At 70.5% G+C, this 225155-nt stretch carries 215 protein-coding genes, 1 pseudogene and 1 riboswitch (2 of these 217 running past the window's edge); of the genes and pseudogenes, 101 read left to right on the top strand and 115 right to left on the bottom strand.

Annotated elements, in window-relative coordinates:
• From Q0Z83_RS10900 to Q0Z83_RS10890, 3 genes are all read left to right on the top strand, one after another.
• A protein-coding gene (locus Q0Z83_RS10900; protein WP_317793736.1) for an RCC1 domain-containing protein crosses the window boundary here: on the top strand, nucleotides 1-1430 show its 3' portion. Its footprint begins 265 nt before the window's first position; the window shows 1430 of its 1695 coding nt (coding positions 266-1695); its start codon lies off the left edge, out of view; it ends in the stop codon at nucleotides 1428-1430.
• Nucleotides 1431-1565: 135 nt separating this feature from the next.
• Nucleotides 1566-1922: a YciI family protein gene (locus Q0Z83_RS10895; RefSeq protein WP_317793735.1), complete on the top strand. Its 357-nt coding sequence runs from the start codon at nucleotides 1566-1568 to the stop codon at nucleotides 1920-1922.
• Nucleotides 1919-3154, top strand: a complete 1236-nt coding sequence (locus Q0Z83_RS10890; RefSeq protein WP_317793734.1) for an RNA polymerase sigma factor — start codon at nucleotides 1919-1921, stop codon at nucleotides 3152-3154. Before Q0Z83_RS10895 ends, Q0Z83_RS10890 begins: the two co-directional genes overlap by 4 nt.
• Before the next feature lie 15 nt (nucleotides 3155-3169).
• On the opposite strand, the gene Q0Z83_RS10885 is transcribed toward Q0Z83_RS10890, so the two are convergent.
• The 7 genes from Q0Z83_RS10885 to Q0Z83_RS10855 are packed head-to-tail and all read right to left on the bottom strand — an operon-like array spanning nucleotide 3170 to nucleotide 8409.
• Entirely contained in the window at nucleotides 3170-3631 is a 462-nt protein-coding gene (locus Q0Z83_RS10885; protein WP_317793733.1) for an SLATT domain-containing protein, read from the bottom strand.
• A gap of 31 nt (nucleotides 3632-3662) precedes the next feature.
• Entirely contained in the window at nucleotides 3663-5003 is a 1341-nt protein-coding gene (locus Q0Z83_RS10880) for an MATE family efflux transporter (RefSeq protein ID WP_317793732.1), read from the bottom strand.
• Nucleotides 5000-5980, bottom strand: coding sequence for a phosphotransferase family protein (locus Q0Z83_RS10875; RefSeq protein WP_317793731.1), 981 nt, complete (start codon nucleotides 5978-5980; stop codon nucleotides 5000-5002). The genes Q0Z83_RS10880 and Q0Z83_RS10875 overlap by 4 nt, the downstream gene beginning before the upstream one ends.
• Nucleotides 5981-6018: 38 nt before the next feature.
• Entirely contained in the window at nucleotides 6019-6564 is a 546-nt protein-coding gene (locus Q0Z83_RS10870) for a substrate-binding domain-containing protein (protein ID WP_317793730.1), read from the bottom strand.
• 18 nt (nucleotides 6565-6582) lie between these two features.
• The gene (locus tag Q0Z83_RS10865) at nucleotides 6583-6996 is read right to left on the bottom strand and encodes a LacI family DNA-binding transcriptional regulator (protein WP_317793729.1); all 414 of its coding nucleotides are present in this window, start codon (nucleotides 6994-6996) and stop codon (nucleotides 6583-6585) included.
• A 4-nt stretch (nucleotides 6997-7000) separates the two neighbouring features.
• Nucleotides 7001-7462 (bottom strand): phage tail protein, encoded by a 462-nt coding sequence (locus tag Q0Z83_RS10860; RefSeq protein WP_317793728.1) that lies wholly within the window; start codon nucleotides 7460-7462, stop codon nucleotides 7001-7003.
• A gap of 17 nt (nucleotides 7463-7479) precedes the next feature.
• Nucleotides 7480-8409 carry an AraC-like ligand-binding domain-containing protein gene (locus Q0Z83_RS10855; RefSeq protein ID WP_317793727.1) on the bottom strand — a complete coding sequence of 310 codons (930 nt, stop codon included), beginning with the start codon at nucleotides 8407-8409 and terminating at the stop codon, nucleotides 7480-7482.
• 99 nt (nucleotides 8410-8508) lie between these two features.
• On the opposite strand from Q0Z83_RS10855, the gene Q0Z83_RS10850 reads away from it, so the two are divergent.
• Nucleotides 8509-9495: an NAD(P)H-dependent flavin oxidoreductase gene (locus Q0Z83_RS10850; RefSeq protein ID WP_317793726.1), complete on the top strand. Its 987-nt coding sequence runs from the start codon at nucleotides 8509-8511 to the stop codon at nucleotides 9493-9495.
• Here Q0Z83_RS10850 and Q0Z83_RS10845 read toward each other — a convergent pair whose 3' ends face one another.
• Nucleotides 9496-11217 carry a hypothetical protein gene (locus Q0Z83_RS10845; RefSeq protein ID WP_317793725.1) on the bottom strand — a complete coding sequence of 574 codons (1722 nt, stop codon included), beginning with the start codon at nucleotides 11215-11217 and terminating at the stop codon, nucleotides 9496-9498.
• A gap of 416 nt (nucleotides 11218-11633) precedes the next feature.
• On the opposite strand from Q0Z83_RS10845, the gene Q0Z83_RS10840 reads away from it, so the two are divergent.
• The 3 genes from Q0Z83_RS10840 to Q0Z83_RS10830 all read left to right on the top strand — a co-directional run bounded on the left by Q0Z83_RS10840 (nucleotide 11634) and on the right by Q0Z83_RS10830 (nucleotide 15034).
• Nucleotides 11634-13421 (top strand): sensor histidine kinase, encoded by a 1788-nt coding sequence (locus Q0Z83_RS10840; protein ID WP_317793724.1) that lies wholly within the window; start codon nucleotides 11634-11636, stop codon nucleotides 13419-13421.
• Between the two features lie 68 nt (nucleotides 13422-13489).
• Entirely contained in the window at nucleotides 13490-14371 is an 882-nt protein-coding gene (locus Q0Z83_RS10835) for a sensor histidine kinase (RefSeq protein WP_317793723.1), read from the top strand.
• 210 nt (nucleotides 14372-14581) lie between these two features.
• Nucleotides 14582-15034, top strand: a complete 453-nt coding sequence (locus tag Q0Z83_RS10830; RefSeq protein ID WP_317793722.1) for a response regulator — start codon at nucleotides 14582-14584, stop codon at nucleotides 15032-15034.
• A 16-nt stretch (nucleotides 15035-15050) separates the two neighbouring features.
• Here Q0Z83_RS10830 and Q0Z83_RS10825 read toward each other — a convergent pair whose 3' ends face one another.
• Nucleotides 15051-15515 (bottom strand): MarR family winged helix-turn-helix transcriptional regulator, encoded by a 465-nt coding sequence (locus Q0Z83_RS10825; protein WP_317793721.1) that lies wholly within the window; start codon nucleotides 15513-15515, stop codon nucleotides 15051-15053.
• A 314-nt stretch (nucleotides 15516-15829) separates the two neighbouring features.
• Here Q0Z83_RS10825 and Q0Z83_RS10820 point away from each other — a divergent pair, with 314 nt between their 5' ends.
• Both Q0Z83_RS10820 and Q0Z83_RS10815 read left to right on the top strand, forming a co-directional pair.
• Nucleotides 15830-16225: a beta-sandwich lipoprotein gene (locus Q0Z83_RS10820; protein ID WP_317793720.1), complete on the top strand. Its 396-nt coding sequence runs from the start codon at nucleotides 15830-15832 to the stop codon at nucleotides 16223-16225.
• Nucleotides 16226-16234: 9 nt separating this feature from the next.
• Nucleotides 16235-17119, top strand: a complete 885-nt coding sequence (locus Q0Z83_RS10815; RefSeq protein WP_317793719.1) for an alpha/beta fold hydrolase — start codon at nucleotides 16235-16237, stop codon at nucleotides 17117-17119.
• Here Q0Z83_RS10815 and Q0Z83_RS10810 read toward each other — a convergent pair.
• Together Q0Z83_RS10810 and Q0Z83_RS10805 are read right to left on the bottom strand one after the other, a co-directional pair.
• Complete coding sequence (locus Q0Z83_RS10810; RefSeq protein WP_317793718.1) at nucleotides 17094-18017, bottom strand: MerR family transcriptional regulator; 924 nt, start codon at nucleotides 18015-18017, stop codon at nucleotides 17094-17096. The two genes, Q0Z83_RS10815 and Q0Z83_RS10810, sit on opposite strands and share 26 nt — an antisense overlap.
• Before the next feature lie 81 nt (nucleotides 18018-18098).
• A complete protein-coding gene (locus Q0Z83_RS10805) occupies nucleotides 18099-18308 on the bottom strand; it encodes a hypothetical protein (protein WP_317793717.1) in 210 nt (69 codons plus the stop codon).
• Between the two features lie 180 nt (nucleotides 18309-18488).
• Between Q0Z83_RS10805 and Q0Z83_RS10800 the strand changes: the two genes are divergently transcribed.
• A complete protein-coding gene (locus tag Q0Z83_RS10800; protein WP_317793716.1) occupies nucleotides 18489-19448 on the top strand; it encodes a DUF2071 domain-containing protein in 960 nt (319 codons plus the stop codon).
• Nucleotides 19449-19525: 77 nt separating this feature from the next.
• Here the strand turns inward: Q0Z83_RS10800 and Q0Z83_RS10795 are convergent, their stop codons facing one another.
• Genes Q0Z83_RS10795 through Q0Z83_RS10775 form a run of 5 tightly spaced genes read right to left on the bottom strand, consistent with a single transcriptional unit; the run spans nucleotide 19526 to nucleotide 24667 of the window.
• Nucleotides 19526-20665: a GDSL-type esterase/lipase family protein gene (locus tag Q0Z83_RS10795; protein WP_317793715.1), complete on the bottom strand. Its 1140-nt coding sequence runs from the start codon at nucleotides 20663-20665 to the stop codon at nucleotides 19526-19528.
• A complete protein-coding gene (locus Q0Z83_RS10790) occupies nucleotides 20665-21240 on the bottom strand; it encodes a TetR/AcrR family transcriptional regulator (RefSeq protein ID WP_317793714.1) in 576 nt (191 codons plus the stop codon). The genes Q0Z83_RS10795 and Q0Z83_RS10790 overlap by 1 nt, the downstream gene beginning before the upstream one ends.
• Nucleotides 21241-21279: 39 nt before the next feature.
• On the bottom strand, nucleotides 21280-21936 hold the full coding sequence (locus Q0Z83_RS10785; RefSeq protein ID WP_317793713.1) for a response regulator transcription factor: 657 nt from the start codon (nucleotides 21934-21936) through the stop codon (nucleotides 21280-21282).
• Nucleotides 21933-23462: a sensor histidine kinase gene (locus Q0Z83_RS10780; protein ID WP_317793712.1), complete on the bottom strand. Its 1530-nt coding sequence runs from the start codon at nucleotides 23460-23462 to the stop codon at nucleotides 21933-21935. Before Q0Z83_RS10780 ends, Q0Z83_RS10785 begins: the two co-directional genes overlap by 4 nt.
• 38 nt (nucleotides 23463-23500) lie before the next feature.
• Nucleotides 23501-24667: an alpha/beta hydrolase gene (locus Q0Z83_RS10775; protein ID WP_317793711.1), complete on the bottom strand. Its 1167-nt coding sequence runs from the start codon at nucleotides 24665-24667 to the stop codon at nucleotides 23501-23503.
• A 177-nt stretch (nucleotides 24668-24844) separates the two neighbouring features.
• On the opposite strand from Q0Z83_RS10775, the gene Q0Z83_RS10770 reads away from it, so the two are divergent.
• Nucleotides 24845-25408, top strand: coding sequence for a GNAT family N-acetyltransferase (locus tag Q0Z83_RS10770; protein WP_317793710.1), 564 nt, complete (start codon nucleotides 24845-24847; stop codon nucleotides 25406-25408).
• Here Q0Z83_RS10770 and Q0Z83_RS10765 read toward each other — a convergent pair.
• The gene (locus tag Q0Z83_RS10765) at nucleotides 25405-27906 is read right to left on the bottom strand and encodes an MGH1-like glycoside hydrolase domain-containing protein (protein WP_317793709.1); all 2502 of its coding nucleotides are present in this window, start codon (nucleotides 27904-27906) and stop codon (nucleotides 25405-25407) included. The genes Q0Z83_RS10770 and Q0Z83_RS10765 overlap by 4 nt on opposite strands.
• 60 nt (nucleotides 27907-27966) lie before the next feature.
• Nucleotides 27967-30267 carry a putative bifunctional diguanylate cyclase/phosphodiesterase gene (locus Q0Z83_RS10760; protein WP_317793708.1) on the bottom strand — a complete coding sequence of 767 codons (2301 nt, stop codon included), beginning with the start codon at nucleotides 30265-30267 and terminating at the stop codon, nucleotides 27967-27969.
• A gap of 166 nt (nucleotides 30268-30433) precedes the next feature.
• On the opposite strand from Q0Z83_RS10760, the gene Q0Z83_RS10755 reads away from it, so the two are divergent.
• The 5 genes from Q0Z83_RS10755 (at nucleotide 30434) to Q0Z83_RS10735 (ending at nucleotide 38085) form a co-directional block, all read left to right on the top strand.
• Entirely contained in the window at nucleotides 30434-31006 is a 573-nt protein-coding gene (locus Q0Z83_RS10755) for a hypothetical protein (protein ID WP_317793707.1), read from the top strand.
• Nucleotides 31007-31113: 107 nt separating this feature from the next.
• Nucleotides 31114-33750 (top strand): pyruvate, phosphate dikinase, encoded by a 2637-nt coding sequence (gene ppdK / locus Q0Z83_RS10750; protein WP_317793706.1) that lies wholly within the window; start codon nucleotides 31114-31116, stop codon nucleotides 33748-33750.
• Nucleotides 33751-33791: 41 nt separating this feature from the next.
• Nucleotides 33792-36065, top strand: a complete 2274-nt coding sequence (locus Q0Z83_RS10745) for an McrB family protein (protein WP_317793705.1) — start codon at nucleotides 33792-33794, stop codon at nucleotides 36063-36065.
• A gap of 29 nt (nucleotides 36066-36094) precedes the next feature.
• The gene (locus Q0Z83_RS10740; RefSeq protein ID WP_317793704.1) at nucleotides 36095-37282 is read left to right on the top strand and encodes an McrC family protein; all 1188 of its coding nucleotides are present in this window, start codon (nucleotides 36095-36097) and stop codon (nucleotides 37280-37282) included.
• The gene (locus Q0Z83_RS10735; protein WP_317793703.1) at nucleotides 37279-38085 is read left to right on the top strand and encodes a DUF2785 domain-containing protein; all 807 of its coding nucleotides are present in this window, start codon (nucleotides 37279-37281) and stop codon (nucleotides 38083-38085) included. Before Q0Z83_RS10740 ends, Q0Z83_RS10735 begins: the two co-directional genes overlap by 4 nt.
• 15 nt (nucleotides 38086-38100) lie before the next feature.
• Here the strand turns inward: Q0Z83_RS10735 and Q0Z83_RS10730 are convergent, their stop codons facing one another.
• Together Q0Z83_RS10730 and Q0Z83_RS10725 are read right to left on the bottom strand one after the other, a co-directional pair.
• Nucleotides 38101-38643 carry a hypothetical protein gene (locus Q0Z83_RS10730; RefSeq protein ID WP_317793702.1) on the bottom strand — a complete coding sequence of 181 codons (543 nt, stop codon included), beginning with the start codon at nucleotides 38641-38643 and terminating at the stop codon, nucleotides 38101-38103.
• A 59-nt stretch (nucleotides 38644-38702) separates the two neighbouring features.
• Nucleotides 38703-39641 (bottom strand): AraC family transcriptional regulator, encoded by a 939-nt coding sequence (locus Q0Z83_RS10725; RefSeq protein ID WP_317793701.1) that lies wholly within the window; start codon nucleotides 39639-39641, stop codon nucleotides 38703-38705.
• 80 nt (nucleotides 39642-39721) lie between these two features.
• Between Q0Z83_RS10725 and Q0Z83_RS10720 the strand changes: the two genes are divergently transcribed.
• The 3 genes from Q0Z83_RS10720 (at nucleotide 39722) to Q0Z83_RS10710 (ending at nucleotide 41717) form a co-directional block, all read left to right on the top strand.
• Nucleotides 39722-40186 carry an anthrone oxygenase family protein gene (locus Q0Z83_RS10720; protein ID WP_317793700.1) on the top strand — a complete coding sequence of 155 codons (465 nt, stop codon included), beginning with the start codon at nucleotides 39722-39724 and terminating at the stop codon, nucleotides 40184-40186.
• A 13-nt stretch (nucleotides 40187-40199) separates the two neighbouring features.
• Nucleotides 40200-41054: a helix-turn-helix domain-containing protein gene (locus Q0Z83_RS10715; protein WP_317793699.1), complete on the top strand. Its 855-nt coding sequence runs from the start codon at nucleotides 40200-40202 to the stop codon at nucleotides 41052-41054.
• Nucleotides 41055-41120: 66 nt separating this feature from the next.
• On the top strand, nucleotides 41121-41717 hold the full coding sequence (locus tag Q0Z83_RS10710) for a dihydrofolate reductase family protein (protein WP_317793698.1): 597 nt from the start codon (nucleotides 41121-41123) through the stop codon (nucleotides 41715-41717).
• On the opposite strand, the gene Q0Z83_RS10705 is transcribed toward Q0Z83_RS10710, so the two are convergent.
• A complete protein-coding gene (locus Q0Z83_RS10705) occupies nucleotides 41705-45163 on the bottom strand; it encodes a PQQ-dependent sugar dehydrogenase (RefSeq protein ID WP_317793697.1) in 3459 nt (1152 codons plus the stop codon). The two genes, Q0Z83_RS10710 and Q0Z83_RS10705, sit on opposite strands and share 13 nt — an antisense overlap.
• Before the next feature lie 153 nt (nucleotides 45164-45316).
• On the opposite strand from Q0Z83_RS10705, the gene Q0Z83_RS10700 reads away from it, so the two are divergent.
• Nucleotides 45317-47260, top strand: coding sequence for an MMPL family transporter (locus Q0Z83_RS10700; protein ID WP_317793696.1), 1944 nt, complete (start codon nucleotides 45317-45319; stop codon nucleotides 47258-47260).
• Here Q0Z83_RS10700 and Q0Z83_RS10695 read toward each other — a convergent pair.
• Both Q0Z83_RS10695 and Q0Z83_RS10690 read right to left on the bottom strand, forming a co-directional pair.
• Nucleotides 47154-48785 carry a tetratricopeptide repeat-containing diguanylate cyclase gene (locus Q0Z83_RS10695; protein WP_317793695.1) on the bottom strand — a complete coding sequence of 544 codons (1632 nt, stop codon included), beginning with the start codon at nucleotides 48783-48785 and terminating at the stop codon, nucleotides 47154-47156. The genes Q0Z83_RS10700 and Q0Z83_RS10695 overlap by 107 nt on opposite strands.
• 44 nt (nucleotides 48786-48829) lie before the next feature.
• Complete coding sequence (locus tag Q0Z83_RS10690; protein ID WP_317793694.1) at nucleotides 48830-49609, bottom strand: glycosyltransferase family 2 protein; 780 nt, start codon at nucleotides 49607-49609, stop codon at nucleotides 48830-48832.
• Nucleotides 49610-49701: 92 nt separating this feature from the next.
• Between Q0Z83_RS10690 and Q0Z83_RS10685 the strand changes: the two genes are divergently transcribed.
• Nucleotides 49702-50139: a hypothetical protein gene (locus tag Q0Z83_RS10685; RefSeq protein ID WP_317793693.1), complete on the top strand. Its 438-nt coding sequence runs from the start codon at nucleotides 49702-49704 to the stop codon at nucleotides 50137-50139.
• Nucleotides 50140-50298: 159 nt separating this feature from the next.
• Nucleotides 50299-50847, top strand: a complete 549-nt coding sequence (locus Q0Z83_RS10680; RefSeq protein WP_317793692.1) for a hypothetical protein — start codon at nucleotides 50299-50301, stop codon at nucleotides 50845-50847.
• A gap of 78 nt (nucleotides 50848-50925) precedes the next feature.
• Here the strand turns inward: Q0Z83_RS10680 and Q0Z83_RS10675 are convergent, their stop codons facing one another.
• Genes Q0Z83_RS10675 through Q0Z83_RS10660 form a run of 4 tightly spaced genes read right to left on the bottom strand, consistent with a single transcriptional unit; the run spans nucleotide 50926 to nucleotide 53794 of the window.
• Complete coding sequence (locus Q0Z83_RS10675) at nucleotides 50926-51495, bottom strand: hypothetical protein (RefSeq protein ID WP_317793691.1); 570 nt, start codon at nucleotides 51493-51495, stop codon at nucleotides 50926-50928.
• Nucleotides 51492-51938, bottom strand: a complete 447-nt coding sequence (locus tag Q0Z83_RS10670; RefSeq protein ID WP_317793690.1) for a nuclear transport factor 2 family protein — start codon at nucleotides 51936-51938, stop codon at nucleotides 51492-51494. Before Q0Z83_RS10670 ends, Q0Z83_RS10675 begins: the two co-directional genes overlap by 4 nt.
• The gene (locus Q0Z83_RS10665) at nucleotides 51922-52824 is read right to left on the bottom strand and encodes an NAD(P)-dependent oxidoreductase (RefSeq protein ID WP_317793689.1); all 903 of its coding nucleotides are present in this window, start codon (nucleotides 52822-52824) and stop codon (nucleotides 51922-51924) included. The genes Q0Z83_RS10670 and Q0Z83_RS10665 overlap by 17 nt, the downstream gene beginning before the upstream one ends.
• Nucleotides 52817-53794 carry an NAD(P)-dependent oxidoreductase gene (locus Q0Z83_RS10660; RefSeq protein ID WP_317793688.1) on the bottom strand — a complete coding sequence of 326 codons (978 nt, stop codon included), beginning with the start codon at nucleotides 53792-53794 and terminating at the stop codon, nucleotides 52817-52819. Before Q0Z83_RS10660 ends, Q0Z83_RS10665 begins: the two co-directional genes overlap by 8 nt.
• 92 nt (nucleotides 53795-53886) lie before the next feature.
• Here Q0Z83_RS10660 and Q0Z83_RS10655 point away from each other — a divergent pair, with 92 nt between their 5' ends.
• Nucleotides 53887-54222, top strand: a complete 336-nt coding sequence (locus tag Q0Z83_RS10655; RefSeq protein ID WP_317793687.1) for a winged helix-turn-helix transcriptional regulator — start codon at nucleotides 53887-53889, stop codon at nucleotides 54220-54222.
• On the opposite strand, the gene Q0Z83_RS10650 is transcribed toward Q0Z83_RS10655, so the two are convergent.
• Nucleotides 54121-54738, bottom strand: coding sequence for a hypothetical protein (locus Q0Z83_RS10650; RefSeq protein ID WP_317793686.1), 618 nt, complete (start codon nucleotides 54736-54738; stop codon nucleotides 54121-54123). The genes Q0Z83_RS10655 and Q0Z83_RS10650 overlap by 102 nt on opposite strands.
• Before the next feature lie 21 nt (nucleotides 54739-54759).
• Nucleotides 54760-55557, bottom strand: coding sequence for a nucleotidyltransferase family protein (locus Q0Z83_RS10645; protein WP_317793685.1), 798 nt, complete (start codon nucleotides 55555-55557; stop codon nucleotides 54760-54762).
• Nucleotides 55558-55590: 33 nt separating this feature from the next.
• Between Q0Z83_RS10645 and Q0Z83_RS10640 the strand changes: the two genes are divergently transcribed.
• Complete coding sequence (locus tag Q0Z83_RS10640; protein WP_317793684.1) at nucleotides 55591-56334, top strand: alpha/beta fold hydrolase; 744 nt, start codon at nucleotides 55591-55593, stop codon at nucleotides 56332-56334.
• A 9-nt stretch (nucleotides 56335-56343) separates the two neighbouring features.
• Here Q0Z83_RS10640 and Q0Z83_RS10635 read toward each other — a convergent pair whose 3' ends face one another.
• Together Q0Z83_RS10635 and Q0Z83_RS10630 are read right to left on the bottom strand one after the other, a co-directional pair.
• Nucleotides 56344-56826, bottom strand: a complete 483-nt coding sequence (locus Q0Z83_RS10635; RefSeq protein WP_317793683.1) for a hypothetical protein — start codon at nucleotides 56824-56826, stop codon at nucleotides 56344-56346.
• Nucleotides 56826-57119, bottom strand: a complete 294-nt coding sequence (locus tag Q0Z83_RS10630) for a hypothetical protein (RefSeq protein WP_317793682.1) — start codon at nucleotides 57117-57119, stop codon at nucleotides 56826-56828. The genes Q0Z83_RS10635 and Q0Z83_RS10630 overlap by 1 nt, the downstream gene beginning before the upstream one ends.
• Nucleotides 57120-57191: 72 nt before the next feature.
• On the opposite strand from Q0Z83_RS10630, the gene Q0Z83_RS10625 reads away from it, so the two are divergent.
• Complete coding sequence (locus Q0Z83_RS10625; RefSeq protein ID WP_317793681.1) at nucleotides 57192-57836, top strand: TetR/AcrR family transcriptional regulator C-terminal domain-containing protein; 645 nt, start codon at nucleotides 57192-57194, stop codon at nucleotides 57834-57836.
• A gap of 61 nt (nucleotides 57837-57897) precedes the next feature.
• On the opposite strand, the gene Q0Z83_RS10620 is transcribed toward Q0Z83_RS10625, so the two are convergent.
• Nucleotides 57898-58500: a MarR family winged helix-turn-helix transcriptional regulator gene (locus Q0Z83_RS10620; RefSeq protein ID WP_317793680.1), complete on the bottom strand. Its 603-nt coding sequence runs from the start codon at nucleotides 58498-58500 to the stop codon at nucleotides 57898-57900.
• A 99-nt stretch (nucleotides 58501-58599) separates the two neighbouring features.
• The gene (locus Q0Z83_RS10615; RefSeq protein WP_317793679.1) at nucleotides 58600-59145 is read right to left on the bottom strand and encodes a carboxymuconolactone decarboxylase family protein; all 546 of its coding nucleotides are present in this window, start codon (nucleotides 59143-59145) and stop codon (nucleotides 58600-58602) included.
• 213 nt (nucleotides 59146-59358) lie between these two features.
• On the opposite strand from Q0Z83_RS10615, the gene Q0Z83_RS10610 reads away from it, so the two are divergent.
• Nucleotides 59359-62313, top strand: coding sequence for a family 16 glycoside hydrolase (locus Q0Z83_RS10610; protein ID WP_317793678.1), 2955 nt, complete (start codon nucleotides 59359-59361; stop codon nucleotides 62311-62313).
• Nucleotides 62314-62387: 74 nt separating this feature from the next.
• Nucleotides 62388-63185, top strand: coding sequence for a GNAT family N-acetyltransferase (locus Q0Z83_RS10605; protein WP_317793677.1), 798 nt, complete (start codon nucleotides 62388-62390; stop codon nucleotides 63183-63185).
• Here the strand turns inward: Q0Z83_RS10605 and Q0Z83_RS10600 are convergent.
• On the bottom strand, nucleotides 63174-63527 hold the full coding sequence (locus Q0Z83_RS10600; RefSeq protein WP_317793676.1) for a hypothetical protein: 354 nt from the start codon (nucleotides 63525-63527) through the stop codon (nucleotides 63174-63176). The genes Q0Z83_RS10605 and Q0Z83_RS10600 overlap by 12 nt on opposite strands.
• 67 nt (nucleotides 63528-63594) lie before the next feature.
• On the opposite strand from Q0Z83_RS10600, the gene Q0Z83_RS10595 reads away from it, so the two are divergent.
• From Q0Z83_RS10595 to Q0Z83_RS10585, 3 genes are read left to right on the top strand one after another with little or no spacing between them, the layout of a single operon-like run.
• The gene (locus Q0Z83_RS10595) at nucleotides 63595-63918 is read left to right on the top strand and encodes an STAS domain-containing protein (protein WP_317793675.1); all 324 of its coding nucleotides are present in this window, start codon (nucleotides 63595-63597) and stop codon (nucleotides 63916-63918) included.
• A 39-nt stretch (nucleotides 63919-63957) separates the two neighbouring features.
• Nucleotides 63958-64488: a DUF504 domain-containing protein gene (locus tag Q0Z83_RS10590; protein WP_317793674.1), complete on the top strand. Its 531-nt coding sequence runs from the start codon at nucleotides 63958-63960 to the stop codon at nucleotides 64486-64488.
• The gene (locus Q0Z83_RS10585) at nucleotides 64463-66685 is read left to right on the top strand and encodes a poly(A) polymerase (protein WP_317797063.1); all 2223 of its coding nucleotides are present in this window, start codon (nucleotides 64463-64465) and stop codon (nucleotides 66683-66685) included. Before Q0Z83_RS10590 ends, Q0Z83_RS10585 begins: the two co-directional genes overlap by 26 nt.
• 12 nt (nucleotides 66686-66697) lie before the next feature.
• Here Q0Z83_RS10585 and Q0Z83_RS10580 read toward each other — a convergent pair whose 3' ends face one another.
• The 4 genes from Q0Z83_RS10580 to Q0Z83_RS10565 all read right to left on the bottom strand — a co-directional run bounded on the left by Q0Z83_RS10580 (nucleotide 66698) and on the right by Q0Z83_RS10565 (nucleotide 69752).
• A complete protein-coding gene (locus Q0Z83_RS10580; protein WP_317793673.1) occupies nucleotides 66698-67435 on the bottom strand; it encodes a hypothetical protein in 738 nt (245 codons plus the stop codon).
• Entirely contained in the window at nucleotides 67428-67940 is a 513-nt protein-coding gene (locus Q0Z83_RS10575; RefSeq protein WP_317793672.1) for a SigE family RNA polymerase sigma factor, read from the bottom strand. The genes Q0Z83_RS10580 and Q0Z83_RS10575 overlap by 8 nt, the downstream gene beginning before the upstream one ends.
• A 13-nt stretch (nucleotides 67941-67953) precedes the next feature.
• Nucleotides 67954-68607, bottom strand: a complete 654-nt coding sequence (locus Q0Z83_RS10570) for a hypothetical protein (RefSeq protein ID WP_317793671.1) — start codon at nucleotides 68605-68607, stop codon at nucleotides 67954-67956.
• 92 nt (nucleotides 68608-68699) lie between these two features.
• Nucleotides 68700-69752 (bottom strand): glycoside hydrolase family 43 protein, encoded by a 1053-nt coding sequence (locus Q0Z83_RS10565; protein ID WP_317793670.1) that lies wholly within the window; start codon nucleotides 69750-69752, stop codon nucleotides 68700-68702.
• A 206-nt stretch (nucleotides 69753-69958) separates the two neighbouring features.
• Here Q0Z83_RS10565 and Q0Z83_RS10560 point away from each other — a divergent pair, with 206 nt between their 5' ends.
• Entirely contained in the window at nucleotides 69959-70678 is a 720-nt protein-coding gene (locus tag Q0Z83_RS10560; protein WP_317793669.1) for a hypothetical protein, read from the top strand.
• A 32-nt stretch (nucleotides 70679-70710) separates the two neighbouring features.
• Here Q0Z83_RS10560 and Q0Z83_RS10555 read toward each other — a convergent pair whose 3' ends face one another.
• On the bottom strand, nucleotides 70711-71079 hold the full coding sequence (locus Q0Z83_RS10555) for a hypothetical protein (protein WP_317793668.1): 369 nt from the start codon (nucleotides 71077-71079) through the stop codon (nucleotides 70711-70713).
• A 224-nt stretch (nucleotides 71080-71303) separates the two neighbouring features.
• Between Q0Z83_RS10555 and Q0Z83_RS10550 the strand changes: the two genes are divergently transcribed.
• Nucleotides 71304-72986: a caspase family protein gene (locus tag Q0Z83_RS10550; RefSeq protein ID WP_317793667.1), complete on the top strand. Its 1683-nt coding sequence runs from the start codon at nucleotides 71304-71306 to the stop codon at nucleotides 72984-72986.
• A 180-nt stretch (nucleotides 72987-73166) separates the two neighbouring features.
• Here the strand turns inward: Q0Z83_RS10550 and Q0Z83_RS10545 are convergent, their stop codons facing one another.
• Both Q0Z83_RS10545 and Q0Z83_RS10540 read right to left on the bottom strand, forming a co-directional pair.
• Complete coding sequence (locus tag Q0Z83_RS10545) at nucleotides 73167-73520, bottom strand: pectinesterase family protein (RefSeq protein ID WP_317793666.1); 354 nt, start codon at nucleotides 73518-73520, stop codon at nucleotides 73167-73169.
• 217 nt (nucleotides 73521-73737) lie between these two features.
• Nucleotides 73738-75429, bottom strand: coding sequence for a cellulose binding domain-containing protein (locus tag Q0Z83_RS10540; RefSeq protein ID WP_317793665.1), 1692 nt, complete (start codon nucleotides 75427-75429; stop codon nucleotides 73738-73740).
• A gap of 296 nt (nucleotides 75430-75725) precedes the next feature.
• Between Q0Z83_RS10540 and Q0Z83_RS10535 the strand changes: the two genes are divergently transcribed.
• Nucleotides 75726-76433 carry an Ltp family lipoprotein gene (locus Q0Z83_RS10535; protein WP_317793664.1) on the top strand — a complete coding sequence of 236 codons (708 nt, stop codon included), beginning with the start codon at nucleotides 75726-75728 and terminating at the stop codon, nucleotides 76431-76433.
• A gap of 41 nt (nucleotides 76434-76474) precedes the next feature.
• Here Q0Z83_RS10535 and Q0Z83_RS10530 read toward each other — a convergent pair whose 3' ends face one another.
• From Q0Z83_RS10530 to Q0Z83_RS10520, 3 genes are all read right to left on the bottom strand, one after another.
• Nucleotides 76475-77869, bottom strand: coding sequence for a M1 family metallopeptidase (locus tag Q0Z83_RS10530; protein ID WP_317793663.1), 1395 nt, complete (start codon nucleotides 77867-77869; stop codon nucleotides 76475-76477).
• The gene (locus tag Q0Z83_RS10525; protein WP_378079053.1) at nucleotides 77815-81714 is read right to left on the bottom strand and encodes a Pls/PosA family non-ribosomal peptide synthetase; all 3900 of its coding nucleotides are present in this window, start codon (nucleotides 81712-81714) and stop codon (nucleotides 77815-77817) included. Before Q0Z83_RS10525 ends, Q0Z83_RS10530 begins: the two co-directional genes overlap by 55 nt.
• A 201-nt stretch (nucleotides 81715-81915) precedes the next feature.
• Entirely contained in the window at nucleotides 81916-83514 is a 1599-nt protein-coding gene (locus Q0Z83_RS10520) for a tetratricopeptide repeat-containing diguanylate cyclase (RefSeq protein WP_317797061.1), read from the bottom strand.
• Nucleotides 83515-83629: 115 nt separating this feature from the next.
• On the opposite strand from Q0Z83_RS10520, the gene Q0Z83_RS10515 reads away from it, so the two are divergent.
• Nucleotides 83630-84436 carry a hypothetical protein gene (locus Q0Z83_RS10515; RefSeq protein WP_317793662.1) on the top strand — a complete coding sequence of 269 codons (807 nt, stop codon included), beginning with the start codon at nucleotides 83630-83632 and terminating at the stop codon, nucleotides 84434-84436.
• Here the strand turns inward: Q0Z83_RS10515 and Q0Z83_RS10510 are convergent.
• Genes Q0Z83_RS10510 through Q0Z83_RS10500 form a run of 3 tightly spaced genes read right to left on the bottom strand, consistent with a single transcriptional unit; the run spans nucleotide 84420 to nucleotide 86204 of the window.
• Complete coding sequence (locus Q0Z83_RS10510) at nucleotides 84420-85145, bottom strand: AAA family ATPase (protein ID WP_317793661.1); 726 nt, start codon at nucleotides 85143-85145, stop codon at nucleotides 84420-84422. The genes Q0Z83_RS10515 and Q0Z83_RS10510 overlap by 17 nt on opposite strands.
• A gap of 29 nt (nucleotides 85146-85174) precedes the next feature.
• The gene (locus Q0Z83_RS10505; protein ID WP_317793660.1) at nucleotides 85175-85627 is read right to left on the bottom strand and encodes a nuclear transport factor 2 family protein; all 453 of its coding nucleotides are present in this window, start codon (nucleotides 85625-85627) and stop codon (nucleotides 85175-85177) included.
• Between the two features lie 19 nt (nucleotides 85628-85646).
• A complete protein-coding gene (locus Q0Z83_RS10500) occupies nucleotides 85647-86204 on the bottom strand; it encodes a hypothetical protein (protein WP_317793659.1) in 558 nt (185 codons plus the stop codon).
• A 148-nt stretch (nucleotides 86205-86352) separates the two neighbouring features.
• Here Q0Z83_RS10500 and Q0Z83_RS10495 point away from each other — a divergent pair, with 148 nt between their 5' ends.
• Nucleotides 86353-86805 carry a hypothetical protein gene (locus tag Q0Z83_RS10495; protein WP_317793658.1) on the top strand — a complete coding sequence of 151 codons (453 nt, stop codon included), beginning with the start codon at nucleotides 86353-86355 and terminating at the stop codon, nucleotides 86803-86805.
• 83 nt (nucleotides 86806-86888) lie between these two features.
• On the opposite strand, the gene Q0Z83_RS10490 is transcribed toward Q0Z83_RS10495, so the two are convergent.
• Together Q0Z83_RS10490 and Q0Z83_RS10485 are read right to left on the bottom strand one after the other, a co-directional pair.
• Nucleotides 86889-87494 carry a TetR/AcrR family transcriptional regulator gene (locus tag Q0Z83_RS10490; RefSeq protein WP_317793657.1) on the bottom strand — a complete coding sequence of 202 codons (606 nt, stop codon included), beginning with the start codon at nucleotides 87492-87494 and terminating at the stop codon, nucleotides 86889-86891.
• 23 nt (nucleotides 87495-87517) lie between these two features.
• Complete coding sequence (locus Q0Z83_RS10485; RefSeq protein ID WP_317793656.1) at nucleotides 87518-89092, bottom strand: MFS transporter; 1575 nt, start codon at nucleotides 89090-89092, stop codon at nucleotides 87518-87520.
• Nucleotides 89093-89245: 153 nt separating this feature from the next.
• Here Q0Z83_RS10485 and Q0Z83_RS10480 point away from each other — a divergent pair, with 153 nt between their 5' ends.
• Both Q0Z83_RS10480 and Q0Z83_RS10475 read left to right on the top strand, forming a co-directional pair.
• Complete coding sequence (locus Q0Z83_RS10480; RefSeq protein ID WP_317793655.1) at nucleotides 89246-90319, top strand: flavin-containing monooxygenase; 1074 nt, start codon at nucleotides 89246-89248, stop codon at nucleotides 90317-90319.
• A 52-nt stretch (nucleotides 90320-90371) separates the two neighbouring features.
• Complete coding sequence (locus tag Q0Z83_RS10475) at nucleotides 90372-92513, top strand: substrate-binding and GGDEF domain-containing protein (RefSeq protein WP_317793654.1); 2142 nt, start codon at nucleotides 90372-90374, stop codon at nucleotides 92511-92513.
• On the opposite strand, the gene Q0Z83_RS10470 is transcribed toward Q0Z83_RS10475, so the two are convergent.
• Nucleotides 92494-93072 carry a hypothetical protein gene (locus Q0Z83_RS10470; RefSeq protein ID WP_317793653.1) on the bottom strand — a complete coding sequence of 193 codons (579 nt, stop codon included), beginning with the start codon at nucleotides 93070-93072 and terminating at the stop codon, nucleotides 92494-92496. The genes Q0Z83_RS10475 and Q0Z83_RS10470 overlap by 20 nt on opposite strands.
• A 179-nt stretch (nucleotides 93073-93251) precedes the next feature.
• On the opposite strand from Q0Z83_RS10470, the gene Q0Z83_RS10465 reads away from it, so the two are divergent.
• Nucleotides 93252-94223 carry a pectinesterase family protein gene (locus Q0Z83_RS10465; RefSeq protein WP_317793652.1) on the top strand — a complete coding sequence of 324 codons (972 nt, stop codon included), beginning with the start codon at nucleotides 93252-93254 and terminating at the stop codon, nucleotides 94221-94223.
• A 9-nt stretch (nucleotides 94224-94232) separates the two neighbouring features.
• On the opposite strand, the gene Q0Z83_RS10460 is transcribed toward Q0Z83_RS10465, so the two are convergent.
• Both Q0Z83_RS10460 and Q0Z83_RS10455 read right to left on the bottom strand, forming a co-directional pair.
• Entirely contained in the window at nucleotides 94233-96461 is a 2229-nt protein-coding gene (locus Q0Z83_RS10460) for an arginine/lysine/ornithine decarboxylase (protein WP_317793651.1), read from the bottom strand.
• A 186-nt stretch (nucleotides 96462-96647) separates the two neighbouring features.
• A complete protein-coding gene (locus Q0Z83_RS10455; RefSeq protein ID WP_317793650.1) occupies nucleotides 96648-96824 on the bottom strand; it encodes a hypothetical protein in 177 nt (58 codons plus the stop codon).
• A gap of 8 nt (nucleotides 96825-96832) precedes the next feature.
• On the opposite strand from Q0Z83_RS10455, the gene Q0Z83_RS10450 reads away from it, so the two are divergent.
• Nucleotides 96833-99892, top strand: coding sequence for a tetratricopeptide repeat protein (locus tag Q0Z83_RS10450; RefSeq protein ID WP_317793649.1), 3060 nt, complete (start codon nucleotides 96833-96835; stop codon nucleotides 99890-99892).
• On the opposite strand, the gene Q0Z83_RS10445 is transcribed toward Q0Z83_RS10450, so the two are convergent.
• From Q0Z83_RS10445 to Q0Z83_RS10400, 10 genes are all read right to left on the bottom strand, one after another.
• Nucleotides 99885-100508, bottom strand: coding sequence for a DUF4352 domain-containing protein (locus Q0Z83_RS10445; protein ID WP_317793648.1), 624 nt, complete (start codon nucleotides 100506-100508; stop codon nucleotides 99885-99887). The two genes, Q0Z83_RS10450 and Q0Z83_RS10445, sit on opposite strands and share 8 nt — an antisense overlap.
• Before the next feature lie 118 nt (nucleotides 100509-100626).
• Nucleotides 100627-103890 (bottom strand): HEAT repeat domain-containing protein, encoded by a 3264-nt coding sequence (locus tag Q0Z83_RS10440; protein ID WP_317793647.1) that lies wholly within the window; start codon nucleotides 103888-103890, stop codon nucleotides 100627-100629.
• Between the two features lie 27 nt (nucleotides 103891-103917).
• The gene (locus Q0Z83_RS10435) at nucleotides 103918-104826 is read right to left on the bottom strand and encodes a hypothetical protein (protein WP_317793646.1); all 909 of its coding nucleotides are present in this window, start codon (nucleotides 104824-104826) and stop codon (nucleotides 103918-103920) included.
• Entirely contained in the window at nucleotides 104823-106649 is a 1827-nt protein-coding gene (locus Q0Z83_RS10430; protein ID WP_317793645.1) for a class I SAM-dependent methyltransferase, read from the bottom strand. The genes Q0Z83_RS10435 and Q0Z83_RS10430 overlap by 4 nt, the downstream gene beginning before the upstream one ends.
• Entirely contained in the window at nucleotides 106646-107797 is a 1152-nt protein-coding gene (locus tag Q0Z83_RS10425) for a glycosyltransferase (protein ID WP_317793644.1), read from the bottom strand. Before Q0Z83_RS10425 ends, Q0Z83_RS10430 begins: the two co-directional genes overlap by 4 nt.
• The gene (locus Q0Z83_RS10420; RefSeq protein WP_317793643.1) at nucleotides 107794-108600 is read right to left on the bottom strand and encodes an alpha/beta fold hydrolase; all 807 of its coding nucleotides are present in this window, start codon (nucleotides 108598-108600) and stop codon (nucleotides 107794-107796) included. Before Q0Z83_RS10420 ends, Q0Z83_RS10425 begins: the two co-directional genes overlap by 4 nt.
• A 9-nt stretch (nucleotides 108601-108609) precedes the next feature.
• On the bottom strand, nucleotides 108610-108909 hold the full coding sequence (locus Q0Z83_RS10415) for an acyl carrier protein (protein WP_317793642.1): 300 nt from the start codon (nucleotides 108907-108909) through the stop codon (nucleotides 108610-108612).
• Nucleotides 108906-113270, bottom strand: a complete 4365-nt coding sequence (locus Q0Z83_RS10410; RefSeq protein WP_317793641.1) for a beta-ketoacyl synthase N-terminal-like domain-containing protein — start codon at nucleotides 113268-113270, stop codon at nucleotides 108906-108908. The genes Q0Z83_RS10415 and Q0Z83_RS10410 overlap by 4 nt, the downstream gene beginning before the upstream one ends.
• Nucleotides 113267-119980, bottom strand: coding sequence for an SDR family NAD(P)-dependent oxidoreductase (locus Q0Z83_RS10405; RefSeq protein WP_317793640.1), 6714 nt, complete (start codon nucleotides 119978-119980; stop codon nucleotides 113267-113269). Before Q0Z83_RS10405 ends, Q0Z83_RS10410 begins: the two co-directional genes overlap by 4 nt.
• A gap of 287 nt (nucleotides 119981-120267) precedes the next feature.
• Nucleotides 120268-121167: an SCO6745 family protein gene (locus Q0Z83_RS10400; RefSeq protein WP_317793639.1), complete on the bottom strand. Its 900-nt coding sequence runs from the start codon at nucleotides 121165-121167 to the stop codon at nucleotides 120268-120270.
• Nucleotides 121168-121403: 236 nt separating this feature from the next.
• On the opposite strand from Q0Z83_RS10400, the gene Q0Z83_RS10395 reads away from it, so the two are divergent.
• A complete protein-coding gene (locus Q0Z83_RS10395; protein ID WP_317793638.1) occupies nucleotides 121404-121610 on the top strand; it encodes a hypothetical protein in 207 nt (68 codons plus the stop codon).
• A gap of 87 nt (nucleotides 121611-121697) precedes the next feature.
• Here Q0Z83_RS10395 and Q0Z83_RS55755 read toward each other — a convergent pair whose 3' ends face one another.
• Nucleotides 121698-122771, bottom strand: coding sequence for a cellulose-binding domain-containing protein (locus tag Q0Z83_RS55755; RefSeq protein WP_378079054.1), 1074 nt, complete (start codon nucleotides 122769-122771; stop codon nucleotides 121698-121700).
• A 150-nt stretch (nucleotides 122772-122921) separates the two neighbouring features.
• Here Q0Z83_RS55755 and Q0Z83_RS10385 point away from each other — a divergent pair, with 150 nt between their 5' ends.
• Nucleotides 122922-124895 carry a cellulase family glycosylhydrolase gene (locus tag Q0Z83_RS10385; RefSeq protein ID WP_317793637.1) on the top strand — a complete coding sequence of 658 codons (1974 nt, stop codon included), beginning with the start codon at nucleotides 122922-122924 and terminating at the stop codon, nucleotides 124893-124895.
• Between the two features lies 1 nt (nucleotide 124896).
• On the opposite strand, the gene Q0Z83_RS10380 is transcribed toward Q0Z83_RS10385, so the two are convergent.
• The gene (locus Q0Z83_RS10380; protein WP_317793636.1) at nucleotides 124897-125403 is read right to left on the bottom strand and encodes a hypothetical protein; all 507 of its coding nucleotides are present in this window, start codon (nucleotides 125401-125403) and stop codon (nucleotides 124897-124899) included.
• A gap of 97 nt (nucleotides 125404-125500) precedes the next feature.
• Between Q0Z83_RS10380 and Q0Z83_RS10375 the strand changes: the two genes are divergently transcribed.
• On the top strand, nucleotides 125501-126286 hold the full coding sequence (locus tag Q0Z83_RS10375; RefSeq protein ID WP_317793635.1) for a hypothetical protein: 786 nt from the start codon (nucleotides 125501-125503) through the stop codon (nucleotides 126284-126286).
• An 18-nt stretch (nucleotides 126287-126304) separates the two neighbouring features.
• Here Q0Z83_RS10375 and Q0Z83_RS10370 read toward each other — a convergent pair whose 3' ends face one another.
• Nucleotides 126305-127930, bottom strand: coding sequence for a tetratricopeptide repeat-containing diguanylate cyclase (locus tag Q0Z83_RS10370; RefSeq protein ID WP_317793634.1), 1626 nt, complete (start codon nucleotides 127928-127930; stop codon nucleotides 126305-126307).
• Nucleotides 127931-128102: 172 nt separating this feature from the next.
• Here Q0Z83_RS10370 and Q0Z83_RS10365 point away from each other — a divergent pair, with 172 nt between their 5' ends.
• Nucleotides 128103-130871 (top strand): glycosyl hydrolase, encoded by a 2769-nt coding sequence (locus Q0Z83_RS10365; RefSeq protein WP_317793633.1) that lies wholly within the window; start codon nucleotides 128103-128105, stop codon nucleotides 130869-130871.
• A gap of 303 nt (nucleotides 130872-131174) precedes the next feature.
• Here Q0Z83_RS10365 and Q0Z83_RS10360 read toward each other — a convergent pair whose 3' ends face one another.
• Nucleotides 131175-132026 carry a Vgb family protein gene (locus Q0Z83_RS10360; protein WP_317793632.1) on the bottom strand — a complete coding sequence of 284 codons (852 nt, stop codon included), beginning with the start codon at nucleotides 132024-132026 and terminating at the stop codon, nucleotides 131175-131177.
• A gap of 50 nt (nucleotides 132027-132076) precedes the next feature.
• On the opposite strand from Q0Z83_RS10360, the gene Q0Z83_RS10355 reads away from it, so the two are divergent.
• Nucleotides 132077-132652, top strand: a complete 576-nt coding sequence (locus tag Q0Z83_RS10355) for a TetR/AcrR family transcriptional regulator (RefSeq protein WP_317793631.1) — start codon at nucleotides 132077-132079, stop codon at nucleotides 132650-132652.
• A gap of 64 nt (nucleotides 132653-132716) precedes the next feature.
• Here the strand turns inward: Q0Z83_RS10355 and Q0Z83_RS10350 are convergent, their stop codons facing one another.
• Nucleotides 132717-133163, bottom strand: a complete 447-nt coding sequence (locus Q0Z83_RS10350) for a hypothetical protein (protein ID WP_317793630.1) — start codon at nucleotides 133161-133163, stop codon at nucleotides 132717-132719.
• A gap of 117 nt (nucleotides 133164-133280) precedes the next feature.
• Here Q0Z83_RS10350 and Q0Z83_RS10345 point away from each other — a divergent pair, with 117 nt between their 5' ends.
• From Q0Z83_RS10345 to Q0Z83_RS10330, 4 genes are all read left to right on the top strand, one after another.
• Complete coding sequence (locus Q0Z83_RS10345; RefSeq protein WP_317793629.1) at nucleotides 133281-133676, top strand: GntR family transcriptional regulator; 396 nt, start codon at nucleotides 133281-133283, stop codon at nucleotides 133674-133676.
• Complete coding sequence (locus Q0Z83_RS10340; protein ID WP_317793628.1) at nucleotides 133673-134506, top strand: ABC transporter ATP-binding protein; 834 nt, start codon at nucleotides 133673-133675, stop codon at nucleotides 134504-134506. The genes Q0Z83_RS10345 and Q0Z83_RS10340 overlap by 4 nt, the downstream gene beginning before the upstream one ends.
• Nucleotides 134507-134513: 7 nt before the next feature.
• A complete protein-coding gene (locus tag Q0Z83_RS10335; RefSeq protein WP_317793627.1) occupies nucleotides 134514-135491 on the top strand; it encodes an ABC transporter permease subunit in 978 nt (325 codons plus the stop codon).
• A gap of 89 nt (nucleotides 135492-135580) precedes the next feature.
• Nucleotides 135581-136579 carry a hypothetical protein gene (locus Q0Z83_RS10330; RefSeq protein ID WP_317793626.1) on the top strand — a complete coding sequence of 333 codons (999 nt, stop codon included), beginning with the start codon at nucleotides 135581-135583 and terminating at the stop codon, nucleotides 136577-136579.
• On the opposite strand, the gene Q0Z83_RS10325 is transcribed toward Q0Z83_RS10330, so the two are convergent.
• Complete coding sequence (locus tag Q0Z83_RS10325) at nucleotides 136566-137096, bottom strand: TetR/AcrR family transcriptional regulator (RefSeq protein ID WP_317793625.1); 531 nt, start codon at nucleotides 137094-137096, stop codon at nucleotides 136566-136568. The genes Q0Z83_RS10330 and Q0Z83_RS10325 overlap by 14 nt on opposite strands.
• Before the next feature lie 106 nt (nucleotides 137097-137202).
• Here Q0Z83_RS10325 and Q0Z83_RS10320 point away from each other — a divergent pair, with 106 nt between their 5' ends.
• The gene (locus Q0Z83_RS10320; protein WP_317793624.1) at nucleotides 137203-138087 is read left to right on the top strand and encodes a TIGR03564 family F420-dependent LLM class oxidoreductase; all 885 of its coding nucleotides are present in this window, start codon (nucleotides 137203-137205) and stop codon (nucleotides 138085-138087) included.
• Between the two features lie 10 nt (nucleotides 138088-138097).
• The gene (locus Q0Z83_RS10315) at nucleotides 138098-138721 is read left to right on the top strand and encodes an MBL fold metallo-hydrolase (protein WP_317793623.1); all 624 of its coding nucleotides are present in this window, start codon (nucleotides 138098-138100) and stop codon (nucleotides 138719-138721) included.
• A gap of 13 nt (nucleotides 138722-138734) precedes the next feature.
• On the opposite strand, the gene Q0Z83_RS10310 is transcribed toward Q0Z83_RS10315, so the two are convergent.
• The 4 genes from Q0Z83_RS10310 to Q0Z83_RS10295 form a co-directional block, all read right to left on the bottom strand.
• Nucleotides 138735-139307, bottom strand: coding sequence for a class I SAM-dependent methyltransferase (locus Q0Z83_RS10310; protein WP_317793622.1), 573 nt, complete (start codon nucleotides 139305-139307; stop codon nucleotides 138735-138737).
• 164 nt (nucleotides 139308-139471) lie between these two features.
• Complete coding sequence (locus Q0Z83_RS10305; protein ID WP_317793621.1) at nucleotides 139472-139960, bottom strand: peptide deformylase; 489 nt, start codon at nucleotides 139958-139960, stop codon at nucleotides 139472-139474.
• A 21-nt stretch (nucleotides 139961-139981) separates the two neighbouring features.
• Nucleotides 139982-140524, bottom strand: a complete 543-nt coding sequence (locus Q0Z83_RS10300) for a sigma-70 family RNA polymerase sigma factor (RefSeq protein ID WP_317793620.1) — start codon at nucleotides 140522-140524, stop codon at nucleotides 139982-139984.
• Nucleotides 140525-140700: 176 nt separating this feature from the next.
• Nucleotides 140701-141945: a chorismate-binding protein gene (locus tag Q0Z83_RS10295; protein ID WP_317793619.1), complete on the bottom strand. Its 1245-nt coding sequence runs from the start codon at nucleotides 141943-141945 to the stop codon at nucleotides 140701-140703.
• A 119-nt stretch (nucleotides 141946-142064) separates the two neighbouring features.
• Here Q0Z83_RS10295 and Q0Z83_RS10290 point away from each other — a divergent pair, with 119 nt between their 5' ends.
• The gene (locus tag Q0Z83_RS10290; protein ID WP_093621362.1) at nucleotides 142065-142265 is read left to right on the top strand and encodes a DUF5999 family protein; all 201 of its coding nucleotides are present in this window, start codon (nucleotides 142065-142067) and stop codon (nucleotides 142263-142265) included.
• A 114-nt stretch (nucleotides 142266-142379) separates the two neighbouring features.
• Here the strand turns inward: Q0Z83_RS10290 and gcvP are convergent, their stop codons facing one another.
• Entirely contained in the window at nucleotides 142380-145187 is a 2808-nt protein-coding gene (gene gcvP / locus Q0Z83_RS10285; protein WP_317793618.1) for an aminomethyl-transferring glycine dehydrogenase, read from the bottom strand.
• Nucleotides 145188-145264: 77 nt separating this feature from the next.
• Nucleotides 145265-145352, bottom strand: a riboswitch (glycine riboswitch).
• A gap of 49 nt (nucleotides 145353-145401) precedes the next feature.
• On the opposite strand from gcvP, the gene mgrA reads away from it, so the two are divergent.
• The 3 genes from mgrA to Q0Z83_RS10270 are packed head-to-tail and all read left to right on the top strand — an operon-like array spanning nucleotide 145402 to nucleotide 147874.
• Complete coding sequence (gene mgrA / locus Q0Z83_RS10280; protein WP_317793617.1) at nucleotides 145402-146397, top strand: L-glyceraldehyde 3-phosphate reductase; 996 nt, start codon at nucleotides 145402-145404, stop codon at nucleotides 146395-146397.
• Between the two features lie 17 nt (nucleotides 146398-146414).
• Nucleotides 146415-147089, top strand: a complete 675-nt coding sequence (locus tag Q0Z83_RS10275; protein ID WP_317793616.1) for a nucleotidyltransferase domain-containing protein — start codon at nucleotides 146415-146417, stop codon at nucleotides 147087-147089.
• Nucleotides 147086-147874: a nucleotidyltransferase domain-containing protein gene (locus Q0Z83_RS10270; RefSeq protein ID WP_317793615.1), complete on the top strand. Its 789-nt coding sequence runs from the start codon at nucleotides 147086-147088 to the stop codon at nucleotides 147872-147874. Before Q0Z83_RS10275 ends, Q0Z83_RS10270 begins: the two co-directional genes overlap by 4 nt.
• Here Q0Z83_RS10270 and Q0Z83_RS10265 read toward each other — a convergent pair.
• Nucleotides 147829-148497 (bottom strand): hypothetical protein, encoded by a 669-nt coding sequence (locus Q0Z83_RS10265; RefSeq protein WP_317793614.1) that lies wholly within the window; start codon nucleotides 148495-148497, stop codon nucleotides 147829-147831. The genes Q0Z83_RS10270 and Q0Z83_RS10265 overlap by 46 nt on opposite strands.
• Before the next feature lie 38 nt (nucleotides 148498-148535).
• On the opposite strand from Q0Z83_RS10265, the gene Q0Z83_RS10260 reads away from it, so the two are divergent.
• From Q0Z83_RS10260 to Q0Z83_RS10250, 3 genes are read left to right on the top strand one after another with little or no spacing between them, the layout of a single operon-like run.
• Nucleotides 148536-149543: an aldo/keto reductase gene (locus tag Q0Z83_RS10260; RefSeq protein WP_317793613.1), complete on the top strand. Its 1008-nt coding sequence runs from the start codon at nucleotides 148536-148538 to the stop codon at nucleotides 149541-149543.
• Nucleotides 149540-150121, top strand: a complete 582-nt coding sequence (locus Q0Z83_RS10255) for a pentapeptide repeat-containing protein (protein ID WP_317793612.1) — start codon at nucleotides 149540-149542, stop codon at nucleotides 150119-150121. The genes Q0Z83_RS10260 and Q0Z83_RS10255 overlap by 4 nt, the downstream gene beginning before the upstream one ends.
• On the top strand, nucleotides 150121-151077 hold the full coding sequence (locus Q0Z83_RS10250) for a hypothetical protein (RefSeq protein ID WP_317793611.1): 957 nt from the start codon (nucleotides 150121-150123) through the stop codon (nucleotides 151075-151077). Before Q0Z83_RS10255 ends, Q0Z83_RS10250 begins: the two co-directional genes overlap by 1 nt.
• Before the next feature lie 16 nt (nucleotides 151078-151093).
• Here Q0Z83_RS10250 and Q0Z83_RS10245 read toward each other — a convergent pair whose 3' ends face one another.
• Nucleotides 151094-151819, bottom strand: coding sequence for a DUF899 family protein (locus tag Q0Z83_RS10245; RefSeq protein WP_396349884.1), 726 nt, complete (start codon nucleotides 151817-151819; stop codon nucleotides 151094-151096).
• A gap of 102 nt (nucleotides 151820-151921) precedes the next feature.
• Here Q0Z83_RS10245 and Q0Z83_RS10240 point away from each other — a divergent pair, with 102 nt between their 5' ends.
• Genes Q0Z83_RS10240 through Q0Z83_RS10225 form a run of 4 tightly spaced genes read left to right on the top strand, consistent with a single transcriptional unit; the run spans nucleotide 151922 to nucleotide 154303 of the window.
• A complete protein-coding gene (locus tag Q0Z83_RS10240; RefSeq protein ID WP_317793609.1) occupies nucleotides 151922-152263 on the top strand; it encodes a hypothetical protein in 342 nt (113 codons plus the stop codon).
• Nucleotides 152260-152901 carry a nucleotidyl transferase AbiEii/AbiGii toxin family protein gene (locus Q0Z83_RS10235; RefSeq protein ID WP_317793608.1) on the top strand — a complete coding sequence of 214 codons (642 nt, stop codon included), beginning with the start codon at nucleotides 152260-152262 and terminating at the stop codon, nucleotides 152899-152901. The genes Q0Z83_RS10240 and Q0Z83_RS10235 overlap by 4 nt, the downstream gene beginning before the upstream one ends.
• On the top strand, nucleotides 152898-153503 hold the full coding sequence (locus Q0Z83_RS10230) for an alpha/beta hydrolase (RefSeq protein ID WP_378079057.1): 606 nt from the start codon (nucleotides 152898-152900) through the stop codon (nucleotides 153501-153503). Before Q0Z83_RS10235 ends, Q0Z83_RS10230 begins: the two co-directional genes overlap by 4 nt.
• Before the next feature lie 38 nt (nucleotides 153504-153541).
• Nucleotides 153542-154303 (top strand): class I SAM-dependent methyltransferase, encoded by a 762-nt coding sequence (locus tag Q0Z83_RS10225; RefSeq protein WP_317793607.1) that lies wholly within the window; start codon nucleotides 153542-153544, stop codon nucleotides 154301-154303.
• 14 nt (nucleotides 154304-154317) lie between these two features.
• Here Q0Z83_RS10225 and Q0Z83_RS10220 read toward each other — a convergent pair whose 3' ends face one another.
• Complete coding sequence (locus Q0Z83_RS10220) at nucleotides 154318-154692, bottom strand: cupin domain-containing protein (RefSeq protein ID WP_317793606.1); 375 nt, start codon at nucleotides 154690-154692, stop codon at nucleotides 154318-154320.
• A gap of 53 nt (nucleotides 154693-154745) precedes the next feature.
• Here Q0Z83_RS10220 and Q0Z83_RS10215 point away from each other — a divergent pair, with 53 nt between their 5' ends.
• Nucleotides 154746-155762 carry a GlxA family transcriptional regulator gene (locus tag Q0Z83_RS10215; protein ID WP_317793605.1) on the top strand — a complete coding sequence of 339 codons (1017 nt, stop codon included), beginning with the start codon at nucleotides 154746-154748 and terminating at the stop codon, nucleotides 155760-155762.
• Between the two features lie 2 nt (nucleotides 155763-155764).
• Here Q0Z83_RS10215 and Q0Z83_RS10210 read toward each other — a convergent pair whose 3' ends face one another.
• Nucleotides 155765-157510 (bottom strand): M28 family peptidase, encoded by a 1746-nt coding sequence (locus Q0Z83_RS10210; RefSeq protein ID WP_317793604.1) that lies wholly within the window; start codon nucleotides 157508-157510, stop codon nucleotides 155765-155767.
• A gap of 135 nt (nucleotides 157511-157645) precedes the next feature.
• Here Q0Z83_RS10210 and Q0Z83_RS10205 point away from each other — a divergent pair, with 135 nt between their 5' ends.
• Genes Q0Z83_RS10205 through Q0Z83_RS10195 form a run of 3 tightly spaced genes read left to right on the top strand, consistent with a single transcriptional unit; the run spans nucleotide 157646 to nucleotide 160234 of the window.
• Nucleotides 157646-158290: a dihydrofolate reductase family protein gene (locus Q0Z83_RS10205; RefSeq protein WP_317793603.1), complete on the top strand. Its 645-nt coding sequence runs from the start codon at nucleotides 157646-157648 to the stop codon at nucleotides 158288-158290.
• A 14-nt stretch (nucleotides 158291-158304) separates the two neighbouring features.
• Nucleotides 158305-159129: an LLM class F420-dependent oxidoreductase gene (locus Q0Z83_RS10200; protein WP_317793602.1), complete on the top strand. Its 825-nt coding sequence runs from the start codon at nucleotides 158305-158307 to the stop codon at nucleotides 159127-159129.
• Nucleotide 159130: 1 nt separating this feature from the next.
• Nucleotides 159131-160234: a winged helix DNA-binding domain-containing protein gene (locus Q0Z83_RS10195; RefSeq protein ID WP_317793601.1), complete on the top strand. Its 1104-nt coding sequence runs from the start codon at nucleotides 159131-159133 to the stop codon at nucleotides 160232-160234.
• Between the two features lie 378 nt (nucleotides 160235-160612).
• Here Q0Z83_RS10195 and Q0Z83_RS10190 read toward each other — a convergent pair whose 3' ends face one another.
• Together Q0Z83_RS10190 and Q0Z83_RS10185 are read right to left on the bottom strand one after the other, a co-directional pair.
• Nucleotides 160613-161569, bottom strand: a complete 957-nt coding sequence (locus Q0Z83_RS10190) for a hypothetical protein (RefSeq protein ID WP_317793600.1) — start codon at nucleotides 161567-161569, stop codon at nucleotides 160613-160615.
• A gap of 61 nt (nucleotides 161570-161630) precedes the next feature.
• Entirely contained in the window at nucleotides 161631-162203 is a 573-nt protein-coding gene (locus Q0Z83_RS10185; RefSeq protein WP_317793599.1) for a TetR/AcrR family transcriptional regulator, read from the bottom strand.
• Between the two features lie 58 nt (nucleotides 162204-162261).
• On the opposite strand from Q0Z83_RS10185, the gene Q0Z83_RS10180 reads away from it, so the two are divergent.
• Together Q0Z83_RS10180 and Q0Z83_RS10175 are read left to right on the top strand one after the other, a co-directional pair.
• Nucleotides 162262-162669 carry a nuclear transport factor 2 family protein gene (locus Q0Z83_RS10180; protein ID WP_317793598.1) on the top strand — a complete coding sequence of 136 codons (408 nt, stop codon included), beginning with the start codon at nucleotides 162262-162264 and terminating at the stop codon, nucleotides 162667-162669.
• A complete protein-coding gene (locus Q0Z83_RS10175; protein ID WP_317793597.1) occupies nucleotides 162669-163442 on the top strand; it encodes a class I SAM-dependent methyltransferase in 774 nt (257 codons plus the stop codon). Before Q0Z83_RS10180 ends, Q0Z83_RS10175 begins: the two co-directional genes overlap by 1 nt.
• Before the next feature lie 426 nt (nucleotides 163443-163868).
• Here the strand turns inward: Q0Z83_RS10175 and Q0Z83_RS10170 are convergent, their stop codons facing one another.
• On the bottom strand, nucleotides 163869-164450 hold the full coding sequence (locus tag Q0Z83_RS10170) for a DUF6069 family protein (RefSeq protein ID WP_317793596.1): 582 nt from the start codon (nucleotides 164448-164450) through the stop codon (nucleotides 163869-163871).
• 107 nt (nucleotides 164451-164557) lie between these two features.
• On the opposite strand from Q0Z83_RS10170, the gene Q0Z83_RS10165 reads away from it, so the two are divergent.
• The 3 genes from Q0Z83_RS10165 (at nucleotide 164558) to Q0Z83_RS10155 (ending at nucleotide 167557) form a co-directional block, all read left to right on the top strand.
• Nucleotides 164558-165910: a sensor histidine kinase gene (locus Q0Z83_RS10165; RefSeq protein ID WP_317793595.1), complete on the top strand. Its 1353-nt coding sequence runs from the start codon at nucleotides 164558-164560 to the stop codon at nucleotides 165908-165910.
• On the top strand, nucleotides 165898-166563 hold the full coding sequence (locus Q0Z83_RS10160) for a response regulator (protein ID WP_317793594.1): 666 nt from the start codon (nucleotides 165898-165900) through the stop codon (nucleotides 166561-166563). Before Q0Z83_RS10165 ends, Q0Z83_RS10160 begins: the two co-directional genes overlap by 13 nt.
• 94 nt (nucleotides 166564-166657) lie before the next feature.
• The gene (locus Q0Z83_RS10155) at nucleotides 166658-167557 is read left to right on the top strand and encodes a hypothetical protein (RefSeq protein WP_317793593.1); all 900 of its coding nucleotides are present in this window, start codon (nucleotides 166658-166660) and stop codon (nucleotides 167555-167557) included.
• Nucleotides 167558-167560: 3 nt separating this feature from the next.
• On the opposite strand, the gene Q0Z83_RS10150 is transcribed toward Q0Z83_RS10155, so the two are convergent.
• Nucleotides 167561-168370, bottom strand: a complete 810-nt coding sequence (locus Q0Z83_RS10150) for a hypothetical protein (protein ID WP_317793592.1) — start codon at nucleotides 168368-168370, stop codon at nucleotides 167561-167563.
• 195 nt (nucleotides 168371-168565) lie between these two features.
• On the opposite strand from Q0Z83_RS10150, the gene Q0Z83_RS10145 reads away from it, so the two are divergent.
• The 3 genes from Q0Z83_RS10145 to rraA are packed head-to-tail and all read left to right on the top strand — an operon-like array spanning nucleotide 168566 to nucleotide 172289.
• Complete coding sequence (locus tag Q0Z83_RS10145; protein ID WP_317797059.1) at nucleotides 168566-170917, top strand: ATP-dependent Clp protease ATP-binding subunit; 2352 nt, start codon at nucleotides 168566-168568, stop codon at nucleotides 170915-170917.
• 29 nt (nucleotides 170918-170946) lie between these two features.
• Nucleotides 170947-171828, top strand: a complete 882-nt coding sequence (locus tag Q0Z83_RS10140) for a hypothetical protein (RefSeq protein WP_317793591.1) — start codon at nucleotides 170947-170949, stop codon at nucleotides 171826-171828.
• Nucleotides 171825-172289 carry a ribonuclease E activity regulator RraA gene (rraA, locus tag Q0Z83_RS10135; RefSeq protein ID WP_317793590.1) on the top strand — a complete coding sequence of 155 codons (465 nt, stop codon included), beginning with the start codon at nucleotides 171825-171827 and terminating at the stop codon, nucleotides 172287-172289. The genes Q0Z83_RS10140 and rraA overlap by 4 nt, the downstream gene beginning before the upstream one ends.
• On the opposite strand, the gene Q0Z83_RS10130 is transcribed toward rraA, so the two are convergent.
• Nucleotides 172253-174259, bottom strand: coding sequence for a caspase, EACC1-associated type (locus Q0Z83_RS10130; RefSeq protein WP_317793589.1), 2007 nt, complete (start codon nucleotides 174257-174259; stop codon nucleotides 172253-172255). The two genes, rraA and Q0Z83_RS10130, sit on opposite strands and share 37 nt — an antisense overlap.
• Entirely contained in the window at nucleotides 174256-174651 is a 396-nt protein-coding gene (locus Q0Z83_RS10125; RefSeq protein WP_317793588.1) for a hypothetical protein, read from the bottom strand. Before Q0Z83_RS10125 ends, Q0Z83_RS10130 begins: the two co-directional genes overlap by 4 nt.
• A 187-nt stretch (nucleotides 174652-174838) precedes the next feature.
• On the opposite strand from Q0Z83_RS10125, the gene Q0Z83_RS10120 reads away from it, so the two are divergent.
• Together Q0Z83_RS10120 and Q0Z83_RS10115 are read left to right on the top strand one after the other, a co-directional pair.
• Complete coding sequence (locus Q0Z83_RS10120) at nucleotides 174839-175819, top strand: alpha/beta hydrolase (RefSeq protein ID WP_317793587.1); 981 nt, start codon at nucleotides 174839-174841, stop codon at nucleotides 175817-175819.
• 10 nt (nucleotides 175820-175829) lie between these two features.
• Nucleotides 175830-176801 (top strand): helix-turn-helix domain-containing protein, encoded by a 972-nt coding sequence (locus Q0Z83_RS10115; protein WP_317793586.1) that lies wholly within the window; start codon nucleotides 175830-175832, stop codon nucleotides 176799-176801.
• On the opposite strand, the gene Q0Z83_RS10110 is transcribed toward Q0Z83_RS10115, so the two are convergent.
• The 3 genes from Q0Z83_RS10110 to Q0Z83_RS10100 form a co-directional block, all read right to left on the bottom strand.
• Nucleotides 176791-177621: a hypothetical protein gene (locus Q0Z83_RS10110; RefSeq protein WP_317793585.1), complete on the bottom strand. Its 831-nt coding sequence runs from the start codon at nucleotides 177619-177621 to the stop codon at nucleotides 176791-176793. The two genes, Q0Z83_RS10115 and Q0Z83_RS10110, sit on opposite strands and share 11 nt — an antisense overlap.
• Nucleotides 177618-178115, bottom strand: coding sequence for a SigE family RNA polymerase sigma factor (locus Q0Z83_RS10105; RefSeq protein ID WP_317793584.1), 498 nt, complete (start codon nucleotides 178113-178115; stop codon nucleotides 177618-177620). The genes Q0Z83_RS10110 and Q0Z83_RS10105 overlap by 4 nt, the downstream gene beginning before the upstream one ends.
• 121 nt (nucleotides 178116-178236) lie before the next feature.
• Entirely contained in the window at nucleotides 178237-178665 is a 429-nt protein-coding gene (locus Q0Z83_RS10100; protein ID WP_317793583.1) for a YybH family protein, read from the bottom strand.
• Between the two features lie 63 nt (nucleotides 178666-178728).
• Here Q0Z83_RS10100 and Q0Z83_RS10095 point away from each other — a divergent pair, with 63 nt between their 5' ends.
• From Q0Z83_RS10095 to Q0Z83_RS10065, 7 genes are all read left to right on the top strand, one after another.
• Nucleotides 178729-179100 (top strand): YciI family protein, encoded by a 372-nt coding sequence (locus Q0Z83_RS10095; protein ID WP_317793582.1) that lies wholly within the window; start codon nucleotides 178729-178731, stop codon nucleotides 179098-179100.
• The gene (locus Q0Z83_RS10090) at nucleotides 179088-180266 is read left to right on the top strand and encodes an RNA polymerase sigma factor (RefSeq protein WP_317793581.1); all 1179 of its coding nucleotides are present in this window, start codon (nucleotides 179088-179090) and stop codon (nucleotides 180264-180266) included. The genes Q0Z83_RS10095 and Q0Z83_RS10090 overlap by 13 nt, the downstream gene beginning before the upstream one ends.
• A gap of 151 nt (nucleotides 180267-180417) precedes the next feature.
• A complete protein-coding gene (locus tag Q0Z83_RS10085; RefSeq protein WP_317793580.1) occupies nucleotides 180418-181611 on the top strand; it encodes an acyl-CoA dehydrogenase family protein in 1194 nt (397 codons plus the stop codon).
• Nucleotides 181608-182381: an SDR family NAD(P)-dependent oxidoreductase gene (locus Q0Z83_RS10080; RefSeq protein WP_317793579.1), complete on the top strand. Its 774-nt coding sequence runs from the start codon at nucleotides 181608-181610 to the stop codon at nucleotides 182379-182381. Before Q0Z83_RS10085 ends, Q0Z83_RS10080 begins: the two co-directional genes overlap by 4 nt.
• Nucleotides 182374-183108, top strand: coding sequence for an SDR family oxidoreductase (locus Q0Z83_RS10075; RefSeq protein WP_317793578.1), 735 nt, complete (start codon nucleotides 182374-182376; stop codon nucleotides 183106-183108). Before Q0Z83_RS10080 ends, Q0Z83_RS10075 begins: the two co-directional genes overlap by 8 nt.
• Complete coding sequence (locus tag Q0Z83_RS10070; RefSeq protein ID WP_317793577.1) at nucleotides 183039-184127, top strand: phosphotransferase family protein; 1089 nt, start codon at nucleotides 183039-183041, stop codon at nucleotides 184125-184127. Before Q0Z83_RS10075 ends, Q0Z83_RS10070 begins: the two co-directional genes overlap by 70 nt.
• Nucleotide 184128: 1 nt before the next feature.
• A complete protein-coding gene (locus tag Q0Z83_RS10065; protein ID WP_317793576.1) occupies nucleotides 184129-184773 on the top strand; it encodes a histidine phosphatase family protein in 645 nt (214 codons plus the stop codon).
• On the opposite strand, the gene Q0Z83_RS10060 is transcribed toward Q0Z83_RS10065, so the two are convergent.
• Nucleotides 184764-185774: an AraC family transcriptional regulator gene (locus Q0Z83_RS10060; RefSeq protein WP_317793575.1), complete on the bottom strand. Its 1011-nt coding sequence runs from the start codon at nucleotides 185772-185774 to the stop codon at nucleotides 184764-184766. The two genes, Q0Z83_RS10065 and Q0Z83_RS10060, sit on opposite strands and share 10 nt — an antisense overlap.
• A 42-nt stretch (nucleotides 185775-185816) precedes the next feature.
• Between Q0Z83_RS10060 and Q0Z83_RS55750 the strand changes: the two genes are divergently transcribed.
• The 5 genes from Q0Z83_RS55750 (at nucleotide 185817) to Q0Z83_RS10030 (ending at nucleotide 189618) form a co-directional block, all read left to right on the top strand.
• Nucleotides 185817-186608: a metalloregulator ArsR/SmtB family transcription factor gene (locus Q0Z83_RS55750; protein WP_378079059.1), complete on the top strand. Its 792-nt coding sequence runs from the start codon at nucleotides 185817-185819 to the stop codon at nucleotides 186606-186608.
• Nucleotides 186605-186988: a VOC family protein gene (locus Q0Z83_RS10045; RefSeq protein ID WP_317793574.1), complete on the top strand. Its 384-nt coding sequence runs from the start codon at nucleotides 186605-186607 to the stop codon at nucleotides 186986-186988. The genes Q0Z83_RS55750 and Q0Z83_RS10045 overlap by 4 nt, the downstream gene beginning before the upstream one ends.
• Nucleotides 186988-188148 carry a chromate efflux transporter gene (chrA, locus tag Q0Z83_RS10040; protein WP_317793573.1) on the top strand — a complete coding sequence of 387 codons (1161 nt, stop codon included), beginning with the start codon at nucleotides 186988-186990 and terminating at the stop codon, nucleotides 188146-188148. The genes Q0Z83_RS10045 and chrA overlap by 1 nt, the downstream gene beginning before the upstream one ends.
• Nucleotides 188149-188286: 138 nt before the next feature.
• A complete protein-coding gene (locus tag Q0Z83_RS10035; RefSeq protein WP_317793572.1) occupies nucleotides 188287-188856 on the top strand; it encodes a hypothetical protein in 570 nt (189 codons plus the stop codon).
• Nucleotides 188857-189042: 186 nt separating this feature from the next.
• Complete coding sequence (locus Q0Z83_RS10030) at nucleotides 189043-189618, top strand: META domain-containing protein (RefSeq protein ID WP_317793571.1); 576 nt, start codon at nucleotides 189043-189045, stop codon at nucleotides 189616-189618.
• 112 nt (nucleotides 189619-189730) lie between these two features.
• On the opposite strand, the gene Q0Z83_RS10025 is transcribed toward Q0Z83_RS10030, so the two are convergent.
• Both Q0Z83_RS10025 and Q0Z83_RS10020 read right to left on the bottom strand, forming a co-directional pair.
• A complete protein-coding gene (locus Q0Z83_RS10025) occupies nucleotides 189731-190345 on the bottom strand; it encodes a TetR/AcrR family transcriptional regulator (protein ID WP_317793570.1) in 615 nt (204 codons plus the stop codon).
• Nucleotides 190338-191168, bottom strand: coding sequence for an alpha/beta fold hydrolase (locus tag Q0Z83_RS10020; protein ID WP_317793569.1), 831 nt, complete (start codon nucleotides 191166-191168; stop codon nucleotides 190338-190340). Before Q0Z83_RS10020 ends, Q0Z83_RS10025 begins: the two co-directional genes overlap by 8 nt.
• 219 nt (nucleotides 191169-191387) lie before the next feature.
• Between Q0Z83_RS10020 and Q0Z83_RS10015 the strand changes: the two genes are divergently transcribed.
• Entirely contained in the window at nucleotides 191388-191765 is a 378-nt protein-coding gene (locus Q0Z83_RS10015) for a PRC-barrel domain-containing protein (RefSeq protein ID WP_317793568.1), read from the top strand.
• Here the strand turns inward: Q0Z83_RS10015 and Q0Z83_RS10010 are convergent.
• From Q0Z83_RS10010 to Q0Z83_RS09990, 5 genes are read right to left on the bottom strand one after another with little or no spacing between them, the layout of a single operon-like run.
• Complete coding sequence (locus Q0Z83_RS10010) at nucleotides 191762-192922, bottom strand: Tad domain-containing protein (RefSeq protein ID WP_317793567.1); 1161 nt, start codon at nucleotides 192920-192922, stop codon at nucleotides 191762-191764. The genes Q0Z83_RS10015 and Q0Z83_RS10010 overlap by 4 nt on opposite strands.
• Before the next feature lie 9 nt (nucleotides 192923-192931).
• Complete coding sequence (locus tag Q0Z83_RS10005) at nucleotides 192932-193408, bottom strand: (2Fe-2S)-binding protein (protein ID WP_317793566.1); 477 nt, start codon at nucleotides 193406-193408, stop codon at nucleotides 192932-192934.
• A complete protein-coding gene (locus tag Q0Z83_RS10000) occupies nucleotides 193401-195626 on the bottom strand; it encodes a molybdopterin cofactor-binding domain-containing protein (RefSeq protein WP_317793565.1) in 2226 nt (741 codons plus the stop codon). The genes Q0Z83_RS10005 and Q0Z83_RS10000 overlap by 8 nt, the downstream gene beginning before the upstream one ends.
• The gene (locus Q0Z83_RS09995) at nucleotides 195623-196792 is read right to left on the bottom strand and encodes an oxygenase MpaB family protein (RefSeq protein WP_317793564.1); all 1170 of its coding nucleotides are present in this window, start codon (nucleotides 196790-196792) and stop codon (nucleotides 195623-195625) included. The genes Q0Z83_RS10000 and Q0Z83_RS09995 overlap by 4 nt, the downstream gene beginning before the upstream one ends.
• A 16-nt stretch (nucleotides 196793-196808) precedes the next feature.
• The gene (locus Q0Z83_RS09990; protein WP_317793563.1) at nucleotides 196809-197999 is read right to left on the bottom strand and encodes an oxygenase MpaB family protein; all 1191 of its coding nucleotides are present in this window, start codon (nucleotides 197997-197999) and stop codon (nucleotides 196809-196811) included.
• Nucleotides 198000-198178: 179 nt separating this feature from the next.
• Here Q0Z83_RS09990 and Q0Z83_RS09985 point away from each other — a divergent pair, with 179 nt between their 5' ends.
• The 5 genes from Q0Z83_RS09985 (at nucleotide 198179) to Q0Z83_RS09965 (ending at nucleotide 200413) form a co-directional block, all read left to right on the top strand.
• The gene (locus tag Q0Z83_RS09985) at nucleotides 198179-198832 is read left to right on the top strand and encodes a TetR/AcrR family transcriptional regulator (protein ID WP_317793562.1); all 654 of its coding nucleotides are present in this window, start codon (nucleotides 198179-198181) and stop codon (nucleotides 198830-198832) included.
• A gap of 97 nt (nucleotides 198833-198929) precedes the next feature.
• A complete protein-coding gene (locus Q0Z83_RS09980) occupies nucleotides 198930-199280 on the top strand; it encodes a VOC family protein (RefSeq protein WP_317793561.1) in 351 nt (116 codons plus the stop codon).
• Nucleotides 199281-199284: 4 nt separating this feature from the next.
• Nucleotides 199285-199635 carry an ArsR/SmtB family transcription factor gene (locus Q0Z83_RS09975; protein WP_317793560.1) on the top strand — a complete coding sequence of 117 codons (351 nt, stop codon included), beginning with the start codon at nucleotides 199285-199287 and terminating at the stop codon, nucleotides 199633-199635.
• Nucleotides 199636-199637: 2 nt separating this feature from the next.
• The gene (locus Q0Z83_RS09970) at nucleotides 199638-200123 is read left to right on the top strand and encodes an SRPBCC domain-containing protein (protein WP_317793559.1); all 486 of its coding nucleotides are present in this window, start codon (nucleotides 199638-199640) and stop codon (nucleotides 200121-200123) included.
• Between the two features lie 2 nt (nucleotides 200124-200125).
• On the top strand, nucleotides 200126-200413 hold the full coding sequence (locus Q0Z83_RS09965; protein ID WP_317793558.1) for a hypothetical protein: 288 nt from the start codon (nucleotides 200126-200128) through the stop codon (nucleotides 200411-200413).
• A 42-nt stretch (nucleotides 200414-200455) separates the two neighbouring features.
• Here Q0Z83_RS09965 and Q0Z83_RS09960 read toward each other — a convergent pair whose 3' ends face one another.
• Nucleotides 200456-201130, bottom strand: coding sequence for a hypothetical protein (locus tag Q0Z83_RS09960; protein ID WP_317793557.1), 675 nt, complete (start codon nucleotides 201128-201130; stop codon nucleotides 200456-200458).
• A 239-nt stretch (nucleotides 201131-201369) separates the two neighbouring features.
• Between Q0Z83_RS09960 and Q0Z83_RS09955 the strand changes: the two genes are divergently transcribed.
• Complete coding sequence (locus Q0Z83_RS09955; RefSeq protein WP_317793556.1) at nucleotides 201370-202062, top strand: SprT family zinc-dependent metalloprotease; 693 nt, start codon at nucleotides 201370-201372, stop codon at nucleotides 202060-202062.
• An 11-nt stretch (nucleotides 202063-202073) separates the two neighbouring features.
• On the opposite strand, the gene Q0Z83_RS09950 is transcribed toward Q0Z83_RS09955, so the two are convergent.
• Together Q0Z83_RS09950 and Q0Z83_RS09945 are read right to left on the bottom strand one after the other, a co-directional pair.
• Nucleotides 202074-202577, bottom strand: a complete 504-nt coding sequence (locus tag Q0Z83_RS09950) for a tetratricopeptide repeat protein (RefSeq protein ID WP_317793555.1) — start codon at nucleotides 202575-202577, stop codon at nucleotides 202074-202076.
• A 101-nt stretch (nucleotides 202578-202678) separates the two neighbouring features.
• Entirely contained in the window at nucleotides 202679-203515 is an 837-nt protein-coding gene (locus tag Q0Z83_RS09945; RefSeq protein WP_317793554.1) for a hypothetical protein, read from the bottom strand.
• Between the two features lie 188 nt (nucleotides 203516-203703).
• Between Q0Z83_RS09945 and Q0Z83_RS09940 the strand changes: the two genes are divergently transcribed.
• Nucleotides 203704-204147 carry a DUF2231 domain-containing protein gene (locus Q0Z83_RS09940; RefSeq protein ID WP_317793553.1) on the top strand — a complete coding sequence of 148 codons (444 nt, stop codon included), beginning with the start codon at nucleotides 203704-203706 and terminating at the stop codon, nucleotides 204145-204147.
• A gap of 87 nt (nucleotides 204148-204234) precedes the next feature.
• On the opposite strand, the gene Q0Z83_RS09935 is transcribed toward Q0Z83_RS09940, so the two are convergent.
• From Q0Z83_RS09935 to Q0Z83_RS09915, 5 genes are read right to left on the bottom strand one after another with little or no spacing between them, the layout of a single operon-like run.
• Nucleotides 204235-204765 carry an HdeD family acid-resistance protein gene (locus tag Q0Z83_RS09935; protein ID WP_317793552.1) on the bottom strand — a complete coding sequence of 177 codons (531 nt, stop codon included), beginning with the start codon at nucleotides 204763-204765 and terminating at the stop codon, nucleotides 204235-204237.
• Nucleotides 204766-204770: 5 nt separating this feature from the next.
• Nucleotides 204771-205169, bottom strand: a complete 399-nt coding sequence (locus tag Q0Z83_RS09930) for a DUF7144 family membrane protein (protein ID WP_317793551.1) — start codon at nucleotides 205167-205169, stop codon at nucleotides 204771-204773.
• Nucleotides 205166-205822, bottom strand: coding sequence for a potassium channel family protein (locus Q0Z83_RS09925; protein ID WP_317793550.1), 657 nt, complete (start codon nucleotides 205820-205822; stop codon nucleotides 205166-205168). The genes Q0Z83_RS09930 and Q0Z83_RS09925 overlap by 4 nt, the downstream gene beginning before the upstream one ends.
• The gene (locus tag Q0Z83_RS09920) at nucleotides 205812-206039 is read right to left on the bottom strand and encodes a hypothetical protein (protein WP_317793549.1); all 228 of its coding nucleotides are present in this window, start codon (nucleotides 206037-206039) and stop codon (nucleotides 205812-205814) included. The genes Q0Z83_RS09925 and Q0Z83_RS09920 overlap by 11 nt, the downstream gene beginning before the upstream one ends.
• A gap of 57 nt (nucleotides 206040-206096) precedes the next feature.
• The gene (locus Q0Z83_RS09915; protein ID WP_317793548.1) at nucleotides 206097-206951 is read right to left on the bottom strand and encodes a M48 family metallopeptidase; all 855 of its coding nucleotides are present in this window, start codon (nucleotides 206949-206951) and stop codon (nucleotides 206097-206099) included.
• Nucleotides 206952-207095: 144 nt separating this feature from the next.
• Between Q0Z83_RS09915 and Q0Z83_RS09910 the strand changes: the two genes are divergently transcribed.
• Nucleotides 207096-208409 (top strand): diacylglycerol/lipid kinase family protein, encoded by a 1314-nt coding sequence (locus Q0Z83_RS09910; protein WP_317793547.1) that lies wholly within the window; start codon nucleotides 207096-207098, stop codon nucleotides 208407-208409.
• Nucleotides 208410-208519: 110 nt separating this feature from the next.
• Here the strand turns inward: Q0Z83_RS09910 and Q0Z83_RS09905 are convergent, their stop codons facing one another.
• Nucleotides 208520-209062: a hypothetical protein gene (locus tag Q0Z83_RS09905; protein ID WP_317793546.1), complete on the bottom strand. Its 543-nt coding sequence runs from the start codon at nucleotides 209060-209062 to the stop codon at nucleotides 208520-208522.
• Nucleotides 209063-209181: 119 nt separating this feature from the next.
• Between Q0Z83_RS09905 and Q0Z83_RS09900 the strand changes: the two genes are divergently transcribed.
• Genes Q0Z83_RS09900 through Q0Z83_RS09890 form a run of 3 tightly spaced genes read left to right on the top strand, consistent with a single transcriptional unit; the run spans nucleotide 209182 to nucleotide 210924 of the window.
• Nucleotides 209182-209580, top strand: coding sequence for a hypothetical protein (locus Q0Z83_RS09900; RefSeq protein ID WP_317793545.1), 399 nt, complete (start codon nucleotides 209182-209184; stop codon nucleotides 209578-209580).
• A 10-nt stretch (nucleotides 209581-209590) separates the two neighbouring features.
• Nucleotides 209591-210004 carry a DUF7144 family membrane protein gene (locus Q0Z83_RS09895; protein WP_317793544.1) on the top strand — a complete coding sequence of 138 codons (414 nt, stop codon included), beginning with the start codon at nucleotides 209591-209593 and terminating at the stop codon, nucleotides 210002-210004.
• Entirely contained in the window at nucleotides 210001-210924 is a 924-nt protein-coding gene (locus Q0Z83_RS09890) for a YihY/virulence factor BrkB family protein (RefSeq protein WP_317793543.1), read from the top strand. Before Q0Z83_RS09895 ends, Q0Z83_RS09890 begins: the two co-directional genes overlap by 4 nt.
• On the opposite strand, the gene Q0Z83_RS09885 is transcribed toward Q0Z83_RS09890, so the two are convergent.
• From Q0Z83_RS09885 to Q0Z83_RS09875, 3 genes are read right to left on the bottom strand one after another with little or no spacing between them, the layout of a single operon-like run.
• On the bottom strand, nucleotides 210915-211340 hold the full coding sequence (locus Q0Z83_RS09885) for a hypothetical protein (protein ID WP_317793542.1): 426 nt from the start codon (nucleotides 211338-211340) through the stop codon (nucleotides 210915-210917). The genes Q0Z83_RS09890 and Q0Z83_RS09885 overlap by 10 nt on opposite strands.
• 22 nt (nucleotides 211341-211362) lie before the next feature.
• Nucleotides 211363-212778: an MFS transporter gene (locus tag Q0Z83_RS09880; RefSeq protein WP_317793541.1), complete on the bottom strand. Its 1416-nt coding sequence runs from the start codon at nucleotides 212776-212778 to the stop codon at nucleotides 211363-211365.
• Nucleotides 212779-212790: 12 nt separating this feature from the next.
• Entirely contained in the window at nucleotides 212791-213342 is a 552-nt protein-coding gene (locus Q0Z83_RS09875; RefSeq protein ID WP_317793540.1) for an Rv1733c family protein, read from the bottom strand.
• 103 nt (nucleotides 213343-213445) lie between these two features.
• On the opposite strand from Q0Z83_RS09875, the gene Q0Z83_RS09870 reads away from it, so the two are divergent.
• Nucleotides 213446-213934, top strand: a complete 489-nt coding sequence (locus tag Q0Z83_RS09870) for a hypothetical protein (protein ID WP_317793539.1) — start codon at nucleotides 213446-213448, stop codon at nucleotides 213932-213934.
• A gap of 37 nt (nucleotides 213935-213971) precedes the next feature.
• Here the strand turns inward: Q0Z83_RS09870 and Q0Z83_RS09865 are convergent, their stop codons facing one another.
• From Q0Z83_RS09865 to Q0Z83_RS09835, 7 genes are all read right to left on the bottom strand, one after another.
• The gene (locus tag Q0Z83_RS09865; RefSeq protein ID WP_317793538.1) at nucleotides 213972-214724 is read right to left on the bottom strand and encodes a metallophosphoesterase family protein; all 753 of its coding nucleotides are present in this window, start codon (nucleotides 214722-214724) and stop codon (nucleotides 213972-213974) included.
• A gap of 85 nt (nucleotides 214725-214809) precedes the next feature.
• Nucleotides 214810-215757 carry a carbamate kinase gene (locus tag Q0Z83_RS09860; protein ID WP_317793537.1) on the bottom strand — a complete coding sequence of 316 codons (948 nt, stop codon included), beginning with the start codon at nucleotides 215755-215757 and terminating at the stop codon, nucleotides 214810-214812.
• Nucleotides 215757-216758 (bottom strand): ornithine carbamoyltransferase, encoded by a 1002-nt coding sequence (gene argF / locus Q0Z83_RS09855; RefSeq protein ID WP_317793536.1) that lies wholly within the window; start codon nucleotides 216756-216758, stop codon nucleotides 215757-215759. The genes Q0Z83_RS09860 and argF overlap by 1 nt, the downstream gene beginning before the upstream one ends.
• A gap of 11 nt (nucleotides 216759-216769) precedes the next feature.
• Nucleotides 216770-217990 (bottom strand): arginine deiminase, encoded by a 1221-nt coding sequence (locus tag Q0Z83_RS09850; protein ID WP_317793535.1) that lies wholly within the window; start codon nucleotides 217988-217990, stop codon nucleotides 216770-216772.
• Nucleotides 217990-219321 carry an amino acid permease gene (locus Q0Z83_RS09845; protein WP_317793534.1) on the bottom strand — a complete coding sequence of 444 codons (1332 nt, stop codon included), beginning with the start codon at nucleotides 219319-219321 and terminating at the stop codon, nucleotides 217990-217992. Before Q0Z83_RS09845 ends, Q0Z83_RS09850 begins: the two co-directional genes overlap by 1 nt.
• Before the next feature lie 61 nt (nucleotides 219322-219382).
• Entirely contained in the window at nucleotides 219383-220216 is an 834-nt protein-coding gene (locus tag Q0Z83_RS09840; RefSeq protein WP_317793533.1) for a class II glutamine amidotransferase, read from the bottom strand.
• A gap of 13 nt (nucleotides 220217-220229) precedes the next feature.
• On the bottom strand, nucleotides 220230-222068 hold the full coding sequence (locus Q0Z83_RS09835) for a phage holin family protein (RefSeq protein WP_317793532.1): 1839 nt from the start codon (nucleotides 222066-222068) through the stop codon (nucleotides 220230-220232).
• A gap of 87 nt (nucleotides 222069-222155) precedes the next feature.
• On the opposite strand from Q0Z83_RS09835, the gene Q0Z83_RS09830 reads away from it, so the two are divergent.
• Nucleotides 222156-223091: a YihY/virulence factor BrkB family protein gene (locus Q0Z83_RS09830; protein ID WP_317793531.1), complete on the top strand. Its 936-nt coding sequence runs from the start codon at nucleotides 222156-222158 to the stop codon at nucleotides 223089-223091.
• Here Q0Z83_RS09830 and Q0Z83_RS09825 read toward each other — a convergent pair.
• Both Q0Z83_RS09825 and Q0Z83_RS09820 read right to left on the bottom strand, forming a co-directional pair.
• Nucleotides 222984-223487: pseudogene (locus tag Q0Z83_RS09825) on the bottom strand (DUF308 domain-containing protein); the annotation flags it as partial. The gene Q0Z83_RS09830 and the pseudogene Q0Z83_RS09825 overlap by 108 nt on opposite strands.
• A gap of 56 nt (nucleotides 223488-223543) precedes the next feature.
• On the bottom strand, nucleotides 223544-225155 hold the 3' portion of the coding sequence (locus tag Q0Z83_RS09820) for a helix-turn-helix transcriptional regulator (RefSeq protein ID WP_317793530.1). It continues 959 nt past the right edge of the window; the window shows 1612 of its 2571 coding nt (coding positions 960-2571); its start codon lies beyond the right edge, outside the window; it ends in the stop codon at nucleotides 223544-223546.

The following is a 225155-nucleotide window of genomic DNA, read 5'->3' as shown; positions in this document are numbered from 1 at the left end:
TGGGCAACGGCGGCACCGCCAACCAGACAGCCCCGATACCGGTGAACGCCCCGGCCGGGGCGACCTTCACCCGGCTCGCTGCCGGTCGCGGCCACACGTGCGCGCTCGGCAGCGACACGAACACCTACTGCTGGGGCTCGGGCTCCGACGGTCAGCTGGGCAACGGCGCAACCGCCAAGCAGACGGCCCCGGCACCGGTGCACGCCCCGGCCGGAGTGACCTTCACCCAACTCGCCGCCGGTGAATACCACACTTGCGCGCTGGGCAGCGACGAACAGACCTACTGCTGGGGCAGCAACACCAACTTTCAACTGGGCAATGGCGGTACCGCCAGGCAGACGTCCCCGGGATCGGTGCATGTCCCGGACGGAGTGACCTTCACCCAACTCGCCGCCGGCGCATATCACACGTGCGCGCTGGCCGACGACACCGAAACCTACTGCTGGGGCAGCAACACCAACAGCCAGCTGGGCAACGGCGATGCCACGGACCAGGCCACTCCGGTGCCGGTGCACGCCCCGGCCGGGGTGACCCTCACCCAGCTCGCCGCCGGCGATCGCCACACGTGTGCGCTGGGCAGCAACACCGAAACGTACTGCTGGGGCTGGGGGATCTCCGGCCAGCTGGGCAACGGCACCACGGGCCAATCGACGAATCACCCGATTCCTGAGCCGGTCATCGTCCCGGCCGGAGTGATCTTCACCCAACTCGCCGCGGGAAGATCCCACACGTGCGCGCTGGGCAGCGACTCGCAGACCTACTGCTGGGGCTGGGGCTCCTATGGTCAGCTCGGCGGTGGCGCCACGGGCCAATTGTCGAGTCAATCGGTTCCGGCACTGGTGAACGCACCGGCCGGGGTGACCTTCACCCAACTCGCCGCCGGCGAGTACCACACCTGCGCGCTGGGCAGCAACGCCAGGACCTACTGCTGGGGCTTGGGCGCCGACGGTCAGCTGGGCTACGGCAGTACCGCGGGCCAGTTGAGTCCGATTGCGGTGTTTCACCCCAGCGGCAGGCCCTCGCCTGACCCCACACCCGCGCCTGACCCGAGCCCCGACCCGGTGCCGGACGATCCAACCCCGCCCATTGATGACGACCCCGGCCCGGCGCCACAGCCGGACCCAGCGCCACGGCCGAATCCGACGCCGCCGCCCACCAAGACCGTGTCGGTCGAGAAGCCCCTGACCTCCACCGTCGGCAGTGGCAGCTTCCGCCGGACGTCACGGGTGGACTGCCCGAGCGGTTGGACGGCGATCAGTGGCAGCGGAAGCGTCATCTACGCGGAAGGGTCGCTTCAAGTCAGCCTCGTCGGTTCGCATCAGGGTAGACCGCCTTCGACGTGGATCACCGAATGGGACCTGCAGAATTACGGCAGCGGACTGGTCGGAAATGCCCGGGTCCGGTTGACCGCCGTCTGCCTCCGTCCGTAGCGTGAGCCTGCTCGGCCGTACAGCTGCGAGCCCCGTAAGAACTGTTCGGTGATCGGCTGTCGATCGGGGACGTGCGCGGATCGTCGTAGAGGTGAGGGCCCGGAACCGGGACCGCATCGAGAGAGGACGACCACGATGGCCAAGTACATGCTGCTGATCCACGGTGACGCCGCGCAGTGGGACGCGATGACCCCCGAACAGTGGGCGGTCCACCACGCCGCGCACGCCGCGTTCCGGGAGGCCGCCGGGGACCGAATCGTCGGCGGTGAGCAGCTGGAACCGGCGCCGACGGCCACCACGGTGCGCAGCGGCGGCACCGACGAGCCGATGATCACCGACGGGCCGTTCCTGGACGCCAAGGAAGGGCTCGGCGGCTTCTACCTGCTCGAAGCCGCCGACCTCGACGAGGTGCTCAAGCTGGTTCCGCTGCTTCCCGAGGTACACGCCGCGCACAGCGCGGTCGAGATCCGGCCCGTGGTGTTCCACGGGTGAACGACGAGGTGGTCGCGGCGGTCGCCGAGGCGCACCGCCGCGAGTGGGCCCGGATCGTGGCCACCACCGCGCGGCTGACCCGGGATCTGGATCTCGCCGAGGAGTGCGCCCAGGACGCCTACGCCCAGGCGCTGCGGGTCTGGGCGGAATCCGGGGTGCCGCAGCGGCCGGGTGGCTGGCTGACCGAGGTGGCCCGCAACCGGGCCCGGGACGTGATGCGTCGCGAGGCCCGGTTCCGCCGGGCGTTGCCGCTGCTGGTCACCGACGAGACCGTACCCGGCCCGGAGGACGGCCTGGCCGCCGACGACCGGCTCCGGCTGATCTTCACCTGCTGCCATCCGGCGCTCGACCGGGCGACCCAGGTGGCGCTCACCCTGCGGCTGGTCAGTGGGCTGTCGACGGCCGAGGTGGCACGGGCGTTCCTGGTCCGGGAGGCGACCATGGCGGCCCGGATCACCCGGGCCAAACGCAAGATCGCCACGGCCCGGATCCCCTACCGGGTGCCGTCGTCCGACCAGCTCGGCACGCGGGTGGGCGCGGTGCTCCAGGTGGTGCATCTGATCTTCACGATCGGGCACACCGCCCCGGACGGTGCCCAGCTGGTCCGCCGCGACCTGTGCACCTCGGCGATCGACCTGGCCCGCCTGCTGCACCTGCTGATGCCGACCGACACCGCGGTCAGCGCGCTGCTCGCGCTGTTGCTGCTGAACGAGGCCCGGGCCGCGAGCCGGCTCGGGCCGGACGGTTCGCTGCGGCTGCTGGCTGATCAGGACCGGTCGTCGTGGGACGCCGGACTGATCACCGAGGGGGTGGCGCTGCTGACCGACGCCCTGCGACGTGCCACGCCGACCCGCTACGCGGTCGAGGCGGCCATCGCCGCGGTCCATGCCGAGGCGCCGACCTGGGCCGACACCGACTGGAACGAGATCATCGCGCTGTACGGGGTGCTGCGGACGATGTGGCCGGATTCCCCTGTCGTACAGCTCAATCAGGCAGTGGCGATCGGAATGCGTGACGGACCGCAGGCCGGCCTGGACGCCCTGGAACCCCTGCTCGGTGACCCGGCCCTGGCCACCTACCAGTATCTGAGCGCCGCCCGGGCCGACTTCCTGCGCCGCCTCGGCCGCCAGCCGGAGGCCGCCACCGCATATGCGGAAGCGCTCACCCTGACCGCCAACGACGTCGAACGCCGATATCTGGCCGCCCGGCTCGACGAGGTTGTCCACGGCTGACCGGGAACGCAACGATCAGTTGAGGGGAACTCCGGGACCGCGGTCCCCCACGGGTTCGGCGGATGTGCGGGTAGCCGCCCAGCCCTGCAACTCCTGCTCCGAGATCCTCTGGATCGAGTCGAGCAGCCGTTGCCGGGCGGGCGGATCGCGTTCTTCCGGCTCCAGGAGCCGATACTGGTTCGTCGCATGCCACAGAGAGACCCGGCTCTGCGCGGACAGCGTCCATCTCTCGCCTGTCCGGAACACCTGTCGAAAGCCGGTGAAGAAGACCGTGGTCCCGGCGATCAAAGCGGTCACCAGGGGTGGCGCGTTCATGGCGGCGGCGATGACCGTCGCTGAGGCGGTGACCAGCAACGCCAGCTCCGTGGCCTGGTAGTAGACACGTGCCGCATCCCGCCGGCGGGCGTAATGGTCCAGCTCCCGGTCGGCCAGCGTGAGAACCGGGTCGACGGCGTCCTGATCCGGGCGAAGTGCCATAGGTGCATGATGGGCCGCCGGGACCGGCTGCTCAGCGCGAACGGGCATGACCCCTCGGACGGGGACTGGACCGGCCGAACAGGAGCGCGGCCACTGCGGTGACGATCTCGCCCAGCGCGATGGCCAGCCAGACACCTGTCACGCCGGTCTCGGCGAGAACGACGACGAGAGGTGCTTTGACGGCGAGCAACGCGCCGACCGAGATGACGTACGACAGTGCCGGGCGGCCCAGGGCCTGGCTGTAGGCGGAGATCAGCGGCGTGACCCCGGCCGCGGCGAAGCCCACGGCGATGATGCGCAGCGCGTGTCCGGCGGTGGCCGCGGCCTCGCCGCCGGGCAGGAAGAACGCCACGAGCGGATCCGCGAACACCGCGACGACGATCGCCGACACGATGCCGTAGACGACACTGGCCCGCAGCGACAGCGTCCTGGCCCGTCGCACCCGGTCGCCGTACCCCCGACCGGCGTTGTATCCGACGACCGGTTGCAGGCCCTGGCTGATGCCGAGCTGGGGCATCATGACGAAGGTCTGGATCCGGGCGCACACGGCGTAGGCCGCCAGCGCCGTACTACCGCCGACGCCCGCCAGCGTGTTGTTGACGAGCACCGCGAGCAGGGTGGCGCCGAACCCGGCGAGAAACGACGGCGCACCGACCCCGACCAGGGCCCACACCGTCGGGCCGTGCGGCACCAGGTCGGACCGGGTGATCCGGTAGGGCCGGTCGCGTTGCCGGAAGAAGAACCAGATGCTCATCACCGCCGACACGGCCTGCCCGCCGACGGTGCCGAGGGCCGCTCCGCGTACGCCCCACCCGAACCCGAAGATCAGCAGCGGGTCGAGGGTGATCTGGACCAGTACCGGGATCACCCACAGCATGGTGGAGAACCGCAGCCGCCCCTCGGCCCGGACCAGACTGGAGAACCCGGTCGACACGAGCGCACCGCACAGCAGCACGATCGCGTAGTCCCGGGTCAGATCACGGGTGCCGGCGTCCGCTCCGAGAGCGGTCAGCAGCGGCTCGATGCCCAGCAGGCCGACGACCGTGGTCAGCGCGGCGGCCGCCCAGAAGACGGCGAACGTGTTGCCCGCGGCCCGGGCGGCACCGGCCTGGTCACCGGCGCCGAGACAGCGCGACACCAGCGACGCGCCCCCCACGCCGACCGTGGTCGACACCGCACCGAGCACGAGCAGGACAGGGGCGGCCAGGTTGACCGCGGCCATCGCGTCGGCGCCGACTCCGCGGGCGACGAACCAGGCGTTGGTCAGGGCATAGACGCCGTAGACCCCGACCGACAGGGTGGTCTGCGACGAGGTGTGCCACAGCAGCCGCCCGAGCGGACGGCTGCCGAGCATCGCGGTGCTGTCGGTCACGCCGCACCGAACAGCGCCAGGACCTCCCGCAGGCGATCGCGCGCCCAGTCGTACTGAGCGGTGTCGGTGTGCCCGCGATAGTCCGTCTCGATGATCATGATGAGGATCAGATAGAGGGTGTAGAGACGCCGGCGTCCGCGTTCGGCTGGAGTGAGCGGCGGGTGGCCGTACCCTCGGATGAAGGCTGTCGGATCGCCGAAGGCGGGCAGGTCCAGGCCGGTGAAGCCGGCTTCGATGAGCGGATCGCCGTAGAACGCGCGTTCGTGATCGATGATCGTGACGATGTTCCCGTCCCGGACCATCACGTTGCTGTCCCACAGGTCCCACTCGACGAACCGGGGTTCGGTCACCTCGTCCAGGCAGTCCAGGTTCATGTCGATGATCTCGCGGAGCAGGGCGTATGGATAGCCGAGGTCGACGGAACGGCGCTCGCCGTCGGCCAGCACGTCGCCGATCATGCGGGTGAAGCAGGCCCGCCAGGTCGGGTCGCCGGGCCCGGCCAGCGGTCCGAAAGCGTCACCGCGGATGTTGTTGAGCTCGCGGTTGGCCGCGCCGAGCGCCTCGTTGTAGGCGGCGAGTTCGTCCGCAGACAGGCTCTCCTTGACGATGCCGAGGTTGTCGGCGTCGATGTACGGCATGGCGAACCAGTCGGCGTCGCAGAGTTCACGGGTGTGATCGGCGTGGTCGACTCGGGGCACCGGCACGCTCGTCCGCTCGGTGATCAGCCGCAACGACGCCAGCTCGATGCCCATCGCGCCGCGCTCGTAGGTCATCACCTCGATGTGCGGCGGCGGCGCGATCTTGAACACCACCTCGTCGCCGCCGCGCAGCCGGACCCGGTAGGCCACGTTGAACCAGCCGTGCCCCAACTCCTGCATCCAGTCGTCGCCGTCCGGCACCTGCTCCGGGCCGTACGCCCGGCTGATCATCGCCCGCAGCACGTCCAACGGCTGGCGGTTCTTGGTGATGCTCTCCATCGGCCGGACGGTACGGGCGAGAGCGCTCTCGTCACCAGTCAGGCGCTGGCCCGTTTCACGAGTTCGAGGGGGAACCGCTGCCGGTACCCGAGTGTCACACCGCCGTCGAGAAGCAGCCGGGTCGCCGCCGCGGCCATGTCCTCGACCGGCATCCGCATCGTTGTCAGCGGCGGGTTCGTGCAGGCCGCCGCGATGCTGTCGTCGATGCCGATCACGCTGACGTCCTGCGGAACCCGGCGCCCGGTCGCGGTGATCGCCTGCACCGCTCCGGCCGCCATCAGGTCGCACGCCACGAACATCGCGTCCAGGTCCGGATACCGGTCGAGCAGGCGGAGGGCCGCGTCGAAACCACCCTCGCGGGTGAAGCCGCCGCCCTCACTCAGATCCGCCAGCCCGTCCTCGCCGATCGCCCGCAGATAGCCGGCCCGCCGGTTGACCGTGCAGGTGATGCCGTCCGGGCCGTCGATCGCGGCGATCCGCCGTCGTCCGAGCCGGTGCAGGTAGGTCACCGCGGCATACGCGCCACCGGCGTTGTCCGGTTCCACCGCCGGCACCGCACCGGCCGTCTCCACCAGCGACACCACCCGACGGCAGCGTTGCTGTCACCGCACGGCCAGGTCCGCGGGAAGATCGGCCAGCACCGCCCCGAGCGACACCCGGTCCGCGACCGCGTCCAGGCCGGCCACATCGGCCGGGTCGACCAACTGGATGCGCAACTGGACGTCCCGGCCGTCGAGAACCGTCATGACCCCGGAGAGCACCCGGCTGTAGTACGGGTGCGAGCCCAGCCACCCCACCGACACCAGCGGGGTCGCCACCACGTCGATCGCCGGCTGCTGACGCGACGCCAGCGCCCGGGCGGCCTGATCGGGTGCGTATCCCAGCTCGGCGATGACGGTCCGGACCCGGCTCCGGAACGCCTCGGACGCCCCCGGCGCGTTGTTGATCACTCGCGACACCGTGGCCCGCGAGACCCCCGCCGCCCGGGCCACGTCCTCGATGGTCGGCTTGCCCACCGCGTCAGTATGGGTTCTTGATCACGAAGTACGTGCCGCGGATGGTCCCGGCGAGCTTCGACTTCTGCCGGGCGAACTTGAACGCCCCGAGCTCCTCCGGAACCTCCATCCCGTCGGACAGCTTGAAACCGACGGCCCGCTTGCCGCCCTCGTCGACGGTGTACATCACGTTGATCGACAAGCCGCTCTCGTAGAACACGTACGCCATCCGGATGTTCTCCACCTGGAACGCGGTCGCCTCGAGAGGCTTCGACGCGATCACCAGGCCGCGCTCCTCGGCCAGGATGCGATGCACCCAGTCGACCGTCTCCGCCGCGTCGGCCGCCGGCTCGACCGTGAAGACGTGGCTGTACTTGTTCCGGAAGTACCTGGCCTCGTTGGCCCGCAGACCGGCGAGCGCCTCCGCCACCGGCGACGACTCCAGTCCGACCGTCGACACGGTGTCGAAGTCCACGACGTACGACATGGCACGCTCCTTCGCCCTCATCCGGTTACCGCATCACCGTAGACTCGCCGGCGCAGCTCGGTGGGTGTCTGACCGAAGGCCCGCCGGAACGCGCGATGAAAACCGGCCACGTCGGCGAACCCGGCGTCGGCGGCGACATCGGCCACCCGCAGGTGGGCCCGCGCCGGATCGCGCAGGTCACGGGCCGCCCGCTCCAGGCGTAGGCGGCGCACCGTGGCGGCGTACGACAGCTCCCGGCCGGCGAAGAGCGCGTGCACCGACCGTACCGAGATCTCCAGACGCCGGGCCGTCGCGGACGGTGACAGATCCTCGTCGGTGAGATGTTCTTCGATGTCCGCGACCGCGCGGGCGTGGCTGTGCGGCGCCCGCCGCGGTGTCGCGGCCACCGGTTCGGACAGCGCCGCCGCCAGCAGCGCGGCCGCGTGCGGGGCCAGCCGGACCGGCGCGGCGGGCAACGCGGTCAGCAGATGCCGCAGCGCGGCGCCGACACCGGACGTGGTGGGGATCCTGGTCGCGGTACCGATCGGGCCGTCGACCTGCGCCCGTAGCAGTCCCCGCGGGACGAAGAACGACAGCTGCCGGAAGTCGCCGCCGAACTCGAACGTGAACGGCACGCCGGTGTCGACCACCGCGAGATCCCCCGGCCGCAACACGGTGAACCGGCCGCCCTGCCGCATCGTGCTCACCCCGCTGACCTGCAGATTCGCGTAGAATCCGGGTGGCGAACCAGCTTCCAGGTCACGGTCGGTGCGTTGGACCCGCTGCCGCTGCGAGGTGATTCGCGCGATCGACAACGCCCCGAGCGGCCACTGCGTGACCCGCCCGGCGAACCCGTCCCGTAGGTCCGACTCCGGCGTCAGCGTCAGGAACGTCTGGCAGATCATCTCCCGCCAGTGCCCGAACTGCCGGGACGGCGCGACGTCCAGCGTGGACCAGGTCTGCGGCATGCCGGCCCCCTCTGTCCGATGCCGGACTTCCGCACGCCATGCAACTCCGCCCGCACGCGCGGCGACACCCCGGCGACCGCAATCCGACACCGTCGGAAGATGCAGATCAAAACCAGATTCACCGAGGCGTACGGCCTGAGCACCCCGATCGTGCAGGCGGGCATGGCGTTCGTGGGGATGACACCGGAACTCGCCGTGGCGGTGAGCAATGCCGGCGCGATGGGTTCGCTCGGGGTGGGCCTGATGCCCGCCCCGGCGGTGGCCGCGACGATCGCCGGGATCCGTGCCGGGACGGACGGCCCGTTCCACGTCAACCTGATCACCCCGTTCGCCGTCGACGAGCAGATCGACGTGCTCTGCGAGGCGGCGGTACCGGCGGCGTCGTTCCACTGGGGGCACCCGCCCCGGCGGTGGATCGACCGGCTGCACGATGCCGGGGTGCGGGTGTTCGAGCAGGTCGGGTCGGTCGAGGACGCCGGGCGGGCCGCCGGTGACGGTGTCGACGTGGTGGTCGCGCAGGGTCTGGAGGCGGGTGGCCACAACTTCGCCACGCTGCCCACGTTCGCGCTGGTGCCGCTGGTGGTGGACGCGGTCGCGCCGACCATGGTGCTGGCCTCGGGCGGGATCGCCGACGGGCGTGGGCTGGCCGCCGCCCTGCTGCTGGGCGCCGACGGCGCGTGGATCGGCACCCGGCTGGTCGCCACCGACGAGTCGGCCGCCCACGACGGCTACAAGCAGCGGCTGGTGTCCGCCCCGGCGACCGCGACGGTACGCACCTCGTTGTTCGGCCCGGAGACCCCCGACTTCAACCCGATGCGGGTCCTCCGCAACCGGGTCGTCGACGAACACCCGGACGGCGGCGGCGAACGCCCGGTCATCGGCCACACCGTCCTCGGCGGTCGGGAGATCGAACTACTGCGCTACACCAACCTGGTCCCGATGCGTACCGTGACCACCGGCGACCTGGACGAGATGCCCCTGCTGTCCGGCCAGGGCGTCGGCCTGGTCACCGCGGTGAAGGCGGCCGGCACGGTGATCGCCGACCTGACCGCCGAGGCCTCCGCGCTGTTGACCCGATACCGCTGATCAGGGGCACGGGCCGCCGCAGACGTCGATCACCTTGCCGGTCAGCAGGAACGTCGCCTTCTGCAGCTGGGCCGCCGCCTGCGCGCGCGGGAACTCGTGCGGGTCCGGGCCGTACTTCGGGTCGCTCGGGGCGAGGTTGGTCGGCGGTGGCGCGTACGCCTCGCCGCTGTTCCAGACGACGAGCGCCGAACCCCGGTACGGGTAGGACCGGACCGTGCCGATCCCCCAGAACGGCACCACCTCGTCGGACCAGCCCGGGGCCAGCGCGGGCCGGTGCAGGCGCGCCCCGATGGTCCGGGCCTGCACCTGCGCGGCCGCCGGCGACACCTGGTGGTCACCGAACGCGACGTGCATCAGCACCTGATGCACCGGGGTTCCGGGCAGGGGACGCGAGGTCAGATGTCGGGCGTACCCGTTGGCCTCGCCACGGTCCCAGAGCATCTGCAGCAGCCCGAAGATCACTTGCTGGTCGGCCTCGTCCGGATACGACTGGTCGAGCAGCCGCTGGAACGGCGCGAACGCGGTGCTGCGCTGCAGCAGGGTGCTGTAGTTCATCGCCGGCACGCCGAGCACCGCACGTGTCCAGTCCTGGGCGATCGCGGTCAACGCTCCCCCGTTGATACCGCCCTGGCTGTTGCCGTCGTAGTACAGCCCACCCCGCCGATCGAGCAGGCTGCGCCCCTGCCCGTCCTGAAACGCGGGGTTCGCGGCGAACCCACCGGCGGACACCATGGCCCGTCCGAGGAACAGGAAGTTCAAAAAACTCTGCTGCAACCGATCCGGTACGGACGGGAAGGCGCTCAGGTCACTCCAGACTCCGGCGACGAACGGCACGTCCGCAGCGGAGAGCCCGATCCAGCTCGTCGCACAGAACAGGAAGCCGTACCGCTGGGCCATGTCCTTGACGTTGCCGGCGTTGATCTCGGTCGGTGAACCGAGCAGCCCGTGCCCGTAGAGGGACAGGTGAGCCGGCCGTTCGGCGCTGACCCCGCGCGGAATGTTGCACACGAACTCGGCCGGATAGGTGCCGCCGGACGCGGTCGGCAGTTGCTCGCCCGCGGCGAAGTTGAGCCGCGATCCGGGACCGCCGGCCCCGGTCAGATAGCTGGGCACCGCGATCGTGCCGCGCACCTGCCGGGCGATCCGCGCGTCCTGCTCGACGGTGAAGTCGGTGACCGCCCCGACCGTGAAGGCCGGCGCCGCCCGCCGGAGCCCGTCGAACGCGTCGTCGCGCATCCGCAGTACCCGCCCGGTGAGCCCGGCCGCGCTGGCGACCGTGAAGTCCCATGCCGTGTACAGCCGATGCCGTGGGATCCAGGCGAGCCGCGACGGGACGGATCGGTCGGCGGCCGGGATCACCGCACCGGTCCGGTCACGTAGGTTGCGCAACACGACGACGTACCGGGTGGCCTCGTGCAACGCGACGGCGGGCCGGATGATGAGCAGCTGCCGGTCGGGTCGGTCGGCCGCGTGTGCGTCGAGCTCGGCCCAGTAGGGAGTCCGCTGCCCGGTCCGCGTGTCGACCAGCAGGATCGGCGAGTCCGGAGCCAGTGACCGCCCGATGTCGGTGACCGGCGCGATCCCACTGGCCACCGGATCGAGACCCGGCACATGAACCAGGATCGGCGTCCCCGGGCTGAACCCGTCCTGCCGATTCCACTCGGCCGGATCGATGTGCACCCCACTGGCGTTGGCGGGCAGCGCGCCGGCCGCGAAGTTCACCCGACGCCCGGTGGGACTGCTCCGATCCGCCACCGTGAACCGATCACTGGGAAACGGCAGCAGTCCCTCCCCCACCGACCGACCAGCGGCTCGGGCGACCACGGACGGCGCCGCACCGGTCAACGCCACAAGAACCACAAGCAGGATCCGGCGCCACATCAGGACTCCCCTGACACCCCATTGAGGACATTCCCTGTCTACGCCTCCTCCCGGTGTATCTCAAGACGGCCCGGCCATGCGCCGCAGCCGTGAACGTCGGTCGCTCAGACATTTCCGGCGGCGGCGGGACATGGATGAGGCCACCAGCCCGGGACCTTCGGCCCTTTCTGAAAGGGCCTGATCCCAGCCAGTCTCGGAACACCCCCCGAGCAACCGGTGGCCCCCAGCGGCCGCCTCGATCTCGGAGGTGTGTGATGGTGGAACGGAAGGGATCGATCCTCGCGCTGTCGGGTGTCGTGTTGTTTCTGACAGTGGCCGCGGCGCTGGCCCTGGCCGCGGGCCAGGTGCTCTACAGCCGCGCCGAGGCTGATTTCGCCCGCAAGTCCGAGGTGATCGAAAGGTCGGTGACCGCCGAGATCGAGCGGTATCGGGTGGCGTTGGCTGATGTCGCCGCAGCGGCCTCCGTGCCCGAAAAGGTGGACGCAGCCGCCTTCGCGGATCTGACGGAACCACTTACCCGGCGCCGTCTACCAGGGGCCGCCGCGGTGAACCTGGTCGTGGCGGCGGCGACCGCCGACGTCCCCACCGTTCAGCGCCGATGGCGGGCACTCGGCGATCCTGCTCTCCGGCTGCGTCCGGTCGGGGCCGGGCAGCACTTCTTCTCGGTGCTCAGCCGTCCGCTGGACGACAGGCCACCTCGACTCGGCGTCGACGCCGCCAAGGTTCCGGAGGCCCGTGACGTGCTGTTACGGGCGCAGAACACCGGACAGATGGCGATCAGCCGGGCCTATCGGCTCCTGCGGGACTCGGAGTTGCCGGTGGCCGAGCAGCAACTCTCGTTCGTTCTGGCCGCTCCGGTCGCACGGAACGAGCCGACCTGGGTGGTCATGGCGTTCCGCGGGACCGACTTTCTCCGGGAAGCCATCGGGCTCGCGGCCGGGGACGAAGCCGATGTGACGCTGTCCGAGTTCGGCACGTCGGTCGTCACGGTCGCCGAATGGCGACCGGAGCGGGTCGACGACGCGCTACCCGGCTACGAGACGACCATCGACGTGCCACAGCGGGCCTGGCAGCTCGACATCCGTCCGACGGTGTCCCTGCTGCCCCCGACGGGTGTCGGGTTGCAAGTCACGGCGACGATCATCGGCACCGTGCTTGCCTTGGTGCTGGCGGTTCCCATCAGCGTCCTGTGGATCGCCCGGGAGCGGGCGGCGCGGCAGGTGATCCGGGCCACCGACGAACTGCGGGCCGACATCCACCGCCGGGAACAGATCGAGCACGAGTTGCGGATGCGGGAGGTCGAGCTGGTCGGTTTCGCCGGTGTCGTCGCGCACGACCTGCGCGCGCCGCTCGCCATGGTCACCGGCTACGTCGAAGTGCTGCGTGATGAGACGGCCGGGTTACTCACCGAAGACCACCGCGTCTTTCTCGACCGTTTGCAGGCCGGAACCCACCGGATGCACTCCATGCTCGAGGACCTTCTGGCCTACGCCACCGCAGACAGCATGCCGCTGCGGGCCACCGAAGTGGATCTCTCGGGGCTGGTCGCCGAGATCGTCGGCGAATTGTGCGCCGCCCCGTCTGCCCTTCCGCCTCACATCCAGGTCGGGGAGATGCCCCGAGTCGTCGGGGACCCGACGCTGCTGCGCCAGATCTTCTACAACCTCGTCGGTAATGCGGTCAAGTACACCGAGCCGGGAGCGCCGGCGACCGTCGAGATCAGCGCCGTTCAGCAGGGCCCGTCGGCGTATCGGGTCGAAATCGCCGACCGCGGCATCGGCATCCCGCCGGACCAGCGGGCACACGTCTTCGATCCGTTCATCAGGGTGGCCGGCAGCGAACGCTTCCCAGGCACCGGACTGGGTCTGGCCATCGTGCGCCGAGTCGTCGAACGGCACGGCGGCCGCATCGACGTCGACGGCAACATCGGCGGTGGCAGCCGGTTCCGGTTCACGCTTCCCGCCGCACCGGCGGCGCCGACCCGAACCGAGGGTCCCGAAATGGCGGGACCTTCGGCCCTGTCCTCCCGGGGCCACGGCGACTGAGACTGCCCGTACCCCCCCGGCTGTCTCTCCCGCGTCTTTCGTGGGCCGCTTGACCGAGGAGTGTCGCGGTGGGTCATCTGCCAGGAGCCGTTGTCGGCATCAGTGTCGGCGTCATTGTGACGATCCAATTGTCGGTGCTCATCCTGGCGATCGTCGTCGACCGCAACCGGATCCGTCGACAGGCTGCCGTGGCGGTTGCGGCGAAGCGGGCACAACTGCACCGCCGGCACCCGGTCGACGACCTGTTTCGCGAGATCGGAACAGGGTTGCCGGCCTTGGCCGGATCGTTGGCGTGCCAGTTGCGTTCGCCCCTGGCCGACATGTCCGCTGAAGCCGAGTCACTGCATCGTGAGGCTCCGCACCTGTTCGACGAACATCGCGTTCTTCTCGAGAACGTCAGAGCCGGAATACGCCGCCTGCAGGAGGCGACCGAGGCTCTGCTGGAGTACGCCACGGCGGACAGCATTCCGCTGTCGCTCACTGACGTCGACCTCACAGCGCTGGCCGCGTTCGTGGTCGCCGACCGTTGTGCTCTGAGCATCGGGCCGGTCCCGCGTGTCCTGGTGAGCCCTCTGCCCACGGTACGCGGGGATGCGGCTCTCCTCCGACAGGCACTCGACAACCTCGTCAGGAACGCCATCGAGCACGCGATTCCGGGACGGCCGGCTCAGGTGACGATCGCCGCCGCCCAGGTAGGCCCCTCGGCGTGGCGTATCGAGGTCATGGATCGTGGTGTCGGGATCACCACCACGAACCGGGCACATCCATTCGCGGCCTTTCGGCGTGGCCGCGACGACCGCAGGTCTTCCAGCGGCACCGGCCTGGGGTTGGCCGTGGTCGAGCGGGTCGTCCAGCGCCACGGTGGTAGCACCGGAGCCGACGCGGTTCCGGGCGGCGGCGCTCGGTTCTGGTTCACCCTCTCTGCCGGAGGGCCGGTTGATCAGTGGTGAGCCGTCGGCTCGCCGCTCTGGGGTCGAAACTTCGGGCCGGAACACGGGAAAGGCGGGGCGTGCTCCGTGCGCCGCCGGCCAGACGCGAAAGTCTTCCGGTGAAGGATTCAGGACTGAATCTTTCGCACCGAATGTGGTGCACAGCGACAGGCCATCGCCGCTGGTCAGGCCCCGGTTCCTCCCCGAACACCGACGAACGGAGACTCGACGATGCGAGACACCGCCACCGCCTCCCGCCGGAAACACACGATCCTGACCGTCACCCGCGACACCGGGACGCGAGAACTGATCAAGTTCATGCTCCGCACGGTGGGATTCAACACCGCAGAGGCCGTGGACAGCCCGAGCGCGATCGAAACGATCCACCGATCACGCCCGGACCTGGTGATCCTCGACCAGGACCTGGATCGTTCGAACTGCCTGGCCACCTGCTTTCGCATGCGGGGACTCGACGCAACGCACGCCGCTCCGATCCTCATCCTGGCCGACCGGATCGCGGAACTGGACCCGTCCGTCGCGCGCTCCGCCGGTGTCGCCGGATTCGTGCCGAAGCCGGTGCGCATGCCGGACCTGGTGGAGTCGGTTGGCCTGCTGCTGCCATGGCGTCGTGAGCGGAAGTCCAGGATCTCGCTGCCGTTCGGGCCGCAACGCCACACGCGGTGACTCGCTCCGGTCGGCTTCACGCCGGCGGGTCGGACTGTTCCAAACCACCGTTGGTGACGATCCGGGACAACAGGAGGTGCAGCGTCCGGCGATCGTCGCGATCGAACAGCTCGTACAGACCGGCCACGGACCGTTCGAGATCCAACCGCGCGCAATCGACGAGATCGACACCGGCATCGGTGATCGCGACAAAGGTCGTGCGCCGATTGTCTTTCGGCCGCCAGCGCCTGACCAGCCGACGGTTGTTCAGCTGCTCGGTGGCGATCGTGGCCGACGACGCCGCAAGGCCGCTCCGACGGGCGTGCTCGCCCAGTGGCGCCAGGTCGCCGTCTCTCGTCCGGTACAGCTCGGTCAGCAACCACCAGGCGTTACGGGTGAGACTGTAGCGTTCGAGCACCTCGCCGAACGGCCCGTCGAGTGTGCGCCCGGCCTGCACGATGATCCTGCCCAGAACCGTGGCAGTGACCTCGACGTCCGGCATCCCGCCATTGTCTCCCCGGACCCGTCGGCCTTTGCTTCGAACCGAAAACTTCAGTCCGGAAGCGGCATCCGGTGGCTCGGCCGGGGCCACCTCCGGCGAACCGCCGGGTCACCGAATGAAGCTCGTGGCCCGCGCCGCCCGGATCAGACGATCAACCCGCCTTTCCGGCGCCACCCCACCTGGAACTAAAGATTCACTCAAGTAATCTGCCGAACATTGTGGAAGGCCACCTCACCTCAAGAGAATTTCCGATATCAGGCGGAGCCGGACGGTCATCGACTCCGATCCGGCGGGACCGGCATGGAGGTATTCCGATGAGGCTGACGCGTCGTTCCACGGCATTGATCCTGGCCGCGCTGACCATTCTCGGTCCGGCGCTCTCCGGCTGCAGCTCGGACGCCGACGTGGCCTCGGAGAACCTGTCCAAGGCGGCCGAGGACTTCAAGATCAACCGCCGTGTCGTGTTCTACAACGGGATCACCGACAGCTACATTCTCTCGATCGAGGGTTTCTGCTCGGTCGAAACCGAGGAGGGCAACAAACTCACCGTCACCTGCAAGGTCGGCGACGACTACAAGAAACACTTCCTGGGACGCTCGGACAACGTCACCTGGTTCGCCGAACAAATCAGCGCGGCAAATGTCAGCACCGACCATTACAAAGTCTACTTCAAGCCGTCCAGCATCATTTCGGACGTCGACGTCAAGTAGGGTGACGGCATGGATCGGGTGGATGCCGGGGTGCTGTCCGTCGCCTACCGGCAGGAGGGCCCGCCGGACGGCTGGCCGGTCGTGCTGTCACACGGTTTCCCCTATGACATCCACGCCTACGACCAGGTCGTTCCGACGCTGACGGCACACGGCGCCCGGGTCGTCCGGCCATACCTGCGGGGCTTCGGCCCGACCCGGTTCCGATCCGACGGCACGATCCGCAGCGGACAACAGGCCGCCCTCGGCTCCGACCTGATCACCCTGATCGAGGCGCTGGGCCTGACCCGACCGATCGTGGCCGGATACGACTGGGGCGGTCTGGCCTCGTGCGTCGCCACCGCGCTGTGGCCGGAGCGGGTGGCCGGTCTGGTGTCGCTGGCCGGCTACGACATCATCGACATCGAGCGGCAGCGGCACGCCTTCGACCCGGCCGTCGAGCATGCGGTGTGGTATCAGCATCTGTTCCAGACCGACCGTGGCCGGGCCGGGCTGGCCACCCACCGCCGGGACCTGTGCCGGATGCTGTGGCGGCAGTGGTCACCGCGGTGGGAGTTCGACGAGGCGACGTTCGCGCAGACCGCCGCCTCGTTCGACAACCCCGATTTCGTCGACGTGGTCGTCCATGCCTACCGGCACGCGCTCGGGCAGGCCGCGGGCGATCCGGCCTACGACGACCTGGAGGCGCGTCTCGCCGCCCGGCCGACGATCACCGTGCCCGCGGTGACCCTGGACGGTGCCACCGACACGCTGAAGCCGGGCGGGACCGCCGACCACGCTGCGATGTTCGAGGCCCGTCACGAACACCGGCTGATCGACGCCGGACACAACATCGCGCAGGAGGCGCCGGCCGCGTTCGCGGACGCCGTGCTCACGGTACGGCGATGGCTGATCTGAGTCCGCTGATCAGCCATCGGAAGGCGGGGATCGCGGTGGGGCCGGGGTCACGGCCCTGCAGCACGGCGGTCAGGGTCCAGAAACGTTCCAGGGACGGGTCGGCCAGCAGTTCCAACTGGTCGGCCAGGGCCTCGCGCATGCTGGGCCGGGTCGTTTCGACGATGCGGTCGACGATCTCGCGGCCCCGTGGTGAGTCGGGCGTGATGTCCTCGGCCAGCGCGTGACCGGCCAGCTCCAGCACGGCCGGGCGTAGGTCGTACCCCAGCAGGTCTTCGGATTCGGCGGTCAGCATCCGTCGCAGACGGTGCGTGAAGGCCGGATCGGTGACCAGGTCGGCCAGTTCGATCCAGGCGTCGACCTGGTCGGCGGTCGGGTCGTCCGGGAGCAGATCGGGGATCTCACGCATCCACTCGCGGACCGTCTCGGCATCGGCGTCGAGAGCGAGCCCGTCGAAGGTGCGGTCGACGAAGTCGCGGAGAGTCCGCTGTCGTTCGGTCACCGACAGGTGGGCGAGTTTACGCATGTGCACGGCCTCCTCAAGAGTGCTGCCTCGTCTGGCCACTGTGCTCAGCACCGCCCGACGCAGGCGCAACGTGCGTATCTCGGCGTCCAGGGCGGCGACGTGGACCGCGGCCACCCGTGCGAGGGTCGTCTGCTCGGCCATGATCTGCTGGATGGCCTCCAGTCCGAGCCCGAGTTCGCGCAGGGTCAGGACGAGTTCGCAGCGGAGGACGGCCGCGTCGTCGTACAGCCGGTAGTTGCCGTTGGTACGCCCGGTCGGCGGCAGGATGCCGATGTCCGACCAGAAACGGACGGTACGCACCGGAAGCCCGACGCGCTGAGCAAGCTGCCCGATGGTGCGCAGGGTGGGTGTCTCGTCCGGCTCACCATCGTTCATGCCCGAAAGGATTCACCTTCCAGCCGGTGGAGAGTCAAGCGGTGCGTCAGCCGGCTCGGAAGCCGAGGCTGCGGGCCCCGGTCAGCCGGCTTGGAAACCCAGCGCACCGGCCCCGGTGGTCAGCGCGAAGGCGATCAGCATGGCGAAACCGATCAGAAGACCGAGCCCCAGCCCGGTGACCAGGACGGTCCGTCCCACGGTGAGGGAGCTTTCGAGGATCGCGCGCCCGATGCTCGGGTAGACGATCGGGGCGAACTGGAAGGGCGGGAGTTCGATGCGGGGTGCGCTCATGCCGATAACGATGGGCCCGCCACCTCAAGCCCACCTCCAGCCGCCGTCAAACTCCGCGCAGCAACGAGACCGCCGGGACGATCACCCGCCACTCGCCGCCTCAGCATCGCCCGCCGGACCGCCGCCGCCTGCCGCCTCGACGACGCCCGCGGTTTGCGGTGTGGGAGCAGAATGCTCCCGGTGAGACTTCGGAAGACGGTGGTGGCGGCCGGTGTGGCAGGGCTGGCCGCGGGGGCTGAGCTGGTGCTGCGGCGGCGTCGGCCGCGGACCGCGCACGGGCGTTATGCCGACTGGGTTCATCCCGGTGGGCTGCCCGGCCGGCCGCTGGCGGTGCTCGCCAACAGCCGGGTCGCGCGGGCCGTGTGTGAGGTGTTTCCGGTCCCGGCGATGGTCAGTGACATCACCGGTGTGGTGTATGTCAACTACGTCGTACCGGCGGCCCGGCTGCTGCCCCTCGTCCCGCCCGGTTTGGAACTGCAGCGCGTCGGACCCGGCGGTGAGCAGGCCGTCTTCACCTTCCTCAGCTACCGGCACGGGCATCTCGGGCCGGCGAAGGCCGGACCGCTGCGGCGGCTGCTGCCGTCGCCCGTCCAGTCGAACTGGCGGATCTACGTACAGGATCCGCACACCGGGTACACCGGGGTGCATTTCGTGACCACCGCCGTGGACAGTGCGGCGCATGCGCTCGGCGGGCGGCTGCTGTGCGAGGCGCTGCCCATGCACCTGCTGGACCACGCGGAGATCAAGACCGAGGACGACGGCACGGTACGGCTACGTCTGGAACCGGGCTCGGGCAGCGCCCCCGACGCCGACGCAGTGCTGGCCCCGGCGCCGGAACCGACCGGCGGGCCGTGGGAGTCGGCCTTCGGCACGTACGACGACATGCTGAAATACGTCGTGCACCAGGATCGTGCGCTGTCCGTCCAGCCGTGGCGCCGCTGGGTGACCCGCCAGGAGATTCAGCTCGACCTGACCCCCGACGACTGCCGGCCACTCAGCGGCCCGATGCGGTCGGCTGCGGCCAGGGCTCTGGTCGGCGACGCCGAGCCGATCAGTTTCCTGGTCCCCCAGGTGACGTTACGGTTCTGGACCGAGGAGCACGACCGGCGAATCACCGACCGAACGAGCCAGACCCGGTAAACGCGAAGCAGCACCATCGGCGAATCACCGACCGAACGAGCCAGCCCCGGTAAACGCGAAGCAGCACCACCGGCGGATCACCGGCTGAACGGGCCGGTCCCGGTGAACGCGTATGTCGCGAACCGGGCGCCGATCAACTGGTGTGCCTCGGCGCTGGGGTGCAACGCGTCAGGGAGTGGGAGCTCGGTGGCGTCCTCCGGGCCGTACAGGCTGGTGCCGTCGAGGTAGTGCAGGTGCTTGTCGGCCGCGCGGCGCTCGGCCAGGGATCGCAGCTCCCGCCGGATCACCTGCAGCGTGAGACGTCCGAGCGCGACGTCGCCGGGAGTGCCGGTGGCGATGAACCGCACCTGACCGGTACCGATCGAGGTGGGGTCGATGGCACCCGGGCCGGGCGTCTCCTCGTGGATGCCACAGAACAACGGTGAGATCAGGATGAGCGGCACATCCGGATGCCCGTCCCGGATCGTGTCGAGGAAGCCGTGCACCGCCGAGACGAACGTGCGAACCCGCATCCCGTCGAGATTCACCACGTTGATGCCGAGCTTGACGCTGATGTAGTCGGCCGGGGTGTCGCGGATGACGCGGGCCACGAACTGGTCGACCATCGCGCTGCCGCCGAACCCGAGGTTACGCAGCTCGGCACCGGCCCGCCGGGCGGCGACCGCGGGCCAGATCTCACTGGGCGCCACCGCGTTCGACCCGTGGCTGATCGAGCTGCCGTGGTGCACCCACAGCGGCCGCACCGGCTCGTCGGGCTCGATCGTCGCGTCGGCCCGCAGGTCGACCAATTCGACGCTCTCGTTGTGCGGCAGCCAGATCTCGACGTGATGATCGCCGTTGGACAGGCCGGACACCGTGGTCGTATGCGGCGACCCGGCGTGGAAGGTGGTGCCGCCGGTGCCGAGGTCGACCTCGACCCGGTCGCCGCCGGTCAGCTCGTCACGCAGGGTCAGCACGCCGTCGACGTAGACGTCGACGCGGCCACGTGGGCGTTCGGCGCCGACGTAGGCGATCCGACTCGGGTGGGTGACGAGGTCGAAGCGGGTCGCGGGGGTACGGAAGACCAAGCGCACGCCCGAAGGCTGACTCTCCATCGACAGCAGCTGGCCGTCGGGGAACTGCTCGCGCACCCAGGTGGGCAGCCGGTGTGGTCGCAGGCCACGCGCGGTGGTCTCGGTCTCGGCGTGGCCGCGGAGCAACTCGGGTCGGACGGACATCAGGAATCCCCTTCAGGCCAACTACGGAAAGCGCTGTCGAGCACATCCAGCGCGCGCTGCCAGGACGTGTCGACGGCGGGTGCCCGGTGGGCGATGCTGCCGTTGGCCTCCAGCGCGAGGAAGCCGTTGATCGTCGCGGCGAGCAACCGGGTGGCATGCACGAGCTCGGCCTCCGGCAGGGCGTAGCCACGCAGCATCGCCAAGGTCAGGTCGGCCACCCGGGCGGCCGGCTCGGACCGGACCGTCCCCTCGGTGGCGGGGCGCTGCAGAGCGGTCCAGCGGCCCGGGTAACGCCGGGCGTAGTCGCGATGCGCGTCGGCCAGCGCGGCCAGCGCGTCGCGCCCGGACCGGCCGCCGATGGCGAGCGCGATCCGGTCGGCGAGCTCGGCCAGCGCGAGCTGATGGATGAGCTCGAGCAAGGCTGGTCGGTCGCGGATGTGCGAGTAGAGGCTCGCGGTCTGCACCCCGAAACCACGGGCCAGCGCGGACAGGGAGAGCGTGTCGAATCCGTCCCGGTCGGCCAGCTCCGCCGCGGCCGCGATGACGGCGGCGGTGCTCAGGTGCGCTCGTGCCATACCCCTACGCTACACTATGTAGGTGAAAACCTAAAAGCTTTAGGGAGCGAGGGGCAGGAGACCACAGCGGTACGCCCAGATGCCCGTCTGCAGGCGGTCCCGAGCGCCGATCTTGGTCATTGCTCGGCTCAAGTGGCTCTTCACAGTGCTCACCTCGACGGTCAGTTCGCCGGCGATCTCCGCGTTGGACAGGCCGCGGGCCAGCAGCCGGACGATCTCGGCCTCGCGGGTGGTGAGCAGGTCCGCACCGGTTCCGGTCGGGATCGCGGTTCGGCGCCGGGCGAACTCGACGATCACCCGCCTGGTGACCGCGGAGTCGACCATCCCCTGCCCGGCGGCCAGCCTGCGGATCGCGTCGAGAAGGGTGTCCACGTCCGCGTCCTTGAGCAGGAAGCCGCTCGCGCCCGCTTCGAGCGCGCCGAACACGTATTCGTCCAGCTCGTAGGTGGTCAGCACGAGCACCGCGGGCGCCGGATCGAGGGTGCCGACGATCTCCCTGGTCGCGGTCAGGCCGTCGCCGCCGGGCATCCGCACGTCCATGCAGACCACATCGGGTTTCAGAACCCGGGCCATCCGGACCGCCTCGGGGCCGTCGGCGGCCTCACCGACCACGGTGATGTCGCCGGCCAGCTCGATCAGCGACCGGAAACCGGCGCGCAGCATCGGCTGATCGTCAGCGAGCAGGACGGTGATCACGCGTCGGCCCCGGTGTGCTTACCGGCTTCGGTCTGCGTCCCGGCTCCGGAATGCATGTCGGCGCCAGGCCGCGGGGCGGCTTCGCCGCGCGAGAGGGTTCCCGGTTGCGGGACCGCTTCGACGCGCGGGACGGCTTCGGAGCCCGAAGCGGCTTCGCCGCGCGAGAGTGTTCCCCGTTGCGGGACCGCTTCGACGCGCGGGACGGCTTCGGAGCACGAAGGGGCATCGCGACGCGGAACAACTTCAGACCGCAGGACGGCTCCGCTACGCGGGACAGCTTCGGCACGCGGGACGGCTCCGCTACGCGGGACAGTTTCGGAGCGCGGAAGGGCTTCGCTACGCGGGACGGCTTCGGGGTGGGGGACGGCGAGCCGGACCCGCCAGCCGCCATCCGGCGTCGGACCCGCCTCGAGTTCGGCGCCGATCAGCGAGGCCCGTTCCCGCATGCCGATCAGCCCGAATCCGCGGCGGGGCCGGTCCTGGCGGGCGGGCATCCCGGCGGCCGGGCCGGCGGCCGGGCCGGCGGACAGGCCGTTGTGGATCTCCATCGTGGTCTCCTGCTCCCGGTAAGTGAGCGCGATCGTCACCGCCGCACCAGGCGCGTGGTCACGCGCGTTGGTCAGCGCCTCCTGCGCCACCCGATAGAGCGCCAACTCCACAGCCGGATCCTGGACACCCGGTGTGCCGTCGACGGTGAGCACCGCCCCACCGCCGGACGCCAGCCGGTCGATCATGGCGAGGCCGCTGCCGTCCGGCAGATCCGGGTCGGCGCCGTCACCGTCGCGCAGCGCGCCGACGATCAGCCGCAGATTGTGCAGCGTGTTGCGGCCCTCGTCACGGATCGCGGCCGCGTGCCGCCGGGCCGCCTCCGGGTCGCGGTCCAGCAGGCGCTCGACCAGGGTGGCCTGCACGATCAGCGAGGTGAGGTGGTGCGCGGCGACATCGTGCAGGTCACGGGCGGTCCGGGCGCGTTCGGCGGTCAGCACCGCCTCGGTCCGCGCCCGGTGCGCCTCGGCGTCGGCGGCCGCACCGGCCGCGACCACCTCGGTGTACCGGCGGCGCATGGCCAGATGCGAGCCGAGCAGGGCGGCACCGATGTACAGCACCAGCGACAGGCCCAGATGCACGACGATCCGGGTGAGATCCAGCGCCGGATCCCCGAGTGGCGGCAGGGCCAGCACGGCGTACCCGCCGATCTCGACGACCGCGGTGACCACCGCCAACCCGATGGCGGTACGGGTGGCCAGCACCGTGCCGCAGGTGTAGACCGCGATGGCGGGCCCGAAGCCGCGCACCCCGGCACCCGCCGGTGAGGCGGCGGCGATCGCGATCTGCAGCACCAGCATCGCCGCCAGGCACCACACCGGCCTGACCCGGCGCACGCTGATCAGCAGCGTCTGTGCGGTGATCAGCGCCAGCACGAGCGGACCGGTGGGGCCGACCGGCCCGGGGAGCCAGAGCAGCACCGCGGTGAACGGCACCGCGACCACGGCCAGTGCGGTGTCGTGGATCAGCGTCCTGCGCATCGTGGTGACTCCTCGTCCCGGTCCGGTCGTGCCGACGGTCAGCGGTGGCGGCCCAGCCAGGTGGTGATATCACGCAGCACCGCCGGGTCCGGATTCCCGGGTACCGGCTCGTACTCGGGCGTGACGTTCATCAGGTGGCTGACGCCGGGGTAGGTGATCAGAGTGTGGTCCCGGTTTCCGGCGGCGGCGAGGGCGGTGTCGGTGACGATCGCGCCGCGGACCACGGTCTGGATGTCGGTCTGGCCGTTGAGTAGCAGCACCGGGCCGTCGTAGCGGGGCAGGTCCCGGGCCGGGTTCGGGAAGCGGCCGATGTCGGTGAGGTATCTCGCGAGCTGTTCCGGCATGCCGGGCAGGTTCGGGTACCGGTCGAAGCCGACGGCCGCGCGGATGACCGGCTCGATCTCGGTGTCGATGGTCAGCTCACCGTCACCGTCGGCGTCGGTGGCCGGGTTCTCCAGGATGGCCCGGTATTGGGCGGTGACCGCGTCGGGTCGGCCGAGCAGGCCGTTCGCCGTCTCCTCCGGGGTGAGCCGGCCGTCGCCGTCGAAGTCGAACTCCTCGTGCAACTGGCCGAGCGTACGGCCGACCGCCTGGTAGTAGATCACCTGACGCGGGGTGCCGCCGACGACACCCATCGCGACGACTCCGGCGGGCCGGGTGATGCCGTGGGCGCGCGGGTCGGCGGCCAGGTTGGCGGCGACCTGGGTGCCCTCGCTGTGTCCGAGCAGGAACACCCGGCCCGGGTCGACCCGGTTCGAGGTGGCGGCGAAGCGTACGGCGGCGGCCGCGTCCCGTACCGTCTGCTCATAGGGTTCGGCGAAGTCGAGGTCGGCCGGATCATCGCTCAGCTGCGGTCCCACACCGACTACGCCGCGTTTGTTGAAGCGCAGCACGGCGAAGCCGTCACGGTTGATCGCCCGGGCCACCGACTTGAGCGTGGCCACGCCCGAAGCGAGGGTCTGGTCCATGTCGTTGCGGCCGCTGCCGTGCAGCAGCACCACCACCGGCAGGCGGCCCTTGGCGCCTCTGGGGTAGGTGAGCTCGCCCGCGGCGGACCACCCGCCGTCCATCGGGATGGTGACCGTCTCGCGGACGATCCCGGCCCATTCACCGCTCGGCTTGCCGGTCGCCTCGGCGCCCGCCGGCGGTGTCAGGCTGAGGGCGAGGACGGCGGCGGCCAGTACGGCGACCTTCTGGTGTCTCATGTGGTCTCCCCTGGTCGGTGTCGTTTCGACACCGTTGAGCCTGCCGCCGGGGCGTGTCCGGCCACATCCGGCGCAGGCGGGAAACCGGGCTTGCGACTTGCGATGGAGGCGGGTGGCCGCGCGGAGGAGTACGGAAAACCGTTGGTCTTTTCCGCGCGCGTGGATCAGCATGCGCCGGTGGACGTTTACCTGGACACCGAGCGCCTGACCCTGCGCCGGTTCACCGCCGACGACGTGGACCTGCTGATCGAGCTGGACAGCGATCCGGCGGTCATGCGCTATCTGACCGGAGGTGAGCCGACCCCGCCCGAGCACTATCGCGAGCGGGGTCTGAACAACATTCTGCGCAGCTACGAGCTGTGGCCGGGTTTCGGGCTGTTCGCGGCGCACGCCAAGGACGGCGGCGCCTTCATCGGGTGGTTCATCCTGTGTCCCGAGGACCGGGACAGCCCGCTGGACGAGGTCGAGATCGGCTACCGGCTGCGCCGGGCGGAGTGGGGCAAGGGGTACGCCACCGAGGGCTCCCGGGCGTTGCTGGCCAAGGCGTTCACCGAGCTCGGCGTGAACGTGGTATGGGCCGCGACGATGTCGGTGAACGCCGGTTCCCGGAGGGTGTTGGAGAAGGCCGGGCTCACGGTGACCGGTCCCCTCGACACGCCTGCCGACATGCAGGCGGTCGAGGGTGCCGAGCTCGGCGGTTTCCGGTACGAGATCACCAGGAAGCAGTGGGAGCGGCGTTAACCGCCGATGCTGGGGCGCAGCTGCCACTGCTGGTCGTCGGTGTTGTTGTCGCGGTACTGCTGGACGTCGGCGCTGTCGGCGGTGGACATGCCGTCGACGGCGAGCAGTTTGCCGCTGTGCCGGTTGACCAGCTTGTAGTTGCCGTCCCCGGCGTCCACCGGCAGCCACAGATGGTCGGCGGTGCCGTTGTCGTCGTACTGGACGACCTGGGCGCTGTCGGCCGTCGACATGCCGTCGACGCCGAGGACCTTACCGCTGTTGAGGTTCTTGATCCGGAAGTATCCGTCGCCGTTGTCGATCAGCTCCCAGCGGTGGTCCCGGGTGCCGGTGTCGCTGTACTGCTGGACCGGGGCGCTGTTCGCGGTGGACGCGTCGTGGACGGCGAGGAGCTTTCCGCTGTGCCGGTTGAAGATCTTGAAGGTGGGGCGGGACCAGACCTGCAGTTCGCTGAGCCCCCAGCCGACGCCGCCGCCCCGGTTGGGGGCCAGCACCCGCAGCCGTGACGTGGTGACCGGCGCGAACGTGTGCCGGGTGAGCCCGTTGGCGATCGGTGACGTGCCGGTGGTGATGGTCTGCCACTGGCTGCCGGTCCACTGCTGCAACTCGTAGCTCGTCGGGACTCGTACCCCGCCGCCGTCGTCGTAGAAGTAGAGGCGAACGTCGTCGACGACCACCGGACGGCCGAAGTCGACACCCACATGATCACTCGCGTTCGGTGAGCTGTAGCTGGTCCATCTGGTGTTCTGCGGGACGTTGTTCTCGAAGATGTTGCCGTCGATGGTCCGCCAGGCGTTGTCGACGGTGAACGTGTAGGACGCGAACGGCTGGGTGGATCCGTTGCCGTGCCGCTGCGGGTTGGCGGCGATGTTCACCCGCTCCCCCGTCGGCGGCGCCACCGGGGTTCCGACCGCAGCGGTCAACGGCGTCAAACCCGGCTGCGCCGCCTGCTGTACGCCGTCCACGAACACTTTCAAGCCGGCGCCACGCCCGTACCGGCTGCCGGTCCGGTCCCAGAGAACCGTCAGGTTGTGACCGTGGTAGGGCGCGTTCTCCAGCAGGAAGTAGTCCCAGGAGGCGGGCGCCAGCGGCTTGACCGTGACCGCGTCGTCGGCCCGGGCGTCCACGCCGATCAGCCCGGCGATCACGTTGTCGACGAAGGTGGAGTGGTTGTAGTCCTCGCTGTGCCCGCCGCCGTCGTAGATCCACCGGTTCTCGTCCGGGTGGTGCGCCTCGGCGACGTACGGCACGCCGTTGCGGTACTGGGTGAGCGCATACTTCCGCAGCAGGTCGACGTAGTCGGCGCGGTCCGCGTACGGCTGCGCCGGATAGTCCTGCAACAGATTCGCCAGACCGGTCAGAACCTGCGAGGTGGCGTACGGCCACGACGGCCCGTTCCAGCGGCAACAGCCGTTGAGCGCGTCCCGCATGAACTGCGGGCTGCGCCGTTCGGCGGTGGTCGGCCCGTACGCCGAGTAGAAGCCCTGCGGGTCGGTCACCTGGGCCCACGCCACCGACCGGCTCGCGTCCGGCATGTCGAACATCCACGGCACGAACCCGATGTGCTCGCGGGTGTCGAGCTTGGCCAGGTTCGGGTTCTGGTCACGCATGACGTGGTAGTAGAAGTTGCGCCCGCCGTCCCACAGCCGGGCGTCCATGTTCGTCTTCAGCGCCGCCGCCCGCGAGTGGTACAGGTCGGCGGTGGCGGTGTCCCCGCGCAGCGCGGCGATGCTCGCGATGGCCCGCGCGTCGCCGTACTGGTAGGCGTTGATGCTGGGCCGGTATCCGGCGCCGCCGTGGTAGGGGTCGCTGGACTGGTAGGACGCGGCCGACAACTCGCTGGCGTCCCAGACCGGCACCTGCCAGTACAGGCCGAGGGCGGCGTTGTACTGCACGTTCCATCTGTCGTAGAAGCGCTGCAGAGCCGACTGCTGGGCGGTCACGAAGGCCCGGTCGCCGTTGGCGAGGTACCGGTTCCACACCGCACTGGCCGCCCAGAAGCTGTACTCGTGACCCCAGTCGGTGGTGTTCGGGTTGACCTCCTCGACCGCCGGTTTGGGACCGGCTCCGGGGCCGGTCAGCCAGTAGTTGATGTAGTCGTCGAGGTACTGACCGTTGCGTACCCACCGGCCCTCGGCGATGTGGTGACCGGCGGCGGCCGAGATGCCGCCGTAGGGTGCCCCGTAGGAGACCGGGTTCAGGAACTCGCTGGAGATCCAGCCGAACTGCGGCCCGGTGTAGACCAGGTGCTCCTTCCAGGTCTTCCACCGGTAGTAGTAGACGTCCTGGATCTGCCGGTCGGGCACCTCGAGGAACGGGATGTTGGCCCGGTACCAGGCGGGGTCGTTGAACCCGCCGACGAAGCTGTCCTTGTTCAGAAATGTGGTGCCGGTACCGACCGGTGGAAGCGGGCCGGGCGGATCCACGGCGACTGCCGGACCGGCCCCGGCGAGGGCCATGGTGAGGGCGCTGACGCAGGCCAGCACGGATCGAAGACGCATCGGCGGACTCCTCGGTGACAGGCGCGCGGCATCTGTAAGGAATCCAACCTGTTGAATGTGTCAGGTGTCAATCTCTGATGGAACCTGAGCGAAAATGTGGCGCTCGGCGAGCCACGCGGTGAACCGGTCGGCCGGCAGCGGACGACTCAGGTGGTAGCCCTGCACCAGATCGCAGTCCCAGTCCCGCAGCCGGTCCAGCGCGGCCTCACTCTCCACCCCCTCGGCGATCATCCGCATCCCGAGGTTGTGGGCCAGCTCGACGGTGCTCTTCACGATCGCCGCGCTGCGCGGGTCGGTGTCACAGTGCGTCACGAACGCCCGGTCCAATTTCAGGTCGTCCACCGGCAGCGCGTGCAGGTAGGCCAGACTGGAGTAGCCAGTGCCGTAGTCGTCCACGGCCAGCCGTACGCCCATCTCCCGCAACTCCTCCAGCACCGCGGTGGCCCGGGCCGCGTCCCGCATCAGGATCTCCTCGGTGACCTCCAGATGCAGCGCGGCCGGCGGCACCTCATACCGCGACAGGGCGTCCGCGACATGCCCGGGCAGCGTGGTGTCCTGCAGGTTCGACGCGGACAGGTTCACCGCCACCACCAGGTCCAGACCGTCGGCCCGCCAGTCCCGGCTCTGGGCCAGCGCGATGTCCAGCACCTGCAGGGTCAGCCGGCCCATCAGACCGGCGTGCTCGGCCAGCGGCAGGAACACGTCCGGGAACACCAGGCCCCGGCGCGGGTGATCCCATCGCACCAGCGCCTCGACGCCGGTCACCGTGCCCGAGGCGAGATGCATCTGCGGCTGGTAGTGCAGGGCCAGCTCACCCCGGTCCAGACCGACCCGCAGCTCCTCCAGCGTGGTCAGGCGCTGCCGGCCGGCCACGTCGTCGGCCGCCCCGGTCGCCAGCGCGACCCCACGATGATCGTTCTTCGCCACGTACATGGCGTTGTCGGCCTGCCGCAGCAGCATGCTGTGGTCGCTACCGTGATCCGGGTGAACCGCCACCCCGATGCTGGCGTCCACGTGCAGCGCGATCTGGTCCAGGTCGAACGGCCGGCGCAATGCGGTGAGCAGGCAGACCGCGACCTTCTGGGCACGGACCGGGTCGGCGTTCTGCATGATCACACCGAACTCGTCGCCGCCCAGCCGGGCCAGCGTACCCTCGGTGCCGATCGCCTCGGACAGCCGCTTCGCGACCATCCGCAGCAGCCGGTCGCCGAGGTGGTGGCCGAAACTGTCGTTGATCTCCTTGAACCGGTCCAGGTCGATGATCGCGACGGCCAGCGGCACCGGCGGGTCGCTCTCCGAGAGACTGCGCCTCAGGATCTCCAGGAACCGGCGGCGGTTGGGCAGCCCGGTCAGGTCGTCGGTCCGGGCCTGCCGGCGCGCGTCGGAGAGCTTCTCCACGGTCCGCACGGTCAGCAGCATCCGCACGATCGCCCCGGTGATCGCGGTGGCCGCCAGCACACTGCTGACGAACGGCAGCGGATGCGCCCGCCAGTTGTCGCTGAGCAGCAGGAGCATCGACGCGTAGGCCAGCGCCGCCGGCAGCACCATGCCGACCAGGGCCCGCGCCGGACGCCGCTCCGAGCTGCTCTGCGGCGTCTGCCAGGCGGCCAGCACGATGACCGCGAGCGCGACGGTCCACAGCACGTCGGTCCAGCCGCTCGGCAGGTAGACGCCGCTGTTGGTCTCCAGCATCCGCAGCGCGTTGGCCACGGTATTGATGCCCATGCCGGTCAGCAGCAGTGTCCAGACCCGCTCCAGGCGCCAGTTGCTCAGCGCCCACGAGCCGAGCAGCACCCCGGCCAGCACGATGTCGGACACCGGGTAGGCCACGCTGACCAGCATCGACAGCCCGACACCGAACGACTCGGCGGTCACCCCGGTCAGGAACGCCACGGACGCGAACGCGGCCGCACAGGACGCGGCGATCAGGCCGTCCAGCCACGTGGACAGGCTGATCCTGGACTGCCGGGCGCGCAGCAGCAGGTAGACGGCGCCGTAGGCGAACGGGTAGTAGGCCAGCCACATCCCGTCGGCCGCCGACGGGTACGGCATCGGATCCAGATGGACGACGACGGCGATCCAGTAGACCGTGCCCGCGGCGTAGAAGGTCAGCCCACCGGCCATCAGCAGCCAGGCACCCCGGTCCTCGCGCACCAGCGCGGCCCGCGCCCAGACCAGCGCGGCGGCCAGCAGATAGACCGCGTCCTGGAGGGCGTTCCTGGTCCCCGAGTGCCCCTCCAGCCACGACCGCACCACCGGAACGGCCGCCAGGATCTGGGCGACGAGCAGCACGACACCGAGCCCGAAGGCGGCCCGGAGCCACCATCGGCCACGCGCCGACGCCATCGTCAAGGAAGCCACAGACACCTGATCGGTAGAACGGTTTGTACGGATGAGGCTAACCGGCCACCAACCACCGGCACCGCGGTTCCCCCTGAGCAGGCATCGGCACCCGAAACAGCACCTGGCCTGCTACGATCCCGCGCTGACAAGATCAACGAACATCAGCACTTCCATAGAGGTACGCATGAGTATCGCAATCCCGTCCAGCCTGGTTCAGAACGGGACCGGCATACCGGGTGTCTGCACCCGGCACGGTGAGCCAGTGGTCCTGCACCGGGCGGTCAAGTTCATCTCCAAGCCGCCCGGCTGGTCGTACCTCCTGATCATCATCGGTTTTCTGCCCTTCATCATCGTGACCTCGCTGCTGCGCAAGGAGGTGCAGGCCACGGCCTGGCCGTTCTGCGCGAAGTGCGTGGAAACGCACAAGAACCGGATGATCGTCGGCTGGGTTCTGATGGCGGCCCTGCCGTTGAGCGTCGCGATCGGCTGGAACATGGGCGAGGCCGGCGTGACGGTCATCTTCATCGCACTCCTCCCCTTCATCATCGGCTTCGCCCTGGCCAACCGCGGCTCGTACCGCCTGTTGCCCTGGGGCTTCACGTCACAGGACGGCTCCACCGTCGGTTTCCCGAAGGCCCATCCCGGCTTCGTCGACGCCGCCCAGGCCGCCTACGCCCACGCCGCGCAGCAGTACGCCGCCTGGCAGGCCGCCCAGCAGCAGCAGCAGTCGCCGTACCAGGCGCCGTACTCCCAGTAGGCCCTCCGCCCCGGGACCTCCGGCACTGCACCGACACCGAGTGCCGGAGGTATCACGGAAAGTGCGGGCGGGACAGCCCCGCCGGCCGACGAGGGCGAGGTACGACGATGTCCCGCTACGTGTTCGACTTCTCCGACGGCAACAAGGACCTCAAGGACCTCCTCGGCGGCAAGGGCGCCAACCTGGCCGAGATGACCAGGATGGGCCTACCGGTGCCGCCGGGATTCACCATCACCACCGACGCCTGCCGGGAATACCTGCACACCGGCACGCTGCCGAGCGGTCTGCTGCGCGAGGTCGAGGACCACCTGCGCCTGGTCGAGGCGCGGCTGGGCAAACGGCTCGGCGACATCCACGAACCGCTGCTGCTGTCGGTGCGCTCCGGTGGGCCGTTCTCCATGCCGGGCATGATGGAGACGATCCTGGACATCGGCCTCAACGACACCACGGTTCTCGCCCTGGCCGCCCGCAGCGGCGACGAGCGGTTCGCCTGGGACTCCTACCGGCGGCTCATCCAGATGTTCGGGCGGACGGTGTACGGCGTACCGGCGGAACTGTTCGAAGCCGGGCCGGGCGACACGGCCGCCCTCCGTGACCTGGTCGCCACCTATCAGAAGGTCTTCGCCGAGTACACCGGCCGGGACTTCCCGCAGTCGCCCCGCGAGCAGCTCTACGGCGCGATCACCGCGGTCTTCCAGTCGTGGAACGCCGACCGGGCGGTGCTCTACCGCCGGCAGGAACGCATCCCGCACGACCTGGGCACCGCCGTCAACGTGCAGGCCATGGTGTTCGGCAACCGCGGCCCGCGCTCCGGAAGCGGCGTCGCCTTCACCCGCGACCCGGCCACCGGACGGCGCGGCGCCTACGGCGACTACCTGCCCGACGCGCAGGGCGAGGACGTGGTCGCCGGGATCCGCAACACCCTGACCCTGGCCGACCTGTCCCGCATCGACCCGGCCTCACACGTCAAGCTGCTGTCCATCATGGAGAAGCTGGAGCAGCGGTTCCGCGACCTGTGCGACATCGAGTTCACCATCGAGGACGGTGACCTCTGGATGCTGCAGACCCGGGTCGGCAAACGCACCCCGGCCGCCGCGTTCGTGATCGCCGCCCAGCTCGTCGACGAGGGCACCATCACCCTCGACGAGGCGATCAGCCGGGTCACCGGCGACCAGCTCGCCCACCTGATGTTCCCCGCCTTCGACCTCGACGCCGCACCCGAACCCCTCACCACCGCGGTCGCCGCCTCACCCGGCGCCGCGTCCGGGGCGATCGTGTTCGACTCCACGGCGGCCACGGCAGCCGACGGTCCGGTGATCCTGGTCCGGCACGAGACCAACCCCGACGACCTGCCCGGCATGATCGCCGCCCAGGGCATCCTGACCAGCCGGGGCGGCAAGACCTCACACGCCGCGGTGGTCGCCCGCGGAATGGGCAAGACCTGCGTCTGCGGCGCCGAACAGGCCGTCGTCGACCCGGTCGCCGAGACCCTCACCGTCGGCACGACAGTGCTGCACGCCGGGGACGTGATCTCGATCGACGGCACCACCGGGCACGTGTACGCCGGCGCCGTGCCGGTGCGGTCGTCATCGGTGGTCCGCTTCTTCGAGGGCGAACTGTCGCCGCTCGGCGACCCGCTGCTGGCCGCCGTGCAGCGGCTGATGACCCACGCCGGGCACGTGGCCCGCCTCGCCGTGCACGCCAACGCGGACACCGCGGCCGACGCACGCCGGGCCCGGCGGTTCGGCGCCACCGGGATCGGCCTGTGCCGTACCGAGCACATGTTCCTCGGCCCTCGCCGGGAACTGGTGGAACACCTGATCCTGGGAGACCACGAATCCGCGCTGGCCGAACTGCTGCCGCTGCAACGCGACGACTTCACCGCCCTGCTGCGGGAGATGGACGGGCTGCCGGTCACCATCCGGCTGATCGACCCGCCGCTGCACGAGTTCCTGCCGTCGCTGGAGGACCTGACCGCTCGGGTCGCCGCAGCACAGGCGGTCGGCCGCGATCCCGGCCTCGACGGGCTGCTGCTCGCGGCGGTGCGGCGCATGCACGAACAGAACCCGATGCTCGGCCTGCGCGGCGTGCGTCTCGGCCTGGTCGTTCCCGGGCTGTTCGCGATGCAGGTGCGCGCGGTCGCGGAGGCCGCCGCGGCCCGGGTCGCCGCGGGCGGCGACCCGCGGCCCGAGATCATGGTTCCGCTGGTCGGGACGGTTCAAGAGCTCGATGTGGTACGGGCGGAGGCGCTCGAAGTCCTGTCCCGGGTCGAGGGTGCACCGCCGATCCCGATCGGCACCATGATCGAGGTGCCGCGGGCCGCGCTGACCGCCGGCGACATCGCGCACGCCGCCGACTTCTTCTCCTTCGGCACCAACGACCTCACCCAGATGACGTGGGGCTTCTCCCGCGACGACGTGGAGGGCGCGTTCTTCGGCCGCTACCTGGACCTGGGCGTCTTCACCGTCTCACCGTTCGAGTCCCTCGACACGACCGGAGTCGGCGAGTTGGTCCGGACCGCCGTCGAACGCGGCCGAGCCACCCGCCCCGACCTGCCCACCGGCGTGTGCGGCGAACACGGCGGAGACCCGGCCTCGATCCACTTCTTCCACGACGTCGGCCTCGACTACGTGTCCTGCTCCCCGTACCGCATCCCGATCGCCCGCCTGGAAGCCGGCCGAGCCGCAGTCACCCCTGCAACGCAGCCTAATGGGGCGGCATTCGGCCCGACGTCAACGTCATGATCATCGACTGAGCCGACCGGCCGACCACGTAGGGTCTTCTCATGCGCGACAGCCCCGCTCAGGTGTATGCCCTGGCTGAGGAGATCCGGCAGCGTTGCCTCGGCCGGCTGGACAGCCTGCTCAGCCCGGGCACTCAGGTATGGACCGCCGCCGCCGCGGAGGAACTCATCGAGCGTTTCGTGCACGCCCCCGACCTCAGCTCCAAGACGTTCCTCGAAAAGCTGCAGACCCAGCTGGCCGGTGCGAGCTCGCAGGCGATCCGGTTGATGGCTGAGCTCGCGGTGATCTATGAGCTGACGCCCGTGAACGTGGGGGTGCCCGCCAAGCGGCGGATGGTGGAAGGCGTTCTCGCTCTCTCCGGTGCGGCCGACCCGCTGCCGGACCGCGTCCTGGAGGCATTCACCGGCGGCGTCGCCAATCCTGGTACCTGGTATATGACCAGGCCCGATGTGCAGCTGACGTTCCTCATTCGCAGTGTTGTCGCGCTCACCGCTCTGACCGATGAGGACCGCGCCGGCGTGACCTCGGACCCGTGGCTGTTCCGGGACCTACTGGGCTCGGTGCCGTTGGGCAGCGGTTACAACCAACGCGCGGCGCTGCTGCATCTGATGTTCCCGGACACGTTCGAGTCCATCGTGGCGAGCCAGGATAGAGGTCGCATCCTGGACTTCTACGCCGAGCGTCTGACCACGCGGTCGGGTGACGACGACCGGGACATGCTTCTGCTGCGCGAAGCGCTCGCCGACGAAAACGGCGAACCCATACATTTCTACCGGCCGCCGTGGGACGGCTGGCGGACGACGAAGACGACGACCCCGGGGTGGCTCATCCGGGGCGCCAAGGTCCACGGTGTCGACCTGACCTCCCGGTGGCTCGACGACGGGTACTGTTCCGTCGCGTTCCCGGAGGTCCCCTCGATCCCGGCCGGCACCTCGCACGCGAAGATCGTGGAGATCGTGGCGGGGGCCTTGCCCGATCTGAGCATCCAGGAGCGACGATCCACGGCTGTCGCCCTGGACCGCTTCCTGAACCGGATCAAGACCGGCCATGTGGTGGTGACCGTCCACGGCGGTGACGTCTATGCCGGACGTATCACCGGAGCGGCCGAATGGGTCGAGTCCCCGGATGCGCTGTCGAACCGGCGACGCAAGGTCGACTGGCTCAACGCCGACCGACCGATCGCTCGTGCCGACCTGTCCGCAGGCGCCCAAGGCAAGCTGAGCGGCCAGAATGCCATCAGCGACCTCGGACTGTACGCGGAGGAGATCCTCGAGCTCGCCACGGTGGAGGAGACCACCCATGCCGGTGAGGCCGAGGTCCCGGCGTCGGCGTTGACCAGTCCCGTCGCGCTGGAACTCCCGGATCCGACGAAAGCGCTCGCCGACCGTCTCTTCCTGCCACTGGACTGGCTTCGTGAGGTCATCGATCTTCTTCGCGAGAAGCGGCAGGTCGTCCTCTACGGGCCGCCAGGGACCGGCAAGACGTTCATCGCACAGGCCATCGCCGCGTTCCTCACCGAGACGGCCGGCGGCGAGCAGCGTCTCATCCAGTTTCATCCGTCGTACGCGTACGAGGACTTCTTCGAGGGATTCCGGCCGCGGCCCGGTGAGACCCCCGGTTCCCTTGTGTTCGACCTCGTACCCGGTCCGCTGCGGCGCATGGCGAAGCTCGCGGATGAGGACCCGACTCGCCCGTACGTGCTGGTGATCGACGAGCTGAATCGTGCGAACCTCGCGAAGGTGTTCGGGGAGTTGTACTTCCTGCTGGAATACCGCACCCGGGCGGTCGGTCTGCAGTACTCGCCCGAGGAGGACTTCTCCCTGCCGGCGAATCTGCTGGTGATCGGCACGATGAACACCGCCGACCGGTCGATCGCGCTCGTCGATCAGGCGATGCGCCGCCGGTTCGACTTCGTCCCCCTGTTCCCGGGTCAAACCCCGCTCACGACGATGCTGCGTGACTGGCTCGCCGCCAATGCGATCCCGGCGACCGCCGCTGACCTGCTCGACACGCTGAACAGCAGACTTGGCGATCCGGAGAGCGCTGTCGGGCCGTCGTACTTCATGAGCGAACGAGCCCGCACCGACGCCGGCCTCGAACGGATCTGGCGAACCGCGATCATCCCGTTACTGGAGGAGCGATTCGCCGGTAGCGGCGTCGACGTCCACGCCGAATATGCCCTCGCATCCCTGCTCGACCAGCTCAAGAAGGCCAGGGGCGGTAGCACTTCGGCATCGTCTACCGGCCCCGCTCCAGAGGAGGGCCAGGTCCTGTCCGGCAGCGACATCGGATCGCCGACTGCGGATCGGATATGAGGCGATTAGCTGTCGGCGAGTATCAACGGATGGCGTTTCCGGCTCTGCCGGCGACGGCTGCCCGCGCGCTGCACAGCACCGGCGCCGTTCAGGTCAGCAGTACCATCGGCGGCGGTGACACGGTTCTGCAAGCCCGCAGCATCGTCGGCGCGGTCCGTGTCGGAAGTGGTGATGACGCCGTCGAGCTGCACGTCCGGCCCAAGATCGGGGTGTCTCGCCTGCTCTGGCTACTGGGCCACGCCAGGGATCAGTCGGGGTGGCGTGAAGACGACGTCGAAGCCGGGACGGCCACCGGCGTCGTCGCCGCGATGGCGACGATGTTCCTGGCCCGCTGCCGGCGCGCGTTGGCCGCCGGAATCCTGCACGGCTACCAGGAACGTGACGAGACCCTGCCCGGGCTGCGCGGCCGATTGCGCGAAGCGGATCAAATGCGGGCCCGGCCCGGCATCCCGTTGCCGCTGGAAGTCCGCTACGACGACTACACCATCGACATACCCGAGAACCGGCTGCTGCGGACCGCCGCGTCGCGGCTGCTCACGGTCGACGGCCTTGCTCCGGCCGTACGGCTGGCTCTGACCCGGACGGTCCGGGATCTCGCCGACGCGTCGCTACTCATTCCCGGGGCACCGCTGCCGGCGATCATTATTAGCCGACTCAACCGCAGGTATGAGCCGGCGCTGCATCTCGCCCGGATGATCCTGCAACGCACCAGCGTCGAGGACAGCTCCGGGGCGAGCAGCGCCAACGGTTTCCTGTTCGACATGAACCGTGTCTACGAAGACTGGCTGTCCCAAGGGTTGATCTCCGCGTTGGAGGCGATCGGCGGTCGAGGACGGCGGCAACAGCCGCTCGCGCTGGACCATGGCGGCCGTGTCACCATGCAGACCGACATCACCTGGTGGTCCGGGCCCACCTGCCTGGCCGTCGTGGACGCGAAGTACAAACGGCTCCCGGCAGCCGGGCCTCGCCCCGAGGATCTGTACCAGGTCCTCGCCTACTGCACGGCGCTCGGCCTGCGTTCGGGGCATCTCGTGTATGCCGCGGGAACACCGGCACCCGCCATCGTCGTCCGGAATGCGGGCGTCCGACTTCACTCCCACGTCGTCTCGCTCGCCGATTCACCGGATCGCATTCTCGGCACCATCGACACGATCGCCGCGAAGATCGCGGCCGGCACGGACGCCGACGGTCAGCCCTTCCCTATGATCGGGTCGTGATCGACTGGGGCCGGCTTGCGGCTGACGACTTCCCCGTCCCCGACAGCGTCGGGCCGGCACTCACGCAACTGTGCACGATGCTGACCTCGGCCGACCCGACGGTGCGGGATCAGCAGGCGTACACGATCCTGTCCACATGGGTCCGCCGGGGAGACCTCGACGACCATCTCGCTGATCTCGGTGGCGACCTGACCGCCATGTTCGGTCACACCCAAGTCCAAGCCCGCGCGTTCGCGCCATTGGTCCTGGCCGCCGTCGTGGACCGGGACTCCGTCATCGGAGTCGTCGACCCGGACCGGTTGCGCGGTTGGCGAGACGAGTTCGTGGCGTGGTGGATCGCGGAAGCCGATATCCGCGGGTGGGACGAGCGACTCGGCTGGCTGCACGCCATCGCCCACGGCGCCGACCTCGCCGGAGCGCTCGGGTCCTCGCCGCGGTTGACCGGCGGTGAGCTCGCCGACCTGCTCACGGTTGTCGCCCGCCGGATGACCGCGCTCACCGACTACCGGTACGCGCAGATGGAGGAGGACCGGCTCGCCAGGGCGATCGTCGCGATCCTGATGCGGGAACGCCTCGACGCCGCATCGGCCACCGGCTGGCTGCACGTCGTGGACGAACTCTTCGCCGGCGGTGGCCCGGGCCCGCTGCCGGTTCCCGTGGCGAACACCCTGGCGGTACTCCGTGCCGGATACGTGATGGTGGACCGTCACGACCTGCCACACCGGACAGTCGTCACCGATGGGATGGCGCAACGCCTGCACTACGCCTTCGCGGCCTATCCGTTGGTGCGCAAGCAGGTGTGAACAGGCGGGACGGCTTCACACCAGCCGCGGTTTGACGGCGAGCCACGCGCGAAGCCGGTCGGCCAGATCCTGATCGTCGAGGTCGGGCAGGTGCGGTTCGGCGGCGTTGAGGAGACCCCTGGCGTGCCGCGAATCGCGCATCTCCTGGATCTGCAGGGTCGCTAGATCCTGCGGGCTGTCCAGGACGGCGACCTTGTCGAGGGCGACGGGGATGGCATCCAGGCACGCCCGGACCACGGCGTCCGCAGTCGGCAAGCTCGACGCCGGCATTCCGGCGTCGCGCATCTGCGCCACGTAGTACGCCGTCCGCTCCGCGGCCTCACGTTCGCCGAGTCCGGAACGGCCTGCTTCGGCCAGCAGCCAAATCGTCAACCGGGTCCATTCCGGTCGCTCCGCCGGTCGATCGTCCCACCGCGCCTCGACCAGCAGCAGTAGGTGCAGCCACCAGTTCGCCTCCGGGAGTGCGGGCTGATGTTGGTCGAGCCAGCGCCGACGGGCGTCCTCCGGCGACACCAGCAGCCGGTCGAGCTCCGCGTAGGTGACCACTTCGTCTCGCACCCGGCCAACAGTGACGCCACCCGCGGCGAGAATCAAGAACGGCCGCACGGGAAGGTGATCTACCGGTCGGCGGTAGCGCTGCGCAGGGTCCGTGGGGAGACGCCGCGGACGCGTTTGAAGGCGGCGCTCAGGGCGAACGGGCCGGCGTACCCCACGTCGCGGGCGATCGTCTCCAGCGTGGCGTCGGTGCGGACCAGCATGTCGGCGGCGCAGGACAGGCGCCACTCGGTCAGGTACGTCATCGGCGGTACGCCCACCAGCTCGGTGAATCGGCGGGCCAGCGCCGCGCGGGAGCAGCTCGCCTCGGCGGCCAGCGACGCCACCGTCCAGGGCTGGTCCGGCCGGGCGTGAATACGGGTCAGCGCGGTGCCGACGATCGGATCGTCCTGGGCCGAGTACCAGCGTGGCGGGTGCGCGTCGGGCCGGGACAGCCAGGTGCGCACCGCGGTGATCAGGATCAGGTCGAGCAGCCGGTCGAGCACGACGTCCTGGCCCGGGGCGTCCCGATCGACCTCCCGGATGACATGCTCGATCAGCCCGGAATCCCACTCGCCGGGCCGCAGCACGACCAGCTCGGGCAACGCCGACAGCAGCGACCGGCTGATCTCCGCCGGCGAATGGTACGTCCCGGTGAGCAGCATGGTCGCGCCGTCCGGGTCGTTGCCCCAGGACCGTAGCCCGAGCGGCCCCATCGGCCGGGCGCCGACCACGCCCGCGATCGGCCGGCAGACCTGGTCCGGCCCGATCGTGACCTGCGGCGCGGTGCTCTTCGAATCAGCCACGGTGTACGGCTCGGAGCGCCGCACCACCGCCACATCCCCCGGGACGATGGTGGCCGTGGTCGTACCCATGTCGATGTGGACCGACCCCCGGACCACCGCCACCAGGGTCAGCGGAGCCTCGTCCGCGATCCGGATCGACCACGGCGCGGACAGCAGCGACCGCAGGATGAACGCGCCCCGCGCCCGCGGATCGAGCAGACCACCGACCGGATCCATCGGCCAAGCGTAGACGCTCGCGTATGCGTCAGGGCGTCTGCCGCATGGATCGACTCACCGGTCTGCGATGACATGGAGACATGACTCGTCTCTGGGATGTCCTCACCGCAACCACCGTCGTCGGGAGCGGCCTGCTCGCCGGCGTGTTCTTCGCGTTCTCCGCGTTCGTGATGAGCGGCCTGCGCCGATTGCCGGACCAGGCCGGCGCGGCCGCGATGCGCTCCCTCAACGTCACCGCGCAGCGCCCGCCGCTGATGATCGCACTGTTCGGGGTCACCGCGCTGTGCGTCGTGGTGATCGTCCGGGCGGTCGCCACCTGGCCCGGGCCGGGCGCCGGATGGTCGCTGACCGGCGCGGCCCTGACCATCATCGGAGCGTTCGGCGTCACCGCGGTGGTCAACGTGCCGCTGAACAACCGTCTGGACGCCGACACGATCCCCTGGTCGCAGTACCTGGCCGCCTGGGACCCGGCCAACCACGCCCGCACGATCCTCTGCCTGGCCGGCTGCGCGCTCCTGCTGGTCGGCATGCTCAACCGGCAGTGACCCCATCCGGGGCATGCGGGATGCTGGGGATGTGGAGTACGTGTCCCGAGTGCCGCGACCGCCGCTGGACGGGCTGATCGACGACCTCTACTACCTGGCGGGCGCGCCGCCGTACGCCCGGCTGATCTTGCCGCCGCCCGCGGCGCTGCTCATCGTCAACCTCGGGGCGCCGTTCCGGATCCGCGGTGGTGCCGACCCCGCGGCGGCCGACTTCGCGGACGGCTGTGTGGTCACCATGCCCACCCGCGCGTGGGAGTTCGGCTATCCGCCGTGGACCCGGTCGGTCGGTGTGCACTTCAAGCCGTGGGGGGTGGCTCCGTTCCTGCCGATGCCCGCGGCCGAGCTGTGTGACCGGCCGGTGACGGTGGAGCAGGTGTGGGGCCGGGCGGCCGTCGCCGAGCTGCGGGACCGGCTGGCCACCGCCGACGAACCGCGGGCCATGCTGGCGCTACTGGAGGAGGAGCTGATCCGGCGGCTGGGCGAGACCGCCGGTCTGGGGTTGGTCCGCCACACGAGCGGGGTGATCGCGGCGGCCGGCGGGGCGGTGGCGATCGGCGACCTGAGCGTGGCCGCCGGGGTCAGCGGCACCCATCTGGCCCGGCGGTTCAAGGACCTCGTCGGTGTCACCCCGAAACGTCTGGCCCGGACCCACCGGTTCGCCGCCACCATGTTCGCTCTCGACCCGGCCGCGCCGATCGACTGGAGTGAGCTGGCCGGACGCGCGGGCTACTTCGACCAGGCCCATTTCGGTCACGAGTTCCGGGCGTTCACCGGGCTCACGCCGACCCGGTACGTCGAGGTCCGGCGGCGTTTCCAGCGCGAACATCCCGGCCACGTGCTGGACAACTGGCCGCTGCCGGCCGATTGATTTCTTACAAGACCGGCGGTTCGCGGCGGGCTAGTTTGAGGGTGTCGCAGAGCAGAGGAGAGCCCCGTGGGCAAGGTGGTCATGTACGCCTCGGTGTCGGTGGACGGTTTCGTCGCGGACGAGAACGACCAGCCCGGGCCGCTGTTCGACTGGTTGACCGGCGGTGACGTTCCGTTGGACGACAGCGGCGTGGTGAAGGTGTCGCAGACGTCCTACGACTACATCCGGCCGTACTGGGACCGGATCGGGGTGACGATCTGCGGCCGACACGTCTTCGACCTGACCGACGGCTGGGACGGGACGCCGCCGAGTGGGGTCGCCCACGTGGTCGTCGTGACGCACCGGCCGGCACCGGAGGACTGGAACCCGCAGGCGCCGTTCCACTTCGTCGACGGTGTCAAGGCGGCCGTCGACAAGGCGCGGGAGCTGGCCGGTGACCGCCTGGTCGAGGTCGCCGCCGGTGACGTGGGTGGCCAGGTGCTCGCCGCCGGTCTGGTCGACGAGGTGCGCATGGATGTCGTGCCGGTGGTGTTCGGGTCCGGCAAGCGCTTCTTCGGGTCGGTCGACGCGCAGCACCTGCTGGCCGATCCGGACGTGGTGATCCCCGGCGACCGGGTGCTTCACCTGCGCTATCCGGTACACCCCGCCGGTCACGAGGCGTAGATCGAATACTTGGCGGTCCAGCGGTTCGACGTGCCGAACGTCGCCGGCCACGTGCCGAACGTCGTCGCCGCACTCCAGGCGCCCTGGCCGGCCGTACCCGTATCGAAGCTCATGTTGTTGTCGCCGTTGGTGTTGTACATGAGCCAGTAGGCGGTGTTCGGGGCGAGGGTGGCCGTGATCGGGCGGCTGTTCCAGGCGTTCGCGGTCAACGTGCCGGACGTGGTCGAGGCGACCAGGGCGCCCGGCGAGCCGTTCGTGTCGGCGTAGACGGCCAACTGGTACTGGTTGGCCGGGGCGGCCTGCACGGACGTCATGTGGACGGAGATCTGGCTGATCGTCAGCGCGGTCGCACCGTTGACGAACCGGGAACCGTTCATGTAATTCATGTCGCCGACGTCCTGCAACGTGCCCACCTGGTCGAACCCGAACCGTGGCGCGCTCGCTCCGGCCGTGGTGAACCCGAACTGGTGGTCGGCGGCCGGCGCGTTCCCGGCCACATCGGTCACGCCGGTACGGACGGTCACCGTGTAGGCGGTCGACGCGGCCAGCGCCGCCGACGGCGTGATCGTGGCCGCCTGGTTGACCGCGTCGTAGGCGACCGTGCGGTTGACCAGCGTGCCGCCCGGGCCACGCAGCTCCAGGTTGGCCGGGGTCACCGTGCCCGCGGCCAGGGCCTCACTGAACCGGACGGTGATCGGTGCGGTGGTGGACACCCCGGTGGCGCCGCCTGCCGGGACCGTCGAGGTGACCGCCGGTGGGGTGGTGTCCGCGCCGGTGGTCGCGTAGAGGGAGAACTTCGCGTTCCAGCGGCTCGACGTGCCGAACGTCGCCGGCCACGTGCCGAACGTCGTCGCCGCACTCCAGGCACCCTGGCCGGACGCACCGGAATCGAAGCTCATGTTGTTGTCGCCGTTGGTGTTGAACATCAGCCAGTAGGCCGTGTTCGCCGTCAGGGTCGCGGTGATCGGCCTGGTGTTCCAGGTGCCGCCGGTGAGCGTGCCGGTGGTGCTGGTGGCGATCCGGGCGCCCGGCGAACCGTTCGTGTCGGCGTAGACGGCCAGCTGGTACTGGTTGTTCGGGGCGGCCTGGGCGGTCCGCATGTACACCGACATCGACGTGATGGTGGCCGGGTCGGCGCCGGTGACGAAGCGGGAGCCGTTCATGTGGTTCATGTCGCCGGTGTCCACCGAAGCGCCGACCCCGGTGTGGCCGATCTGCTGCGACACCGGCGCGGACGTGTAGGTCGCGGTGTAGGTGGTCGCCGCGGTCGGCGCCGTGACGATGTGGGTGGCCGCGCCACCGTCGGACCACGAGCTGAACGTCGACGAACCCTGGGGCGACGGCGCGGACACCGAGTTCGTCGAGCCCTGGATGACCGTACGGGAGAAGGGTGTTGATCCGGATGTGGAACCGACGGTGAGTTGCAGACCGGCCGGAACCGTGTTGAACGTCAGGTCGACGGTCTTCGGGTCGAGGCGGCGGGTGACGGTGTGGGTCAGACCCTCCTGATCGGCCGCGACCAGTTTGAGCTCCAGATAGGACGGATACTCGTGGTCGGGTGCCTCGAAGGATCCGGACGCCGCACCGGTCCAGCTGCGGATCGCGTGCTCGTGACAGTTCTCCGGCGCCGAACAGTGGTGCATGACCAGGTCCCAGTTCAGCCGGGACGCGGGCAGCGCACCCTGCTGCGGATCGGTGGCGTGGCCGGTGAAGGCGATCGTGTCGCCGACCTTCCAGGTGGTGCCGACCGTCGGGGTGTCGATGATCGCGGTCGGCGCCTCGTTACCGGGCGTGATCGCGATCGTGCTGGTGTGGGTGGCGTTCAGGGTGTCGGTGACGGTCAGGCGGGCACTGTACGAACCGGCCGTGGTGTACGTGTACGTGGCGGTCGCCGCGGTCGAGTCGGTGACACCCTCACCGGTGAAGTCCCACGCGTACCGCAGCCGGCCCTCGTCGGCCGGGTCCGGGTCGGTCGAGCCGGCCCCGTTGAACGTCACGGTCAGCGGCGCCGGGCCCTGGGTCGGTGACGCGTCGATGACCGCGGTCGGCGGCTGATTGCCCGGGAAGTACCGCACCCGGCGGATGGTGCCGCCCAGGTCGACGTAGTACAGCTCCCCGCCGGGACCGACCTCGAGGTCGACCGGGCCGGCCGCGTCGGAGACGAAGGTCTGCAGGTTGGCCGGGTTCGGCAGGCCGCCCGGCGTGGACGGCAGCGAAGCCCAGATGCAGCGACGCGAGTAGTCGGCGAAGAACACCGCGCCGTGATAGGCGGCCGGGTAGGGACCACCCGCGGTCGGGTAGAACGCCACACCCGTCGACGACGAGCTGCCGGTCGGGCAGGCCTCGCCGGTGACCAGCTTGCTGGAGTGGTTCCAGGCGACGAACGGCGCCGTGTGCGTGCCGGCCGGGGCGGTGTAGAGGGTCTCGCAGATCGGCAGGTTGGCGCTGTCGTACCCGGATTGGCGCGCGTTGCCCTCCCAGCACGGCCAGCCGAAGTTGGTCACGCCCGCGGTGGCGTCGACCACCCGGTTGACCTCCTCCCAGGTGTTCCAGCCGGTGTCCGAGATCCACGCCTCGCTGGTGCCCGGCCGCATGGTGATCCGGTACGGGTTGCGCAGCCCGTTGGCGACGATCCGCCGGGTGTCGAGATCACTGGAACCGAGGTTCGGGTTGCCCGCGGCGGCCGCTCCGGTCGCCGGGTCGAGCCGCAGCAACGTACCGTCGAGCTGGGTCTCGTCGCCTGTCGTCCGGATGTCCTGAGCGCGCAGCGCACCACCCTCGCCGGCCGGATCGGTACACGGGTTGGTCGGCGCGCCGGACGGGAACTGGCCGTAGTCGACCGCGCTGAAACTCGCGCCGTCCCCGGCCGCGACATACAGCATGCCGTCGGCGCCGAACGCGATGTCGCCGATCGAGTGGCTGGGGAACTGCTGGCACCAGTCGTGCAGCAGCACCTGCTCGGTGCCGGTCATGGTGTCGCCGTCGGCGCGCAGCCGGGACAGCCGGCCGGTGACGATGCAGCGGCCGTCGTTGGCGTTGGCGCACACGTCGTTCCACACCGGGGCGGTCTGCCCGGGCGGCGCGTCGTAGGTGTAGAGCACGTAGATGTACGGGTCGGCCGGGAAGTTCGGGGCCAGTGTCATGCCGAGCAGGCCACGGTCCCACTGGTTGTGCACGTTGGCGGTCAGGTCGGCGAAGACGGTGGGGGTGGTGTCGGCGAGATCGTCGAAGATCTTGATCCGGCCACCCTTCTCGGCGACCACGACCCGGCCGTCGGCGGCGAACTCCAGATCGACGGGTGAGCTCAGTCCACTGAAGACGATCTGCTCCTGGAAACCGCTCGGCAGCGCGACAGCCGTCGCGGGCTGCGAGGCGACGAACGACGACATGGTGACCACGATCGCCAACGCGACGAATCCACCGAGCGCACGCCGAAGCACGGGCATTCCCCTCCCCCATACGCGGAACACCGGGCTCTTATATTCGTGAATCCTAAATAGAGTGCCACCGACCGGACCGACGTCCGACCGGGCAGACCTGGTCGTACGTCCGGTGGATGGATGTCGATCTAGAGACCCGGTTTGTGCTTGCATTTCCGGATGAGATTGGCCGTGTGGCTGGTACTGGTCGTCGCCGGACTGATTCTCGGCGGTCCGGTGTTCGACCGACTCACCACCGACGACGGTTCACGTCCCGACGAGTCGCCGACGGTGGTCGCCGTCGTCGGTGGCCGTGACGTGTACGACCCGGCACTGGTCGCCGACGTCACCGCGATCACCACCGGGATCCGCGCCATGGACGGGGTCACCGACGTCGAGGACCTGTACGGCTCCCCCGGCGGCCGGATCGGCGCCGACAACCGCAGCACGATGATCCGCGTCGAACTCGACCCCGACCTGCCCGACGACCGCCGTGAGCGACTGGAGGACGCGGTCGCCGACGCACTGCACCGCATCGACGCGCCCGAGGTGCTGGTCAGCGGCGAGACTCTCGCCGAACGCGCGTTCGCCGATCAGGCCGTCGCCGACGCCGCGTGGGGAGAGTCGGTCGCGATCGTCGTCCTGGCGATCCTGCTGGCGCTGATCCTCGGCGGGATCGTGGCCGGTCTGATCCCGCTCGCGGCGGCGCTGGCGACGGTGTCGGTGACGCTGCTCGGCCTGTACGGGCTGACCCTGTTCACCGGAGTCAGCCAGTTCACCGTCAACGTGGTCACCCTGCTCGGCATCGGCCTGGCCGTCGACTACGCACTGCTGATGGTGGCCCGGTTCCGCGAGGAGCGCGGCACCGATCCCGGCGCGCCGATCGGGCGACTGCTGGCCCGCACCCGGGCGACCGCCGGCCGTACCGTGCTGATCTCCGGTCTCGCCGTGGCCGCGACGATGGGCGGCCTGACCGTCTTCGCCGAACCGCTGCTCGGTGCCATGGCGCTCGGCGGCACGGTCGCGGTGTTGCTGGCCACCGCGGCCGGGCTGACGCTGGTTCCGGCGTTGATCGCCGTCGCCCATCGCCGCATTCCCGAGCCCCGGGCGACCCGTCCCGGCCTGCTGGCCCGGCTGGCCGTCCACGCGCGGAACCGGCCGGGCCCGGTCGCGCTCGCCGTCACGGTCGGGCTGCTCGCCCTGTCACTGCCGTTCCTGTTCGCCGTCAACCTGGACGACTCGGACGCCCGCGCCCTGCCCTCCTCGTTCGAGGCCCGCAAGCTGCACGAGGTCGTGCAGCGCGACTTCAGCGGCGGCCAGGCCGACCCGATCGAGGTGACCGTCGACGCCGACCAGGCGTCCGCCGAGGTCCGGGACTACCTCAACACGATCAACACACTGACCGATGTGGTACGGGTGGCGCCGCGCCCCGACGAACCGGCCATCGTCGACGTCACCCCGGAGAGCGGCGCCGAGCACGACGTCGTCCGTGCCGTCCGCGCGCTGAACCCGTCGTTCCCGGTGCACGTCGGCGGTGCCGCCGCGGAACTCGTCGACTACCGCGACTCGGTCGCCGCCCGTTTCCCGATCGCGCTGCTGATCGTGGTGCTGGCCACCACGACGCTGCTGTTCGTGCTGACCGGCTCGGTGATCGTCCCGGTCAAGGCGCTACTGATGAACGCCCTCACCCTGCTCGCCACGCTCGGGGTACTCGTGGTGGTCTTCCAATGGGGTGTCGGCGACGCGCTGCTCGGCTTCGAGTCGTGGGGCGCGATCGACGTCACCACCCCGGTGCTGCTGTTCGTGTTCATCTTCGGACTGTCGATGGACTACGAGGTGTTCCTGCTCGCCCGGATCCGCGAGGAGGACGACGTACACGCCGGCATCGTGAAATCCGGCCCGGTGGTCACCGCCGCCGCCCTCTGCATCGGCGTGGTGTTCCTCGGTTTCCTGCTCGGTGACCTGATCGCGGTCAAGGAGATCGGCTTCGCGATGACCGTGGCACTGCTGCTCGACGTCACTGTCGTGCGCGGCCTGCTTCTCCCGGCCCTGATGAATCTGCTCGGCGACTGGAACTGGTGGGCCCCGAAACCGCTGCGGCGGCTGCATCAGCGCTGGTTCTGACCCGGTTGCGGCCGGCCCGCTTGGCCGCGTAGAGGTTGCGGTCGGCCACGCCCAAGACGTCCACGTACCGGTCCGGGTGACGACCATAGGCGACCCCGATACTCACCGTCACCGGCAGGTCGCCGGTGAGCAGATGCCACGAGTGATTCTGTACGGCCACCCGCAACGCCTCGACTCGGGCGAGTGCCTCGTCCCGCGCCATACCGGCGATCACCACCAGGAACTCCTCCCCGCCGAGCCGGGCCGTGAACCCACCCACCTCGGGAACCGCCTGCCCGACCAGCCCCGCCAGCACGATCAGCACCTGGTCACCGATGTCGTGCGAGCAGTTGTCATTGATCGCCTTGAAATGGTCGGCGTCCACGATCGCGACCGTCACCGGCCGCGCGTCGGTACCGCCGGTCAACAGTGACGGTAGCCGCGAGTCCACGTACCGCCGATTACGCAGCCCGGTCAGCGGATCGCGCAGCGACTGCTCCCGGAAGCTCTCCGCGTCCCGCCGGGCCTCGGCCGTCTCGAAGGCCGCCTGCCGGATCCGGGCCTGCGCCTCCCGCTCCCGCGAACTGAGCTCCTCACTCGCCTCGTGGAACGCCTTGTACGTGCGGAACGCCCCCTGGAAGTCGCCCACGGTCGAATACAGCTCGGCCTGTTCCCGCAGCACGTTGGCCCGGAACCGGGCCAACGCCGGTGATTCGGCCAGCTCCCGTGCCCGGTTCAGGACGGCCTGCGCCTCGGCCACCTCCCCGGCCTGGTGGTAGGCGGCGGCCAGGGTCAGCACCGCCTCCGCTTCGGCCTCCGGATACTCCGGGTCGAACTCGCACATCATCAGCTTCTTGGCGGTGACCACCGCGTCCTGGGTGCGGCCCACGGCCAGCTGGATCCGGGCCAGCGTGTCCAGCATCGGCGGAATCGGCTCCTGCCCGTCCCCCTCCAGGAGCGCGAGCAGCCGGTTCATCACCGTCTCGGCGGGCCCGGCCCGACCCGCGGCGAAAAGGGCATAAGCCAGATCATTGAGTACGTACGAGCAGAACCGCGTGTCCTCGGCGGCCAGCGTGACCTGCTCGGCCTCCTGGTAACGGCCGACCGCGGCGTCGATGGACCGGGTCCGGTACAGCGCCTCGGCCAGCGCCATCAGGTGCATCACCCGGATCCGGGGACCGGCCGTGGCCGGAAGCAACTCGAAGCCGCGCAGCGCGTGGTCGAGCTGACCGGCGTAGTCGCCCATGTTCGCCGCCACCCGGGACAGCAACCGGTGGGCGCGGGCCTGAAGCAGCGGCAGATCGTGCTCGGCCGCGCGGAACTCGACGGTCCGCAGAATCCGGGTCGCATCACCGGTGGTCTCGGCCTGCCGCAGCAGGGCGTCGGCGGCGAGAGCCTGACCACGCAACTCGAGCTCGACGTCGCCGGTGGCGCGGCCGACCTCCTCCGCCTCGGCGGCACACCGCAGCGCGGCCGCCGGATCGATCACGAACGAGGCCTCCAACTCGCGGATCGCCCCAGCCAGCCGCCCCGATAGTCCATCCACGACAGCCGACATTAGTCGGCTTGTGGATCTGCGCAATGCCTTGGTCAGGCGGCGAGGGCGTAGACGGCGTAGTGGTTCGCGCGGCGGCGGCCGTAGATGGTGAACGTGTCGCGGATCGTGCGGACGATGCTCTTGGTGGTGACCGTCGACCCGGCGACGCGGGTCTCGAGGCGGACCGGGGCGGCGTGCAGGTCGGTGATCCCGGCGGCCTTGGTCGCGACGAACAGTTCCAGGTCGAACGCGAACCGCCGCTCGCGCAGCCGGGGCAGGACCTCGGCCAGTACGTCCCGGCGGATGATCTTGCAGCCGGTCTGGGTGTCCCGCACCGTCAGGCCGAACATGGCCGTGACCAGCGTCGAGTAGGACACCGAGATCAGCTTGCGGGCCCGGCTCGCACCCGACACCGAGGCGGTGTGGCGCTTGTCGGCGTAGACCATGGCGTGCCCGCCGGTGCGGGCGAGCGTCAGGTAGTCGACCAGGTGCTGGGGGTCGATGTCGCCGTCGGCGTCGATGAACCCGACCCACGCGCCGTTGGCGGCGGCGAACCCCTGGTGCAGGGCGGCGCCCTTGCCCTGGTTGACCGGGTTGTCGAGCACCGTCACGTTCGCCATGCCCGCGAGCAGGGCGGCGGAGCCGTCGGTCGAGCCGTCGGAGACCGCGATCACCTCGAACGCCACCCCGGCCTCGGTCAGGCAGGCGACCAGCTGCTCGACCGTGCGACGCACCACCGGACCCGGGTTGAAGAACGGCACCACCACGCTGAGCTCGACCTCGCTCTGACGGGCGACGGTGGCGGCGGGGGCGGCGACTGCGGTGGCGTTCATGCCCCCACAGATCGGAACGCACCCTCAACGCAACCTCAAGCCGCTCTCAGGACCCGCGCAAGGATCCGCCGCGACCCCGATACGCTCCTCCGGTGTCGTCCATCGCCTCGCTGTACATCGTCAAGATCAGTGACCTGCCGGCGATCGTCGGCGCCGCCGGCTCGCAGAGCGCCTGGGAAGCCCTCCAGGAACTGGGCAGAGAGCCCGCCGAGGAGTACGGCTGGTCCGGGTACGTGATGATGAACGTCCTGGACGGCCTGGAGACGGCCGACGTCGACCTGGCGAGCCCCCGCCTACTCGACGAGGCCGAGGCGATCAACGCAGACCTCGACTACACCATCCTGATCACCAGCGAGGCGAAGGCCTTCCTCGACCGCCTCGACCCGGCCGCGCACGACCCCGCCGACCTGCTCGAACTGGGCCTCGACGCCGAGGAGTCCGGTTACGCGATGGAAGAGACCCTCACCCTACTGAGCACGACCATCGCCGCCCTCACCGACGACGAGCTCCTGCTGCTCACGATCGGCTGACGGCTCCACTCAGAGATCGAACAGCGATTCCCGCCGCGGCGACCCGTCCTCAGGCGGGGTGGCTCCGGATCGGCTCGATGATCCGGCGACAATGGCGGGATGCATCAGCGGGTTTCGTGGGAGGCGCTCAGTCCACCTCTGCGCGCTCGGATCGACGAGATGTTGTGCGCCCGCAAGCTGTTCGAGGCGATCGTGCTCATTCGCGGAGACAACGGGCCGCAACCACCGCCGGGGCTGTACGAGGCGCAGGAATTGCTGTACGCGCGACGTGCCGAACTCGACCGGCTGGGTCTGGTCGAGCCCGAGCCACCGCCACCCACGACCGAGCAACTGATCGAGAAGGCGGCGGCCGTCACGGCTCCGGTCGTCGCGATCGAGGCGTTGTGGGACGGCGACACGCAGGGCTGGTACGTCTGCATCGTCGCGATCGTGCGACGGCCCGGACGAGACCATGATCGTTACGACCAGGTGTTGCTGACGGCTCTGCGTCACGGCAGCGATCATCGACTGTTCACCGGTCAGGTTCCGCCCTGGCCAGAGGCACAGCAAGGTACCGATCAGGGACAGGCCGTCGCCCGGGCGCTCGGCGTGCCGTTCCATTTCACCAGCCCGGATATACCGGACACCGATCTTTCCCGGTGGTGGGATACGGCCGAAGCCGATGGTCAGGGACCGAATAGCGACGCGCCCTCCCGGACATCCTCGTAGCCGGGTGGGAGGACCACGCCGGGTCGGCGCGTCCCAGGGCGGCGCCGATCCGGTGTCGCGACCCGCGGGGGCTCGGGTTCACGCCGTCGGCTCGGCGGCTGTCGGTAGCGGCCAGCCCGGCACGGGTTGCGGGGTGTGCTTGCCTTCCGGGTCGCACGGGATCATGCCGCCGGTGAAGACCTCGGCGCCGGACGGCTCCCAGGCGCGGCAGCTGCCCCTCATGTCCCAGACCACGAGCAGGCCCAGCTCGTAGATCAGGCCCGCGCCCTGGGAATTCTCGGTCCACTCGACCCGCATCGGCCCGGCCTCCGCCGGGATCATGCCCTCGCCGCACCAGGGTTCCCAGAAGGTTCTGAGTGGTTCGCCGGTGGCATTGCGGACCCAGAACTCCCGGACCTCGTCGCCTGGTGCCGCCGCACTGTTCCAGATGTCGTTGACGGTCGCGGGATCCGGTTCGGTGACGGTGATGCTTCCGCCGGGCGGCATCGACAGCGCGAGTCGCCCGGCGCCACATGTCAGATCGGCGAAGCCGTCCCAGGTCCATTCGATGACCAGTTCCTGACCGGGGGCCATCGACCGGCGCAACCCCGCCTGCTCGGCGACGAGTTCCAGCGGCGACCGGTCGTCGTTCTGCAGCACGAACCTCACGAGGCGTCCGCCTGCGGGCGCAGGGCGGCCAGCAGGTTGTCGAGTTGGCCCCAGGCCCGGGAACTGGCGATCGGGTCGATGTAGTCACGGGACTCGACGATCAGGCCGTCGCGGATGCGCATGACGAAGACGCACGGGACCCGGAACGTCTCCCCGGTCTCCTCGACCCGCCCCTGGTAGGCGAACTCGGCGACGATCACCTCCGAGTCGGTGGTCTCGTGGACCGTCACGTCGACCGGTCTACGGTTCAGGGTACGCGGCACCGGCGGCGGCGAGGTGAAGTGTTCGTGCAGCTCAGCGCGGGTGTGCAGGGGCTGCGGGTGGAGCGGGTGCAACGGGTGCGAGACGTGGGTCCGCTCGGCATAGAGGCCGGCCAGTTCCTCGAACGGGCCGTCACACACCCCGTTCACCAGCCGCAGGAACACCTCACGTGGGCTGCTCATCTGACGTTTCCTCCCCGTCGGAATCCATCGACGGAACCCTACCGTCACGCAACAGATCGGCCAGGACCGACAGGTCGGCGTCGCCGTGTCCGGCGGCGACAGCGCGGGAAAGCAGATCACCCATCGGCTCCACCAACGCGGTGCGCAGGCCGCTTTCGCGGCTGGCTTCGAGCAGATGGGGGTACGCGAGCGCCTGCATCCGTACCGCCGAGGTCGTCTCCGAATGATCGCCGGAGTCGATCGCCGCCGCCATCTCCGGTAACGCACCCGCCATCGCGGTCAGCCAGGCCGTGATCGCGGGCTCGACGCCGACGACCGGCAGGCCTCCCGCGCGGATCAATGCGGCCGCGTGCAGAAAGCCGCCGAACATGCCGTACATCGCGGTGAGCAGCGCCAGGTCGAGGACCGCGGCTCGGCCCGGGTCCGCACCGACGTAGTCCACCCGGCCGAACCGTTCCAGCAGCCCACGATGCCGTTCCAGCGCGTCGGCGTCGCCGCTGTAGAACACGGACGCGGCAGGCGTGCCGATCATCGGCGGGACCGCCATGATGCCGCCGCCGAGGTAGGTCATCTGTTGCCCAGCCGCCCAGTCGGCCAGGTTCCGGTCCTGCTCAGGCGTGCTGTTGGTGAGATTGACCAGGGTGGTGCCAGGCGCCCCGGCCAGGATCTCGCGCACCGCCGCGTCGTTCGTCAGGCACACCACCGCGACCGGGGCCGCCCGCAGCGCGTCGGCAGCCGTCGCGACCGCCGAAGCACCCCGTGCGACCAGTGGTGCCGCCCGGTCGACGGTGCGGTTCCACACCGTGACCGCGTGGCCGCCGTCCAGCAGTGCCCCGGCAAGCGCCGATCCCATGGCACCCAGTCCGAGCACCGCGACGTCACTCACCGTGCACCGCCACGGCAGAAGACGGCTCCGCAGAGGCAGGAGACGGCTCCGCCGCGGCAGGAGCCGGACTCACCGCGTCAGGAGCGGGACCCGCCGCGTCAGGAGACGGCACCGCGGAGTCGGACACCGCCACCGATCGGGCCAGCCGCGCGAAACTCGCCGAGCCGGGCGCCCGTTTCGCGACCGTCAGGGCAGCGTCCAGCACTGCGGTGTCCAAGCCGTGCGCCTGGGCCGTACGCAGCACGTTCGTCATCCCGGCGACGGCCGAACGCAGATCCGACCCGTCCGCGTCGTAGCGGTCCGCGTCGATCCGGCCGGCGAAGTCGTCGATGATGGCGGGCAGCAGGCCGCCGATCCCCCGGGCGTGCGGCGCCAGTTCGGACGCGCTGATCCCCTCTGCCCCGGCCAGCGCGAACGCGTGCACGAGCCCGCTCATCGCGGTCCAGAACAGATCGAGCAACGCCATGTCGTACGCCGCCGCCCGCCCCGGTTCGTCACCGAGCCGAATGGCCGTACCGCCAAAGGCTCGCAAGGTGGGCAGATGCGTCTCGTACCACTGCTCGGAACCGCTGTAGAGGACCACCGCGAGCGGACCGCCGATGGTCTCCGCCGGAGTCATGATCGCGCCGTCGAGGTAGTCGATGCCGTGCCGCGCCGCCCAGGCCGCGGTTTCGCGGGCCTCGGCGGGCGTGCCGGTGGTGAGGTTGATCAGCGTCCGTCCGCGCAGTGTCGCGGCGAGCGGAGTGATGATCTCGCGCAGCGCCGCGTGGTCGAGGACGCAGGGGATCACCAGATCGCTCGCGGCGACGGCGTCCTCGGCGGTGGCCGCAAGCTCAGCGTTCTCGCTGGTCAGAGCGGCTGTTCGAGCGGTGGTCCGGTTCCAGACGGTGGTGCGGTGGTGGTGGCGCAGGAGCGCCCGGGCGAGCGCCTGACCCATCGGGCCGGCGCCGAGAACTGTCACATCGGTCACGGCGTCGATCGTGTCGCCGGTACCGCGAAACGGACAAGTACCTACTATTTTGTCAGGTACTTACCAAAACCTCAGTATCGGAGCGTACGACGGTGAAGAAGCGTGAATACAACTGTGGACTCGACGCCGCCGTCGACGTCGTCGGCGGCAAGTGGAAGGCGCTGATCCTGTGGGCGCTGCACGCCCAGCCCCGCCGCTTCGGTGATCTGCACCGCAACGTGAGTGGCATCAGCGAGAAGATGCTGATCCAGCAACTACGCGAGATGGAGTCGTACGGCCTGGTGCACCGCGAGGTCTACCACCAGGTGCCGCCGAAGGTCGAATACTCACTCACCGATTTCGGGCTGTCGCTCAACACGGCTCTGATCCCGCTCGGCGAGTGGGGTGAGCGGCACATGGCCGCGATCGAGGCGATCCCCCGCGACTGACCTGCGTTTCGGCAGTGGCGGGAAATCGCCCCGGCCGAGAGACGCCCGCATGGTGGCCACGCAGCGGTCCCGGGCCGCGTCCACCCGCGTGCGGTCGTAGTGATGTTCCAGGTTCATCTCGGCGTCGGTCGTGCGCAGCGGTTTCTGCCAGGCCGCCTTCATCTGCTCGCCGACCTCGGACTTCGCCTCGTTCGCCAGCAGCCGGTAGGCGGCGGCGACCTTGGGCGCCTCGATGTCCAGCAGCGCCTGGTGGAACGCGAGCCGCGAATAGATCCGGCTCACCTCCTCGGTGAGCTGGTGGCGTGCCTCCGCGGTGCCGGTGCGGCGCCGAATCCGATAGGGCATCTCGGCATAGTCCTCGATCACGCTCAGCGCCTCACCGAACGCCCGCGCCCGGCGCTCCCGACGGGCTGACCGCTGGTTGAGCGCATACGTCAGCAGCGCGGTGAGCACCGCCCCGACGATCGCGATGACCGGCACGAGCACCGCGGTGGTCTGCGCGACCGTCCAACCCATACCGCGAGCACCGCCCCGACGTCAGATCTGCTGAAGGACGTCGATGATTCTCGCAGCCGCTCCCGGCTCCCATTGATCCGGGCCCGGGCCGAAGATCCGGTTGATGCCGTTCTGACAGGGCAGCCCGGCGAAGGCCACCGGATGGTCGCGGTGGGCGCGCCGCAGCCACGCGGCGGCGTCGCGGTGATCCGCCCCGGCGAGATACACCCGGTCCGGGACGTTGAACAACAGACATTCGATGAGGTACGGAGGAACGTCCTCGACATCCACCGGGTGCTCCCGCCGCGCCCGTTTGGCCGACCGGACCGCCTGTTTGAAGCGGCCGCCGGTACGCCGGTCCTTGGCATCGCCGTTGCGCCGGTGCTGCTTCGGGAAGTTGACGATCGGCCGCCCCTCTAGATCGCGGAAGAAGACGCCCTGCTCGTAGTGACTGTCGCCGGGCACCGGAAACCACCTGAACTCGGTGGCGACCAGCACGTCGACCATCTCACCGAAGAGCGAGTCGGGATCGTCGACGTTGAGGCAGCGGCGTCCCATCCGGACGGTGTGCGACTCCCCCAGCGTGGTCAGGACGTCGTCGCGGAACTGCTCCCAGCCCGACGACAACGGCTGTTTGAGCATCAGGACCAGGTCGATGTCGGCGGTGTGGTCGAGGTGGGTGCCGTTGACCCGCGACCCCTGGCCGAAGATCTCGAACGTCTGCGGGTCGAACCGGCCCAGATCCTCGCGCAGCGCCCGCTCGGCCCAGGCCAGCAGGAACCCGTTGGACACCGCGTCGTCCAGATCCGGGCAGGGCACCTGCGAAAACCGTGTGGTCACGGAATCAAGTATGCGCCGTGCAAGACTGCGGGCATGGGTACGGATCCGCGGGTTCGCGGCGGAGGCCAGGACGGGCCGCTACTGCTGTTGCTGCACGGGCTGGGTGCGACCGGCGACGTCTGGGCCGGCTGGGCCGATCCGCTCGCGCGGCACTGGGCGGGTCGCCGGCTCGCGCCTGACCTGCCGGGCCACGGCCGGTCGCCGGAGCTGCCGGAGTACACCTTCGACGCTCTCGCCGAGGCCTTGATCCCGCTCCTGGCGCCGGAGGATCGCCCAGTGGTGCTGGGGCATTCGCTCGGCGGGGTGGTCGCGCTGGCGCTGGCGGCCCGGGTGCCGGTGTCCGCGGTCGTCGGGCTGGGCGTCAAGGTCACCTGGTCCGAGGACGATCTGGCGCGCGCGGCGGCGTTGGCCCGGCGGCCGGTGACCTGGTTCGACACGCGCGAGGAGGCCGTCGAGCGGCATCTGCGATTGTCCGGGTTGTCCGGTCTGGTAACCACCGACTCCCCGGCGGCGACCTCGGGGGTCCGCGAGGAGGCCGGCCGGTGGCGCCCGGCCCTCGACCCGCGCGCGTTCGGAGTGGGCGCCCCGGACATGGCCGCCCTGCTGCGGCACGCGAACACGGAGGTCTGCCTGGCCCGCGGCGCCGACGACCCGATGAACACCGACGAACAGCTGAAACAGTTCGGCGTCCCGGTGGTCACGCTGCCCGGCCTCGGTCACAACGCCCACGTCGAGAGCCCAGCCGCCTGCCTCTCCCTCCTGGACCCCTACCGCTGACGGCGGTGGTCACGGCCGCACGACGAGCCGGTGGCCCTTCAGGTCGGTGCGCTGCCAGGCGGTCTCGATGTCGCTCAGCGGGACCGTGAGCACGTCGAAGGTCAGTTCGCCGGATCGGGTCCAGGTGACCACCTGCTCGTACACCTCGGGCATGGTCTTCTGATCCAGGCCTTTGGCGGCGCCGTAGATCTCGACGCCGGAGGTGCGCAGGCTCTCCGCGGCGAGGGTGAGGGTGGCGCCGGCGGACTCGCCGACCTGGATCAGCCTGGTCGGTCTCGGGAACGCGAAGGCCTTCGGGACCAGTGCCCGCAGCAGGATCTCGGTGGGCCGATCCCAGAGGAAGTCCAGCACGACGTCGTAGCCGTCGCCCCTGGCGTCGAGGTACGCCTGTGCCAGTTCGTCGCTCGGGACGGCCGTGTTGATCACCGCCGGGTCGGGGAAGTCCTCGTATCGGGGTATCCCGCCGATCTCGTGCAGGACCGCGGCCTTCATCACCGCCCCCTGGTGAGGAGTGCCGCGATCCGCCGCTGCCAGCCCGGCATGAATCGGGGCGGCCGGGTGTGCGCGTGATGGTGCCGGCGGGATTGCGGGATGCGGGCCTGGCCTCCGGGCGACCGGTCGGCATGCGAATGGTGGTGGAGGCCAGAGCCGGCCTGATGCCCGGGCGGCTGGTCGGCATGCGTGTGGTGGCGCGGACCCGAGCTGCCCTGATGGCCCGGCGGCTGGTCGTGGTGGGCGGGGACTCCGGGGACGAGGTGGGTGAGCCGGTGCAGCAGGTTCGTCATCGCCGAACGCCTCTCTCTATCAGTGATAGAGAGAATCTAGCACTGATAGAGTGATGCCGGGAGGTGCCCGAATTGGCGCTGGATCGACAGCGGATCGTGGCCGAGGCCGTCGCCCTGCTCGACGCCGAGGGGCTGGACGGCGTGACCACCCGCAAGCTCGCCGCCCGGCTGGGCGTACAGTCGCCGACGCTCTACTGGCATGTGCCGAACAAGGCGGCGCTGGTCACCGCGATCGCCGACGCGATCCTCGACCAGGAGTTCGGCGACATGGCCCCGCCCGCGCCGGATCAGCCCTGGCCGCAGTGGCTGAGCGACCTGGCCGTGCGGCTGCGCCGGGCGCTGCTCGCCCATCCTGACGGGGCCCGGGTCGTCTCGGCCGCGCAGCTCTCGGTCACCATGTCGGCGATCTCCGAGCTGGCGATGAGTTCGCTGGTGAACCAGGGCATCCCGTTACGCCGGGCGCGGGTGATCGTGCTGACCGTCGAGCGGTTCACGGTCGGTCACGTCCTCGAGGAGCAGGCTCCACGCCCGGATGCGGAGGCACTGAAGGGCTTCGACATGGACGCCTTCACCGCGCGGCATCCGACGTCGATCGCCGCCATCACCGACTACTTCCAGCCCGGCCGCACGGTGGACGACCTGTTCCAGGACTGCCTCGACGTGGTCATCGAGGGCGCCACGGCGAAGGCCGGGCCACCTGACGAACAAGGCGGGTGACGGGCCGCCGCGGTAAGGGTCGGGCCGCCTGACGAACAAGGCGGGTGACGGGCCGCCGCGGTCAGGGCCGGGCAACCTCATGATCGGGGCAGGTGACGCGCAACTCGGCGTCGCCGAACGGGGCGTCGACGAAGTTGCAGTGATGCGGACGCTCCGGGTCGGGGTGGGCCCGAGGCACGAAGAAACGGCAGGTCAGGCACATCTGAGAGACCGGGATGGCCCGGCGGTCCTGCAGTTCGCGCATCAGGGTGGTCATGCCGCGCAGCATCGCGGCGAAGTCGCCGGGCGCGAGCGCCGACACCGCCTCGGTCAGCTTCTCCGACTGGACGTCGAGGCGGGCCGCCTCCTCGCGACCGGCCGGGGTGAGGCCGAGCAGCATCACCCGGGCGTCGCCGAGGTCGCGGGTGGCGTCGACGAGTTCCTTCTTGCGCAGCACCTTCACCGCGTCGGACACGGTCGGCGCGGTCGAGGCCAGCGCGGTGACGATCTCACCCTGGCGGATGGGCGCGTCACGGCCGTACAGCAGGGTGACGATGTCGGCTTGCAGCGGTGACAGGTTGTGTGGGCCGGCGTTGCGCCACGCCTCCATCCGCACCGCCTGCCCGAGCCGGGCCAGGCCGACCAGGAGCTGGCCGGTCGGCGGCATTCCGGGCACCTCCGCCATACGACCCACCCCCTCGCCGCCATCGTACTTTTCTTGGCACTGACAAGTAATCGCGGTGTGCGCACACCGCGATTACTTTGGCACTGCCAACCATTTAGGTCATGCGGGAACCGCGGGCGAGACGGGCGGGAAGTCCAGCTCGGTCTGGCCGACCGAGTTGAAGTAGTTGGTGAAGGTGTTCAGCGCGACCGCCGCCACGATCTCGCCGATCTCACCGTCGCCGTAACCGGCCGCCCGGACCGCGGCCAGGTCATCGTCGGCCACGAAGCCCTTGGTCTCGATGATCCGCTTGGCGAAGGTCAGCGCGGCCTCGACCTTGGGGTCGGAGGCACGGGCATCCCGGCCGGCGACCAGGTCACCCTCGGAGACACCGGCCCGGGCGCCGAGCACGGTGTGCGCCGCGAGGCAGTAGTCGCACTCGTTCTGCACGGCGGCGACCAGGGCGATCTGCTCCTGTACCCGAGCCGGCAGCAGCCCCTTGGACAGGGCGCCGGAGAACTGCAGGTAGGCGTCGAGCACAGCCGGCGAGGCAGCCATGGCACGCATCATGTTCGGCGTGACGCCGAGGGCACGCTCGACGCGACCGAGCAGAGTGCGGGCCTGCCCCTCGGCGGTGGCGGGATCGACGGTGGCGATACGGGACATCGGATCTTTCCTTTCGGAGAACCATTTGGCACTGCCAACTATAGGTGACGACGCGAAGGACGCAACTGTGCGCCGCAGCACATGCCACGAACGGAACTTTCGGTCCGTACGACAAGAAGTTTTGCCTTTGATCGTTGAAAGATCTGGACGTCCTAATAGAACTCATCCAGGATGTTCACAACCTGGAAGCACACCCGTAACTCGGGAGCGCAGATGAGACGTCTGTCCGTGGTCACCCTTCTGATTTCCGCAGCCATAGTCGTGCCGACACCGGCGTACGCCGTCGATCCGCCCATGCAGGAGCCGGGGGTGACGCTCCGGACCTACGACATCGGGGTGCCGCTCAACCGGGTCTGCGAGCTCAAACCCGGCCAGACACCCAACGTGGACAAGCTGATGCCCACGATCGACTGGTCGACCGACGAGCAGTTCGGGCTGCAGTCCAACTTCGTCACCCACGCGATCGCCAACCTCACCACGACCGCGGCCGGCACCTACACGTTCCGGCTGACCAGCGACGACGGCTCGAAACTGTGGATCGGTGACAAGCTCGTCATCGACCACGACGGGCTGCACGGCAACGTGCCCAAGGACGGCACCGTCGATCTGGCCGCCGGCCTGCACCCGCTGCGCGTCGAGCACTTCGAACGCGAGGGCGGCCAGGAGCTGCGACTGGCCTGGCAACCGCCGGGCGCCGGTGCTTTCACGACCGTGCCGACCAGTGCCCTCAGCACCGACGCCGGTGTGGTCCGGGTGACCGCGCCGGGCCGCAAGGAGTGCGTCTCCGGCACCGACACCCCCGGTGACGGCCTGCCACTGACCTCGGTCAACCCCGGCTACACACTCACCGATCTGCGCCCACCGGGTTTCGAACCGCAGGTCACCGGCATTGCCTGGCGCCCCGACAAGAAGATGGTGATCACCACCTGGGGCGGCACCGACAAGGTCGAGGGCAAGGTCTACCTGGTCTCCAACGTGACCGGCAAGACCGGGCCGGGCAGCGTCGTCTACAAGGAGATCGCGAGCGGCCTCAAGGAACCGATGGGCGTCGCGGTGGTCGACGGTCTGGTCTACGTGTCGCAGAAACACGAACTGACCGAGCTGCGTGACACCGACGGCGACCAGGTGCTGGACACCAGCCGCACGGTCGCGGTCTGGCCGTTCGGCGGGAACTTCCACGAGTTCGCGTTCGGGCTGCTCTACCGCAACGGCGACTTCTATCTCAACCTGTCCGTGTCGATCAATCTCGGCGGGGCCACCACCGACCCGCAGCCGGTCGGCGGGCGCGGCACGCACATCATCGTCAACCGCAGGAGTGGCCAGGTCACCACGGTCGCGGGCGGCCTGCGCACCCCGAACGGCATCGGCTGGGGCCCGGACGGCTCGATCTACGTCACCGACAACCAGGGCGGCTGGCTGCCCTCGTCGAAACTGATCAAGATCAAGGACAAGGCCTTCTACAACCACTACACCAACCCGGACGGTACGTTCGACGCGCAGCCGGTGACACGGCCGGTGTTGTGGCTGCCGCAGAACCAGATCGGCAACTCCCCCAGCACGCCGGTGCTGCTGGACTCCGGGCCGTACCGTGGCCAGTTCCTGATCGGTGACGTCACCTATGGCGGCCTGCAACGTGCGGCGATCGAGACGGTCGACGGGGTCGAGCAGGGTGCGGTGTTCCGGCACACGCAGGGCCTGGAAGCGGGCATCAACCGGGTGTCGATCGGCCCGGACGGGGCGATCTACGTCGGTGGACTGGGCGCCGACGGCAACTGGGGCCAGGAGGGCAAACTCCGACACGGCCTGCAGAAACTCACCCCGAACGGGACCACCGTCTTCGACATGAAGACGATGAAGGCCACCACGGACGGCTTCAAGATCGAATACACCGAGCCGCTGTCCGACGCGACCATCGCCAAGCTGCCCACCGCGTACCAGCTGGAGCAGTGGCGGTATGCGGCGACCGCACAGTACGGCGGGCCCCAGGTCGACACCGAGACTCTGACGGTGACCGCGGCCAAGGTCTCCGCCGACCGTAAGACGGTCACCCTGACCGTCCCCGGCCTGCGCCGCGACCGGGTCGTGCACCTGCGCTCACCGCGGCCGTTCGCCAACCGGGACGGCGAGACACTGTGGAGCACCGAAGCCTGGTACACCATGAACGAGCTGCCCGGTAAGCAGCCGCAGCCGGTGTACTACGAGGCCGAGGAGGGCTACCGGGAGGGCGCGGCCGGCCTGGCCACCGACCACCGCGGCTTCTCGGGCATCGGGTTCGCGGCCGGATTCGGCAGCCTCAACGCCTCCACCACCATCCACGTCGACGCGGACCGCAGCGGCGACCACACGGTCGGGCTGCGCTACTCCAACGGGCCGAACCCGTTCAGCGGCACCAAGACGGTCAGCCTGCACGTCAACGGCCGCAAGATCAAACAGGTGTCGCTGCCCAGCACGGTCACCTGGGAGGAGTGGGCGACCGTCACCGACACGGTCAACCTGCGCAAGGGCGCCAACACCATCCAGTACCGCGTGGACGCCCTGGACACCGGGCACGTCAACCTCGACCTGATCAGCGTCCGGGAACCCGGGAAACGCATCACCCTCTTCAACGGTAAGGATCTGGAGAACTGGCTGCACACCGACGGCCGGCGCGCCCAGTGGCCGCTGATCGCCGGCGGAGCCACCGAAGTCTGCTGCGGTGACCTGCGGACCAAGGACGCGTACGGCGACTACAAGCTGCACGTCGAGTTCAAAGTGCCGCTGCTGCCCGACGACGTGACCGGCCAGAACCGTGGCAACAGTGGCGTCTACCAGCAGGAACGCTACGAGTTGCAGATCCTCGACTCGTTCGGCGACACCACCCTGGCCAACAACGAGGCCGGGGCGATCTACACGGTCAAGGCTCCGGACGTCAACGCCGCCACGGCACCGGAGACCTGGCAGACGTACGACATCACGTTCCGCGCCGCCCGCTACGGCGCCGACGGGGCGAAGACCGAGAACGCCCGGATCACCGTCGTCTGGAACGGTCGTACCGTGCATGACGACATCGAGATCCCGAACGGGACCGGTGGCAACATCCCGGAGGGCCCGGCCACCGGCGCCATCCGGTTGCAGGACCACGGCAACAAGGTCCAGTACCGCAACATCTGGATCGAACCGGTCGCCTGACGGCCACACGCGGGCCCCGGCGGCACTCCCGCCGGGGCCCGCGTGCCCGGTCCGCCGGTGGCACGATGTGGACCATGGTCGACACCGCCGCACTGCTGGACGCCTACGACGAACGCATGCGCATGCCGGGCGGGGCGATCCCACCCGGCACCACCCACGAGCACGACGGACCCCTGGTACGGATCGTCGGCCCGCACATGGGCCGGATCCGGGCACCCCGCGACGTCGGCGTCACCGGCTCCGAGTTGGACCTTCTGATCGCCCGCCAGCGTGACTACTTCCAGGCCCGGGGCCAGGCCGTCGAATGGAAGCTCAGGGGACACGACCTGCCCGCCGACCTGCCCGAACGGCTGACCGCGGCCGGATTCACACCCGAACGGCCGTCGACGGTGCTGATCGGATTCGCCGACCGCGCCGCCGCCGAACCGGTCCTGCCCGACGGCGTCGTGCTCCGCCGCACCACCGACCCCGACGACCTGCGCCGCATCGCCGACCAGCAGACCGAGGTGTGGGGCTTCGACTGCTCCTGGCTCACCGACGTGCTCGCCTCCCGGATCGCCGCCGACCCCGATCAGATCGCGATCTTCGTCGCCGAGGCCGGCGACCGGCTCGCCTGCACCGCCTGGATGATGTACCAGCCGGGCACCGAGTTCGTCGCGCTGCTCGGCGGAACCACCCTCCCGGAGTGGCAGGGCCGGGGCCTCTATCGGGCGATGATCGCGGTCCGCGCCCGCGAGGCGGCCGACCACGGATATCGGCTGCTGCACGTCGACGCCTCCGCGGACAGCGCGCCCATCCTGCGACGCTGCGGCTTCCACGAGATCACCACATCCGTGCACTACCAGTGGACGCCACCGGACTCAGCGGCCTGACCCGAACGGCAGGATGTCCACACCATCCTCAGGCAGGTTCGCCCAGTCGGGTTCCGGCACGCCACACTGCCCGGACAACTCCCGCACAGCCTCGGCGAAACCCTCCGCGTCGTCGGCGATCTCGAAGAACTCGCCGTAGCTCAGGTCGATGACCAGGCACGCCTGCGGCGGCCGCTCCGGATCCCAGTGCACCTTCATCAGACTGATCCGGGAGATCTCGTCCCAGGTCTGCTCGACGACCGACGTCGAACCGGGACTGACCACGTTGCCGAAGACCGACAACCACGGCTCGGTCACCGTCGTCAGGGTGATGACGTCCACGCCGACCTCGATCCGTTGCACCGGCGCATCGTACGCAACCGGCGGCCCCCGACGGGCGGAGCGAGTGGATCACCGATACGGTCGGGGTATGTCCGGCAGCGCTTTGATCATGTATGAGACCGGCAGCGATGGCGTCACCCTGCGTGCCGCGCTGGCCGGTGAACTGGACCTGGCCGACGCCGATGAGGTTCGTGACAACCTCGCGGCGGCGGCACAGGCGTCCACCTACCGGTTTCTGCAGATCGACGTCTCCGCGGTGGAGCTGATCGACTCGTACGCGTTAGGTGCCCTGGTCAGTGTCCGCAACGCGGCCGCGGCCGCCGGAGTGACGGTCACGCTGGTCAACCCGTCGTCGCCGGTGCTCAAGGCGATTCAGGTGACCGGGCTGGCCGAGGTGTTCGGGCTGGATTAACCGGGTGCGGGCGGCCCGGCCGGGCGTTACGGTTCGGCGATGCGTACCAGTGAGGAGATCTATCACCGGGTGCGCTGGGATTCCCGGCTGGACCCGGCCCGGTTCGTGTTCGGCGTCGACGTCCGCGGGGCCGAGGCCAAACGCGTGCCGCTGCCGGCGTTCGTGCCGGGCGGTGACATTCCGTGGCATCGAATCGTGTACATCGAGGCCGACGGTGAACGGGTGTGGGACCGCGCCACCGGTGTGGACCTGATCGGATCCTCGGCGGCCGGGCGGGTCCGGGTGCAGCGGCGGCTGGGTGCGCCGTTCTTCACCGCTCGCACCCCGCACTCCTGGCAGCACGGCCGTTGGGCGCCGATCACCCCGGTCTCCGCTGCTCCGGGCGGCGCGCTGCGGATTCTCACCTGGAACACACTGTGGGACCGCTACGACGCCGACCTGATCCACACCGCCCGGCGACGGCCGCTGCTCGTCGCCGAACTCGAACGGGCCGACGCCGACGTGATCGCCCCTCCAGGAGGTCGAGCGGCCACTTCTCGACCTCCTGCTCGCCGCCGACTGGGTCCGTGACCACTACACGCTGTGCACGGATCCGGCCGGCCGGGACGTCGACGACAGCGGGATGCTGCTTCTCAGCCGGGTTCCGGTGCTGGAGTCGGGGCGGCACGTGCTCGGGCCGTACAAGCAGGTCACCGCGATCACCGTGGCCGGGCCGACGGTGGTGGCCACGGTTCACCTGACCAGCGATCATTCCGTCGACGGGCCGGGGCGGCGCGACGCCGAACTCGCCGAACTCGCCACCGGACTGGCCGGTCTGGACGTGCCCGTCGTACTGGTCGGCGACTTCAACGACGGCGGGGACAGGCCGACCCGGCGGCTCGGGCTGCGCGACGCCTGGGTCGAGACGCACGGCCCGGACGACCGGACCGCCACCTTCGACCCGGTCCGGAACCCGCTCGCGGCGGTCGGTTCGCTCACCGGGCGCGCGGCACGGCTCGACCGGGTGTTGCTCCGCGGTGCGGAACTGACCGTGCTCTCGGCGGGGCTGGCCGGCGACGTACCCCATGATGATCTTTTTGCCTCTGATCATTTCGGGGTCGTCGCCGACCTGGCGGTCGGTGCGGCTGCGGCCTCCGGTCCGCGCCCGACGGCCCGGACCGCGCTCGCGTGGCTGCCGCCCCGGCGTCTGTGGCCCGCGGTGCAGGAGGTCCGGCGCACGCTCGATCCGCAGTTCGACAGGTGGCCGCCGCACGCCAACGTGCTTTTCGGCTTCCTGCCGGAAGCCGATTTCGAGGACGCCGCGTCACTTCTGGCAGGCGCGGCGGCCGAGGTCTCCCCGTTCGAGGCAGACCTTTCGGGGGTACGGACATTCGCGCACCGTGACGACGCGACGGTCTGGCTCGACCCGGCCGCCGCCGGCCCGGAGCCGTGGGTGGCCCTGCACCGAGCGCTGCAGCAACGGTTCCCGCAGTGCCGGGGCCGCGCCGAGGGTTACACACCACACCTGACTCTCGGCCGCACCGCCGGACCGGTCACCGCTCGTATCGCTCCGACGTCCGCTCGCGTGGACCGGCTGGTCCTGCTGTCCCGCCGCGGTGACGAACCGATGCAGCCCCGGGCGGAACTGCTGCTGGGCACCGGCGAGTTGCGCTGGCTCCCCGACCCGCAGGCCGGGGCGGCCCGTCCCGAACCGTCCGCGGTCACCGCCTCCGCAATGCTCGACTCGTTGCGGACGGTGCTGCCGGAGGCGGTCGTCCACCCGGCCGGGTCGCGGCGGCTCGGCTGTGATCTGCCCGGCGCCGACCTCGACCTGGTGGCCGTCCTCTCCGGCGAGGCCGACGTCGATGATCTGCACCGGCGGGTGTCCGGTGCGGTCGGGGCCGAGTGGTCGGTGCGGCCGGTGACCGGTGCCCGGGTGCCCGGCCTGCGGCTGTCCGGTGGCGGGCTCGACGTCGACGTGGTGTGTGTCGGTTCCGGTGGGCTGCCGGTGGCCGAGGCGGTACGGCGCCGGACCGAACTGGACGAGCCGTCGGCGATCGCGTTGAGTGCCGTCTCGGATGCCGAAGCCGTCCTCGCCGCGGCGCCCGGCTCTGTCGAGCTGGCTCGTGCGGTCAAGGCCTGGGCGCGGGTGCGCGGGCTGGATTCGGCGCCGTTCGGTGGGCTGCCCGGGCTGGCCTGGGTGGTGCTGGCCGCCCGGACCTCGCTGGACGCCGGTGACCTGCCCCCGGCTGAGCTGCTGCGGCACTTCTTCGCCACCTGGGCGGCATGGGACTGGGCTCAGCCGGTCAGCCTCACCGGCGATGTCACGGCGCCCGTCGGGGCGTACCCCATGACGATCTTGACGCCGTCGGCGCCGATCCGCAGTTGCACCGGTCAGGTCGGCGCGGATCTGCGCGACCTGGTCGTCGAGGAGCTGTACCAGTCATGGGAGGGGCGACCGGCGACGCCACCGCACCGCCGGCACCGGGCCTGGGCGGTGCTCACCGTGGAACCCGTCCCCGGCGAGCCGTTCGAGGAGACGATCGGCCGGTTCCGGGGCCGGGTACGGGCGCTGCTGACCGCCTTGGAAGAGGGCGGCGTCGAGGGCGCGCATGCATGGCCGCGCCCGTTCACGACCGGCCCGACGCTGCGCTCGTATGCGGTGGGCCTCGGCCGCCGCCCACCCCCGGCCGCCGCCCTGTCCACGATCCTGTCCGGCTGGCTCGCGGCCGTGCCCGGAGTCCGCGCCGACCTTGTCGACGGCGGCGCCGTACCCACCCTGCGCTGATCGCCTCGCCGGTCAGCGGTTGAAGGGGAGGGTCTGCAGGCCGGTTCGGCCGGAGGCGGTTGCCGGGACCAGGCCGTTGTCGCCGACCCTCATGTCGCCGTCCGGGCCCTGAAGGTTGATCTGGCCGGAGTCGCCGGCCGGGATCACCTTCCACGTCTGGGCGGGGTCGCCGTCGCGGCACGGCTGCAGGGCCAGCGGGACACCTGTCGTGTCCGTCACGCACCAGCCCGGACGGGCGACCGGCACGATGATCACCCGGTCGTCCGCCTTCACGGGGGCCGGTAGCAACGACATCTCGGTGGACTCGTCGCGGGTCGTGCCGGTGAAGTCGACGACGTCGTTCGGGCCGACGGCCAGCCACAGGTCGCCGGCGTCGTCGGGTACGTCGATCAGGACGCCGGTCTCCAGGTCGACACCGAGCTCCCGCAGGCGGCTGAGGTCTGACTTGACAGTGCTGCTCCTGGATGGGGCGACCGACGACCGCGGCGGGCCGGACGGCGAGGGTGACAGCGACGACGACGGGGTGGGTGTGGCGGCCGGTGGGTTCGGATCGGGACTCGGGCCCTGGGACAGGACCGCGCCGAGCCCGGCCGCGGTGAGCAGGACGGCGGCGAAGGCGGCGCCGGTCGTCCGGTTGCGGCGGCGACGGTCGCCGCGTCGGCGGATCTCCGCGGACGGGGTGAGGGCGGCGTTGTGCTGGAGGTGTTCGGCGTACGACTCCAGGTCCTGTTGGATGCGATCGTCAGACATCGCGGTGCTCCCGGCCCGTGTCGAGGGTGTCGCTGTCGGTCAGGTGGGCGGCCAGCGCCCGGCGGCCGCGGGCCAGCCAGGTGGTGACCGTCCCGGCCGGGATGCCGGTCTCCTGGTGGATCTCGGCCACGCCCAGTCCGGCGATGTGGTGCAGGACGATCACCCGTCGCTGGTCGGCGGGGATCTTACGGAGTGCGGCGACGATCGCCACGTGGTCCGGGTTGAGGGCGTCGACCCGTTGGTCGGTGGTGGCGCGCCGGTGGGCGTGCAGCCGGTTGACGGCCTTGCGCCAGGTGCTCACGGCTTGGCGGTACGCGACCTGGCGTACCCAGGCCTCGGGGTTCTCGTATTCGCTGATCTTCGACCATCGGTTCCAGGCGCGCAGGTACGCCTCGGAGACGGCGTCCTCGGCCTCGGCCCGGCTGCCGACCATCATGGTGATCTGGGCGAGCACGCGACGGGAGGACATCGCGTAGAAGGCGTCGAAGTCCTCCGTGTCGCGCAAGTGTCGCTCCAGCTCAGTTGGCGTAGAGGATGGTCTGGAGGCCGGTGCGGCCGGTACCACTCGTAGTGATCTTGCCGTTGTGGACGCGGATCACACCGTACATCCCGTGGAGTTCGAATTGTCCCGAGTCGCCTGCCGGGACCATGGTGAAGATCTGCTGCTTCCGCTTGGTGTCGCAGGTCTCCAGCTTGAGCGGCGCGCCCTTGGTGTCCGCGACGCAGTAGCCGGAGCCGAGGTCCTCGTTGTAGAACGGCGGTTTGATCAGCACCTTGTTCTTGGCGCTGACCGGGGCCGGGGCCAGGAACATCATGGTGTTGTCGGTGCGCGCGGCGCCGGTGAAGTCGACGCCGTTCGCACCGATGTTCAGCCAGCGGTCGACCCCGTCGTCGGCGACGTCGATCAGGACGCTCTTCTGGACGTCGATGCCGAGCTTCTTGAGCTGACTGAGGTCCGATACCGGAGCCTTGGCCGCGGTCTTCGCCCCGGCCTCCGCCGTCGCCTTCGCCCCGGTCTCCGCCGTCGCTGTCGCCTTCGCCCCGGCCGAAGCCGGCGCCGGAGCTGAAGCAGGGGCCTTGGCCGCGGCCGGCTCCTTCGGCGCGGGGGTGCCGTTAGCGCAGGCCGAGAGGGTGACGGCGCTCAGCAAGGCGCCGAAGACCAGGTAACGCATGAGGGGTACTCCTTCGTGGGGGCGTGTCCTGCGATTCGCGATGGACACGCCCCACCCGGACCCCTGATTTCACCGGGAAGATAACGAAAAGGTCACTCGAAGAACTTGAGCCCGAACCCGGTGCTCGTGGTCGCCCCGGGCACGTTGGCCCGCCGATAGGTGACACTCCCCCACCAGACGGCCGTCCCGGTGTACCAGTACCGGTTGGCCCACGAGTACGGCGTGCCCTTGGCGACCGCGTGGTACATGGTCGGGAACCGGTTTCCGGACGGCGGGCTGGCGGCGATGTCGCCGCGGTCCAGGACGAACGTGTGGTGCCCGGGCCCGTCGGCGTAGAGCGTCGGGTCCCACCCGGCCATCATCTCGGAGGCGTTCGAGCCGAACAGGCAGCCGTTGCTCTTGTACCAGTCCCAGACGTAGGACGGGTCCCCACCGGCTCGCAGCCGCAGGTCAGCCAGGCAGTACCGGCTGCTCCAGCTGCCGTTCGCGGAGTACACGATGTGCAGTTGCCCGTTCGGGTCGAGGATCGGTTCGGGCGCCTCGTTGATGTACGGGTTGCCGACCACCCTCTCCCAGGATTCCCGGGGCTGGGAGATCACGTACCGGGCGCCGGTGGCCGCGGTGGGGCTGCTCATCCGGGCGAGGTAGAGGTTCTGTTCGACGTTGGTGTCACCGGCCCAGCCGGACCAGACGAACCAGCGCTGCCCCTGGTAGGTGAACGGCACCCCGTCGATGGCCCACTTGTCGTTGGGCAGGGCCACCTTGGTCGCCGCCGAGTAGCCGCCGTCCGGGCCGGTCGAGCTGATGTGGTACATCCGGTGGGCGGCGCCGGTGCCGGCCGCGAAGTAGATCCGGTACTGGCCGTCGTGGTGGACGATCTCCGGCGCCCAGACCTCACCGAGTCCCGCGGTGTCCCGCCAGACCTGCTTCTTCGGGGCGGTCGCGATGCCTTCCAGGGTGGTGGCGGTGCGGACCGCGATCCCGCCGTCGACGGATTTGGCGGAGACGTACAGCCCGTTGACCTTGATGACGCTGGGGTCGGCGCCACCGAGGGTGGTGCGGGCGGCCGAGGACGGTTGCCCGATCGCGAGAGCACTGACGACGGCGACGACCAGTGACGCGGCCAGCCGGCGGGGACGAGGCATGGGGGTCCCTCCTTCGATGCATTTCAATTTAGGAAACCTAACTGAAAAAGCTTTGAACCGGGAGGCACAGGCGAGCCGTACTCACCTTCGCAAGTGCAGGTGGGTACGGAAGGACGGCCGTGACGCGGGGGTACTCGGAGCAGCGTGTCTCTTTCGTCCGAGATCCGCACGGCGAAAAGCCCGCTTGGTCCGGATCCGGACCGGACATGTACCAGACCGACTGGTCGCCGAACCGCCGCCGCCGACGCCATCGCCGGGTCCGCCGGACCGGCCGCACCGTGTCGATCCTGCTGGTCGTGAGCGCCGCCGTCGGTGGCGCCATGACCGTCGGCCTCAGCCAGCAGCAGACCGGCGTGCCGGTGACCACCAGCGCCGCACTCGAACCCCGGGCCGACGCTCCGGCCCCGGCCAACCGCAACAAGGTACGCGTGACCCCGAAGCCGTCCGCGTCGGTCGCGTCCCGTACCGCCACGCCGAAGTCGACCCGCCCGCCGGAGCCGGTGGCCGGCCTCAACCGGACACAGATGAACAACGCCGCGGTGATCGTGCAGGTCGGTCGGGAACTCGACCTCCCCCGCCGGGCGATGCTGGTGGCGATGATGACCGGGCTACAGGAGTCCAGCCTGCGCAACCTGGCCAACCCGACCGTCCCCGGCTCGCTCGACCGACCCAACGAGGGCGACGGCAGCAACTTCGACTCGCTCGGCATCTTCCAGCAGCGGCCCAGTCAGGGCTGGGGCACGGTGTCACAGTTGATGACGCCGCGATACGCCACCAAGGCCTTCTACCAGAAGCTGCTCACCATCGCCGACTGGGAGGAGAAGACCCTCGGCGACGCGGCCCAGGCCGTACAGCGGTCGGCGCTTCCGGACGCCTACGCCGACCACGAGGACCGGGCGGTGAAGGTCGTCGACGCCCTGCTGTGAGGAGCCGGACGAATGGCTCTACCGTGCAGTTCTCATCCGGCCCTTACGGCTCTGACAAACTCGTCGACGAGCTGATCCTGCTGAGCCAGGGTCGCATCGGAGAGCCGCAGGACCTTGTCGCCGACCGTGATCTCCACCGACCGCGGGGTCCGGCGGCCCGAGCCGACCCAGTTGCGCATCGCGATGACCGCCTGGTTGATCGCATCCGCCGATGTACCCAGCGTGACAAGAAAGGCGCCGACTCCGGCCAGGTCCACACCGCGGCTCCCCGCCGGCGCCTCCCCCGCACGTAACGGCCGCACGTCGTCGACTCCCAGATCGAGCAGTTCGGTTCGGACCCCGTCGGACAGGTACTGAAGCCGTTCGGCGTCGGCGTCGGTCTCGCTCACAGTGATCGTCATCTGCATGTGTCGTCCTAGCGTCCGCAATGGGTGACTGACCGGAGGAAAACGGCCGTCGCGCTCTTGCGCGGCTGACATCGATAGTGAACCAATAACGACGGGCGAACGCCATGAGTCGACCTCGGCCGGAGTGCCGGGATGACAGAGCCCGACCGGAGGCACGGCAGCACCGGTCCGCCGCGGGTTGACGAACGCTGTCGCCGTAGGCAAGGGGGAACATCGTCATGAGCAAACGGCGGCTGGCTCTCGTGGTAGCGGTCGACCACTACGGCGATGCTGCGCTGAACCAACTCGCCTCGCCCGCCGCCGACGCCGAGGCTCTGGTCACCGTCCTGGGCGATCAAGAACTCGGCCGCTTCGAGGTCGACGTTCTGCGTAACAGCCATTCGTGGACGATCTGTCAGCACATCGAGGAACTGCTCACCAACCGGCATCCCACCGACCTGGTTCTACTTCACTTCTCCTGCCACGGGTTGAAAGACGTCACCGGAGAGCTCTACCTCGCTGCAACCAACACTCGGCCTGATCTACTCGGTTCGACTGCCGTCGAGGCCGCCTGGGTCAACCGGATGATGCAGCGCAGTCGCGCTCGGCGGGTGGTCCTGTTTCTGGATTGTTGCTACGGCGGCGCCTTTGAACGAGGTGTGGTCGCTCGCAGCGGAGACGACATCGACGTCGGAGACCAGTTCCGGCAGGACACCCTCGGCGAGGGCCAAGGCCGAGTGGTGATCACCGCTTCGACGGCAATGGAGTATGCCTTCGAAGGTGCGACGCTGACCGATGGCGGATCGGCGGAGCCGTCCGTGTTCACCGGCGCGGTGGTGGAAGGCATCAGAAGCGGCGACGCCGACCACGACCGGGACGGCCGCGTATCGGTCGGCGAACTGTACGACTTCGTCTACGACCGTGTCCGGGAGCGCACGTCCCATCAGACGCCGGTCAAATGGGAGTTCGGCGTACGAGGCGAAATGTACATGTCCCGGACACCGCGTCCGCGAACTCAGTCCGGCGACGTGGCATCCGAGCCGACCGAGCTTGCTCGGCACCAGACGCCGTCCAGACGCCTGATGGCCGTGCACCAGCTGGCGGTGATCGCAAAAGGCGAGGATCTCGCGAAAGCCGCGGCAGCCCGGGTCACTCTGCAGCAGATGATCGATGACGACAGCCGTGCGGTCAGCACCTCCGCCGCGGCCGCGGTGAGTGAAACAAGATTGCGCCTTGCCACCGACGCCGTCGACTTCGGCCGGGTGGCAGCCGGCCAGGAACCGGCCACATGCGAGGTGGCGGTGTTCGGCGGCCCGCTCGCCCAATCTTCAACGGTGACGGCGGACGAGCCGCTGCAGGCATGGATCACCGGGGCGGCGCTACACCTCAGGTGGTCAGCCCCTGCGCCCGGAAACTTTGACGGGTTCGTGACGCTGCGCGGGCCGGCCGGTACGGCCCACCTCAGAGTCACCGGCCGGGCGAGCGAGCACCTCCCGCCCGCGCTCGATCCGAGGAAACCGCCTGCGGCGGAGGATCACGGAACGACAGTGCCGGAGCGAGGTGGCCGGAAGATCAAACGGTTCATCCCAGCCGGGCTGGAGGGGAGAACGGCGAGACTCTACTTCTGGGTCTTCACCACCGTGCTCGGTCTGATCATCGTCATCGTGGCGGTGGTGCTCGCGACCTTTCCCGGCCTCATTCTGCGGCCATTCGACTCGGCTCCTCGGACAGTCGACGTAGGTGACTGCATCAGACGGGCCGGCGATCAAGCGGTCGAGGCGTCCTGCACTGACGAAGGAGCGTTCAAGGTGGTCTCCATCGTCGACTCCAAGGACCAGTGCACCGACCCGGTTCAGCCATACCTGATCGACCACACGGAAAGCGGTCAGGACCGAGTGCTCTGCCTGACCACCGACATCTGACGAGGAGGCGATCGGGCTGTTCCGGGCGTCCGGCGACCGGTCCCACGAGGCGGCGACGTGGGACGGCTCGGCGACCACCCACCGGGCGGCCGGTGACGATCAGGCCGCGTTACGGGCAGGGCACGCCGCGATCCAGCTCTTCGGTCGGGCCCGCGCCGGTGGACGACGCGGGCCCGGGGTTCAGGCGATCGGGTTCCAGCCGTCGGAGCCGGCCAGGTACTTCTGCGGGGTGTACGTGGCGGCCTGCGCGTCGGTCAACTGCGGGCGGTTGCCGATGACCGACGCACCGGCGCCGGTGTTGCGGTACTCGAAGAAGCGGGCATTCTTGCAGGTCGCGTCGCCCATGTCGGTCCACGGCTGGGCGGGCTTGATCGTGGCGCTCAGGTTGGACTCGCGATAGACCTCGTGCGCGCTCTGCGCCCACGGACGGCCCAGCGTCGTCACGTTGGCCCCGGTCCCGTCGGCCGCGACCGTCGGCGCGACTGCGGGCGGCAGCGCGGTCGGGGCCGGGGTGGTCGGGCTCGTGGTGGGCACGGTGCCGCCGCTGCAGGCTGTGCCGTTCAGCGTGAACGCGGTCGGGGCCGGGTTGCCGCCGGCGGCGGTGAATCCGCCGGTCCGCTGTTAGCTCACCATGTAGGTGACCTGACATCCGGCGGCGGCGCGAGCGGTGGCCGAGAAGGCCCACGATACGACAACGAAGACACCGGCAAGGGCGAGGACCGTTTGGTCGTACGCGCGAAGTCGCTCTTCTCTATGCGCCGGAACAGGTGACGGCGGGTGAGGTGGCCGTGCCGGTCGCGGTGAAGCCGAACGTGGTCGAGCCGCCGGCGGCGAGCGAGCCGTTGTAGCTCGCGTTGGTCACCGTGGCCGTGCCTCCGCCGGCGCTGAGGTTGCCGTTCCAGACCTGGCTGATCGCCTGCCCGGTGCCGAGCGTCCACGAGGCGGCCCAGCCGGTGACGGCCGCACCACCGGCCGTCACGGTCACCTCGCCCTGGAAGCCGCCGTCCCATGAGTTGGTCGTCCGGTAGCTCGCGGTGCAGGCTCCACCCGCCGGAGGCGCGGAGGTCGACGGGGTCGGCGTCGTGCCGCCCTGAGCGGCGAAGTCGAGGTACTCCTCGATGTTGCGGTAGCCGTCGCCGTCCAGGTCGCCGTTGTGGTCGGCGGTGTTCGGGTTCAGGCCGTTCGCGCTCTCCCAGGTGTCGGGCATGCCGTCCCGGTCGGTGTCCCAGCCGCTCGGGCTGTTCACCTGGGCGGCGTTCCACAGGTTGTTCCACTCGGTGCTGTTCGGATCGTCGATCACCGCGCCGCTGGTGCTGCGGGTCTCGCTGATCACCCGGGTGTCGACGGCGTCCCGTGCCCACCAGAACGCGCCGGAGTTGTTCAGCACCCGGGTCAGGGCCGCGCCCGCCGACTCGTTCGTCATGTTCGGGACGTTCAACCGGGACGATAGGTGGGTCGGCACGCCGGTGAACCGGTCCCACCCGATGTCGACGCCGTTGGTCAGGTTCGCGTCGCCGTCGTAGTCGGCGCGGTTCCCGGAGATGTAGGCGCTGGTCCCGGTCGCTCCGGTGTAGACCTCCGGGTTGCCGGCGTTGTGCCGCAGGTAGGTGTTGCCGACGAAGTTGGCGTTGGCGAGCTGGTTGTCGCCGCTGTAGCCCTTGCCCTCGAAGACGACGTTGTTGCTCCACTCCACGTTGTTCACCGCGCCGGTCTCGTTGCCGAGGCGGGGCAGGCGGCTGAGGTGGTGGGCGAACAGGTTGTGGTGGTAGGCGACGTTCGATCCGGTCACGTCGCTGCCGATCAGTGCGCCGTAACTGTGGCCCTTGTAGTCGAGTCCGTCGGAGACCACCGCGTACTGCACGGTGACCTGCCCGGCGCCGTCGCTGGTGCTGATGCCCTCGTCGTCGTGCCAGCTGACCGAGACGTGGTCGACGATGACGTTGTCGCCGGTGATCCAGATGCCGTCGTTGGTGGCGTTCTCCGGATTGGCCTGGTCCTTGCCAGGCCGGAACTTCAGGTGCCGGAGCACGATGTTCTTGCCGGTGACCTTGGTGGCCTGGCCCATGATCGTGATGCCGGGTTTCGGCGCGGTCTGCCCGGCGATGGTCAGGTTGCTCGCGTTGATGCCGAGCCAGCCCTGCCGGCCGACGGGCGACAGTCTGATCGTGCCGGCGACGTCGAAGACGATCGTCCGTCCGCTGCTCGGGGCGGTGGTGATCCCGTAACGCAGCGATCCGGCGGCCGGGCTCGTCGCGTTGTCGGTCAGGTTGGTGACGTGGTAGACGTCGCCACCCCGGCCGCCGGTGGCGTACATCGCCGGGCCGGCCGCGCCGGGGAAGGCGGCTACGGCCGCGGCCTCGGCGGGCGGTCCGGTCAGGACCACGGCGGCGACGGCGAGGACTCCGGCGGCCGCCACGGCCAGGATGCTTCGGGTGGGGGACATGCGGGGGAACCTTTCGTCGGGGAACGCTCCCATTGCTCTGCAGATGCACGAAGCCCCCGGAGATAACACTTATTCAAGCGATAGACGTCGATGCCGCCCTTTTCCAGGAGCGGCGCCGCCGGGCCGGAGGTCAGTGCGGAGTAGCCGATCGACTGCGGATGGTGTCCGAGTCTCGATCGACCACTGACTGGTGGGTGCGGCGAACCACCCGAACGACCCAAACGTTCTGAGCTGCTGTTTCGTTTAAATGATCTTGAAGTTCAGCACGCAAGATCTGTTTGTCGCGAAGGAGCATGATGTCCCACCCCGGCCAGCCGTTCGACCCCAACGGTTCCGTCCCGCAGCCGCCGCCGGGCTGGTCACCGCCGCCGCCCGGATACCAGCCGCCGCCCGGGTTCCAGCCGCCACCCGGGGCGCAGGGGATGCCCGGCCAGCCGATCCCGCCCGCCTACGCGGGCTACCCGCCGCCGGTCATGACGCCGCCGAAAAAGAAGAACGGCGGAAAGATCCTGCTCGCGATCGTGGGTGGGTTCGCCGGACTCTGCATCATCGGCGCGATCGCCTCGGCCGGCAGCGACGACGACCCCACCACCACGAACAAGGCCGCCGCAGCGGCGACGACCGCGGCCACCACCACGACGACGGCGGAACCGGCGGCCGAGGCGACCACCGAGAGCACCAAGCCGGAGCCGCCCGCCGAACCCACCAAGAAGCTGACCGTCTCGCAGGAGAACGCCGTCGAGAAGGCGGAAAGCTACCTGTCGTTCTCCGCCTTCTCCCGGACCGGGCTGATCAAGCAGCTCAAGTTCGAAGGCTTCAACACCGCGGACGCCACGTTCGGTGTGGACGCGCAGAAGGCGAACTGGAACGAGCAGGCCGCCAAGAAGGCCGCCGAGTACCTCGAGTTCACCTCGTTCTCCCGCTCCGGCCTGATCAAGCAGCTGAAGTTCGAGGGGTTCACCACCGCGCAGGCCACCTACGGCGCCAAGAAGGCCGGTCTGTAACCCGAGGGACCACGGCGGCGGCCGACATGACCGCCGCCAGGTCAGCGGACGACGGGCAGCGGCGGCAGCGCGGGACGATCCAGCCACAACGTGAACAGCCCGTCCAGCGACTCCGTCGAATACCGCGCGGCGTGCTCACGGAACTCGGCGGTCGTCACCGTCCGGTGCCGGTGCTCGGCCACCCAGGACCGCAACAGGGCGAAGAACGCCTGCTCACCGATCTTCGCCCGGAGCGCGTGCAGGGCCAGCGCGCCCCGTTTGTAGACCAGTGGATCGAACATCCGGGTCACCCCCGGATCGCCGATCACCACATCGGCCGGGCGGGAGGCGAGCCAGGCGTGCCACTGCGCCGAGTGGGCGTTCGTCGACGGGCCGCCGGAAGCGCCCGACCACAACCATTCGGCGTACGTGGCGAAGCCCTCGTTGAGCCAGATGTGCCGCCAGTCGGCGACCGTCAGACTGTTACCGAACCACTGATGGGCCAGCTCGTGCACGACCAGCCGCTCGTGGGTGCGCCGCCCGTCGAGGTGGTTGCGGCCGAAGACGGCCATCCCCTGCGCCTCGATCGGGTCGTCCAGGTCGTCGTCGGTGATCACCACGACGTACTCCTTGAACGGGTACGGCCCGAACAGCCGCTGCAACGCCGTCATGATCTCGCCGTGCCGGCCGAAGTCACGCTGGAAGTCACTACGCATCCGCGGGGCGATCGCGGCCCGCTGCGGCACTCCCCCGGAGGCCAGCGTCACCATCTCGTACCGGCCGATCTGAACGCTCATCAGGTACGGGGCGGTCGGCTCCTCCCGCTCGTACACCCAGGTGGTGGTGCCCGACCCACGACGACGCGCCACCAGGTCGCCGGTGACCAGCACGGTGTACGCCGACGCCGCCGTGAACGTGATCAGGAACGGCGCCTTGTCGTCGGTCCGGTCGTTGCACGGGAACCAGGACGGCGCCCCGTTCGGCTGGCTGGCCACCAGCGCCCCGTCGCTCAGCTCGTCCCAGCCGATGTCACCCCAGCGGCCGGACACCGGCGCGGGACGACCCGAATACCTGATCTCGGTCTTGAACGTGGCCCCGTACCCGATCGGGCGCTCGGGTTTGATCCGCAGCTTGCCGCCCCGGTGCTCGAACTTGGCCGCCCGCCCGTCCACCCGCACGTCCCGCACCTGCAGCCGGGCGAGATCCAGACTGAAACGGGACAGCGGCTGCACGGCACGCGCGGTGACGACCGCCCGGCCGGTCAGCCGGTTCTGCACCACCTTGTAATCGAGGTCGAGGTCGTAGTGCAGCACCCGGAACCCGCCGTTGCCACTCTCCGGCAGGTACGGGTCGGTGGACCGTTCGGCGCCCGGTGACGGGCTGAGCGGGATGCCGGGTGGGGTCATACCCGGCGAGTGGCCGCTGCCGGCCAGGTCGCGACCGGGTTGCCGAGCCAACGGCTGTCGTCGGGCACGGCGTCACCACGCGTGACGAGCGAACCGGGACCGACCGTGGTCCGGGCGCCGATGCTCGCGCCGGGCAGCACGATCCCGTGCGGGCCGAGAGTGGCTCCCGCGCCCAGGGTGACCTCATCCATGCTCATGATCCGATCATGGAACAGGTGGGTCTGTACAACACACCCCCGGTTGACGGTCGCCCCATCACCGAGACGGACGAGATCGAACTCGGGCAGCCAGAGGGTCTCCAGCCACACTCCACGACCGATCTTCACACCGAGCGTACGCAGCCACACGTTCAGCAACGGAGTACCGGCGGCCAGCCGGAACAGCCACGGCCCGGCCAACACCTCGACGAACGTGTCGGCCAGCTCGTTACGCCACACGAACGACGTCCACAGCGCCCGCTCACTCACCCGGAACCGGCCGACCAGCAGCCACTTCGCGGCGGTGGCGAGCAGCGCCCCGGTCACCGCGGCGGCGAACAGCACCGGCCCGGCGGCGGCCACCGCGGCCCAGGCACCGGCGGCCCGCCAGATCAGCGTCAGCGCGGTGAGCACCAGCACCGCCAGCGCGCCGGCCAGGATCACCGGGACGACCCGGCACAACTCGACGAGAGCCCGGGCCACCTTCAGGCGGGCCGGCGGGTCGAAGGTACGGCCGGAGTCGGCGGTCTCCACGATCCGGCGCAGCGGCATCGGCGGGGCACCCAGCCAGGACGAACCCTTCTTGGCCTTGTGCGGCGCCGACGACAGCACCCCGACCAGGCCGCGTTTCGGCACACTCCGGCCCGGGGCGGCCATCCCGGAGTTGCCGAGGAAGGCCTGCTTGCCGATCCGGGCCGGAGCCACCCGCAGCCAGCCCTGGTCGAGCTCGTAGGTGGCGACCATGGTGTCGTCGGCCAGGAACGCGTGATCGTCGACGGTCGTCATCGCCGGGACCGCGAGCACCGTGGAGATCTCCGTGCCCCGGCCCACCTTCGCACCGAGCATCCGCAGCCACACCGGCGTGAACAGGCTGGAATAGATCGGGAACAGCGCCACCCGGGCCATCGCCATCAGGTGCTCGGTGGTCCACACCTGCCACGCCACCCGCCCGCGGACGGGGTGGAAACCGGTCCGCAGACCGATACCGAGCAGCCGGACGAAGATCAGGACCAACAGGGCATACCCGATCTGGTACGCGACAGCCGCGGCCGGAACCGCCAGGAGCACGGCCGGCAGCGTCGGTCCGCAGGCGAGCACCCAGCCGAGCAGCGCCAGGGCGGGCAGCGCGGCGGCCACCGGAAGCAGGGCCAGCAGCTGCGCGGTCAGACTGTAGGCGAGCACCCAGGACCGGCCACTGAGCCGGGACCGGGCCGGACGACGCTGCGGCCAGACGGTGGCGCCCTTGCCGTCCACCGGGACGGCGGGGGAACCGGCCCAGCGCTGACCGGCCGGCACCGTCCCGGTCACGGTCGAACCCGCGGAGATCTTCGCGCCCTTGCCGATCCGCGCGCCGGGCATCAGGGTGCTGCGCGCGCCGACCCGGCCGCCCGCCCCGACCCGCACCGAACCGACCCGGACCACGTCGCCGTCGACCCAGTAGCCGGACAGGTCGACCTCCGGCTCGATGGCCGCGCCGCGACCGAGTTTGAGCAGGCCGGTGACCGGCGGAGCGGAGTGCAGGTCGACGTCGCGGCCCAGGCGGGCGCCGAGCAGCTTCGCGTAGGTGGTCATCCAGCCCGCGCCACCGATGCCGGTCGCGCCGGTCAGCTCGGCGAACCGCTCGGCCGCCCACAACCGCAGGTGCACCCCGCCACCACGCGGGTACGCCCCGGGGCCGACCCCGCGCAGCAGCAACCGGGCCCCACCGGCCGCCAGCGCGATCCGCCCGGGTGGGCTGAACAGGACGAGCCAGGACGCGCCGATCCACCACCAGGAGACCGTGGGCGCCAGCGCCACCACCTTGCCCAGGGCGGCCAGGACGGTGAGCCAGCGCAGCCCGACCAGCGCCAGCATCGGCAGCATCAGCAGGAACTGCAGGAACCCGGCGCGGCGCGGCGTGGGCCGTACCTCCCGCCGGGTCGTCGTCTCGGTGGCGAGGGCGCCGAGCACCTTCGCCATCTCGGACAGCCGCGGGTTCTGATAGACGTCGGCCACCGACACCTGCGGATACGACTGCCGAATCCAGGCCACCAACTGCGCCGCGTTCAGGCTGCTGCCGCCGCTGCTGAAGAAGTCCGCGTCCGGGTCGCCCGGGCGGACCCCGAGGATCTCCTCCCAGCCGCCGGCCAACCAGTCCTCGGTCGCGGTGAGCTCACCGGCGCCCGGGGTGCCGACCGCGAGCGGCCAGGGCAGGGCGGCCCGGTCGACCTTGCCGGACGTCCGGGTCGGCAGCGCGTCGACGACCGCGAGCAGCGGCACCAGCGCGGCCGGCAGCTGCTCGCGGATCCGCGCGGTCGCACCGGACATGTCGAAGTCGTCCGCGTCGTGCGGCACGAGATAGCCGACCAGCAGCTGGTTGCCGGCGGCGGTGCGCTTGACCGCGGCGGCCGCGCCGGCCACCCCGGGCAGCGCCTGGAGGGCGGCGTCGATCTCGCCCAGCTCGATCCGGCGGCCACCGAGCTTGACCTGCTCGTCGCCGCGCCCGAGGAACAGCAGCCCCTCCGGCTCGGCGCGGACGATGTCGCCGCTGCGGTAGGCCCGCGCCCAGTCCAGGGCGGGCAGCGGCGCGAACTTCTCGGCGTCCTTGACCGCGTCCAGATAGCGGGCCAGCCCCACACCGCCGATGACCAGCTCACCGGTCTCGCCCATGGCGACCGGCTCGCCGGTGGCGTCGACCACGGCGAGTTCCCAGCCGGCCAGTGGCAGGCCGATCCGCACCGGACCCTCGCCGGTCATCCGGGCGGCGCAGGCCACCACGGTGGCCTCGGTCGGGCCGTAGGTGTTCCACACCTCGCGGCCCTCGACGGCCAGGCGCTCGGCCAGCTCGGGCGGGCACGCCTCGCCCCCGAAGATCAGCAGCCGGACGTCCTCAAGGGCCTCGGCCGGCCACAGCGCGGCCAGCGTCGGCACCGTCGAGACGACGGTGATGCGCCGCTCGGCCAGCCACGGGCCGAGGTCGACGCCGGAGCGGACCAGCGACCGGGCGGCCGGGACCAGGCAGGCGCCGTGCCGCCAGGCCAGCCACATCTCCTCGCACGACGCGTCGAAGGCCACCGACAGACCGGCCAGGACCCGGTCGGCCGGGCCCAGCGGTTCGACGTCGTCGTCGACGAGAAACAGCTGCGCCTCGGCGTCCACGAACGCGGCGGCGGCGCCGTGCGGCACCGCCACCCCCTTCGGGGTGCCGGTGGAGCCGGAGGTGAAGATGATCCAGGCGTCGTCGGCGGGTCCCGGTCGTCCGGTTCCTCCTTCGGGGGTACGCCGTACCGAGACGCTCAGTCCATCACCGAGGACCGCGCACACCCCCGCCTCGGCGAAGACCAGCTCGGCCCGCTCGTCGGGATCGTCGGCGTCCACCGGCACATAGGCGGCACCGGCCGCCAGCACTCCGAGGATCGCCAGGTACAGCTCGGCGGTGCCGGAGGAGATCCGGACACCCACCCGGTCGCCGACGCCGATCCCGTGCCCGCTCAGGGCCGTGCGCAGCGTCTCGACCTCGGCCGCGAGCTGCCGGTAGGTCAGTGTGGTGTCGCCGGTGTCCAGCGCGGGGGCGTCCGGATGCTCGGCCACGGTCGCGTCGAGGACGTCGATCAGAGTGCGACGGATCGGCACCGAGTGGGACCGGAACACCGCCGGCGCCTCGGTCGTGAACTCCAGCTCGGGCAGCTCGATCAGTCGCAGATCGGTCGTCACGGTCACCTAGCGCGCTCCATTCCCCACCCTGGTTCTCCGACGCATCGTGCGCCGGTTCGCCGTCGTGATCGGCTTCGGTCCGCCGTCACGGTCCGTCAGTTCGCTCTCGCGTTCCGCGGCAACATTCGAAACTACGGGTGGCGAACGGGAAATAACGGCCGAATGACCTGGACGTGTCGACTGACACACCGATTACCATCCGAACGGTCAGTCGCCATGTACCCGGTTGCGGCCCCCGCGCTTCGCTTCGTACAGGCGCTGATCGGCCCGGCCCAACGCGTCCGGCAGCGTTCCCGGACCGGCGACCTCGGCCAGGCCGACGCTGATGGTGACCGAGAGACCGGGCTCGATCGACTCCCACGGGTACGCCGCCACACTCGCCCGCAGCAGCTCACACTGCGCCCGCGCGTCCTCGACGCCGGACCCCTGCAGAGCGATCAGGAACTCCTCGCCGCCGAACCGGGCCACCATGTCACGCTCCCCGATCCCGTCGAGCAGGATCGACGCGATCCGCCGCAACACCTCGTCACCGATGAAGTGCCCGAACCTGTCGTTCACCTGCTTGAACAGGTCGACATCGGCCACCGCCACACAGACCGGACCACCGGCCGCGACGATCTTCGGCAGCCGCTCGTCGGCCGACCGCCGGTTCGGCAGGCCGGTCAGCGAGTCCTCGGTCGCCTGCCGCCTGTGCAGTTCCGCCTCCAGCCGGGCGTTCTCCGCCTCCAGGCGCACGTTGTCCAGCTCGAAGTGGTGCGCCGCCATCCGGGCCCGCGCCGCCGCGACCTCGTTGTGCAGCTCGCGCTCCAGATCGTGGAACTCGCGGTAATAGGTCAGCGCCGCGAGATAGTCACCGATCAGCTCATGGGCCCCGGACAACTCCCGGAAGATCTCCATCGCCATCGGCTTCTCGCCCGCCTGCCTGGCCCGGTCCAGGGCCAACAGCAGGCCCTCGATGGCCTCGGCGTGGTCGCCGCGCATCAGCCGCACCCGGGCCTGATGCTGCAACGCCCCGGACTCCACCGTGTGATAGCCGGCCCGGACCGCGATCAGCCGGGACTCCTCGATCAAGCCGGCCGCGGCGTCCAGATCACCGGCCAGCGCCAGCAGCATCCCGTAGTTGTCGAGGCTGATCGCCTCCCGGAACGGGTGCCGGGCCTCCCGGGCCAGCCGCAGCGCCTCGGCCACGTGACCCAGCGCGCCGGTCAGCAGCTCGTCGGCGGCCTCGGACTGGCCACGACCACGGAGCCGGGCCACCTCGTACACCGCGTTGTCACTGACGTTGTTGAGGATGCAGAACCGGGCCTCGGCATCCATCCCGTCGACCATGCTCAGCGCGAGCGTCAGGTACTCGGTGCTCAGCTCGTGATCGCCCATGGCGCCGTGCACCACGCCGGTCCGGTTGTGGACCCAGTAGAGCAGGTCCCGGTCGCCCAACTCCTGCGCGATCTCCCGGGCCGACGCGAGCACACCCAGCGCCTCGTCGTGCATGCCGAGCTCCAGCAGCGGAATGGCCTGGAGGGTGAGCACCTCGCAGAGCCCGACGGTGTCACCGAGGCCCTCCAGCAGCAGCACCGCCCGACGGCAGGCCGCGATCGCCTCCTCCTGCCCGCCGATCCGCATGAGCTGGTTGGCCAGCGAACGCAGCGCCGCGGCCTCACCGGCGTCGTCGTCGGTCGAGACGGCCAGGTCGGCGGCCGCGCGGGCCAGCTCACAACCGGCCCGGTAGTCACCGGACAGCCGCTTCTGCTCGGCCTGCTCCAGCAAGACGTCAACCGTCATGGCGCCGCTGTCGGCTGCGTACACGGTGGTCAAGCCGTCCTCCCTCAGAGCCGGGACCGAGCGGCCACCGATCAGGCACGAGAAATGCATCGACCCGCCCGCCCCGATCATGAGGAGTTGAGGGCGACCAGGATATGCCATGGACGTCGATCCGACTCTGCTCCATCATCAGGCGGTGACCGGCCCCGACCGCTCGTTCTCCCCGTTCTCCCCGCTCTCGCCGCTCTCCCCGTTCTCGCCGTTTTCGCCGTTTTCGCCGGATGAGCGGGCGCTTCTGCGCTGGGTTGCCCCGCGGATGGACGACGCCTTGATCGAGGAGATCGCCGCGGCCGACTACGGTTTCGACATCCCCGGCAATCGGGAGGGGCTGCTCGAACTGGTGCACAGCCCGTGGCTGCCGGACGAACTGATCCAGGACCCGGCCGAGGTGCTGGCCCTGACCAGGTGGTCGACACCGTCCTCGGAACGTGACCGCCTGAAGCGGCTGTTCGCCTGCACGCTGCTGGTCCGCGCGCGGACCGCCGGCGGCAACCCGGTCGACTCCCTCGCCCCGCTCGTCGACTCGGCGTGGGAACTCGGCGAACCCGCCCGTACCGCCGCGGTCCCGTTCTTGGTCTGGTGCCGGATCAACCTGCCCGGTGACTGGCCCGACGACCCGACCGGCCCGATGTTCCTGACCCTGGCGGTGCTGCTGCTGGCCCCGGAGTCGCCGGCCGCCCCGGCGCTGGCGGCCCGGCTGACCGAGGAGTTGGACGCCGTACTCGCCGACCCGGACCTGCCGTGGCGGCGGCGTCCCCGTTCACCTCTTTACATCAGGCGCGACAGTGACTCCTCGGAGACTCGCCGGCTGTGGTCCTCACTGGTCACCCGCTGTCTGCTCGACAACCCGGCGGTCACCGATCCCCGGCTGACCGCCCTGGCCGCCATCCTCAGTCCGGGTCGTTGAGAATGCGGCCCAGGAAGCGTGCCGGGCTCGCCAGGAACGCCCGCGTCAGTACCACCGCGTCGGCCTGGTCGTAGTCGATCCGGGAGATGTCGCCGCCCGCCCCGATCTCGAAGATGGTGGCGTCCGGCGAGGCCAGCAGGATCGGTGAATGCGTGGCGATGATGAACTGGCTGCCCAGTGCCACCAGCTCATTGATCCGCATCAGCAGGGCCAGGCACCCCTGCACCGACAGCGCGGCCTCCGGCTCGTCGAGCAGGTAGAGCCCGCTGGGCCCGAACCGGTGGGTGGCCAGATCCAGGAAGGACTCCCCGTGCGATCGCTCGTGCAGCGAGGTCCCGCCGTACCCGTCGGTCACACCGAGGTTGTCGATCTCCGTGGCGACGTTGTAGAACGTCTCGGCGCGCAGGAAGTAGCCGGTCCGCGGGCGCCGGCCGGGCACCCGCGAGAGCACCAGGTGGTCCCCCAGGCTGGACTCGCTGGCCCGGGTCGCGAAGTTGAACGAGGTGCTGCCACCCTCGGGGTTGAAGCCCGCCGCCACCGCGATGGCCTCCACCAGGGTCGACTTACCCGTCCCGTTGTCGCCGGCCAGGAAGGTGACCGGGGTGGTCAGGCGCAGCTCGCCGCTCTCCCGCAGCGCACGAACCGCCGGCAGGTCGAACGGGTAGGGACCGGCCGGGGTGCGGTTCAGCATGATCGCCTTGAGGAACACCCGGAGAGCCTCGCATGTGAGGCGCGGTCTCAGCCGATCGCCAGGCCCTCCCTTTCGTCGTCCCAGGCCGCGGCGCTGATCCGCCACCCGGCGGAGGTCCGGACGAACTGCAGCGTCTTCATCCCGCGGCCGGTGAAGCCGACACCGTTCTGCACGCCGGCTTTGGCGTATTCGCAGAAATGCTGGGCGATGTCACCGAAGATCTCGGTACGCCCGGACACCTCCCACTCCCGGAAATCGGTCAGCGTGCCGTCGGTGAGTAGTTTCCGCCGTGGCGCGATGAAGCCGTCCACACCGTAGACGACGGGCTCACCGCCACAGGTCCGGATGATCACCGCCTCCGGCAGAAAGACCTGCCGCAGGGCGTCGAGCCGGGCGGCACAGTCCGCACCGGAGGTGAACGCGGCGAAGAACGTCCGCACGATCCCCGCGATCGCGGCCCGATCGTCAGCCATGCCGCCACCCGTCTGCTCCACCGTCACGACGCCACCGTACGAGATCTCAGGCAGGACGGGCCCGTGCCCCGGCCAACTCACGGATCATGAGGACCAACTCGGCCGAGCGGTCATCACGCCGCCGCAGTGCCGTCTTGAGGTGCTCCTGGGCATTGCTGCCGGCGAACTGCATGGTCCTCGCCCGGGCGGGCAGCGTGATCCCCACGTAGCCGACCCTGTCGTCAGTGGTCTCCACCAGGACTCCGTCCCGGGTCAGGCCCCACGAATGCTGTCGCCAGAGCCCGTCGCCGGAAAGCGCGTAGCCGGTTCCGATCGACGCGATCGCCCCGTCGATCCAGAGGGCCGCGACATTGTGATGGCACTCCCCCGGTTCGCCGGCCACGAACTCGACGCGGGCGTCGACTGCGGAACCGTCGGCGAGTAGCGCATCGAGGTCGGATTCCGGAGAGCCCGGAGGGACGACGAGCGCACCACCGAATGTCAGCAGCTTCCGGCACCAGGCACGCCACCGCTGTCCGTAGGCCGCATCGACGCCCGGGTACGAGTCGACACGACTTCGGTAGAGCCCGTGCAGGCGCTCGCGGGTTTCCGGGGGCAGATCCATCGCCGCACCCTACCGCTTCATGATCATCCATAGGTGGGCGAAGCAGCGGCCGACCGGCTATCGACAGAAGTCAGTCCGGCGACGTATTGTGCACGGTCGATGGGAGCGCTCCCATTGCCCACTGCTCCTACGTCCCGGGGGTGCTTTCATGCGCCGTGCCTTCTATGCCCTGCTCACCGGTGGGGCCCTGCTCGCCGCCTCGGCCTGTGGCACCGCTCCGGGCAGCCCCGGCGCGAACACCACGGGCGGCGCCGCACCCACCACCCCGCCCGCGGGACCGGCCTGCGAGGCGTTGGCCAAGGTCTACGACAAGAACATGGGGCCGTACGCCCAGGCGCTGACCCTCCTGGCCGCCGACCCCAAGACGATCGCGCAGGCGCAGCAGTCTCTCGCCGCGTTCGCCACCGCCGTGCAGGACGCCACCAAGGGCAGCGCCGACACCGAGTTGGAGGCGGCCGGCAAACAGGCCGCCAAGCAGATGCACGACAAGTCGACGGACGCGAAGTTCTTCGCGACGATCAAGTCGACCGAGGACGTCTCGAAGGCGATCGGCCCGACCCTGACCGAGTGGCTCGGCCCGGTCCAGAAGCGCTGCAGCTGACGAGTCTCCGAGTTTCACTGATCTGGTGAGGTCGCGCCGCGCGGGCGGCCGCGACCTCACCAGATCGACGCGGGGATCGCCGGCTAACGCGCGGCGGCACCGCGCAGGACCGCGTCGACCAGTTTCTCGGCGAACTGGTCCTCCGGGACCGAGGTCAGCCGCAGCATCGACTGCATCATGCCCGGTGCGGAGAGCATCAGCTGGGTGAGCTCGACATCCAGGTCGGCGCGCAGCTCGCCGGTCTCGATGCCGCGCCGCAGCACCTGCCGGGTCACCTCGCGGCGGGGCTCGACGAAGGCGTGGTACATCCGGGCCAGCTCGGTGTCGCGGTGCAGGTCGGGGAGCAGGCAGGCGGTGACCTTGCTGTAGCGCTGGGCGCGCGGGGTCCGGTTCGCCTTGATCAGGGCGATCAGATCGTCGCGGACCGAGACGCCGGCCGGCTCGGGCAGTGGACCCTTCATCGACCGGACCGCGTCGATCAGCAGGGCGTCCTTGTTGGGCCAGCGACGGTAGATCGTCGCCTTGCCGACGCCCGCCTTCGCGGCCACCGCCTCGATCGAGATCGCCGCCGCGCTCTGCCCGTCGCTCAGCAACCCCAGCACCGCGTCGAGGATGGTCTCGTCGGCCTGGGCGTTGCGCGGCCGGCCAGGAGCCTTACGCTCCTGGCCGGCCGCCGTGCTGCTGCTCATGTGGTTCATTGTTACCGGTGCGTTTACGCGTCGGCCAGTTCCCGGCCCGGTTCCTGCGCGGCGACCGGCGCCGGAGCGGCGGACGGCCGCCGACCGGGCAGCCAGAGCACCGCCACCAGGGCTCCGAGCAGGGCGAACACCGTGGAGCCGACCGAGGCGTAGTGCATCGCCGTGACGAACGCCGCATTCGCGCCGTCGAGCAGGGCGGGCGCGGCCGGACCGGCCTGGCCGGCGACCGCGTAGGCGCCGGCGATGGATTCGCGGGCCGTCTCGGCGGCGGCGTCCGGAAGGCCGGCCGGCGCGGTCAGGTGACTGCGGTAGACCGACGAGACGACCGCGCCGAGGACCGCGACACCGAGTGCACCGCCCAGCTGGCGGATGGTGTTGCTGACGGCCGAGCCGACGCCGGCCTTCTCCCGGGGCAGGCTGGCCATGATCGCCTCGGTGGCCGGCGGCATCACGTTGGCCATGCCCACGCCCTGGACGAAGAACGCCAGCGCGACCAGCGCGATCGGGGTGTCCACGTCGATGAACAGCCAGAGCGCGAGGGCGGCCGAGACGAGCAGCAGGCCGACGGTGCTGACCGCCTTCGGGCCGAACCGCTTGACCATCGAGGAGCTGGCCGGGGCGAAGATGATCTGGCCGAGCGCGAACGGGACGAACAGCGCGCCCGAGGCGAGCGGACCGTATCCGCGGACCATCTGCAGGTAGAAGGCGCCGAAGAACATCGAGCCCATGGCCGCGAAGAAGACCAGGCCGATGATGCCGGTGGAGGCGGAGAACTGGCGGTTCTTGAAGAGCCGGACGTCCAGTGACGGGAACGTGATCCGGCGCTCGTAGAGCACGAAACCGATCATGACGAGCACACCGACGGTGAGGGTGGACCAGGCCTCGGTGGCGCCGAAGCCGTCCTCGCCGCCCTTGATCACGCCGTAGGTGATCAGGGTCAGGCCGACGATCGAGAGCAGCACGCCGAGCGCGTCGATGCGGCCCGGGCGCGGGTCCCGCGACTCCGGCACGAGGATGGCCACCAGGGCGACGCCGATGATCACGATGGGTACGTTGATCAGGAAGACCGAACCCCACCAGAAGTGCTCCAGCAGCACGCCGCCGAGCACCGGTCCGACCGCGACGGCCAGGCCGACCGCGCCGGCCCAGACGCCGATGGCACGCGGGCGTTCGCGCGGGTCGAAGACGTTGGCGATGATCGAGAGGGTGGCCGGCATGACGGCGGCGGCACCGAGACCCATCAGGGCGCGGGCCGCGATCAGCTGGTCCGGTGACGATGCGTAGGCGGAGATCAGCGAGGCGATTCCGAAGACGATCAGACCGACGGTCAGACTGAGGCGGCGGCCGAGGCGGTCGGCCAGGATGCCGGCGGTGAAGAGCAGACCGGCGAAGACCAGGGTGTACGAGTTGATCGCCCACTCGAGTTCACTCTGGGTGGCACCGAGTCCCCGGACCGGGTCGGCGATCGTGCGCATCGCCACGTTGAGGACCGTGTTGTCGAGCACGACCACCAGCAGACTGATGACGAGCACGCCGAGGATGGCCCAGCGCCGGGGATGCCCGGTCTGGGGTTGAACTTGGGTATCCATGTGCGGGTGCCCCCGAAACCTTTTCGAAACGGAACCGTTCCGTTTCACAAAGGAACCTAACCCTCGTCCGGCAATAACGGAACGCCCTCGTATCGAAAGTGTCTCCGGTCACGTCCGGGAATACCCGCCACCGGCCGCAACGTCGAGCAGGTCATGGCGGCGGTAGTGGTCATCGGGGCGGGACAGTCGGGTCTCTCGGCGGGATATCACCTGCAGAGACGTGGTTTCACCAGCGCGCTCGACGACCCGGACGACCCGCATGGCTTCGTCGTCCTGGACGCCGGTCAGGGCCCCGGCGGCGCGTGGAGCCACCGCTGGGAGTCGCTGCGAATGGCCACCGTCAACGGGATCTTCGACCTGCCCCGCTTCCCGAAACCACCGCTCGACCCGGCCGAACCGAGCCGGACAGCGGTGCCACGCTACTTCGCCGACTTCGAGCGCGCGACGGGTTTACCCATTCTGCGGCCGGTGCGTGCGCTGGCCGTACGCCGCGCGGGTCTTGATCTGTCGGTCGAGACCGATCGGGGGACCTGGACCACCCGGGCGGTCATCAACGCCACCGGGACCTGGGACAACCCGGTACGGCCGCACTATCCGGGCCAGGAGACGTTCGCCGGGATCCAGGTGCACACGCGCGACTACGTGTCGGCCGAGCAGTTCGCCGGCCGCCGGGTCGCGGTGGTCGGCGGCGGGATCTCGGCGTTGCAGCAACTGGAGGAGATCTCCCGGGTCGCGACCGTGCACTGGTACACCCGCCGGGAACCGGTCTTCCGGACCGACGGTTTCGAGCCCGAGGTGGCCGGGCGGGAGACGATCGCCAAGGTCGTCGCGGACGTCGAGGCGGGCCGACCCACCGGCAGTGTGGTCTCCTACACCGGGCTGGCCTGGACGCCCTACGCGCTGGCCGCGAAGGCGCGCGGCGCGCTCGAACGACGGCCGATGTTCACCGCCATCGAGCCGTACGGGGTACGCGAGGCGGACGGCTCGTTCACCTCGGTCGACGCGATCCTCTGGGCCACCGGCTTCAAAGCGGCCCTCGGCCACCTCGACCCGCTGGGGCTGCGCAACGAGCACGGCGGCATCCGGATGATCGGGACACAGGTGGCCGCCGAGCCCCGCGTACACCTGATCGGTTTCGGACCCTCGCAGTCGACGGTCGGCGCCAACCGCGCCGGGCGCGACGCCGTCACCGCCATCGCCGCCCGGCTGGCGGCCGCCCCGGCCTGACATCGACCGGGCCGATCCCTCAAGCCGACCCGCCGGCTGCCGATGGCCGGACATGAGTGATGCCGGGGCCCTGGGACTGCTGTCGCCGTTCGTCGGCGGAATCTACTACGGCAGTCTGGTCGCCGGCGTCGCCGCGGGAGCCGAACTCTACGGGCGGCGGCTGGTCGCGATCCAGACGCTGGACGCGGCAGCCGATCTGGCCGTCACCGGCGGTGATCAGGAGTTCGACGCGGCGGTCGCCTGGGAGCACGTGAGTGGATTCATCGCCCTGGCCGACGCCGTCCACCCCGACTATCTGGCCCGCCTGGAGCAGGCCGGCAAGCCGGTGATCCTGGTCGGCCACACGGTCGCCGGACTCGACCGGCCGGCCGTGCTGTCCGACAACGGCGCCGGCATCCGGGCCGTGGTCACCCACCTGGTCCGGGAACACGGATGCCGCCGGATCGCCTTCACCGGCTACCTCGCCGCCTCCGACATCCGCGAGCGCTACGACGCCTACCTCGACGCGCTGGCCGAGCACGGCCTGGAACCGGGTGTCTTCCTGCCGGCCGGCAACAACGTGGAGAGCGGCATCGCCTGGGACACCGACGACCTGCTGCGACTCGGCCGGCCGGACGCGCTGATCGCCGCGACCGACCGCAACGCCATCGCCGCGCTGCAGGTCATCGCGGCCGGCGGCCTGAACTGTCCCGGCGACATCCTGGTCACCGGGTTCGACGACATCGACGAGGCGAGCCTGACGGCCGAGCTGGCCAGCGTCAGCCAGCCGCTGGACGCGATGGGCCGGCGCGCGGTCGACCTGCTGATCCGGCAGATCGACGGCACCGACACGCCGCCGGTCACGCACCTGCTGCCCACCCGGTTCGTCCCGCGCAGCTCCTGCGGATGCACGATGTACGCCGATCAGCTTCCCGAAGTCGCCGTCGACGACGAGCTCCAGCGCCTGGCCGTACGGCTGGCCGGGGTGCTGCCGGCGGCCGGCGCCAACCAGACCGGCCGACCGGCCGAGTGGGCCGCGCGAGCCACCGCGGACGCCCTGCTGGCCGCGGCCGCCGGGGACACCTCCCGGATCGGATCAGCGATCGACCAACTGCAGCCGCTGCTGGCCGGTAGCCCGGATCCGGACGCGCTGCGGGTGATCTGCCGCGCGGTGCAGGAGTACGCGGCCGGGGTACCGGCTGACGACGCGTCCGCCGCGACCCGGGTCGGGTCGGGCGTACAGGCGGTGATGTTGTCGCTCGGCCGGGCCCGCCGGCGCGCCCAGCTCGGCGACAAACTGCACCTGCGCTCGCTGATCAGCGTCAACTACACGCTCAACCGGGCGCTGCTGCACCGCCGCGACGTCGAACCGCAGGATCCGTCATGGCTACGGCTGACCCCGGCCATGGCCGGTTCGATCGCCCTGCGCCGGCCGAACGGCGCCCTGGTCCGGACGCCCGGCTGGCGTCGGCGGCCCGGCCCGGCGATCCCGGCCGGGATGACTCCCGTCGCGTCGTTCCCGCCGGCCGAGCTGCTGGACGCCGCCGAACCCGGTGAGACCGTGTTCGTGGTGCAGGCGAAGGTCGGCGACAGTGACCACGGCTGGCTCGCCCTCGTCGACACCGTGGAGAACCGGGTCGACGACGGCCGGGAGATGGTCAACCAGTGCGCAGCGCTGCTCACCATCGCCCTGGATCTGCGCGCCCAGGAACAGGAGCTGTTGCGGGAGGCGAAGTCGGACCGGCTCACCGGCCTGCCCAACCGTTCCTCGTTCACGGCGTCGCTCGACGCCGCGATCACCCGGCGCCGGGTCGAGAACCGGCCGGCCGTCGTACTCTTCCTCGACCTCGACGGATTCAAGCAGGTCAACGACTCGCTCGGACACCACGTCGGCGACCATCTGCTGGTCTGCGTCGCCGAACGGCTGCGGCACTGTCTGCGCCGGGAGGACGTGGTCGGCCGGTTCGGCGGCGACGAGTTCCTGATCCTGCTGGACGAGGTGGCGCCGGGTGAGGAACTGGACCGCCTGCTCGACCGGATCACGCAGGCGGTCGGCGACCCCTACCGGCTCGGCGAACACACCGTGCACGTCGGCGTCAGCGTCGGCACCGCCGAGTGCGGCCCCGCCTCGACCGCGGAACAACTGCTGCAGGTCGCGGACCGCTCGATGTACCAGGCCAAGGCGGCCCGCCGGATCACCGTCCCGGCCGCCTGAGGACGCGGCCGCTCACCAGGAGCACCGCGCCCGCGGCGAGCAGGAGGAGTCCGAGCCAGGCGGTGGCCGGGCCGGTGACCGGGAGGTTCTGGCGCTTGCCGGTCACCCGGATCGTGCTGACGCCGGTGATCGGGGTCAGGCCGTCGGCGGAGACGGTGATGGTCACCTTGCCGGTGTCGCCGGGCTCGGCGGTCCGGTCGGCTGTCACGTCGACCGGCAGGTACAGCTCGACGGTCTCGCCCTCGAACGTCAGGCCGCGCGGGTCGGTGCAGGTCACCCGGGTCGACGACGGGGTGGTGCAGTCACCGCCGCCCTGTTCGGACGGGGTGATCCGGACGCCGGTCAACCCGGTCAGCCGATAGGCGACCTGGACGCCGGTCAGTGTCGCCTCCTCGATGGACCAGAGACTCGGCCCGAGCGGGTCGATCGAGCTGCCGCCGACCGGCACCTCGATGTCCGGGAAGGCGGCCGAGACCGGTCCGTCCGCGGCGAAGGCCGGGGCGGCGCCCCCGACCAGGACCAGGACCGCCGCCACCGCCAGTACGCTTCGACACCGCATCTGCGCAGCGTAACCAGCGTGCGGCGGCTCACCGGGGGGACACGCCAGTCGTTGATCGACAGCCCGGTGCTGCGATGCGCGTACCCCACCGGAATCACCATTTCTCCGGGAAATCGCCGCAGCGTGCCAGACTGCGGCAGCGAAACGACATATCGACGTCAGTCGATTAGCTTGGTCGCATGTTGCGAAGAATCCCCGGGCTCACCGCCCTCATCGCGCTCGCAGCGGCTCTGCTCGGCGTCTCCCCCACCGCCGCCGAGGCCGCCACCACCCTGACCGTCGCGTCCGACGGCACGGCGACCTACCGGACCGTCCAGGCCGCGGTCAACGCCGTCCCGGCCGGGAACACCAGCCGCGTCACGATCACCATCAAAGCCGGCACCTACCGGGAGAGCGTGGTGATCCCCGCCAACAAGCCGTACATCACCCTGGAAGGGCTCGGCTCCAGCGCCGCGGCCACGGTGATCGTCAACAACAAGCCCGCCTCGACCGCCGGCACCACCGGGTCGGCCACCGTCTACGTGCAGGCCAAGGAGTTCTACGGCAAGAACCTGACGTTCAGCAACGACTACGACGAGGCCGCCAACGGCTCGTCGCAGGCCCTCGCGCTCGCGCTGTACGGCGACCGGGCCCGGCTCGGCAACGTACGGGTGATCGCCGACCAGGACACCCTGCTGATCTACAACAGCGCGCGGGCGTACGTCTGGAGCTCCTACATCGAAGGCACCGTGGACTTCATCTACGGCAACGGCAGCGCGGTGTTCTACGCCTGCCAGATCTACGAGAAGCGCAGCACCGGCGGTTATCTCACGGCGGCCAACACACCGGCCACCCAGACGTACGGCTTCCTGATCTACAAGTCGACGATCACCGGTGCCACGAACAACGTCACCTACCTGGGCCGGCCGTGGGGCGCCGCCGGACAGGTGACCGTCCGCGAGTCCAATCTGAGCGCCACGATCAAGGTCGCCCAGCCGTGGACCGACATGTCCGGCAACTCGTGGAAGAACGCCCGCTTCTACGAATACAAGAACACCGGTGCGGGCGCGACCCTCAACAGCAACCGCACCCAGCTGACCGACGCGCAGGCGGCGAACTACACGCCGCAGAAGTATCTGGCCGGTTCGGACGGCTGGAACCCGGCCGGCTGAGCCGCCCGATCAGAGCAGGCAGGCGACCGTACGATGGCCGTCCTGCTCCTCGACCACACCGTGGGTGATGCCGGTGAAGCCCGGCCAACGGTGCGCCAGGATCTGCTCGTGCCGCAGGAACCGCACGATCGACGAGCTGATCCGCTCCCCCGGAACCAACAGCGGAATCCCCGGGGGGTACGGCGTGAGCAGCACCGCCGTGGTCCGCCCGGCCAGCTTCTCGACCGGTACGTGCTCCACCCGCCCGGCCGCCATGGCGGTCCACGCCGTACCCGGCAGGGTCACCTGCTCGACCGGTTCGGTGTAGACCGCCGTGGTGAGTTCGGCCAGATCAGCGTCCCGGTACGTGCCGTGCAGCGCCTCGCACAGATCGCGCAGCCCACGCCCGGCGTACTCGGGAAAGGCCCCGGCGAACTCCGGCATCAGCCGCTCGACCGCCGCGTTTCCGTCATAGGCGCTCTTGAACCGGTGCAGCTCGGCCACCAGCGAGTTCCACCGGCCCTTGGTGATCCCGATGGTGAACAGCACGAACAGCGAATACAACCCGGTCTTCTCCACCACCACCCCGTGCTCGGCCAGGTACCGGGCCAGCACCACACCCGGAACGGCCGGCGCGCCCGGCCCGCTGAACTCCCCGCCGACGGTCAGGCCGGGCGTGGTCAACGTGACCTTGATCGGGTCGAGCATGGTGAACCCGTCATCGACCCGGTCGAACCCGTGCCAGCCGGCGTCCGCGGTCAACTCCCACTCGGCCCGGTCGGCCAGCCCGGTCCGCGGAGGCGTGTCCGGCCCCCAGACACCGAACCACCAGTCCCCCGACTTCGCACACTCCGCGCCGACCCGGATCACCGTGCGCCGGAACTCCATCGCCTCGGTGATCGTCTCCTCGACCAGCGCCGGCCCCCGCTTGCCGGCCATCATCTCGGCCGACACGTCACAGCTGGCGATGATCGCGTACTGCGGGCTGGTCGAGGTGTGCATCCGGTACGCCTGGGCGAACACCCGCTCGTCGAAGTGCCCACCGGTGGTGTCCTGCACCAGGATCTGCGACGCCTGCGACAGCCCGGCCAGCAGCTTGTGGGTGGACTGGGTGGCGTAGACGACGGTCCGGCCGGTGCGCTCCCGGTCGTTGGCCACCCCGTGCATGCCCTCGTACAGCCCATGGAACGACGCGTGCGGCAGCCACGCCTCGTCGAAGTGCAGCGCGTCCACCACCCCGTCGAGGGTCCGCTTCAGCTCGTCGGCGCGGTAGATGATCCCGTCGTAGGTGGACTGGGTGAGCGTCAGCAGGCGGATCGGTCGGCTCTTGTCGGTGATCAGCGGGCTGGCCTCGATCTTCGCCTGCAACGAGGCGGCGGTGAACTCACTGCGCGGGATCGGCCCGATCACCCCGGCCCGGTTGCGGGTCGGCATCAGATAGATCGGCACCGCCCCGGTCAGGATGATCGCGTGCAGGACCGACTTGTGGCAGTTGCGGTCCACCGCCACGATGTCGCCCGGCCCGACCAGCGAGTTCCACACGATCTTGTTGGAGGTCGAGGTGCCGTTCGTGACGAAGAACAGGTGGTCGGCACGGAACGTCTTCGCGGCCAGGCGCTCGCTGTCAGCGATCGGGCCACTGTGGTCGAGCAGTTGACCCAGGTCCTCGACGGCGTTGCACACGTCGGCACGCAGCAGGTTCTCGCCGAAGAACTCGTGGAACAGGGTGCCGACCGGACTCTTCAGAAAGGCGGTCCCCCCGGAGTGGCCGGGGCAGTGCCAGGAATACGCGCCGTCGTTGGCGTACCGCATCAGGGCTTCGAAGAACGGCGGCGCCAGCCGCCCCAGATAATGGCTGACCTCCCGCTGGATCTTGCGGGCCAGAAAGTCGGGGGTGTCCTCGTACGCATTGACGACCCCGTCGATCCGAGACAGCACCGACTGCGGGATCGTCCGGGCCGTCAGTTGCTCCCCGAAGAGCAGGATCGGTATCCGGTCGTTGTGCCCGCGGACCGTCCCCACGAACTCGGCCAGCGCCGGAACATCCGCTTCACCGGCACCCGGGGTGTAGAGGACCACCGAACTCGACCGGGCCACGTCGGCCAGCATCCCGCCCCGGTCGTCACCGAGCCGCCTGACCTCCAGCCCGGCCCGCACCAGGGCGGCTTCGAGCATCTCCAGCGGCCGCCGCAGACCGGCCGCCCCCTGCACCGACGTGACGATCGTGACCGGGAACGACACCGTGGACCGCCCTCTCACCGCTGACCTCGCCGTGACGGTAACCGCGCCGGCGGCGACCGGACCGGCGAACCGGTCCCGGGTCCCCGAAGCGGGTGACACCGGGCTGTTCGGCTGATCGGATACGGCCTGTCCCGGCATCGACAATCGGCGACGTGACGCTTCCACAGTGGATTGAGCCGTGGCAGGTTGTTGATCCATGGGTGGTCAGGTCATCGCGGTACGTGTCGGCGACGTCGAGTTGCTGGTGGAGACGGTACGAATGGTCGGCACCGAGCCGACCTCCGGCGGGCGTACGCAGCGGGTCGTCGAGGCGTTCGAGCGGGCACAGGAGGCGATCACCGCGGTGTCGTCGCAGGTGGCCGGCACGCTGCGTCGCGACATGTTTCCAGGTGGCCCCGCACATCACGGTCACTGCGGCGCACGTCTTGGCCGAGGCCGGCGCCCACGGCGTCTCGTCGGTGGTGCTGGTCGACGCGCTCGCCGCCCGTGGCCAGGGACCGGTGCCGGCGCGGGTGGTCGCCGTGGACCTGACCTACGACCTGGCGCTGTTGCGCCGCGAGGTGGCGCTGCCGGAGACCGCCGGCCGGATCGCGGCCAGCGACGGGACCTACCTCAACGAAGACGTCGCCGTGACCGGACACGTCGTCGTCCCCGACCATGCCGACGCCTCACCGCCCCGCTACCTCACCACCCACGGGGTCTGGGCGGGCGGCACGACCAGGCAGGACATGGTCGCCGTGTCCCGGATCAACGCCCGCGATCTCATGCGCGGGATGAGCGGCGCCCCGGTGATCAGGCGCCGCGACCGCGCGGTGATCGGTGTGGTGTCCGCCCGCTACACCTCCCCCGACGCCCGCATGGAGCACTCCGTCTGGATCACCCGGACCGAGGATCTGCTTCCGCTGCTGCGTACCTTCGATCCAGCGGCGGAATTCGCCGGATCGGCCCGGACCACCGAGATCGAGTCATTCCCAGCCGGTTCCCGGTTCGCGCCACCTGTCAACATCAGTACCCTGCCGCCGGATCTGCCACATCACATCGGGCGAACCGACCTGATCCGGGAACTGCTCGGCCTGGTGGTCGCAGATCCGGCCGGACGACTGCGGATCGTGGCAGTCGACGGCATGGCCGGGATCGGGAAGACCGCCTTGGCCCTGCATCTCGCACACCGGCTCACCGCATACTTCCCAGACCGGCAGCTCTACACCGATCTGCGCGCCCACACCACGGGGCAGGAGCCGCTCGACCCGTACGAGACCCTCGGCTCTCTGCTGGTCGGTGACGGCGTGGCCTTCGGCAACATTCCCGACGACCTGGACGGCCGGATCGCGATGTGGCGCAGCCGCACCGCCGGCTGGCGGGCCCTGTTGATCCTCGACAACGTGGCATCGACCGAGCAGGTACTGCCACTTCTACCGAGCGGGCCCGGATGCCTGGTGGTGACCACGAGCCGCCGCCGGCTGGCCGACCTGCCCGCCGTCGTGCGCCGGGCCGGCCTGGACGCGCTTCCCGCCGACGAGTCACGGATCCTGTTCGAGCGACTCACCGGAGACCGGATCGTCGACCCCGGGGCACTCGACCGGCTCGTCGAGGCGGCGAAGGGCCTGCCACTGGCGATCTCCGTCCTCGCCGGTCTCCGACTACGGCATCCGACGTGGAGCCTCGCCGACCTCGCCGACGAGGCAGAAGGTTCGCTTGTCGAGGCGACACCCGAGCACCGGTCGGTCTTCGCGGCGCTCGGGCTGTCGTACCGCTACCTCGACGAGGAGACCCAGACGTTCCTGCGGCGCCTGATCGTCCATCCCGGCGCGGCCGAGTCGCTCGATGCGGCAGCCGCGGCAGCGCTCGGCGGCACCACCCCCGCCCGGGCCGGCCGGCTCCTGGACCACCTGCATCGGGAGTACCTGCTTCTCGAACGTGGATACCGCCGATACGGCATGCACGATCTGGTACGCGCATATCTTGTCGTCCTCGACCGGGACACCCCTGAGCAGGAGGCCGTGGCCGCGTTGGCCCGATTGCTCGACCACTACGAGAAACTGGCCGTCCGGGCGGATCGCAGACTGCGTCGGCCGCCCGTGATACCCGGCACCGAGGATGAGCGGCGGCAGTCGATGAGCTGGCTGCGCACCGAACGGGCCAACCTGCTGTCCTGCTTCTGGCAAACCGTGGAGACAGGCGACGACACCCGAGTCGTAACATTCGGCACCGCGATCGCAGTGCTCCTGGAGACCGACGGCCCGTGGGATGTAGCCCGCAACGTGCAGTCGGCCGTCCTCACCTCGGCCGAACGGCTCGGCGACCCCGCCGCGCTCGCCCGCGCCTGGTTCAACGTCGGGTTCGCTCACTATCTGAACAGCGCCAACGAGGAGGCGACGGCGGCGCTCACCGAAGCCCGCTCCCGGTTTCAGACACTAGGCGACCTCACGTGGGAGATCCGGTCCATGCTGTGGCTCGGGGAGATCTGGGTCTACACCACCGACGACCGGTACGCGGACGGCATGACGCTGTTCGAGGACGCCCTCGCGCTCGCGACGGCGCACGGTGACCGGCACGGACGGGCCGAGGCCCTGGCCAGCATGGGCGGAGCCAGGCACTTCGGTGGCGGCCTCGACGAGAACCGGTACGCCCGGGAGGCGGCCGAACTCGGCGAAGCCGTGGAGATCTTCCAGGAGCTCGGTGACGAGGCCGGGGTGGCGACCACCCTGAACCAGATCGGCCTGCTGCGACTGCTGATCGCCGACTTCCCGGGTGCACGGGAGGTCCTCGACCGGGCCGTCGTCATCTGGAGCGCCCTCGCCGATCCGGCCGGCCGGGCCAAAGCCCGTGACCGGATGGGACACGCGCTGCTGCACATGGGCGAATTCGCCGCGGCACGGAAGTCGATCGAGGCAGCCCTGACGACCTATCAGGCCCTGGGCGACGAGTACAACCAAGGCGAATCCCTCAACTACCTGGGCAGTGTGGAGACCGCAGCCGACAATGCCGAGGCGGCCGCGGAGGCGTTCACCGAAGCCTTGCGGCTCTACGGTCAGATCGACTACCGGTACGGGCGAGCCGAGGTGCTCAGCGATCTCGGGTGGCTGCAGTGCCGAAACGGCGAGTTTCAGGCGGCCGGGACGAGTCTCGACGAGGCGTTCGAGATCTACGGCGAGTTCGGCGAGCGGCTGGGGCAGGCGGTGGTTCGCAACACCCGGGGAATGGCGCGATGGCGGCAGGGCGACTTCGCGGCGGGACTGGCCGAACATGAAGCGGCGCTGGCCGACGCCCGGGCGTTCCGCAGCCCGCTTGACGAGGCACGGGCGTTGGAGGGCACCGGCCGCTGCCGGCTGGCTCTGGGCGACACCGGCGAGGGCACGACCCTACTCCGCGGGGCCCTCGCGTCATATCAGCGGTTGGCCGTCGCCCGCGAGCTGTGGCTGGGGCCGGACCTCGACGAACTCATCTGAGCGGAGCCAGCACGCCGCCGGACAGGGGTGAGTCGTGCAGTTCGAGGGTGGTCAGGGCGACATTCTTCGGGACGTCGAAAACGAGCTTTCCGGTCACCTTCTCGGCGGGGGCCAGTTTCTGCACGAAGGCCTCGACACCGCGGTTGGCGTAGAGGCCGGCCAGTTCGTCGCTGTCGTAGGCGGTGCCGGACCCGTCGTAGGCGGTCTGGGCCTGGCCGACGAAGTACTTCGAGTCGTCGCCGATGTTGCGGACGGTCAGGCTGATCACGCAGAAGCGGCCCTCGGCGGTGCGTTTGATGTGTTCGAGGCCGACCGTCGACTTCGAGCAGTCCACCCTGGTGACGGTGAACTCGAACTGGCCGTCGCGGACCGGGTCGCCGAAGGCCGGGCCGGTCTTCTTCGGTGACGGGCTCGGCGTAGCGGGTCCCGCGCTCGCGCCGGCCGCCTGCCCGGCGACCGGGAGCCCGCCACTGAACTGCTGGGCGGCTATCCCGGCGGCGAACAGGGCGACCACCGCGACGGCCGAGACCAGGATCGCGACGGACACCTTGACCGGGGAGACCGACCGGGAGGCCCGGACCGGACGGCGGCGCTGCTGACGAAGGTCGTGCGACATCTGACCACTCCACGAGGCCGGCCGGGTTCCACTCTCCTCACTGTCAGCTACTTCGCCATACCGATCCAGTAATCCGGCATGATCAGCACTATTCTTCGCTCGAAAGGACAAGTCCGGCCTAGCGGTACATCATCCTTCGGTAGGCAGCGTCGGCGACGTCCGGATCGGGGTGGGCCCGCAACCGGTTCAGCGCCTCCGGCCACGGCGCCTTCCAGCGGCTCGCACCGCCCGCCGCGGCGACCAGCGCCACCGCGAACAGGCCTCCGGCCAGGTCACCCCGATCGCCGAGCGCCGCGGCCGTGCCCGCAAGATCCGCGGCCGGGTCGGCCTGGGGGCGGCGGTCCGCGAGCTGTCCGGCCAGCCGCACGGCCAGGGCCGGGCGGGCGGCGACGAGGTCGGCGACCTCGGCCAGCGGCACCAGGCGGGACTCCGCCAGAGCCAGCAGCAGCGCTGCGCCGTCCGCGAGGAGGCCCGGATCGGCCGCGAGCATCCGGGCGGCCGCGCGGGCGGCGGGTAGGTGAGCCGCGCGCGAGTCGGTGGGCCGGTCGGCTCGCGCCCAGCGGGATGCGGAGCCGACGATCCGGGTCAGGATGCGGCGGGCGGGTCGGTCCCGGTCCGGCGTCCCGACCCGGGTGTCCGCATGGTCGTCGGCGATGAGCCTGGCGAAGACCGACGCCAGCGTGCCACGGTCGGAGTCGGCCGGCGGGGAGTGCTCCAGCAGGACGCCGACGAGCGCGTCGAGATCCGGGTCCGGTCGGGTGGCGCCCGGCGTGACGTGGCCGGGATGGACGAGGGCGTCGGCGATCAGCGCCACCGCGTCCGGCGCCCACGGGATCCACTCCGGCAGGCGCCGGAGCGCGTCCCGCGCGATTCGCAGATCCGAGGCGGCGCAGGCGGTGGCGACGAGCGCCGCGAAACGGTTCCGATCGGGTTCGGGCAGGTCCTGCGGAACGGCGCCGAGAAGGGCGGCGACCACGGCGTGCTCGGCCGAGGCGGCGGCCTCGGTGAGGATGTCCCAGGCCGCGGGTGAGGACGCCTGGCCACGGAGGGCGGCGACGATGGCCGCCCGCACGTCGGAGTGCACGTCTGGGGTGTGCCACACCTCGGCGAGCAGATCCGTCGACTCGGGCGGGCCGTAGCGGGCGAGGATCCGGGCGGCGGCCTTACGGCTGGAGACCCGGACCTCCGACGGCGGCGCGAGCAGCACCCCGCGCAGGAGCGTGATCAGCGCGGACGGGCTCACGAAACGGGCCGCACGGTCGGCCGCGGGCAGAGCGGCACCGGCCCGGTCGCCGCCGGCGTAACCGAGCAGGATCGGCAGCGCCTCGTCGGGCCGGTCGGTCCACGGCAGTGCGGACAGGGCGGCCTCGGCGATCGGCGGCTCGGGCGCGTCGAGGAACCCGGCGAGCAACTCCCGGCCGGCGACCGGCACGCGGGCGAGGCTCCGCACCGCGACGATGCGGGCACGTTGCTCGACGTCGGTGTCCGCGGCGACGGCGGCGAGGGCCGCCGCGTAGGAACGCTGCTGCCGGACCGACCAGCGGCGCACGTGGACGGGCGGCCCGGCGGCGACGACCGAAGACCAGGCCACCACGGCAGGCTCGCCCGGCGCAACGTTCGACGACCCGGCGGGGTCGGGCAGGAGGCTGTCGAGCAGGGTGGTGGTCCAGCCGGTCACCTCGCGCCAGACCGGGGCCAGGCGAACCACCGCCGGGTCCTCGCGGAGCAGGTCGGCGACCCGCTCGGGCCGGGTACGGGGGTCGTCGAGCCAGCCGTCGACGGCCTTGTCCCGGACGTCGGCCGGCGACGACGGGGCCGCGGCCCGGCGCAGCAGGTCCTGCAGCTCGGGCACCTGCCTGGCCCGCTTCTCCAGCAGGTCGACGAGTTTGAGCAGTTCACCGGGGTCAGCGGTGATCCGTTTGAGTAGGGCGGCCGTGACGAGGCGCTCCTGGCCGGGCCGCAGCGGTGTCTCGATGTACCACGGGATCGGCAGCCGGGCGATCATGCCGAGCGCCCATCGGGCCGGGCCGTCGCCGTCGCCGGTGGAGGCGACCGGACGGCCGGCCAGCGCCGCCCAGGCGAGCTCGACCAGCGCCTCCTCGGTTCGCGGGGAGAGATCGCGGGACTCGATCGCAGCGTCGGTGATCGCGGTCAGCAGCGGCACCACCGCACCGGTCAGATGCGGGATCAGGTTGCGCAGCGCCCGCAGAGCGGGCCGCCGGACCGCCTCGCGTTCGTTACGCATCCGAAGCAGGCGCTCCAGGACCTGAGTCAGAGCGGTGGGCTCGCCGGCGGCGACACCGACCATCTCGGCGTATGCCGACTCACGCTGGTACGGCCGGTGGTCGCGCGCCTCCTCGTCGAGGATCGGCAGCGATTCGGCGGCCGGGAGGAGCCGGCTCCACGATCGGGTCTGCGTCTCGTCCGCGGCGATCTGCGGCAATGCCAGTATCCGGCGCACCTCACGCACCCGGGCCGCCGACGGCAGAGACTCGACCCGCCCCTGGTACGGCAGCTCCGGCCGGGAGGCGGTGTACACCTCGACGCGCCGGTCCGCGGGCAGCATCTCGAAGAAATCGGGAGCGATCTCATCGACGGCGACCAGGTCGTCGACGCCGAGACCGAGCAGGTGGCGCAGGACCTCGACGGGCAGGTGCTGGTAGGAGGTCTGCCAGGTGACCCGGCCGGTCACGAGCGCCACGACCCGGGCCGGGAACCGGGCGGCGATCGGGGCGAGGCCGACGTCCGGCAGCGAGTCACGGACGTGACGTTCCAGGAGATCGAGCACCCGTTCCGGACGACGGTCGACACACGCCCGGACGGCGTCCACGACGGGCGCCCAGTCCGGTGTCTCGGTTCCGGACAGAACGGCGTCGGCCCAGTCCAGCACGGCGGCGCTGTGCCGGCGGGCGAGGACCTTCCAGGAGACCACCGAGCGGGCCAGGTCGGGCAGCAGCCGGACGACGACCGGGGCGCTGCACGCGGGCAGGACCACCGCCGCCTCACGGTCGCCGTACCGCTCGCGGACCAGGTCGATCACCGCGTCGCCCGAGCCGGGACGGCGCCGCAGCAGACGCAGGATCAGGTGACGCAGCACCGGCGGGGCGTCGCCGAGCAACTCCCCGCCCGTCGTCCAGCCCCGCCGCAGTGCCTGTCGCGCGGCCTCCGCCCGTACCGCCGGATCCTGATCTGCCAGGGCCTGGACCACGATCGGACGGTGACCGGTCGCCGCCGCCGCGACCACCGCCAGGTATCGCGCGGTCGGGCCGCCCGTCGTGAGTTCAGTCAGGACGGCCGCGGGATCGGCCTGCTCGCGCAACAGGCGCAGCAGCGCCGGGATGCGTTCCGGGTACGACAGCGCGTCGAGATCGTCGGACAGCATCCGCGGATTGTTCCGCACCGGGGCAGATCACGCGGCCCCCGGGGTCGCGGTGAGGAACCGGGGACGGTAGGTGCCGTCCGGGAGCGCGGCACGGACCGCGACCCGGATCCGGGTCAGGTCGGCGACGTGCAGCAGCACGCAGAGCACCGGGCGCGCGGCCGCACCGAGGGCCCCGGCGGCCCGAGCGGCGGTCACCGCCGGATGCGGTTCGCCCACTGTCAGCAACCGGCCGAAATCGGCCAGATCACCACCCCGGAGGGCATCGGCGGCCCGTGCCACGGTGCCGGCCGCGACGACCGGGCGCCGGGTCGTCACCGCGGCCGGGTCACCCGGTTCGACGACGAGCAGCCGCAGACCGGCCGCCGCCAGGTCGCAGGGCAGGTGTTCCACGGTGGCGTCGGCCCGGCGCAGGATCGCCTCCCCGGCCCGGCCGGTGAGCGCGGCCAGCTCGGCGGCGTCGGCGGCCACCCGGGTCGTCCCGGACAGGTGGTAGAGCTCGGTGAACGCACGGATCGTGGCCGCCGCCGTGCCCGCCGCCGTCGGGATCGACAGTGACTCCGGCAGCCCGGTGTGCACGACGAGGGTGGCGCCGCCGATCCGGAATCCCGCGGCACGCAGCCGGACCGCGGCCCGGATCGCCGGTCGGGCCCAGTTCGGCGCGGTGTCGGCCGACCACTCGTCCGGGCCCAGCCGCACCCCTTCGGCCGGCCGGTTACGGGACCGCAGCTCCAGGACACCGTCGTCGCGGGCGGTGCCGGCCACCACGGCACCCCACGGCACGGCCACGGCCAGGTCGGCGACCGGGTCGGCGAGCAGCCGCAACCCGCCGGGTGCCGCGCTCACCACGTCCGGCTGACGGCCGAACATCCGCAGGAACGTGTACGGCACCATCCGCACCTCGGCCGGGGCGTCGACCCGGGACATCACGCCGGTCATCGGGCCTCCGGCTTGCGCGCCAGCACCCGGTAGCAGTTGCCGCCGTCGGTACCGGCGATCACCGCGCCGAGCAGCTGGTCCAGCAGGTTGCCGCCGACCAGCAGCGGTACCGCCGCCACGAACGCGGACTGCCGCAACAGCCGCCGACCGCGGGTACCGGGTGTCGACGCCCACGGCCGGTCCGGGTCGGGGACCAGGCTGTTCACCCACAGCAGCACGGCACCGGCGAAGTCACACGGCTGGTGGGCGCGGCCGAGTTCCACGGCCACCGGCTGCAGCCCCCGGTCGATCAGGGCGGCCGTCAGATTCCGTACGGGCAGAAGGTTGAGGTGTTCCGGCTGGAAGTACGGAACCCAGTAGCCGCGCAGCAGGCGCGCCAGCCGGGACGCCGGGTTCGGCACCTCGATCAGCAGATGCCCGCCGGGCGCGACGACCTGGGCGGCGGCGTCGAGTTCGGCGCGCGGGTCGCGGGTGTGTTCCAGGTAGTGGTGCATGCTGACCACCTGGTAAGCGCCCGCCAGCTTCTCGGCGAGGTCCGGGAACAGGCCCCGGTAGCCGGTGCTCACCCAGCCGCGGCGCTGCGCGTCGTCGATCGAGTCGGAGATGTCCAGGCCGTCGAACACGGTGTCCGGGAAGACCTTGCGGGCGTACGTGCAGAAGTGCCCGTGCCCGGTGCCGACGTCCAGCCAGTTCGCCGGGCTGGTGTGCCGGCCGACCAGGTCGGCGCGGCCCACGTAGGACGCCACCGACAGACCGAACGCGTGCTCGGTGCTGTCCTCGCCGAGCCGGTCGTAGACGTCGCGGTAGTAGAACTCCAGGCCGTCGATGCTGAGCCGCGGGTTCTGGAAGACGTGCCCGCAGTCATCGCACTCCACCAGCGTGAACCGGCCCGGTTTGCCCTGCACCCGGTCGCGGGTGTGGACCCGGGTGGTCAGGCGGCGACCGAAACACCACGGGCAGTCCTCGCGCGGTGCCTCGAAGAACCGGTCGGTGCCGCCGGTCAACTCCACCGCGTACTCCCGGCGGGCCTGCTCGCGCAACTCGTCCCGGTGCCGGTCGTAGCGCGACCTCCAGGTGCCCCGGATCGTGCGCAGCCAGCGCCACGGCTCGACGAGCAGGCGCAGCCAGGCGGCGCGATGCCGGTCGGTGGGCCGCATCGGCGTTCCGGCCAGGATCAGGTACGGCTGCAGGCTGTAGACCACCAGCGCGGCCCCACCCCAGACCGGGTTCAGGGCCACGGCCGCGGCCAGCAGCAGGTAGCCGACGAGTCCGCCGGTCAGCGCCATCGCGACGATCGTGCCGGTCGCGCGCATCCGGGCCTTACCGGTCGCCGGATCGGCCGGCACCGCCCGCAGGCCCGGCACGACGACCAGGTCGGTGCCGGTCGGGGCGTACTTCTTGAGTCGCGCGGTGAGCCGGATCATCTCGGCCGGATCGAGGTCGGCGGCCGGGGTGACCGCGGCCCGGTCGGCGAGTTCGGTCGCCACCAGCAGCGCGTGCCCGGCCCCGCGCCCGGTCGCCATCCGGTCGTCGCGGTATCCGGCCGGATCGACCTCGCGGGCCAGCGCCAGCGTCTCGGTGACCGGCAGGTCGGCCGGGACCAGGTCGACGGCGACCAGATGACCGGCCCGGGCGTAGCCGACGGCCGCCTGCCGGGTGGCCGCATCGACGTCGACCCCGGCCGCGGTGAACAGCAGGAACCCGTCCGGCTCGGTGTCGTCGGTGGCCGGTGGCAGCACCGGCAGCGCGGCCAGCCGGCCGCGTGACCGGAGCCCGCTCAGCACCAGGACCAGCACGATCAGGACCGCGGGCAGCACGCTCATGAGATCTTCTCCAGGTGGTCGGCGGCCGCCGGGGCTCCGCCCGCGGCGAGGAAGGACTCCCGCACCCGGCCGGCGGCGACGCGATAGGCGGGTTCGGACAACACCGAGACCAATGCGGTACGCAACTCGTCCGGCCCACAACGCGCGAACCGGACCCGCACTCCCGCCCCGGCCGCGGTCACCTGACCGGCGATGACCGGCTGGTCGTCCCGGATCGGCGCGACGACCAGCGGCAGGCCGTGCGCGAGCGCCTCGCACACGGTGTTGTGCCCGGCGTGGCAGACCACCGCGTCCACGTGTGACAGCAGGTCGAGTTGCGGCAGGTGGGGCCGGGTCAGCACGTACGGCGGCGGGTCGGGCAGCAGACCGGCCGGTGCCGCGACGATCAGCTGGACGTCGAGCGGTTCGGCGGCGCGGACCACGGCGTCGAAGAACCGGGCGCCCCCGTCGCCGTTGACCGTGCCCAGCGACACCAGCACCCGCCGCCGCCCCGGGTCGAGCGCGGACCAGGGGAAGCCGGTGTGATCCGGCCGGGCGGTGAGCGCCGGCCCGACGAAGGCGTAGTGGCCGGGGAACTCCCGGTCGCTACCGAGCAGGGCGGCCGAGGTGAAGGCGAGCACCAGGTCGTCGGAGAACCGCAGGTCGGTCGTCTCGGCCACGCCCGCGTCCCGGCACAGTCCGGCCATCCGCTCCCGGATCCAGTCGTCGACCTTGGGCATGGCCGCGTACGGGTCGGTGAATTCGCCGGACGTGGTCGCGCTGGTCACCCAGGTCAGGCCGCGCCGCCGGGCGACCAGCGCCCCGGCGAGGGCCTGCTGGTCGGCGACGATCACGTCCGGTTCGAACGCGTCGGCGGCCGCCTCCACGCCGGGCCGGGAGGTCCGCGCCAGCGGGACGATGAACTCCTCCCACAGGAACTTGAGCGCACCCGCCCCGCGTAGCCCGAGACGGCGTTCGTGGGAGTCCCGCAACGCCGCGTCCAGGGCCGGATCACCGGCGTCGTACACCTCGGCGCCCAGCCCGGCCAGCGTCGCGGCCCGCCCCGCCCAGGCGACCCGATGGCCGCGAGCGGTCAGCTCCCGGGCGACGGCGGCGGCCGGGTTGATGTGCCCGGTCAGCGGCGGCACGACGAACAGGTAGCGGCTCATGACGCCGCCGAGTGCCGGACCAGCCAGTCCAGGACGAGGGTACGAACCAGCGGCGTCGCCTCGCGCAGGACGGTGTGCGCCTGGTCGGGAACCATGTGCAGGGTGCAGTCCGGCAGCAGTCCGGCCAGTTGCCGGCCGGCGGCGGCCAGATCCGAGTGCACCCCGTAGACGGCCAGCACCGGGCAGCGGATGGCGGCGAGTTCCGGGCCGTGCAGCGGCGGCGTGGCGGCCACGTCGTCGATGAGGGTGGTGCCGTTCAGCAACTCCCCGGCCAGGCGGGCCGCCCGGGCCAGTTTCCGGTCGCCGAGTTCGTGCAACTGGTCGGCGAGGCCGTCGTGGGCGAGGCCGAGCGCAGTGACGGTCAGGGTGTTGCTCATCTGCTCGGTCCAGTCGCCGGCACCGTCGCCGACGGTGTGCGCCTCGATCACCACCAGACCGGCCACGTCCCGCGGGCGGCGCAGCGCGTACCGCAGCGCGACCACCCCGCCGAAACTGTTGCCGACCAGGAACACCGGCTGGTCCACGCCGAGTTCGGCGAGCAGGGCGGCCAGGTCGTCGACGGCGTCGTCCACGGTGTATCCGGCCGGTGGCCGCTGGGAGCGCCCATGCCCACGCAGGTCGTACATGATCGTTTCGGCGCCGGTTCCGGCCACCGGCCCGGCCAGCGTGTAGTAGAAGCTGGACAGGTTGTCCAGGATCAGGCCGTGCAGGAACACCACCACCGGCCGGTCCGCCGGGGCGCCCTCCGGCGGGCTGATCCGCTGGACGTGGAAACGCACGTCACGGGCGACGACATCGACCATGGCCGGGCCTCACACCGTCGCCGATTCGGCGAGACGATCGGAGATGTACGCCAGCAGCCGGCCCACGGTCAGCGACATGATCTCGTCGAGCTCCATGCCGGCGATGAACCCGGGAAAGTCGACCCGGTCGCCGTACCGCTCCCGCAGGATCTCGCCGAGGGCCACGAACTCGATGCTCTCCAGCGCCAGGTCGTCGTCGAACCGGGTGTCCGGGGTGATGTCGACGGCGAGCAGGACGTCGTCGCCCATCACCTCGGCGAGGTCCGCCCGGAGGTGGTCGAGAAGCTGGCTGCTGTCGGGCGCGGTCACGGGGTTCCTCCTCGGTTCGGTGGTGCGGTGGTCCAGGCGACGACGTAGCGGCCCCCGGGCTCGTCGAGAATCCGGTGCCGGACCGGCCAGCGCCGGCCGTCCACGGTGACGGTGCAGCCGGATCCGTCGACGTCGGTGACGGCGAACCGGCGAGGCCGGCCGGCGAGCCCGGTGCCGATCGCCTTCGCCACCGCCTCCTTCGCCGTCCACAGGCGGATCAGCAGCTCCGGGCGGTCCGGCGCGGCCTCGACGAGTGCCGTTTCGGCCTCGGTCAACGCCACGTCGGCAATCGCGCGGTCGGCGACCGGTTCGATGTCGATGCCGACGGGGCCGTGTTCGGCGGCGATGCCGACCGCCAGGCGGCCGGCGTGGGCGAGCGAGACGTGGACGTCCTCGCCGGCCGGGCCGCGGGCCCACGGGCGGCCGTCGGCGTCGTCACCGACCCGGATCTGGCACGGGAACAGGGCGGCGGGGCCACGGCGCCAGAGCAGTTCGCGTACGGCGTCCTTCACCGCCACCCGGCCGAGCAGCCAGTCACGCTGGGCGATCGGGGAACGGGCGGCGTAGTCGGCGCGTTCGGCGGTCACCAGGTAGCGGCGCATCACCAGTTCGCGGGTCGCGGTGTCCGGCCAGCGTTCGCGGACCAGGCACCAGCCGTCCGGTTGCGGTTCGGCGGCGCCGGTCTCGCCGGGGTGCTGTTTGAGCTGCCACATCCGTTCGTCGGTGGAGAAGCGGTGGGTCGCCCAGTCGGTGATCGTGACGCGGACCCGGCCGTCGACGGTCCGCAACTCGGCGTCGGCTCGCATCCGGTCGGCGGTCAGCTCGGTGATGCGGGCGGTGCAGTGCAGCCGTTCCCCGGCGGTCGGGGGCGGGCCGTACCAGCGGACCGCGCCGATGCCGATCGGGAACACCACCTGGTCGACGTCGGCGCTGACCTGCATCCAGTGGCCGATCAGCTGGCCCGCCGCGTCGAGCAGAGCGCCGGGGGCCGGTAGGGCGGTCAGTTCGCCGCGGATGCCGTCGGTGGCGACCGTGTCGAGGCTCGTGATGCCGGCGTAGGCGGGGCCGTGGAACATCCAACCGTCGTGGTAGAGCCTGGTCGCGTCGATGGGGGCCGGACGTTCGTCCCGCAGTGGGGTGGTGTCGGCCGGTGGGGCGGGTGGATGGGCCGGGGCCAGCAGGACGGTGCTCGAGGCGTACCCCTCGATGGTGACCTTGACCTTGGTCTTGTCGGTGATGTCGGCCCTGATCGTGGCGGTGACCGGTGGGGCGACCGCCAGCCAGCGGCGGACGCGGACCTGTTCCAGGCCGATGACCGTGCGGCCGGGGGATGCCTTACCGGCGGCGTCGGCCATCAGCTCCAGCAGACCGGTCAGCGGAACCACCGGGAACCTGTCGGCCGGGTCGGGCCAGCCCTCGGCCTGCGGGATCAGGCTGTGATCGGTCAGCCAGGGCATGGCGTCCAGCGAGCATTCCACGGTGCTGGTCACCGCAGCGTCGGTCGGCCGCGCGGCCACCGTCGTCGGCGCGGCCTTCGAATGCGGCGCCGGGAATGCCGCCGGGGTGAGCCAGGCTTCGGAGATCTCCTGGGCCGCGGCGGCCGTGTCGGTGAGCGTCGCGGCGAGCGCGGCGAGCACCGGATGGTCGGTGGCGGGCAGCCTGGTCGCGGCCGGTTGCGGGATCAGCGGCGGCACGGTGCCCGCCAGACGCACCGGCGGCGCACCCAGCGCCAGCCGGACGGGGGCGACAGCCGTCGTCTTCGTCGCCGCGGGCAGCCGGTCCCACCTGGGCGAACGTCCTTCCACCCAGAGCGCGGCGGCCACCCGACGCAGCTGGGCGACGCCGCCGCGCCCCGGCACGTGCGCGGCGATCGACAGGTGCTCGCGACGGCCGAGGGTGTCGCCGACGAAACCGGTCAGGCTGCCCGGACCGACCTGGACGAACCCGCGGACACCGGTGTCGTGCAGGCGTTCCAGCAGTTGCCGGAAGCGGACCGGCTCCAGCAGGTGACGGACGAGCAGTTCGCGTACTTCGTCTGGTTCAGCGGGGTAGGGCTCCAGGGTGGTCGCCGACCAGACCGGGGTGTGCGGCCGGTTCAGGGGCAGCACCGCGAACGAGGCCCGCACCTCGGCCAGGTAGGGCGTCGCCATCGGGGTGTGGAATCCGGACCGGAACGCCAGCACCTCGCCGAGCACCCCGGCGGCCCGCAACCGGTCGAGACCGGCCCGGATCGCCTCCGGTGGGCCGCAGAGCACCGACTGGTGCGGGCAGTTGTCGTGCGAGACGACCACGTCGGGTTCGGCGGCGAGCGCGAGAGCCCGGTCGGCGGCGCATCCGACGGCGGCGTAGTCGACCTCCGGAATCGCCACCGAGCCCGGGCGCAGCGACGCCACGAACCGGTCGACGGCCTCGGCCCGGTAGCTGCCGGCCGCCACCATCGCGGTCCACTCCCCCAGGCTGTGCCCGGCCACCAGGTCCGGGGCCATGCCGAGTTCACCCAGGGCCTCAGCCAGGAACCGGCCCACCGCGACCACGTCGGCGCCGCGTGAATGCAGTTCGGTGCCGCCGGTGAGACGCGGCCGCGGATGCCCGAGATGTCGGGCGATGTCGGTGACCCGGGGTGCGAACTCCGGTTCGAAGCCGGGAAACAGGAACGCCAGGGTCCCCTCGCCGGCGAGCAGGGGCTCGGTGGTGAACCAGATGTCCTCCCGGCCCCGCCACGGCAGGCCACGCTCGACGACCTTGCGGGCCAGGGCGAGGCGGCGCGGTGTCGGTGCGACGATCGCCAGTCGGCACGCCCCGGCACCGGCCGGCGCGGTCACCGCTCGCGCCAGGAGCACGTCATCCGTGCCCGCGAGCTGCGCGGCGAGCGCGTCCCGGCTGTCCGCGGCGAGCAACAGGACCGACTCGACGACGTCGCGGGGACCGCCGGCACCGTCGGCCGGGGCGGCACCGGAAGTGCGCGGACCGCCCGCGGGCTCCTCCAGGACGATATGGGCGTTGATGCCGCCGAAGCCGAACGCGTTCACCCCGGCCCGGCGCGGCCCGGCCGACTCCCAGGGCTCGGCCGCGGTCACCGGACGGCAGCGGGTGGCCGCGAGAGCCGGATGCGGTTCGTCGACGTGCAGGGTCGGTGGAAGCACCCCGTGATGGACCGCGAGGGCCGCCTTGATCAGTCCGGCCATCCCGGCCGCGGGCATGGCGTGCCCGATCATCGACTTGACCGTGCCCAGCCCGATCGGTGGCCCGTCGCCGCCGAACACCCGGGCCAGCGTGGTCAACTCGGCGGCGTCCCCGACCGGGGTGGCCGTGCCGTGGGCTTCGACGAGCCCGAGCGCCTCCGGTGCCGACGGGTCCAGTCCGGCCGCCGCCCACGCCCGCTCGACGGCGAGCACCTGCCCGTCCGGGCTGGGGTTGACCAGGCTCGACGCCCGCCCGTCACCGGCCACTCCGACCCCGCGGACCACCGCGTAGATCCGGTCCCCGGCCGCGACCGCGTCGGCGTGCCGTTTGAGCACCACCACACCGGTGCCCTCGGCCATCAGGGTGCCGTCGGCCCGCCTGTCGAAGGGCCGGATCCGCTCGCTGGGGCTGAGTGCCCGCAACTGGCTGAACACGCTCCACAGCGTCGGGTCGTGGCAGACGTGCACGGCACCGGCGAGGACGGCGTCGCAGCGGCCGGACGTCAGTTCCCGTACCGCGGCGTCGACCGCGAGCAGTCCGGAGGCGCAGGCCGCGTCCACGGTGTAGGACGGTCCGCGCAGGTCGAACCGGTTGGCGACGCGGGCCGCCGCGAAGTTCGGCACCAGCCCGATCGAGGCGTCCGGGCTCTCCGGTCCGAGTGCGGCCAGAAACTGTTCGCGCACCTCGCCGAGCCGGCCCTCGGACAGTCCGGGCACGAGTTCGCGCAGCGTGGACAGCAGTTGGGTGACCGTACGGACCCGCTGGTCGAGCCGGGCCATGCCGGGTGTCAGGTAGCCGCCCCGGCCGATGATCACGCCGATCCGGGACCGGTCCGGCAGCGTGTCCACGCCGCCGGCGTCCTCGATCGCCTCGGCCGCGGCCCGCAGGGTGAGCAGCTGGTCCGGGTCGGTGCCGGCGACCGCGGCGGGCATGATCCCGAACCGGGTCGGGTCGAACGACGCGACGTCGTCGACGAACCCGCCGCGCCGGCAGTAGAACCGGTCCGCGACCGGCGGCCGGTGGTAGGCCTGCGGGTCGTAGAAGACCGCCGGATCCCAGCGGGAGACCGGAACCTCACCGGTCGCGTCCACCCCGGCCACGATGTTGCGCCAGAACTGACCGGTGTCGGCCGCGCCGGGAAACACCGCACCCATCCCGACGATCGCGACCGCGCTCACTCGAAGGTCTCCAGCGGCGCGTTCAGGAACCCGACCTGGCACCTGTCGGCGGGTCCCCAGGCCAGCTCGGCCAGTAGCGCGGCCACTCCCTCGGCCGGGTCGATCATGCCGACGCCGCGGCGCGCGTACTCCCGGGCCAGCTCGGGGGTGACCATGCCGCCGGCCTGCGGCGCCCACGGACCCCAGTCCACCGACAGCACCCGGCGGGCGACCTGCCCGTGCCGCCAGGTGCGGGCCAGGGTGTCCAGGGCGTCGTTGGCGGCGGAGTAGTCGGCCTGGCCCCGGTTGCCGAACACACCGGACACGCTGCCGAACACCACCAGGTGCGCCAGATCCGGCGGGGCGGCGGCGACGATCGCCCGGGCACCGTCGACCTTGGTACCGAAGACCCGCTCGAACGACTCGGGGGTCTTGTCGGCGATCAGTCTGTCCTCGCACAGCCCGGCGCCGTGCACGATCGTGTCGAGGCGGCCGTGCCGGTCGCGGACGTCGGCGACGAACCGGGCCACCGCGGCGGCGTCGCGCACGTCGAGCGCCGTGTACCGCACCGACGCGGCGGTTCCGGCGAGCCGATCGAGGGTCAGCCGGATCTCCCGTTGCGCGGCGAGACGACGGGCGGCGGTACCGATCTCGGCCGGGTCGCGCATGCCGCGTTCGGCGAGGAGGCGACGCAGTCCGGGCTCACCGTCGGCGGCCATCACCAGCGGGTCCGGTTCCTGCAAACCGAGGGGGGTACGGCCGACGAGCTCGACATGACAACCTGAGGCGTCGGCGAGCGCTGTGGCGAAGGCCGAGGTGATGCCACGGGCGCCGCCGGTCAGCAGCACCACCGAGTCGGGCCCGAGACCGGCGGCGCGACAGGCTCCGGCGACGTCCACCGGCCCGTCCGCCGGTTCACCGGCCACCCGCAGCGTGTTGCGGGTGCCGTTGGTGTATCCGACGACGACCGGCCCGTCCACCGCCGAGAGTTCGTCGAGCAGGTGCCGGGCGATCTTGCGGGGCGCCTCCTTGGGGTCGACGTCGACCGCCCGTACCAGAAGATCGGGGTATTCCCGGGCGACGGTCCGGATCAGGCCGCGCAGACCCGCGCCGGGCGCCGGATCGGTGGCCGGGTCACCGGCCCAGCCGTGCCCGAAGGTGCCGGCCGACCCGGTGACCACGATCAGCGACCGGATGCCGCCGAGGACGGCCCGCCGCACCAGGTCGAAGACCTCCGGGACGCCGGGCGCCGGTTCCGGACCGAGCCCGGCGAGGTAGACGAGCCCGTCGGCGTCGGGCAGGCCGCCGGTGCCGTCATGAACCTCACCGGCGGCGCCGACGTCATCGAGCAGGTCGGCCAGTTCCAGGCCGATCCCCCGCCCGTCGGCGACGATCGCGATCCGGCGTCCGGCCGGCGCACCGGGCGTCCCGGCGGGTAGCGGCGCCATCGGCTGCACCTGAACGGCGAACCGTTGCAACGCGGCGTCGGCCGGGGTAGGCGTGTCGGTGGTCGAGCGACGGTTCGCGGCCGGGACGGTGGTCTCGGTGCGTGTCTCGATCCAGTCGGCGATGCCGCGGATGGTCTTGATCCGGGCCAGTTCCTCGATCACCGACTCGTCGATCCGACCGGCCGCGCCACCGAATCCGAGCCGGTCGGCCAGTTCACCGATCAGCTCGGTCCGCTTGATCGAGTCGACCGACAGGTCGGCCTCCAGGTCCAGGTTCGGGTCGAGCATCTCCGGCGGATAACCGGTCCGTTCGCTGACCGTCGCCACGACCAGTGCCAGCACGTCGCGCTGCTCGGGTTCGGCGACCGGAACCGGCACCGGCGGCTGGGTCACGGCGACCGGCTCGGCCACCACGACCGGTACCGGCACCTCGAGCGGGGCCGGGGCGGTCGGCGAAGCACCCAGGTAGCCGAGCATCACCTCGCGCTGGGTGGCGACCAACTCCCGGGCGCCGCGCAGGAACTCCAGCACGGCCGCGTCCCGTTCGGCGGCCGGGGCGGCCGGGGCGGGTGCGGTCACCACGACCTCGGCGGGGCGTAGCCCACCGGGCAGCGGCCGTCCGTCGGCGGTGCGGACCAGGTGGCCGTCGACGGTCCACCCGGGCCGGGCCGGAACGGCGTCGACGGACACGATCGCGGCGTCACGTCCGGCGAACAGCGGCTCCGGTTCGACCGGGACGCCGGTGACCGCGAGTTCGGCGAGCACCCGCAACAGTCGGGGCAGGCCCGGTTCCCCGTCGCGGTCGAGGGCGACGGCGAGGTGGGGCCGGTCGCCGAGGATGCCCCGGACCAGTCGGGTGAGGACGTCGCCGGGGCCGACCTCGACGAAGGTGCGGGCGCCTGCGGCGTACATCGCCTCGATCTGCTCGGCGAAGCGGACCGGGTCGGCGATCTGGCGGGCCAGCAGCGCGCGGATCCGGTCGGGCTGCTCCGGGTAGGGCGCGGCGTCGGTGTTGCTCCAGACCTCGACGGCCGGTGTGGTGACCTGGCGGGCGGCGAGTTCCGCTCCGAAGGTCACCGCGCCGGCGGCGACCACCGGGCTGTGGAACGCGCACGCCACCGGCAGCCGTTTCGCGCCGATCCGCAGGTCGGTGAGGGTGCCGAGGGCGGCTTCGACGGCGGCGGTCGGCCCGGAGATCACGGTCTGGGCGGGCGCGTTGTGGTTGGCCAGGACGACGTCGGGGTGGGCGGCGAGCACCTCGCGGACCCGGTCGGCCGGTGCGGCGACGGCGGCCATCGCGCCGGGGTCGTCGCCGGCCGCGGCGAGGATCGCCTCGGCCCGGGCGGCGCTGAGTCCGACCAGGTCGGCCGGGTCCAGGGCGCCGGCCGCGGTCAGCGCCACCACCTCGCCGTAGCTGTGCCCGGCGAGCTGATCGGGGCGCACGCCCAGGGTGGTGAGCAGCCGGTATGCGGCCAAGTCGGCGAGGCCGAGGGCGGGCTGCGCGACCCGGGTGTCGGCCAGCGCCGCCCGCTGGGCCCGTTCGGTGGCCGGGTCGAAGGCGGCGGGCGGGAACATCACGTCGGCGTACCTGGTGGCGGGCCCGCTGAGCGCCGCCCGCAGCCGTGGGAACGCCACGAACAGGTCGCCCAGCATCCCGGGCCGTTGGCTGCCCTGACCGGGGAAGAGGAACGCGACCCGGCCCGGTCCGGTGCCGTCGTGCACGTACACGCCGAGGCGCGCGTCGGCGGTGAAGTCTCGGGCGGGCGCCAGGGCCGCGGTGAGCCCGTCCAGATCGTGGGCCACGATCGCGACCTGCACCGGCTGGTCCGCGTCGGTTCCCGCGGCCAGTGTCCAGGCCAGGTCGCGCAGCCGCCACGGCCGCCCGGCGGTGTCGTTCGCGCCGATCAGGGCGGTGAGCCGGTCGAGGTGCCGGGTGGCGGCGGCCCGGTCGGCGCCCCGGACCAGGAACAGTTCGGCCGGCCACTCGTCGAGGCCGTGGGCCGGTTCGCCGCCACCGTCGTAGCCGGCGACCACGGCGTGGAAGTTGGTGCCGCCGAACCCGAACGCGCTGACCCCGGCGATCCGCTCGGCCGGCGGGCGGGCCCACGGACGGGCGGTCCGGTCGAACCCGAACGGGCTGGTCGCGCTGTCCCAGTACGGGTTCGGGGCGCCCAAGTGCAGGGTCGGCGGCCGGACCCCGGTGTGTACGGCGTACGCGGCCTTGATCAGCCCGGCCAGCCCGGCGGCGCATTTGGTGTGCCCGACCTGCGACTTCACCGAGCCCAGCGCGGTGCTCCCGGGCGCCGCTCCGGCCTCGGCGAACACCTCGGTGAGCACCGCCAGTTCGGTACGGTCCCCGACCACCGTGCCGGTGCCGTGCGCCTCGACCAGCCCCACGTCGGCGACCGACAGCCCGGCCGCGCCGTAGGCCCGGTCCAGGGCCAGGCGCTGCCCCTGCGGCCGTGGCGCGGTCAGCCCGAGCGACCGCCCGTCACTGGACCCGGCGACCGCCTTGATCACCGCGTACACCCGGTCGCCGTCGCGTTCGGCGTCGGCCAGCCGTTTCAGGGCCACACAGGCGACACCCTCGCCGAGCGCGATCCCGTCGGCCTCGGCGTCGAACGTGGCGCACCGCCCCGACGGCGACAGGGCCCGGACCGCGGCGAACATCAGGTAGTCGTAGATGCCGTTGTGCAGGTCGGCGGCACCGCACAGGACCAGGTCGCTGGTGCCGGCGGTCAACTCCTTGCAGGCCAGGTCGAGGGCGGCGAGTGAGGCGGCGCAGGCGGCGTCGACGGTGAAGTTGACGCCACCCAGGTCGAGCCGGTTGGCGATCCGCCCGGCGATCACGTTGGACAGCACACCGGGGAACGAGTCCTCGGTCACCGTCGGCAGGTGGGCGTCGAGTTCCGGCGGCAGGTCACCGAGGTAGCCGGGCAGCAGCGCCCGGAATCCGTAGGCGGTGGCCAGGTCGTGACCGGCCTCGGCACCGAAGATGACCGAGGCGCGGTCGCGGGCGAACGGCCGGTCGGCGTAACCGGCGTCGGCCAGGGCTCGGGCGGCCACCTCGAGGGCCAGCAGTTGTACGGGCTCGATGCTCGCCAGGCTGGTCGGCGGTATGCCGTACGCCAGGGCGTCGAAGGCGATCCGCGGAAGGAACCCGCCCCACTTGGACGGTGTCGCGTCGCGCCGGGCCCGCCGGTAGGCGTCGGGGTCGAAGTAGCGGCCGACGTCCCATCGCCCGGCCGGGATCTCGGTCACCGCGTCCAGGCCGGTCACCGTGTTGTGCCAGAAGGTGGCGAGGTCCTCGGCCTGCGGCAGCACGCAGGCCATGCCGACGATGGCGATGTCGAGCGGTTCGGGTTCCCGAACGACCGCCGGAGCGGGTGCGAGGGCCGCCGCCCGTCGGCTGAGCAGCGCGTCCGCGCCGTCGGTGACCTGCCGGTGCAGTTCCGCGATCGTGGTGGTGGCCGACCGCAGGGTGGCCACGTCGCCGATCATGTACATGCCATCGCGTCGCTGAGTCTCGCCGTCGACCGCACGGAGTTCACCGTCCTGGCGGCGCAGGCCCTTGCTGGCCACCCGCAGCCGGCCGAGGTTCAGCCGTTCCAGCTCGGCCCAGCTGTCCTGCACGCTCGCGCCGGTCTCGGCGAGCCGCTGCCGGGCCAGGGCGAACGTCTCGACATACCCGGTGCGGGCGCAGCGGGTGGCGTGCCCGGGCGAGGTCTCCAGCAGTACCGTCTCGGCGGTCTCCACGGCCACCCGCTGGAACGCCGGGACGATCGCGCCGGCGCCGACCGCCTCCTCGGTGAACAGGTAGGCGGTGCCCATCAGGACGCCGATCTGCGCGCCGCGGGCGACGAGCGGGGCGGCCAGTGCGGCCACCATCGCCGCGGACCGTTCGTCGTGGATGCCACCGGCGAACAGCACCCGGACGTCGCCGAGGTCCTCGTCGAAGGCGAGCAGCCGGTCCACCTGGCTCTGCCACAGCGGGAAACTCGCCCGCGGCCCGACGTGGCCACCGCACTCGGAGCCCTCGAAGACGAACCGGCGCGCGCCCTGGCCGAGGAACCGGTCGAGCAGGCCCGGTGACGGCACGTGCAGGTACGTGGTGATCCCGGCGGCGTCGAGCGGCGCGGCCTGGTCCGGCCGCCCGCCGGCGATGACGGCGTACGGCGGACGCACCGCGAGGACCGCGTCGAGTTGGGCCGATCGCACCTCGGGCGGCGAGAAGCCGAGCAGCCCGACACCCCACGGGCGGTCGCCCAGCAGTTCACCGGCGCCCGCCAGCAGTCGTGCGGTCTGTTCGCCGTCCATCAGAGCGAGCGCCAGGAACGGCAGCCCGCCGCCCTCGGCCACCGCGGCGGCGAAGGCGGCCTGGTCGCTGACCCGGGTCATCGGGCCCTGTACGACGAGCCGCCCGGCGACCGCCGTGGTCACCCCCTCGACGGCGGCCTCGCCCATCGCGCGGACCACGGCCGCCGCGGACCGGTGGCGTTCGGCGAGCGGCCGGGCGAAGGCGGCTTCGGCGCCGAGCGGCAGCAACTGCCGGTGCAGGTCGCGCAGACCGAGGCGGGCCGGAACACCGCCCGGTGCGGCGGCCAGTGCGGCGATCGGCAGGTCGGGGCGCGTGTAGACGCGGTGCCCGTCGACGACGACGGTCTCGGTGCCGTCCATGGCCCGGATCGCGGAGGCCACCCGGTGCGGCAGGTCGACCTCGGCGACCAGCGCCAGCTGGCCGTCGAGGACCACCCCGGCACCGCCACCGGCGACGACGGCCGCGGCGGTGTGCGGGCCGATCCCGCCGGCCACCCAGACCGGCGTGTCCGGCAGGGCCGCCATCAGCGTCTGGAACAGCACGAACGCGGTGAGCGACCCGATCCGGCCGCCCGCTTCGCTGCCGCGCGCGACCAGCCCGGCCGCGCCCGCGGCGAGCGCCGTGCGCGCTTCCGGCTCGGACACGATCTGGACCAGGACCGGGCGGCCGCCGGTCACCGGAGCCCAGGCCGGGAGCAGGTCGAGCGCGGGGGCGTCGATGACGATCGCGCGCACCTCGTCCGGCAGGTCGGCCGGGGTCAGCGGGCAGCCGGGCCCGGGCCGGACCGCGAACCCGCCGGGTGTCCGGCGGACCGTCTCGGCGAGGGCCTGCCGGGCCTCGGCCGGGCGGTGGCCGAGGTCGAGGACGCCGAGCCCGCCACCGCGGGCGACGGCGGCGACGAGGCCGGGATTGGGTTCTCCGGTGGGGCACAGACCCATCACGAGATTGCGGGGTACGGCTGACATCGTCGGCCCTTTCCGTCACGCAGAGGTGATCCGCACGGTCACGCGCAGGCTCGGGGAATTTCGCCGTTTTGACCTGCTTCGCGTGCTTCAGAAGCTAACAGCGATCGATGACTTTGGATACATACCGTCCCGAGAAGGAAACGTCATTCCATCGAAGGATGTCAATAGAAAATCTTGGATCCATAGAGCGTACGGGGCATGCACACCCCATGAAAGTCGAAGGAATGAGAGCGCCATCGATGGACGGACATCGATGATTGACGTCCGTCAGCCTCGCGCGGGCAATGTCAGCGTTGGCTCACCGCGTTGTTAACATTCAGTGAACCCGACTCCATGACCGCCCGGGTCATCGGCCGCACCGACTCGACGAACCTCGTGCACCCGTCGACACCGAGGACCTCGTAGGCGGGGGCGGCCAGCCGGTCCGTCGCCGCCTCGATCCACGCCCGCTGCGCCCGCCCCACATCGGTCAGCGCCGGCTCGTCACCGTCGATCAGCCCGCGCCCGCGCAAATCGGCGGTCGCGGCATCCCAGTGTTCGTCACTCCACCCTCGGCTGCGCTGCACGAACCGACGTGGCACCTCGCCCGACGCCACGTGCAGGATCAGCGCCTCCAGACCGGTCAGCCCGGTCAGCAGCAGCGCGGCGACATGACCGTCACCGCGGAACTCCCGCAGGAGCGTCTGCGCGTGCCAGAGGACCAGATGTGGCGACTCCGGCCAGGGCAGCCCGGCGTGCGCGGCGAACAGCACACGCCCCTGGGGACGATCGGCCACCGACTCGGCGGCCCGCCGGGCCAGATCGGCGGCCTCCCGCATCGCCCCGGAACCGATCATGTCGCCGAGGACCCGGCTCAACGCGGCGTCGGCGGCGTCCAGCCGGGCCGCCAGCACCGCCGCCGGCGTGGCGTGCTCCCAGGCCGCCGGCAGGGCGCGGGCGACCAGCTCCGGATTGAAGTTGAAGAAGGCGGCGGCCACCGCCCCGGGCCCGACCGGCCCCATGGCCGCCGACCGCGAGGCGAAGTACCCGGATCTCGGATCGAGGCCCAGCGCCGCATAACGCTGGTGCGCCTCGGGCGCGAAGTAGATCAGCCCGTGCAACGCCTCGGCCGACCGCCACGTCCGGCGCACCAGCTCCGGATCGAGCACGGACGACTCCAGCCACGGGACATCCACCGAACCCGACATAGCGCCACCTTTGATCGACGACGTTACCGACGGGTAGCCTCGCACGTCCGGCGTGGCCTGTCACGTCCACATTCACCATGGGCGACAATCCGGAGATCGATCGCGGTCAGAATCCAGCTCGCCGCGCCCGTGGCCCCCAGGTGTCGCACGTCCGGGACGGGACATCGAAGTTCGTCCACTTTGGCTAGTCTCGGGCGACCGGGAAGATCCCCGGCGACGCATCGAAGGAGATGACCATGCGCGAGAGACTGGGATTGATCGGCGACCGGATGCTGGCCGCCCTACTGCCCAAGGAGCGGGCCGGCGCCTGCCCATGCCGGCCCGGCGAGGGCTACTACCAGTACCGCTGCGTCGGGCTCGACGCACAGCGACGCTGGTGTGTCGACTCCTGCAACTGCTCGGTGAGCTGCGGTTCGCGGACGAAGTACGGTCTGTGCACCTGAGGCGTCGCGCCCGGTCGTGACGGGCCGCGTGCAGTTCGGCGCGGTGCTGCTGCACCGCGCCGAGCTCCGATGACGTGGCCACGCACGTCAGGACAGGAAGCCGCCGTACAGGCCTGCCAGGATCGCGTTCTTCTGGGCCTGGCTGAAGTGGGTGTTCGGGTAGGAGTAGAACGACGCCGACATCGGGGTGCCGTCGGTCGAGGTGGAGTCGGGCAGCCCGAAGGCGTGGCCGAGTTCGTGGACCATCCCGCCGTACCAGCGGTTCATCGGCCCGTTCACTCCGGCCGCGCCGTCCGCGTCGTGGCCGCTGAGCACCACCCAGCCCGGACTCGCGCCGCCGCCCGACTGGTTGGTCTCCTCGGCGCTGATCAGGCCCACGCACAGCCAGCGGCTGTCCGGGTTGCCGATCGCGAACCGGCGCATCAGCTCCTGGTGCATGTTCCCGACCACGCACCAGTAGTGGTCGCTGCCGGTGCAGTTGGTGGTGATGTACCAGTTTCGGTCATGCTCGCCGTTGACCACCTCGACGACCGTGTTGTTGAGCGCGAAGGTCCGGCCCAACTCCTGCCGGTAGTAGCTCTGAGCCTCCCGCATGACGGCAGCGATGCCGTCGGGGTAGCGCTGGTCGAACGCGACGTCGGTCGGCTTGAGCCAGAACACCCGGACCGTCTTGGGGGCGGCCGAGCCGGAGGGTTGCGGCGACGGACTGCCGCCGGTCGGTGACGAGGTCGGGGTGACCCCGCCGGTGCAGGCCACGCCGTTCAGGGTGAACGCGGTGGGCACCGGATTGCCCCCGGTCCACGATCCGTTGAACCCGAACGACGCGCTCCCGCCGGTGGCGAGGGCGCCGTTGTAGGACACGTTGACCGCGGTCACGGCGGAACCGCTCTGGGTGACCGTGGCGTTCCACGCCTGGGTGACGGTCTGGCCCGCGCCGTACGACCAGCGCAGCGTCCATCCGGTGATCGGATCCCCCAGATTGGTGACCGCGACACTGGCGCCGAAACCGCCCTGCCACTGGGAACTGATCGTGTAGTCGACCCGGCAGCCGGCCGCCGCGGCGCTGGCCCCCTGTGCCGCGACGACCGTCGCGGCGGCGAGGACGGCCGCGCCGGCGATCACCGGCAGAATACGGGCTCGTCGAGCACTCAATTGAGACATGTCTATCAAGGTGCGCGCCGAAAACGTTTTCGGCAAGTGCGCATAAGCCCTTACTTAAACTCCCTAAGTTTCTACCCGCGCGCCGTTGACCAGCGCAGGACACCGGCTTACCGTGACATCGGCCACAGTCGATAGAGGTTGGAGTAGTCCATGCGGAGCCGCATCGTCGTTCTCCTGGCGGCGCTGGTCAGCGCGCTGGCCGCCACCGCGCCCGCCACGGCGGCCCCACCATCGCCGGGCGGGTTCGTCGTCCGCGACGGGCACCGGCTGACCCTGAACGGCAAGACGTTCCGCTTCGGCGGCACCAACAACTACTACCTGTTCTACAAGAGCCGGGCGATGGTCGACGACGTGCTGGACGACGCCGCGGCCGCCGACTTCACCGTCCTGCGGACGTGGGCGTTCGGCCTGATCGGCAACGCCGACGGCAGCAACTCGGTGGCGCCCGCCCCGGACGGCGTCTACTTCCAGTACTGGGACGGCACGAAACCCGCCTTCAACGACGGCCCGGACGGCCTGGAACGGCTCGACTACGTCATCGCCGCGGCACGACAGCGCGGGATCAAACTGGTGCTGCCACTGACCAACAACTGGTCCGACTTCGGCGGCATCGATCAGTACGTACGCTGGCGCGGCGGCGCCCACCACGACGAGTTCTACACCGACCCGGTGATCAAGGGCTGGTACAAGGACTACATCGACCATGTGCTGAACCGGACCAACACCATCACCGGCGTCAAGTACAAGGACGACCCGACGATCATGACCTGGGAACTCGGCAACGAGCCCCGCTGCAAGGGCTCGGGCGTCTACCCGCAGAGCAGCGCCTGCACCACCACCACGGTCACCGCCTGGGCCGACGAGATGTCCCGCCACATCAAATCGGTCGACCCGAAACACCTGGTCAGCGTCGGCGACGAGGGCTTCTTCTGCGACGGGCCGGACGCGCCGGACTGGATCGACAACTGCGGCGAGGGCGTGGACAGCATCGCCCTGACGAAACTGCCGGCCATCGACGTGATGTCCTACCACCTGTACCCGGACGGCTGGGGCAACCGCACCCCGCAGTGGGCGTCGGACTACATCACCCGCCACAACGAGGCCGCCCGACAGCTCGGCAAGGCGGTCATGCTCGGTGAGTTCGGGTGGAAGAACAAGAACACCCGCAACCCCGTCTACCGGCAATGGCTGAACGACTTCACCCGTACCGGCGGAAACGGTTTCCTGTATTGGATCCTCTCCGGCTCCCAGGACGACGGCTCGCTGTACCCGGATTACGACGGTTTCACGGTCTACTGCCCGAGCCCGGTCTGCACCACGATCAGCAACGCGAGCGACGAGATCGCTTTCGGACAGCGGTCACGGCCGCCGGTCGCCGACCACGACACCGCGGTGACCGAGTTCGACACCGCCGCAACCCTGCAGCCGACCGCCAACGACATCGGCTACCGCAGCCCGATCCAGACCGCGAGCGTCGATCTGGATCCGGCCACGCCGCAGCGGCAGCGGACCCTCACCGTCGCCGCCGGCACCTTCACGATCACCGCCGCCGGGGCGCTGACCTTCACCCCGAACACCGGTTTCGTCGGCAAGGCGACCGCCTCGTACACGGTTCGCGACCAGGCAGGCCGGCTGTCGAACACGGCGACCGTGACGGTCACCGTGAAACCCGACCCGGCGGCGGTGGCGGTCCTCGCCTCGTTCGAGACCGGCACCGAGGGCTGGGCGTCGGCATCATGGCAGGCCAACGGCGGAACCGTGGCACAGACCACCGACTTCGCCACCCACGGCACGCACGGCCTGCGAGTCGACGCGGCCGACGGCGGCTGGTTCGGCGTCACCTTCGCCGAGCCGATCGACCTGTCCACCCGCAGCGCCCTCGAGTACGACCTGCGGACCAGCCCGACCGCCGGCACCAACGCGGCGATCGCGGTGCAGACCGGTTCCGGTTTCGCCTGGTGCCAGTCCAACTTCACCTGGATCAACCAGGACACCACCACCACGGCCACCATCGACCTGCTGTCCGCGATGTCCTGCGACAGCACCGCCCTGGCCGACGTCCGAGTCCTCTGGATCTACATCAACCCGGGCACCGTCCACCTCGACAACGTCCGCGCCGAGTGAGTCAGACAGCCTGATCCGGCGCCGGGATCTCGCTTCGGCGGCTCGGCGGCCGGAGCTCGTGCACCGGTGACGGGGACACCAGCCGGACGTCCTCGTCACCGGGCGCAGTGGTCCCCCACGGACGGATGTGGGGGCCTATCAGGTAGGTGAGCCAGTAGTAGATCAGGCCCATCGCTCCCGACGCGGCGGCTAGCAGCGGCTTTCCCTCCGCGCCGAGCACGAACATGCCCGTCACGCCACCAACCGAGCCGGCCGTCAGCAAGATCGCGCCGGAGGCCGCCGCGACACTCACCGCACGGGTCCGCCACCGCCGTCGCCGCCGGCCGGCCTCGCTGACGACGACACAGTCCACCGCCTCGTCACAGGTCGCGCAGAGCAGCCGGGTGGTGGTCTCGCCCGCACCGGGCCGCACCAGCGTCACCGGGTGCAGCTCCCACCAGTCCTGCGCCTGTCCACAGGGCTCCTGGATCCGGTGCCCGAGCTGCCACTCCTCACCTTCAGGGCTCACCCGGCCGATCATGCCGGATCGGGGCAAGCCCGCCTCCGCAGTGCCTTGCGCACCCGGCCAGAGCCGGGCAAGCCTCAGGTCGGGGCACGGTTCGCCGATGACTGCGGCCGTGCCCCGGCCCAGCAAACGCACGTTCCGCCGACTCGCCTACTCGACCGTCACCACGGCACTCGTCGCGGCGGCGTTCCAGGCGGGCCGCCGCACCCGCCCGGAGCAACCCCCGGTGGCTCAGAAGGTGGAGAAGGACGAACCTCCGGCGCCGGCAGCGCCCAGCCGTCGTCCGCGCGGGCGGGTACTGCTGGCCGTTTCCGTTCTCGTCATCACGGCCGGCACCGTCGCGGCTGTGGTCGGTGAACTCGACGGATATGCCTGCTTGTCGAACCCGGTGATCGCCGCGGATCCCAGGCCCACCGGCGTGCAGGGGATGACACGGGTGCCACTCCTCACGAGACTGCCCTACCGCGGGCCGAGGGTCGCGGCCGGCGACGCCGTCAAGATCCGCCAGCCCTACCCGTCCATGGAGTGGCAGCGCGAGGTTACGGTACGCGGCGTGGACGACGTGAGGCCGGCCACGAATCTGCAGCCGTCAGCCGGCCGGCGACTCGTGTCGGTCACGGCGAGCGAGCACAACATCAGCCGGCGAAACCTGAACCTGCTGAACATGGAGAAGGTCTGGCTGTGCGACGCGGACGGCACCTGGTACGAACACGATGCCGAAATGACCAAGACCCTGAAGGTCGCCGCCGGAGGCGTCGGGTACGACCCGGGTATGCGGGTCGATCACCGGGTGGTGTTCCAGATCTTCGAGCACGCGCGGCCCCATCGGGTCCGCATCGGCAAGGAATCCACGGACCCCGCCTCGGGTGACTGGATGGTCGGCTGAGCAACCGCCGACCGGGCATCAGGACGCGCCCGGCTCGAACACGTCGATGACACACCGGTTGCGGCCGGCGTGTTTGGCCTCGTAGAGGAGCTTGTCGGCGGCTCCGAGGACGCGCCGCTGGGTGTCGCCGGGACCGGACTCAGTGGCGCCGACGCTGACCGTCACCGGCAGGTTGCCGGTCAGCGGCCGCCACGGATGATCCTGAACGGACAGGCGGAAGCGCTCCAGCACCGGTAGCGCTTCGGCAACCCCGCAGCCGGGCAGGACCAGCAGGAACTCCTCGCCGCCGAGGCGGGCCGCGAACGCGCCGGGAGAACGCGACGCCTCGATCAGCAGGTCGGCCAGCGCGACCAGGACACGGTCGCCGATCTCGTGGGAGCAGATGTCGTTGACCCGTTTGAAGTGGTCCAGGTCGACCAGCGCGACGACCACCGGCTCCCCGGCGAGCAGGCCGGGCAGGGTCTCGTCGACGTAGCGGCGGTTCGGCAGGCCGGTCAGCGGGTCGCGGCGGGCCTGTTCCCGGAAGCGTTCGGCCTCGCGGCGGGCCTCGGCGGTCTCGAAGACGGCGTGCCGGGCGCGGGCCTGCGCGTCGCGCTGCTGGGAGTGGAGTTCGCGTTCGGCCTCATGGAACCGCTTGTAGACGCTGAACGCCCGGCCGGTGTCCCCGCACGCCGCGTGCAGTTCGGCCTGTTCCTGCAGGACCCGGACGCCGACACCGGCGAGTTCGCGCTCGTCGCAGAGCGCGGCGCAGCGGTCCAGGCCGGCCTGGGCGGCGCCGGTGTCACCGAGGTGGCGCTGGGCGATCGCCAGGGTGAGCAGGTATTCGGCCAGGCCGTCGGCGTCGTCGGGCCCGGCCACCTCGTAGGCCTCCACGTTGCCCCGTGCGATCTCGGCCGCCTCCGGATAGCGGCCGCGACCGACCTGGATCATCGCCATCGTGTCGAGGGCGTCGGCGGACAGTTCCCCGCCGGCGGTCTCGGTCACCGTCCGCAGGCGTTGCACCGCGGTCCAGGCGCGTTCGTGGTCGCCGGACAGGTGCTCGGCATAGGCCAGGTTGTTGAGCACGACCAGGTGCAGGTCGACGTCCTCGGCGGCGACGGCGACCTGCTCGGCGTGGCCGTACCGGGTGCGGGCCGCCTCGATCGAGCCGCCCTGGGCCAGGACGTCGGCCAGGCGCAGCAGGATCACGCCGCGGGCCCGGGGCGAGGTGTCGTCGTCGAGCGCCTCGACCGCGCGGACCGCGTGTTCCAGGCCGGCGGCGATGTCGCCGAGGTTGTCCTGGACCGTCGACAACTGCTGGTGACTGCGGGCCAGCAGCGGACGGTGCCGGTGCTGCTGGGCCCAGGCGTTGACCTCGGAGCAGATGGCCGCGGCGGTCGCCAACTCGCCGGAGCGGCGGCGCATGTTGGCTTCCAGCAGGCGGGCCCACAGGTACAGCGCGTGCTCGCCGTGGGTGCGGGCCTCGGCGGCGAGCTCGGCCGAGCGGGTCAGCACATGGGCGCCGTCGATGCCGAACCGGAACTCCAGCGACTGGATCTCGGCAGCGAGTGCGGCGATGGCGGCCGGCGAGCGGGCAGGCCGGTGGGCGGTGGCGGCCGTTCGCGCCCCGGACGGGATCGAGCCGGTGCTCAAAGATCCGCTCACCTGCCCATTATCGGCGGCTCGATGGAGAATCCAAGGCCGCCCGCAGAGGAAACCCGCGCCGGACGGTTCCGGACCTGGGTAACTGCTTGGAAACATTGACCGAACTAGTTGGACACAGTTACCGTCACCGCCGAGAGAGCGCTCTCACATCCCCCACCGGAGGGCTTCCCCCATGCGATTGGCACGTTCGGCAGCCGCGCTCGTGGTCGCGGTCAGTTCGGGCATACTGGCCGTCACCCTGTCCGGCAGCGCCGACGCCGCGACGATCGGCGCCGGCAGCTACACCGAGACCCTCCCCGCCGGCGCGAAACTGCCCACCGGCTGCGGATCGGTGTCGACCAACCCGCGGGAGAACGTCACCGCGAACGCGCCCGCGGGCGCCGTCCCGACCAACGACTGGTGGTCGTCGCTGCTGTTCAAGAAGGGCGACGACTGCGCCTTCTCGCAGCCGCTGTACGCGCACCCGCTCGCCTACCGGCCGGTCGCGAGCGGACTCGGGTTCTCCTACGAACAGACGCCGGCGATCAGCGGCAGCGCGACCGGCCTCGGCGAGTACCACTACCCGTACGCCCAGAAACTGGTTGTCGGGGTTGCCGGTTTGAACGCGCCGAAGGCGCTGGTCGACGGCTGGACCGACTGGACCGTGACGCCGTCGTGGAGCGACGGCACCCGCACGCTGAAGGCGACCATCGGCCACGGCCTGCCGCTGACCTACTTCCAGGCCACCGGCGGCGACGCGCTGATCACCGTGACCGGCCCGCCGACCGCCTGGTCGAACAGCGGCAACCGGCTCGGCTTCTCGATCGCCGGACAGGACTACGTCGCGTGGGGCCCGACCGGCTCGACGTGGACCGCCAGCGGCAACACGTTCCGCTCGACGCTCGCGGGCAAGGGCTACTTCACCGTCGGCGTGCTGCCGACCACGACCGCGAACAGCATCGCGGAGAAGGTCGCGCTGGCCGACTCGTGGAACGCCTACGCGCACAACCACGTCACCGGCACGCGTGTCTCCTACGGCTACAGCCAGGCGAGCGGCACGGTCGACACGACCTACGCCTTCACCACGACGGTCCGGGAGGGCAGCGGCTCCGGCACGGTCATCGCGCTCTACCCGCATCAATGGCGATACCTGACCGGATCGACACCTTCGACGCAGACGTACGTCTCCCCGCGCGGCCGCATGAAGATCGTGACCGGCACGCAGTTCCGCACCACGATGAAGTACACCGGGGTGCTGCCGGAGATCCCGGCCGTCGCCGACAGCAGCGGCGCCGACCTGACCACCGTCACCGGCTACCTGAACGCCGAACTGGGCAACCCGGCCGACTTCCGCGGCGACGACACCTACTGGACCGGCAAGGGTCTGGGCCGGGCCGCGCGGATCGCGGAGATCGCCGACCAGCTCAACCTGACCAGCGTGCGGGACGCCGCCCTCAACGTGATCAAGACACGGATCACCGACTGGTTCACCGCGTCGTCCGGCAAGACCGCGCGGCTGTTCTACTACGACCGCAACTGGGGCACGCTGATCGGCTACCCGGCGTCCTACGCCTCCGACGAGGACCTCAACGACCACCACTTCCACTACGGTTACTTCGTGGCGGCCGCGGCCACCCTCGCCAAGTTCGACCCGACCTGGGCCACCACCGGCCAGTACGGCGGCATGGTCGACCTGCTGATCCGCGACGCCAACAACTACGACCGGGGTGACACGCGGTTCCCGTACCTCCGCGACTTCGACATCTATGCCGGTCATGACTGGGCCTCCGGGCACGGCGCCTTCGGTGCGGGCAACAACCAGGAGTCGTCGTCGGAAGGCCAGAACTTCTCCAACGCGCTCATCCAGTGGGGTCAGGCGACCGGCAACAACACCGTCCGCGACGCCGGGATCTGGCTGCACACCACGCAGGCCGCGGCGATCAACGAGTACTGGTTCGACGTCACCGGCGAGAACTTCCCCAGCCAGTGGGGCCACAACTACGCGGCCATCGTGTGGGGTTCGGGCGGCGCCTACGCCACCTGGTTCAGCGGTGAGCACGCGCTGGTGGTCGGCATCAACATGCTGCCGATGACCGGCGGGCAGCTCTACCTGGGCGACTACCCGGAGTCGGTGCGCAACACCTACGCCGAACTGGTCCGCAACAACGGCGGCGAACCACAGCAGTGGCGCGACATGCACTGGCAGTTCCTCGCGCTCGGCGACGGTGACTCCGCGTTGTCGAAGTTCCGGGCGAGCGGCGGCGACTACACCTCAGAGGAGGGTGAGAGCAAGGCGCACACCTTCCACTGGATCCGCAACCTCGCGGCGCTCGGCACGATCGACAAGACCGTGACGGCGAACCATCCGCTGGCCAAGGTGTTCACCAAGAACGGCGTCAAGACCTACGTGGCCTCGAACATCACCAACAGCACACTGAACGTGACGTTCTCCGACGGGCGGACGATGAGCGTCGCCGCCGGCAAGACGGCCACCGTCGGTGCTCTGACCTGGAGCGGCGGCAACGCCAACGGGGGCGGCGTGGTCAACCCGTCGCCGTCACCCACCTGCACGCTCCTGTCCCAGGGCCGGCCCGCCACCGCGTCGTCCACCGAGAGCGCCGACTTCCCGGCGTCCAACGCGGTCGACGGCAACGCGGCCACCCGCTGGTCGAGCACCTTCGCCGACCCGCAGTGGTTGCAGGTCGACCTCGGTTCGACGCAGTCACTGAGCCGGGCCGAGTTGGTCTGGGAAGCCGCCTACGGCACGGCCTACACGATCCAGACGTCGACCGACGGCAACTCCTGGACCACCGCCGCGACGGTCACCAACGGTGACGGCGGGACCGATTCGGTCGCCCTCTCCGGGAGCGGGCGCTACATCAGGGTCAACGGCACTTCCCGAGGTACGCCGTACGGCTACTCGCTGTTCGAGTTCCGCGTCTACGGCGGCTGCGGCAGCTGATCCGTCACGCCGGCACCCTCGTCCCCTGAGGGTGCCGGCGCTGTCGACCGCTGCCCACTTCTTCTCACCGGCCACCCGTCCGTGGCGGGTGATGCGTGGCGTCCCCTCCGCGAAGCGTGGGATGGTCCGGACCGTCGCGTTGGACTACTCACGTCAGGCGACCTACCGGATGATGGCCACCCGCTCTGCCGCCGAAAAGGAGAAATGGCGCCGAGCCATCGACGTATCCAACGGTATCGCCGGCGTCTGACGGGCCCCTCCGGGACACGTGGCCTGGACTTCGCCGAGTGCGGCCGCAGCGGCTCAGCCCGGGTGGACGGCCACCAGCGACCCGCTCTCCATCGCCACCCACACCTCCGCGCCGGAAACCCAGAGGCCGTGCGGCTCCCGGCCGGGCAGGCGATGGAGAGCGACCTCACCCCCGGCGGAGACATGGGCCAACCGGCCGGAACCCCACAGCGTCACCCAGCAACCGCCCTCGGGGTCGGCGGCCACCGCGTGCGGGCGGCAGTCCGGATCGCCGAAATCGACCTGCTCGACAGATCCGGCCGGGTCGGCGACTCCGATGCAGCCTCCGGCGATATCCGCATACCAGACACCATCCGCCGAGGCGGTGACACCGACCGGCGCGGCCGGCGCCCGCCCACCCGGCAACTCGACGATCTCGACCACCACGTCGGTGATCCGGGCGAGCGCGCCGGCACCGTTGAGCGCGGCCCACGCGGCGCCGTCGGCCGTGACGGTGATCATCGCGGCTCTCGCGTCGGGAACCGGCAGATCGATCATGGTCAGGTCGCCGGCGGCGGTGAGCCGGCCGATCTGGTTCCGGCCCGGCGCGGTGAACCAGACTCCCCCGTCGTGGGCGGCCGCGATGCCGTACGGCGCCGACCCGGCCGGCACGTCGATCACCGTGTGCCCACCCTCGGCGTCCCATCGGCTCAGCCGGTCGTCGGAGCGGGTGCACCAGAGCGAACCGTCGGCCACGGCGAGCAGCATCGGGCGGCTGTCCAGTGGTTCGTGCCGGATCTCGCCGTCCACCACCCGGGCGATCCCCGGCGGATCCAGGATCGTCGCGCACAGATCCCCGGCCGGGTCTCCGGCGACGGCGTAGGGCGCCCAGCCCTCCGGAAGGATCACTTCGCGGTACGTAGTCATCGTCGCCTCCCTCGTTCCCTCACTAACGCTACACCTGTAGCATTAACCACATGGAGCCGATCCCGCAAGCACCTCCGGGAGCCGCCCGCCCCGGCGGCCGCACCGCCCGCACCCGTGGACAGGTCCTCGAAGCCGTGGCATCCCTGCTGCTGGAGGGCGGTTTCGACGCGGTGACGATGGACGCGGTGGCCGCCCGCTCCGGAATCCACCGGACGACCATCTACCGCCGCTGGCGCGACCCGGGAGCCCTGCTGGCCGACTCGTTCGAGGCCGCCCGTGAACAGCCCTGGCAACCCCCGGACACTGGTTCTCTCCTGGGCGACCTGACCGAGATCAACCAGCAGATAGTCACCGCCCTGACCGCCGAGCCATCGGTCACCCGGGCCCTGATCACGGCGTCGTTCCGCTCGCCGGCGGCGGCCGAGGCGCTACAACGCTTCTGGGACGACCGTTTCACCACCGCGGCGGTGGTGGTGGAACGCGCCGCCCCCGACGCGGACCCACGAACGATCCTGGTCGCCTCGTGCGCCCCGATCTTCTACGAGCTGGCCCTGATGCGCTCCCCCGCCACCCCGGACATGGCCGCGCGATACGCCCGGTCAGCGACAGCCGCAGCCACCACCTGACCCACGTCGACCGGGCGACCTCGCGGGTTCCCGGCGGCACGTCGGCAACACCCCTCGACTAGCACTAGCCGCCCGTCTCCTCGGAACTGCGGGTGCCGAGGTTCAGCGCGATCTCCGCCGGAGTCGGTTCGCCGATGAACGGGGACACCCCGTCGTCGGTGAAGCAATAGGCCCGTGACAGGTGGCCGTCGCGGGCGCGGGCCCAGGCGAAATAGCCGCCGACCCGTTCGCTGGCGAAGAACTGCACCTCACCCAACCGGCGGCTCAGGTCGGCGAGCCAGGCCGGGAACCGGGGATCCGTGGCGTCGAAATCCGGCGGCAGGTGCCTCCGGCTGTGGGCGACTGTCCAGCCGGGCACTGGTTCGGCGACGAAGACGCCGTGGTCGTAGGCACGGCCGGTTCCGGTCGGCCAGTCGAGGGTCTCCCGGGAGTGCAGGTCCAGAGCGTCGGCCACCTCTACCGGCGTGCGGTCCGGCACGGCCAGCCACGACGTCTTGTATCCGAAACCCACGCCGCCATGGTCGCAGAGCCGGTAGGCCGAAACGTGCCGGGAGGCGGGTTCACCTGTCGCGTACCATTGTACTAGGGTGCTAGTACACCGACACAGAAGAAGGGTGGTCGATGCCGCGTGTTCGCGTTCCGGCTGGACGCAAGGTCGGGAGTACCGACGTATCTGCAGCTCGTCGATCAGGTACGCCGCGGGCTGCTGCTCGGCTACCTGGTCGACGGCGACCGGCTGCCGACGGTTCGTGAGGTGGCCGCCACTCTGGTGATCAATCCGAACACGGTCGCCAAGGCCTACCGGGATCTGGAGCGGGCCGGTCTGGCCGCCCCGCGTGCCGGTCAGGGCACCTTCGTGGTCGGCAGCGTCGACCAGGTTCCGGCCGCCACCTACGTCAAGCTGTCGCACGGTCTGCGCGGCTGGCTGCGCACCGCCCACGACGCGGGCCTCGACCACGATCAGATCCGCGCCCTGGTCACCGCCACCCTCGACGACGACCAGGCGCAGGCGGGCGCGGCATGACCGGCGAAGCCGCCCTGTGCGCCACCGGGCTGGGCCGCCGCTACCGCCGCAACTGGGCACTGCGCGACTGCACTCTGGAGCTGCCGCAGGGCCGCATCATCGGACTGGTCGGCGCGAACGGCGCGGGCAAGACCACCCTGCTGCACCTGGCGATCGGCCTGCTCGAGCCGACCGAGGGCACGGTGACGGTGTTCGGCCGTCCGGCCGCGGTCGACCAGGTGGGGTTCGTCGCCCAGGACCACCCGCTGTACTCCGGGTTCACCGTCGCCGACATGATCCGTTTCGGACGTTCACTGAATCCACGCTTCGACCAGGCCGGGGCCGAACGACGCCTGACGGACCTCGACATCCCGCTCGGTCGCAAGGCGGGCGCGCTCTCCGGCGGCCAGCAGGCCCAGGTGGCGCTCACCCTCGCGCTGGCCAAGCAGCCGCGCCTGCTGATCCTGGACGAGCCGGTGGCCAGCCTCGACCCGCTGGCCCGCCGCGAGGTGATGCGGACCCTGGTCGACGCGGTCGCCGAGTCCGACCTGACCGTCCTGCTCTCCTCGCACGTGGTCGCCGAACTCGAACGGGTCTGCGACCACCTGGTGCTGCTGCATCAGGGCCGGGTGCGCCTGACCGGCGACATCGACGACCTGCTGGCCGAGCATCGGCTGCTGACCGGACCGCGCACCGGCGAGACCGCGCCCGGCGTCATCGCCGCCACCCACGGCGAACGCAGCAGCAACCTGCTGGTCCGCCAGCCGCCGGGCGTACCGGCGCATCCCCGCTGGGAATCGCACCCGGTCAGCCTGGAAGACCTGGTGCTGGCCTATCTGGACGAGAGGTAGACCCGCCGTGTACTGGCTGACCTGGCGGCAGCACCGCATGGAACTCCTGGTCGCGGCCGCCCTGCTGCTGCTCGCCGCGCTCCCGCTGATCGTCACCGGCGTGACGATGCACGAGCAGTACCGGTCCGACGGCATCGCGGCGTGCGTCGCCGATCCGGCGAGCCGGGGCGGCTGCGGGCAACTGATCGAGCAGTTCGTCGATCGGTACGACCAGTGGGCGAACCGCCTGTTGTGGGGCGCCTTCCTGCCCGCCCTGGCCGGCACCTTCGTCGGTGCTCCCCTGCTGGCCCGCGAGTACGAGCAGGGCACCTGGCGGTTGGCGTTCACCCAGAGCGTGTCGCGGACCCGCTGGCTGCTGACGAAGCTGGCCCTGGTCGGCTCGGCGGTCGTCGTGGTCGGGGCCGCGTTCGGCGCCCTGTTCACGTGGTGGCGCGGACCACTGAACGAGATCGACGGCCGGCTGGGCGCCATCTCGTTCCTGATCGCGTCACCGAGCCTGGCCGCGGCCGGTCTGTTCGCGTTCGCCACCGGTGTGCTGGCCGGTGCGCTGCTGCGCCGCACGATCGTGGCCATGGCGGCCGCGCTCGGTACCTTCCTCGCGGTGCGGCTGCCGTTGGAGGAGTACGTCCGCCCGCACTATCAGGCTCCCCTGGTCCGGATCACCGACCCGCAGCCGGGCGTCGAGACGGCCCGGCTGCCGGACACCGACTGGATCGTGCAGAACAGCTGGGTCGACGCGGCCGGGCACCGGCTCACCGACGGCGAGGAGTCGGCGATCATCAGGCAGGTGTACGGCGGCGCCGACGCGCTCTACAGCTCGGATGCCCGGGTGGAGAGCTTCATGATCGATCACGGTCTCCGGCACTGGACCGAATACCACCCGGACAGCAGCTTCTGGACCTTCCAGGCCATCGAGGCGGGTGGCTTCGTGGCCCTGGCCGTCGTCTTCCTGGCCGTGGCGGTATGGCTGGTCCGTCGATCCTGAACCACTGGTCCGCCGATCCGGAACCATCGGTGTCCAACGGTGTCCAACGCACGCCGGGATCCCGCCGCTGCTCCGGTTGGATGACGGCCATGGTGGCGTACAGCGGGTTCGGTTTCCTGGTGATGGTGTGGTGGGCGGTGCTCGCCGGCACGTTCTTCGTCACCGTCGACGGCAATGCGGGCGACTGGGTCCGGGCCTGCCTGAACACCGCGATCGCGGCGCTCGTGGTGGCGGCGGTCAACCTGGTCCTCGCGCTGGGCGTCAACCGGGACGAGAACGGCTGGACCGGCCGGCACAGCACGAGCGGGACCCCGCTGCAGGGCCAGACCCCGGTCTTCCTCGCGACGGCGGCCGGACTGCTACTGGCCTGGGCCACCCAGTGGATCACCTGGCCGGGCGCGGTCCTCGGACTCCTGCTGGTGGTCGGCGCCTACTACGCGGTGCCGGCGATCCGGCGGGGCCGCGAGCGGTCCCGGATCTCGGCGCGGCGCCGGGCGGCCGCCGAGGACGTCCACGGGCTGTCGTTCCGTCGGGACCTGCCGGAACTGACGGCACGCTGGACGTTGGCGGGGCCGCGCGCCACGTCACCGGGTTCGGTCGCCGGGATGCTGAACGCGCCGTCGAAGGCGGCCCTGCGCCACCCGTTCGCGGTGGCCTCCGGCGTATCGGAGGGTCGTCCGTTCACCATTGCCGACGCCTACGTCACGATGCCGTTCGCGGTCTGCGGACCGTGGCAGCAGCGCCTGATCACGGTCTGCGCCGTACACCTCGGCATCGCCCTGCCGCACACCCGGATCACGCTCGCCGAGGGCGAGGTCTGGTGCGACACGGAGGCGCCGGCGGTCGCGCAGCAACTGCTGACCACCGAGCTACTGTCGGCGATGATCCAGATCGGTCTGGTGTCGATCGAGTTCCAGGGCCGCGACGCCCTGGTCATGCTGGAACTCGAACGCGTCCACCCGGATCCGGACGGCCGGGCTCTCGGCACCGTCGAGCAACTCCTCGCGGTGACCGCCGTCCTGCCCGCTCACCTGTCCGGCTGGACCGCCGAACTGCCCGGCCTGCCGACGACGGTCACCGCCGGCTGACCCGCAGACCGCGCGTCACCAGCCCGAGCAGCCTGTCGAGCCGCCCCTGCTCCGCCGGGGCACGCTCGCTGGCCCACGCGACGGCGTTGACCACGGTGAGCACGTCGTCGATCCGGTCCGGGGAGCCGGCCCGCTCCAGCAGTGCGGCACCGACCGCGCTGATCTCGTCGTGGCAGGCGGCCAGGGCCGTTCCGGCGCCGTCGAGCAACTCGGTGGCGACCAGGCCGCGCATCGAGGTCGCATGCACGGCCACGGCCCGCAGCCAGGTGCGCAGAGCCTCGGCCGGGTCCGGGTCGCCGCACAGGTCCCGGCCGGTGGCGCAGAGCGCGGCGACGTCCTCGGCGATGATCGCGACGAGCAGCGCCTGCGCCGACGGGAAGTGCCGGTACAGCGTGCCGGCGCCCACCCCGGCACGCTGCGCGATCTTGTTGAGCGACGCGCCCGCCCCGTGCGCGGTGAACTCGGCCCGGGCCGCCGCGAGCACCCGTTCCCGGTTCTGCTGAGCGTCACTACGCATCCGACCGCCCCCGCCATCTGTCGTCGGCTCCCGCGTTGCCATCCGGAGAGCCTCTCCGTATGCTACCGCCCAACAACCGGAGAAGCTCTCCGCTAAAGGAGCAGGCATGCGGACAAGCATCATGATCGGCGAGGTGCGCGGCCCGGTGACCGCCGCCGGACTACGCGAACAGGCCGCCGCAGCCCACGGCCTCGACGGCATCTGGGCAGCTCAGGCCCTCGGCTGGGACGCGCTCACCGCCCTGACGGTGGCCGGCACACAGCAAGCCGGCATCCCGCTCGGCACCGCGGTGGTCCCGGTCCGCCAGCGTCACCCGCTGGTCCTGGCGAGCCAGGCTCTCAGCGTCCAGGCCGCCACCGGCGGACGCCTCACTCTCGGCATCGGCGTGGGCATCGGCGCCATGGTCACCGCAATGTTCGGCCTCCCGGCCGCCCACCCGGCCCGCTACCTGCGGGAATACCTATCGGCGTTGCTGCCGCTCCTGCGCGGCGAGCCGGTCACGGTGTCCGGCGATTTTCTGACCCTCAGCGGTACGGTCGACCTGCCCACTGATCCACCTGAGGTTCTGGTGGCCGCCCTGAGTCCTGTGCTGCTGCACCTGGCCGGTTCGCTGACGGCCGGAACCGTGACGTGGATGGCCGGTCCCCGAACCCTGGAATCCCATGTGGTCCCCCGGGTCACCGCGGCAGCCGGTACCCGAACCCCACGAATCGTCGCCGCCCTGCCGGTGTGCGTGACCACCGACCCGGCCGCGGCGCGCGACCACGTGGCGACCAGGTTCGGCCTGGCCGCCCGGGTCCCCGAGTACCGGGCGGTCCTGGACCGCGAGAACGCGGCGGGCCCTGAGGACGTGGCCGTGATCGGCGACGAGCACACCGTCCGGACCGCTTTACGACGCCTGGCCGAGACGGGCATCACCGAGTTCGTGGCGGCCCCGGTCGGCACCCCGGCCGAACAGCACCGGACCACCGAACTCCTGCGCACCGCATAGGGTGCGACCCATGCGACTGGTCAAGTTCACGCACGCCTGCGTCCGCCTCGAGGACGGCGACCGCCGCCTGCTGGTGGACCCGGGGGAATGGGCCGAACCCGAGGCGTTCGACGGGGTGACCGACATCCTGGTGACCCACGAACACGACGACCACCTGGACCTGAACCGCATCGTGGAACTGGCCGCCACCCGCCCGCTGCGTCTGCACGGCCCGGCCTCGGTGCGAGATCTCGCCGGTCTCGGCGACCTCGTGACCACGGTCGAGGCCGGAGACGTGTTCGAGGTGGCCGGGTTCGCGGTGACCGCGGTCGGCGGGCGGCACGCCGAGATCATCGACGGCCTGCCCGGCTGCCCCAACCTCGGCTACGTCATCGACGGCGTCTACCACCCGGGCGACTCGTATTTCGTGCCCGACATCCCGGTCCACACGCTGCTGGTCCCGGCCGCCGCCCCGTGGGGCCGACACCGCGAGGCGATCGAGATGACCCGCGCCATCGCCCCGGCCCGGGCCTTCCCGATCCACGACCGGGCCCTGTCCACAGACGTCGGTTACGGCAATTTCGACGCCTGGATGGAGTCGAAGGCCGGCACCTCCTACTCCCGGATCCCCCTCGGCCGGTCGGCGAGCCTGTGACCGGCCCGGGCCCTCAGCGGGTGAAGACGGCCCGCCAGCGGGTGGGCAGGGTGGTTCCGGTGGCGTCGACCAGGTCCACCGAGGCGGGGCGTAGGCCGTCGGCGGCGAAGGCGTCGATCTCGACTCGGGTCAGCGGCCACGGCGGACCGTCACCGGCGCTGTCGATGCGGGTCGTCGCGGCGGCCAGCACGATCAGGGTGCCGCCCGGCGCCACGAAGGCGCCGACGGCCGGGATCGCGGCGGCCCGGATCGGGGCCGGCAGCGCCTGGATGTTGTTGCTCTCCAGGACCAGATCGAAGGCATGCCGCCAATCGGCGGGCGGGTCGAGCAGGTCGGCGACCAGGTAGTCGACGGTGGTGCCGGGGTGCCGTTCGCGGGCCAGGTCGATGGCGGTGGCCGAGATGTCGAAAGCGGTCACCCGGTAGCCGAGCCCGGCCAGGTATTCGGCGTCCCGGCCGGGGCCGCACCCGACGACGAGCGCCCGGCGGCCCTCTCCGGCGGGCAGGTCGAGCGCCCGCAGGTGGGCACTGGGCGCGGGCACGTCCCACGGGACTTCGGCCTGACCGGCACGCGATTCGGCGTACAACTGCTCGAACCAACCGGTGGGGTCGCCCGCCGCAAGTGAGGCCGCGGCGATCCGACGCGCATCGCCCGCCGAAGGCGAAGCCGGGCCCGCCGAAGGCGAAACCGGCGTCACCGAAGGCGCGGAAGGTCCCGCCGAGGGCGAGGGCGAGGCGGGTGAGTCCGGGATCATCGGGGGACGACCCGGCGCATCTCGCGGAGGGCCTGGCGGCGGACGTCGCCGGTGAGGGTGTCGACGTAGAGGCGGCCGTCGAGATGGTCGGTCTCGTGCTGCAGCGCGCGGGCCAGGTAGCCGGTGCCCTTGATGACGAGCGGCTCGCCGTGCACGTCGAAGCCGCGGGCGACGACGCTGTCGAACCTCCGGGTGTCGTAGCCGAGGCCGGGCAGCGACAGGCAGCCCTCCTCTTCGGTCTGCTCGCCGGCGTGGCCGCTGAGCACCGGATTGACCAGGTGGCCGACCACACCGCCGACGTTGTAGGAGAAGACCCGCAGGCTGACGCCGATCTGCGGGGCGGCGACCCCGGCCCGGCCGGGTACGCGGACGGTGTCCTCCAGGTCGCGGACGAGCTCGCGCAACTGCGGGCCGAAGTCGGTGACCTCGTCGGCGGGCGTACGCAGGACCGGGTCACCGAAAATCCGAATGGGCCGTACTGTCATGCCCCAAAGGCTATCCGGTCGTTACGCGGCGAAGAGGGCCGGGCGTTCGGTCAGCAGCATATGGCGCAATTTGATCAGCGAGCGGCGGGTCTGCGACTTGACCACGGTGATCGGCACGTCCAGTTCGGCGGCGACCTGTTCCACGCTGTGGTCGGCGAAGTAGCGCAGCATCACGATGGCCCGGTCACGCACCGGGAGCCGGGCGAGGGCGTCGAGCAGCGTGAGCCGCAACTCGGGGCTGATCGAGTAGGCGGGCTCGCGCAACTCCCCGGAGACGCTCTCGGTGGAGCTGCGACGGCGCCGGTGGTCCAGATAGACCCGCAACAGGACCTTCTGGGCGTACGCCACCAGGTTGTCACTGTCGACGGCCCGCTCCCAGCTCAGGAACAGCTTGGTCAGGGTGGTCTGGGTGAGGTCCTGGGCGAGGTGCCAGTCGCGGCAGAGCTGGAAGGCGGTGCTGTGCAGGCGGGCACTGCTGAGGTGGGCGAAGGCCGTGAAGTCGGCCCGCACGGGCCGGATGGTGGCCCGGATCGGGGCGACCGGGTGGTCGAGAAGCTCAAGCATGTCCGCGATCTCGTCTCTCTGCCAGCCACCGGGCACGCAGGGTGCCACTGTGGACCGTCTCGGTGCCGCGCGGACGTCAAAGTACGCGCTCAACCCCCTGTCGTGGGGGCGGATGCCGACAGTGGCACGCATTCGGTAGAGACGGCTCGGAGATCGCTATGAGCGGGCTGTGCAGGTCAGCGGCCTCGCAGAGCGGCGCGGACCGGACCGGTCTTGGCGGCGGCCTCATCCACTTCAGCGACCGGGTCGCTGTCGATGGTGATACCGCCGCCGGCCCAGGCGTGGGCCCGGGAGCCGTCGACGGCCACGGTCCGGATGCTCAGGCCGAGATCGAGGTGGTCGTGGCCGATCCAGCCGAGCGCGCCCATGCTGACGCCCCGGCCGACCGGTTCGAGGGCGGCGATCCGGGCCAGGGCGGCGAGTTTCGGGGCGCCGGTGACGCTGCCGCCGGGGCAGACGGCCCGCAGCAGGTCGGCGAGACCCACACCGGGGTCGAGGTCGGCGGACACCACCGACTCCGCCTGCCATAGACCCGACCACTCGCGTACGGCGAACAGCTCGTCCACCCGCACCGGCCCGGTCCCCGGAAGCCGGGCGAGGTCGTTGCGTTCCAGGTCGACGATCATCACGTGCTCGGCGCGTTCCTTGGCCGAGGCGAGCAGTTCCCGGCGGCCGGCGGCGGTGGCCGGGCGGGTGCCCTTGATCGGCCGGGTGACGACCCGCCCGTCCCGGACCTCGACGAGGGTCTCCGGGGAGGCGGTGGCGATGGCCCAGCCGTCCCCGGCCAGGACCCCGCCGTACCGGGCGCCGGCCAGTGCGGCGACGCGGCGCAGGGCCGGGCCGGGATCACCGGTGTACGCCGCCGACCCGTGCCCGACGATGTTGACCTGGTAGACGTCGCCGCGCCGGATGGCGGCCCGGACCTGCTCGACGGCGGCGGCGTGCTCGTCGCGGGTCCAGCTCTCCCGCCACGGCCCGAGACTCCACGATTCGGTCCGGCCCGACTGCCGCGACCCGAGACCCCACGGCGAGGCGGACATGTCACCGGACGGTGTGACATCCCGGGCATGTCGGTAAACAACGGCGTATACATCAGGAATGCCGGGCACAGGAGAGCGCGATCCGATGACACCGCCTGCCATCACGGCCCCAGCATCGGCCGATACGTAGAGTGATGCCCCACAGATCTCGCCATCGCCGATCGTCTGGTATTTGTCACCCGTTCGGCCGAGGTTACGCACCGGTAGTCCGTTGTCGGCGAGGAACTGCGCCACAAGCTCGGCAGGGTCATCGGGATCACCCCGATGCCATCGAAAGGCGCTTAACGCGTGGTGACGGGCGTGGCAGCCGGCCGGCGCGCCCGGCGGACGGCCGATCGGAGGTAGCGGACAGTGGTCGACGACCGCTCCGGCGTGGAGCATGGGAACCGAGGATCCGCGAGCCGACGCCGTCACCGGGTTGAACCAGTGTCGTTCGATGTGAGGTAACGTTCGTCACCGCAATTGTGAACCTTCACACAGCCCCCAACCGGAGTAAACCGATGTGCCAGCACCTGATCACCTGCCCCCCAGCCGACGCCACCGACCGTGAGGCCGCGCGCATCATCGCGACCTTCCAGGAGCAGGGATGGAGCCTGCTCTGCAACGGCGTCATCGTCTTCGAGGACACCGGTGAGCTGCTGCCCGACGGCACCACGATCGAGCCGCACCGCGGGCCGGCCGTACACGCCCTGGCAGCCTGAGACACTTCACGACACGCGACGCAGCGTAGTCAATCGAGGACCACGGAAGCAGCGCAGGCCGCGATCACCGACGACCGCGACCTGCGCAACGGGAAAAACTGAGCCCTCGGGCGGTCAGTCCTCGAAAGCTTCCGGCGACGGGCAGGAACACACCAGATTCCGGTCGCCGAAGGCCCCGTCGATACGCCGAACCGGCGGCCAGTACTTCGCCGTCCGGTCCACGCCCTCCGGGAAACCGGCCACGGAGCGTGAATACGGGTGGGTCCACTCGTCAGCCGTCACCGCCGACGCCGTGTGCGGCGCGTTCGCGAGCGGGTTGTCACCCGCCGGCCACTCACCGGCCGCCACCTTGTCGATCTCGCCCTTGATGGCGATCATCGCGGCGATGAACCGGTCCAGCTCGGCGAGGTCCTCACTCTCGGTCGGCTCCACCATGAGCGTGCCGGCCACCGGGAAAGACATCGTCGGCGCGTGGAAGCCGTAGTCGATCAGCCGCTTCGCCACATCGTCCACGCTGACGCCGGTCGCCTTGGTGATCGGGCGCAGGTCGAGGATGCACTCGTGCGCGACCAGGCCGTTCTCCCCCGCGTACAGCACCGGGTAGTGCTCGCGCAGCCGGGCCGCGACGTAGTTGGCCGCCAGGACCGCCGACGCGGTCGCCGCCGCCAGACCGTCCGGGCCCATCATCCGGATGTACGCCCACGAGATCGGCAGAATGCCGGCTGAACCGTGCGCCGCCGCCGACACCGCGTGGTGATCGCCCGACTCGAGCGGGTCACCGGGCAGGAACTCGGCCAGATGCGCGCCGACCGCGACCGGGCCGACACCGGGGCCGCCGCCGCCGTGCGGGATGCAGAACGTCTTGTGCAGGTTCAGGTGCGACACGTCGGCGCCGAACTTGCCCGGCCGGGCGTAGCCGACCAGCGCGTTCAGGTTCGCGCCGTCCACGTACACCTGGCCGCCGGCCGCATGCACCTTCGCGCACAGGTCCGCGATGCTCGTCTCGTAGACGCCGTGGGTCGACGGGTAGGTCACCATGATCGCGGAGAGCTGGTCACGGTGCTTCTCGATCTTGGCGTCCAGGTCGGTGAGGTCGACGTTGCCGTCGGCGTCGCACGCGACCACGACGACCCGCATACCGGCCATCACGGCGCTGGCCGCGTTGGTGCCGTGCGCGCTCGACGGGATCAGGCAGACGTCACGGTGGGCCTCGCCGCGGGAACGGTGGTAGCCGCGAATCGCCAGCAGACCGGCCAGCTCACCCTGCGAACCGGCGTTCGGCTGGACGCTGACCGCGTCGTAACCGGTGATCTCGGCGAGCCACTGCTCCAGCTGGGCGACCAGGTGCTCGTAGCCCTCGACCTGGTTGCGCGGCGCGAACGGGTGGATGTTCGCGAACTCCGGCCAGGTGACCGCCTCCATCTCGGCGGTGGCGTTCAGCTTCATCGTGCACGAGCCCAGCGGGATCATGCCACGGTCCAGCGCGTAGTCACGGTCCGAGAGTCTGCGCAGGTAGCGCAGCATGCTGGTCTCGGAGTGGTGGGTGTTGAAGACCGGGTGCGTCAGGTACTCCGAGGTACGGGCCAGCGGGCGGGCGCCGCACTCGGCCGGCGTCGCCACCGGAACACCGAAGGCGGCCAGGACGGTCGCCACGTGCGCGTCGGTCGTGGTCTCGTCGGTGGAGATCGACACCCGATCGGCGTCCACCAGCAGCAGGTCGACACCGTCGGCGGCGGCCGCCTCGGCGATCCCGGCGGCACGGCCGGGAACGATCGCGGTGACGGTGTCGAAGAACGCGTCCGAACCGATCTCGATCCCGGCGGCGGTCAACGAACCGGCCAGGGTCAGCGCATGGCCGTGCACCCGCTTCGCGATGGCACGCAGACCGGCCGGGCCGTGGTAGACCGCGTACATACTCGCCATCACGGCCAGCAGCACCTGCGCGGTGCAGATGTTCGACGTCGCCTTCTCCCGGCGGATGTGCTGCTCACGGGTCTGCAGCGCCAGCCGGTAGGCCCGGTCGCCGTCGGCGTCCTTGGAGACGCCGACCAGACGGCCGGGCAGCGACCGCTCCAGGCCGGCGCGCACGGCCAGGTATCCGGCGTGCGGGCCGCCGAACCCCAGCGGCACACCGAACCGCTGCGTGGTGCCGGCGGCGATGTCCACACCGATCTCGCCCGGAGCCCGCAACAGCGTGAGGGCCAGCAGGTCGGCCGCGGCCGTGACCAGGGCACCCTTGGCGTGGGCGGCCTCGACCAGGGCGGCGTGGTCGCGCACCGCACCGGAGGCGCCCGGGTACTGCAGGTGCAGACCGAAGAAGTCCTCGGGCAGTTCGTCGCTCTCGACGTCGACCAGGACCACGTCGATGCCGAGCGGTTCGGCCCGGGTGCGCAGCACCGACAGGGTCTGCGGGAACGTGTCGGCGTCCACCGCGTACACGTTGCTCTTGCTCTTGGACGCGCGCCGGGCCAGCGTCATCGCCTCGGCGACCGCGGTCGCCTCGTCCAGCATCGACGCGTTCGCCGTGGTCAGCCCGGTCAGGTCGGTGACCACGGTCTGGAAGTTGAGCAGCGCCTCGAGGCGGCCCTGGCTGATCTCCGGCTGGTACGGCGTGTAGGCCGTGTACCACGCCGGGTTCTCCAACACGTTCCGCTTGATCACCGCGGGCGTGAAGGTGTTGTAGTAGCCCAGGCCGATCATCGGGGTGGCGAGCACGTTGCGGTCGGCGATCGACCGCAGCTCGGCGATCGTCTGCTCCTCGGAGATCCCGGCCGGGAGATCAAGCTCACCGTGGAAGCGGATCGACTCGGGGATCGCGGCGTCCATCAGCTGCTCGACCGAGCCGTAGCCGATCGCCTTCAGCATGGTGGTCTGCTCGTCGGTGTCCGGGCCGATGTGCCGGGAAACGAACGGGGACGTCATTGGCGACTCCTGGCGTGAGAAGGTCAAGAAGCAACCTCCCCCTCTGTCATACCCCGATCGCGGGCATTTCAGAGTTGCCAACCTGCGCGGTCCTTTTGCCTGAAAGTTTCCGGGGAGGATTTGCCTCTTCGGCGCCGCGTCAGCGGACTCTCCCGCGCTGGGAACCAACCTACCAGCGCCCATGGGGAAGATCGGGAGTCCTAGGGTGTGCGATGTGACGTACTTCCCTGCCGCCGACCGCTACGCCGACATGATCTACCGGCGTGCTGGTCGCAGCGGTCTCAAGCTTCCCGCCATCAGCCTGGGCCTCTGGCACAACTTCGGTGCCGGCCGGCCCGCCGACCGGCAGGCCGACATCGTCCGCCGGGCCTTCGACCTCGGCGTGACGCACTTCGACCTGGCCAACAACTACGGGCCGCCGCCGGGCAGTGCCGAGACCAACTTCGGACGCATCCTGGCCGCCGACTTCCGGGCGCACCGCGACGAGATGATCATCTCGACCAAGGCCGGTTACACCATGTGGGACGGCCCGTACGGCGACTGGGGCTCCCGCAAGTACCTGGTCTCGTCGCTGGACCAGTCCCTGCAGCGGATGGGCCTGGACTACGTCGACGTCTTCTACCACCACCGGCCCGACCCGGAGACCCCGCTCGAGGAGACGATGTCCGCGCTCGACGCGATCGTCCGCTCCGGCAAGGCCCTCTACGTCGGCATCAGCAACTACAAGAGCACCCAGGCCGCGCAGGCCGCCGGGATCCTGCGGGAGCTGGGCACGCCGCTGCTGATCCACCAGCCGTCCTACTCGATCCTCAACCGGTGGATCGAGCACGACCGGCTGCTGGACACCCTCGAGGACGCCGGGGCCGGGTGCATCGCGTTCAGTCCGCTGCAGCAGGGCCTGCTCACCGACCGCTACCTGACCGGCATTCCGGACGACTCGCGGATCCGGACCAGTGTGTTCCTCAACGAGAGCGCCCTCGACGGCAAGACCCTGGCCCGGCTGCACGCGCTCAACGACATCGCCAAGCGGCGCGGGCAGACGCTCGCCCAGTTGGCGCTGGCGTGGGCGCTGCGCGACCAGCGGATGACCAGCCTGATCATCGGCGCGTCGAGCGTGCCGCAGCTGGAGAACAACGTGGCCGCGCTGAACAACCTGTCACTCGACCAGAGCGAGCTGGACGAAATCGACGCGACGGTCCTTGATCTCTAGCCGTATCCTCCGGCCTCATGATCGAGCTCGTTGAACGGCACACGGCCCTGGCGGTCGTGGTCGGCTCCCGCGCCTATGGACTGGACGGGCCGGAGTCGGACCACGACCGTCGGGGTGTGTTCGTGGCGCCGACCCGCGACTTCTGGACCCTCGACAAGCCGCCCACCCACCTGGACGGGCCGGCCGAGGAGCAGTTCTCGTGGGAGATCGAGCGGTTCTGCACGCTCGCGCTGCAGGCCAACCCGACGGTTCTCGAGGTGCTGTGGTCGCCGCTGGTCACTTCTCGCAACTCCGACGGTGACGCGCTCGTCGGAGTCCGGAGCGCGTTCCTGTCCCGGCGGGTCGCCGAGACCTACGGCAGCTACGCGCGCGACCAGCTCACCAAGGTCGCCAACCGGCACGAGAAGACCGGGGAGATCAACTTCAAACAGGCCATGCACATGGTACGGCTACTGATGGCCGGCGTTCATGTGCTGCGTACCGGTGAGGTGCTGGTCGACGTCTCGGACCGGCGGGAGGAACTCCTGTCGATCAAGCGCGGCGAACGCCCCTGGGCCGAGGTGTCCGAGTGGGCCGGCCGGCTCCAGGACGAACTCGCCGACGCGGCCGCCTCCACGAGACTCCCCCAAGCCCCGGACCGGGCCGCTGTGGACCGGGTGCTCGTGGCCGTACGAGAAAGGAATCTCGGATGACCACCGTCGTGCCGGAGTGGGCCGCGGACGCCGCCACCGACCTGCCGTATCCCCTGGTCTTCGCGACCGTGAGCGGCGCGCATCTGTACGGGTTCGCCTCCGTCGACTCCGACCTGGACCTGCGCGCCTCGCACATCCTGCCGGCGCACGAGGTGGTCGGTCTGCGCACCGGCCCGGACACCCTCGAACGGTCCGGCATCCGCGACGGCGTCGAACTCGACGTGGTCAGCCACGACCTGCGCAAGTTCGCGAAGCTGTTCAACAGCCGCAACGGCTACGTGCTGGAGCAGCTCGTCTCGCCGCTGGTGGTGGTGACCTCGCCGCTGCACACCGCCCTCAAGGATCTCGCACCCCGGATGATCACCAGCGGACACGCGCACCACTATCTGGGGTTCTCGCACAGCCAGCAGCAGCTCTACCACAACACCGGCCGGATCAAGCCGGCCCTGTACACGCTGCGCGTGCTGCTCACCGGCATCCACCTGATGCGCACCGGCGAGGTGGTCTGCGACCTGGGCGTGCTGGGTTCCCGAATCCCTTACGTCCCGGACCTGATCGCCGCGAAACGCGAAGCCGAACACGGCCCGATGCCGGCCCGCGCCGCGGCATATCTGGCGGCCGACATCCCGGCGCTGCGCGCCGAGCTGGAGGAGGCCCGCGACGAGAGCAGACTCCCGGCTTACGCCGACCCGGCCGCCGTGGAGGCCCTGCACGAGCTGGTGGTGACCACCCGCCTCGGTCAGACGTCCGGGATGACGCTGACCAGCCCCTCCGAGGTGTCGTAGAACAGGAAGTCACGCAGCTCGGCCACCCGGTTCAGCTCGGCCGGGCGGCCGTTGCGTTCGACCAGGAACGGCTGCGCGGCGATTCGGTCGCGCAGCCCGCTGAACGGCCAGTCGGCGCCGAACAGGCGACGCAGCCGGGCCATCGTGGTGATGTCGCCGGGCCGCACCCGGTCGATCCAGATGTCGGCGTATGCGGGCAGCATCCACTCGCAACGCACCGGGCTGTGGTGACATCCCGGCAGGTGATCGACGACCGGCCGGCCCCGCTGCCCGAACCACCAGTCGCTGTCGACCGAGACCGAGTGGTCGAACCCCTCGGCATCGAAGGGCGCCGGAACGCCCACCAGTCGCACCGGCAGCCGGACGCCGTGCTCCTCGACGTAGTGGGCGAGTCCCTCGTGCCACATGTACCGGTCGCCGTCGGTCAGCAACCGCCGGCCGATCGAGCGGCCGCACAGCGTGCACCGGGCAGAGCTCCCGGACACCGCGATCATGGTGCCCGCTCGCAGATAGGCGACCGCCTCGTGGTCGACGTCATCGCTGACGAAGGCGCACACGTCCGGCCAGGGTTCGGCCGGGCCGAGGCCCGCCCAGTATCCGATCGTCCGGATCTTCCGTGTCACATTGGTGAATCTACGGGCGCGCTGGAAGGATCTGTCACATGGAGTACCGGTACGTCGGGGGCAGCGGGCTTCGGGTGAGCGAGCTGTGCCTCGGGACGATGACGTTCGGCAATGAGGCGGATGAGTCCGCCTCCCACGCGATCCTGGATCGGTATGTCGAGGCGGGCGGTGATTTCATCGACACCGCCGACGTCTACGCGGGCGGCGTCTCCGAGGAGATCATCGGGCGTTGGCTGGCGCGGCAGCGGCGTGACTCGCTGGTGATCGCGACCAAGGGGTTCTGGGCGACCGGTGACGCCGGCAACGACCACGGCGGCGGGCGCAAGCACCTCATCTCGGCGGTCGAGGCCAGCCTGCGGCGGCTCGGCACCGACTACATCGACCTCTACCAGCTGCACTGTTTCGACGAGACGACACCCGTCGAGGAGACCCTGTCGACGCTGGACACGCTCGTGCGTACCGGCAAGGTCAGGCATCTCGGGGTGTCCAACTATGCGGCGTGGCAGTTGCAGAAGTCGGTGGACGTGGCCCGGTTCCGTGGGTGGGAGCCGTTCGTGGCCGCGCAGCCGCTCTACAACCTGATCGACCGGGAGATCGAGACCGAGTTCGTGCCGGTCTGCCGCAACGAGGGGGTCGGGATCATCCCGTGGTCGCCGCTGCGGGGTGGCTGGCTCTCCGGCAAGTACCGGCGCGGCATGACGTCGGCCCCGGCCGGCAGCCGGTGGGACGGTGACAAGCAGCCGTGGCTCGGCAACTGGCAGGACAGCGTCGACGGGCGGGTGTGGGCGGTCACCGACGCGCTGCTCGACGTCGCGTCCACGGTCGGGCGCAGCCCGGCCCAGGTGGCGTTGCGCTGGCTGGGGCAGCGGCCCGGGGTGACCGCCCCGATCATCGGCGCCCGGACCACCGAGCAGCTCGCCGACAACCTGGGCGCGACCGGCTGGAGTCTCGACGACAAGCACCTGGAGCAGCTGACCGCGGCCGGCGAGCAGCCGCTGCCGTACCCGCACGCCTACCTGGCCCGGTCGCCGCGACGCCGCGCATGAGGACGCTCACCACCCGCGACTGGGATGCCGGGGCCGGTAAGGAGAAGCGGCACGAGGGCGTCCAGTTCTCCGGGCTCGACCTGTGCGAGACCGACCTGGAGGGCATCGAGTTCTCCGAGTGTGTGTTCCGCGACGGCCGGTTCAACTGCGCGCAGGCGGTCGATGTGGCGTTCCTGAACTGCCGGTTCGTGAACTGCAACTTCTTCGACGCGACGTTCACCAACTGCAAGGCGGTCGGCAGTGGTTTCGAGGGCTGCGGCTTCGACCTGACCACGGTCGACGGCGGGGACTGGTCGTTCATCGTGCTGCCCCGCGCCGACCTGGGCAGCGCCACGTTCACCGGGGTGCGGATGCGGGAGGCCGACCTGACCGGGGTCCGGGCCCGCAACGGCACCATGCGCGGCCTGGACCTGTCGGCGGCCCAGCTGACCGGCGCCGACTTCACCGGTTGCGACCTGCGCGGCACCGACCTGCAGTCCTTCGACCCGCGCACGGTGGAGATGCGCAACGCGGTGATCACCGCCGACCAGGCGGTGACCCTGGCGATGTCGCTGGGCCTGCAGATCCGCGACGCCTGATGGCTTACACCACCCCGCCGCGTCCGGTCGACATCGCCGCCCTCTTCCCGGAGCTGCGGGCCTACGCCGCCACGACCACCCGGCTGCATCCTCGGCCGGGTGGGCCGACGGCCGCGGACAGTTCGGTCGGCGGGCCGCTGCTGTGGCCGGCCGACGAGGCTTGGCCGTTCTGCCATGACCGCGCCAAGCATTACGTGAGCAGCTTGCACACCCCGGCCGTCGTCCGGCGCTCCCGCGAGATCCGCGCGGCGGCGCATGGCCGCGACTACACCGCCGCCGAGCGGGCCGAGATGCCGGGCTGGGACTTCTCCGAGCCGCACCATCTGGTCGACCAGCCGATCCCGCTGATCCCGGTCGCCCAGTTGTACCGGCGGGACGTCCCGGATTTCGCCGGGCCGGACGACTGCGACCTGCTCCAGGTGCTGTGGTGCCCGCTGGACCACCCGGCCGACGACTACAACCCCCGGGTGCGGGTGCTCTGGCGGCGCAGCGCCGACGTGACCGAGGTGCTCGGCACCCCGCCGGAGCCGCCGGTCGTGGTCGAGCACTACCTGCCGGCGACGTGCGCGGTCTTCCCCGAACAGGTGACCGAGTATCCGTCGTCGGACCTGCTCCCCGACGATCTCCGCGAACGCATCGATGCCTGGGACGAGGAAGAGGATTTATTCCACTTCCACCTCTCCCTCGTGCCCGGCTGGAAGGTCGGTGGCTACCCCGACTGGTCGGTGGGCGCCGATCCGGAGGTCACCTGCGTGGAATGCGGCGCCAAGCCGGTCCTGCTCCTCGCGGTGTCCGGCGGCGAGTGGGCACGCGAGGGCGACAGTTGGCGCCCGGTCGAGGAGCCACCTCATGCCGAGTACAACCCGCCCGAGGTCGTCATCGGCCGGGGCTGGGACCTGAACGTCATGCGCTGCCCGGAGTCGTTCGACCACCCGGTCGTCGCGCTCGGCCCGTAGTCCCAGCCCAGGCTGGTCAGTGGCAGTGCCCGTCCCGGCCGAGCGTCTTCTCGACGGTCACTCCGGGGCGGGTCCACTGCGGGGTCGGGCGGCCGGTCCCCTCCCAGGTCGGGTTGCCGTCCACGTCGGTGCGCCAGTACCAGCACGGCCCGCGCCCGTCCGGGATGCCCTGCCACGCCTCGCCCCGGCCGTTGATCGTCATGTCGAGCAGCGCGAACGTCGGGTTGGCCGGTTCGGTCCCCCGCCCGGTGGTGGAGTAGGTGAGGAACACCCGGTCACCGTCGCGCAGGAAGCAGGCGAACCGTCCCATCTCCCCGCCGACCGGCGCCGGGGTGTCCCGCACCGAATACCAGGGCTGGGTGTAGCCCATGAACTCGGTGAACGCGGCCACCTCGGGCCAGCGCCCGGTGGTCACGAACGCGAACGACACCCCGCGCGCGTTGAGGTAGACGGCGTCCTTCAGATTCCACGCCGCGTACGTGCAGCCCTCGCACTGGCCCTGGTGCGGCGTGCCGTCGTACCACATGTGTTGGTAGATGACGAGTTCGTCACGCCCTTGGAAGAGTTCGGTGAAGGGCACCGCCCCGGCCGGCCCCACCACCCGGATGCCCGGCTCGACCTCGACCATCGGCAGCTTCCGGCGGGCGGCGGCGATCGCGTCGCCCTCACGGGTGTGCGCCTTCTCGCGGATCAACAGTTCATCCCGGGCGGCCTGCCAGGTCGCCATGTCAGCAACAGTCATACGGGGTAGACCGGCGGTCTCACCGGAACTCATCGCCACCCGTACCGTCCTAGGAACCCAGGCGTTTACCTTCTGTACGGTGTGCCGGTTTACGCTGATGGCATGTCTGTGAGTGCCGCCCCCGTTACACACCTCGCCCGGCCGCACCGGCCGGTGGTCGTGGCGGGGACCCTCGGCGAGTTGTGCGGGCCGACCGCCGGGTTCGTCGAGCTGCCGCTGCGCCTGTGGTGGCACCCGCAGCGGGCCTTCGACCTGAGCCGGCACACCATGCTCCTGTGGATGTATGAGAGCGTGCTCCGCGAGGCCATCCGCATCGACGAGCTACGCGACCATCTGGACGGCGCGACGCTGGTGCGGGTGTGGCCGGAGCTCAATCTGCCCCGCGGTGTCCGCGCCGCCTGGGAGGCCCGCCACCCGCGGCTGCGCCTGCGCACCACCGCGTGAGCGTCGACGACTTCTACCGTGACGTCGCCCGGATCGCCCTGGCGGTCGCCGACAAACACGGGTTCGTCCTCGGCGGCGGGGTCGCGTGGCTGGTCAACGGCCTGGTCGCCCGCCCCACCGAGGACCTCGACCTGTTCACCGACACCGCCGGCGGAGTCGCCGCGGCAGCCGGTGAGGTCACCTCGGCGCTGACCGCGGCCGGCTACCGGGTGGTCCGCGAGGACGCCGACGAGCTGTTCGCCGGCATGGACGCCGACATCCAGGAGTTCCTGGTCGCCGGCTCGCATCGGGCCCTGCGTCTCACCCTGTGCCGCCTGGACCGGCATCGCGCGCCGGTGGTGATGGATGTCGGCCCGGTCATGCACCTCGACGATCTGGTCGCCACGAAGGTCGCCGCCCTGGTCAACCGGCGCGAGGTCCGCGACTACATCGACGTGGCGGCCGCCCTGGAGCGCTATCCGCTGGCCCGGATCATCGAGCTCGCCCACGCCGCCGACCCGGCCCTCGACCCGGAGGACATCGCCGATGCGGGCCGCTACCTGGACCGGCTCGACGACGCCCGGTTCGCCCTCTACGGACTGGACCGGGCCGCGATCGATGCCCTCCGCCACCGACTGAAGGACTGGCCACGCGCGTGAGACTCACCGGAATCCTGGTGCCCGGCCGCCTCTACTCGACCGCGGGCACCCTCTTCGACCTCGCCGACTTCATCCTCACCGGGCACGGCGACGCGGCCGAGCATGTCACCTGGCTCGCGCCCGAGGGCCTTCTCGACATCGATCCGGAGCCGTTCGTCCGGGTGCACGTCGAGGCCGCCCTGCACCGCATCGACCCGTCGACGCGTCCGATTCTGATCGCCAAGTCACTGGGCACGCGGGCGGCCGCGCTCGCCGCCGAACGGTCGCTGCCCGCGATCTGGCTCACGCCCCTGCTGGTCGATCCGGTGGTCACCGCCGCGATCACCGCCGGCCCGGCGCCCGCCCTGCTGATCGGCGGCACCGGCGACCGATTCTGGGACTCCGACGCGGCCCGGGCCACCGGCAAGCCGTTCGTCGAGATCCCCGATGCCGACCACGCTCTCCGTGTCCCGGGAACGGTCCGTGACTACACCGACGCACTGCAGGAGATCGCGACGAACATCGAGCGATTCCTGGATTTCGTACGCTCGGAGAAGTCCCCGAACACCACCTTCACCGTCCCCGAGAGTCGGCGTGCGGTCGCACCGCCCCAGAATCCTTGAAACGATCGGTCACCACCTATCGCTGATAGCGTCTGGGCGTGACCACTTCGTCCTCGTCGAGGGCCGTCCAGCAGTATGCGGCCACCTCCGACAATCTGACCGCACGAATGGCGATCCACAGTTTCAGCACCAACCCACAACACTGGTTCGATTTCGTGGCCGCCCGCCTGCCCGCCACCGGGGACGTGCTGGAGGTCGGCGCCGGTACCGGCGAACTGTGGTCGCACGTGGACCACAGTGGGATGCGGCTGACCCTGACCGATTTCTCCGAGGCCATGTGCGCCCACCTGCGGACGGTCGACGGCGCCACGGTCGAGCAGTGCGACGCGACCCGGCTGCCGTTCGCCGCGGCCACGTTCGACACGGTGGTCGCCAACCACATGCTCTACCACCTGGACGACCCGGCCGCGGCACTACGCGACTTCGCCCGTGTGCTGCGCCCCGGCGGCCTGCTGCTGGCCGCGGTCAACGGCCGAGACCACATGACCGAGTTGCTCGCGCTGGGCCCGCAGATCGGCCGCCCCGACCTGGTCCTGTCCACGGCCCGCAACAACATCACCGCCGAAACCGTCCCGCAGATGGTGGCCCGCCGTTTCGACACGGTCACCGTCGAGCGCTACCCCAGCGACCTGGCGGTTCCCTCGCCCGACCCGGTCCTGGCATTCCTGGCCAGCATCGCCGCCACCCCGCTGACCCCGGCCGAGGAATCCGCCGCCCGGGACCTCGTCGAGGCCCGGATCGCCGCCGAGGGCACCTTCCACATCCGCAAACACACAGTCCTGATCACCGCCCGGAGATAGCCGGACCGACCGGGCTACAGGGCGTGCCCGGTCGTGGCGTCGACGTGCTCGGGTACCTCGTCGTGCTGATCGCCGACCGTGACGGTCCCGGTCGGCTCCACCATGAGGATCGACGCGCCGTCCACCGACGACGGCTTGTGCTCGGTTCCGCGCGGCACCGTGAAGACATCACCTCGTCGCAGCACCACCGTGCGATCACGCATGGCGATCGTCAGCTCGCCCTCCAACACCAGGAAGAACTCGTCGGTGTGGTCGTGGGTGTGCCAGATGTGCTCGCCGCGCACCTTGGCGACCCGGATGTCGTAGTCGTTGACCCGGGTCACGATGCGCGGGCTCCACAGCTCCGCGAAGGAGGCCAGAGCGGTGGTCAGGGAGATCGGTTCAGTCACGCCACCCATCGTGTGACCTTTCCCGGGCACGGCGTGAGTGCTAGGAATCGCGGATGACGAAAGAATCCTTGCACCGCGTGGTGGTACTGGTCGACGCCGGCTCCAATCCCTTCGAGCTCGGCTGCGCCATCGAGGTGTTCGGACTCCACCGGCCCGAACTCGGCCGCGACCTGTACGACTTTCGTCTCTGCGCGGCCACCCGGACCACTCGGATGCGCGACGGCTTCTTCGACCTGACCGGGATCGCCCCGCTCGACGCGGTCGACGAGGCGGACACGGTCATCGTCCCGAACCGACCCGACGTGGAGGTCCCGCGGCACCCGGTCGTCCTGGACGCGATCGGTCGGGCCCACGCCCGGGGCGCCCGGTTGATCGGCTTCTGCAGCGGAGCGTTCACACTGGCCGAGGCCGGAGTTCTGGACGGAAGGCGAGCCACCGTCCACTGGCAGTGGGCTGCCGGCTTCCGGTCACGTTTCCCGCATGTGCGGCTGGAGACCGACGTTCTCTTCGTGGACGACGGTGACATCCTCACGGCGGCGGGAAGCGCTGCCGCGCTCGATCTCGGCCTGCACGTGGTGCGACGCGACCACGGCGCCGAGATCGCCAACGCGGTCAGCCGCCGGCTCGTCTTCGCCCACCGCGACGGCGGTCAGCGGCAGTTCATCGAGCGGCCGATCCCCGACATCCCGGAGGATTCGCTGGGCCCGTTGCTGGCCTGGATCCAGGAGCGTCTCGACCGCCCGCTGACAGTCGCGGACCTGGCCGGGCGGATGGCGGTGAGCCCGGCGACGCTGCACCGCCGGTTCCGGGCCGAGCTGGGCACGACGCCGCTGGCCTGGCTGACCGCCGAACGGGTCGCCCTCGCCTGCCGTCTGCTGGAACGCGGCGAGTCCCGGCTGGACGTGGTCGCCCGCCACAGCGGCCTCGGCACGGCGACGAACCTGCGCGCACTACTGCGCCGCGAAACCGGCCTGACCCCCACCGAGTACCGGCATCGCTTCGGCCGTCGACCGGATCAACCGCAAGGCCGGTGTCGCGAGGTGGCCCGTTCCGCGACACCGGCCGAGTGACGTCAGGCGACGGTGAGTGCGGTGTCGTCGATGGCGAACGTCGTCTTCAGCGAGGAGTCCTCGGTCCCGGTGAAGGTGAGCGTGACGGTCTGCCCGGCGTAGGCGGCCAGGTTGTACGACCGCAGCGTGTAGGCACTGGCGTTGAGGTTGGAGAAGGTCCCCAGGGTGGTCGAGCCGACCTTGACGGTGAGCTTGTCGTACTGGGTGCTGGTGGTCGTCTCCGACGTGACGATCTTCAGGTAGAACGACAGCGTGTAGGAGCCGCACCCGGTGGGCAGGGTCACCGACTGGGACAGCGTGTCGGTGTGGGTCGAGCCGTAGCCGCCGAGCTTCGCGTTGCGGGTGCCGGTTCGCGGGGCGGCGTCACCGGTGTTCGCGGCGACGACTCCGGTCGTGGCGGTCCACGGGGTCGTGGCGGTTTCGAAGCCGTTGTTGCCGAGCTTCTGGCCGGCCCCGCTGCACGTGCCGGTCCCGTTGACGGTCAGCGTGTAGGACGCGGTGCGGGTCACCGAGCCCGTTCCGGTTACGGTGATCGTGTAGGAACCCGCCGCGGCGGCCGTCGTGGTCGTGACGGTCATCGTCGACGATCCCCCGGACGTGACCGACGCCGGGCTGAAGCCGACCGAGACGCCGCTGGGTGCGCCGGAGCTGGTCAGCGCCACGGTCTGCGCACTGCCGGCGGTGGTGGCCGTGCTCACGGTGGCGGTGGCCGTGGAGCCGGGGTTCACCGAGCCGGTGGCCGGGCTGAGCGACACCGAGAAGTCGTTCGTCGTCGAGGTGGCCGTGGTGAGGGTCCAGGCGGCGTACAACTCGGCGTTGGCCCATCGGCCCAGCGACGTGGTGTTGATGTTCGACGGGTACGTGTCACAGGCCTTGTGGTAGCAGGGGTCGTACGCCTGCCCGGCCGTGCCGCCCCACTTGGTCACCTGGGCGCTGGTCTTGGTGTAGCTCGCCCCGGTGGAGTTGATCGACGACGGGATTCCGGCGTTCCGGAACGAGCCGTCGTCGCTGCAGCACTCGGTCGACGTCTCGGTCGGCACGCTGATCGAGGTGAAGTACTCGCGCAGTTTCACGGCCACGGCGTCGGTGCCGGTCACGAAGTAGCCGCCGTTGGTGGAGGCGATCATGTCGAACGTGCCGTACGCCTTGATCGCGCTCTTCTGGGCGGTGGTCAGCGAGTTGACGTAGAACTTGGAGCCGATCAGCCCCTGCTCCTCACCGGCCCACCAGCCGAACCTCAGGTGGTTCGTCATGGTCGGGTTGTTCGCGGCCAACTGGAGTGCGGCTTCGAGCAGGGTGGCCGTACCAGATCCGTCGTCGTTGATGCCCGGACCGGCGGAAACGCCGTCGGAATGCGCCCCGAACATGTAGGTGTTGTTGGTGTCGCCGCCCGGCCAGTCGGCGATGATGTTCTTCGCGGAACCGCTGCACGTGGTGCAGGTCTGCACGGTGACGGTGTATCCGGCGGCCTGCAGTTTCTGCTGCAGATAAGTCGTCGTCGCGGTGTGCCCGGCGGTGCCGGTGGCCCGGTTGCCGCCGTTGCTGGTGGCGAAGTTCTGCAACTGCTGCAGGTGGGCGTTGACGTTGGCGACGTTCACCGTCGGCGGAGCCAGTGCGGCGCTGACCGCCGGTGCGGCGGTGGTGGGCCGCGCGGTGGTCGACGCCGAGGCCGGCAGGGTGCCGAGCACCAGCGCCGTCACCGCGACAACAGCCAGGGCAGGTCCTGCCGTCACCGTTCTGAGTCTCATGGGGGGTTCCTAGGGTCTAGGCCGATTGATGGCTGGCCGTAGAAGAACAGGAACGCGCCACCCGCACAAGATATCGAAACACTTATATCTCTTGGCTGACCTCGCAGATATCCGGCAAGAAACTAAGGTCAAGGGATGTCGAAGGTACGGGTACACAACCTCGCGGTTTCACTCGACGGATTCGCCACCGGCGACGGGCAGAGTCTGGAGGCGCCGTTCGGGCATGCCGGTGGACGGCTGATGGAATGGTTCTTCCCGACCCGTGCGTTCCAGTCGATGAACGGCAAGGACGCCGGTAGCGAAGGGGTCGACAACGCGTACGCCGCGGCCTGGGGTCCCGGGATCGGCGCCGAGATCATGGGGCGCAACAAGTTCGGGCCGCAACGTGGGCCGTGGTCGGACGAGGAGTGGAAGGGCTGGTGGGGCGACAATCCGCCGTTCCACACCCCGGTGTTCGTGCTGACCCACCATCCGCGGCCGACGCTGGAGATGGACGGCGGCAACACCTTCCACTTCGTCGACGCGAGCCCGGCCGAGGTGCTCGCGCAGGCCCGGGAGGCGGCGGGTGGCCTGGACGTACGGATCGGCGGCGGCCCGAGCACCGTCCGGCAGTTCCTCGCCGCCGACCTGATCGACCACATGCATGTCGCTCTCGTCCCGATCGTGCTCGGCCGCGGTGTGCGCCTGTGGGACGGCCTGGAGAGCCTGGAGAGCCGGTTCACGATCGAATCGGTGACATCGCCGAGCGGCGTCACCCACTTGACTTTCACCCGGCGATAGAGCTGGCTGATCGAATGAGATTCGGGCTGTACGGGCTGCACCGCGACCGCAATGTCGACCCCGCGATCCTGGCTCGGCGGGCCAGGCTGGCCGAAGACGCCGGATTCGAATCCCTGTGGGTGGGTGACCACATCGCGCTTCCCTCCGGCGAAGGCAATCCGCCCCGGCTGGAAGCCATGATCGCGCTGACCTATCTCGCGGCCGTGACCAGCCGGGTCCGTCTCGGGGTAGGCCTGATCGTGCTCCCCCAGCGCCAGCCGGTGCTACTGGCCAAGCAGGTCGCCTCGCTGGACGTGCTGTCCGGCGGGCGGCTGACCGTCGCCGTCGGCGCCGGCTACGTCGAGCCGGAGCTCAACGCGATGGGCGTGACACTGGCCGAGCGTGGCGCCCGAACCGACGAGTACCTGACCGCGATGCGGGCCCTCTGGTCGGCGGCGCCCTCGTTCGACGGCCGGTTCGTGTCGTACTCCGGCGTCGTCCAGTACCCGTCGCCGGTCCAGAAACCCCACCCGCCGATCGTGGTCGGCGGTCATTCGGCCGCCGCCTACCGGCGGGCGGTCCGACAGGGCGACGGATGGTACGGGTGGGGTCTCGAGCCCGACGAGGTCAGCCGGACACTCGACACCCTGGCCGAGACGGCTCGCCGCGAGGAGCGGCCGGCGGACCTCGGCGAACTGGAGATCACCATCACCCCGCCCAGCCCACCCGACCTGGACACCGTCCGCCGCTATGCCGACGCGGGCGTGCACCGGCTCATCATCGAACTCGAAGGCATCGACGACGACAGGGTGGACGATCTGATCGCCTCCGTCGGGAACGACCTGGTGGACCGGGCCTGACATGGAGTTCTCCGTCGAACAGGTGCTGGCGTGGCGGATGCGGCGCCAGTTTCTGGACCGCCCGGACGGAGTCTCCGCCGCATCGATCGTCTCGCGGCTGTGCGGGTTGCAGGCCCAGGTGGCCTCAGCAGCCGAGAAGGCCATCGCAGCGCGCCTCCCGACCCCCGCATTCGAGACCGCCGGAGAGGCCCTGCAGCGTCGGGAGCTGATCAAGGTGTGGGCGATGCGGGGCACCCTGCATCTGCTCACCGCGGGTGCCGCCGCGTCGTACCTCAGTCTGATGGCGGCCGCCCGCACCTGGGAGAAGGGTTCGTGGCAGAAGACGTTCGCCACGACCGCGCAACTGACCGCCATCACCGACGCCGCCCGCGAGATCCTGCCCGGCCGGGTGCTCACCCGCGAGCAGCTCACCGCGGAGATCCTCAAGCACACCGGTGACGAGCCGCTGGCCGAACTGCTCGGTTCCGGGTGGGGCACCGTGCTCAAACCGCTGGCCTGGCAGGGCTACCTCTGCAACGGGCCGAACGACGGCAACCGCGTCACATTCACCAGCCCCGAGACGTGGATCGACGGCTGGACCGGTCTGCCCGACCCGGAGGTGGCGGCTGAGCTGGTCATTCCCGCGTACCTGGGCGCCTTCGGCCCGGCCACGATGGAGTCGTTCGATCAGTGGCTGATCCGCGGTGCGTCCCGGAAGGCGTCGTTGAAGAGCTGGTTCGCCGGCCTCACCCGATCCGGTGTGCTCACCGAGGTCTCGGTCGACGGCCAGATGCGGTACGCCCGGACTTGCGACCTGGACGACATCGCCTCCGCCGGGCCGCCGCTCCCGGTACGGCTGCTGCCCGCGTTCGACCAGTTCTTGCTCGGCCCCGGCACCAGGGATCCGGACGTCATCGCTCCGCAGCGCCGCGCCCTGATCAGCAAGGCGGCCGGCTGGATCGCACCCGTCGTGGTCGCCGCCGGCCGGGTGGCCGGCACCTGGGAGCCGACCGACGACGGCGTCGCGGTCACGCTGTTCGCCGAGGCGGGCCCGGTGTCATCGGACGAACTGGCAGCCGAGGCGCTCCACCTCGGCCACGGCGACGTGCTGGTCACGACCGCCTGACCACGACTCCGCCGCCCGGCGCCGGCTTCGTCCCACCGCCAGCCGAAACGATCAACCAACAGGCGAAACCGAACCCACACCCCGACAGACCATCTCGGCCCACCACCAGAACCAAGCCGACCCACGTCCCCATTCGATCACCTCGGGCCCACCGCCAACCGCCCGACGCCCCCGACAAGACCACCTCGGCCCACCGCAGAACCACAGCGGCCCACACCCCGACAAAGAGCGTCTCGACCCACGCGTCGGAGTGGGCGGTCCGATCAACCGACGGATGGAAGCGGCCCACCTCGAGATGCGACCACTGACCCCGACCATCCGGAACATGGTCGCGGACAACCCACCGGTCAAGATGCGGCAGAAACTCGAGCCGGCCGATCAGCCATCCTGCACGAGGGGGCTGTCGGAAGCGAGGGCGGTGGCCAGCCGGTCCCAGGCGGCCGGACCACCGGGGATCGGCCAGGCGCGGGTGCGGCCCTCGGCACGGTCGGCGGTCCGGAGATCGAGGGCGAGACTGTGGCCGAGGTGCGCGATTCGGGTGGCAGTGAACGGATCGGGCAGCGCGTCCTGCCGACTCCGGACGCGTTCCTCATAGCCGCGGACCGCCGTCTCGCGGTAGAAGGCCGCGAAGTCGGGATCAGCGGCTCGGGCCAGCACGATCACATCGGGCACACCACCCTCGGCCCGGGCGGCGACGAGCCGGTCGTGGCCGTCGACGACCAGCAGGACACCCAGGCCACTCACCCACCACAGCAGCACGGGCGGGAGGATGCCCTCCCGATGTTGCCGCCGATACCCTTTCACCCGGTCCGCGTCGATCGGTGAAAGTCGGCGGAGCGGCAGGATGTCCCGCTGGTCCTCGACCGGATCGCCGTATCCGAACCAGGTGATGTGCCCGAGATCCGGGTCCACCTCGGGCACGCGTTGCCAGTAGGCGGGCACGCTCCACCGGGGCATGCCCCAGGCGAGCATCCACTCGCCGTCGTGCAGCGGGCCCGCAACGTCCTCGCACAGCCACCGGGCGAACCGGTGTGTCCACCGGCCCGGCCAGGCCGCGTCATCGCACTGCCCGACCCGACGGGCGTCGGCCGCCGTGATCGGGGGAAGCGGCGACGAGAACGCCCCGGTCCGCAGGTAGTGGACGCCACGATGCCGACGGCGCTGGCGGGCCAGCAGAACCACCTCTGCGCCCTGGCGGATCAACAGCCGCCGCCCGCCGGTGGCCTCCACCCGGAGCCCCGGAACGCGCGGGACCGCGACGTCGAGGCGCAGCCCCGGCCAGGCGGGCGTGGGAGCGTCCCGGGTGCCACCCGACGACCACGGCACAGTGAACATGGCTCAATCATGGAACATCGCTCGATCATGGAACATCGCTCGATCATGGAACATCGCTCGATCATGCCCGGACCACCGCATGGGTCACGGCCTCGGTGAGGTGCCGCCGGGCGTCGTCGGATGGTCGGCCGCACTCGATCGTCAGCTGCTCCCACACCGGGATCGACGTCATCGTCCAGGCCAGATCGGCGGCGGCCCCCGGGTCGAGACCGGGCCGCAGGCGATCGGTGGCCGCGAGGCGTCCGGTGGCGTGGCGGAAGCCGGTGCGCAACTCATCCATGCGGTCGGTCCAGGCGCCGCGAGCGTCTGAATCGTCACGGCGGGACGCCAGCAGCGCCGAGGCGACCGGATGGATCGTCTCGATGTAGTGCAACCACTCCGACACGAAGGCCTCCAGCGCCCGGACCGGGTCGTCGTGGCGGAGGGCCCGCCGGCAGCGATCGTGGATGCCGGCCTGCTCGTCCATCTGCCGGACGACGGCCACGAGAAGGCTGGCCCGTGAGGTGAAGTGCAGATACACCGCCTGGCGGGAGACGCCGGCGGCGCGGGCGACGTCGGCCATGGCGATGCCGGCGCCATGCTGCGCGACGAGGTGACGGGTGACTTCGAGGAGGCGGAGCCGCGTGCTTGACACGTGTAAAGCTTAGTCCTAGCTTTACACGTGTCAAGCAAGGCTCCACCTTGGAGGATCGATGAGTGACTCTCATCCCGCAGAGGCCGCCGCCCGCGCGGCGATGGCCGCCGTCACCGCCGGCGACCGTGACGCCTGGCTGGCCTGTTACGCCGACGACGCGGTGCTGCATGATCCGGTCGGTGGCTCACCACTGGATCCGGCGGGCGACGGGATCCGGGGTCACGGTGGGCTCGGCCGTTTCTGGGAGCAGGCCGTCGCGCCGCAACAGATCCGGTTCGACGTCGCCGCGGTGCACGCCACGGGCAGCGAGGCCGCGGTCATCGCCACGGTCACCACCCGGTTCCCGCACGGGCTCGTCACGACCTACGACGGCGTCTTCGTCTACCGGGTCGGCGCCGACGGCCGGATCACCTCGATGCGCGGGTATTGGGACTTGCAACGATTCCTGTCGTCACTCGGTGCCTGATGGGCGCCGCCCACGACACCCGCGCCTTCTACGACGACCTGGCCGCCACTTACGACCTGATCTACGGCGACTGGGAGGGCGCCATCGCCCGTCAGTCCAAGGCTCTGGAGCGGGTCATCCGGCGGACACGCGGCGCCGGCCCGCTGCGGGTGCTCGACTGTGCCTGCGGCATCGGCACCCAGCTCATCGGGTTGGCCGCCCTCGGCTGCGAGATGTCGGGCTGTGATCTCAGTCCGGCCGCGGTGGCCCGCGCCGCCGCCGAGTGCGAGGCCCGCGGCCTGACCGCTGACCTCGTGGCATCCGACATGCGCCACCTGCCCCACCCGGACGAGACCTTCGACGCCGTCGTCTGCGCCGACAACGCCCTTCCGCACCTGCTCACCGACGAGGACGTGCTGCGAGCGCTACGCGAGATGCGGCGAGTCGCCCGCCCCGGCGCCGTGATCCTGGTGACCACCCGCGACTACGACACCATCGTCGTCGACCGGCCGGTGACCGCACCCGTCCAGCGCGGCGGCGCCCCCGATCGGCGTGTGGTGACCACCCAACTCTGGGACTGGCATCCGGACTCCCCTGTCTACGACCTGACCCATCTACAGGTCGTTGAGACGTCACCGGGCCAGTGGAGTGCGACATCCAGGACGGCGACCTACCGGGCGTGGACCCGATCCGAGCTGTCCGACCTGGCGCAAGCCGCCGAGATGACGGACGTCCGCTGGGCGACCACCACCGAGACCGGCTTCTTCCAGCCCATGATGCTCGGAATCCGATGAGCCCCGAAAGCCGCCCACGCGCGGAGGCCGCCCCAACCCGAAAGCCGACCCGACCCGAAAGCCGACCCAACCCGGAGGTCGACCGGGCCCAAAAGCCAACCCGGAAACGGACCAGGCCCGGAAGCCAACCAGAACCGGAAACCGACCAGGCGCGAAGGCCGACCCAACCCGGAAGCCGACCAGAACCGGAAACCGACCAGGCGCGAAGGCCGACCCGACCCGGAAGCCAACCAGAACCGGAAACCGAACAAACCGGAGGCCGAACAAGCTGGAGGCCAACCAGGCGCGGAGACCGACCAGACCCGAAAGCCGACCAAACGGAGGCCGATGGCGCCCACCAGATGCGGACGCCCCTGAAGTGTGGATGCCCACGAAGCGCGGACGTCGATGATGGTCGCCATCGGAGTCGGGGCGAGAAGATTCGGGTCAGCGGCAGCGACGGCCGGGGAGTCCCAGGATCAGGGCGGCGCCGACCGTGAGGTGCATGCCCAGCAGTGCCAGGCGGGTGCCGAGATCGGTACCGCTGAGCGGCCCGGCCAGAGAGACCAGGAGGACCACTGAGGCGATGATCCGATAGATGCGGGCCGGGCGGCGGACGGTGCGTTCCAGGACGGCGAGCAGCGCCCAGGCTGCGGCTCCGGCCACCAGCGCGGCGGTGACGACCGCGACCGGGCCGATCTGCTGGATCGATTCGCCTTGACGGACGGTCAGCGCGATGTCGCCCCAGCTGTCGACGGCCCACAGCAGGAGGGCGCTGGCCGCGGCGATCGCAACCGTGGCCGCACGGCCGCCGCGGCGAGCCGCCCGGCGAAGACTGCGGCCGGCGGAAGTGGCCGGGAAATCGGAAGAGGCGACCGGCGAGGAAGCGGCTGCCCCGGAGGAGATGACCGGCGAAGAGGCGGACGCGCCGGAAAAGACGACCGGCGAGGAAGCGGACGCGCCGGAAGAGACGACCGGCGGGGAAGCGGACGCGGAGGTGGACGAGGTGTTGAGGGACTTGTTCGTCATGGGAAGAGGTTGGCGGGGGCGGGCCGTTTCCCACATCGGGCCGAAGATGGCGCACCACCGACTTTGGATGGTGTCGGCGGGGCGGCCGGGCTGGTTAGCCTCGCCGGGTGAAAGGCTTCCGGAACGGGTGGGGATTCGCGGTTCTGATGGGCGGGTCCGGTCTGCTGATCGTGGCCACCGTCGTCGGGCGGTGGAGCAGCGACCCCACGGATCCGCTGCTCAAGCTGGATATCGCGGTCGGGCTGCTGGCCTGGCTGCTGACACCGCTACTGGTCTGGTGGCCCATCGGTGGGACCGTTGCGCTGACCGTTCTGGCCATGCTTTCGCCGGCGGCCACACCGCCGGCCACGATGGGCGCGCTGCAGGTGGCGCGCCGGCGGGACCGGACGGCCGCGATCGCCGTGTCGGTCGGCGGGATCGCGGCGCATGCGGTTCAGGGGGCGTGGCGGCAGAACGGCGGGATGTCGTACGGCTGGTGGCTGGCCCTGGTGACGATCGCCTACGGTGCGCTGCTCGGCTGGGGTCTGTGGGCTCGGGCCCGGGCGGCGTTGATCCGCACCCTGGAGGAACGTGCCCAGCGGGCCGAGGCCGAGCAGGGGCGTCGGGTCGCGGAGGCGCGCATGTCGGAGCGCCGGCGGATCGCCCGGGAGATGCACGACGTGCTGGCGCATCGGCTGTCGCTGCTGGCGACGTTCGCGGGGGCGATGGAGTTCCGGCCGGACGCGCCACCGGAGCAGATGTCCCGGGCGGCCGGTGTGGTTCGTAGCGGGGTGCATCAGGCACTCGAAGAATTGCGGGAGGTGATCGGACTGCTCCGGGAGGACGACGGCGGGGACCAGGACGGCACCGGGGACGGAGTGCGGCCGCAGCCGGTGCTCGCCGACGTGCCACGGCTGGTCGCCGAGTCGCGGGCGGCGGGGACCGAGGTGGTGCTGAACGAGTCGGTGGACGACCCGGCGGAGGCGCCGCCGACCGTGGCGCGGACCGCGTATCGGGTGGTGCAGGAGGGCCTGACGAACGCCCGCAAGCACGCCGCCGGACAGACCGTGCGGGTGACGGTCAGCGGTGGCCCCGGTCTGGGTCTAGAGGTGGAGATCCGCAACCCGGTGGCCTCCCGGGGCGCGTTGCCGGGCGGAGGCGCCGACCCGGGCGCGATGTGGGCCGGAGACACCCACCCAGGCGCAATGCGAGGCGGAGACACCCACCCAGGCGCAATGCGGGGCGTAGACGCCCAACCGGGCGCGGTCCGAGGCAGCGACACCCACCCAGGCGCAATGCGGGGCGTAGACGCCTACCCGGATGCGGTGCGAGGCGGAGACGCCTACCTGGATGCGGGGCCAGGCGGTGGGGCCGGATTGGTCGGGCTGACCGAGCGGGTGCACCTGGCCGGCGGGCGGCTCGATCATCAGCAGGCCGGGGGCGAGTTTCGGCTGCACGCGTCGATACCATGGCCGGCGTGAGCACCCGCCCGGTCCGTGTGCTGGTCGTCGACGACGACGCGCTGGTGCGTGCCGGGCTGACGATGATGCTCGACGGTGCGCCGGGCATCGCGGTCGTGGGTGAGGCGTCCGACGGCGATCAGGTCCCGGCGGCGCTCGACGCGCACGCGCCGGACGTGGTGCTGATGGACGTGCGGATGCCACGCGTCGACGGGATCACCGCTACGAGACGGCTGCGGGCGAGGCCACGGCCGCCTGAGGTGATCGTGCTGACCACCTTCGACACCGACGAGAACATTCTGCACGCGCTGCGTGCCGGGGCCAGCGGCTTCCTGCTGAAGGACACCCCACCGGTTCGGATCGCCGAGGCGGTGCGCCAGGTCGCCGCCGGTGAGCCGATCCTGTCGCCGCGGATCACCCGGCGGCTGATGGACCGGGTGGCCGTGCAGGCGGGAGCATTCGCGCAGGCCCGGACCACGCTGGCGGTGCTCAGCCCACGCGAGCGGGACGTGGTCGTGGCGATCGGCCAGGGCCACGGCAACGCGGAGATCGGCGCCGAACTCGACATGACCCTGGCCACCGTCAAAAGCCATGTGTCACACATCCTGACCAAACTGGACCTCGACAACCGCACCCAGATCGCTCTGCTGGCCCACGACGCGGGCCTGGTCTAGCGGTTCCGGCCGGGGTGGGTATGGCCGGCCATACCCCAGTCACGGGTGTCTGCCGTAGTGCCCGGTGAGCAGCGCCGTTGATGTACTGAGGCCCATGCGATCCTCCGATGCGGGCACCCCCGCGATGAGTTCGAGGTCTGCGATCGGGCTGCTTCTGGGCATCGGTTCGGCGCTGGTGGGCGCGTTCGTGTTCGCCCCGGCCGCCCTCCTCAGCGGCACCTATGGCGCCTACAGCGACGAGACGGCGCTGCGGGACGCGGTCGGGCGAGCTCTCGTCGAGTACTGGCAGAGTGGACGGCCGCAGTTTCCCGCGCTGCTGGTGACGCTGGTCGACTACTGGTTCCGATGGCACGCGATCAAGGTGGTGATCAGCTTGTCGATGTTCGTGGTCTTCGCCCTGCTCGCCGCCGCACTGTGGCGCAGATACCTGCACGGCGCGACCCGCCACGCGGCGGATGCCATCAGCCCGACCCGCCGCGCGGTGGGTTCCATCAGCCCGACCCGCCACCCCGCGGATGGCATCGGCCGGACCCGGCACGCCTTGGGTGCCATCGGTGCGACGGTCTTCACCGTCCTGGTGATGGGCGTGCTAGTGCTGAACATCCAGGCGACGGCCGTACCACTTGTCGCGTTGTTGCCGTTGCAGGCCGGCGGAGGTTCCGGCAGCGGACTCGACCGGACGCTGACCGAGATGCGCGAAGGGCTGACCGCGCCGGCCGGTTCACCCGCATTGACGGTGCTTCTCGGTGAGGCCGAGCGTTACCAGTGGGTCATGGTCGCGATGGCGGTCACGGCGCTCACGGTCGCCGGTCTGGCCGGCGCGTTCTTGTGGCGACGGCGCGGCACCGGCGGCGTCCGCGTCAGGTTCATGCGCCGGACGCTCACCGTCATCCTGGCTCTGACCGCGAGCCTGCTGCTGCTCGTGGTGGCGGGCGGTGTGGTATCGGCCATCGAGCCCGCCGGCACGCTCCGCGCCGCCCTGGGACTGGGCTGATCATCAGCTCAGGTCGTAGCCGGTGGGCTCGCCGGTGCGGTCCCAGCGGACCCCGGTGACCGTGCGGGTGCGACCGTCGACGGTCACGTGGGCGCCCGGCGGATCACCCTCATACGGCTCGACCAGCACCGCGTCCAGGATGTGGCGGGCTCCGTCGACGGAACCGCGCAGGCTGGTCGAGCGCAGCACCCGGCCGAGGGTGATCGCCGCGTCGCGCAGCCGGCGGTCGGTTCCGGAGTCGAAAGCGGACAGGGCGGCGTCGACCCGGGCCCACAACCGCCACCGGTCCCCGTCGAGCAGTAGCCGGGCGGCCCGGTCGACGGCCGCGCAGGTGATGTCGACGGCCGATTCCTCCCCCAGCTCGGCGGCCCACGCCAGTTCATCGGTGGGCGGGAGGAGCTCAGGTGATTCGTGCAGGATCACCGCGTACAACATCCCGAGAACCGTCTCCCGGGCCTCGCCCGCGTAGAGCGGACCGAACGACCGCAGCGGCGGGAACCGCCGCACCAGATGCGCCGCCCGGCCGAGCGGAAGATCGGCGGCGAGCCGGGCGTCGGTCACCCGGGCGTGGAAGGTCCGCTGTTCGCGGGCAGCGAAAATCCAACTGCGATGTTCATCGCCCGAAGCCGGAAGCGACGAAGCCGAGAGCGACGAAGCCGAGAAGGACAGAGGCGAAGCCGAGCCGGACAGCGACGACGCCGCCAGCAGGCGCGCAGCCACCGAATACGGCACCCCGAGCTGGGCGGCGAGCGCTCGGATGGCCCGCTTACGGGCACGATCGGGGACGGGCCTGCGGGTACGGGTTCCGGTCATGGGTGGCCTCCCTGACTCATCGTAGGTCCGATTCCGTTGTACGCTCGCAGAGCAGCGCGCCTGCACGAGCGTAGCGATGCCCCCCACGCGGGCGCCGCCCCGACGCCAAGAGGCTCCGACTCAGCGCACGTCGACTTCAGCCTGTCTTCGAAACCGGCGGAGTGCGTGGGGCTTCGCGTCGAGGACGTGAGTGTCGTGTTCGAACGGTTCACCGACCGTGCCCGTCGAGTCGTCGTTCTGGCCCAGGAAGAGGCCCGGACGCTCAACCACAACTACATCGGCACCGAGCACCTCCTGCTCGGCCTGATCCGCGAGGGCGAGGGCGTCGCCGCCAAGGCCCTGGAGAGTCTCGGGATCGCCCTGGAGGCGGTCCGCGGGCAGGTCGAGGAGATCATCGGCCAGGGTCACGAGGTCCCGGGCGGGCACATCCCGTTCACCCCGCGGGCCAAGAAGGTCCTGGAGTTGTCGCTGCGTGAGGCCCTGCAGCTGGGCCACAACTACATCGGCACCGAGCACATCCTGCTCGGGCTGCTGCGCGAGGGCGAGGGTGTGGCGGCGCAGGTGCTGGTCAAGCTGGGTGCCGACCGGGAGCGGGTCCGGCAGAAGGTGATCCAGCTGCTGGCCGGCAGCACACCGGCCGCCACGCCGGCCGCGCCGGCTCGGGAGACCATTCTCGATCAGTACGGCGACAACCTCACCCAGAGGGCCCGCGCCGGAAAGCTGGACCCGGTGATCGGCCGGGAGCACGAGATCGAGCGGGTCGTGCAGGTGCTGTCGCGCCGCCGCAAGAACAATCCGGTGCTGATCGGCGAGCCGGGCGTCGGCAAGACCGCGGCCGTCGAGGGCCTCGCCCAGGCGATCGTCGACGGCGCGGTGCCCGAGACGCTGCGGGACAAGCAGCTCTACACCCTCGACATGGGTTCGCTGGTCGCCGGCTCCCGCTACCGCGGCGACTTCGAGGAGCGTCTGAAGAAGATCCTCAATGAGGTACGGACCAGAGGCGACGTGATCCTGTTCATCGACGAGGTGCACACCCTGGTCGGTGCGGGCGCCGCCGAGGGGGCCATCGACGCCGCCTCGATCCTCAAGCCGCCGCTGGCCCGGTCGGAGTTCCAGCTGGTCGGAGCCACCACCGTGGACGAGTACCGGAAGTTCATCGCCAAGGACAAGCCCCTCGAACGTCGCCTCCAGCCGATCGACGTGGGCGAGCCGACGTTGGCGCACACCATCGAGATCCTGCGCGGACTGCGCGACTTCTACGAGAGTCACCACCGGGTCACCTACACCGACGCGGCGCTGGTGGCCGCGGCGACGCTGGCCGATCGGTACATCTCCGACCGGTTCCTGCCGGACAAGGCGATCGACCTGATCGACGAGGCCGGCGCGCGGACGCGGATCCGCGCGTTGAGTGGAAACGGGTCCGCGTCGCTGCGCCGGGAGAAGGAGGCCGCCATCGACGCGCAGGACTTCGAGTCGGCGGCCCGGCTGCGCGACCGGGAGAAGCAGCTGGACCAGCATCGGGAGGAGATCGACGACGAACAGATCGCCGAGGTGCTCGGGCACTGGACCGGCATTCCGGTGCACCGGCTCACCGAGGCCGAGACGGCACGCCTGGTCGGCATGGAGGAGGAGTTGCATCGTCGAGTGGTCGCGCAGGACGATGCCGTCGGGTCGGTGGCGAGGGCGATTCGCCGTACCCGCGCAGGTTTGAAAGATCCGAAACGACCGGCCGGGTCGTTCATCTTCGCCGGGCCGTCAGGTGTCGGGAAGACCGAATTGTGCCGTGCGTTGGCCGAGTTCCTGTTCGACTCCGAGGACGCGCTGATCCAGCTTGACATGTCCGAATTCCACGACCGGCACACCATGTCGCGGCTGGTCGGCGCCCCGCCCGGCTATGTCGGTTATGACGAGGGCGGTCAGCTGACCGAAAAGGTTCGCCGCAGGCCGTTCTCGGTGGTGCTGTTCGACGAGATCGAGAAGGCCCACCCGGACGTGTTCAACACGCTGCTGCAGATCCTCGAGGACGGTCGGCTCACCGACGGCCAGGGCCGGATCGTCGATTTCAAGAACACCGTCGTCATCCTCACCACCAATCTCGGCACTCGTGACGTGGGCCGGACGATCGGATTTCAGACCGATTCCACCCCATCGGCGTACGAGATGATGAAGTCCCGGGTCTTCGACGAGCTGAAGCAGCAGTTCCGTCCCGAGTTCCTGAACCGCATCGACGACACCATCGTCTTCCACCAGCTGCGGGAGACCGAGATCCTGCGGATCGTCGACATCTTCACCGCACGCGTCCAGGCTCAGCTCCGCAACAAGGACATGACCTTGGAGCTGACCGACAGCGCCCGGCAGCACCTGGCCGCGAAGGGCTTCGACCCGATCCTGGGCGCCCGCCCGCTACGCCGGACCATCCAGCGTGAGCTGGAGGACACCCTGTCCGAGCAGATCCTCTTCAACGACCTGCGCCCCGGCCAGACCGTCGTCGTCGACTGCGAGGACGATCGTCTGGTGTTCCGAGGGGCGGTGCCCGCGGGGCAGTGACGGGTGGCTATGCCGCCTATGCTGCCCCGGTGCGTGTTCTCTCCAAGCTCCTCACGACCATCTGGATCCTGGCGTTCCTCGCACTGATCGCGGGTTTCGTCGCCTACACCCCGCTGGCCCGCCAGTATGCCGACGATCATCTTTACGTCGTCGACAACAAGCAGACCATCGCGGTCACCACGTCGGCCGGCGAGGCACTGAGCCTCGGCGTGCGCATACCGAGCGCGGTCAGCGGGTTGTGGGCCTCCCCGGACGGGATGACGCTGACCTTCGCCGGGCAACAGCCGATCATCCTGATGCAGCCGAAGCCCCAGACCTGGGGTGACGAGATCACCACCAACCTGAAGGACATCACCGACGACCAGACCGCCACCGGCCGTTACTTCGTGCCTGAGGTGTCCGGGCCGACCGTGCTGGACGGCAAGATCACCGGCACCGTCGTCCGTCCGGTCGGCGGCCTCGTCCAGTTCCACAACGAGCAGACCATCATCGACGTACCCGTGAAGATCACGGTCGACCCGGCGGGCACCACCCGGACCTCCGGCGACCGACTGACCCTGCTGGTGTACGGCATGCTGGCCGCCGCCGGGGTGATGGCCCTCTGCGCACTCGCCATGATCGTCACCGGGCTCCGGAAGAACGGCCTGAAGAACGCCGGCGGCGGCCTCGTCTCCGGCGTGTTCTTCACCGCCGTCTTCGCCGGCGTCGCCTACGTCGCCGAGAAGTTCGCGGTACCCGACGTCAGCGACGTCGACGTGCTCGGTGCGCTGCCGATGAGCCCGATCCAGTTCATCGGGTGCGTCGGAGCTGCGGTATTCCTCACGCTTTTCGGCCTCGCGTTGGGCGCCGACGACGATGGCAGGCCTGATTCACTGGAGCCCGCACCGGCGATTCAGGAGGACGCACGTTGACCAGCACCGCGGACCTGTACGACGAGCACGGCGAGAAGCTCGGCTCCTGCGACACCCAGTTCCGGCAGTACGGGGCGGTGACCTCCTTCGAAGGCCCGGCGGTGACGGTCCGCTGTTTCCAGGACAACGCCCTGCTGAAGTCGATCCTGTCCGAGCCGGGCGAGGGCCGGGTGCTGGTCGTCGACGGCGGCGGTTCCCTGCACACGGCCCTGATGGGCGACCTGATCGCCGGGCTGGCCGTCACCAACGGCTGGTCCGGCGTGATCATCAACGGCGCGGTCCGTGACGTGGCCGCGCTCCGCGAGCTCCCGGTCGGCATCAAGGCGCTGGGCTCCAATCCGCGCAAGAGCGGCAAGACCGGCGCCGGCGACCGAGACGTGCCGCTGGAGTTCGGCGATTGCACCTTCACCCCGGGCGCCCAGATCTACAGCGACGACGACGGAGTCGTGGTCCTCGCCTGAACGGGCGCGGAGGCGTTTCGCCGTGATCGTTTGAGGTCCAAGACCACCAGCGTGCAGAGACCGATGAGTGGGATGCCGAACAGCAGGTTGGTACCGAGGATGTGGGGTGTCTGATCGGCCGCCGGTTTACCGGTCCCGTCGAGCCAGCTTCCCTCGATGCTGATGGCGATTGCCGCGATCTCCATCAGTAGGAGGGCGAGAGTGACCGCCCAGAGAGCGACGCGCCCCGCTCCCCGGACCACCTTGACCCGCCTGGTTCGGCGTCTTGCCCGCGTGATGTCCCTGATCGTGGCCTCGGCCATGAATGAGCCGGGCCGCAACCAATCCGCGGGTTGCGCCATCCACCAGGTCATCGTCGTTCGGTCCGCCGGAACCAGACCGTTGGCAGCGGCGTCACTCCACACCGTGCGAACACCGGTACAGAATCCGGCGAGATATGCCGGGCCCGGGGAGAACGTCGAGTTGGTCGTACCGGACGGCGCGGCATGACCACCCACGAACTGGGCCAACTCCACCAGCCAGGGCGGTACCGATGGAGCGGTCGACGGCTGGTCCACCGCATGTTGCCAGTGGCGCCGCCACGGCATCAGCCACCGGACGACGTCGAACTGACAGGCAACCAGACCGTCGAGCGCGGCGAATGGCAGCGTAGCGGCGACACGGGCGCCGTCGCTGGTGCCACGAAGGCGTTCAGCCTCACGGCTTGGGCCCGGTTCGGCAGCGCTCCGCGGAGAGGCATCGGTCAGGGCATCCGGCAGGGTGACCCGCCCTCTTGCTGCGCCCCGCGGAAAGGTGACCGGCGACTCGCCGGGGTCACGCCGGGCCGGACGGCCGGTGCTGTGGGCGCCGTTGATGGCGTCCTGGACGGCGTCGCGGATCCGGGTGACGGCCTCGTTGGCGGAGTAGGCGAAGGAGATCGAGTCGTCGTCCGTCAACGGTGGCCGACCCGCGTGCGCGCCGAAGCGGGCGATCGGCGCCGGAGCCACGCCTGGCAGGATGACCTGGATATATCCATGATTCCATCGGGTCGCGGGCCGCATCGCCACTCCCGACAGCTGACGGACGTGGTATCGACGTTCACCCTTGTAGGTGTGGCCGACACCGTTCTTGCCGATCACGATCCACTGGCCGTCGAACGACACCCAACCCAGCACACCCTTCGCAACCAGTGCAGGCGCCACGACCGCGCCTCGGGAACTCGGTCCCGGCGCCGGAGTGGCGTCAGCGACGACGAGGGCCCCCTCTCCGGTTCCCAGGCGTCGGGGGCGCTGCGGCGACGGCCCGCGGCGGATCTCTTCGTAAATGTGGTCATACAATTCGTCGGCCGTGATTCGGCCGTCCCGATTCCGATCCGCCGCGCCCGAGGCGATTCCGGAGATCAACGCGGCGGTGAAGTACGAGGGACGCACACCCTGCGACTCCGCGTCCTCGTAACTGGCTTCGGTGTCGCCGGACGCGGTCAGTACAGCGAGACCGGTGCCGGGCGGGATGTCCTGCGCGAGGGTTTCCACGTTCGCCCCGGTCGACCGGCTCCGCATGCCCTTGATGAACCCGCCGCTGAAACAACAATCGACGAGAACCACGGTGGCTTTCGAGCGACTGGAGTGAATGCAGTCCCGAACCCACTCGGCGGAAACGCCGGTGGAGCCGAGAAGATCGCGTTCGGTGTCGGTGAAGGCGAAGTAGAGTCGCCCGTTCTTGTCCTGAACACCGTGGCAAGAGAGGTATAGGAGGCTCGTGGAGTCGGTGACCCGGGCGGTGGCGAAGAAGCCCTCGATCTCCCGACGGGCGACCTGGCTCGTGCAGTCGACTTTCGCGGTCACCGCGTAGCGGCCCGTTTCGGGGTCACGCAGGACCCGCGCCAGCTCGTCCACATCCCGGCGTGGTGACCGCAGCTGCGCCAGCGAGGGATCAGCAAACGTGCCGCAGCCGAGAAGAAGTGCCCGGCGCTGCGCCGGCCTGCCGGTCACGGCTCACGATCGAGGCGACGTAGGTATGCCGCGACCAACTGCTCTCGCTGCGATCGGCTCACCCGGCCCCGGAAACGATGGCCGTCGACCTCGATCTCGACATCGTTGGGCTGGCGACTCAACCACGACGAGATGACCTGCATCAGGTGGTCCACCACGACCGGGGCCAGGGTCACCACCAGGGCGCCGACAGCGAGGACCTCACCCGATTTCGCGCCTGCCGCCGCAGCGCCCGCAACACCCTGCTGAACATCGCCGACGTCGGTGTCGAGCAGAGTCTCGCGCAAGTTGAGCGTGAAATCGTGCACGTCATCGACATCAGCGCCCGGGCAGAGCACCTGCACGCCGATCCTTGCCGGTTCCATAACAGCACCAATTCGGTCATTGATCATGAAGGGAGGATTAGATCGACATTAGTCGCTGCTCATGCGGAAAGCCTCACCCGCTCGGGCGATCCTCCGACACCCGCCAGATGGCGGGGGGATTCCGCCGGATGGCGCTCGATCGGGCCGGTGGGTCGCAGCATGCTGGTGACACCTGTCACATGGCTGTGATCTGGTGTTCATGAAGGAGGCTTTCGTGACTGCTGTCGTGCCCTCTCCTCCCCCGTTCGATCCGGAGCTCGGAGCGGCCCTCGCCGTTCTCGCGGAGCAGCTTCCGCCCTCGCTCACGCCCGAGATGATTCCGCTGATGCGGCAAGGGGCCGCCGTCATGGGCACGTTCAGTGACGACGATCTGCGGCGGGACGGGAAGTTCGCCGTCGAGGAGCGCAGCGTTCCCGGGCTCGACGGGGACCCGGACGTCTCGCTGCTCATCTGCCGGCCGAACGCGGCGACCGGGACGCTCGGGTGTCTCTATCACACGCACGGTGGCGGGATGATCCTCGGCGACAACCGGGCCGGGATCGACCTGATGCTGGACCTCGCCGAGGAGTTCGGGCTGGTCGTGGTGTCGGTGGAGTACCGGCTGGCACCGGAGACACCGCATCCGGGACCGGTGAACGACTGTTACGCGGGACTGCTGTGGACCGCGGCGCACGCCGAGGAGCTGGGCTTCGAACCCGGCCGGCTGATCGTCGCCGGTGGTAGTGCCGGTGGTGGGCTGGCGGCCGCGCTGGCGTTGATGGCCCGCGACCTCAACGGGCCGGAGCTCCTCGGACAGCTGCTGATCTGCCCGATGATCGACGACCGTAACGAGAGCGCTTCGGCCGTACAGATGGAAGGTTTGGGGGTTTGGGATCGCACCGCGAACCGGACCGGCTGGGGTGCGCTGCTCGGTGCGGCGGCCGGCGGCCCCGACGTCTCGCCCTACGCGGCGCCGGCCCGGGCCGCTGACCTGGGGAATCTGCCGCCCGCCTTCATCGATGTGGGTAGCGCGGAGACGTTCCGGGACGAGGATGTCGCCTATGCGAGCCGGATCTGGCAGGCCGGTGGGCGGGCCGAGCTGCATGTGTGGCCGGGCGGGTTCCACGGGTTCGACATGATGGCGCCCTCGGCGGTGATCTCGCAGGATGCCCGGCAGGCCCGGTTCCGGTGGCTGAACCGGCTCCTCAACGCCTAGCGTCTGCGGCATGAAGGACCTGGCGGTACGTCTCGCCGCGCTGGACGCCGACGCCAGCGCGGCCGTTCAGGTGATCGCCTACTTCGACGGGCTGGTCGAGGCGGGCGCCGGGCTGCAGAGCATCGTGCGGGGTGCGGCCGTGCTGGCCGGATGCCCGGCCCGGCTCGACGACACGGTGCGGCGGGTGCACATCCGGGTGCTGCCGGACGGCACCGCCGCAGCGGGAACGCCTGATGACGACGCCTGGCCGGGAGCCGACGCGGGCACCGCCACGCTGCGGCTGGAGCGGTCCGGGACGGCCGGGCCGGTCGACGCGATGGTGCTGGAACGCGCCGCGGCGGCCGCCCGCACGGTGCTCGACCGGACCCGGGGTCGGGCGCCCGCCACCGACCAGCCGGCGATGATCGAACTGCTCGTCGACCCGGCCGCTCCGGCCGACGCCCGGCTGCGGGCCGCCCGGCTCCTCGGTCTCGCGGCCGGCGGGACGGCGTACGCCATGGTCTTTCACGGCGGTGAGGTCCGCATCCTGAACAGGGACGCGGATCCGCCGCGCGGCCGGGCCGGGATCGGCCCGGCCGGACCGATCCTCGACCTTCCGGTCTCGCACGACGGGGCGCGCGTCGCGGTCCGGTTCACCGCCGCCGGCACCGACGAGGATCCCGGCAAAACCATCATCTCGTACGCCGAACTGGGCGCCCTGACAATGCTGACGCAGGTTCCCGAACCCGGTGCTGTGCCGGACGTCCGGGTTCTGGAGCAGGCCGCCGCCCCGTGGCTGCTGCCGACCCTGCACGCGGTGACCGCCACGACGAGCCTGCGTGCCGCGGCCACCCGGCTACGGCTGCACCATTCCACCCTCCAGGACCGGGTCGTCCAGGCCGAACACCTGCTCGGTTGGAGTCTGCGCGACCCGGACGGCCTGCTCCGTACCCATCTGGCCCTGGTGCTGCGGCGGTTGCACCGCAACCCGGTCAGCCGGTGATCTTCTCCGCGATGTCGGTGGCGATCGCCTCCAGTTGGGCGCGGGTGAACACCGGGGCGGGCGCCGACGGTTCGCTGCCGTCGCCGCCGAAGTAGTTGACCGCGCTCAGGTGGACCGCGTGCCTGCGGTCCGGGAGTTCGACGTCGACACCGTAGAACCGCCACCCGTGGCCGGGTTTGTCGACGTAGCGGACCAGACGCAGCCCCGATGCGGTACGGGTGGCCTGGCAGTCGACGACCGGCGGCGCGCACTCGTAGAACGGCTCGCACGAACCGGCCCCGCAACCCGTCGCACGCAGCGACAGGTAGAAACCGCCCTTACGGCCGTCGGCGGTGACCCCGGAGCGGGCCCGGAACGTGTCGTCGTCCAGCGCGAACATCACCGGATGCCCGTCCGGGGTGCGCTTCTCCCCCGGCTCGTCCGGCATGTAGATCCACCGGATCGTCGGGGCGTGCTCGGCCGTCGCCTGTTCCAGGACGAGCTGCAGCCGGTCGAGGATCCGCTGCCGCTCGCCGTCGGTGTCGGCCTCCAACGCGAACGCCGACGGACTCGGCGACGCCGACACCACCGGTGACGCCGACACCACCGGTGACGCCGGCACCGCCGGTGACGGCGTCGCGGCGACCAGCGGAGCCGGCTTCGCTCCGGGCAGCAGGCTCGCGCCGGCGGCGACCGCGGCGACGACCGCGACCGCGGTGGATCCACCGGCCACGACATGCCGGATCCGCCGGCGCCGACGGGCCCGCCGGAGCACCCCCTCGACGTCCACGGTCGACGGGGGCGCCGCCCCGATGAGCCGATCGAGCATCTCCTGATTCACTGCCGCCTCCCCGAGACGAAGCTGACTGTGCGCAGTGCCTCCAAGGCCCGCGCCGACTGGCTCTTGACCGTGCCCGCGGAGATCCCGAGCAGCTCCGCGGTCTCCTCGACCGACCGATCGAAGTAGAACCGCAGGACGACGACGGCCCGCTGCCGCCGCCCGAGCCGGGACAGCAGCCCGATCAGCTGCTCCCGGTCGCCGACCTGATCGGGCGGAGTCCACCCCGGATCAGGCACGTCGTCGGCCGGGTGTTCGCGCCGCCACGGTCGGCGGCGCTCGTCGATCCAGGCCCGGGTGAGTACACGCTGTGCGTACGCCTCCGGATTGTCGGCGGCCGACACCCGCCGCCAGTTCTCGTAGAGCTTGCCCACGACGGTTCCGACCAGGTCATCGGCCAGATGCCAGTCATGGCAGAGCAGGAACGCGGCCCGCCGCCACCGTTCCATCCGGGTCCCCACGAACTCCCGGAACTCGTCCTCCTCGGACCCTTTCACGGCCCTCCTCCCACACGTCTCTGCGGGCACGACGGAACGACCGCCATCCGAGGTTGCAACCCATTCTCGGCGATCCGGTGAGGTTGCGCCCGCCCGCGATCTCACCGGATCGCCGCGCGGGTCAGTCGGTCGGCGTCAGGTTGGTGGAGGCCTGGAAGGAACCGTCCATTTCGAACGGGACGGACTCGTGTTCGTGGGTGACCAGCCAGTGGCCGTCGATCCGACGCAGGCCCAGCGTCACCCGGAACCACAGGGTGAACCGTTCGGTCGAGCCGCGGGGCACCGCACTCAGGCTGTCGATGCTCGTCGCAAAGGCCACGTCGCCGTCGGTGGTGATCTCCAGCCGGGTGACCTCGCGGCGGGGCGGTGCCTCGAAGCCGGCCATCCACGCCTCCAGGATGGCCGGGTCGTGGCGGTCGCCGGGCTGGCGCAGCGGCGGGGCGAGGTTGTACTCGACGTATCCCGGCGCGTAGTAGGACAGGATGGCCTTGGCGTCGCCGGTCTCCAGCAGCGCCGCTTTCCGTTCGATGACTTCCTGGATCTCGTTCATGCCGGGATGTCGAAACCGGCCGGCCCGGCTTCGACATCCCGGGTGAGAGCAGAGGAGAATTCCGTGAAATACCTGATCCTGATCCAGTCGAACCCGCAGTCGCTGGCCGTCTGGGAGACGCTCACCGATCAGCAGCGGACCGATTTCGGGCTCGGTCATCTGCGGCTGACCGAGGAGATGCGCGACGCCGGCGTCCTGGTGGTGAGCGAAGGGCTCGGCGATCCGGCGCTGGCCGTCCAGGTGTCCGTGCGTGACGGCCGGACGATCACCTCCGACGGGCCGTATGCCGAGGTCAAGGAGCACCTGGCCGGTTTCTATCTGATCGACGTCGCGGACCTGGACGAGGCGGTGGCCTGGGCCGCGAAGGCCCCCGACGCCGCGTACACCCGGGTCGAGGTGCGCCCGATCCTCGACATGAGCACATGGGAGATCTGACCGCCCTGCTGCGGGAGTGCACGCCGCAGGTCCTGGCGGCCGTGGTGCGCCGGTACGGTGATTTCGAGGCGTGTGAGGACGCGGTGCAGGAGGCGCTGATCGCGGCCGTCCAGCAGTGGCCGGTGTCCGGCGTTCCGGAGCAGCCACGGAGTTGGCTGATCACCGTGGCCGCACGCCGCCGGGTCGAGACGCTGCGCAACGAGACCGCCCGCCGACGGCGGGAGGAGACGGTGCGGCACGACCCGGCACCGGAGGTCCGCGGCGACGACGAACTGGCGCTGCTGCTGCTCTGCTGCCATCCGGCGTTGAGTGTCCCGGCGCAGGTCACCCTCACGCTGCGGGCGGTCGGCGGGCTGACCACGGCGGAGATCGCCCGGGCTCTGCTGCTGCCGGAGGCGACCGTGGGCCAGCGGATCAGCCGGGCCAAGCAGCGGATCCGGGAGTCCGGCGTCGGGTTCGAGAGGTCCGCACCCGAGGAACGGCTCACCGCGGTCCGGCACGTGCTCTATCTGATCTTCAATGAGGGGCACACGGCCAGCTCCGGCGACGCCCTGAACCGGGTCGAGCTGACCCGGGAGGCGATCCGCCTGACCCGGCAGCTGCACCGGCGGCTGCCGGACGACGGGGAGACCGCCGGGCTGCTGGCGTTGATGCTGCTCACCGACGCCCGGCGGCCGGCCCGGACCGGACCGGACGGCGCCCTGATCCCGCTCGCCGAACAGGATCGCGGCCGCTGGGACGCGGGCATGATCGCCGAGGGCGTCGCGCTGATCACCCGCACGCTGGCGTCGGCGCCGATCGGCCCCGTGCAGGTCCAGGCCGCGATCGCGGCGATCCACGACGAGGCGGCGCGGCCCGAGGACACCGATTGGCCACAGATCCTCATTCTGTACGGAATGCTGCACGCCCTCGCCCCGAGCCCGGTGGTGACGCTGAACCGGATCGTGGCGAGCGCCATGGTCCACGGTCCGGAGCCGGGGCTGGCCGCCCTGGACCGGGTGACCGAGGTTCCGATGCGCCACCGGGTTGCGGCCGTGCGGGCGCACCTGCTGGAGATGGCCGGCGACCACTCCGGGGCGCGCGAGCAGTACCGCCTGGCGGCCCGGTTGACGCTGAGCCGCCCGGAGCAGCGCTACCTGGAGTCCCGGGCGGTCCGGCTGCACTGACCGCCCCGCGGTCTGTGGCGGTTCACCGGCGCACAGCACCGGGTGCGGCGTGGACGCCTCATGTCCGGTCGGGCGCGCCGGTGTCGTACCGGATCAAATGTTTGTCGCTTTGGATCAAGTCCGGCCGTTGGCCGGGTCTTAGCGTGTGTGCATGGATTTCTCCCCCTCTGCGCGGGCCGCGGAACTGACCGGGGCGGTGCGGGACTTCATCGACGCCGAGATCGCGCCGGTCGAGCGCGCTCTCCATGGCGCGCGGGCCGGCGAACCGGTGTCCTGGCAGGTCCCGGACGAGGTGCGCGCGCTGCAGCGACAGGCCCGCGAGCGGGGGCTGTGGAACCTCTTCGCGGAGCTGAGCAACGTCGACTACGCGCCGATCGCCGAGGCCACCGGCTGGTCGTTCCTGGCGCCGTACGTCTTCAACTGCAACGCGCCCGACACCGGGAACATGGAGGTCCTGGAGAAATACGGCACGCCGGAGCAGAAGGACCGCTGGCTGACCCCGCTGCTGGACGGCACGATCCGTAGCGGCTTCGCCATGACCGAGCCCGCCGTCGCGTCCTCGGATGCCACGAACATGCAGCTCACCGCGGTGCTCGACGGTGACGAGGTGGTGCTCGACGGCCGCAAGTGGTGGACCACGGGCGTCGGTCACCCGGACTGCCGGGTGCTGATCGTGATGGGCCTGACCGATCCGGACGCGCACCGCCACGCCCGGCACTCGATGGTCCTGGTCCCGATCGACACACCCGGGGTGAAGGTCGAGCGGATGCTGGACACCATGGGCTTCCTCGACGAGCCGTTCGGACACGGCGAGGTGTCGTTCACCGGGGTCCGTGTCCCGGTCGCGAACATCATCGCCGGGCCGGGGCAGGCGTTCGCCATCGCGCAGGGCCGGCTCGGACCGGGCCGGGTGCACCACGCGATGCGGATGATCGGTCTCGCCGAGCGTGCCCTGCACCTGGCCTGCGAACGTGGCCTGGCCCGCACCGCCTTCGGCAAGCCGATCATGAACCTGGGCGGGAACCGGGAACGCGTCGCCGACGCCCGGATCGCGATCAACTCGACCCGGCTGCTGATCCAGCACGCGGCCTGGAAACTCGACACCGGCGGGCCGATGGCCGCACTGTCCGAGGTGAGTCAGATCAAGGTGGCCGCCCCGAACGTCGCCCAGCAGGTGATCGACTTCGCCATCCAGATCCACGGCGGCGCCGGCCTCTCCAGCGACTTCCCGCTCGCCTCGGCGTGGACGGCGGCACGCGCGGTGCGGATCGCCGACGGGCCGGACGAGGTGCACCGTGGTCTGATAGCCCGACTCGAACTCACCAACCATGGAGCAGCCCGATGAAACGTGTCCTGATCACCGGTGGCGCCTCCGGCCTGGGCGCCGCACTGGCCGCCCGGTTCACCGCCCGCGGCGACCGGGTGCTGGTCACCGATGTCTCCGACAAGGCCGAGCACCGGCTGGACATCACCTCCGAGGCCGACTGGGCGGCCGCCCTGGAACGGGTCCGCGACGAGCTCGGTGGCCTGGACATCCTGGTCAACAACGCGGGCATCGCCGCCGGTGGTCGCATCGACCGGCTCAGCGCCGAGCACTGGCAGCGGGTCCTCACGGTGAACGTGCTCGGCGCGGTCACCGGGTGCCGCACGTTCACGCCGCTGTTCAAGGAGCAGGGCTCGGGCCACATCGTCAACGTGGCGTCGGCCGCCGGTCTCATGCATCCACCTTCCATGAGCAGCTACAACGCGAGTAAGGCCGCGGTGGTGGCGCTGTCGGAGTCGCTGCGGTACGAGCTCGGGCCGTGGGGTGTCGCGGTGTCGGTGGTGTGCCCGTCGTTCTTCCGCACCAACCTGGCGCAGTCGCTGGCCGGTGACGACCCGCAGATGGAGGAGGGCGCGGTCCGCCTGATCAACAACGCCCGGCGGGGTGCCGACGAGATCGCCGCCCGGGTGGTGCACGACGTGGACGCCGGTAAGTTCCTGATCCTGCCGGACTCGGACGGCCGCACGGCCTACCGGGCCAAGCGGTTCGCCCGGTTCCTCTACGACCGGAAGATGTTCGCCCTGGGCGCCAAGATCCGCCGCGAGGAACGGGCCGAGGTGCCGCGTGGGTAAGGGTGTCGTGCTGATCACCGGGGCCAGCGCGGGCCTCGGCGAGGAGATGGCCAGGCAGTTCGCGGCCCTGGGTTATGACCTGGCCCTGTGCGCCCGCCGGGTCGACCGGCTGGAGAAGCTGCGCGACGAACTGCCGACCAGGGTGCTCGTGAAACCGCTCGATGTCACCGACGACGAGGCGGTCTTCACCGTCTTCCGGGAATTCGCCGCCGAGTTCGGCCGCGTCGACCGGGTGATCGTCAACGCCGGGCTCGGCAAGGGCGCACCCTTGGGCACCGGCCGCCCGGACGCGAACCGGGACACCGCCCGGGTCAACTTCCTCGGTGCGCTGGCCCAGGCCGAGGCGGCCCTGGAGATCTTCCGCGCGCAGCGGAGCGGTCACCTGGTGATCATCTCGTCGATGTCGGCGCTGCGGGGCATGCGTAGGTCGATGACCACCTACGCCGCTACCAAGGCCGGGGTGGCCGCGCTGGCCGAGGGGCTGCGCTCGGAGCGGATCCCCGGGGTCGACGTGTCGGTGATCTACCCCGGGTACATCAGGTCGGAGATGAACGAGCACGTGCAACAGAAGACCCCGTTCATGGTGGACACCGCCACGGGTGTCCGGGCGATGGTCGCGGCGATCGAGAAACGGAAGGCCAAGGCCTACGTCCCGGCGTGGCCGTGGGTGCCGATCGGCGCGGCGATGCGGCTGCTCCCCCTCTCCGTCGTGCGGCGGATGGTGTGACCGGGCCGGTCCGCGCGGAGGACGCCTTCGACGTCGACGCGGTGACCGCCTGGCTCGGTCTGGAAACTACGCCCGAGGTACGACAGTTCTCCGGCGGTGCATCCAACCTCACCTATCTGCTGAGGACCGGCGAGAGGGACCTCATCCTGCGCCGTCCGCCGACCGGCCGGAAGGCGGCGACCGCCCACGACATGTCCCGTGAGTACCGGATCCAGTCCGCCCTGGCCCCGGTCTTCCCCTACGTGCCGAGGATGGTCGCGCTCTGCGAGGACGAGTCGGTGATCGGCTCGCCCTTCTACGTGATGGAACGCGTCGAGGGCCACATCCCCCGGCGGGAACTCGGCGTCGACCTGCCCCCGGACCGGGTCCGCACACTCTGCACCGGCGTCGTCGACCTGCTCGTCGACCTGCACGGCATCGACCCGGCCGCGGCCGGACTGGACAACCTGGGTAAGGGCACCGGCTATGTGGCACGGCAGGTGGCCGGCTGGTCCGATCGGTACCGCTCGGCCCGTACCCGAAATGTCGGCTCGTTTGCCGGGGTCATCCGCTGGTTGGAGGCGAACCAGCCCGCCGAGCAGCGGATCTGCCTGATCCACAACGACTTCCGGTTCGACAACGTGGTCTTCGCCCCGGACGACCCGACCCGGCCGGTGGCGCTGCTCGACTGGGAGATGGCCACGCTCGGCGACCCGCTGATGGATCTGGGCAGCGCGCTCGCCTACTGGGTGCAGGCCGACGACGGATGGCTGTTCCGGATGTTCCGGCGTCAGCCCACCCATACGCCCGGGATGCTGACCCGCCGCGAGGTGATCGAGCACTACCACGCGCGGACCGGGCTGCGGATGACCGCGTTCCACGAGGTGTTCGGGCTGTTCCGGCTGGCCGGTATCGTGCAGCAGATCTACTACCGCTACTACCACCGGCAGACCCGCAATCCGGCGTTCCGGAACTTCTGGATCGCCAGTCTGATGCTGGAACGCCGCTGCCTGCGCATCATCCGCGCCGGAAAGGACTGAGGTGGCCCGTCTCCTGCTGATCCGGCACGGTCAGGCGTCGTTCGGTGCCGACGATTACGACGCACTCTCCGAGATCGGGCACGAGCAGGCCCGTACCCTCGGAAGGTCCTTCGCCGACCGTGGCATCCGGCCCACGCTGATCGTCCGCGGCGACATGCGCCGCCACGACGAGACGGCGACCGGGATCGTCGAGGGCCTGAAGGAGCCGGTCGAGACGGTCGTCGACGCGGGCTGGAACGAGTTCGACTTCCATCACGTCGTGACGGTCCACCAGCCCGACTTCCGCGCCGCGACGACGCCCCGGGCGTTCCAGGAGATCTTCGAGGCGGCCACCGCCCGCTGGTGCTCCGGCGATCACGACACCGAGTACACCGAGTCGTTCCCGACCTTCCAGGAGCGTGTCACAGCGGCGCTGGAACGACTGCGCGGCCACCGGGACGTCCTCGTGGTCAGCTCGGGCGGCCCGATCGCGATGGCCGCCAGCCTGCTCACCACCGGATCGGCCGCCGCCTGGGCGGCCCTCAACCGGGTCTCGGTGAACACCGGCGTCACGAAGGTGATCGTCGGGAGCCGGGGTCTGTCGCTGTCCACGTTCAACGAGCACACCCACGTCGAGGCCGACCCGCGACTGCTCACCTACCGCTGAGCGGCCTGTTTGCGTAACGCGGTCGGGCTCATCCCCCACCAGCGGCGGGCGCAACGGCTCAGCACCGCCTGCTCGGCGAACCCGAGCAGGCGACTGACCTGCGCCAACGGCATGTCCGTGGTGGTCAGGTAGGCACGGGCGCGGGCCCGTCGCACGTCGTCGAGGATCCCGGCGAAGCCCTGCCCCTCCTCGACCAACTGCCGTTGCAGGGTACGCGGATGCACGGCCAGCGCCCGGGCCACGTCGGCCAGCTCGGTCGGCCCGGTGCCGAGCGCCTGCGACACGACCGCGCGCACCCGGGCGGCCGGGCCGGCCCGCGGACCGGGTGACTGCCGGGACAGGAACGCCAGCGCCAGGCCGCGCAGGGTGGCGTCGACCCCGACCAGCGGCTGCCGCATCAGACTGGTCGGCACCCGCAGCACCGCCGCGGGCCGACCGAACCGCACACTCGCCCCGAACACCTCCCGATAGCGGGCGGCCGGCGCGACCGGCTCGTGCGGCAGATCCACCGACCGCAACCCATACCCGCCGCCGACCAGGAACCCGACCGCCCGATGCAGGAACAGCATGGTCATCTCGGTGGCCTGCGGCAGCGGCCGGATCCAGGCGCCGAACGTGTATCGCAATCCGGTCACCCCGGCGGTCCCGTCCGGATCGGGCACGACCGACAGGGACAGGTCACGGGCGTGCACGAACATGTACCGCGAGGTGCACTCGATCGCGTCGGCCACCGACGGTGAATTCTGGATCGCCACGGCCAGCGGCCCGAGCAGGCTCATCTCCTGCGCCGATGCGACCCGAAGGCCCAGGTCGGGGCAGTGCAGGGCGGCCGCCGCGAGCTCCAGGACGGCGGCGATCGCGGTGTCCTCGACGAGCAGATCGTCGGCGTCGAGCGCGTCCGGCGGCAGGCCGGCCCGGCGGGCGAACTGATCCGCGTCCCCGCCCAGCGCCTCCACGGTCTGCCGGAACCTCTGCAGGCCGGCCGACCTCACCAACGACACTCCAAGAGGTTACATCAAATCGATTTGATGTATTGTTCGGGCATGGGGACCGACGCGCCTCCGGCGTTCCTCACCGCGGCCGGCCATCCGGTGCGGTGGCGGCTGCTGAGTGCGCTCGCCGGCAGCGACCTGGCCGTCCACGAGCTGACCGACCGGCTCGGCCAACCGCAGAACCTGATCTCGTACCATCTCGGCAAGCTGCGCAAAGCCGGCCTGGTCACCGCGCGACGCAGCAGCGCCGACGGCCGCGACACCTACTACACGCTGCACCTGGCCCGCTGCTCGGCGATGCTGACCGGCACCGGCGCCGCCCTCCATCCGGCGCTGCGGCTGAGCCCGCCGGCACCCGCGCGCCCCAGCCGGGTCCGAGTGCTGTTCCTGTGCACCGGAAACAGCGCGCGATCACCGATGGCGGAGGCCGTTCTGCGGCGGCTCACCACCGACGGGGTCGAGGTCTACAGCGCGGGAGTCAACCCCAAACCCCTTCATCGGTACGCCGTACGCGCTCTCGCCGCACGCGGGATACCTCCTCCCGAGACCGGTCCCACACACGTGTCCCAGCTGACCGGCGGTTTCGATCACGTGATCACGCTGTGCGACCGCGTGAAGGAGGTGTGCCCGTCCTTCGACGGCCCGAGCCAGGCGATCTCGCCTGACAGCCCGGGCCAGGCGGTGTCGCCTGACGGCCGAGACCGGGCGGTGTCGCCCGGTCGCCCACGCAAGGCGCACTGGAGCATTCCCGAGCCGGTCGCGCCGACCGATTTCGATCACGTCGCCGACCAGCTCACCGAGCGGATCGGCTTCTTCCTGCACACACTCGCGGAGGAATCATGAGCGACAACACAGTCAGCGTCCGCTACCTGGTCGACGACGTCCAGGCCGCGCTCGACTTCTACACCGCGCACCTGGGGTTCGAGCCGATCACCTCGTTCCTGCCCGCGTTCGCCGACGTGCGCCGCGGTAACCTGCGGCTCCTGCTCTCCGGTCCGGCCAGTTCGGCGGGCCGCCCGATGCCCGACGGCCGGGTGCCGCAGCCCGGCGGGTGGAACCGGATCCACCTGATCGTCGACGACATCGACACCGAGGTGACCCGTCTGCGCGCCGCCGGCATCCCGTTCCGCAACGACGTGGTGACCGGCCCGGGTGGCCGCCAGATCGTTCTGGACGACCCGGCGGGCAACCCGATCGAGCTCTTCCAGCCGGCCCGCACCTGATGACCGTCACCACCCCACGGGCCGGGCTCGGCACCGTGCTCGCACAGTGGGGCCGGATCGGCTGCATCGGCTTCGGCGGTCCGCCCGCGCACATCGCCCTGCTGCGGAAACTGTGCGTCGACGACCGCGGCTGGCTGGACGCGCGCGAGTTCGAGGACGCGGTGGCCGCCTGCAACCTGCTGCCCGGCCCATCGTCGACCCAGCTCGCGATCTACTGCGCGTGGCGGGTCCGGGGCCGGACCGGCGCACTGGTCGGCGGGGCCGCGTTCATCCTGCCCGGGCTGGTGGCGATCCTGGCGCTGGCGGTCCTGTTCCTGGGCGACCCACCGACGTGGGTGCGGGCCGCCGGGGCGGGCGCCGGTGCGGCTGTGGCGGCGATCGCGGTGCAGGCCGGGTGGAGTCTCATGCCGCCCGGCTGGCAGCGGGCCGCCGAGCGGAGCAGCCGGCTGCGCTGGTCGATCTACCTGCTGCTGGGGGCGGTCGCGGCCGCAACCGTCGGACCATGGCTGGTGCTGCTGCTGGTGGCCTGCGGTGTGGCCGAGGTGATCGTCCAGCGGGTGCCACCGCCCCGCCCGGGTCGCCGGGCCACGGTACCGCTGCTGGCGGCGACCGCCACCGGCACCGGAGTGCTGGCCGCCCTCTCCTGGACCGCGTTGAAGGTCGGCGCGCTCTCCTACGGCGGCGGCTTCGTGATCATCCCGCTGATGCAGGCCGACGCGGTCGACCAGCACCACTGGATGACGGCGGCGGAGTTCCTGAACGCGGTGGCCCTGGGCCAGATCACCCCCGGCCCGGTGGTGCACACGGTCGCAGTGGTCGGCTACGCCGCAGCCGGACTCGGCGGAGGCCTGCTGGCCGCACTGGTGGCGTTCAGTCCGTCCTTCACATTCATCCTGCTGGGCGCACACCGCTTCGACCGGCTACGCGGCAACACCTACATACGAGCGTTCCTGGACGGCGCCGGCCCCGCCGCGATCGGCGCGATCCTCGGCTCCGCGATCCCGCTGGCCCGCGCCCTGACCGAGCCATGGCAGTTCGCGGTATTGGCCGGCGCCGCGATCCTGACCCTGGGGCTGCGCCGGGGCCCGGTCCTGACCCTCCTGTCCGCCGCCGCAGCCGGGGTAGCGATCGTCCTCACCGGCGGCCCACTCCCCCACTGACCCACGCGCCGCCGAAACCCACCGGCGGCGGCTTCGAACCCCGCCGGGCGCGCCGCAAAAGGCCCTGACCAGCAGCTGCGCCGACCTCTACGTTGTCGCTGGCATTCCCTTTTGCGCGACATTGGCAACAATGCGGCGATGAATCGCTACGTTTCGAGTCTCATAGCCGGATTGTTCGGTGCCGCGGTGGCAATTTCCCCAGCTCAGGCCGCTCCTCGTCCGGTGCCCGAGGCCGTGATGTTGCAGCCGGCGGATCTCGGTGGGGTGCAGCCCGGTCCGGTCGAGCCTGATCTGATCCACCCGTTGCTGCCGCAGCCATGCGCGGACGCTCCGGTGCCGCAGCCCATCGCACAGCGGAGTCTGGCGGCAGACTACGATCCGCGACATCGCGTGTACGAAAATGTGGGCCGCTACCGGCCTGGTGGCGCCCAGGACTACCTGGCCACACTGAAAGACCAACTGGCCCGGTGCCGAGCCGGCGGCGGCGACACGGGCTTTCGCGGTATCGCCGAAGATACCGCTGGACCGAACACGGTGCTGTTCATCCGGCAGTACGACGAAGGCGACCGATGGGCCGCCTATCTCGTCGCTGCGGTGGGACGGTATGTGGTGGTCGTTCTCGTGACCGATCCGGTGGTGGGTGCCGGCGACTACACCATCGTCAACGACTTCGGCCGCGCCGCCATCGACCGAGTGCGCGCGAGCTGACCGCGCCGACCGGCGCCGAAGGCCGTCGGCTTCCGGCGAGAGCTACGGGCAACGTGACGTCAGAGGGTGTTTTCCCGTTCACTGAATGTGACTGACTCTCCCGTGCCCGACCGCCGGAGCCGATGGCTCCTTCCACTAGTCGCCGCTGCGGGCGTCGCCGCCGTCGTCGCGGTCGGTGTGGTTCTGATGCGCACCGATCGGGACACGTCCGCACCGGTCGGTGACGCGCTGCCGCCCTCGTCGCCCGGAGTCGTCGGTTCCAGCTATGTGGAGAGCCACTGGCGCCTGACCTCGGTGACCGAAGGGAGCGCCACCACGGCGATTCGCGCGTCCGTCGATGCGTGGCTGGAGTTGGCGGCGGACGGCACGGTGTTGGCCTTTGACGGCGTCAACGCGATCAACGGGACGTTCAAAGCCACCAGAGCGGGCTTCGACGTCTACGGCGGGATGACGACGCTCGCCGGGTACAGCGGCAACGACCCCGGCGTGCTCGCCGCCGAGAGCGGAATGGGTCTGCTCATGCTCGGCCCGACGCCCGCATGGACCGTGTCACCCGACGCCTCCGGCGCTCTACCTACCGTTTCCGGGGCACCGCCCATCGATCCCGAGGCTTCGCCCGTGCACGTCACCGTCCTCGCCTCGACCTCGGAGCTGCTCACCCTTCAGACCGGCGGTGCGCAACTCGACTTCATCCGGACCGGACCGGCCGAGAAAGTCAACGCGACGCCCATTCCGGACGAGAGCTCTGCTCCCGGTAGTTGATCTCGGCTTCCTTAACCCCGGCGGAGCCTGACCGAACCGAAGGCTGGTGCCGGCCACCGTAGCCGGGCCGGCCCTCCTCCCGACCAGCCGCATGACGACGCACTGGCGTGTGTCAGCCGCCGGTCGGGTGGAACTCGCGGCTGGAAGTGTCCTCGGTGGGGTCGACCGGGACGTTCTGCAGGCCGGCGATGATCGTGTCGATCAGGAACCGGTAGCTGCGGTCCACGTCGCGGGGCAGGCCGAAGCCGCCCGCCGCCTCGACCGTGGCGAACCCGTGCAGGCTGGAGCGCAGCACGCGGGCGGCGTCGACGGCATGCGTGCCGCGCAACTCGAAGCCGGCCAGCACGTCGTACATGATCTGCATGACCTCGTTGCTCAACCGCCGATGCTCCTCGTCGCCGGCCTCGGGTGCACGGACCGCGGACGCGTAGCGGCCCGGGTGGGCGACGGCCCATCGGCGGTACGCGTCGGCGAACGCGCGCACCGCGCCGGGCCCGGCCCGGCCGACCGCGACCCGGGCCACCGCGTCCCGGAAGTCGCGCATGGCCTGCAGGGTGATCCCGCGGCGCAGCGCCTCGAGGGAGTCGACGTGCTTGTAGAGCGACGGGGTGCGTACGCCGAGGCGGTCCGCCAGCAGGCCCATGGTCAGCTTCTCGAAGCCGATCTCGTCGGCGAGCGCCGCCCCGGCCTCGATCACCGTGGCCGGGTCCAGTCCGGCCCTAGGCACGAGCGTTCGCCTGCAGGAAGGTCAGCATCAGGGACACCGTTTCGTCGGGGAACTGGGCGTGCGGGTAGTGACCGGCGCCGTCGATCATCTCAAGCCGCGCCGTCCCGGCCGGCATCGCGGCCACGATCGCCTCGCCCTCGGCGCGGGGGTCGGCCCAGTCCGGGTCGAGGGTGCCCTCGACGATCAGGGCCGGGCAGCGCACGTTGCCGAGCTGCGCGCCGGCGTCGGCGGGCGAGGCCTGGGTCATCTTCTGCAGCGCCTTCATCCGGCCCGGCTCGCGCAGCATCGTGTCCGTCGCGGCGAGGTCGGCACTCCAGTCAGCGGGCTTGCTCCCCGGGTAGGCGAGGTCGAGGTAACCCTTCCACGACGACAGGCTGCCCAGCATCGTGCCGACCAGCTTGACCGCGCCCTTGCGATACCAGCCGTTGCCGAGGTCGCCGAGGCGGAACGACTGCGCGCGGGTGAACGGCGCCAGCTCGACGATGCCGGTGACCAGCTCGGGCGCCTGGGCGGCGGCGATGGTGACGGCGCCGCCGGAGATCGAGTGTCCGACCAGGACGGCGGGGCCGCCGAGGTGACGGACGAGGGCGAGGATGTCGCCGGCGATGTCGGTACGCGAATAGGAGGCCCACTGCGCACTGGACTCGCCTGCGCCGCGCAGGTCCATGGTGGCGACGCGGTATCCGGCATCGACGAGCCGCGGCGCGACGAACCGGTAGGCGCTGCGGCTGTTGCCGATGCCGGGGACGAGGACGACGAGTGGTCCGTCGCCGGTGACGTCGTACGCGATCGTGCCGCCGTCGATGGTCAGGTGCTGCGTCATGGTGTGCCCTCCCCAGGCATGGCTCTCACTGTTAGCCATTAAGCTAATGCAATTAGCCGCGTCTCGTCAAGGATCTTGCCCGCGACGTCACACGCCACGGTCGAGGGAGTGAATTCACGGGCCCGGGTGAAGGTTGGTTCACTCACCGGCACGGTCCGCATGACCGGAAATCACCCTGGGTAGCCAACCTCCCATACCTCCGGGAGAAAGAGGCCCCAGGTGATCACCAACGAGCAGATTCACACGCTGACCGGCCGCGACGTCCACGACCGCACCGGCGAGAAGATCGGCACGGTCGGACGGGTCCGGCTGGATGACGCGGGCCGGCCGACGTGGGCCGCCGTCCGGACCGGGCTGTTCGGCTTCAGCGAGTCACTGGTCCCGCTGGAGGGCGCGCACCTCGACGGCGACCGGCTGGTGGTGCCGTTCGACAAGGCTATGATCAAGCGGTCGCCGGTCCTGGCGACGCCACCCGACGAGCCGCTGACCCGAGATGACGAGCGCCGGCTCTGCGACCACTACGACCTGCTGTGGGTCGGTGTCGAACACGTCCGCCCGAGCCGCCCCCGCCTGCTGGGACGCCGTTTCATCGGCTAGCCGGTGCGGCCGATGACGGTCAGGCCGTAGTTCTTCGTGGTGCCGAACCTCGTCGGCATGTGCTCCGGAATGATCGACTTGGTGAAGTAGCCGTACACGCATCGCTGCAGGCCGCACAGGGTCGAGGCGATGCCCGGGACGGTGTTGGTCAGGATCGACGGTACGTTCGTGAGGGTGCCCAGCAGTGTCGTGTAACCGGTGACGACGAACGGCGCGAACCCGACGATGCGGTAGGCCGCGGGCAGGATGTTGGTGGCACCGACGGCGCTGTCGAAGATCGGCACGAGGACCGGTTCGCCGGAGGCGCGGGCCGCGGCGAGTTCGCTGGTGCAGGTGATCGCGGCGAGCAGGTTCAGCGCGGGTGCGGTGATCCAGGTCTGCACGGTGCTGGTCGAGGCGTTCACGTCGAGATGGCAGTTGGTGGCCGAGGACAGCCACGCGTATCCGCTGGACGAGGTCAGGTCGAGCGGGTTCTTGCACCAGGACAGCAGCGGGTTGCTGATCGCGACGGCGTTGTCGACCGGGCTCTCCAGGCCGAGCATCGAGTAGACGCCGGTCTGCTGCAACAGTGGGTCCAGGCCGGGCAGGGCGTAGAACTTCTTGCCGCCGTTGGTCATCCGGTCCCAGTCGCACTTCGAGACGCCCATCGCGAGGACGTTCGTGGCGACCGGCACCCCCCACACCACACGCGCGCAGGCTCCGACCTGTTTGCCCTGGTAGACGCCTTTGGTCAGGGCGGCCGCGAAGACCGGCGGCATGAGACGGGTGTTGTCGGTGTTGCGCGTGCTGGTGCGTACCTCCGCGGTGTCGTATGTCCCGGTGATGACCGGCTGCGGCGGGCAGGTCGCGGTGGTGCCCCAGACCGGGCAGTTCAGATTGTTGACGCAGACCTGGGCGTCGGCGCGGGTGTCCTTGGCGTTCTTCTCGGCGTAGTTGCGGGCGTTGTCGGCCTGCGCTGCGCTGGTGCAGGTGGTGGGGTCGAAGATGCAGGCCTGCGCCACCTTCCAGGACGCGAAGTCGGCGCCGGACTGCAACTGTTCCTTCTCGCCGTAGAGCAGGCCCACGTCGATGACGATGGCGCCCAACCCCAGGATGAGCACGGCGCTCATCATGGCCGCGATGATCGTGACCGCGCCCTCGTCGCCCCGGTGGCCCATAGCCGCAAATTACATGTTTTCGGCCGCCGCCCGGATCGCCTCCCGGATTCTGACGTAGGTCCCGCACCGGCAGATGTTGCGCAGCCCGTCCAGGTCGGCGTCGGTGATCGCGCGGCCCTCGGCGGCGACCCGCCGGACCAGATCGACGGCCGCCATGATCTGCCCGGGCTGGCAGTACCCGCACTGCACCACGTCATGGTCGAGCCACGCCCGCTGCATCGGGTGCAGGTCGGCCCCGACCGTGCCGGCCAGCCCCTCGATGGTCACCACCTCGTCGTCCGGCCCGAGCGCGCCGACCGGTACCGCGCACGGGTTGAACGCGTCGCCGTTGAGGTGGCTGGTGCACGCCTTGCAGACGTTGATCCCGCAGCCGTACTTCGGGCCGGTGACGCCGAGCAGGTCACGCAGCACCCACAGCAGGCGCACGTCACTCTCGACGTCGACGGTCACCCGCTCCCCGTTGACCTTGAAGGTGTGCTCAGGCACCCGTACCTCCGATCATGGGTGAAGCCGGAACCGGCGGAATCGTCGGCTTGGGGGTGAACGACAGGGTGCCGTGGTTGATCGGGAACCGGGTCGGCATCGTGCCGACCGCGCGGCCGTAGGCGCAGGCGACCGCCGCCATCGCCGCCGCCACGCCCAGCTCACCGGCCCCACCGGGCTGGTCGGAGGTGCTCGGCATGACGATGATCCGCAGGTCGGGCGGGGTGTTCCACTGCCTCGTGTAGAAATAGTCGTCCCAGCTCGCCTCCAGGAAATAGCCATCGCGCAGGTGCAGGCTGGACGTCAGGGCGAGCGCGATGCCGTCCATCACGCAGCCCATCATCTGCGCCTGCAGGCCGAGCGGGTTGACCGCGAGACCGACGTCGACCGCGAAGACGACCTTGGTGACGCGCGGCCCGCCGACGCCGTCGCGGATCGGCCGGTTCAGCGTCTCCGGACGGCAGTCGATCTCCACGAGGCAGGCGCTGAACCCCTTGTACTCGGAGTGGAACGCGATTCCCTGTGCCGTTCCGGCCGGCATCCGCCGGCCCCATTCGCCGGCTTCCGCGGCCTTGCGCAGCACCGCGCGGGCCCGGTCGTCTTTCAGAAGATCTTCCCTCATCCGGTACGGGTCGAGCCCCATCCGTTGTCCGAGCTGGTCGACCATCAACTCCCGGGCGCAGGTGGTGTCCGGTGAGTACACGTTGCGCATGCTGCCGGTGTTGAACCCGTCGCCGGTTTCGTTGAGCAGCCGGCTGGTGACCCCGAACCGGTACGGCGAAGTATGGCTGAACTGGAAGAACGTCTGCGCGAAGGCGGCGTCGCCGATCGGCAGCTGGGCGGCCATCGCGGTGAGCAGCTCCCCCAGCCCGTGCCCCAGATCGGTGGTGACGCTGGTGTGCCGCTGCTCGAAGCCGAGCACCAGGTTGCCGGCGTAGGCGATCCGGACCCGGGACGTGGCCATCGGGTGGGTGCGGCCCTGCCGGGAGTCGTCGGCCCGGTGCCACATCAGTTTCACCGGCTTGCCGATCTTCTGCGACACCTCGGCGGCTTCCAGCGCGGCGTCGAAGAACAGTTTGCGACCGAACGAACCACCGCCCTCGGCGACGTGCACGGTCACCCGGTTCGTCGGCAGGCCCAGCCGCGCCGCGATGGTCTGCTGCGCCACGATCGGTGATTTGAGCGCCGACCAGATCTCGGCGCGCCCCGGCCGTACGTCAGCGATCGCGCAGTTGGTCTCCAGGGCACTGTTGCTGCGGAACTGGAACGTGAACCGTGCCTCGACGAACGGCGTGATCGGCCGCGGGCCGAGCGGCAGCTCGGCGGCCGCGAGCCGCCGCAGGACCGTGTCGTCGGACTGGCCCTCGACGGTGCCCGGCTTCCAGGACACCTCCAGCGCGCGGACCGCGTCGATGCACTGGCCGAACGTCTCGGCCCGCACCGCGACGCCGGTCGAGATGGTCACCACGTCGGTGACGCCGGGCATGGCCAGCACCGCGGCGAGGTTCGCGACCAGGCCCGGTCTGCCGTTGATGGTCGGCGGGCGGCACACCATCGTCGGCTTGGCGTCCGCCACGGCGAGGTCCATCGTGAACTTCTTGCGGCCGGTCACCGCGTCGAGGGCGTCGATGCGGCGTTGCGGCCTACCGATGACGGTGAAGCTCTCCCGGGCGGCGAGCCGCACCGGGACGGCCAGGGTCGTCGCGCTGGCCGCCGCGGCCGACAGCTCACCGATGCCGAGGCCGCCGACCATCCCGTTCACGATCGTCAGGTCGGAGGCGGGCACACCGAGTTTCGCCGCCGCCGCGGCCAGCAGCCGCTGCCGGGCGACCGCCGCCGCGACCCGGATCGGCGTGAACGTGGCGATCGTGGTGTTCGAGGCGCCGGTCAGCTGGTTGAACAACAGCTCGGGCCGGGCGTCGGCCAGACCGACCCGGACCTTCTGCACCGGTACGCCCAGCTCCTCGGCGATCAGCATGGCCGTCGACGTGGTGATCCCCTGCCCGACCTCGGCCCGGGGCAGCGCGAACGAGACCGTACCGTCCGTGTTGATCTCGACCGAGATGAGCCCGGACGTGGGCAGGGCGGCCGCCGTCATGACGTCGTTGAGGTCCAGCAGGGACGTGATGTCGGCCGACGCCGCCGGATCGGCGGCGGCCACCAGTACGGGGGCCGCCAGCACGAATCCGAGCAGCGTGCGCCGGGTGACGGGCACGGTCACGAGGTCTCCGGCCGGTTGGTCGTCGGGATCTCGATCTTGGTTTCCCGCGCCTTGGTGAGGAACAGCAGGATGTACTGCCGCGCCGCCTCGTCCAGGGTCCAGGCGATCTCCGGGACCAGCGGCAGCGGGATCAGTCCCTCCCGGAACCGGACGAGCAGCGGCCAGGCGGTCGCGATCAGCGGCTCCCACAGCGGTTCGCGCTTGATCTGGTCCCAGTCCGACACCTGGTCCCCGACCAGGTAGCGGGCCAGGGCGTTGACCAGCGGCCGGCTGACACTGCCCGGGCTGGTCTGCTCGGCGAGCTGGCCGAGCAGGATGTCGGTGAGTTCGACGCCCTCCCGGGTCGGGCCCATGTTGGGCGGCAGCACCTGGTCGGACTGCGCGTTCGCGGCCGCCCAGGTCTGCGGGATGTACTCGTCACGGACGCCGAGCATGTGCGCGGTCACCTGCCACACGTGCAGGTAGGCCTGGGAGTCGGCGGCGCTGATCGGGACCTGCCAGTCCCGCAGCCGACGCATCGCATAGGTGGGCAGCGTGTGCCAGGTGACCAGGATGTCCTCCTGGGTGATCGGGACGCTCCACTTCCAGTGCGGCGACTGCTGCAGCAGGTGCCGCACCGCTGCGTGGACCAGTCGCGTCTTCACCGCCTGCACGATGCAGTCACCGTCCGGCCGGTACGCGTTGAGCGACCCGACCGAGAACCCGAGGAGGCTGGTCTTGGCGACCCGGTCCTCCATGTCGGCGCCGCCCTTGGAGTAGTAGACCGACCACGCCTCCTTCGGGATCGCCGTGCTCAGCATGCCGCCGCCGACACCGTTGAGCAGGTTCAGGTAGAGGCCTCGGGACTTGTTGAACTGCGCCGCCCGCTCCAGTTTCGCGGTGTCCGCCCAGTCCGGGACCCGCCGTGCCTTCGCCATGAAGTCCCGCAGATAGCCGGGCAGCCCGTCGGGCAGCGGCTGGTCGTTGCGGGTCCAGTTCCACAGCAGCCGGTTGACCTCCGGAACCACCCCGGTGTCCAGCAGTTCCGCCGAGACCGGGTCGGCCTCCGGATCCCACTGGGTGCTCCACGGCAGCGCCGCCGCGGCCTGTGCTTTCGAGGGGACCGCGAAGATCGCCGCGGCCGCCGCACTCGCCCGCAGCATGTCGCGTCTGGTCAGTTCAGCCATGATCTTTCACCTCCTCTCAGGTCGGCCGGTTGGTGACCGGGATCTCGATGCTGATCGGCCGGGCCTCGGACAGGAACAGCAGGGCGGCCTTGCGCAGGAACTCGTCGAAGAGCCAATACGCCTTCGGCGCCAGAGGAAAGGGCAACAGTCCTTCGCGTACGGCCACGAAGGGTCCCCACGCGGTCCGCAGCAGCGGGTCCCACACCGGCTCGCGCGGGATCTTCAGCCACGCCGCGATCTCGTCGCCCAGCATGAACCTGGTGAACGCGCCGAGGATCGGCTTGCTGAGGATCCCGGCGTCCACGCTCGACCCGAGGTTGAGCAGGATGTCGGCGAGTTTGATGCCCTCGGGGGTGGCCCGCAGGATCGGGTCGAGGACCTGTTCGGCCTGCGAGTCGGCCTCGGCCCACGAGTTCGGGATGTATTCCTCACGGACGCCGAGCATGTACGCGCCGACCTGCCACGAATGCAGGAACGCGGCCGACTCGTCAGCCGGGATCGGCACCTTCCACGCGTTCAGCTTGCGCATCACGGTGGTCGGCAGGCTGTGCCAGGTGACCATGATGTCCCGCTGACTGATCGGGATGTCCTCGTCGGCGACCTGGGTCCAGTACGGCGACTGGGGCAGCAGATGCCGGACCGCGGCGTGCACCAGCCGGGTCTTCACCGCCGTCACGATCATCTCGCCGTCCGGCTTGTACGCGTTCGTCGAGCCGATGTCGTACCCCAGCTTGGCGGTCTTGGAGATGCGGTCCTTCATGTCCGCGCCGCCCTGCGAGTAGTAGACGGCCAGGGCCTCCTTCGGGATGACGGTGCTCATCATGCCGCTGGCCAGGCCGTAGAGGACGCCCAGGTAGAGGCCGCGTTTCTCGTTGAACTCGACGGCCAGGTCGAGTTTCGCCGGGTCGGCCCAGGACGGGAGCCGCCGGGCGTACTCGATGAAGTCGCGCAGGTCGGCGGGCAGGCCGGCGGGCAGCGCCTGGCCGTTCTTCTTCCAGGTGCGCAGCAGTTCGTTGACCTGCGGCACGTCGCCGCGCTCGATCAGATCGGCGACCAGCGGGTCGGCCTCCGGATCCCACACCCCGCGCGGGTCGACGCCCGCGCCGGTCCCGGCCACCGAGGCACTGGCCGGCCAGGTCCACGGGAGGGCCAGGGCGGCGCCGACCGCGCCCGCTTTCAGGATGTTGCGTCTGCTGAGTGAATCCACGCTTCGCTCCTCCGCTGATACGGTGAAACACGAAGTGGTTCCGTGTATCAGCGATGAGAGCACGCCGGGTCGCCGTTCACAAGCATGAATTTCTACGGACATCGATACGACACGAGTCCCACCTGGGCCGATTGATACGCTGATACAAATGGTGTAAACACATCTCGGGGGTGCGCGTGATGACCGGATCCGGCGACTCGACACTGCTCGGCCGCGCCCTCGCCGACGCCTTCACCCCGGACAGCCCCGCCGACGAGGTCACCACGCGCCTGCTCGACGCCGCCTTCGATCAGTTCTGCCGGATGGGCATCCGCCGCTCCACGATGGAGGATGTGGCCCGGCGCGCCGGCGTCTCCCGGATCACCGCCTACCGCCGGTTCGCCACCAAGGACGCCCTGGTCGAGCATGTGGTGCGCCGCGAGTTCCGACGCTACTTCGACCAGTTCCTGATCGACATCAGCTCGGCCCGCACCGCCGCCGACCGGGTCGTCGTCGGCTTCGCCTCGTCACTGCGAGCCTTCCGCAACAATCCGCTGATCGGCGGCCTGATGACCGCCGAACCGGATCTGCTGGTCCCCTCGATGATCAACGACGGCGGCCAGACGATGGCGGTGGTCCAGCGTTTCGTGGCCGCCCGTCTCCGCGTCGACCAGCAGGACGGCCACATCTCCCCGGCGGTCGACGTCGACATGGTGGCCGAGGTGTGGACCCGCCTGTCCGCCTCGTTCCTGGCCATCCCGAGCCAGATCGTCGACCTCGACGACGACGCCCAGCTGCGCGACATCGCCCGGCGCTTCCTGGCCCCGATGCTCACCCCCACCGAGGAGGCGTAGTCCCCATTTGTCAGTTGACGCTAACGTTAGCGATGGCTAACGTTAGCGGCGCCCGGCCGGGTTGGTTCGGGTTGAAAACGAGCAAAGGGGTACGGCCATGGGTCGTCCAGTGGCGTTCTTCGAGATCATCAGCACCGACGCGGAGCGGGCGCGCGGCTTCTACACCGGCCTGTTCGGGTGGTCGGCCGCCGACCAGGAGGGTGGCTACGCCCTGGTCGACACCGGCGCCGGCGAGGGGGCGATCGGTGGCGGCATCGGACCGGCGGAGTCCCCGTCGGAGGCCGGTGTGAAGATCTACGTGCAGGTCGACGACCTGGAGAAGACTCTGGAGCAGGCGGTCGCGCTCGGTGCGACGACCCTGGTCGAACCGGCCGCCCTGCCCGGCGACTACGGTCGGTTCGCGGTGTTCGCCGATCCGGACGGCAACCCGGTGGGTTTGTGGGGATGAGCTGATGATCGAGGACGAGTCCGAGACCGACGACGCCTTCCGGGCGCTGGCGGAGCCACGACGACGGGCGATTCTGCGCCTGGTCGCCACCGATGAGCTGGCCGCCGGGGAGATAGCCGCGGCGTTCGACGTGACTCGTACCGCGATCAGTCAGCATTTGACCGTGCTCCGGGAGGCCGGGCTGGTCAGCGAGCGCAGGGCCGGGACCCGGCGGTTCTACCGGGCCCGGCCGGAGGGCCTGGCCGGCCTGCGGGAGTTCCTCGACTCGATGTGGAGTGACGCGCTCGACGTGGGGCGACGCCTGGTCGAGGCGGAGGCGGCGGAGCACACCGCGCATCGGACGGACGTGGCCTGATCATGAGCGACGACGTCCGCCCGTTGCGGCGCCCGCCGATTCGGCAGTCCACGCTGGTCCGCAGCGACCGGGAGCACACGTTCGAGGTGTTCGTGCGCGACATCGGCCTCTGGTGGCCGACCCGCCCGCATTCGCTCGGTCAGGAGCGGGTGGTGTCGGTGACCATCGAGCGGGAGCTGGGCGGTCGGGTCTACGAGACGTGGGCGGACGGTTCCCGGGTCGGCTGGGGCGAGGTGATCGCCTGGGATCCGCCGGAGCGGTTCGGCATGACCTGGACGATCCTTCCGGCGGTGACCGAGGTCGAGCTGACGTTCACCGCGCTGGCGCCGGCCCTGACCCGGGTCGCCCTCGAACACCGCGGCTGGGACCGCCTCACCGAGGAACAGATGGCCGCGGCCACCTCGGTCTCGGGCGGCTACTCGGCCGGCTGGAAACGAATCCTCGAAATCTTCACCAAGGCCGCCGAGGCGGAACCCGAAAGGACCTGAACATGCGTGTACTCGCGCAGGCGGTGCACTATTCCAAGCCGGAACACCGGGGCGACATCATCGCCGCGATGGGCCGACTGCGGGCGGCGTCCGAGGGCGTCGCCGGCCTGGAGGAGATCGGCGGTTTCGAAGACCCGGACGGCGGCCGGATCATCGCCATCTCGGTCTGGTCGTCGATGGAGGCCATGCAGTCGGGCATGGCGACGCTCGGCGCCGCGATCGCCGACGTCCCGTTCGGCGAATGGGAGCGCCAGGAGCACACCCTGGCCGCGTTTCCCCAGGTCGCCTGACCGATAACGGTCTGGGCCACGGCTGGCCGTACCCCAGATTGGTCACCAGCCGCCGTTGAGGAAGGCCAGCAGAGCCGGCGCCGGATCGGCCGCGGTGGAGGCGTTGGCCACCGCGACGACGGCCACCAGCAGTGACATGGCCGCCGAGGTGACGAACCACCATCGGCGGCCTGGCAGGTCCGCCGATCGCCGCCGGATCCACCAGCTCACCGCAGCGAGGGCCGTCGCCACCACGGCGGCTATCGCGACCATGGCGACGTGGTAGAGCGCGAAGTCGGCGACCATCACCTCGACGGCCGGCGCCGCCGGTGAACCGGAGGCCAGCGAGCCTGCCAGGTCCTGCCGGGCCGGCTCCAGCGATCCGGCGCCGGCCACCAACGGCAACAGCGACGCGAACGGCGCCACCACCCCCTGCACGTTGGCCATCACCAGCGCCACCGCGAACAACGCCGGAACCGCGGCGAGCGACGCCACGACGGGACGGCGACCGGCCCGCACAGCCAGAGCCACCAGGACGATCAGAAGGAGCGCGGCGGTCACCGACTTGACCAGGTGATACCGCGTCCAGTAGTCGACCAGGCCGGCCAGCGCCGGCGGAAACTCCCGGACTCCGCCCTGCCAATAACCGGCGACGGCTTTTTGAACGGCGTCCGCCAGCGCAGGTTCGGAGGTGAAGGCTGCGCCAGGTCGTCGGGGAGCGAGCAACGGCGGCGCCATCACGAAGGCTACGGCGAACGTGACGGCCAGTAACGCCAGCGACCAGGACGGGGCTTTACGCAGACGCTCGATTCCGCACTGGAGGGACAGTACACCTCTGGCGGTAGCCCTTTCGTCCGGATCCTGACCGCCTGGCTGATCAGACTGATCACCTCCCGCCACCCGCCCACGCGGTGAGTGGATCGGGAAGCCGTGAGAGACCCGGTCCGGGCGGCACGTCATGATAGGGGGGTGACGACGTGGAGCGGCGCGCTGTGGACCTGAACGAAGCGCGGGAACTCGCGGACAACCTGATGACCCGGCACGGACTCTCGGATTGGGCTCTGACCTTCGACGACGCGAAGACGCGGGCCGGGATCTGCCGCCTGGAGGCACGGGAGATCGGGCTGTCCCGGCCGTTGATCAGGCTGTATTCGGCGGAGCAGGTGGCCGAGACGGTTCTGCACGAGATCGCGCACGCCCTGGCCGGCCCGGGGCACGGGCACGATCGGGTGTGGCGGGCGATCGCGGTGCGGATCGGATGTTCCGGCACCAGATGTGTGCCGGAGGACGTGCCCCGGGTGGAGGGCGCCTGGGAGGGGGTCTGCCCGGCCGGCCACCGCACCACGGTGCATCGCCGCCCGGTCCGGGTGCGGTCGTGTTCGCGCTGCTCCCCGTCATTCGACAGATCGGCGCTGTTCTCCTGGACACGCAACGGGGCGGCGGCGCCGATGCACCCGCGGTACGCACAGGAGCTGGCCCGGCTGAGTGCGGTCCCGACGACGGTCGCGCCGGTGGTGGAGTTGCCGGTCGGCGCCCGGGTCCGGTTGACCGGCCGCGGCAAGTACGGCGGCCTGGCCGGCACCATCGTGAAACGGGGGCGTTCCCGATACCAGGTGCAGACCAAGGCCGGCCTGCTGAACGTCCCCTTCCCGATGGCCGAGCCCGCCTGAGCCCGGCGGGGTCAGCCCAGCCAGCCGCGGTCCAGGTCCTCGGCGTAATGGCTGATCGCCCGCCCGTACCGCCTGATGTCCGGATCCTCGGTGGTGTCGGCGAGCAATCGCAGCAGGTCGGCGACCGCCTCGCGGGCGTCGCCGGTGTTGTAGCGCAGCATGGCCCGGAACACCCGCAACGGCCGGTCGGCGGGGAACCGGGCCAGCGCCTGCCCGAACACCTCGGCCGCCTCCTCGTCGCGGCCGAGGGCTCGCAGCGTGCTGCCCAGTCCGAGCAGGGCGTCCCGCAGATCCGTCTCGGGCAGGTCACCGGCAATCGCCGCCCGGTAGTGCGGAACGGCCTCCGCCTCCAGGTCGAGCACGTCGTGCGCCCACGCCGTCTGGTAGGCCACCACCGCGTCGTCCGGAAACTCGGCCCGCAGGCTCAACAGCAGCTCGCGGGCCTGCTCGGCCTGGCCGTCCGCGCGCAGGCGTACCGCCCGGGCCAGCCGCCCACCATAGGGATCCGTCGTCACCGGTTGATACTGGCATGCTGAGCCCATGACGATCATCGGCTCCTGGCCGCGTGCCGCAGGCCAGGAGCCGACGTGGTGATCGGGACCAATCGGCCGTCGTCCTAGCGCAGCGGCGCCTCGGTCGGGGTCATGGTGGCCTCGATCGTGTCCAGGATCTGCTCCACCTGCGGGCGCAGCAGCTGCCACTCCCGGCCGGTGGCCAGCGCCTCGTTCTCCGCGTCGACGGCCACCGCCAGGTCCCGTAGCAGCACCGCCAACTCGCGGGCCCGGGCCTGGCGGGCGCCGTCGATGTTCTGGGCGCCGAGCGCACCCCAGCGCACCGACAGGCCGGTCAGATCGTCGCGAACCGGCGGCCAGGCCAGGCCACGCCGTTCCGCCTCGCGCATCCCGAGGATGCTGAGCAGCCGCGACTCGGTGATCATCCGGGTTTCGGCCGACAGCGACGCGGCCTCGGAATCCCAGGTCGACGTGCGCTTGGACCGGGCGATCAGGACCGCCGCGGCGAGCCCGCCGAACAGCAGGAACAACAGGAACCAGCCGAGGAACCCGCTGGAGCTGTCCTCGTCGGCGACCGCGACGACGGCCGGTGACGACGACTCCGGTGCCTTCGGCGTGGTGGTCGTCGTCTCCACCTTGGTCACCGTGACCTCGACGGTACGGGTGTCGGCCGGCTGCGGCTTCTCGGTGGTCTTGGTCGGTTCCGGGTCCTTCGTCTTGGTCGGCTCCGGGTCCTTCGTCGTCTTGGTCGGCTCGGGATCCTTCGTCTTCTCGGTCGTCTTCGTCGGTTCGGGTTCCTCGGTGCGGGTCGGCAGGGTGCGATCGGCAGTCGCCTCCACCGACGGGCGCGTCGACGGCAGCGACCCGACGTCGCCCTCCCCGGTGCACGCCGTGAGCCCCAGCAGGCAGAGAACCACACCGACCGGTAGCAGTCGTCTCATGATCGCCATCTCCCACTTCTCGCTGACTGGCCTCAGCGTCCGGTCATCCGTCCCGATGGGCATCCCTCGCCCCGGATGACCCTTCGGACCGGATTCACTCGCGCGGGATGACGTCGCCACCGGCCCGCCGAACGAGGCTTGGCCGGTCCGGTGACACATCGCGTGTGTACGGCAGGGGGAACCGCCGCATGCAGAGCCGACTCCGACTGGCGGGCCACGGTGTGCAGCCGTTGCTACTGATGTTCCCGCTGGGTCTCTTCTGGATGGCGTTCGTCTTCGACCTGGCCACGCTGCTGGGCGCGCCGGCCCTGGTCGGCACGCTCGCCTACTGGAATCTGGTGGCCGGCCTGGTCGGCGGCGTGCCGGCCGTGCTGGCCGTGGGGTTCGACGCGTTCACCGCCGTCGGCCCGCGCGCCGCCCGGATCGGGTTCTTCAGCCTGCTGCTCGACGTCGGTGTGCTGATCGTCTTCGCGGTGCTGACCCTGATGCGGGTTCGCGACACCGACCGGGCCGCCGACCCGGGACTGCTGCTGTTGGAGGTGGCCGGTCTGGCGGTGGCCGCCTTCGGCGCCTGGTTCGGCGGCCGTTTCGGCGATCCCCGGGCCCCGGTGGCCGAACCCCTCCGCCGCTGACGAGGGACCAGCAACCGCACGTCACCACACACCGCCCGCGGTGGCCGGACGGTGTGTGGTGACGTGCGGTGCGGGCTGACGAACGGCTCAGACGGGCTGGGGCTCGCGGAGGCCGGAGATCGACGCCGCGATCAGGCAGATGCCGCCGAACACCAGCGTCGTCGCGCCGATCAGGACGAAACCGGCCAGTCCCAGGCCCGGCCAGACCAGCAGGGCCAGCGACGCGACCACCGCGACCAGGCCGACCACGATCCGCCAGCCGCCGCCCGAACCCTTGCGGCCGATGGCCAGGAGGATCTCGCCGATCCCGTCGAACAGCCAGCCGAACGCGACGATCAGCAGCATCAGGCCCAACGACTTGGTGGCGTCGGACAGGCAGAACACGCCGGCCCCGGCGACGAGCAGGCCGAGCAGCACCCCGAGAACCCGGTGCAGCACCGACAGCCCGTCGGCGACGAACATCTGCAGGACCCGGATACCGCCGACGACCAGCAGGTTGAGGCCGAACAGGAAGGCCACCACCCGCAGGGTGGCCTCCGGCCAGGCGAACGCGAGGATGCCGATACCGACGGCGAGTACACCGGCGGCCAGGCGCAACCAGATCCAGGCACGGGACATCGAGATCACCTGGCCTCTCGGCCGTGCACGGCCAGCGAGTAGATGACCAGCACGTCGATCGCGATGACGACCGTGCACCAGAACGGGTAGGCGGGCAGGAACAGCAGGTTGCCGAGGGCGCTGATGGCGGCGATGCCGATACCGACCACCCGGGCCCACATCTGGCCGAGGAACACGCCGACGCCGGCGGCCATCGTGAGCAGGCCGAGGATCGAGTGGAACACGCCCCAGACGGTGTAGTTGAAGTCGACCGCCAGACCGGAGCTGGTGGTGAAGTAGTAGTCGTCGCGGACGATCGCCACGACGCCCTCGATCAGCTGGAAGCTGCCGAGAAGCATCAGGATCACGCCGCTGAAGATCACCATCCCGAGCCAGTTGCTCGGTTTCGTGGTTTGAGTAGTCATCGAGGGTTCTCCTTCCAGGCCCGCGGCCGCCAGTTCTCGACGACCTTGGCCACGGCGGTGACCAGGAACAGCTGGCCGATCAGGGCTTCCAGGACGGCGATGCTCTGGGCCGGATTGGTGGCCGGCACCATGTCGCCGTACCCGGTGGTGGTCATCGTGACGAAGCTGAAGAACAGCGCCTGGGACAGCTTCGGATCGCCGTCCTCGCCGAACAGCGGGCCCGGCTGAAGCGCGGCAACGCATTCGTAGCCGAACCCGAAAGCCATGCCGATCAGCAGGTACGCGGCGAGCGCGCCGAGCATGGTCTGCAGGTCCACCCCACCGTGCCGGCCCAGATCCCGGACGATCGAGAACGGGGCCAACAGGTAGAGCGCACTCGCCGCCAGGAACGTGAAGCCGACCAGTGGCGAGTTCTCGATCAGCAGGTCGGCCCCGGCCGCGACCAGGGCCAGTGCGAAGACCCCGGCGGCGGCCAGGCGCATGCCGAGCCGGGCACCGGACACCCGGAGCGCCTGCCACACCGTCAGGGTCTGCACGAACAGCAGCAACGCGACCATCGAGCGGCTCTCGGCGAGCAGGGCCAGCACGTACGTCCCGATGATCATCACCAGGACCAGGCCGTACCCGCCCCTACGGCGCCATTCAGAACGCACCCGGGCCGTCCGACGCCGGCAGTCTGCGCACCTCGATCAGCCGCAGGCCGAGGCCGTGGATCCGGGAGATCAGGCCCACCACGGCCGATTGGTCGGGCAGCGAGCCGTGCAACACGGTCTCCGGCGGTTCCACACTGACCGTGAGGTCACGTAGCTCCGCGAGCAGCTCCTCCGGGATGACCCCGGAGACCCGCACCTGATATGTCGCCTCGGGCATGACTCGTCCCCTCCCCTATCGTTCCGGTCAGCCTTCAACCGCGCCGGTTCCGGCACGTCATCCCGGGGGGATGACGGATTCCGTACCGCGCACGCGGGCATGGAAGAGGCCCAGCTTGAACAGCCGTTCCAGGCGCCGGACGGTGAACGGGTGCGACATCGGCAGCTGGGCCAGACCCACCCAGAAACCGCGCAGCGCCTGCCCCTGGCGGACCAGCTGCTCGATGTCGGTGGTCTGCTCGGTGTGCCGGCCGGAGGCGAGCAGCACCAGACCGGTCGCGCCGGCCGGGGACAGGTGCGCGCCGTGCCTGTCGCACGAGTACTCCCGCAGCCGGGACAGCGCCGGGCCGAGCAGCGGGATCCGCTCCGAGTAGCAGACCGACAGCTGGTACCAGAGCGAGACGTGATGCAGCCGGATGTGGCCCAGCTCGTGACCGAGGATGAACCGCAGCCCGTCCCGGTTGTTCTCACGCAGGTTAACGAACAGCTCGTTGGCCAGCACCACGTAGTCGTGGCCGGTGGCCTGGGCGGCGAACGCGTTCAGGGTGCCGTTGCCGTTGGCCAGGTACAGGTTCGGCCGACGCTTGAGGCCCAGCTTGTGGGCGTAGTCGTCCATGGTCCGGTAGATGTCGCCGTACTGCTTGGGCGACAGCTCGACCGCGGTGCCGCGGATCGACGCCCGCTGCGTCTCACGGATGATGATCAGCCCGGGCACGAACAGCAGCAGGCCGATGAAGGCGGATCGGACGGTGGTGGCCCAGCCGGTGTTCTCCAGCCGTTCCGGCAGGTAGGGCAGGGTGGCCGCGGCCTGAAGGATGAACACCACGATGATCACGTTGAGGATCACCATGAACACGTAGAACGGCAGCTCGGCGGGGTGCCGCAGCTTGGCCGGTCTGGAATGCGTGGACACGACGGATCTCCTGTCTCCCGGTTTGCCGGTGACCATCCGCCGCGCGGGAGCACCGCGCCTCATCCCGCCGGAATGAGGCCCGGTCACCGCCGGTCCGGCGAGGCTGCAGAGACCCTTTCCGCGGTACGCCTGAAGGAGCCCGCCATGCCTGAGGCATCAGTCGTGTCCCCGAACCGGGCCTGGCTCGCCCGGTCGTCGTTCGTCGCGGCCGCCGCCGCCGTCGTCCTGGTCCTCGCCGTCGCCGGCCTGCGCGGTGGCATCGGCCTGCTGCTGGCCGGGGCGCTGGGCAGCGCGGCCGGGCTGGCCGGGGCGTGGTGGTTCCTCACCCATCGAGGGCTGTGGCGGTGGCTCGCCGGGGCGGTCGTCGTGCTGGCCCCGGTCGCCGTGGCCGTCGTCTACATGCGGCACCGGCTGCTCTGGGTGGTCATCGTGTTCGTGCTGCTCTGGGCGGTCGCGGTGGCCGCCGGACGCCGGGCGCTGGCCGAGCCCGGGGGCGGCCCACGGGAGACCGCCACGGCGGCGCCGCTCCGGCCGTACCTGATCATGAATCCTCGCTCGGGGGGCGGCAAAGTCGGACGGTTCCGCCTCGCGGAACGGGCCCGCGACCTCGGCGCCGAGGTGTTCGTCCTGGACGGACCGGCGGTGGACGTCGAGGCGGTGGCCCGGCAGGCGGTCCGCGACGGCGCCGATCTGCTCGGGGTGGCCGGCGGTGACGGCACCCAGGCGTTGGTCGCCGGGGTCGCCGCCGAGCACGGGCTGCCGTTCCTGGTGATCTCCGCGGGCACCCGCAACCACTTCGCCCTCGACCTCGGACTGGACCGGGAGGACCCGTCGACCTGCCTGGACGCGCTCACCGACGGCGTGGAGATGCGTGTCGACCTGGGGTTGATCGGTGACCGGACGTTCGTCAACAACGCCTCGTTCGGGGCGTACGCGGCAGTGGTGCAGAGTCCCGCCTACCGCGACGACAAGATCGGCACCACCCTCCAGATGCTGCCGGACGCGCTCACCGGGATCAGCGGACCGCATCTCGCCCTCACCGTCGACGGGGTCACCGTCACCGGGTCCCAGGCCGTGCTGGTCAGCAACAATCCGTACACGACCGGGGACATCGCCGGACTCGGTGAACGACCGCGGCTCGACCTCGGGGTGCTCGGCGTGCTGGCGGTGACCGTGCGGGGGTCCGCCGACGCCGCCCGGTTGATCAGCGGACGCGGCCGGGCCCGTTCGCTGACCGTCCGCGCGGCCACCGAGGCCGTCGTCGACGCCGACGCACCGTCCGTTCCGGTCGGTATCGACGGGGAGGCGGTGCTGCTGCCGACGCCGGTGCGCTGCCTGATCCGGCCGGCCGCACTGCGGGTGCGGGTGCCCCGGCAGCGTCCCGGGAACCGGCCGGCGCTGCCCGAGATGGACTGGACACGACTGCGGCGGCTGGCTCTCGCCGGCCGCCGCAGCTAGTCGGTCGGACCGCTCAGCGGCGGCGCACCGTCCGGCGGGTCACCCGTCGGGCGGTGCGCCGGCCGGTGCGCCGGGCCACTCTCCTCGAACCGAACATGATCGTCCCCTCTCTATCGGGCGGTCGCCGCCGTCTCCAGGTCGTGCAGTTCCTTGGCCTCCTCGGCCGCGAGCAGGCCGATCCCGACCAGGTCGAGCGGGCTGATGAACCCGTCGGCCAGCCGGAACCCACCGGCCCGGGCGATCGCGTCACGCAGCGGCACCGCCCAGTGGTGCTCGATCAGCAGCAGCGCCGCGGCACTGTCCGGCGGAATGTCCCCGAGCACGTCCCAGGCCTGCGGGTCGTCGAAGACCGCGACACCGTCCTCGGCCGCCGCGGCACCCAGCTGGGCCCCGGCCACCGCGCCGGCCTCGCCCTCGATACCGAGACCGATCAGCGCACCGACCTTGCTGCCGAGCTCGACGGCCTCATCCTGGGACAGGTTGCTCAGGTGCTCCACCTCGAGCTCGCCGTCCGCGTCCTTGTAGACGGCGAGGGCGTCGATCACCCGTACCGTGTCGCTCTGCCGGAGGCGCTCCAGCTCGGCGATCACCTCGCCATGGAAGTTCGGGTGCGGGAAACCCAGCACGATCAGCTGGACGGGACCGATGGACATCTCTTCCACTCCTCAGATCTGCGTCACCGACGATTGCGATCCTCGGTCCGGCCGGTGTTCCCGCGCCTCATCCGGTGCGGGTGAGGGGCCGACAGCGCTGTCCGGGGACGCTCGGAAACATGAGACGACTACTCCCGATGCTCGCGGGGCTCCTGCTGCTCACCGGATGCTCCGGAGAGCCGGCCACCCCGCAGGCCGCCGTCTGTGAGAGCTACGCGGCCGTGCAGAACACCGTCGAACACATCCGCAACACCAACGTGTCGGAGAACGGGCTGTCCGCCCTCAAGCCGTACGTCACCCAGCTGATCGACCAGCTCAAACAGTTCGTCACCGACGCACAGGCGCAGTTCGGGGCCCAGGCCGACACCCTCCGGGCATCCGTCGACGAGCTCTCGGCCAGCGTCGACGCGGCCCGAGCCGACCCCAACGTCACCACCCTTTCCGTGGTACGGGCGGACGTCGCCGACGTGCGGGCCGGTGCGCAGACCCTGCGCGCCACCATTCAGGAAACCTGCTGAGGGGGCGTCGATGCCCGTCCAACACAGCCGGGCGACCGGATGGACCGCCTGGGTCCTCTTCGGCGGCGTGATGCTCGTACTGCTCGGCACGGTCCACCTGTACGCCGGCTCGATCGGCCTGATCCGGCCGGAGGTGCTCGCCGGCACCCGCTCCGACCTGCTGCTGCCCGTCTCGATGACGGTCCTCGGCTGGACCCACGTGGTGTTCGGCACGATCGCGATCGTCACCGGGGTCGGGCTGATCCGCGGGCGGTTCTGGGCCCGACTCACGGCCATTCTGTTCGCGGGCGTGTCGTCGCTGGTCAACTTCACGTTTGCGCCGGCCCACCCGATCTGGTCGGTGGTCGCGCTCGGGCTCGCCGCCGTCGTCGCGTGGGCCGCCGCCGCCCACGGTGACGAGGTGGCCGACGCGTACGGCACGTGAGTCTGCGGCGGCTCGACGACCTGCAACGACGGCGGGGCCCGATCGGGTTCGGGTATGCGGTGATCTGCAAATACCTGGACGATGACGGGCCCCGCGAGGCTGCGCTGATCACCTACTACGGGTTCCTCAGCCTCTTCCCGATGCTGCTGCTCGGGGTCGCGGCCGTGTCACAGGCGCTGGCCCGACGGCCGGAACTGCGCCAGGAGCTGATCGCGGCGATCGTGCCGCCGGCGCTCCAGCCCGGGATCGCGTCGTCGATGGCCGGTCTGTCCGCGTCGTACACGGCCCTGATCGCCGGTCTCGTCTGGCTGATCTACTCGGGTATCGGGGTGGTGCTCAGCGCGTACGACACCCTCAATCACGTCGCCGCCGTGCCGTTCGGCAGGCGGGCCGGAATCGTCTCCAGGTACCTGCGGGCGATGGCCGCCCTGGCGGTCGTCGTCGCCGGGACGGTGGCCATCGGCGGTCTCACCGTGGTCGCGCCCGCCCCGCTCGCCGTCGCCGGATCGTGGGTGGTGACCAGCCTCGTGCTGCTGGGCACGGCCCGGATCCTGCTGATGCGGCCGGCGCCGCTGCGCTCGTTGTGGCCGGCCGCGGCGATCGGCGCGGTCGGGGTCACCGGGGTGCTCACTCTCGGCGCCACCGTCCTGCCCGAACTGGTCCGCGGCGCCGGCCGGATCTACGGCGGTTTCGCCACCGTGGCCGGCTTCTTCACCCTGCTCTACCTGCTGAGCAACGTCCTGGTGCTGGCGGCCGAGATCGCCGCCGTCCGGCACGCCCGGTTGTGGCCGCGGGCTCTCGACCCGGCCCGCCCCACCGAGGCCGACGCCCGGGCCATGCTGCTGCTGGCCCGTGAGCAGGAACGCCTCCCGGCCACCGACATCACCTACACCCTGCGGACCCCGCCCGCTCAGTCCTGAGCCGCCCGGAGGAAGCCCCGCATCGCCCACAGGCCGATGCCGGTCATCAGGATGCCGGAGCCGAACCGGCCGAGCAGGCCCAGTCCCGGCGGGTGAGCGGTGTCGGCGTCCGGTCCCGACACCACCGCCGTCACCGGTTCCGGCTCGTGGCCGAACCGCTCGTCGAGACGCACGTCCTCGAGGCGCAACCCCTCGCCGGTGAACACGCCGCGACATTCATACCCGTCGGCACCCGGCACGTCGTCGAGCCACTCACAGGTCGACGCCGTGAAGTGGCCGGGCGTGCCGGTGAAATACGCCGCCATCGGATCGGCGCCGTGATACAGCAGCAGGCCACCGCAGACGAGGATCGTTCCCACCAGGACGGTCAACATGGCGTTCAATACGAACTCACCGAAGCCCACCCCGCGCCGCATGCCCCCAAAATAGCGATGATCGTCAAACTCGCGGGGCGTCGGTGGTGGGGCGGGTCCGGGGCAGGAACCAGGCGGCGGTCAGGCCGACCAGACCGGCGGCGGCCACCGCGAGCATCGCCCAGAGGTAGGCGCGGTTCGGGTGGGTGCTGTCCACTCCGGCGACCAGAATGGTTCCGGCCAGGGCCGCGCCCAGTGACGAACCCAGGTTGGAGATGCTGCGGGACAGGCCGGAGATCTCGCCCTGGAGGTCTTCGCCGAAGCTGGACTGGACCACGTTCACCGACGGGGTGAGCATGCCGCCCAGACCGAGACCGATGACGAACAGGCCGGGCACCATCGACCAGATGCCGTCGGCGGCGCTGCCCAGGGTCAGCAGCAGGGCGATGCCGGCGACGGTGACGGCGAAACCGGCGATGATCAGGGTGCGCTGCGGGCGGCGGCGGGCCATCCGTTCGGCCGCCAGCGAGGACAGCAGGACGCCGACGGTGGTGGCGGTGAAGACGGCGCCGGTCTCGATGGCGTTGTAGCCCTTGACCACCTGCAGATACGTGGAGACCACGAACGACGTGCCCATCACCATGAGCCACTGCATGTTCTGGGTGACCAGGCCCAGGTTGGAGGCCCGGTTTCGGAACAGGACGGTGGGCAGCAGCGGTTCCCGGCCGGCTCGTTCCTTCGCCCGCACGGTGGCGAAGAACCAGGTCAGCACGAGGGCACCGGCGATCACCAGGCCGAGCATGAGGCGCGGGTCGTCGTCGGCGGCCAGGATGCCGAGAACGATCAGGATCAGGCCGACCGCGGACAGTACGGCACCGCCGACGTCGAACGGCTGGCCGTGGTCGGCGGGCAGCGGGTCCGTGACGGCACGCCGGGCGAGCAGCACGATGAGCAGGACGATCAGGGCCTGGAAGGCGAAGGCGGCGCGCCAGCTCACCGCGTACGCGATGAAACCGCCGAACAGAGGTCCGGCGACCGCGCCGATGCCGCCCATCGCGCTGATCGCGCCGAAGGCGCGGGCCCGCGCCCCGACGCCGCGGAAGAGCAGCGTGGTGAGGATGTAGACGGGTGGGATGAGCAGCGCCGTGCCCACGCCTTCGAAGATCGAATAGCCGACGACGAGTACGGCCAGATTGGGCGCGAGCGCGCTGAGCAGGGCGCCGGCGCCGAAGAGCAGCAGCCCGAGCTGGAGGCACCACTTGCGGCCGAGGATGTCGGTGAGTTTCCCGCCGGGGATCATCAGCGCGGCCATGACCAGCAGGAACAGCGTGATGGCGAGCTGGACCCCCTGGACCGTGGTGTTCAGGTCGGCGCTGATGTCGGTGATCATCACGTTCATGTTGGAACCGGCGAAGCTGCAGATGAACTGGGCCAGCGCGAACGCGATCAGCGCGCGTCGCAGCCCGACCGGGAAGCGCCCGGTCGTGGTCCGTTCCACCATGGTGGGTCTCTCCTATGAGAAGGGGCGGTGATCTCGGCTCCAGCGGGGGCCGATCTCGCTCCATTCGCGCTGCCAGGCCCGGGCCCGGTAGCGGTCGAGCAGGGCCATGCCGATGCGGCGCAGGCCGTTGGCGGCGGCGGCCACGATGGCGACGATCACGATCGCGACGAGGGCGGCTTTGCCGACCGGGTTGCGGTCCCCCGGTTTGGTTCGCAGGTCGCCGCGGTTGTTGACCCAGATCTTCACCTCGTCGCCGGGTCCCTTGCCGGGGTCGACGGTGATCAGGCCGGTGCGCTTGACCCCGTTCGGCGCGGTCCAGCCGGCCTGCGCGGAGTACGGGGTGGACCGCAGATCGGCTTCGGTGCCGTCGAGTACGGCGGTCACCTCGCGCAGGTTGTCGCGTTCCCAGGCGATCGCCCGCTGGTCGGACTCGTAGCTGGTGCCCGCGGCCCACCAGGCCAGCACCGGCGAGCCGAGCAGGACGAGCGAGAACAGGCCGACCAGCATCACCATCTCGAAGCGGTCCGAGCCTCGCCACAGCGGGTTCTTCTTGCGGACGAACATGCTCGAAGGATCGTGCGCGGCGGGGCGCAGCGGTTCATCCCCGCCGGATGAGGGAGGCGCGCGTCGGCTCGGCGAGGCTCGAGTCCGGATCTGGGAGGTGGGCATGCCGATCTGGCTTCGGCTGCGGCACGAGACCGAGGAGGCCACCGCCTCCGGCATCTACGGACTGATCGTCGGGGCGGCCGTGCTGGTGGCCTCGCACGCGGCGACGGCATGGCGGACGACGATCGCGGTCGTGGTCACGCTGACCATCTACTGGCTGGCCGAACGCTATGCGCGGATCGTCGCCGAACGCATCCACGAGGGCCACCGGCCGACCTGGCACACGGTGCGCCACCAGCTGACCAGCGGCTGGGAGATGGTGACGGCGAGCATCCTGCCGCTGCTGGTGCTGGGTTCGGTCCGGCTGGCCGGCGCCACCCAGGAGACGGCCGAGATCGCGTCCCTGATGTGCACGACCGGCCTGCTGTGTGTGGCCGGCTGGTGGATCGGCGCGAAAGGTCGCCTACACCCGATGGAGCGCGTGGTCTCCACCCTGACGGCCGGAGCCTTCGGCGCCGCCCTGATCCTGCTGAAGACCCTGCTGCACTGAGCCTCCGGCAGCGCTCCGGCACCCGCGATCGGAACGATCACCCTCCGACATTCTCGGTGATTCGGCCGGGGCGCCAGCCGTCCGGGCCCAGCACCCGCTCGCGGACCGTCACCTCGCCCGGGCGGACGCTGATCAGGCTCCACGAGCAGCCGGTGCCGCGCAGCCGGCGGCTGGTGGCGGTCCCGGCGACGACGAAGGCGGTGCCGGCGCGGAAGGTCACGTCCGGCACGTGGGTGTGCCCGGCCAACACCAGGTCGACCCGGGCGTCGCGGACCGCGTCGAGCAGCCGCTCCCGGCCGATCAGCGCGGCCGTTCCGGTGGCCAGCGGCGGATGGTGCAGGGCGAGCAGCCGGACGTCACCGCTGGGCACCGCGCCGAGGACCCGTACCACCTCGTCGGTCTGCCGGGCGGTGATCCGCCCGTTCTTCCACCGCCAGCGCGGCATCGACGACAACCCCAGCGCGGTCACACCTGCGACCCGGCGGATCGGCTGCGGGTCCGCGTCGATCCAGGAATTCCAGCGGTCGTACGGCCGAAGCACCCGCCGCCACGACGTGAGAGGCAGGTCGTGGTTCCCGGTGACCGCCAGGACCGGCCCGGGCAGGCGCTCGAGCAGCTCCTTCGCCTGCCGGAACTCCTCGGTCCGGGCCCGCATGGTGAGGTCCCCGGTGACCACGACGAGATCCGGCCGGGCCGCCGTCACGTCCGCCACGATGCTGTCCACCGCGTACCCGTAGTGGGCGCCGAGGTGCAGATCGGAGAGGTGCGCGACGACGGCCGGCCGGTTCACGGGGGCGCCGGCCCGGCCCGGCGGCGTCCGGGCCGGGCCGACGCGGCGAGCGGCGCTGCACCGCTCGCCGGTGGGGTGGTCGCACTCACCGGGGCGGACGCAGGTCGTTCGGGCCGCCGTAATCGCCGCCCGGAGTCACGACCGTGCCTGCCTTACCGGCGAGGATCGCGGCGGCGTCCTCCAGAGCGCCGATCGCTGCCAGATCGCCGGTGAGTTCGACGAAACGGCAGACCGCCTCCACCTTCGGCCCCATCGAGCCGGCCGGGAATCGCTCCCGGCGCAGCTCGGCGGGGGTGGATCTGGTGATCGGCTGCGGGTCCGGTCCCCCGAACCCGCGGATCACCGCTGACACGTCGGTGAGCAGCAGCAGCGCGTCGGCTTCGAGTGCCTCGGCGAGCACCGCGGTGGCCAGGTCCTTGTCGACGACGGCCTCGACCCCGGTGAGCCGGCCGTTGTCGTCGCGGATGACCGGGATCCCGCCGCCGCCGGCACAGACCACGATCGTGCCGCTGCCGAGCAGCTGCCTGATGATCCGGGTCTCGACGACCCGCTGGGGCTGTGGGGACGGGACCACCCGCCGCCACTTGGCCCCGTCCGGGGCGACGGTCCAGCCGCGCTCGGCGGCGAATCGGCGGGCGGTCTGTTCGTCGTAGACGGCACCGACGAACTTCGACGGCGCCCCGAACGCCGGGTCGGCCGCGGACACCAGGGTCTGGTCCAGGATCGCGGCGACCTGACGGCCGGGTAGCGCGTTCTGCAGGGCCTGCAGCAGCCAGTATCCGATCATGCCCTGGGTCTGCGCGCCGAGGACGTCGAACGGGTACGGCACGGCCAGGGCCGGGTCGGCGGCGCTCTGCAGGGCGAGCATGCCCACCTGCGGCCCGTTGCCGTGGGTGATGACGACCTCGTGTTCGGCGGCGAGCGGGGCCAGGGCGGCGACCGCGCGCAGGGCGTTGGCCCGCTGGATGGCGGCGTCGGGCTTCTGCCCCCGTTCCAGCAGGGCGTTGCCGCCGATGGCGATGACCAGGCGCATCAGGACCCCAGGGTGGCGACCATGATCGCCTTGATGGTGTGCATCCGGTTCTCGGCCTGGTCGAAGACGATCGAGTACGGCGACTCGAACACCTCCTCGGTGATCTCCAGCGATTCGAGGCCGGTGTGCTCGTAGATCTCCTGGCCGACCTTGGTGTTCCGGTCGTGGAAGGCGGGCAGGCAGTGCATCACCTTCACCGCCGGGTTCCCGGTGGCCCGTACCGCATCCATGTTGATCTGATAGGGCTTGAGCAGCCCGATCCGCTCGTCCCACATGTCCTTGGACTCGCCCATCGACAGCCACACGTCGGTGTAGAGGAAGTCGGCGCCGCGGACACCCTCCTCGACGTTCTCGGTGTGGGTGATCCGGGCGCCGGTGGTCTCGGCGATGCTCTGCGCCGCCTTGATCACCTCGTCCGGGTTCCACCGGGACTGCGGGGCCACCATCCGGACGTCCATGCCCATCATGGCGCCGCCGATGAGCAGCGAGTTGGCCACGTTGTTCTGAGCGTCGCCGAGGTACGCGAACGCGACCTCGTTGTCGTGTTTCACGGTGTGCTCGCGCATGGTGAGGATGTCGCAGAGGGTCTGGGTGGGATGCCATTCGGTGCTGAGCCCGTTCCACACCGGCACACCCGCGTACCGGGCGAGGATGTCCACGTTCTCCTGGCCGAAGCCGCGGTATTCGAGGGCGTCGTAGAAGCGGCCGAGGACCCGGGCGGTGTCCTTGACCGACTCCTTGTGGCCGAGCTGGGTGCTGCCCGGGTCGAGGAACGTGACGTGCGCGCCCTGGTCGTGGGCGGCCACCTCGAAGGCGCAGCGGGTCCGGGTGGACGTCTTCTCGAAGATGACCGCGATGTTCTTGCCGGAGATCCGTGGCACCTCGGTGCCGGCGTACTTGGCCGCCTTGAGCTCGGCGGCGAGTTTCAGCAGGAACTTCCACTCCTGCGGGGTGAAGTCTAGTTCCTTCAGGAAGCTGCGGTTGCGCAGGTTGAACGACATGGCGGGTCCCCCTAGACGGCGTCGCGTTCGATCGGGCAGGTCATGCAGCGGGGGCCGCCCCGGCCCCGGCCGAGCTCGCCACCGGCGATGGTGATCACTTCGATGCCCTGCCGGCGCAGGTAGGTGTTGGTGGTGACGTTGCGTTCGTAGCCGACGATCACCCCCGGCTCGACGGCCAGGAAGTTGTTGCCGTCGTCCCACTGCTCGCGCTGGGCGGCGCGGATGTCCTCGTTGGTCTCCAGCACCTGGACCTTGTCCACGCCCAGGGTCTCGGCGATGGTGGCGAACAGATCCTGGTTGCGGATCACCTTGAGCCCGTCCGGGTCGTCTTCGGGCAGTACGGTCCACGACCGCAGCGACTCCTGCAGGTACGGGTACAGCACGAAGGTTTCCCGGTCGATCATCGTCATGACCGTGTCCAGGTGCATCATGGCGTGCGAGTGCGGCAGCTCGATGGCGATCACCTTGGTCGCCGCGCCGGCCGCGAACAGGCTGCGGGCCAGGTTCTCCACGCCCATCGCGGTGGACCGCTCGCCCAGCCCGATCATGATCGCGCCGTTGCCGAGGACGTGGATGTCGCCGCCTTCGAGGGTGGCCGGCTGGTGCGGTTCGTCGTCTCCGCCGTACCAGACGGTGAAGTCGGACAGGTTGAACATCGGGTGGAACCGGTAGATGGCCGCGCTGTGCACCGACTCGCGCAGCCGGGCCGGCATCGCCATCGGGTTGATGCTGACACCGCCGTAGATCCACGCCGAGTTGTCCCGCTGGAACAGGTGGTTGGGCAGCGGGGTGAGCACGAAGTCGTCGGCGCTCATCAGTTCCCAGCGCAGGCTGTTCACGGTGAACCCGGCCAGCTCGTTCTTGAGGACACCGCCGATCAGGTAGTCGGCGAGTCTCTCGCTCTCGGCCTGCTCGGCAAGCCGGCGCAGCGGGGTGGCCAGGGTCGGGCCGACCGTGTCGTCGGTGATGATCCGGTCCAGCACCCAGTTGCGGGCGGACGGGATGTCCAGCACGTCGGCGAGCAGCCGGGCGAAGTAGTGCACCTTGACCCCGCGCTCGCGCAGCACCTCGGCGAACGCGTCGTGCTCCTCGCGGGCCCGTTTCGCCCACAGGATGTCGTCGAAGAGCAGGTCACGGACGTTGTCGGGGGTGAGCCGGCTGAGTTCGACGCCGGGACGGTGCAGGATCACCTGCCGGAGCCGGCCGGTCTCGGAGTCGACGTGAAAACTCATCAAACTCTCCTCTTGCGCATGGACGCGTAGACGGGAATGCCGATCAGGCCTGCGGCGCCGGCCATCAGGAACGGACCCCAGACGACGAACCAGTCGTCGCCGGAGTTGCGCGAGTACCAGATGAAGAGAATCGAGAAGATCAGCGCGATCACCGCGATGAGCAGGTCGCCGACGCCGCCCTCGCGCCGCCATTTGATCTTGGCGAGGGCGGAGAAGGCGTACGGGACGGCGGCCGTGATGCCGCTCATCAGCACCAGCGTGTTGAAGACCGTCGCGCCGCTGGTCCCGGCGTAGCTGATGATCATGGCCACGGTGGCGAAGACGCTGGAGGTGATGATGCCGGCGGCCGGGACACCCCGTTTCGAGAGCCGGCCGAACATGGCCGGGAACAGGCCGTCCTTGGCCGCGGCGAGCGGCATCTCGGCGCAGATCATGGTCCAGCCGTTGAGCGCGCCGAACCCGGAGACGATCACCGCGATCGCCACCAGGTCACCGGCCCAGGAGCCACCGGCCATCATGTTGGCGGCCACCGAGTAGGAGGCCTTGTTGGCGTCCTCGGCCAGCACCGACGTCGGCACGATCCCGAAGATGGCGACCATCGACAGCAGGTAGACGACCGCGGCGCCGAGCGTGCCGATCACGGTGGCCCGCGGCACGTTCCTACTCGGGTCGCGCACCTTGGCCGCGGCCACCGCGGCGCATTCCACGCCGAGGTAGCTGAACAGGCAGATGGCCATCGCGCTGCCGATCGCCTTGAGATCGGTCTCGCCGCTGACGTTGGCCGGGCTGTAGTTGGCGGTGCTGATGAAGAACAACCCGACCGTCGACATGATCACCAACGGGATGAACTTCACGATGGTGGTCCAGAACTGGACGATGCCCATGTTCTTGACGCCGGTCAGGTTGATCAGCGCGGGCAGCCAGATGCCGAACAGGGCGATCACGATCGACCAGATCTTGACGCCGTCCTGATTGACGAAGTGTTCGACGTAGTAGACCCAGCCGGTCACGATCGCCGCGTTACCGGCCCACGCGGTGATCCAGTAGGACCAGGCGTTGGCGAAGCCGATCCCGTCGCCGAACGCGGCCCGGGCGTAGGCGTACGGGCCGCCGTCAGCCGGCATGCGCTTCGACAGCGACGCGAACATCACCGCGAGGGCGAGCGCGCCGACCGTGGTGAGCACCATCGCGACGATGCTGATCGGACCGATCGACGCCAGCGAGTAGGGCAGATTGAAGATCCCGACACCGATGATGGTGCCCAGGATCAGCGCGGTGGCCTGCGGCAGGCCGAGAGAGCGGGTCTCGGTCGCCTTGTCCAGGTCGGTCATGGGCCGCAGCCTCTCCGAAACGGGTTCCGGTCCGAATCACTCGGGCGGGATGAAAGGGGGATCAGGACATCGCGGGCTCGAACCGGCCGAGCTCGTCGTCGCCCTTCTGGATCACGCCGTAACTGGACTCCGGCACCGGCTGCCATGCGCCCTCGAGCTCACCGAGCGGCTCGGAGACGATCAGCCGGGTCTCCTCCGACAGCCCGCGCAGATGGGCCTGCTCCGGATGGAGGTGCCGCAGCGCGGAGATGTCGGTGCTGTAGAACAGCGAGCGGCTGCGCCCCTCGCTCGAATAGCGGAAGCACCAGGTCCGGTCACCGTCGGTGGTGGCCACGGTCATCTGCAGCGGATCGGGTACGCCGTACGCGCGCCCGACCGACTCGACCAGGCCGGCCATCCGTTCCACGGCTTCCACCGGCCGGTCGCGCAGCCCGTAGGTGAGGGCGAGGTGGAACATCACCTCGGAGTCGGTGGACCCGGCCATGAACGGGTACAGATCCGGATCGACGGCCAGCACCAGGTCCCGTTTGAGTCTGTGGAACTCGCGGATCGACCCGTTGTGGACCCAGAGCCAGTCGGCGTACCGGAAGGGATGGCAGTTGGTCTGTTGCACCGCGGTCCCGGTGCTGGCCCGGATGTGGGCCAGGAACAACGGCGACAGCGTGGACCGGGCGATCTCGCGCAGGTTGGCGTCGTTCCAGGCCGGACCGGTCCCACGGTAGAGGGCGGGCTCCCCGCCGCCGGCGGTGTACCAGCCGACGCCGAAGCCGTCGCCGTTGGTGGTCTCCACCCCGAGCCGGGAGTGCAGACTCTGGTCGATCAGCGAGTAGCGGGGCCGGTAGAGCAGCTCTTCGAGCCGGATCGGCGACCCCGAGTAGGCAATCCAGCGACACATGGCGTCATGGTGGTCATCGTGGGGCCCGCGGGGGCTCACCCCCGGCGGATGAGCGGCACCCGACCTGCTCCAGCCAGCCGCACAACACCAGGTGAACGGCGTCTGAACCGATCAGTGGATCGGTCACCCGCCACTCCCGGGGGTGGACGAGGACCGGCTGTTCCTGGGCGCCGCCGAGGCCGCCGTGGCAGCCGATCAGCTCCTCGAACGCGGCGACCTCGCCGGTGACCGGATCGAACAGGCTGTTGATGACCAGATCGCCGGTGTGGTCGAGGGTGTCGTGGCGGCGCAGGTCGTCGGCGGCGTGCGGGCCGAACCCGGCCAGCGGATCGGTCCCGTCGACGTGGTCGTCGCGCAACCGCCGCTGCCCGTCCGGGCCGAGGACCACCGCGCCGTCGGCCTCCGACCGGACCATCACCCAGCCGATCCCGGCGTGCCCGGTGAGGGTGGGCAGCAGCTCCGGATACCGCTTGTCGATCTGTTCCCGAGTGACCCGGCAGGGCAGCCGGGTGAAGTACACGAGAGCCAGGTTGCCACCGGCCGCGACGACGACGTCGTCGGTGCCCTGACCCCGGATCAGGTCCTCCAGGGTCAGGCCGTAGCGCTGCCGGAACGTGGCGCCCTGGCTCTGCCCGTGGTCGGAGAGGATCACGAACCGGTACGGCCGTGGCGCGGCGGCCGCCACCTCCTCCAGGATGGCCAGCACCCCGTCGATGCCGTCGAGCGAGGCCAGCGCCTCCGGCCGGGCCGGGCCCGCGTGGTGGGCGATCTCGTCGTAGTCGACCAGGTCGCAGAAGACCGCGGGCGCACCCCGCATCATCTGCTCGGCGATCACCGTCAGGTTGAGGTTACGCAGCAGCACGTTGGTGGCGCCGCGCAGCAGCACGTACCGCCAGTCCCGGTGCATTCTCGGCTCGACTCCGCGCAGCCGCTGCCGACGGGCCTGGTGCAACTCCTTGACGATCTCGCCGGCGGCCAGCACCAGGGAGCGGGTCAGACCGAACGGGTCGAGCAGGTAGGCGCTCAGGTAGCGGGCCGGGCCGGGTCGCCGCCCGCGCACGGTGCTCATCGTCAGCAGCGAGGTCGGCGCGTCGCCGGAGAACACGTTGCTCACGCTCACCCCGCCGTCGGCGAGCAGGCCACGGCCGTTCGACAGGCGGGACTCGACCAGGGCGGCGTCCTCGGGACGGTTGGTCACGACGAGGCGGCCGGGCGTCTTCTCGTACCACCGGAAGGCCGGAACCCGATCGCTCGCGCCGTGCAGCAGCCCGGCCTGGCTGGCCGGTGTCGTCGCGGGCATCCGGGCGTGCCATTCGGTGAGGGTGTGGCTGCCGGTGCGCAGCCACCGGCCGATGGTCGGCAGGTTGCCCGTCTCGATAGCCCATCTGGTCAGCGGTGCGGACAGTCCGTCGATCTGGATCATGATGACGCCCGGCACGTCGGTCGGCGCGACGCTGCGCCGGTAGCGACGGTTGGCGCGCAGCAGATGCCTGGTCGCGACGCCGTGCTGCCCGGCGGTGACCACCCACAGCCCGATGCTCATCAGGATCGCGCCGAGCCAGGACGCCCAGAACGCCGACCAGAACCCGTCCACCTGGATCCCCGGGGTGACCTGCAGCGCGATCCACACCAGCAGGCCCTGCACGACGATCCAGCCGGCCACCACCCCGGCCCAGCCGATCCTGGTCAGCAGGGTCACCAGCAGCGGCCGCAGCACCGCGCCGAGCACACCCAGGACGATCGCGACGGTCAGCACCGCCCAGCCGTCGTCGGCGGAGATCCCGGGCAGCAGCCCGATGACGACACCCGTCACCATCGCGCCGACGATCACGGTCACCAGTGCGCGCACCATGCGCGACAGTGTCCGGCCGGTTCGTCGCCCGGACGCCATCCCCGCCGGATGATGCCCGGTCACGGCCGGTCCCCGGACCATGACGCCATGACCTCGCTGACCGGGAAAGTGCTGGCGTTCGTCCCGCAGCGGCTGCGTACGCCGGTGGTCACGATGATCGACGAGCTCCTGCGGGTGCAGATCTTCGACAGGTCGATGACCCTGGCGGCGCAGGCGTTCACCTCGATCTTCCCGCTGCTGATCATGCTCAGCGCGCTGGCCGGCGGCGGTTCCCGGCAGCATCTGGGCGACCTGGTACGCCTGCCCGACACCAGCGCCCGGCTGCTCGACGACGCGCTCGACGGCAGCCGCAGCAACGCGTTCGGAGTGGTCGGCGGGCTGATCGTGATCCTGTCGGCGACCGGGCTGGCGCGGGCGCTGGTCCGGGCGTACCGGACGGTGTGGCAGGTCCCGGGCCGCCGGGCCGGTGCGGCGTCGACCGGCTGGCAGATCGGCTCGGTGCTGATGCTGGTCGGCTTCCTGATCGTGATCCGAATGCTGAGCTCGCTGACCGGCATGCTGCCGTCGCCCCGGGCCGGGCAGGTGGTGGTGACCGCGCTGGCCGATCTGGCCCTGGCCGTCGCCCTGCCGCGGATCCTGCTCGGCCCGGTGGTGCCGTGGTCGAGGCTGCTGCTGACCGGCGGGCTGTTCGCCGCGGTCATGGTCGGGGTGCGGGCCGGCGGCGCGATCTACCTGCCGCGGGCCCTGCAGTCCAGCGCCGACCGGTACGGGACGATCGGGCTGGCCTTCACCTACATCGGCTGGCTGTACGTGCTGTCGTTCTGTCTACTGCTGACCGCTATCGTCGCCGGTGTGCTGCACGTGCCGGATCAGGAACGCCAGGATCAACTCGCAGATGCCGACGAGCAGGCTGCCGACACCGGTGAGCACGACCAGGGTGGCCAGCGACAGGTCGGGCAGCACGACGAAGGCGACCCCGAGCAGGATCGTGAGCACTCCCACGACCACCAGCCCGACCTTTAGCGCGCCGTGCTGGACCACGCCGGCCAGCAGGAGGGCGAGGCCGGTGAGGATCCAGGTGGTGCCGTAGATGATCGCCAGCACCAGCAGGCCGGTGACCAGCTCGCGCAGACAGGCCAGGCCGGCGACCAGCAGGAGGATGCCCACCACGCCGGTGAACACGTGGCCCGCGACGCTGCGGCCGGTCGGCAGGAACGCCGCGATGATCCGGGCCAGGCCGCCGAGCACCAGCCAGATGCCGGTGAAGATGGCCATCAGTTTGAGCGAGAGGTCCGGCCAGATCAGGACGGCGAGTCCCAGGGCCACCGCGAACGCGCCGGTGACCAGCAGCGTCCACCAGGGGAACGGCTGCGTACGGAGTTCGGTGGCCGTGCCCGGCCACGGATCGGTGTCGGTCATACGGCCAGGCTGGGTGACCCCCGGGCCTGCGGGGATCACCCGGAGTGGGTGAGCGGTCAGATCAGGCCGGACTGGCGGGCGGTGACGACCGCCTCCCGACGGCGGGCGGCACCCAGCTTGCGGTAGATCGACCGCATGTGCGCCTTCACCGTGTTGACCGAGATGCCCAGGTTCTCGGCGATCTCGGCGGCGGTCAGCACGGTCGGCAGGTACTGCAGGACGTCGATCTCACGTTCACTGAGCGGCCCGGCCGACGGCGTGGGCGAGATGATCGGGATCTCGCCGGTGATCTCGCCGAGCACCCCGTCGCCGGCCGGTCGGCGCAGCTCGGTGAGCCACTGCTGCCGTTCGGCCAGGATCATCACCCGGTTGGTGTCGAAGGTGCGGAACGGCCGCCGGATCAGGTCGGGCTCGGCCGACGCCAGCGCCCGGGCCAGCGCCTCACTCGCCACCGAACTGCGGCCCTGCGCGTCGGCGGCGAGCGCGGTGAGAATCCAGGCGGCGGTCGCCGACACCCGGTCCGAGCCGTCGCGCACCCTGGCCAGCAGCTCACCGGCCGCGGGCAGGTTGCCGGTGCCGAGCAGGGCCCGGGCCAGACAGACCTGCTCGGCGGGGGCCAGCACGACCCGGGCGCCGTAGGCCATCACCACCGCGCCCGGGTCACCGGCGGCGAGCCGGATCTCCGCTCCGGTGACATCGAGCAGGCGGTCGATCTGCGGTGCGATCAGCGGCGGGCCCGCTTCGGCCCGGACCTGACCGAGGAGGGTACGGGCACCGGCCACCTCACCACGGTCGAGCATCAGCCGGACCCGGATCAGCCCGGCCAGCACCGACTGGGTGGTCTCCGGGATCTCGCCGAGCGCGCGCAGCGCCTTGCGCAGTCGGTCCTCGGCCTCCGGCTCGCGGCCGCGCTCCTGCTCGATCAGGGCCTGCGCCAGATAGGCCGGAGCGACCGCGACCCGACCGCGGGCGTCGATGCGCCCGGCCGCGTCCTCGGCGGCCGCCGCGTGATCGGCGGCCTCGCGCAGGGCGCCCCGCATGAACGCGAGCTGGGCCAGCAGCGCCAGCGAGTTGATCTCGATGTACGGCACGTCGGCGGTCCGCGCGGCGGTGACGGCGGCCCACAGATACCGGTCGGCGTGATCGAACCGGCCGGTCCAGAGCAGAGCCGCACCCTTGTTGTTGAGCGTCATGGCCCGGTACTGCAGCAGCGACGGCGCCTGGTCCCAGCTCAGCCGGGCCAGCTCGCCGAGCAGGTCGGAGGCCCGCTGGAGCAGGTGCGGCATGTCGCCGTGCCAGCGGATCACCGTGCCGTTCTCCAGGACCGCCAGCGCGGCGGCGGCGTCGGCGGCGGCCCGGTCGGTGCGGCCGGCCAGCAGTTCCCGGGCGGCGGCGATCCGGCGCGGCACGGCGGCGGCGTCACCCCGGGCGTAGCAGAGGATCACCGCGCACACCGCGAACTCGGCGGTCTCCGGCAGCCGGTCGACCGGGACACGGGTGAGCACCTCGATCAGCTGTGTCCGGTCGGCCGAGGTGAACAGGGGCAGGCCGCGCCGTACCACGATGCCGGCCACCAGGTCCCAATCGCCGGCGGCCGCGGCGTGGGTGAGTGCGGGCAGCGCGGCGCCGTCGGTGTCGTACCAGTGGGCGGCGTCGCGATGCAGGCTG

The sequence above is a fragment of the Actinoplanes sichuanensis genome (genome assembly GCF_033097365.1).
GTDB lineage: Bacteria > Actinomycetota > Actinomycetes > Mycobacteriales > Micromonosporaceae > Actinoplanes > Actinoplanes sichuanensis.
This window is presented reverse-complemented; position numbering and strand designations above follow the sequence as displayed.

Coding starts and splice junctions, on each gene's coding strand:
- Q0Z83_RS10465 (WP_317793652.1), top strand. CDS start 93,252: ATGTTGCGAAGAATCCCCGGGCTCACCGCCCTCATCGCGCTCGCAGCG.
- Q0Z83_RS10355 (WP_317793631.1), top strand. CDS start 132,077: ATGGAGCCGATCCCGCAAGCACCTCCGGGAGCCGCCCGCCCCGGCGGC.
- Q0Z83_RS10190 (WP_317793600.1), bottom strand. CDS start 161,569: ATGTTCACTGTGCCGTGGTCGTCGGGTGGCACCCGGGACGCTCCCACG.
- Q0Z83_RS10180 (WP_317793598.1), top strand. CDS start 162,262: ATGAGTGACTCTCATCCCGCAGAGGCCGCCGCCCGCGCGGCGATGGCC.
- Q0Z83_RS10100 (WP_317793583.1), bottom strand. CDS start 178,665: ATGAACGAGATCCAGGAAGTCATCGAACGGAAAGCGGCGCTGCTGGAG.
- Q0Z83_RS10305 (WP_317793621.1), bottom strand. CDS start 139,960: ATGACAGTACGGCCCATTCGGATTTTCGGTGACCCGGTCCTGCGTACG.
- Q0Z83_RS10825 (WP_317793721.1), bottom strand. CDS start 15,515: ATGCCGGACGTCGAGGTCACTGCCACGGTTCTGGGCAGGATCATCGTG.
- Q0Z83_RS09875 (WP_317793540.1), bottom strand. CDS start 213,342: ATGTTCGTCCGCAAGAAGAACCCGCTGTGGCGAGGCTCGGACCGCTTC.
- Q0Z83_RS10860 (WP_317793728.1), bottom strand. CDS start 7,462: ATGTCGTACGTCGTGGACTTCGACACCGTGTCGACGGTCGGACTGGAG.
- Q0Z83_RS10680 (WP_317793692.1), top strand. CDS start 50,299: ATGTTGTGCGCCCGCAAGCTGTTCGAGGCGATCGTGCTCATTCGCGGA.
- Q0Z83_RS10820 (WP_317793720.1), top strand. CDS start 15,830: ATGAGGCTGACGCGTCGTTCCACGGCATTGATCCTGGCCGCGCTGACC.
- Q0Z83_RS09935 (WP_317793552.1), bottom strand. CDS start 204,765: ATGTCCCGTGCCTGGATCTGGTTGCGCCTGGCCGCCGGTGTACTCGCC.
- Q0Z83_RS55755 (WP_378079054.1), bottom strand. CDS start 122,771: ATGTCTCAATTGAGTGCTCGACGAGCCCGTATTCTGCCGGTGATCGCC.
- Q0Z83_RS10560 (WP_317793669.1), top strand. CDS start 69,959: ATGTACCAGACCGACTGGTCGCCGAACCGCCGCCGCCGACGCCATCGC.
- Q0Z83_RS10150 (WP_317793592.1), bottom strand. CDS start 168,370: ATGACCGGAACCCGTACCCGCAGGCCCGTCCCCGATCGTGCCCGTAAG.
- Q0Z83_RS10885 (WP_317793733.1), bottom strand. CDS start 3,631: ATGGCACTTCGCCCGGATCAGGACGCCGTCGACCCGGTTCTCACGCTG.
- Q0Z83_RS10080 (WP_317793579.1), top strand. CDS start 181,608: ATGAAACGTGTCCTGATCACCGGTGGCGCCTCCGGCCTGGGCGCCGCA.
- Q0Z83_RS10875 (WP_317793731.1), bottom strand. CDS start 5,980: ATGGAGAGCATCACCAAGAACCGCCAGCCGTTGGACGTGCTGCGGGCG.
- Q0Z83_RS10475 (WP_317793654.1), top strand. CDS start 90,372: ATGAGTGATGCCGGGGCCCTGGGACTGCTGTCGCCGTTCGTCGGCGGA.
- Q0Z83_RS10745 (WP_317793705.1), top strand. CDS start 33,792: ATGCGCGACAGCCCCGCTCAGGTGTATGCCCTGGCTGAGGAGATCCGG.
- Q0Z83_RS09830 (WP_317793531.1), top strand. CDS start 222,156: ATGACCTCGCTGACCGGGAAAGTGCTGGCGTTCGTCCCGCAGCGGCTG.
- Q0Z83_RS10195 (WP_317793601.1), top strand. CDS start 159,131: ATGGAGTTCTCCGTCGAACAGGTGCTGGCGTGGCGGATGCGGCGCCAG.
- Q0Z83_RS10405 (WP_317793640.1), bottom strand. CDS start 119,980: ATGTCAGCCGTACCCCGCAATCTCGTGATGGGTCTGTGCCCCACCGGA.
- Q0Z83_RS10250 (WP_317793611.1), top strand. CDS start 150,121: ATGGCTTACACCACCCCGCCGCGTCCGGTCGACATCGCCGCCCTCTTC.
- Q0Z83_RS09900 (WP_317793545.1), top strand. CDS start 209,182: ATGAGACGACTACTCCCGATGCTCGCGGGGCTCCTGCTGCTCACCGGA.
- Q0Z83_RS10775 (WP_317793711.1), bottom strand. CDS start 24,667: ATGAGACACCAGAAGGTCGCCGTACTGGCCGCCGCCGTCCTCGCCCTC.
- Q0Z83_RS10010 (WP_317793567.1), bottom strand. CDS start 192,922: ATGGGCCACCGGGGCGACGAGGGCGCGGTCACGATCATCGCGGCCATG.
- Q0Z83_RS10295 (WP_317793619.1), bottom strand. CDS start 141,945: ATGCTCCACGCCGGAGCGGTCGTCGACCACTGTCCGCTACCTCCGATC.
- Q0Z83_RS10175 (WP_317793597.1), top strand. CDS start 162,669: ATGGGCGCCGCCCACGACACCCGCGCCTTCTACGACGACCTGGCCGCC.
- Q0Z83_RS10765 (WP_317793709.1), bottom strand. CDS start 27,906: ATGCGTCTTCGATCCGTGCTGGCCTGCGTCAGCGCCCTCACCATGGCC.
- Q0Z83_RS10690 (WP_317793694.1), bottom strand. CDS start 49,609: ATGAACGCCACCGCAGTCGCCGCCCCCGCCGCCACCGTCGCCCGTCAG.
- Q0Z83_RS09985 (WP_317793562.1), top strand. CDS start 198,179: ATGACCGGATCCGGCGACTCGACACTGCTCGGCCGCGCCCTCGCCGAC.
- Q0Z83_RS10155 (WP_317793593.1), top strand. CDS start 166,658: ATGCGATCCTCCGATGCGGGCACCCCCGCGATGAGTTCGAGGTCTGCG.
- Q0Z83_RS10430 (WP_317793645.1), bottom strand. CDS start 106,649: ATGAGCGTGCTGCCCGCGGTCCTGATCGTGCTGGTCCTGGTGCTGAGC.
- Q0Z83_RS10215 (WP_317793605.1), top strand. CDS start 154,746: ATGACGAAAGAATCCTTGCACCGCGTGGTGGTACTGGTCGACGCCGGC.
- Q0Z83_RS10620 (WP_317793680.1), bottom strand. CDS start 58,500: ATGGCGGAGGTGCCCGGAATGCCGCCGACCGGCCAGCTCCTGGTCGGC.
- Q0Z83_RS09940 (WP_317793553.1), top strand. CDS start 203,704: ATGCAGAGCCGACTCCGACTGGCGGGCCACGGTGTGCAGCCGTTGCTA.
- Q0Z83_RS10375 (WP_317793635.1), top strand. CDS start 125,501: ATGACTGCGGCCGTGCCCCGGCCCAGCAAACGCACGTTCCGCCGACTC.
- Q0Z83_RS10315 (WP_317793623.1), top strand. CDS start 138,098: ATGCGACTGGTCAAGTTCACGCACGCCTGCGTCCGCCTCGAGGACGGC.
- Q0Z83_RS10325 (WP_317793625.1), bottom strand. CDS start 137,096: ATGCGTAGTGACGCTCAGCAGAACCGGGAACGGGTGCTCGCGGCGGCC.
- Q0Z83_RS10485 (WP_317793656.1), bottom strand. CDS start 89,092: ATGGATACCCAAGTTCAACCCCAGACCGGGCATCCCCGGCGCTGGGCC.
- Q0Z83_RS10795 (WP_317793715.1), bottom strand. CDS start 20,665: ATGTCCGTCCGACCCGAGTTGCTCCGCGGCCACGCCGAGACCGAGACC.
- Q0Z83_RS10270 (WP_317793615.1), top strand. CDS start 147,086: ATGACCACCGTCGTGCCGGAGTGGGCCGCGGACGCCGCCACCGACCTG.
- Q0Z83_RS10205 (WP_317793603.1), top strand. CDS start 157,646: ATGTCGAAGGTACGGGTACACAACCTCGCGGTTTCACTCGACGGATTC.
- Q0Z83_RS10565 (WP_317793670.1), bottom strand. CDS start 69,752: ATGCCTCGTCCCCGCCGGCTGGCCGCGTCACTGGTCGTCGCCGTCGTC.
- Q0Z83_RS10425 (WP_317793644.1), bottom strand. CDS start 107,797: ATGAGCCGCTACCTGTTCGTCGTGCCGCCGCTGACCGGGCACATCAAC.
- Q0Z83_RS10445 (WP_317793648.1), bottom strand. CDS start 100,508: ATGTCGCACGACCTTCGTCAGCAGCGCCGCCGTCCGGTCCGGGCCTCC.
- Q0Z83_RS10535 (WP_317793664.1), top strand. CDS start 75,726: ATGTCCCACCCCGGCCAGCCGTTCGACCCCAACGGTTCCGTCCCGCAG.
- Q0Z83_RS09895 (WP_317793544.1), top strand. CDS start 209,591: ATGCCCGTCCAACACAGCCGGGCGACCGGATGGACCGCCTGGGTCCTC.
- ppdK (WP_317793706.1), top strand. CDS start 31,114: ATGTCCCGCTACGTGTTCGACTTCTCCGACGGCAACAAGGACCTCAAG.
- Q0Z83_RS09870 (WP_317793539.1), top strand. CDS start 213,446: ATGCCGATCTGGCTTCGGCTGCGGCACGAGACCGAGGAGGCCACCGCC.
- Q0Z83_RS10855 (WP_317793727.1), bottom strand. CDS start 8,409: ATGCCGCAGACCTGGTCCACGCTGGACGTCGCGCCGTCCCGGCAGTTC.
- Q0Z83_RS09995 (WP_317793564.1), bottom strand. CDS start 196,792: ATGGCTGAACTGACCAGACGCGACATGCTGCGGGCGAGTGCGGCGGCC.
- Q0Z83_RS10125 (WP_317793588.1), bottom strand. CDS start 174,651: ATGATCAATGACCGAATTGGTGCTGTTATGGAACCGGCAAGGATCGGC.
- Q0Z83_RS09920 (WP_317793549.1), bottom strand. CDS start 206,039: ATGCCCGAGGCGACATATCAGGTGCGGGTCTCCGGGGTCATCCCGGAG.
- Q0Z83_RS10395 (WP_317793638.1), top strand. CDS start 121,404: ATGCGCGAGAGACTGGGATTGATCGGCGACCGGATGCTGGCCGCCCTA.
- Q0Z83_RS09970 (WP_317793559.1), top strand. CDS start 199,638: ATGAGCGACGACGTCCGCCCGTTGCGGCGCCCGCCGATTCGGCAGTCC.
- Q0Z83_RS10725 (WP_317793701.1), bottom strand. CDS start 39,641: ATGGATCCGGTCGGTGGTCTGCTCGATCCGCGGGCGCGGGGCGCGTTC.
- Q0Z83_RS10455 (WP_317793650.1), bottom strand. CDS start 96,824: ATGTCGCGACGCAGCGTGCCGGCCACCTGCGACGACACCGCGGTGATC.
- chrA (WP_317793573.1), top strand. CDS start 186,988: ATGACCGTCACCACCCCACGGGCCGGGCTCGGCACCGTGCTCGCACAG.
- gcvP (WP_317793618.1), bottom strand. CDS start 145,187: ATGACGTCCCCGTTCGTTTCCCGGCACATCGGCCCGGACACCGACGAG.
- Q0Z83_RS09975 (WP_317793560.1), top strand. CDS start 199,285: ATGATCGAGGACGAGTCCGAGACCGACGACGCCTTCCGGGCGCTGGCG.
- Q0Z83_RS10705 (WP_317793697.1), bottom strand. CDS start 45,163: ATGCCCGTGCTTCGGCGTGCGCTCGGTGGATTCGTCGCGTTGGCGATC.
- Q0Z83_RS09930 (WP_317793551.1), bottom strand. CDS start 205,169: ATGACTACTCAAACCACGAAACCGAGCAACTGGCTCGGGATGGTGATC.
- Q0Z83_RS10320 (WP_317793624.1), top strand. CDS start 137,203: ATGCGGACAAGCATCATGATCGGCGAGGTGCGCGGCCCGGTGACCGCC.
- Q0Z83_RS10830 (WP_317793722.1), top strand. CDS start 14,582: ATGCGAGACACCGCCACCGCCTCCCGCCGGAAACACACGATCCTGACC.
- Q0Z83_RS10260 (WP_317793613.1), top strand. CDS start 148,536: ATGGAGTACCGGTACGTCGGGGGCAGCGGGCTTCGGGTGAGCGAGCTG.
- Q0Z83_RS09905 (WP_317793546.1), bottom strand. CDS start 209,062: ATGTCCATCGGTCCCGTCCAGCTGATCGTGCTGGGTTTCCCGCACCCG.
- Q0Z83_RS10085 (WP_317793580.1), top strand. CDS start 180,418: ATGGATTTCTCCCCCTCTGCGCGGGCCGCGGAACTGACCGGGGCGGTG.
- Q0Z83_RS09835 (WP_317793532.1), bottom strand. CDS start 222,068: ATGGTGCGCGCACTGGTGACCGTGATCGTCGGCGCGATGGTGACGGGT.
- Q0Z83_RS10610 (WP_317793678.1), top strand. CDS start 59,359: ATGAGACGTCTGTCCGTGGTCACCCTTCTGATTTCCGCAGCCATAGTC.
- Q0Z83_RS10210 (WP_317793604.1), bottom strand. CDS start 157,510: ATGAGACTCAGAACGGTGACGGCAGGACCTGCCCTGGCTGTTGTCGCG.
- Q0Z83_RS10245 (WP_396349884.1), bottom strand. CDS start 151,819: ATGACTGTTGCTGACATGGCGACCTGGCAGGCCGCCCGGGATGAACTG.
- Q0Z83_RS10755 (WP_317793707.1), top strand. CDS start 30,434: ATGAGTATCGCAATCCCGTCCAGCCTGGTTCAGAACGGGACCGGCATA.
- Q0Z83_RS10480 (WP_317793655.1), top strand. CDS start 89,246: ATGGCGGCGGTAGTGGTCATCGGGGCGGGACAGTCGGGTCTCTCGGCG.
- Q0Z83_RS10595 (WP_317793675.1), top strand. CDS start 63,595: ATGTCCGGCAGCGCTTTGATCATGTATGAGACCGGCAGCGATGGCGTC.
- Q0Z83_RS10740 (WP_317793704.1), top strand. CDS start 36,095: ATGGCGTTTCCGGCTCTGCCGGCGACGGCTGCCCGCGCGCTGCACAGC.
- Q0Z83_RS10515 (WP_317793662.1), top strand. CDS start 83,630: ATGGACGTCGATCCGACTCTGCTCCATCATCAGGCGGTGACCGGCCCC.
- Q0Z83_RS10290 (WP_093621362.1), top strand. CDS start 142,065: ATGTGCCAGCACCTGATCACCTGCCCCCCAGCCGACGCCACCGACCGT.
- Q0Z83_RS10780 (WP_317793712.1), bottom strand. CDS start 23,462: ATGCGCAGGACGCTGATCCACGACACCGCACTGGCCGTGGTCGCGGTG.
- Q0Z83_RS09965 (WP_317793558.1), top strand. CDS start 200,126: ATGCGTGTACTCGCGCAGGCGGTGCACTATTCCAAGCCGGAACACCGG.
- Q0Z83_RS10810 (WP_317793718.1), bottom strand. CDS start 18,017: ATGAACGATGGTGAGCCGGACGAGACACCCACCCTGCGCACCATCGGG.
- Q0Z83_RS10670 (WP_317793690.1), bottom strand. CDS start 51,938: ATGAGCAGCCCACGTGAGGTGTTCCTGCGGCTGGTGAACGGGGTGTGT.
- Q0Z83_RS10715 (WP_317793699.1), top strand. CDS start 40,200: ATGCGGGATGCTGGGGATGTGGAGTACGTGTCCCGAGTGCCGCGACCG.
- Q0Z83_RS10630 (WP_317793682.1), bottom strand. CDS start 57,119: ATGACGAACCTGCTGCACCGGCTCACCCACCTCGTCCCCGGAGTCCCC.
- Q0Z83_RS10240 (WP_317793609.1), top strand. CDS start 151,922: ATGTCTGTGAGTGCCGCCCCCGTTACACACCTCGCCCGGCCGCACCGG.
- Q0Z83_RS10340 (WP_317793628.1), top strand. CDS start 133,673: ATGACCGGCGAAGCCGCCCTGTGCGCCACCGGGCTGGGCCGCCGCTAC.
- Q0Z83_RS10570 (WP_317793671.1), bottom strand. CDS start 68,607: ATGCGTTACCTGGTCTTCGGCGCCTTGCTGAGCGCCGTCACCCTCTCG.
- Q0Z83_RS10365 (WP_317793633.1), top strand. CDS start 128,103: ATGCGATTGGCACGTTCGGCAGCCGCGCTCGTGGTCGCGGTCAGTTCG.
- Q0Z83_RS10470 (WP_317793653.1), bottom strand. CDS start 93,072: ATGCGGTGTCGAAGCGTACTGGCGGTGGCGGCGGTCCTGGTCCTGGTC.
- Q0Z83_RS10605 (WP_317793677.1), top strand. CDS start 62,388: ATGGTCGACACCGCCGCACTGCTGGACGCCTACGACGAACGCATGCGC.
- Q0Z83_RS10275 (WP_317793616.1), top strand. CDS start 146,415: ATGATCGAGCTCGTTGAACGGCACACGGCCCTGGCGGTCGTGGTCGGC.
- Q0Z83_RS10805 (WP_317793717.1), bottom strand. CDS start 18,308: ATGAGCGCACCCCGCATCGAACTCCCGCCCTTCCAGTTCGCCCCGATC.
- Q0Z83_RS10850 (WP_317793726.1), top strand. CDS start 8,509: ATGCAGATCAAAACCAGATTCACCGAGGCGTACGGCCTGAGCACCCCG.
- Q0Z83_RS10200 (WP_317793602.1), top strand. CDS start 158,305: ATGAGATTCGGGCTGTACGGGCTGCACCGCGACCGCAATGTCGACCCC.
- Q0Z83_RS10490 (WP_317793657.1), bottom strand. CDS start 87,494: ATGAGCAGCAGCACGGCGGCCGGCCAGGAGCGTAAGGCTCCTGGCCGG.
- Q0Z83_RS10255 (WP_317793612.1), top strand. CDS start 149,540: ATGAGGACGCTCACCACCCGCGACTGGGATGCCGGGGCCGGTAAGGAG.
- Q0Z83_RS10495 (WP_317793658.1), top strand. CDS start 86,353: ATGCGCCGTGCCTTCTATGCCCTGCTCACCGGTGGGGCCCTGCTCGCC.
- Q0Z83_RS10640 (WP_317793684.1), top strand. CDS start 55,591: ATGGGTACGGATCCGCGGGTTCGCGGCGGAGGCCAGGACGGGCCGCTA.
- Q0Z83_RS10650 (WP_317793686.1), bottom strand. CDS start 54,738: ATGGGTTGGACGGTCGCGCAGACCACCGCGGTGCTCGTGCCGGTCATC.
- Q0Z83_RS10020 (WP_317793569.1), bottom strand. CDS start 191,168: ATGACGCAGCACCTGACCATCGACGGCGGCACGATCGCGTACGACGTC.
- Q0Z83_RS10160 (WP_317793594.1), top strand. CDS start 165,898: ATGGCCGGCGTGAGCACCCGCCCGGTCCGTGTGCTGGTCGTCGACGAC.
- Q0Z83_RS09860 (WP_317793537.1), bottom strand. CDS start 215,757: ATGCGCCTGGTCATCGCCATCGGCGGCAACGCCCTGCTGGAACGGGGG.
- Q0Z83_RS10300 (WP_317793620.1), bottom strand. CDS start 140,524: ATGCTTGAGCTTCTCGACCACCCGGTCGCCCCGATCCGGGCCACCATC.
- Q0Z83_RS10700 (WP_317793696.1), top strand. CDS start 45,317: ATGAGATTGGCCGTGTGGCTGGTACTGGTCGTCGCCGGACTGATTCTC.
- Q0Z83_RS09885 (WP_317793542.1), bottom strand. CDS start 211,340: ATGCGGCGCGGGGTGGGCTTCGGTGAGTTCGTATTGAACGCCATGTTG.
- Q0Z83_RS10635 (WP_317793683.1), bottom strand. CDS start 56,826: ATGAAGGCCGCGGTCCTGCACGAGATCGGCGGGATACCCCGATACGAG.
- Q0Z83_RS09880 (WP_317793541.1), bottom strand. CDS start 212,778: ATGGTGGAACGGACCACGACCGGGCGCTTCCCGGTCGGGCTGCGACGC.
- Q0Z83_RS09840 (WP_317793533.1), bottom strand. CDS start 220,216: ATGTGTCGCTGGATTGCCTACTCGGGGTCGCCGATCCGGCTCGAAGAG.
- Q0Z83_RS10500 (WP_317793659.1), bottom strand. CDS start 86,204: ATGGATCTGCCCCCGGAAACCCGCGAGCGCCTGCACGGGCTCTACCGA.
- Q0Z83_RS10590 (WP_317793674.1), top strand. CDS start 63,958: ATGCGTACCAGTGAGGAGATCTATCACCGGGTGCGCTGGGATTCCCGG.
- Q0Z83_RS09980 (WP_317793561.1), top strand. CDS start 198,930: ATGGGTCGTCCAGTGGCGTTCTTCGAGATCATCAGCACCGACGCGGAG.
- Q0Z83_RS10030 (WP_317793571.1), top strand. CDS start 189,043: ATGCGCACCGATCGGGACACGTCCGCACCGGTCGGTGACGCGCTGCCG.
- Q0Z83_RS10580 (WP_317793673.1), bottom strand. CDS start 67,435: ATGTCTGACGATCGCATCCAACAGGACCTGGAGTCGTACGCCGAACAC.
- Q0Z83_RS10420 (WP_317793643.1), bottom strand. CDS start 108,600: ATGGTCGATGTCGTCGCCCGTGACGTGCGTTTCCACGTCCAGCGGATC.
- Q0Z83_RS10400 (WP_317793639.1), bottom strand. CDS start 121,167: ATGTCGGGTTCGGTGGATGTCCCGTGGCTGGAGTCGTCCGTGCTCGAT.
- Q0Z83_RS10035 (WP_317793572.1), top strand. CDS start 188,287: ATGAATCGCTACGTTTCGAGTCTCATAGCCGGATTGTTCGGTGCCGCG.
- Q0Z83_RS10540 (WP_317793665.1), bottom strand. CDS start 75,429: ATGTCCCCCACCCGAAGCATCCTGGCCGTGGCGGCCGCCGGAGTCCTC.
- Q0Z83_RS10090 (WP_317793581.1), top strand. CDS start 179,088: ATGGGAGATCTGACCGCCCTGCTGCGGGAGTGCACGCCGCAGGTCCTG.
- Q0Z83_RS10330 (WP_317793626.1), top strand. CDS start 135,581: ATGGTGGCGTACAGCGGGTTCGGTTTCCTGGTGATGGTGTGGTGGGCG.
- Q0Z83_RS10440 (WP_317793647.1), bottom strand. CDS start 103,890: ATGCTGTCCGACGATCTCGACGCGCTGTCGTACCCGGAACGCATCCCG.
- Q0Z83_RS09845 (WP_317793534.1), bottom strand. CDS start 219,321: ATGACCGACCTGGACAAGGCGACCGAGACCCGCTCTCTCGGCCTGCCG.
- Q0Z83_RS10045 (WP_317793574.1), top strand. CDS start 186,605: ATGAGCGACAACACAGTCAGCGTCCGCTACCTGGTCGACGACGTCCAG.
- Q0Z83_RS55750 (WP_378079059.1), top strand. CDS start 185,817: ATGGGGACCGACGCGCCTCCGGCGTTCCTCACCGCGGCCGGCCATCCG.
- Q0Z83_RS10435 (WP_317793646.1), bottom strand. CDS start 104,826: ATGACCGGCGTGATGTCCCGGGTCGACGCCCCGGCCGAGGTGCGGATG.
- argF (WP_317793536.1), bottom strand. CDS start 216,758: ATGTCGTTCAACCTGCGCAACCGCAGCTTCCTGAAGGAACTAGACTTC.
- Q0Z83_RS10790 (WP_317793714.1), bottom strand. CDS start 21,240: ATGGCACGAGCGCACCTGAGCACCGCCGCCGTCATCGCGGCCGCGGCG.
- Q0Z83_RS10170 (WP_317793596.1), bottom strand. CDS start 164,450: ATGACGAACAAGTCCCTCAACACCTCGTCCACCTCCGCGTCCGCTTCC.
- Q0Z83_RS09945 (WP_317793554.1), bottom strand. CDS start 203,515: ATGAGACGACTGCTACCGGTCGGTGTGGTTCTCTGCCTGCTGGGGCTC.
- Q0Z83_RS10815 (WP_317793719.1), top strand. CDS start 16,235: ATGGATCGGGTGGATGCCGGGGTGCTGTCCGTCGCCTACCGGCAGGAG.
- Q0Z83_RS10895 (WP_317793735.1), top strand. CDS start 1,566: ATGGCCAAGTACATGCTGCTGATCCACGGTGACGCCGCGCAGTGGGAC.
- Q0Z83_RS10720 (WP_317793700.1), top strand. CDS start 39,722: ATGACTCGTCTCTGGGATGTCCTCACCGCAACCACCGTCGTCGGGAGC.
- Q0Z83_RS10360 (WP_317793632.1), bottom strand. CDS start 132,026: ATGACTACGTACCGCGAAGTGATCCTTCCGGAGGGCTGGGCGCCCTAC.
- Q0Z83_RS09960 (WP_317793557.1), bottom strand. CDS start 201,130: ATGGCGCCGCCGTTGCTCGCTCCCCGACGACCTGGCGCAGCCTTCACC.
- Q0Z83_RS10555 (WP_317793668.1), bottom strand. CDS start 71,079: ATGACGATCACTGTGAGCGAGACCGACGCCGACGCCGAACGGCTTCAG.
- Q0Z83_RS09850 (WP_317793535.1), bottom strand. CDS start 217,990: ATGAGTTTTCACGTCGACTCCGAGACCGGCCGGCTCCGGCAGGTGATC.
- Q0Z83_RS10550 (WP_317793667.1), top strand. CDS start 71,304: ATGAGCAAACGGCGGCTGGCTCTCGTGGTAGCGGTCGACCACTACGGC.
- Q0Z83_RS09910 (WP_317793547.1), top strand. CDS start 207,096: ATGCCTGAGGCATCAGTCGTGTCCCCGAACCGGGCCTGGCTCGCCCGG.
- Q0Z83_RS10615 (WP_317793679.1), bottom strand. CDS start 59,145: ATGTCCCGTATCGCCACCGTCGATCCCGCCACCGCCGAGGGGCAGGCC.
- Q0Z83_RS10115 (WP_317793586.1), top strand. CDS start 175,830: ATGAAGGACCTGGCGGTACGTCTCGCCGCGCTGGACGCCGACGCCAGC.
- Q0Z83_RS10385 (WP_317793637.1), top strand. CDS start 122,922: ATGCGGAGCCGCATCGTCGTTCTCCTGGCGGCGCTGGTCAGCGCGCTG.